Below are 230686 nucleotides of genomic sequence, written 5' to 3' on the forward strand. Positions count from 1 at the left end.
CTTCTTTTTAAATTCAGCGCAGATGTATTTGCGCAATTAGGGGATGAACAAAAACGAAATGAAATTTGGAAAGAGCTTTCATCACAATATTTCACCCATGAACAGAAAGAGAAAAGTGTGGAATTTTGCCTAAAACTTGTGGATTATTATAAAGATCATCCTAATGAAACAGAATTATGTAAAATGGCCAATTTCACCGGAAATATCTATTCTGATTTACGAAAATATGAATTAGCAAGTAACTATAAAGAAATTGCTTTGAATTGTTGTAAAAGCTTGGAACTCCCTGATGAAAAACTGGATATTTTAATTGGTTTAGGATTCGTACAAGAACAGCAGGCAAATCTGGATGCTGCTTTACAAGCTTACCAAGAAGGTTTGCATTATGCTATCGATCAACAACATTCTGTATACATTCAAGCTTTCAATATTAATCTTGCAGAAATCAACTATTTTCAAGGAAATTTTCCGAAGGCAGAAGAATTCTCTCAAAAAGCAGTTGAATTATTTGATACCGTACAAATTGGAGATTATCTCGCCGTCGCTCATTCTCGCTTGGGGGATCTCCATTTTGATCAAAATGAGATCGAAAAAGCTCAGGAGTACTATGCCAAAGCGTGTGACTTTCACCAACAACAAGGAAATCAAGTAGATTTCTGGAATACTCAGCTAAAATATGATTTTTGTAAATATAAAATAGATCCTACTGAATTCTCTATTGAAGTATTTGATGAACGAGTAAAGGAGTGTGAACCCTTTGAAAATTCAGATACAAAAATTGAAATTTATATGACCATTGCCAAAATATGTGTTTCTCAGCAAAAATTTGAGAAAGCGCAAACTTTCTTCACTTTGGGATTGAGTTTAAGTGAACTACTTGCAAACGCCCTTTTTACAGCCTTTATTCTATATCTTTGGGGAAAAATGGAGTTTTTAAGTTTAGATAAGCCAGTAGGTATTGAAAAACTGACTCTCGCGAAAGATAAGTTTAAGCGGATAAATAACCCTGAAATCGAACAAGATATTCAAAAATTGCTCGAAAATTAATTTTTATCTTGAACTTTTTCTCCAATTCACTGTAATGCATTATTTTTATTATTTTTTACCTCCAAGTACATAAATCCGGGATATTTTGATTTCGGAAGGATTAGGTTTCCGTGTTTCTGAGAATTCAATGTCAAATCCCCCTTTTTTGAATAACTCGTGGAGTTCTTCTACTTGAAATTGTGAAAAGTAGAGGTGGGTCGGAATCTCAAATACTTCTTCTAAGTATTCTTCTGCTTTCCCTTCTTTTACAACAACCAGCAATTTTCCATTAGGTCTTAAAATTCGGTAAAATTCTTGGAATATGGCTGGAATACTTTTCTTTGGTGTATCAATAATTGAGTAATAAGCAATAATGCCATCAAAAGTCTCATTTTCAAATTTTAAATCTATTAAATTCATACGATAAAAATCTATTGAAGGATATAAATTTTGAGCCATTTGAATACACCGATCAGAAATATCAACACCAACGACCTCTAGGTCCAAATTGACCAAGAAATTTCCAATATGAAATGAAGGACCGCACCCTGCATCTAAAATTTTCGCTTTTTCAGTAAATAAACCTGCAAAATTCGTTAAAATTTGGCGATCATAGGGTTTGTCATCGAGTTCATTTTGAAATAATTCGTGGTATTTCTCAGAAATCAAATTATATGATTTGCGGGTATTCTCATGAACATCGTTTAGATCTATATTCTTCATTGCACATCTCAATTAATCATTATGTCTCCCTTCAAAATAATTATTTTCAACCTTTTTCAAGGTTTTATGAGAATACTGTTTTCAGAAATAATTTACTTGTTTTTAAAAATGGTAAAAATTAATTTCTTGTAGAATGCATTTTTGACTGAATTATTGAAATTTTCTTTATCCTTCCTCATGATATGTTTTATTCCCCTTTATTTTTAAAGGAATTATATTGTGCTATATCACCAATATTATTGGTGGGACAAGATTTTTTTACCCATAAACGATCATCCCCGTATGAATATAAAAACCTTAGAAATGCTCAAACAAGGAAAAGCGGTTTTTTTCATTGGTGCGGGTATTTCTATGATTCCTCCTTCCTGTCTACCAAGTTGGTGGCAAATCAATCATATTATTTTGGATGCTTTGGAAAGTGAAGCCTCCAGTCTTATTCCACAGGAAACAAATATCGTTAAATTGATTAAAAAACGGGAAGAAGATGGGAAACTTCCTCCCGAATATGTTGCAGAAATCATAACAAATCGTATTGGGGATTCATACTTTGAAGTTTTACAGGGGTTAGAAGGAGAATCTCCTAATGAAGCTCATTTGTGGTTAGCAGTTTTGGCAAAAGCAGGATTGTTACCTGCAATTATTACTACCAATTTCGATACTCTAGTTGAGCGAGCCTTTGATGCCGTAGGTGTCCCGCTGGAAGTTATCGTTGATCCTAATGAGTATCTCGATGTTCCTAAACTCCTTGAAAATCATAATCCGAAAACTTCCCCTTGTCTTTTGCTTAAATTGCATGGAACTGCCACACGACCGAAGACATGCATTGATACATTGGCTCAAAGAAAACGTGGATTACATCCAAATATTAATCAAGCTTTAAATTGTCTTGGACAATCCAAATTTTGGATCTTTTTAGGGTATTCAGGTAGTGATTTAGAAGCCGATCCTGGTTATTTGGGCATACGAAAACGTATAAAGGATTCTCCAGGTTTTGCATGGTTACATCTCCCAAATCAAGAGCCATTATCAGTTGTTTCGGATTTAGCAACTGCGTATGGTGAAGATCGAGGTATTATTGATGTAGGAATATTACCACAATGGTTTAATACATGTTCTACACTTCTTCCACCAAGGATCGTTGTACCACAGTTCATTTCATATACAAATGAAGAAATTAAACAAATTAAATCACAAAAATTAAACCGTGTAGTTGAATGTGCACGATCTTGGGCTTCCGATCGAAGTAATTCTACTTGTGCAATCTTGCTTTCTGATATTGGAAATAACGCAGGACTTTACGATATTTCCCACCAATTAATTCAATCTATTTTATCCAATTCAAATATTGTTGATATCGATGGATTCAATTCGGGGATACTTCACTCGCAATTAGGTGAAATTGAGAAATTCCATGGAAATTATGAAATTGCCCTAGAGAATTATCAAAAGGCAGCTGATCATTTTAAGTCTTGTAATCATACCGATGGATATATTACGAGCTTAGGTGAAATTGCTCTCATTCAAGCAAATTTTGGGGAATTTGATAAAGCCATTGCAGTTACCAAAAATAATTTGAAGTACAACCAAGATCTTTCTGATAATGAAGGAATAATTCATGCTTACTTAAATTTGGGAAGTCTTTACCGAGAGAATGATAATTTCGACTTGGCAAAAAATGTCTACTTACAAGCAATTAAATTTGCTGGACTACATGGTTTAGAGGTTTTACGGGCCAATGGATTACTTGGGTTAGGTCAAGTTGAAGATATTCTCTCAGAAGTTGACGCTGCTGAAGAAAAATTTCAAGAAGCTTATAACATATATTCACGATTGGGTGATGATGCTTTTGTTTCTGAATCGTTAAGATCTCTTGCTGGTATTTATTCTCGAAGAGGCGATTTGGTTCGTGCATTAAATTATCTATCCAACGCTTTACAAAAAGCAGATATGACTGGAAATAAATCACGTTATGTTCGGGCGCAAAAGGATATCGCAGATATATTATTACAACAAGGCAAAAATAATGAAGCTCTTACACAACTCAAAAAAGCGAGCCAGACTGCTGAAGAACTCAACAATATTTCCCTTTTAATTACGCTTTGGCAAAGCATCGGTAATATCTATCAAAACCAAGGAGAACTCGATTTAGCTCATGAAATCTTTTCAAAATCATTAGAAAAAGCAAAACGATTTGGATTAAAAGTCAAGATTGCAGGTCTGGAAAACAATCTCGGTATTATATCTGAACAGAAGGGTAATATCGATCACGCTTTGGAATATTATTGTCGAGCCAATGCTGCTTTCCATGAGACACATCAAGTTGAATCTCGAGCGGGAACTTTGGGGAATATTGGTAATATATTTTTGAGAAAGGGTGATTATAACAAAGCATCGGAGAAATATCGTGAATCTCTTCGAATATTTGAACAATTAAATAATGTGGATGGAATAATTCGAACTCAGTACAATCTCGCTAATGCAAAGTATTACACTGGAGAAGTTCAAGCCTCCCAAATTTATTTTGAAAAGGCTATCAAATCTGCTGAAAAATATCAGCAGATTAATCTACGAGATACTTTCCAAATGAACTATGCAAGTGTATTATTTGGCCTTGAGAATTTTGATGATGCGATTAGGATGTATTCTCAAGTGAGTAATTCTTTCTCAGCACGAGAAGATTACTATCAAGCTGGTTTGGCAAGTTATTATTGTGGATTGGCTTTTATCAAAATGCAATCAAGAGATGATGCTATATACTTTCTTGAACTGGCAATCAATTCTTGGAACAAGTTAGATACTATGCCAGAACAGAAATCTGAAATTGAAAATATCCTTCTTTCATTAAATTCTACATAATTCATTTAAGATGTCTTAATCTCTCTTAAATCTCTTTTTTCCCTAGTTTCTCGGCCAATAATCTACTCAAAAGTTGAAAAGATCCAATTATTGTCATTGGAATAATTATTAAAAAGAATCGGTCACAATATCGTTAACTTACCCTTAAGGGTATAACCTTCATTCTTGCAATTGGGATATAGCGAGATAATGAATAATCATCAACACCCTAATACACAAAACGAATTGTCAAAAATGGAAAAAGATCAATCATATGGGATATTTCGCCATATTGATGAGATGAATCTTTTTTTCTCTTTTCCAAAAAACAGTTCTTGGCATCTCCAGCAAATTAAACAATTTTTAACAGAACAAGGCGTATGTTTTGAAAAAGTTCGAGATCGCTATTTCCAAAAACGGGTCTATCGACGTATAAAGTGGTTGGAGAAAAAAGATTGCGAAAAATATTATTCCTTTCTGCGAAAAAGTGAAGAAGAGATAAATTGGTTCAAAGGAACCATTTCTGATCATATTCTTGCCATTTCTGAAGTAAAAAATATACCTAAAGCCTTCCAAAAATCTCTGGAAAATGATAGAAATAACTTTAATCTTCTCCTAGTTTTGTTTAAATCTGCCGGGTTAGATTTAGATAATTATCGTGAACATTATCTCCAACATCGGGTTTTAAATCGAATATCAAAATTGAAGATGTCTAATTTATCTGCCTATATTTCCTATGTTAAAACACATCCTGAAGAAATCCATAATTTCGTGGGTAGTTTAGCCATTAATACAACCAAATTCTTCCGAAATAAGTCTGTCTGGGTGTATCTCGAATCCCAATTATTTCCCTTTTTGAATATCCAATCTCAAAATGAAACAAAGTCGCTGACAAATAAGTCTATCCGAATTCTCTCGGCACCTTGTAGTTCGGGGGAAGAACCCTATTCGATCGCGATGATTCATGAAAAATTATGTAGCAAAGGTATAGTTCATCGTCCCCTCGAAATAGTCGCACTTGATATTGATATTGATGCAATAAACAAAGCTCAGACTGCTTTCTATGGAAGGAGTTCAATAAATCATTTGGATCCATATTATACTTCCCAGTTTTTTCATTTTGAAAGTTTACATCCAAAAACCAAAGAAAAACTCTTTGGTTTGTCTTCTGAGATTACAAGAAAAGTGAAGTTTTTCAATTACAATTTATTTGAATCATTAGAACGTTTTGGGAAATTTGATGTGATTTTTTGCCGTAATTTCTTAATTTATATTTCAAAAGAAAGAGAATTTGATGTTTTGAAACATTTAATTTCGGTATTGAATCCGGGCGGATTTCTAAATATTGGAAAATCTGAAACTATAGATCTGTCCTTGGATTTTGGACTTAAGATCAAAGATATTGCTTCAAATACGTTTCAAACGCTAAAATTATAGAAAAAAGGGTTAAATTTCGTTTTATTTTAGAAATAGAGCATGATTTTTTGAACTTCTTCTTTCAATGCTGTGGTTTTTGCTAAAATCTCTTCTGGATTGGTGGTAGTAACATTATTATATCCAATACTTAAGAAGAATTTTCGCTTGCTATGTGTAAAACGTGAGATTTGGATTGAAGTTGGCCCTGTTTGTAATGAAAAATCCGCCATATTCAATTCCACTTTTTTAGACTCAAAGCTAGAAAATAATTCTGGTGCGACATTCTTCATCATTTCTTGGTCTACACTGGAAGCAAAATAAGACCCAATCTCGACGAAATTTTCAGAATATATTATGATAAAGTCAATATTTTCTTGGAAATTATTTTTTTCCACAAATTCTGAGAATATCACGCCAAAATTATCCATTAAAATCGAATTTCCCATTAATGCTTTCGATAATGCGTGAATGACTGAGATTGGATTGAATATGGAAGTATGGAAAATATCGGCTTCAAGAGGTTTCGCCATCTCAACGAATTTTTGCCCTACTGTTTCAGCAAGCCTCATTGTATCTGCATCAAGTTCCATTCCTGGATCCAGCTTGTTAATCACAATATTGATTTTCGCTTCAGGACTATATTCAAGAATGGCTACTCTCACTGCTTGGAAATAATTAATTGCATCATTAAAAGAACTTTGATCTTGAATATCAATGACATAAAAACATTCATCAATATCAGAAAAATTTATCTCAGCTTTTTTTATGTGCTTCTGGCGAAGTTTAGATTGGCCTCCAAGATCCCAAATGACGATTTCCTTATCAAGAAAGTTGATCTTTGTTCTCTCTATTCCTTTTGTGGGTTTAAGTTTACTTAGGGCTTTAAATTCGCGCTGAAATGTTTTTACAATGCTTGTTTTGCCGGAGTTATCTATTCCTATAATGGGTATTTTGATTGCCATGTTTATCTGCCATTTATATCAAGTAATACTATCTTAAATATTTTTTTTGAATATGAAAAAAAGAGAATCTTATTAGAAATAGTTCATTAACTTCTTAATATCTTCCAAAAGATTAAACGAGTCCATTATTAGAGGTGATGCATCAAGAATTTTGGTAGAATCGTAGCCAAAAGTGAAATAAAATGGTTCTTCTCCTATTTCAAATGCAATCATATATAATGTGATTTCTTTTACTTGAAGTGATATTTGCGACAAATTTAATTGTTTTTCTGTAAAAGTTTTAAATATTTCATGGGAAATATCTCGCATTTGTTGCTGATTAATTGCAGGATTGAAATAGTTTCCAATTTCCATCAGATTTTTTGTAAAAATCATTATAAAATCACAACCATTTCCTTTGTTAATAAATTCCATGAATAATATTTGAAAATTATCATAAAGTGTTGTATTCTGGAAAATTGGCTTGGAAAATGCGCGTATAACATTTATTGGGTTGAAAATTGATGTCTTTGCAATTCTAATATTTAATGGTTGACTGAGTTCCAGAAATTTTTTTTGAAGGGTTTCATACATCTTGATATGATCTTCACTGGCTTCAAAACCTGGATCAAATTTATTTATCAGCAAATTGATGGTAGCATCTGGAGAGTATTCCAAAATTGATTCTTTAATATCCCCAAAAAATGTCATTGATTCCGTCATTGCATCTTGATCTTGAAAATCAATAACAAAGAACAATTCTTCAATGCCGGAAAAATAGGTTTCTGCCTTCTTTTTATAGGATTCGCGATATTTTTCTTGACCACCAAAATCCCAAACGACAATATCTGAATCAAGGAATTTTAGCTTGGAACGTTCAATTCCCTTGGTGGGTTTAATGGCTTTTTCCAAGGTTTTAAATTCTCTTCGCAGAGTAAGGATTAAACTTGTTTTTCCTCCTCCCGCAATTCCTAAAATTGGTAACTTTCGAATAGGCATTATTATAACTTTAATTTTAAACTTTTTAAAGCTTAAAAGTAATCATTTTGTTCAAAAACTACTTTTGAAGAGTTGAGAAATATTCCGAAATTGTGGTATTCCATCTTGATAAAATAGACTCAATTTTGGAAGTAAGTTCTTTTGAACTTAAAGGTGAATATATGTAGAGATAGCCTTTATTTGTTTTTGGTGATATATCTTCTCGATTATTCAAAGTACATCGTTCTTTGAATTCTGTCAAGGTCACCGATTTTCGCTCCACTAATCCCTTTTTCATTAAAACTTTAAGGTTTTTCTGGATTATTGAACGTTCGCTATCCATAACGTCAACTAAGTTTAAGATACAAGTTCCACTATTTTCCATTTCAACGATATTCATGAAACATTCTAATTGCTTCTTGCTTAAATTAAAAACGTGGCGTATGATATTTCCAACAAGAATCGATTTATCTGGTAATATAGAAGAAACTGTCATAAGAACTCAATATATTCATTGGTTGAAAAAATAAAATATTTGATATTATAAAAAAACTATAGGTGAAGAAATTATTTCGTGTTTTTTTTTATTACAGTGTCAATTATGCTCGCAAATTGAGCTTTTGGCGCCATTCCGACTTGTCGATGTACTAATTTCTTATTTTTGATAAATAATGTGGTTGGGATACCAGACACTTGGAACTGCTGTGCAATTTGTCCTAAATCATCAACATTTAATTTTGCGAAGATTACACCTTTCGATTTAAATTCCTTTTGAAGTGCCTCAAAAGCTGGTGCAAATGCTTTACAAGGTCCACACCAAGCTGCCCAAAAATCTACAATTATTATATTATCAATATAATCGTTAACTATTTCATTAAAATGGTCAACTGAACTTATATTGACCACGCTATCAGGGAGTTGTTTTGTTGTCATCATTTCTATCATCTTTTTTCGTCGTATTAATTCTAACTCTTTGTCTTGTGACATTTTTTTCACGTAAGTATTATCGAATGGTTGTGCATTTTTTTTTCCATTCTATATTAGTATAAACGATCCATATATTTAAAGGTTGTGCAAAAAAAAAACCTTACTTTCATATTTATTTCTATTTTGCCTAGAATGGAGATTGTTTACATTGGAATCTTTTGACCCTTTTTTTCCGAATATTTCGAATGGAACAACTTAAATTAGTCAAATATTTAGATCAAATAGATCTATATGGAATTTACCGACACAGGTAATTAACCATGGAAATAACAGAAGAAGCATGTGAATTTGTTTCTGAGCAATCAAGCATAATGCAAGATCCGGTAATAGTCGTGTTTGAACGAACTTATCGAGGTTGATGCGGTGAAACAAAAGTAATTAATGTGGCTCCTGCTGATCGAGAAAAAGTGATAAGCCCAGAAAACTATATTGAGAAGAGTATCCCAGAGTGTAAATTTCCTATATTCTTTGAATCGAATTTGCACCATTTATATGATTCTGCCAAAATTGATGTTGTTGGATGGTCTGCTTTTAGAAGATTGGCATTGACCCAAAATTGAACATCAAATTCTTCAGAATGAAGTGTATCCATAAACTCTTGGGGATACATGGACACCTATTAGCGAATAGGGGAAGAAAATGGATCAATATTTTTTTTCTAGATATCTTACCAATCTTTCTCATTCCACAGCATTTTTTAATAATTGGTGAAATCTATAAGATATGTCTCCCAATTTTAAATTTGTTTTTAAAAATCGACTATTTTAACCCTTTTCGTGCTTTTCTTTGAATTATTTTAATTAATCTTTTTGAGATGGGATCTTTAGCTACAATATCAGCAAAATCTAAGGGATTGAAAAAGATCTTAAGAATTTTCAATTTGTTTTCTTCAAAAATAAGTGTCTCTGCTTGATGGGATCTAATTATCTGGCCATTTTTCAATTTTACTATGGCGTAGAATTCCTCATAGAACACATTACCTTCGGAAATAATTACTACAGGTTCGAAATCAAGTTGTGGTGTCTTTTCAAATAACCATTTGAGCCATTGTTGTGCACCCTCTTTTCCTTTCAATGGAACATTGAGGGTGGTTATTTCACAATTTTCATGGAAAAATTTTAATATACTCGGAATATTGCGTTCAGTTAAAGCTTTATCGAAATTTTCTGCAATTGTTTTGATATCCACATCAATTATTTAACTAAAATAATATTTAAGTCCATATCAAATAATAAAATAAAACTTTTTTTAATCGAAAACTTAACATTTTTTCCTTCCTTTCATTAATCTATCGCTTCAAAATCGGAAGCATAAAGTGATTTCTGGACTGAATTATATGACCCCCTCACCCCAAACAAAGGAAGAATGCCGCAAAATTTTCGAAAAAGGGCTTTCAATTTATAGTAAAAAGGACTATACTTCTGCATTACCTTATTTTAAAAAAATGGACCATCGAGAATTTGAAGTTCTGAAATATTATCATCTCGGGTTAACTTACATTCAATTAGGTCAATTTGAAAATGGTTTAACTCATTATCGAAAAATTCATGAGATTCCTCCTTCTGTTGAAGGAATAGAATACGATAGAATTATGTATAGTTTGTATATCAATATGGGATCAACTCTCCAAGTGCTCGCTCGAAGGAAACAAAAACCAGAATTATTTGAAGAGGCGATTACTTGCTATACTTATGCTTTACAAATCAAAGATTTTGATCCTCGAGTATGGAATAATTTAGGAAACGCGTATCTTGATATGAATAAATTCCAAGATGCCATTAGATGTTTTAATAAAGCGATTAAATTAGATGATGAATTTCCTGAAGCCTACTATTCTCTTTCCTTAGTTTACGAATCCATGAAGATGTATGAGAAAGCTGTGGAAGTATTAAAAAAAGGGTTGCGATGGAAGGCACGAAATAAAACATATTTGAATCGAATCGCGGGCTTAACCTTTGGGTTGGGAAATTTCCAAGAAGCTAAAGAATATGCTAAACGGGCAGTGGATGTAAAACCCGATGATCTTACTGCAAATAAAAATCTCTCATTAATTTTATATAATCTTGGTGAATATGAAGAAGCATTCACATATTATCAGAAATTGTTATTGATTAATCCCGAATTCAAAGAGCCAGAAGTCGAAGGAATTTTTGAGGATCTTAAAAAAAAGATTTCATAAACAGAATAAAATATCAAATGCTAATTTTAGTTTCAAAAAAAACATCTCTTTTTTTTCCAAAATGGACCAATTTCCTCTATTAATCCACTTTTCACATGATCAAAACAAGAACGCAAGATAATCTTTTTAGGTTTGCCATCTAAAATAGACTAAATGGATCGACTTGATATTCGTGATTGTAAAGCTGTGGAAGAAAAGTTAAATTTACATTTTGATTCAAAAATCAACAGCAAAATTCTTTTAAATAAAGGAGAAAATTTTGGATCCATTTCAGATGTTAAAGTTACGGATTATAATGGTGCCAGTGTTGTATATAATTTCGAATTTAATTATATAACAAAAGATTTGGAAGGTGGGTCTCGCCGTTTTATTTTAAATTTATACTTAGCGGATGACGAAGACCAATTATTTTTGCAGGATCAAATGAATGTAGAAGAAATCATCAAACTAGATATCTATGAATTAAAGAAATTTCATTTTGAAAATAATCCTTCGGCTTTGGGTTTCAAATTTATGCTATTAGAATCTATTCCGAATCAAGATCCAATTGCCAATATTCGAAAAAATCTGAATTTGAAAAATCCTCAAGCAGTTAAACAACGAATTGAAAAATATCTATCCAAATGGCGCTATCTCCATAAACGCGGTCAAAAGATGTTAAAACGCAAGGAAAAATATGTTTGTGTCCATGAAGTAAAGGAATTGGCCTTTGGTTTAAACAACATTGTTTATAATCTTACTTTAAAATATACAACTCCTGATGAAAACGAGCATCTAAGAGAATATATCTTGCGTGTTTATCCAAATAATCGAAATCTAATAAAACCGACTAATGAGGCCCAACGATATCATAATCTTAGACGTATTGATATCCCTAAAGCAAATCTCTATATTTTTGAGAAATCTCTTAAGCCTCTCGGACACCGTTTTTTAATTTTAGATAAATTGCAAGGAACTCCTATCTTAGAAACTATTAGATCCTTTAATCAAGATCAATTGGATAGTTTTATGGCAGATTTAGCCATGTATCTTGGAACGTTGCACTCCCATAGATCCAAAAAATATGATTCTTATTATGTTAATGAGTCGATCACCAAAAAATTGCCCTTTGAACGATATATAATGTTGGAAATTAAAAATACTTTGAAAAATTTCCAAAAAATGGGATTAGATAAAGAGTTGGATGTTGATACACTCTATTTTTATAAATGGTTTCGAGGTCATCGACCATTGCTTAGATTGGATGCATTTTCTCTGGTTCATGGCGATATTCGACCAAGCAATATTATTGTACAAGATGACAAAATTTCTGGATTAATAGATTGGGAAATGAGTTGTTATTCAGATCCGGCTCAAGATATTGGGTGGTCATTGTTTTTCTTCAAATTATATGAAAATATGAAAAAACCCCGTGGTTTATTCTTTTCAGAATATTGGAAAGTCTGTGGAGACTACAATGTTGAAGCGCGGGTTCGGTTCTATGAAATCTATGCGGCAGTAAAATTGTATATTTATACACGGCATACAGAAGATAAACAACCAGAAAAATATGCTAAAAATATCGATTTTTTTACACGTGTCAAAAACTTAGTACCCAAGTACATTGACAGCGTGACTCATCGAGATTAGCCTTCTTTTTCAATATACTATTTTCCAAAATGTTTAAACTCATGAAACATTGAATTTTTTTGTGTCGTCAAGTGATCCTCAATTTTCGGATTTTACCTTTACTGAATTACTTAATTTTGTTTCCACCATTAGCCGCACTAAAAAACAATCTTCCCTCGGGGTGTGGAAGGATGGGCATGGTTTAGAATCAATGGACCATTTGGAAGCTAATGTGGATCAAATTCTTGAAGAATTGACAACCCGTGTCAAAAAAGTTTGGTCCTTAGAGCGAATTCAATCTAATTTTGCCAGAGCGGGTTTAAATTTACCCAATGAAATTCTTAACATCTTTAATATAACATCTTCTGAGTTGAATCGATTATTATACAAGTTTCCTCCTGCAATTGGGGCTGAGAACGTCAATGGTGTAGATGAAATCTGGCTGGTTATTAATAACATGAAATATTTGATGAAATCTGATGGTAAAATTTTTGTTTCAGAAATGCCCCGCAAAGAATTTTTTTCATAACTTCAAGTTGCAAAGTTTTTCCCGTTTTTACCACGAATTTCGGTATAAAAACATATAAATGGTCAGAAAATCAGTTATAATTGACAAGAAATGTATTTTGACGATGAGGATAATCCATTCAAGAAATTTCAATTTGAAGAACTTGTAGAAATGGTTCGCACAATTTCGAGAACTAAAACTCAATCTCGCGAAGGAGTGTGGAAAGATGGGCACGGTCTTCAATCCATTGATCATTTAGAAGCTCATGTGGATGATATCCTTGATGAACTCGCCCGAAGAATTCGAGCAAATTTTACCATAGATCGGATCCAACGAAATTTTCGTTATAATAAACTTAATCTACCCACAGAATTTCTAAATCTCTACAATTTAACTGCTGCCCAATTGAATTTCATGATATATAAAGATAAAAATTCTATAGGGGCAATTTTAACAGATGGTAAGGAAGAAATTTTTATTAAACATGGGCCTGTGCGTTATGTCATGAATACTGAAGGAAATATCGCCGTGATAAAAGAAAATTAATTAAAATTAAAGAAAAAAAGAAAAACGGATCTTTTTTATTGATAAAGTTTAGTAGCGGCTTCAATTATTGGTTTGAATTTAGCTGCTGAAAGAGACGCCCCTCCAATTAAGCCTCCATCAATGTCATTAATGGAAAGCAATCCTTCACAATTACTATCTTTCATTGATCCCCCATACTGGATGGGAATCGTATTTCCGATTTCATTGCCAAATGTATCGATCAGCCATTTTCGGATAAATTTATGGATTGAATCTGCTTCGTCGGGGGTTGCAGTTTTGATTTCTGTGTCCGGGTTTAAAAATTTATTATTTATTGCCCAAACTGGCTCATAAGCGATAACAATATTCTTCATTTGTTCTGGGGAAACATCAGCTAACGATTCTTCAAGTTGCTTTTGGTTGACGGCTTCGGTTTGGCCATCTGCTTTTTCCTTAGCTGTTTCTCCAATACATAATACTGGTTTTAATCCTTTTTCTAACGCTTTTTTGACTTTTTGGTTAATATATGCATTATCTTCTCCAAAAATTCTTCTTCGTTCACTATGTCCTAAAAGAACATACTCGCAGCCACAATCCAAAAGAGAGTCTGCCGAAATTTCCCCGGTAAAAGCACCTTGATCCCGAAAATACATGTTTTGACCTGCTAATTTTAACTTGGTTCCTTTAATTGCTTGACCCACAGCAAATAATGCATGATAGGAAGGAGCCACAAAAACATCCACTCCATTCATGTCAATTTCTTCAAGTGCAGTTGCAATTTCTTTTGCTACGGAAACTGCTTCATCCACTTTCACAATCTGCATTTTCCAATTTCCACCGATTACAAATTTTCTCATGAGATAACCCTATTTTTATATTTATTTGAAAGAACTTAAATGAACCTCTGTTTGGGGTGCCTTAAATTTTTCGTCCAAAAACCCGAAAAAAAAGTGGAAACAATATGATAGTTCAATTTGTTTTTATGAACAAGTATTAATGGAATATTCCTAACTCCCTTACTTTAACTCATTTCAGAAAATAGTTTTAGAATTTATTCATCCTTTTCTAAATGTTTACCACCAGAAGATCACTTGAACTCATTGGCAGAGTTGTGTAAAGCTTTTAAATGAGATAATTGGATAGCAAGGTTGATTTTTTAATAATAAAGTAAAAGAAAAAATATAAAAGAATTCAATTGCCTGGAATAAATGGTTCAATGAAAGGTGTGAGTGAAATAGCAATAATCATACCTGCAATAACTTGTAAAAAGTTGAATGGTAATTCAAACAACGCACCTGCTATTCCATATGTGAAATATTGAACTGTAAAATATGTTGCTATCATGACCAATCCCCCTGGAATTATTGCAATTATTTTAGCTCCTATCATTTTATTGAGAAACAAGCTGAGAACTATAATTGTTAAGCCAATCCCTGCACCTATAATGTACCAGAAAGTTGTTGATAATAAATGTGAAAATAAACTGGATCCAATATAACCAATTAGAAGACTTGTTATAATGCTGAAAATTGCAATGATAATTTTTATTAATTTATCAGAAAATTGTTGTTTTTTCAAAAATTGATAAATTAATCCTACTATTAATCCTTCTAATCCTTTAGCAATGAATGTATAAGGTGCATAGTATGCATAATTCAAGAAAACATCTGCCATCGCGGACCCGACTCCTCCAGCGAAACCTCCAATAATTGGTCCAAATAAAATGGCTGAAATAAATACCATCAATTCACCAAAATTGAACATTCCTTCCGTCAAAGGTATTGGAATTGCCAGAATCATTGTAGAAACAGTTGTTAATGCTGTCATAATACTGCACAAGGCAATCTGAAGAGTAAGGGGCATTTTTTTGCCTGTATTTACTGATCGATTTTGCAAAGCATTTGTATGCTCCACATTAGATTGTTGAGAAACTTCCATCGTGAAAACCTACTTATATCAAGTTGAGACTTGAATAGTCATATTATTTAAAGAAATTATACTATAAAAAGATATCAAGTTGTAACTTTAGTAAAAACAGAGATTTAAAAAAAAATAACTATAACGAAATTCCAAAGATCTTTCCACATTTTTTAACGTAATCCATAAATGAATATAATTGTTCAACTCGTTCTTCTGGAGTATAAAAATTATAGGATTCGTCCATGTTCTCCATCTCTAAATCACGCAATCGATGATAAGTATTTCCTGAGGGATCGATTACAAATAAAAATCTTCCATTGCGCATGTCCATGATTTCCACTTCGCTTTTCGAGCTATTTTTTGGATTAAATTTAAGATCCATAAGTAAAATGCGTTTTAGATATTTTCTTTCCAGATCGGTGCATAATTTTGTGAAATAATAAATTCCTACACTATCCTTAGCTTTGAGAAGAGCGTAAAATTGTGTTAAAACATATTTCATACTTTCCATTCTTTCCCGTTTCGCAGCTCGAGATTCCATTTTACTGAGAATCCATGCCAAAATAACACCTTCAAAAATAATTAGCGCCAGATCCCAACCCATTTGATCAATTTCCATATTTTTCACCTGTATAATGAATCATTACACTTATGTAATACTCAGAAATGTTTTTATTTAAACAAATTTTTTTTAAAATGCCTTGATTGATAAGAAAAAGACTTAAATAGAAGAATATCGACAAGTTTTGTGGTATTTTAATCGATAAAAAAATCATGAAAGAGTTTATGTTCTCAATTCAAAAATTTAAATTTGGCCCATTCCATAACACTACAAACTGAATAAGATTGCTTCTACAATTAGAGATGCACAAATCACTCCAATATTCATCCATAACAAGATAAAACCGCATTTTTTTATGTTTTTCATCTTTCTAAGTCTGTTTTTTGGGATATGATCAAGATCCAGAGTGTGAAAACCATAAGGCGCTTGAATACAATCCCATAAGTTGAAAAAACTGCTAATTATAATACAAGAACATATAATAAACCAAGTTATTCTTAAGAAATTGGGTGTATCCATTACAAATGCCACAAATACTAAAAAATAAAGGCTTGCCATATTTAAAATATAAATAAGCCCAAAAACATATCTACAAACAGCAAATATGAACAAATATATTTTGCTTACTGGTTTATAGTAAATTGCTCCAATCCAGCCAATACCCGATATGCAGGTTATAATAGTAATTAGTAGACTGAAATTACTTACAATTGGATTAATTGCGAAATTGCTTATTATCGAAAAGATAAGATTCTGTAAAAAAACAATTACTCTATACCAGTTATGCATTTTTTTCCATTTTTTCAAACTCATGTCTTTTTGGAGAACTTCCATACGAATACAATAGAATGATTCCTTTATAATTCTTTATTCCTTAATATAGAGTAGGTTTCTCATAGAATAGAATTGATTAAAAAGTCATTAGAAAAAATAATTTCAATTCAAAAATTTAATCTATTGAATTTCCTTTCTACCTGGATGAACCATTTCCCACATTGGGAGATTATAGGTTGGAATGGTTATTTTTTTGACAACTTTAAATCCTAATTTTTCATAAAATCGGACGTTACGTTCCGATTCAGTTTCCAAATATAATGGAACTTTAGGGGGGAGATTTTCAATAAATTTTTGCATAAACTTTGATCCAATTCCTTGTCCTTGACGATCTGATGCAATTCCTAAGACATAGAGGTAGTAATAAGGTGCTTCAATATTTTTTCTTCGGTCTTTGGTAATTTGGGAGAATGTTTTACTCATCCGCCCTGCAATTTTTCCACCAAGTTTCATGGCAATTGGAATAGATCCACTTCGCATCATTCGCCATATTTTCATTTCTACTTTGGATGAATCAAGCCACACTGCGATACCTTCAAGTTCGGAAGATGGAGCATAAATCATTCCATATTTTAATGCATACTTTAATGGTACTCCAAACAATACCGAAAACTTCTCGGGAGCATCAAATAATATTTCTTTCCATATAGGATCATCCCGAAAAGCTTCCCCCAAAATTTTACACGCTCGGTCAAAATCTGAAGATTTCACGCGGTAGAATTCCTTAATTTCTGGTAGTTCAATATGAGTGGTCATGATCAGAGATAAGATTTTGTACATTAAAAAGAATTACAAAAAAGAATTAATCGAAGTGTTATTCATCGACTAATCTATATCAAAACATTCGTGTTCGTGACCTTTTTCAACATTCAAGTGAACATGAAGATTGTCTCTACCTAAAATCTTTATATTGTTTAAGTTGTGGCATTCATCATCTAGAATTGGATGTGAATGGATAATCGGCTCTTTTTTTTTTTCTCGTTTGAAGAAGTTTCTCATAATATATTAGGAAAAATTGGACTAAATAAGCATCAGTGATTCATAAAATAAGGTAAAACCTTGATATGGATTATTATAATAAGAGAGTTTGAAAAAAAAATTGTTTTTATGAATTAAGGTGTGTTTCGATTCATAACTCGGGGATAAGCAATTGTATCTCGAATGTGGTCTAAATTGCATACCCAGCGCATCATACGTTCGATTCCCATTCCAAACCCGGAGTGTTGGACACTTCCATATCGTCGGAGATCGAGATACCATTCATAATCGGCAATTTTAGATCCATCTCGTTTTAAATTGTCAATAATCACATTAATATCTTCTTCCCGTTGACTTGATCCAATTAATTCTCCATAACCTTCGGGTGCTAAGAGATCATTCGCTTCTGCATATTTTCCATCTAAAGTTTTCATGTAGAAGGCCTTAATTTTCCGTGGGAAATGGGTGACATGGACAGGTGATTTCAGATCTTCGGTTAATGCCCGTTCATGATGGGTTCCAAAATCTTCTCCCCATGGAATTTCGACTCCTTTCTTGTTTATAATATCAATGGCTTCATCATAATGGATTCGATCAAAAGGGCCTTCAATATTTAACAAATCTTGAGGATCTCTACCGAGAGCTTTCAATGCTTTTGGTTCATCTTGAGCAACTTTATGGATCATTGCACATACTAAACCATCTTCAAATTTTATTATTCCATTTAAATCCAAAAACGCCGCTTCTGCTTCTAAATGCCAATATTCTGCAAGATGTCGGTTTGTTCTTGACTTTTCTGCTCGAAAACTTGGAGTTAAGGAGTAGACATTTTGATGGGCAAAGATTAATGTCTCTAAATATAATTGAGCAGATTGGGATAGAAACGCCTTTTTCCCGAAATAATTCAACTCAAAAAGGGTGCTTCCTCCTTCACATGAACTTCCTGTAATGATAGGGGGGGTCATTTCTACATATCCTTGTTGATCGAAGTATTCTCGAGCACCCTGCAATAATTTTGCTTTTACTCGGAAACTATGAGTTAATTTTTGACTTCGAACCCAAAGATGACGGTAATCTAAAAGAAAGGAATCACTCTGATCTTTTTGAATTGGAAATGTTTCTGCCATCTGAATAATAGTAAAGTTTTCAATTTGCATTTCATAACCATTTGGAGCGCGATTATCCTCTTTAATATTCCCTTCAATAATTACTGAGGATTCATATTTTACCTCACATAACATATTGAATAATTCTTCACTAAGTTGGTCTTTTTTTCCGGTGCATTGCAGTGTCTCAGTACCATCTCGTAGCACAATAAAGGCCATTTTTTTACTGTTACGCTGACGATACACCCATCCACGGATTTTGACTCTTTTTCCCACGAAATCGGGAGAAAGAACCTCTTGAATATAGTGATAATCTTTTTCCATTTTCATCACGCTTAGTCCACATAGTTTAAACTCAAATTTTAATTTAATGATTGCTTTCCTCAAAGCCGAAGTAATAAATTGCCCTAAGATATTTTAAAAGACTGATCAATATGATATTGAACAAAAAGTTGAAAAATTTATAGTTCCCCCTGATTTCGATTTACCTTCTACCCACTGATCTAACCCCTCAAATGGATTGGAAGGGACTTGATTCCTTTAATTTTCATGATGGGAAAAGATGTTCCGTTTAAAATCGATAACACGATTAAATGACCGGAAATATACAAAAATTATTCCAAACATGTCAATAATTGGAAGGATTATCAAAACCGTACTCACGATGAAGAGGATTGTGCCCGGATCACTTACCATCATTAGAATAAATCCTACAAATAAAATGATCGTATTTCCAAATAAACCAATGAATCGCCACTTGTTTTTTGAGGAAAAATTTTGTTCAGCATTCTCAATTTTTGTTTTTTCATCCATGGTTAAAGCTTCATAATCCTTTTTACAGAATCCGTGATAATCGCATGAAGGGCAAAGACTTTTTTCGCAAACAATGCATTTCTCTAAAGGGTTTTCTGTGAAAATCTCTTTTGAGCATACATCGCAAATTTGCTTCACAATAAAATGGGAGTTAATATAGTCCGGATTTCCAAAATAGTCAAGCGCCATACATTCTATTTAGATCAATTCTTCCTAAAAAAGATATTGATGTGAGGAGAGTTCGTTGCATGATTTTTTATTACATAAAAGTCATTTTTTTTACTTTAAATTATAGATACAGTACATGTTCAACAAGAGAAAATTGCCCCTTTTTTGAAGAAAAATTAATGCAAATTGTTTGAAATTGGTCCAATTAATATTATTCTTGATGAAAAGTAAAGTATAGTTACTTTTATTTTAAAAAGAACCTTAATCTTTTTAAATAACAATTCAAAAACAAACAGAAATGAGGTTCTTCCGTTGCATAATTTATATACTCTTAACGTTAAGTCAGATAAAATTCAAAAAGTCCATTATAATGTTGTCTATAAAAAGATCAATATGCTCCATGCCTATTATTCCGATTTGATCCAATCTGTAATGATTTACCAAAATTCTCACAATCAGGTATATATCGAAGCTGAAAATGAAAAAGGGGTCACACAATTGACTGGTAAGATGGTCGCTATTGACAATGAGTCCATTCATAACGAAAACATTGACACAATTATTTCTAAATTTGAAAATTTTTCTATTTATAAGATTTCAACAGGATTTCCTGAAGAAGAAATTAAAATTTATGGCAATACTAATTTAAAAACTGAAATATTACACATTTTTGAATCTGATGCAGATGTGGTGACTATTGGGATGGTAGACCCGTCCAATGAGTGTGATTTTGTGATTATATCCATTTTTTCTACCGATTCTCAAGTTCTATCTATGTTTGATTATAATTTTGAATTTCCAGAATTATTCCAACCCAATAGCAATGTTGATTTAGGTGAAAAAGAACTAAAACCGGATTTACTCGCTCAAAATGATCAGATTATCCGAACCGAATTAAAGAAGGAGAAAAAAGAAGATTCTAACTCGCGAAAAACTAAAAAACCAAAAAAATCTACAAAAACCCTTAAACTCCAATCCAATCAAGTGAAAAGCGAATCAAATTTAGATAAAAAGTCGGAAACTAATATTGTCCAGAAACCTGAGGTAAAATTACTCAATGCTGATACAACACCGCGATCTGTTGTGGAGCAAACAATTCCAATTTCTTCTTCTATGGTAATTTTAAAACAATTTTCTTCAAAAATGCAATCTAAGGCTATTGAAATTGAAACATGGAAAGAAAAAGTTCATCATCAAAAATTGAAAAATGAAAAGTTGATAAAAAACCTTCAATCTGAAAAATTAAATAATAAAAAACTCAAGCGAACCTTAAACGAAAAAGAGAAAGAATTACTAACTGTTTCAGCACAGTTGAAAGAGCTGCAAGATGAAATTCTTCATCTTCATGATCTGATGCAATTGGAATGATCTATTTTTATCACTTTATTTTCTTTTTTTAAACTTAAAAATCACGTATTTATGGGTAATTGACACCCATTTCCTTGCCAATTTTGTGTAAAGATCCCTATTTTTGCTGGAATCCACGCAAAGTTTAAATAAGGGAAAATTAATTTACAAAAAATCCATGTATTTAAAATGGAGAAAATCTTTGGAAGATTACTACTAGAAATAACCTAAAAATCATTAGATTTATATTGGATGTATTGTAAGATGTCAAATTTATTCATTATGGATGTTAAAAGTGATGTTACGAAAGTTTTGAATCATCTAACTTATAACAAATTAAAAATATTAGATCCGTTTTTTACTCAGTCGATTAAAGCTGTTTTTTCAACAGATATTTCTATGAATTCAATTTTAATTGAAACTCAGAAAAAATCGGAAGCATTAAGGATAACTAAAAAAATTGTCTCAATTGATTCCACATCCATCAAGGTTTATGAAAATGAAGGGGGGTTGTCGAACATTGAGAATTATTGTGTATATAATATTTCTACGGGATTTCCGGAAGAAGAGGATTTAAATCTTGTTGGTTCGATTAATCTGAAAAATTTAATCACACATTTATTTTCAATGGGGCAAGAAGTGGTGAGAATTGGCCTTTGGGATTCGGAAAGTGATGAAGAAAATTATGCTTCCTTAGTCATTTTTTCTCCTGAATCAGTTCTTTTAGAAAATTTTGACTACGAATTCGAATTTCAGGATGAAGAAGAACATGAATCTGAAGAAGTCCTGGAAGTGGATGAAGATCTTGATGTGGAGGATGAAATTGAAATGGATGCCGAAATTGAAGCAGATGACGAACCGCTAAAAGATGATAATTCTGTAGATGAAGTCCAATCCTTAATAAAAGATGTCAATATTCGGGAAAAAAAAAAAAATGAGCCCCAGGAAATATCTTCATTAGCGCATGCCCAATCATTACTCGCTTCTTTGGAAAATCGCTATGAAAATTTACAGTTAGATTATGAATCAAACAATCGCGAAAATGCTCGATTAACTCAAAAATGTAAAGATTATGAACAAGAAATAATTAAAATTACTGATGAGTTAAAAATTTCTCAAGATCAATTGCAGAAGTTGCAAAATGCAATAAATACTCTCATAAATCTCTCACAAATTGAAAAATAATTTTAATTATTTACCTAAATCTATCAAATCCCTCATTTTTTCTAACATTTCTTGCCCTTTGTTTGTTAATATATATAATGCTTTTTTTTGGTCTGGAATGGTATCAATAATCAATCCATCCTCAACAAGATTGTTGATATGTTGGTAAATTGACTGTAATGATTTCTTTTTACCCAAAGCTCCCCAAATTGCATAACCATGATTTGCTTTTTTTTCTGCTACTAAATTTAGAATTTCAAATCTTTGGGTTGAGAACTCAGAAATACCCCACACTACCTTTTTTATATCCCTCATTTGTGATGCAAAAACATTTAGAGCATTTAATCCAGAACCGGTTAAAATTGCCACAGAAGTCTTTGGATCAATTTGTTCTTTCTGTATAAGAGATTTTGCTGCCGAAATTACTGATGCGGAAGCTGGTTCAATAAACAATCCTTCATATTTGGCAAGATCTAAGGCATCCTTTGTCATTTCGGAAGCGTCTATTTGTAATTCTTCTCCTTCTGTAAGTTTTAAAATAGAATTGACTTCATTAATCAAGAATGGATTTTCCAATTTAAGCGATTCCGCTAAAAATGCTCCATCGCTTTTTTTGAGAGAGACTGCAAATATTTTTGGAATTTTACTTATCCATTTTGAAGCCAGGGCATCTTGAAATCCTCTGTAAATTGACAATATCAAGGTTCCCGAACCTCGAGGTACAATAATACTCTCGATATTTTTCATTTGGAGAATTAATTCTAAAGCGATTGTCTTTTGTCCCTCGATTGTGAGTAAATTATTATTTGGGGTGGGGAAGTAACTCTTTTTTGATAAAGTTAATTCATTGGCCAAAGAAATGGCTTCATCGAGATTTTTCCCTGCTTGAATCACTTCAGATCCATAAACTTTGATTTGTTCAATTTTGGCTAAATCCATCTGTTTGGGTAAAATGTTAGTGGAAGAAATCTGTCCTTTTGCACTATATGCCGCTAGGCTTATACCAAATGATCCTGTGCTTGCAGAAATGATTTTTGAAAAATTTTTTGATAGAATATCTGAAGTGATTAGGGCACTCGCACGATCACGAAATGAACCCGTTGGATTCCTAAATTCAAGTTTTAGATTTAAGTTTTTTAAATTTTCCATATTCTGAATTGGGATAACTGGAGTATTTCCCTCAAAAAGGGTGATTTGCTGTTCATATTTGGGTAAAAAAGGGATCAAAGACCACATTGATTTTAGTTCAATTTTTTCAATAGGAGGGCCGGTAATCGGATGAATAAAGATCAAATTATTGCAATTCGGACACCAAAGGTATGGCACCTCAAATTCTTGGTTGCATTTATTACAAAAAGGTTTATTCTTCCATTTCATCTTTAATTCCCTTATCTATTTCTATTTTGTTTTAAATCATATTTTACTTTTCCCACTTTTTCATTGTAATTATTATGAAATCAATTAAATTTTATTAAAGCTTAATCCATACCACATATAGAGAGCCTAAGAAGAATGACAGAAAACAAAGAAAATACTCGCTATTCCCTTCTATCTCAGAAAATGGGGTTTAATCAAATGAGAAATTCCCTTTATTGGCTTCAAAGATATATGAAGCGTTTCAATGTTTCTCAAGATGAGTTGGAACGGCGATACTTAGAGATGGGCAAAAATATTGGTGCAAGCTTTATAAAAGAGATTGCTCCGCAATCTAAAGAATTAAAAAATTTATTCCGAGAACTTTACAATTTGACTTTAAGTAGTAAAGTTAAAGTTTTACAAGAAGGAAATGTCTACACTATTCAAGATACTAAATGTGCTTTATGTAAGTATCAATATGATGATATTGATTTAGCAGGATGTACGATAGAGATTGGGATGATTTCTGAAATGTTGGAAAGATTAGGTTATAATGTTATTGATAGTGCTGTCATTGAAAGTAAAACTTATGGGCATAAATCTTGTATCCATCAGTATACTGCCAACAAAGTGGGGTTTTTACATGAGTAGTACTTTTAAGTGGATTGCCATCAAAGCTGGAACATTATTGGGTCGAAATGTACCCTCCTTATTCTATCAGTTAATTTATCGAGAAATCTATCGGGAAATATTCGATTTGACTAAAAATGGGAAACAAACAATTGAGGATTCATATAAATTAGGATACGTATCCGCTCAAGAAAGTGCAGAACGCCAATTGGCCGTTTTCCGTATGTTTCCTTCTGATCCTATCAAAGTTTTGGAATATGTTCCATTAATGTGGCAAATTTATTTTGGTCAGCCTATGGGTGATTATACCACTGAATGGGATCACTCAGATCCAATTCGCCCCATATTAACCTATAAAATAAAAAATGATCCCATGACTTTTGATATGGGAAAAGACCCATTGCGGGATAATCTTCCATGGGATAAATTATGGTATGGAGAAAATGGCTATGGTGCATTAATGTCGGGATTACTTACTCAAGTAAGTAGTTTTGTTTTAAAAGTTAAAGGTAGGGATGAACGGATTACTTTAATTAACAGTAGTAATGCTCTCCATGGTGATACCCATTTTGAATTTCGTTGTCAAGTATTACCAACTGAAGATGAACTCCCTGATTTTACTTTTAACCATATTTCTGCTTCCAACTCACGTTCAAATGCTTCAGATTCTGCAGAAATAAAGAAAAATAATGAAATATGGGCAAAAATTACCGAAAATATTGATCTTGATAAATTGGATAATATGATGGAATCTCCAGAAGGATTGCTCCGTGTTCCGTTATCCAATGCCATAGAAAAAATATCTAAGATGCCTTCGGTAGAATTTTTGGATCATTTCACGAATGATGAAGAAAAAATAATTCAAATACTTGGGTTTATCGGAATTCATTTATCAAATGAATGGGGACAATTACCAGAGACATTCTTTAAAAATAAGAGTTTTGCGAAAGTTTATGCTCATATTTTTCTATTCATGAAAAATAATGCCGAAAAATTTATTCCCGTTAATATTATTGGTGAATTTAAAGGATATTTGAGTGCCGTATTTGAAGGAATGGCACCAGAAACCTTTGTTACTAATTTACAGAATATTCCAGAGAAAAAAGTGCTCGATCTTTTCTTCTTAGGTGTAGAGAAAGCATTGAAGGATTTAGGAATTGATTTTTCAACTTTGAAACCTTCTCTTTATGAAGAGTTCAAGACGCATAATGTAAAAGAATCTGAGAAAAGTGCTTATGACCAGGGACAGCAAGAAAAAAAGGATCTTCTTATAGCTCAATTAGTTGATCAGATGATGATTATTTCTACTGCAATCCTAAGCATTCCTTCACAAATGGCTATGGTGCTTATTTATAAAGTTATTTCAAGTTCTGGTAGTCTTTTCAGTTCTTTATTCAAAACGATCCGAGATAGTGGGCAACAGATAATTGAACTATCGGATAAATTGAAAGAATTCAATTAATTCTTAAACCTAAATTAGAAAAATTTAATTTTTTTCATTTCTTTTTAAAAAACATGTCAGAAGAATTTACTTTTTATGAAGTAGATATCCAAGAAAAGCGTCAATTACCTTATACGATTACTGTAGAAAAGGTTGAAGGGGACATAATTTTTACCCATAACCAATGGGGAAACTCTGTGCGATACCAGAAAGTCGATGATGATTACGAAATTTTGATCGACGAGTAATCGCAAACAATATCTTAATTGTTTTTTTTCTAATCGGTATTTAAATTTTAAAACTTTTCAATCCATGTATAATTGTGGCTTTTTCCGATGAATTTAGCATTGTTTGATTGCGTTCTAATTGTTTTACAATATTTTTATAATAAGTTTTGAATTTTTTAATGATCAACCACTCTATAGTGCCTGCGAGGAATGGAAATAAACCCATCACAATGTAGATAAGGCCTGAAAAATAAACTTGCAATACTTCTGCATCATTATCGATAGGAAAGCTTATATTTACTCTCCATAATCCCCGTAAACCTGCAGTTAAGAATATGAACAGGCTGTCAATCACAGTTATTGCCAATATTATGAACCACCCAATAATTAGAATCATCTCATACCGTTTTCTGTTTTTTGTACTAAAGGTTGCAATAATAATATCCGGGGCTTTCGATTGGGCATGGTCGGAATTATCTAACATTATTTGATGCTGAATTTTAGTGCTAGAACCACTAATTGAAAACCATATTACCCAAAACCATGTCAAGCAATATATTAAAATCACAGGCAAAATGAAAAAATGCGCATAATTATCCATCAATTGGGGGTGAATCTTTGCATCCAATCCTAAAATTAAGAGGATTATTATTTGTGAAAGGGAAGATACCAAGAAAATATACCACAATAACTTTTCAGAACTTAACGGATTGATGGAAACGCAATCAGTTCTTGGTTGAGTTGATACCTTAAAAATCCAAAGTATACAGAAAAAAATGGTGCCAAACCAAGTAATTATTGGAAACAAAAACAATTGGGGAGAAGTCCAACCTTCAATATAGATTAAAACAAGTCCAATTAAATATGGAATTATAGATAAAAGAAATTCCGGTGTATGCCAAAAATTGCTTATTTTGAGTTCTTCATCCCTTAATATTCCATGATCTGGCATCTTTACCTTCTTTGTAGTATCTTTTAATTTTAAAGGTTTGGAAATTACATTTATAAGCATGATTTATTAAGTGGATAAGGGGTACTTCTAAAAAAGATTCAAACTTTTATTAGCTCGCAATAATAAACAGAAATAAAATTTCTAAAACGTGTGAGTTTATGCCCGAAACCGATCCCGACAAAATAGATTCCTTTCTTAAAACTACATCAAAAATCTTAGGTTATCATGATTTTTTTCCCTATGATTCTTATCGTCCAGAACAAGAGCGTGTTATTCAAAATATTTCTGAAGCAATTGCATTGGGAAAAAATGCCATCTTAATCGCATCTAACGGGACTGGGAAAACAATAATGGCTCTTTCTGCTGCTTTACCAATCGCTTTGAATGATAAGAAACGAAAAATTTTATTTTGCTCAAGAACATACACTCAAAATGCCCGAGTTATTCAAGAAACTAAGGAAATAACTCAAAAATTTGCAAAACTGCAAATTCAAGAAACTATTGGGGCTGTAAGTCTGCGGGGTCGAAATGAAATGTGCCCCCATAAAACTCTTCAACGATTACAATTACCTCCTCAAGAATCAATGAGTTTGTGTTCTACTTTACGAAAGAATAAAAAATGTCGTTATTTTAATCAACTATTCAAAAGGAAAAAAACCAAAGGTTTTCAAGATGAAATTGATGCATTGGCAAATATGCCTTTAGATGCTCAAGATTTGATGGATTTTTCTGAGCAAGATGATGTATGTCCTTATTTCCTAAGTAAGATATTATTAGAACATGAGGATATCATTGTGTGTAATTATCAATGGATTTTTGATCCAAATATTCGAGAAAACTTTTTAGAATCGTTGGGTGTGGGATTATCTGATTGTATTATCATTATGGATGAATGTCATAATCTTCCTGAAATGGCCAATGGGATCAATTCTTTCCGCTTAACTCCCTTTGGTTTGCGACAAGCTCTCAAAGATCTTGAAGTTACTCGTGCTAAATTTAAGTTGGTCAACTTTGTTAAAAATTTGCGAAAAATGCTCGAGGTTGTAAAAGATCGTATAACTGATGAGATGGAACTAGATCCCTCTAAATTTATCCAAACAATTTTAAACAAAAACAAATTGGGGTCAGTCCGAGATATTAAAGACATTCTTCTTGATTTGAAAGATTATGGTGACGCTATCGAACAAGAAAAAATTGATCAAGGCCAAGTTCCCCGTAATTTTATTGCTCCAATATGCGAATTTTTTGAAAATTTTCTGGAACGTATTGATGATCCAGCATATTTTGCCTGTATTACTTTAAAAAATACCAGTAAGGGCAAAAGCGTTGCATTAGAATTGAAATGCTTATCTCCACGGTCCATCACAGATGCGATTTTCAAAGAGAGTTTTGCGACTCTATCGCTCTCCGGGACATTACATCCCTTTACCTACACTCATTTATTGGGTTTAAATCATTCTGGGAAAATGCTCAAAATTATTAAAATGAAACCTCCGTTTCCAGAAGAAAATGTAAAGGTTCTTCTCACCGCAGAATTAAATACAAAAGGGGATCAGCGCACAATATCCATGTATCGGGAGATGTTAATTGCTATCAAACCCATATTATTGAATACCCCAAAAAATGTTGGGATATTTTGTGCTTCATATGAAGTAGTCAATGGATTATGGGATAATGGTTTAGAAAGATTAGCTAAAATGTGTAATAAAAAAGCCTTTCGAGAAAAAAATGGGCTAACTGCGAGTGATAATGATATAATCGTGGAACAATTCCGTTCCTATGCAAGTCGCTCTGATTTCAATGGTGCAGTTCTATTAGGGGTAAGTGGGGGACGAAATAGTGAAGGGGAAGATTTTCCAGGAGATCAAATGAATGCTGTGATTATATGTGGGGTTCCCTTTCAACGTCCCACACCTAGTGGAAATGCAAAGATTGCTTATTATGAGAAACTTTTTCCCCGTAAGGGGCGAGTTTTTGGCTATATTGCTCCTGCAATGCAGAGATCTAATCAAGGATGTGGAAGGCCAATCCGTCGAATGACGGATAAAGGGTTGATTGTTTTAATGGATTATCGATTTGGGACTTATTCTCCCTATTTGTCTGATTGGGTCCGTCGTGCCATGGTTAAGGTGCCAAAACACACGGGAATCATTGAACAAGAAGTACAAAAATTTTTTGGCAAATAATTTGTTCTCTAATATTTCATTTTGGACATGTTTTTAAAAATTCACTATCTTGGGACAATTTAGAACTGGTATATTTTTTAAAATTCCTAACATAGTTCTTTTGTGAACAAAAAAAAAATATGGGTTATGGCTTTTGAATATGCCGGGATCGCAAAGTTTGGAGGGTTGGGGGAAGTTTCAGCCAATCAATGCCGTTCTTTAGCCACTGAACCCGAATTAGATTTGGAACTATTCATGCCTTCGCATGGAAAACATCAAAAATTACGAGAAAAATTGCACCTCACACCTCTCAAAGATGAAAAAGGGAATAAATTGATTTTAAAGGGTCGTTTTGATCCTTTATACTTTGGAATTTCAAATAATGATAAAAAATTCACGAAATTATTCCCAGAAATTTTAGAGGACACAGATATTAACCATTTTAAAGCCGAAATTTGGCATGGTGTTCTTGACAATGTTCCTATTAATTTACTCGTTGGCACAAATTCTATTTCATCATACATTTTAAATGATACTGAAATTTATGGCGCTTCGACACTGAATGCGAAGTTAGGCTTGTTTTCTTTAGTAATGCGCGAGTACATGCGTTATACAATTTTCAATCATACAGATTCTATCCCAGATATAATTCATATTCATGATCATCATCCAGTTCCTGCTTTATTATGTTGTAAACAGGAATTGAATTTGGTAGGCAAAGATGTTAGATCAATTATCACCATGCATTTATTAACATGGCCTAGGAGAGATTTAGAATTTTTCTGGAAATGCGGCGTAAATAATGAGTTGATGCTGGTCAAAATTGGAACCCTCCGATTATGGCAAAGAATGAGGGGTATTTTCGCTATTTGTAAAGGAAATGATGATGCCATTCCGACCTTGGAGAAGATTGGATGTGCGATTGCAGATAAGGTAATTGCAGTGAGTGAAAACTTCTTACATTCTGATATTATTCCCAATTGTGGGGGAGATATTATACGTTGGAAATGTGATTTTACATGGAATGGTTGTGATTGGGATTATCAAAAACATCGTTCAATGGTATTTAATCGATTTCAAGAATATTTTGGCTCTAAAACAGAGGAAACAATCAAATCTTGGGATTTGCGTAAAGAATTTCTAACAAAGATATTGGGAAATTTACCTGCGGATGAACCAAGAATTAACAGTTCTGAAGTAAAAGCTGTGATTGCTGAAGAATTTACAGACTTACCATATCATCCTGATGGTTCAGTGGATCCCTTTAAGGAAGATGGGCCTTTAGTGTTAGTTACTGGTCGCGTTTCTCCCCAGAAGGGTATTGAAACAATTTTTTCGGCCATTCCTAAAGTAATTGATGTTATTCCTAATGTTAAATTTCTCTTTTTAATGGTTCCCACTCCTTATTCCATTGATGATCTTCGATCTTATATGGTATTTGCTCGAAAATATCCTAATAATGTTCGCTTCATTTTTGGTATTGCTGGGAGTATTTATTTGTTAGCTCACCTTTCGGCTGATTTATATTGTTGTCCAAGCCGTTGGGAACCATTTGGTATTGTCGCCTTAGAAGCAATGGTTTCTCGCTTACCCATTATTGCTACTTCTGTGGGTGGGTTAAAGGAATCAATCCTACATATCGAAGATCATCCTTCTGATGGAACTGGCATCTTAGTTCCGGTAGAACATAGTGATTATCTCCGATATGGTATTATATCATTATTAAAAACCATGCAAATTGCTGAACAAAAAACAATTACTCCATCTCTTGCTCTTATCGATGTAGCATCACTTATTGAATACATTGTTCACCCAGTTCTCCATTCTCAAGTTAAACAAGATCTTTTATTTGGAGAAAAAATTCGGGATAATGCGTTAAAACGAGTGGAAACCACATTCCGATGGAAGACGGTTTCAATGAAATTAAAGACAGTATATTTAAGTTTGAATTACTAACTGATATTTACTAAAAAATAGATGAACACCATGACACAAAAACTAGAAAAAATTGATCCTACTTGTGTGCCCTTTTTGGAAGGAAAACTTTCACGTATCGTAATTGATGATGCCATTTGTGAAAATTTGAAGTCACAGGAAAAACCTCCTCTGTTTATCATTGGATTTGCTGGAGTTGGCTTAATTGGGACTATTTTGGCCAATGAATTGGTGGAACAATTAAAAATGAAGCAAATAGGCCATGTATTAAGTGAAGATCTGCCTCCAATTACTGTGTTTTATGATGGAGTATTGAAACACCCATTTAGGTTGTATTACCAAGAAAAATTCAATCTTGTTGTATCTTTATGTGAAGTTCCTTTTAATCCAGGGTCATATAGCGACCTTGCTCGCACTTTGATGAATTGGGCTTTGTCACAAGGTATTCAAGATGTTCTATGTGTCCAAGGTATGGCTGATGAATCTATCGCTGTACGTGATACTCCCTCTCCTGTATTTGCTGCTGCTGAAGAAGAAATTTTGGAAAAAATTCTTGCTCATGGAGTTAAACGTCCACCAAAAGGATTGATAATGGGGGCAGAAGCTGCAATTTTAAATGAATGTTTAAATAATCAATTAAATGGAGCTGTTTTTCTTACTCCAGCTAATCCTCATCTTCCTTCTCCAGAAGGTGCTGCATCAATATTAGAAAAAATGTCCGATGTTTATGGCTTTCCAATTAAGTTGGATGGTTTATTGAAGCAGAGTAGCGAAATTAAGCAACGATTACTGGAATTACAAAAGCAAACAAATAATGTTCATTCCCAAAATCTTCCAATAGCTGGTAGAAATATATATAGTTAGTCAAACTAAATGGCAATTTTTTTTTCAAATTTAAGCTTTATCGTTTCCTTTTTTTACCGATTAGCTTTTTTGACTCAAATTCTCGTTTTTATACCTTCGCAATGACAAAATTTAATATAAATGAAGATTTTTCTAACCTAAGGTATTTTAAAATGAGTTCTGAAATTTTATTAGGTCGACAAGGACGTATTGTGAACTATCGCATGTCCAAAAAAATCATTCATCCTCGCTTTTCCATTCTCCAATTCCCTGGAATTGAAACCAGAGAAGATGCAGGTCGGGAATTATTAGGTCACGTAGTTGCTTGGGAAACCCCAACTGGCAAGTCTATCAGAGGAAAGATTACCCGATTACATGGTCGAAACGGTGCAGTTTGTGCCCATTTCAAAGATGGTGGATTACCGGGTCAAGCCTTCGGTACATTTGTTAAAATTATTCGATAATTCTGTCATCTGACACTTTTTTTTCTCCCTCTCTACTTTTATATAGTCATTTGAATCAAGGTGAAATTTAGGTTCATTCGGTTCAAATTAAGTTCTTCCCTTGAAAAAAAAGTTGGAACGAAATAAAAGTCGAGAAGAAGATGAATCATTCCATAAATAGAACGTGATAATATCACCATCCGATGTTTATCTTAGGTGGATCTTTATTATTCATTGGAAATTGGATATCTATGTTAAAATGTCAAAGATGTGGAATAAAAATTTCTTTTGAGCAAGAAGAGAGATTTCAAAGGTTATGTCCAGAGTGTTACAATCAAATTTTCACTCCAGGCAAGTAGGAATCTATTATTATTCAGAAAAAAAACTGAATGTAATATCTCCATATTACTTCTATATTAAACCCCTTTAGATTTTTAGGTAACTAATTCTCTATCTAGACTCTCAAAAACTAGAAAATAGGTTTCATGTTATGCCAATGTATCCCCATGAAGTTTGCCCTCAATGCGGTGAAAATCCAAATATCACTTTCATCTGTGAAGATTGTCACGAAATCTTTTGTGAAGATTGCGTGGTGATAAAAACAGAAGAATTACTTGTGTGCATGCAATGCAATAGTAAAAACGTGAGCGAGGATAAACATGGACATCATTTTTGTCGTGATTGTGGATCCCGGGATATGCGTAATCTGAAAAATTTAATTCCTACTTGTCGAAATTGTGATAGTGGCAATGTAATTCGAATCGAAGACAAACAAGAACAACTCCTTGATGATTATAAATCGATTATTTCCAATACTCGCAGTTTTGTGAATCCTTTTGAAAAAATGGTAGAGCGATTAAATCACTTTAAGTCAAATTTGTTTCAACTCCGCCAAGATTTTCCTCAGTGTCATCATTATCCTAATCTTGAAGCGGATTCGCAACTCCTCTTCAAAATGTTTGAAGCTGCTAAAACTAATCTATATGATCATGTCAATCGATTTTTCCAAGATATTCAGCGAAATATTCATTATATTAATGAAATTCGGGTCACTCATCCGAGTAATTTCACATTTATCATGGAAATTTTGCGTCAGTTCGAAAGAGAGAGAATGAAAGTTGTTGATTTAGCGAATAGTGGGCTTCATCCCTTAGAATCACGTTTAGAACCGATTGAAGAAAAAATCGAATTTATGCAAACTATTCAAGCTCAATTTAATCCTTTTCTTGGGAAATTAAAATTGGAACCTGCAGAAAAAATTGTATTTGGAATAAAATGCAAGCTTTCAACAGGTGTTACTGAGGATAAAGATTTCAATAACAAAAATGGAACCATTCTTATAACTAGCAAGCGTCTCTATTTCTTCCATGAACAAGGGGTCTTTAAAAAGCGAAATGTTTTGCTAATTTCAGTGCAAATCACAGATCTCCAATATGCTGGTGTTAAAGGGAAAATTAACAAGAAAGTATCTTTGGAATTCTTGAATTCAATGTATAAATTTACACTTTCAAAAGAAAATCGGGACGAATTAGTAGAATGGATTAGTAAAGCTCAAGATTTTGAAAGTCAACTCACTCAAGGAGATAATAATTTAAAGATCTTCTCCAAACATAAGATCCACATAAAGGTTTTTCGTGAAGAGTTAGAAAATGCCATATATGAATTGATTGGATTTCACGGGTCACGAAATCATAACTCCGCTGTTTCAACGAGCCATGCTGTGAATGCAAAGATGTATCGCACTACGAATCTTCCCGGACCAACAAAAATGACTCCTCCACAAATTCCTCATCAATATCCTTCTGGAACTTCTTCTTCCTCATTTCAAAATCCTTACTTACCAAATATTCCAGATCTTAAAAAGAAATCGTATGTGAATAATAATTTTGATTCATTCGCTACTCCTGCAGGTCATTTTGGTTACCCTCATGATCGGGGTTCATTAAATGAATATTTTGCAGAACCGGGTGTAATTTCTCCTCAGAGATCAATAGTGCAACCTGTACCGAGATATGGGGGTTATAACAATCCTTCAACAAACCCTCCATTTCACCCTCGAAATTCTTCAAGAAATTCTTATCCTACTCCCCCAACTCCTCGTTTTGGGTCTAATCTAAATAGTCAAACCTCCCTTAATCAATGGTCCGCCCGTGGTTCGGAAGAACTAGAAATTAAGAACGAAATTAACCAGTTGCGCCAAGAAGAGTTTGCTCTCAATCAGACCTTAAAAATGCTTGAACAACGCTATGATGGGGGTTATATTCAAAATGTGGAATTTGTGAAGTCCTATAAAGAATTACAGCGTAAATATTACATGATTTCGAACCGAATTACTCAGTTGCAGCAATATTTACAAGAAAATTTTAGCATGAATCAAAATTGAAGTTTCAATTATGATCATTTTAAATGGAATTGAATCCATCTTTCTTATTTTTAATGAACTTTACTTTCTTTTCATCAATGGTTTGATTTTTAATAGTGGTGAAGTTTTTCCGTTTGGTAAAAATCGATCATATAAAAAATGTTGTCTCCTTTAACTTTATATAAATGAAAATACTTATTACTGGTGCCAATGGGTATGCTGCGAGCAATATAATAACAACGTTAAAGGAAAAGCATACTTTAATTTTAACTTCAAGATCCATTAAACCGAATGATCATGGATTACCAGTTTTTCAATTAAATTTGACCAATAAATTTGCTGTGGATAAGTTTTTAAATCAAATATCTCCTGATATTATCATCCACACTGCCGCAATAACCTCCATAGATTACGCAGAAATTCATCAACAAGAAGCTTATGCTTTGAATGTGGAAGCAGTTGAAGAATTATGCAATTATTGTTCCACCACTACTACATGGTTTATTCATTTCAGTACAGATGCTATTTTTTCCGGAAATAATGCACCTTATTCAGAAAATAGCATTCCTTACCCAATTAATTATTATGGACTGACTAAATTGAATGCTGAGCAAGTTATTCAAAAGAATTCTCACCTTCTTTATACTATTTGTCGTCCATCAGTCATATATGGGTGGAAGATGCCCTATCATCGCGGAAATCTGTTTTACGATTTCTTTACTCATTTGAAGGCAGGTGAAACTATTTATGGCTCTCAAACTCATTACGGAAATCCAACGTATATTGAGGATATTGGGAAATGCGTTGATCAAATTATTGAAAGGAAAGTGCATGGAATTATCCATTCTGTGGGACCTGTCACTTTAAATAAATTTGAGTTCGCTCAATTGATTGCTTTCGTTTTCAAACTTGATCCAACTTTAATTAAACCTCTTTTTAATCATCCCGGGAAGGCACCTCGGTCAAAAAATCTTGTTTTGAATTATAAAAGGTCAATATTGAAGCTTGGAATGACGTTTTCTTCTCCTAAACAAGCATTTGAAGACCTCAAGAATTTTTTAAATGGTTGATCAACTGAACTTATGTAAGATTTTTAAGATCGAACTGGGCTTTCATCAGAAGGTGATACGAAGAGATTGGGGTAAAAATATTACCATTATTGCAAGAAAATCTGAAACTGATCTAATATAGTAAAAAATTTCATATTTTGAATTGAAATTTCGTTTATTAAATTAATAATAGAGTGATTCATCACTTTTCCGTTCTTTTTTTTTTTTTTTTTCTTTCCTTTATAATTGCAATTTATTCAGAATTTCTGATTTGTTTTTATTCTGGATAGTTATGGGGGATGATCGTGTGGTAGTGATCATCCAAAGCATTACGCCAAGTAAATAGGCCCATTCTGAAATTGGCATTAATTTCCCTTGATTAATGAATTGAATAAGAAATATTATTAAAGCAATGTCTAAGAATAAATGAACTAGGCCTGCGAATATCATTTCTAACTTATAATTTTGTGAAAAATTGATATTCAAAATCGAACCTCCGTTGATATCTCGTAGTTTTTTAAGATTCAAGAAGAAATAAATATTTGCCACTAGACAAATTCCCACAAAAGTGATACCGGCAAAAATGCAATGAGGAATTTTAAATTCTGCTGGAAATATTCCAACAAAACTAAAGGTTATGGATGAAATTGATCCTGTAATTAATAGAATTTGAGAAGCAATTGGTGTTCCTACGCACATGATTTGGGATAAATATAATACATGTGGCAGAAAAAGGATACCTGCGCAAATAATGCCTAAATTCCACACTTTTTGACCTCTGGGATTTAATAAAAGTGATCCTTGATCGCTAATTGTATTTTTAAAAATGGAGTAAGGTCTTGAAAAATTGATTTGCGCGTATGTGCAAACAGTAATAATTAAAATTATTATACTAAATACAAAAGCACTATGAATTGTAGGGTTAGTTTTGACTTTTTTAATTACATTTTTGCAATTCAGAAATACCACTGTTTTATTAATTGTTAGACTTTCCATAATTATAATTCTCACAGACTAATTGTCTTATATTATTGAATAGAAAAACTATTCATTTAAACATTATAGTAATTTTCTCCGCAATTTATTCAAGAATAACGAAATATGCAGGTATTATAGTAATTTTCTCCGCAAATTATGATATGAAAAATTAAAAATCATATTCCCTTTTTTTTATTGTATTTTTTTATTTTAAAATTGTGAGTGGATGTTGATCAAATAATGAAAATTGAATTTCGAGAAGCCAAATCAATCATAACCAAGAGTAATATACCTTCAATCGACTACGTCATTAACCCGTACACTGGCTGTCAACATGGTTGCATTTATTGCTATGCTGAATTCATGAAACGGTTTACTAATCACAAAGGGGACACCTGGGGGGAGTTTTTGGATGTCAAAATCTATCCTTGGGAAAAAATCAAACCGAATAAATATGATGGGAAAGAATTGCTTTTGAGTTCTGTGACAGATCCTTATCTCCCCTTGGAAAAACAACATGAAAATACGCGTAAAATATTGACTCATTTAAAGGATACTAATGGGAAAATCTCGATATTAACAAAATCCCAATTGGTTTTACGCGATTTAGATCTATTTAAAAAATTTAAGAATATCGAGGTGGGAGTTTCTTTGAATACTTTAGATAGTAAGTTCGCACGCAAAATTGAACCTTTTGCGTCTCGCCCGATTGATAGATTAAAAGCTTTGGAACAAATTCATCAAGCTGGAATAAAAACCTATGTATTTATATCTCCAATCTTTCCTAAGATCACTAATTTTCAAGAAATTATGGAATATTCGGCAAATTATGCAGATTCTTTCATGTTTGAAAATTTAAATTATCGACCGCATAATGTTGGAAGAATTTATGATATAATTCAAGAGACTCGTCCCGAGCTTCTTGATTTTTATAAGACCCTTCGAAAAGATCAATCCTATTGGGAATTATTAAAAACAGAAATTGAAGTTTATTGTAAACGCCATCAAATTCAAAGCAAAATCGAGTTTCATCATGGTGGATTCACTAAGGATAAGAAAAAGATGAAAATTCCTTCAAAATAATGCTTTATGGCCAATACTATTTTTTGATCAGAGTTGGTTCAACGAAGCATAAAACACCCCTTTTTTCTTAATTTTCTAAATTTGGCCACAATTCAATCGTGTTATCACAGAAAGTAAATACATTTGAAATGATAAACAAATTCATGAAGTGATTACTCCATATCGATAATCTCATGATCTTTTTCAAGTTTATTTGAGAATAAATTTTGCAAAACCAATGTACTAATTGCACGATAATAATATGAAAAATGTATTTATCATTCCATCATTTTATATATTTATCGTCCCTAAGTATCATATTGAGAGTCATTTTCAAAAATAACTGAATGAAAAACCAATGGGACAATTTTTTTTTTTTACTTCGTTTTCATAAGAAATTATTCCAACAAAATCATTATGGTTTTAATTTCGAGAATAGAGTCCAAAATATGCTCCTATTGAACTAATCTCATAAGAAAAAAATCTCTCAAAAAACCAAACGGTAAAGAAGAAAGAATTAAAAAAATGTATTGTTACCAGGAAATTACATATCTAACTCTTTTTTGAGTTTTTCAATTTCATCCTTGAGTTGATCCTTGGATCGTAAATTACTGTCAGGTTCTTCATCATCGTATAACGACATACTTTCTATTCGAGGTTCTGGAGTATCTGGCAATTGACCAGCATCTTCTAGCATGAGTTCAGTTTCCAATTGGGAAAGTTCATCATCAATATCTACACCCATATCCATTTCTGGATCCCCTGCAAATAGTTCACCTGCTTCATTAATTTGGTCGATGCTATCTTCTGCTTCTTCGGTTATTTCTAAAGCTCGCTCAGCATTAACTGTCACTGCAACATCTTTTAATTCAGTTGCGGAAGCTTCCATTGTTCCTGCAACATCTTTTATCACGCCTGCTTGTTCTAAAGCATCAAGATGCCGTTCGCTACGCATGATCATTGCATTATATTGCAATACTTTTTGCTGATATTGCTTGTAACGAATGAGCATTGTCTTTGAGGCTTGCTTATTTCCTGCTTTGAGAAATTTTTTTGCTTTGACTTTGCATAATTGAGCTTTATTCTCATAATCCTTGATTTTGAGGTCTAATTTATGAGTTAACGTCTTAAGACGGGCTTCAGTGGTAAGCTTGTCCTTCTTTTTATCCTTTGGGAAGAGTTTCTTAAATACCATAATTGGTTTCAACTATATTATATTATAATAAAAAGGTAGCAATTGGAACTTTAATAGTTTTAGGAGGCCAAAAATTTTCCGTGGATTAGCCCTAATTCAAGGCTTTGTCGCGACAATAATCTTTGATCGCTTCTATTCCCTCTTCAAGAATATCAATTTCTTTAGTGGGTAAATTGCAATTATCCATCCTGATTTGAACAAGAGATTCATAGCGATGAAGATTTTCTAATTCAAAAATGGGATTATTTGATAAATTTAAAGATTTTAAATGAGAAAACGCACAATCTGGTATTTTTGTGATATTGTTATATGATAAGTCCAAAAATTCCAAATTTTTTAATAATCCAAGTTCATAATATGATTCTAATTGGTTTTCAGATAAATTTAAAGAGATTAATTTAGTCAAAGAAATCATTTGTTCTAAAGCAGACGATTTGAGCTGGTTTCCACTGAGATTTATAATTGTTGCATTTTGGCATCCATCAATATTGCGGAGTTTTTTTATCCGGTTAGAAGGAACTTGAATTTTATTAAGGTGGGGAAAATTCCCAAACTGTCTGGGAATTAAGGCCAATCCAACAGAAATTAATTGTATTTCAATCACATGTCCATTTGAAACGCTATAATTGAATCCGAAAGAATTATCTAATATATTCATTATGCTTTGAATACTGCGCCTTTCGTTGACGTCTTTGATTAACTTCAATTTTAATTTGGGATTGAAAAACATCTCGCTCAATTTGATTTTATGTTTATTACTTTTATAATTTGCTTATCACTTTTCATCAAGAGATTCAGACAGAACATAATACTAAGGACTGCAGATCCAAACCAAAATTTTCATTAATGAATTCTACAATTAATGGTTTAGGTGTCCTAAATAAAAAGGTCAACTTTATATGTTGCTTCTTTTTCGAAATAGAGCACCCCATGGTATCCTCACTCACTGACAAGAATATGGACTATCTTGGAAAATCCGTTTTATCCTAATTTTGAAAAAAAATGAGATAAAATTTTTAACCAGATTTAGTTTCAAAGAGACATGAAAACACGTATAATTAATCTCGCGGGATTTTCATTGATTGTGCTTTTATTGTCTAACACTCTAACTTCTGTCGATGCTGTCACAAATTTTCCAACTTGGGTGCCACAAAATACTGATATCGAAGATTTTACCTTACTATGGAATGAAACCACTTATTCTGAAAATTTTATTTGTAGTGAAGCTGAAAATCTATCGGTTTATAGCCAAGTGTGGTATAGAAACAATTCACAAGACGAGACGGTAAGTTTTATTGCATCGGCTATCACTGATTTAGATTTAGATATTCTAAATGAAAAGTTAAGCTGGCAGATGAATCTACTTGTTGCAATTGGTTTTCCTGAATTTACAGGTAAGACATCTTGGGATTTGTTTATTTTTATACTTAACCAAACTTATGGGGAAATGGGAGAAGTTACCAGTGAGCTTGCTAACTGGGAAGCTGCTTATGAGTGCAATACTACCGGGTCTATTTTCAACTATTTCATCATCGGTATGGTTGATGAGTCCAAAATGGCTCTTAGTTTTGCCCTTGAATTAAATTCGAACTATTGGTGGACACTTTTGGATGATCAAATGGGACAAATAATAGGTGGGATTGTGTCGACATTATTGAAACTTGCGGCTTTTATTTCCACATTGGGAATTGAATGTCCCGAATCCAGCGGGGATCCTGCTGTTCCAGTTTCTCAAATTTCAAAAGGGGTGATTGAAGAATCGCAATACACCAGTCGGGAAGATATGGTCGATTTCAATTCAAAAATGGGCACTTTTATAAACCCAAAAGCCGCAATTCCAGGGTATTCTATTGGGATCATGGTTGGGACATTCCTTTTAATCTGTCCGATTTTGTTCGTTATTGAATTTAAGAAGAAACACTAATAGATACAAATTTAAAGATTGGTTCTATTAAAAAAAATCGTGGCATCTTTCTTTTTTTTTTTTCTCTACATTTGCCATAAAAATTCGTTTTTTTCCGCTTTTGCCACAAATTTTACCCGAATTATATCTAATATGTAATAATTGGTGGTGTAGACACATATATTATCACGAAAGAAGGCAATTTAGTGTATTAATATAATAACTTGAACATCTTTTCAAATAATTCAAGGAGTAGAAAGTTAAACACTTAAGTCCCCAAAAGTAAGGTATATCTATGGAAAATTTCACAATGGTGGAGAAGTTGGTTGAATCGAAGATCGTGAGTACCATCGGTCCAGCCACGTCATCTGAAGAGATGCTCTTGAAATTGCGTAATAAGGGTGTTGATGTCTTTCGAATGAATTTCTCACATGCTTCACAAGATTATGCCAACGAAACGGGTCTTTTTCAACGAATTCGAACTGTTGCACCCGATCTTGCGATTTTATGTGATATTCAAGGTCCAAAAATTCGAATTGGCCAAATTGAAGGGACGGTTTTATTATCGCATGGAGATGATTTCTACTTATACGAAGAATCAATTATAGGTGATAATACAAAAGCTTCAATTTCATATAAAGGATTTTATCATGATGTTGAAATCGGTGGAAAGATTTTCATAAATGACGGGTTAGTCTGTTTAGAAATACTTGAAAAAGATGATAAAACACGATGTGTTAAGACCAAAGTTATTGCTGGTGGGCCCATTTCTTCAAGAAAAGGGGTCAATATTCCTTCCGGGCATCTAAGTACCGAAAATCCTACAGAAAAAGATCGTCGTGATCTTAAATTTATTGCAGCATTGCAACCGGAATATGTGGCAGCCTCCTTCATTGCTAATGCTGAAGAAGTTCGGACTATTCGCAAAATTCTGCAAAATGGAGGTGCATCAAGAACTAAAATCATTTCTAAAATCGAAAGACCTATTGCTCTAACGAATTTTGATGAAATTTTAGATGCTTCTGATGGAATTATGGTTGCTCGAGGAGATCTTGGCGTGGAAATTCCCGCGGAAGATGTACCTATGAGACAAAAAGAAATGATCTTGAAATGTAATCGTGCGGGAAAGCCGGTTATAGTTGCAACACAAATGTTGGAATCCATGACAACTAATCCTGTCCCAACACGGGCTGAAGTTAATGATGTTTTTAATGCCGTTTATGATCGAAGTGATGCCGTCATGTTATCTGGTGAAACGTCTGTTGGAAAATTTCCCCTCGAAGCGGTCGCATACATGGATAAAATTATTAATAAAGCAGAAAAGTTCATACCTCCCCTTGCCCCGGAGAAGATTGATTCTGAAGAACCTAAGATGTACGAAGCCATTGGGCATGCTGTCTACGAATTAGCTAATGTATTCCAGAAAGTAAATTTTCGTGGAAAAATTGTTATGTTTACTAAGGGTGGAAAATCTGCTCGAAAAGCTGCTAAATATAGGCCTGAATTTTCAATACTTGCTATTACTCATGATAAGGTGACTTCTCGGCAGCTTCGGCTTGTTTGGGGTGTACAACCTTTCTATATTCCTTCCTTAAATATGGAAGATTGGCAATCCGAAGAAATTATGCAACATGGAATTCAAAAATTGGTTGAATATGGGATGCTTGAAATGAAAGAGCATGTGATTTGTACTGTCCCTTCACGGATAACTCCGGGTCGTTCATCTATTATTGGACTCTACTATGTAGAAGATATTCTAAAAGGGTGTAATATATGTCCTCAAGAATATAAACCAATTTGGAGATAGTATAAATTCCAAATTTGGACCTTTAGGTGTTTTTTTTAAAGATTATCTGCTCCATCATTTCTTTTTTTTCCATTTCAATAGAACAATCTTCTAAAATCTATTTTTTATTCTTACTCAATTTGATTTCGTAGATCTAATATTAATATAACCAAGAAGTTGACTTAAAAATAAAAGAATTTTTTAGTGCAAATTCCAAAAATATACGATGATTTGCTGTAGTAAATGTATTAATTCAATTTTGTTTACTTTTTTTTTATTTAAGTTTAACGATCTCTTTTTTCTTTTTTTTCAACAGAAAATAATGAATTTTGAATAGCTTTTTTTAATTACCAAAAGGAAATATTATTTGTAAAAAAATTAAAAAAGGGATATCTTTGTGGAAAGAAGTTGAAAAATTCGAAAAAAGTGGAGACACTGACAAACTTATTAAGGTGTCTGTATCAGATCTAATAGAAATTCGCGAGAACTTAATTGATTTCGAATGGAAAGCTATTAAGTATGAAAAGAAAATATCAGAACTTTCTAAGAACCAAACTTCTGAAATGAAAATTAGGTCAGAAAAACAAGATGAAGCTTTAAATCTAGTGAAACAGAAAGAAATTGATGAACTTAAAAGAATGATTGAGGATAAAACTCAACTTATTGATACTCTAAATCAAAAAATATATTTTTTAAGCACAGTTGTAGAGATTGATCAAATAGGTGTATCTGATCAAGGTGCCCACATTGCTATAGATACGGAAATTCGAGAGCGGGATGCTGAAATAATAAAATTGCAGAATATTATTTCGGATTTGGAACTTAATAATCGTTCAAAAGATCTCAGTTCCCTTGAAATTCAATTAGAAAAATTAAAGAAAGATGCTCAGACTCAAATTGAAATTTTAGAATTGAAAAATCAAGAATTATTTAATGCTAAATCTTTGGTGGAATCTCAGCTTGAGAAGATAAAAAAAGATATTCAAGTTCAAGCAGAAATCCTAGAATTCAAAAATCAAGAATTAGTTGATGCTGAAACAAAAATTAAATCTCAAAAAGCAGAGTTTAATCAAGCATTGATTGAATTTGATGAAGAAAGAAAGAGAATGGTTCATGATCTTGCTTTGCAGAAAGAATCTTCAAGTACTGAGCAGAATATGCAAAAATCCGCAATGAAAAAGATTGAAACAGAAAATAATTTGTTACAAGACAAAATTATTCAAAAAGATTTGAAAATTGAGGAGCTAAATCGTGTTGTTACTAAGTTCAAATTTCAGACTCATTCTGTAGATCTTACTGAAATGGCCAAAAAAGATGAAATGATTGCTCAGCTGAAAATTAGTTTGAAAAAGGCAGAATATAAATATAACGAAAGTCGAAGAAAAATTGAAAAGTCTCAAATTCAGCAATCCCATGTATCTAAATTAAGACAAAATGCAGTATGTCCTGCAAAACGTAATCAGATCATTTCTAAATCGAAAGAAAATGATCCATCGATAGCCTTGTTTCAACAAGAATACACAAGTATGGTTCGGAAAACTAAGCAGATGAAAGGAATATTTCAGCAAGATGGTCAATCCAATAACTCCGCTTTTAAATAGGGGTCAAAGATCTTTACTTACATTCATCTTTCTTTTTTTTATTAATATTTTTTGAAGTGGGATCAAATTGATTCTATGCAAGTAATTCCATTCTTTTATTTGATGTTTTAGGGAAAGATAAGTTTTCATAAATCAATTTTTTTCAAAAACTCTATAGGTGTGCCATCTGCATCCTATTTTTCTTGATTGTGATTAACAAAATTTAAAACTAACAAAAAGCAACTGTTAAATATTAATATTATTCTGGGCAAAGAAAATGGCAGATAAAGTATGTACTGAATGTGGCGGGAAAAGCTTCCGAATTGTGTCTGATGAATGGATGAAACGAACTTTCCGATTTGTTGAGAAGGGTCAACTTAATATGTGCGATGGATGTGGTGCAAAATTCCTTGTGTGCCCTAAATGTGGTGATTTATTAACGCGTGTGCACCCTGCTTTAGAGAAATGGGAAGTTGATGATACTTGCAAATCCTGTGGCTATGTTGATAAAGATATAAAAGCCTGGGATGGTGTAAGTGCTCGATAATTAATGAAAAATTACATTCAATCTTTTTTATCTATTTGTATGCATTATTTGGGACTCTGAATTAAAATGGAAGATCAGTGTTGTGAAGTGTGTTGTGGAACTGGATTTGCAAAAGTACAAGATTCTATACTACTCTCCCACTACTCGTTTATAACCAAAGAAAATTTGTATTCTTGCAAGAAATGCGGAGCAAAATATACAAGTTGTAAAAAATGCGGGTATATTTTAAATCGAGTTCATATTTCTTTGGATATTTTTGATTTAAAAGTGATATGTCCTTCATGTGAGACCAAAGATAATGAACTCATCCTTTGGATTCAGAAAAATTCAGAAAAAAAACCTTGAGACCGATATAATCGATATATGATCTCAAGACAGAATTTGATGATCACCTAAAATACATTTGCTATTTTCAATTTGATCATCTGTTCCGCAGAAAGATCTGTAAATCCTTTTGATTCCATCATTTCGATAAAAGATATTGATACATCATGAATCAGCATCTCCTGTATTTGCTGTAAGGTAATAGAGGTAAATTTATTTTTCATTTTTCTTACAAATGATGGTGTAGCATTGTGAATACAAAGTTTTTTTGCTTCAATTAGTTGGAAAGTAAATTCTAATTCTTTCAATTGTTTCAGGAAGTCAATACTCACATTATGAATTGCACATCTTTGAATTTCTTCTAATGTAGAACTGGGGAAACCTAATTCTCTAATGTTTCTGATATAATCCAGAGAAACATCATGAATACGGAGATTTATTAAATCTTCAGTTGATATATTCGTGTATCCCATATCAAAAATACCTTGAATAAAATCTACTGAAACTCCATGAATGCACATTTTTACAAATGAATTAGCACTAATATCTGAAAAACCGAATTTGTACATTTTTTTGACCAGTTCTGGGGTGCATCCATGTATTGAAAAGTCGATATATCGATTTATTGTGAGATCTTTAAATCCAACTTCATGAAATTTGGCGATATATTCTGGAGTTACATTGTGGATTGCCATTTTTTTCAAATTTGATAATGAAATATCAGTAAACCCTAAATCCTTCAATTTGAAAAATGTTTCCATCTTTACATTATGAATTCTTAATTTCTTAATCTCAGAAAATTCAATATTTTCAAATCCTGCTTCTTTCAGTTGTCCAATGAAGGTAGGTTCAATTGAAAAGTTTTCTGCATCAATTAGATCTGTGATGCTTAGTTCTCCAACTCCTGATGCTTTCAGTGCCCTAACTTTTTCTGGGTTAACATTATGTATACGCATTTTAACAATTTGATTCGGAGTTGGCTGATACCCAAGATCATTCAATTCATGAATATACTGTGGGGTCACATCATGAATCTGGAACTTCACTATTTGGGATGTAGTTAAATCAAATCCCAATTCAATCCATTTTTGAATAATTGCACTTTTAACCCCATGGATAGAGAATTTAACAAGTTCATCAAGTGAGATTGTTTTATATCCGAGATTATGGATTTCTTGTATGTATTCTAAACGAACTTGATGAATTATTGATTTCACCATTAAATCATCTGAAATATTAGTGTATCCAAAACTATTCAAACCTTCTTTATATTCTGGTTTGACATGTTTAAGGATTAATTCCTTAATTATAGATAACGTTAATTCCGTTCGTTCTAAATTTTTTATCTCAACATAAAACTCTGCAGTTACAAAATCACTTACATTGTTGATCAAATTTTCAAATGATTCTCCTTGAAAATTTCGGCTTTGAAGGTATTCACGATCCAGCACACGTAGTGCTTTCTCTGCATCTTCTGGTGAAATTTCTCCTGAAGCGACCTTTCCTAAAATATCTAATCTATTTTGTTCCATTTTTTACTCACATACCTTCAATCATTGTGGGGTTAGATGACACTGCCATCTATATTTGTTAGAAGCCTTGATGTCGGAGTAAAATTTATCCACCAATTCCTCGAACCAATGATCGATTAAGAGAGTATCATCATTTTGAATATAAAAATGTTTAGCATTTCTATCAGAAATTAGTTCTATTTGATAGTAGGAATCATGGTAAGCATGTAATTTATTTACTCAAATTTGGGTAAATTACCTTCATTTAGTTCTTAAAATTGAGTAATCTTTTTATATATTGTGAGTATTGATATTCTTATGAGTAATTTATCTCTAGAATCTAATGAATCTCTGGCGCCATTACGCTCTTCAGAAACAAGTAAGAAAAGCAGAATAACATTAGACATCGCAGGTGCTGCAATTTTTAGTGCACTTTCAGTTGTATTATCATTGTTAACTACCGAAATGTTACCACGCATGGCATGGGGAATTGCATATTTTGATCCTGTTTCAATTATTTGGTTAACAGCATTCCTTGTTTTCGGATTTCGATGTGGTATCTTTACTGCAATTATTGGCTCTATTGGATTAATGTTTTTTGATCCAACACCATTTGTTGGTCCTGTTATGAAATTTGTTGCTACAATTTGGTTAATGATAGTTCCTTATTTCATCATTCAACTTTCAAAAAGGCGAACTTTAACGGGTCAAGATATGAAAAAAAAGAAGTTTTATATTCAAAGCGCTTTGATTGCCTGGGGAATTCGATCCGTTGTAATGATTGCTTTGAATTATTTATACATTGCTTTCGTTTTTGGTGGGGTTGAGACTATTCCATTCTATGATATGTCTTGGATTGGATTAGGGATGATAACATCAAATATTGCCATTATTATATCTGTATTTTTGTTAAATACCATTCAAACCATTGCAGATGTATTCCTTCCCTATTGGTTAATCTTTTCAACCAAAATTTATGATCATTTTCAAATTTATTAATATTTTTTTCAATTCATTTTTAGACTCGTAAAACTCTATATTTACTCTACCCTAAATTATATGATAGTAATGGGTCAAGAAAAGTTTGATGATATTGGGATTCCTTTATTTTATGTAGAACGAAGATATCCTACTTCACGGGCCATTGAATTACATCCTGATTTAATTCCATTTTTAAAAACACGTGATCCTCCAAGAATAAATAAGGAAAGTCGGGAAGCTTTACTTCTTTACAACTATTACGTAGCACAAGATTTATTTAATTTAACCATAGAATTTGAGAGAGATGTTGCCATTGTTCCTACACCGGTTATGCGTTATGCTTTCTTACAACATTTAATCCATCCTAATTGTTCTATCATCGAGATTGGGACTGGTGCAAGTGCAATTATTGCCCTAATTGCAGCAAAATGTTTCAATGCTCAAGTATATGCAACAGAGATGGATCCTACCTACATTGAGTATGCAAAAAGAAATGTGAATGCAAATAAACTTGAAAATAAAATTCATGTGATCAATTCTCATGGAAAATTTCTTGATGGTGTTATTCCAGAAAATCTTAAAGTTGATTTTATTTTATCCAATCCTCCTTATTATGATAAAATATTATCCCCAAAAGTTCTTTGGGGTGGGAAAAAGCATGAATTAGTAGGAGAAGGTAGTCAAGGGGAAAATTTCATTATTTCAATGATTGAAGAAGGATGGAAATATCTAAAAACTCCTGGTTGTATCGCATTCATTATTCCAAAGACAAGAGTTGCTACTATGAATGTAATTGAAGAATTCCTTAATGAACAAGATATGGAATACGATATTATTGGAATTCTTGCAGGTAATCGGACAAGATACGTATTTAGGATCTATAAGAAATATTTTGACAGCTATTTTTCTGAATTTGATTCTAATAAAATAAGTTGATCATTTTCATCATATTATCAAGAAATAATTTTTCTATTCATTTTTTTTTGAAGTTTTAATTGATATTTTCAAAAAAAGAGTCAAATCTTCAAATAATAATGTGGGAATAGAAATATTTCCTAAAGCTTTATAATTTTTTGAGAAAATTTCTATCCTATCAATATGTTTTGATCAAAATTTTGGAAAATACTATGTACTTTTTTGCTAATGTTCCAAATTCATATTAAATTAATTCAAATCGAAACAAATTATTCTTAATTTTCACGGGAAATCTAATAAAATACATTTAAATTATTCAATCGCCTTTTTTGAGTATGGGAATTTTTAGTTTACTTAGAAGAAAAACTAAACAAAAATCCGTATTTTTAGGATTGGATAATTCGGGAAAATCCACAATCATATCCTTTTTGAAAGAAGGTAAATTTGTCGAACATACTCCAACAATGGGAAAAGATTTGCAGAAATTGGAAATCGATGGGACCCGGTTTTTGTTGTTCGATATGGGAGGGCAATCACATTTTAGAAAAATGTGGACTGGTGAAATGAAAGATTCAAAATGTGTAGTTTTCGTAATTGATGCTGCTGATCCTGATCGTTTTAATGAATCTAAATCCGAATTACAAAAAGTTTTACCTTTAATTGCTGGAAAAGATATGAAATTACTAATTCTTGCTAATAAGTCTGATAAACGTAATGCAATACCTTTAGATCAACTCATTGATATTTTCGAACTTAGTAATCTTCCAAATTTTGAAATAATGTCCATTTCTGCCAAAACTGGACTAAATATGGCTGATGCTTTTGTGAAATTCTATTCGTTATTAACAGGAAAAATGTTAAAAAAAAATACAGTGACTCAAGCAATCTCTATTTTTGATCCAAGCGGTCTTCCCATAATTACTCGATCCAAATCAGATCATGATGATAGAGATATATTGGAAGGTGGTTTTATAACTGCAATTACTCATTTTGGTAAAATGAAAAATAATGCAAATTGTATCAAATTCGAAAGTGAAAATGATGGTGTTTATGTCATAAAAAGAACAGAGAATTATATTGGGGCTTTATTATGGGATGAAAATTTGGACATTCCAATTGATGATACTGAAAGTGCCTTGGATGATCTTTTAAATCATTTAGAATCTTCTCTCAAGTTTAAAGATCACGAAGAAGTTGCATATTATGTAAGTCAGTATTGCACAAACATGATATAATGTAAATAAGGCTAAAATTTCATCTTTTTTTTATAAATGATCAATATCAATAAGGTAAAACATTATGGCAATGCTAATTTCAAAATCGATAATTACAAGTTTAGGTGGATATAGTGGTTCTAATCCAAAAATTCTTAAAGTTTTCCCCAGTTCTCCAGATTTACTCAATGAAGATGTTTTAGAAATATGTTTACCCACAGGAGCTGTGCCAAATGAATTCTTTTTAAAGGAATATCAAAAAACTAAAATTTTGATTTATACCTTTGAAATCGAAAAGGAAGAAGAACGTAATGATTTAGGATCCATTAGTTTTGGAATTGGATCAGAAGTTGAAGTAAATAATCTGAAATCTATGATTTTATTAATTTTTAATTTTCTCAGAAGAAATAATATTCTTTCATTTCTAATTTTAGAAAATGCTATGCCTGAAATGATAGATGCTTTAAATAACGAGGGTAAAATTCAATTTACTGATTCATATTGTATGGATATCAAGCGAGAACTTAAAGCAAATAACATTAAGTTAGAGAAAGTAAGTAGGAAACGTAGAGGTGGAATGATTTAGTGGCTACTTTTGAAATTGTCGTCAGGAACATATCTTCTATTTTAGGTTTACTTATATTACTCTTGCTACTAGTATTCCTTTATTTTAGGAATTTTAAGGATTTTAAAGAGTATGGTGAATGGAATTGGACACGGGTAGTTCTTTCTTTAGGAATTTTCATTAATTTCCTTGATCGACTTTTGTTTGTGATATTTTACATCTTTGATTGGAAATTTACCACAGATAGCATGATGGCGGATTCAATTTATGCCGAACCGTATTTATCTTATCTTGGTATTTTGAAAGGATATCTTGTTGTATTTGGGGCATTTTATGTGTTATATTTAAATCAGAAGGATGAAATGTTAATTGCTCCAGTATTGCTTTATTCAGGTGCTCTAGTGCTATATTATACTGCCCAAGTCATCTTATATCATTATATCTTTATTTTTTGTGCAGGTGTAATCACTTTATTCCTTTTAAATGAGGCTGGATGGAGTATGAAAGATAATAATGCAATGGGCCTAGGTCTAATGTACGTTTTCATTTTTATTGGAGGAGTTATACCAAATGCGGTTGTTTCAAATATAATTCGTTTAGTCGCTTATCTTATTGGATTCACAATCATAACTGGAATATTCAAGATATTTAAAAACAAAGAGGAAGAAGAATAATGGTTTCAGAACAGATTTTAATGTTTGTAGAAATAGGAAATTCGCTATTTGGTTTTATTGGGATCTACTTAGCAATTAAACAGTGGAAAAAGTATAAAAATCCTGCTGATATATTCGTAGTATTAATAAACCTTCTTGCAGTTGGAGCTGTATTATTTTCAGCGTTCACATTCTTACTTATTGGGTATTTTCCAGAAATCAATCTTGCTTTCAAGATAGGTAATCTTCCTATTGAGTGGATCTTTAAGATCGGGATAAGTATGATGTATATGATATTCATGGTATATCTGTTAGAATGGAAATTTCTTTATACTGTGCCCTTCATTGTTGGGTTATACTTTTTCTTATATGGATTTCATACTGGAAATGAAAATATCCTCAATATTTATCTTGGGACAATAATTTTTTCGGCTATATGGTTGATTTATAATGCAATCAAGAATAGGAGTGGATTATCTTTAGGGCTTTTTATTGTAGCTGTTTTTTATGCTATTAGTACCCTTATTAGTGATTTTCTATTTTTATACTATTTATTCCGATATTTAATGTCTATTTCACTGATTCTTGGAATTAATGGATGGTTTGAAGAAAAAATACTATATAACCGAAAAGAAGAAAAGAAAATCCAAAATACATGGATTGCTCGAGCCACCAGATCTTAATTTGCACATTTTTTCTTTATTTTAAAAAAAGTAATATCAATATATGGGAAAAGTGTTTTTCTTTATGTAGTCCTTCAAAATCAGGTTTTCAGTAATTTTATTACCATTACTTTGTATAGTATTGAAAATGAAAATCTTGAAATAAGAAAAATGAATATCTAAAAAGACCGCAAAAAAGATTAATTTGGACTAATTTTATCCAAATCTGACAAATCCAATCCTGCACCAATATCTTCAGGCATTTCTGATAAGAATTCGTCTAAAATATTACGTAATTCATCTCCAGATCGTTTTAATACAAGGCGAATTAACCCCAAGTTGACATCAACATCAGAGATTAAACATAGTACCCCTTTCCCACAAGAAGCAGCAAAAATCTTCCCTCCTTCAAATTCAGAAGTGACGATCTGTAATGCTCCTAATTCTAAATTTCTTCCTTGTTCTTCTGATGCGCAGAAAACTGCACTTGCGATGGCTCCAATGCCATCAACATCCATTGGAATATATGAGAACTTGGAAACATGAGCAATTGTTAAACCGGTTCGATCAACCAAAATGACCTTTTTGATACCGGATTCGGATTTAATAATTTTACTGAGGATTACATTAAATGATTTAGTTGAAAGTGCCATAATTTTCATCCTATTTTGATTATGAAGAATCGGAAAGTTTTAGAGACTCTGCTTCCAGAAATCTTCTTCCTAATTATTAAAATCAATATATAACCTTATAAAATTTTGCAGATAATTTGGGTGTGAAATATTGGAATAAAAAAGAAATTGATTATTCTAAGAATTGAATAACCAAGGATATCCATTATATAAAATCAATTTCCTTTTCCAAAAAAAAAAAAGAATTCTTTTTGAGTAATAATTGATTAAATTGAAATCATTTGAATGGTATCTTGTTCTATTGAATGCTTACATCTTATTCACGTTAGTCCTATGAATTATTGGACAATTTGGATTCCTTCATGTTCCATTTTATCTAAAGAAATTTGAATATTATTTTCTGGTTGATCAATTCCTTTTGTTAAATTTTGCAAGAAAAAGACTTCAAAACCTTCCTTTTTTGCATCAATGGCTGTATAGAAGCAACAATAGTCCAAAGCAAGTCCACAAACAAATATTTTTCTTACATTTAAATCGTTAAGCAACCCCGTCAATCCAGTTTTAGTTAGTTTATCATTTTCTAAGAAAGCAGAATAGCTGTCAATTTCTTTTCGATATCCTTTTCTTAAAATTGCTGTAGCATAAACAATTTGCAATTTTTCATTGATTTCTGCTCCCTTTGTTCCTTGTATGCAGTGATCTGGCCAAAGAATTGGTCCTAATCCTGCTGTTTCGATAACATCCCCTGGTTTTTTACTATCATATACACTAGCGAAGGAATGGTGGCCGATTGGATGCCAATCTTGAGTAAAAATAATTTTTCCTTGATTCTCATGAAATTTTTGAATTAAATCATTTATTTGTGGAATTATACGATCTCCTTCAGACACCGCTAAAGATCCTCCGGGCAAGAAATCATTTTGCATATCAACTACAAGTAATGCTGAATTAGCACTAATTTGAATATCGTCAATTTTCATCTTTAATCACTCTTCTTCATTTTTTCTGAAAAAACTTTTTTAAGATATTTTAAGTATTCCTCATCGTTACACATGCCTTTTTCAGGACTATCTGAGATTTTAGCTACAGGTTGTCCATTACATCTAACCATCTTGATGACAATTTGTAATGGATTTTGATTTGGGATATCATTAGTTAAATTTGTTCCGATCCCAAAGGAGACTTGAATTCGTGATTGAAAATGTTCCAAAATCTTCCTGGCGATATTAAAATCTAAACCATCACTAAATACAATAGATTTCGTCCAGGGGTTGATCTTCATCGCTTCATAATGCTGAATTATTTTTTCACCAACTATGAAAGGATCTCCTGAATCATGTCTTACTCCATCATATAACTTGCTGAAATATTTATCAAAATCAAATAAAAATGCGTCAATTCCCACTATGTCTGATAATGCTATACCTAAATCTCCTCGATATTCGTCCACCCATTTCTGAAGCATAAATTTTTGACTATCTATCAATCTGACGCCCACAGCTTGTCCTGCTTGTAACCATTCATGAGCCATAGTTCCGATTGGTTTGATATTGAACTGTTTTGCTAGTGAAATGTTGCTCGTTCCAACAAAATTGACTAAATTGAGTGGGGAATTCACCAATTCATTAATAATTTGTTTCTGCCAAGAATAAGAGAATCTTCTACGTGTTCCAAAGTCTGCAAATTTAAATTTATTACCCAATTTTTGAACAAAATGCATTTTTTGTTCTAATAATTTCATTGCACCATTGAAATCAGGATTTTGTACATTATTTGAAAAATAAATTTGGTTTACAATAGCTAAAATTGGAACTTCAAATAAAATTGTTAATAACCAGCTACCTTCAATTTTAATATCTAATTCTTTGTTTTCAACGGTTAGTTTAACGTGATCCGGATTTAACCTAAAAAATTTGAGAAAATCAATGAAATCCTTCTTCAAGAAGGATAATGATTTCAAATAGTCCAACTCATCTTTTTTGAATGAAAGAGAGCAGAGATGGTTGATCTCCCTTTTAATTTCGTCACTAAATGGGCTTAAATCAATGTTTTCTGTACGACACTTAAATTCGTATAAAACTTCAATATCTGGGAAGAAATGGAGGACACCTTGCATCATAGTAAATTTGTAGAGATCATTGTCCAGTAAGCTATTTATTATAGGCATATACCATCCTTACCTAAGAAATAGCTCTTTGCATTAAAAATTGTTTAGGTTTAAAAAAAACTCGCAGAAATGAATTTGGTTTTTTACTATAACATTGCTTCTTCATCAATCTCAGCGATTTTATAATAAATTTGTTTCAACGTGTCCTTTGCTTCAGTCCACAAAGTAGCATCTCCGCTGGTTAAATCATCTAGATATTTCTCAAGCATTTTAATAGCGGCTTCTCGTTCACGTTTAATCCGATTTTTTAGACAAAATTCAAATTCTACATTATCATGAATTCCTAAATCCATCATTACTTTTTCAATAAGATCATCGTCAGGCCAATCCAAAGATCGATATTTTTGGATATTTTGTTTAATAAGAAGTTTATCTGGAGTTGGAATCATTAAAATTCTCTCTTTCTGGGATATTAAAAAAAAAAATTATGGATCTAATCTATCAGGAGTGCGTGGATAGAAAACGCATTCTTTAATTTGGTCCACACCTGTGATTATTTGCAACCATCGTGCAATACCGAAGCCCATACCTGCATGGGGTGGCATACCATAATCAAAAGCTTGGAGATGACTTTTAAAAGCATCCGGATTCAATCCTTGTTTTTCAAGATTTTTAATTAATAATTCTTTTTCATGAACACGTGTTCCTCCTGAAGATAATTCTAGCCACCCTTTTTGTAAATCAAATCCGTCACTCAATTCTGGATTCTCTGGGTCGAAATGAATGTAAAATGGTTTAACACTCATTGGCCATTTTGTAATGAAGTAATATCCAGGTAAAATTTCATCTAGTTTTCGATAAGCTTCGGTTGAAATATCTTCTCCGAATTCAATTTTAATACCGCATTTTTCATCAATTATCTTTAAAACTTCTGAATAGGTATATCTTGGGAAAGGAATTTGGGGGACTTCAAAATTTTCCCATTGATCGAGGATTTTAAGGTCTTCTTCACATTGGACTTTAATTGCTTGTAGAACACTTTGGACTAATCCTTCCATGGCCACTAAAACATCTTTATAATCTGCAAAGGCCAATTCCATATCTAATTGGTATATTTCACAGAGGTGTCGGTTTGTGAAGGATTTTTCCGCCCGATAACAAGGGGCTATTTCAAAAACATTTTCATAAACACTACATAGTCGTTCCTTATATAGTTGAGCACTTTGAGATAAATAAGCATCTTTATCAAAATATTTGATTGGGAATAGTTCTGTTCCGCCTTCCGTTGCACTTCCAATTATTTTTGGTGTCATTATTTCTGTGTAATTATTTTTAACCAAATATTTACGGATTTCATTTAACATAACAGATTGGATTCGGAAAATCGCTTGATTTCGCGGATGGCGTAAATCCAATGAACGGTTATTCAAACGTGTATCTAAATCGGACATGGCTTTTCCTGTCATATCCAATGGGAGTTGTTCTATTGCCTGATTAAGGATGCAAATCTCTAGTGGGACAAGCTCTACTCCATGAGGACCATTTTTAAATGCTTTTACTTCCCCTTTTATTAGTAAACACCATTGATTCCCAACAGATTTTGCCTTCTCAAAAATTTCATCGGAAACAACTCCTTTTTTAGCTGTAACTTGTACAGTGCTAAATTTATCTTGCAAAACAATAAATACTAATCCGCCTAATTTTCTGGTACGAGTAACCCATCCTCCAATAATTACTTCTTGTCCTACCAAATCGGGGGATAAATCTTTGGAAAAATGTGTTTTTCTCATTTCTCCTAAGGCTTCTAGTGAATTTTCACTCATAAGTTAATAAAAAAGGGGTAAATATTCAAGTTTTCGAAAAAAAATGTGGTTTCATTAAAAATTTATTTTTTATATTTTCTTAGTTCCCGGAGCAAAACCGTGGCATATGTACCCTTTGGTAATGAAAATTCCAGTTTAATTCCATGAGGATCCAATTCTGGATATTTATTTGTGATGTATGCTTGACTAATCTTTAGGCTTGAAGGTTTGTTAAAAATGGGCCTAAAAGTTCCATCGAAGCTAAAAATTCTTGAATATTGATGATTAAACTGATTCATTTCAAAATTTTCTTCTTCCAATATATTTTTGTATATCGGTTCAAAAGCAGGATAGTCTGTTAATTTCGTTTTATGTCCCAATATAGGAGCTATAATTGTTGCTCTTTCATGTTTAAATGCTTTTAAAATGGTTGCATCATTCCATCCTTTTCCTCCTTCATATTTATATGTAATAAGAGATGGATGTCCTTTAGGCTCCATTAGAATTGAGACAAGATCTCCTGAAATCGGTTGTGATAACGGATGTCCCTGAGAAATTCTTTTGGAAATGGCTTGATTAAATATATATGATTGGAAAGAAGACATGACCAGATTTACTAGAGGTGTTGGTAAAGCAAAAAATGCAGATTGGAAATCCTCTTGATTTTGGACGAGCTTATTTACGATTAATTTCTCATAATGAAATCCTCTTGGCCAATTTTTGAGAACTTCGCTTAGATTTGAAGTCTCCCGTAATTTTTCTCGAAATTGTTTATTTTCTTCATATTCTTTAGGATAAATTTGATATAAAAATTCTTCACACGCTTCTTTAAACTGTCCTAAAAAGGCATATCTGCCAACTTTATGTGAATTGGGACGATGTTGGCCGAATCTTTGCATTCCAAAATAATTTGGAAATCCATATGTATTAATTTGTTCCGTCCATTCTGCTAAAGTTCCTTCAATTTCTTGGTATTCTTCATGAATATTACGGAGGTTTATTGTAAAATTGTTTCCCCAAAGTTTTCCAAGTTCAATCTCTTCCTTAGCGGGTCTGATATTGGTAATTGTTATATTATTATGTTTAAAATTCTTCAAATCATTCATTCGGTTGCCTCTTACTGTAAATCTTTGGGCAGTTATTGCTGTATGATCTTTGATTCCAGCCCATTTAATATGATTTGGAGGGACGTGTAAATATTCTGCGAGTGTTTTAGAAGCTAGAATCGTATCCATTTTTTTTTTTATTACAGTAAAAATGGTGGCTTTATCTCGACGAGGATTAAAATGGGTATTTGCCATTTCCTTTTCATGAGTTGAAAGAATTTCTCCAGAAAGGGTTATTTCCCGAACAATGAAATCAGATATTTCACTTTTTAATATTCCATTAATTGGTGTTGTCGAAGTTGTGTATCCGCTAATTCCACACCGTTTTCGTTGTTTTTCATTAATATCTTGATGACTTGTTTCCATTTTTTCACAATCCAATTTATTCTGTACGATGTAACAAAGCGTAAATTCTATTTTGAATTTTCTTAATTGAGTCACTATGAAAGATTCTCAAAATCCCTTGATCGATCAATTTTACATGGTAATTACTAAATATTGTAATCGAAAATCCCCCTTAAGTATGATTGATATAATGCTCTACTTACAACAATTATTTACTGCGGAGGAGATTAATGGAGAAAGTGTTTTTGGCGATGGGGCCCAAAATAAAATATACTGGAGTGGAATTTCCTCAGAGTTATCCCAAGGTTTAGTTCGCATTTGGACAGAAAAAAAAATGTGTTTCTATGAATGTAATCCAAGTTTTTACATATCTCATCCTGAAATACTGGAACAATTTTTATCCAATAAGCAAAACTGGATTCCTGTGCTTTTAGAACCTTATAAAGAAGAAAAATCTGTTCAATACTTGAATCAAAAACTGAACTAAAACTCCAAACTAAATTAGAAATTTTTTTTAGAAAAATTTTCTTGACCTACATTAGTTTAGGTAACAAGTTGCAAAGCCTCGTTTAAAACTAGAAAAAGGTATCAGTTCGACAAATATTTTTAGAATAAATAAAAAAAGTAATCGAATTTATCGATATTTTAAACACGTCGGCCTCGTCGACCACCTTTACGACGAGTTCCATCATGTGATATTGGTGTAACTTCTTCAATTCTTCCGATTCGTAATCCCGATCTGGATAATCCTCGGATAGCAGATTGTGCACCTGGGCCAGGGGTTTTTGCACCGCGACCGCCGGGAGCTCGCACTTTGATGTGGATTCCTCGAATGCCTTTATCTTTTAATTGAAGGGATGCTCGCATTGCACATTGCATTGCTGCATAGGGTTTAGCTTCGTCTCGATCACTTTTTACTACCATTCCCCCGCTGATTCGAGCTAAGGTTTCAGCACCAGAAAGATCAGTAATTGTTAGGATCGTATCGTTATAAGAAGCAAACAAATGGGCGATTCCCCATTTCATACTTTTTTTATCAACGCTGTATTTGGACATTTATTATTCCTCCACTACTTCTTCTTTTGGAGCGGATTTTCCTAAACCCCAGATTTTAGATTGGTCTTCATGGAAAGGAGAATTAATACTGTATGTAACTTTATCTTCTTTTTTAACTAAATAAGAAGGTGAATCGATTACATTATTATTAACTGCTATATGTCCATGAGTTGTTAACTGTCGAGCTTGAGTTATTGTTTTTGCTAATCCATTTTTAAAAACTATTGTTTGAAGCCGTCTTTCTAAGATGTTTTCAACCGATAAGGATAAAATATCATCAGAATGCGCATCAGGATTTACCAACCCAATTTTAACCAAACTATCTCGCAATTCAGCAAATCGATCTTCACGAATTTCTTGAGGTAAGGTTTTGTTGGATCGTGCTAATTGTCGCATTTTTGAAAGTTGATATTTATGTCGTCGAAATTCCTTTTTATTTCTCAAACCGTATTTTCCTAAATAACTGAATTCTTCAACAATTCGTTCTTTTTCGAAAGGATTGTTAGGGGTAGCATATTTTTTACGTAGTCGTCTTGGATCTCCCATTTTCATTCACCTTTTTATTTCTTCATATCCTTTCGGTAATAACCAACAACTAATCCTCTTCGACCAGTTGTTCGAGTTCGTTGACCTCGGACTTTTAATCCATACATATGTCGGATTCCTTTCCAACTTCGGGTTCGTTTCATTCGATCAATATCCATTTTATGAACTAATTCAAGATCAGTTCCTGAAATGTGTCGAAATTCTCCAGTACGTAAATCTTTTTGGCGATTGACCATCCAGAGTGGAACTCCATACTTTACAGGATTTTTAATCATTTCAACGAGTTTCTCTTGTTGTTCTTCGGTTAGTAAACCAATTCGCATGTTAACGTCAAAGTTAGGATCTTTCTGAGCATAAATTCGACAAATTGCTTGTGCGAGTCGCATGCCAACCCCGCGAATTTGAGATAAGCCAAAAGGCACGCTACGGTGTCCTTCGACGGATGTCCCAATAATTCGGAGGAGATTACGAAATTCTGGTTTTTTTTGATAAAATTCTTTATCATGGTAGGTTTTTTGTGGCAATATAGTGCACTCCATTTTTGCGATTAGATCGCAAGAAAAAGAATACATCATTTGATTAAAATTTTTTTATAAAAGATATGATTAAATAGGGGAAAAATGTAGAATTCTATCTTTTCCTAAAAATGGATTATTTTTTTATTAATCTGCCAGCAAGTTCTAATTTATATCGAAAAGAGTGTAATTTTTGGATTAGAAAGAAAAAAAATAAATTTTGATTTATTGCATAGAAATAGAATATTTTGGATTGAAATAGATGATCAATTCCTTATGTTTAAAGACGGGCAATATTTTATCCTTAGCATATTCCAAGTATACTTTGATTTCAAGAGTATCATCAATTAGTTTCTCTTCAAATTTAATCAAAATTTCCCCAAATCCATACATGTTCCCAATCATATTCGAAAAATTCCAATAAGCTTCTCCCAAATTTGATGACGATGAATTCAAATATGCAATTTTAATGTTGAAAAAGGAAGTTTGGTTGATCAATTTGATCTTTGATGGGTTACTCGCAATATTTTCAATTGTAAAGTTTCCAGATGTCCATCTTTCTCTCGGAATACTATCCCAATATGACATCGTTCCGCATATTCGAATTGGTTTGAAACATGGTACAACCTTGATGTAACACTTTGAATCAAGTGAATTCAAAGAAAAATAGATGTTATCGGCATTTGGGGATGTAGATTTTTTGGTGGTATAATAATTGCTTCCATTTTTATTGAGGAAACCTGTAGGTGTGACTAATTTAAAATGTTCTTCTGTGATTTGAGAGGAAATAATAAAATTTGTTGATTGATTAGGTGCCCAATATCTGGCTTCTATAATTCCACCATTTTCCAATAATACTTCCACATTATTTTTCTTTTCAAAGTGAGAAGCCCATCGAAAATCTAAAAGTTTTTCAGATTTAGTTTTAACTTCAAAAATTGCTGGGTTTTTAAAAAGAATATTCCATGAATCACTTGATATTGCTCCTGTCGATGACTCGCAAAAAATGTTTTGAGAAAAGTTAATAAAATCCATAAAAAGGTTGATATTTCCTTGTTTTGAAGAACATATTAAATCAGAATGGATTGAACATTGTTCAAGGTTAAGATTAATATCACCTGAAGAAGATTGTATGTCAAAAATCGCGAATGATGCGTTTTTTGCTTGAATTTTGAAATTTCCTGCTTTTGAATTACTTCCAATGGAGTAGTTTTCATAACAAGGATCAATATAAACCGTGAAATCACAAAAAATTAGTTCTTGAATCGGAGAAATCAACTTGTTTTTGCGAGAGATACTAATTATTAAAGTATCCTTATCAATTTTTTCAGAAAAAATTAGTTCTAAGGGATATCTCGTTGATTTTTGACTATATGTTATATTCCAGTTTGCTTCATAGATATTTTTGGTTGCATTTGGTATGATTTTAATGTTAACATCTATATCTGATGCGAGGTAATTTAATTCTACATTTTTGAATTTTCCAATATCTGATGTTTCTAATTTATATGTTCCAAAATAATCTTGCTTAGTCAAAAATTCTGATGTAATCACAACAAAACTTGTTGTAGAAATGAGGAATGAACTAATCAGAATCAAAACTTTCATATTTTTTTTCATTTTCATTTTTCTCAATAAATTTATATAGTGAACTTTCATTTTTATATTTTCACACAATTTGGGATTTGATGTAATTAGAAAAAATGATTTTTTAAATATATTCTACTAGTGCATTATATGATTAAATTGAACAAAAATGAAAATTAGGCCAAAAGGATTAAAAAAATTATCAAGTTGCTAGAAAAAGTGTAAGAATTGCTGAATTTAAAAAAAACCTAATTGGGAATCATTACTTTTAATTTTATATCTTCAAAGGTTTCTTCACATACCATTTTTTGTAATTCATTTCTATCATTTCCGACTTTTTCAAGTAACTCTTTGAATTCTCTTTTTCTACGATTTAAATCGTTTTCAAAATGTTCAAAATCTATTGTCAATGTAGCTATTTTATCTTTTAATTCGTTTCGTTTCTGTTCCAAACCTTTCTTTTCAAGAATCTTCTTGCATTCCGCTTTTTCATCTCGTATTTGGATTATTTCTTTGATATTTTCTTCCAAAGAATTTTCACTTACAATCTGATTAATATTCTCAATTATTCGTTCACGTAAATCTGATTTTAATTTAAGTGGATCATGTTCATCTTCTAACATTAATCTTGTTTTAATTAAAATTTGTCTTAATTGGGGGATTTTTGGGCCATCATTAATTATATTTGTTACTGGTGATTTAATATATGCTTTAATTTGATCTGGTCGCATTTCTCGTGCTCTGATGCTTCCTTTTTCTAATCCTTTGAGTAATTTTTTAAATGCTTTCTTGAATTTTAAAGAATCAGAAAGTTGTGTTGATTTTGATTGTTCTAAAGTCTCAATCCTTTCAAGATTTTGTAAATCTGGATCTTTACTTAAATTAAATAAACTTTCTTCCATCTCTTTAAGTTTATCACTCATTTGTATTTTTTCTTGATCTAAGGCTTCAATTTTGGATTTTGTGGTTCCTAACCTTTCAATATTATTATTTAGTAATGGAATTTTTTTCAATAGTCCTTCAGCATTTTTTCCATCTTGATAATTTTTTAGCATGTATTTGTTAACTTTTGCACTGATGTTCCCCATTTTTCGAAGGTGCATATCAATTTCTTTAATTTCAATCTTGTATGCTTTTCCAAATCGAGGGATACTCTTTTTGCCTTGATTATTATATATTCCATAGACTTTTTTTATGCCATCGATGAAATTCATTGAGTTTTCGTAGGTTATATCAACATGGACGGTCGGAATTTTAACTGATTCCAGTGTTTCGACAACATTATCAATAAAACGTTCCATAATTGATTGATTTTTTGGATCAAGTGGTTCTTCTTCATTTGCTAACGTTCTTTGGGTCCATGTGCGCAAAGATGTTCTTGCTTCTGCCATTTCACGTTCTGCGTTACTGAATAACTTAGTAAGGAGTTTATGTTGTTTTTTAAACCGCGTTTGCAGCGATTTTAGATACCATTCTTCAAGCTCATCAAGTGGGATTTCGGTGGACATTTTCAATTACTAGTAAAGAAAGGTCGGATCTTTAAAAATTTTTAAGCACAATTAGTACAAGACAATGAAGGTAGTGAGTGAAAAAAGATTGTGAAAAATATGTTCTAAGTGGTTAACTTGATTTTTGGCTATTTTTTAACATCAAATTTCTTAGTGCTTCCATGTCTATTCCCAAATATCCTTCTTTGGAATAAAGGGGTGATCTTATTGACTCCATTGCTTTCTCTTCATCAGAAATAAAGAAAATTCCTTTTTTCAAAAAATCATCAAAATAGGTTGCAAATTTCATCCGATCTACTGTTAAATTTTCTGCAGTTGGTTCATCATATAATTTAATTAATGGCATTTCCTTTGTATCTGCTTTCATCCCTTTCATCCCTGCAAATAATCCTCCTAGTGTGGCGATAAATGGGAGTTGATGTGCAATGTGATTCATAGATAGTAATGCTTGAATATTTTTAGCGGAAAGAGAATCCGTTAATAAATCAATATTGAATCCAAAGCAAGCTTTAAAATGAGTTTTTACCTTTTTCTCAACTTCTTTAGTGAATTTTCTGAATGTTTCGGGACTTTCTTCAACATTTTTTTTAAGAAGTTTATCAAACCCTTTAGATTCTATAATTTTTAAAAATGCTTTTCCATCTTTAATTCCCATTTGGACAAGTGTCGCCCAAATTTTATTTTTCTCTTCATTTTTTTGATAAGTTAAAAGGAGAACATTTTCAAAATATTCGATAACAGTGCGAAATGCTTGATTGAAGTTCCCTATTCCTGGTCCTAATTGTAGTCCAAATAATTTTAAAAATGAGTTCAGAAGAGAATCCGGATACCAAGTTGTACTATATGCCAACTCAAAGCAAAATGTAAAAATATCAAATAAGTCATTACTTGGATCATTGCATTTTTCAAGAAATTCAAAAATTTCACTTTCATCTATAACCTGAGTTCTTAAACCTGTTTTGTTATGTATTTTTTCTGCTATTTGGATTAATGGCAATTCTATATTGTAAAATTCTTTAAACAATATATTTGGAAGTGGATTTACGCTTAATCGATGATTACTAATTATGAATTTTAATCCAATGAGTGGTTTTTTTCTCTTTTTTGAATAAATGATCAAATTTTCGATTGAATCATCATACAATGTTGTTAAAATTCTTGCCCATTGTTCAAAATCAACATTTTTCATTCTTTTTACGCTTTTTTCCACATTTTTAAACGAAAGATTGTATGAAAATTGAGAAAGAACATAATTCATTTTTGATTTTTTCTTTTTTCCTAAATATTGAAAAACGTTCTTTAGATCCACTAGTTCTTTAATTGTACTCAAAGCATCATGATTGAAGTCCGGAATAATTTTGGATATAATCCTTTTATAATTTATAGGAAGTATTATACTTCGAGATGTCGCTATACTATAATTTTTCTCAAGAAAATCCTTAATAAGTTCTTGGATTGGTTCATAATTATCTAAATGGGATTGTAAATTTGTAAAAAAATCTTGAAAATTATCAGATTTATCTATAAACTTAATTGATAATTGAAGAAATGATTGTAATTTTCCTAAATTGTCTAATTCCTCAATAAATTCTGTTGTAATTTCACAAAAATCCAAAATTTGTAAATTATCATCCACTATTACAAATGATATTGACGAAAAAGGGTGATGTGAGTAATAGTTTTCAATTAGAAAATAAATTTGATGGAGATCCCATCTTAATGGCAATCCTGCCATTATTTCAGGAGGAATTGAAATTTTCTCAATAGGGTTTATAGCTATTTTGTTAATATAATTAATCAATTCTTCAAAACTTTCCCGAAACAGTGAGACGGAATTTTTCTCGGAGTTCTGTGAAACTTCATTCATTAGTAAACCTCTTTTTGAGAAACATTAAAAAGATTTTTTCACAAATTCACCAAAAATTGAAAAAAGTAACAAATTTTGAATGGAAATGGATAAATTTTGATAAAAAGTTAGAAAATAACATTTAGAATAGACAAAATCTAATTCTATTTTCTTAATTTAAACAGAAATTTTTTTATCAATTGTTTGTTATAGGTTAAATTGAGTATGGAAAGAGCAAAAATATTTGATAATCTACCTAACTTGGAAACTGTTTTGGAACTTTATATAAATTTGTGTGGTAAACCGGAACCGGAGGAAGAAGAAGAAGCACAAAAGAATTTGGTCCCTATTTTTAATCAATGGCTTGAAAATATTAAGGAAAATGATGGGTATTATTCTGATATTCAAGAAATTTATAATATGATTAGCAATTGGGATACTTTGGAAAGTTGGTTCTTTGAAATTCCTTTCTTGAAACAGAAATTGGGGGAATTTTTATTGATTTTTTATCCAAAAAATGAACAATTAAATCAAATTTTTGCGCCAGTTGATAAAAAACCAAATGAAAATAATATTGTTCATACCGAAGAATCATTTCAAAAAAGTGATTTGAAGGCACCTATTGTTGATCTTGACAGTAACTCCGTACAAGATGTAAAAAAAAATACATTAGAGCTGAATTTTCAAAAGCAAATTCTTACTAATTCGATCGATGTTGAAAAACAAACAAAAATTGAAAAAAGACTACAAGAAATGGAGAAAAGGATGGCCGATTTAATGGAAAAAGAAGGAAGGGTCAAAGTCGAAGACCAAATTAAACCTTCTCCTCCTCTAAATGAAATGCCCCAAATTCAACAATATGATAGCGATACAAAATTACATCCACCGAAATTCAATATTCCAAATGTTCCGAAGCCTAAGAAAAAAGTTACTCCAAATAACAATAACATCATCCCAGACATTACAGAAATTTCAAAAGAACAAAAAAAACTCCCTATTCCAATTAAAATAACTCCTCAAGTTCCATTTACACCTGAAGAAGAGAATATAATTGATATTAATGATAATGAAGGAGATTCAAAATATAAAATACAGAATATCGAAACAAATATCTCTATTCAAAATTCTCCTGAAATTGTACCCCTACAATACGTTCCTTCATCAAAAAATAATATATCTTCTAATGCAATTCGAATCACTAATATCGATGTTTCATCTCATATCATCCGTCCTGAGCAAGATCTGAATCAAAATATCTCCCCTAAAATCGAACAGATAAAGTATTTAGATAACAAATTAGAAAACGAAAATCTAATTGAATCTTCAATTGATGTTTTCAAAGAAATTATTTCCTTAGAGTCAAAAAAATATTACCTTGAACAACAGATGAAAGAACTGGAAAAAAACGTTTCTGGGGGTTTAATGTCTGCTGAAAATTATCAACTTCAAATTTCGAAATATAATTCTGAATTATTTAATTTTTCAACTCACATTGAAAAATTACGTTCAAAGATTCTTGATTAAAAAATTACATAAATAAATTTAAGTCAAAAAAAACAAATATTAATCACTTATTGAAGGTAAAAAAAATGACTAAAGAAAAATATATTGAACTTTTAAATCACGCTTTTGATGAAGGCACCCCTTTTATTAATGTAACCGAATTCTATTCCTTTGCCCTAATTCCTAAGGGTGACAAATGGTTGGAAGCAGCTTACGATTTTGAAGAAAAAAATCTAGATGATACAACTGAATTAGATTCGGAAAATGCGTATTATCACTTTTGTGAAGAAATTGAAAAAGCTATGTCCGATGAAGTGGAAGATTTCATGTTAATTACTTGGAAAGAGTTTAAAAAGGGATTTGGGGATGATTTTTCAGCAAATTTAAAGGCTGGGATCGTTGAATTGACCTCAAATCCAACTAAATATTCCAAAAATCTTCCTATCGTGTTAAATAAAGATGATTTGGATAAAGTGATTTCAAAGTTATAGTCTCATTTTTTTATTGGAATTTTAAAATTGCTTCTAATCCGGCATTGTGATCTGCTGGACAGCCAGGTATAAATAATACGTTATTGAGAATATCAGGCACATTTTCTTTCATTAATCTATTCTTATACTCCCCATAATTTTTTTTAGTGCATTGTCCAAAAAAGATTTTTGGGATTGAATCGATTTCAATTTCATTTATATCTCTTTTTCCAATATAGAAGTAAATTTTCGGGTATTTTTGTTGTAATTTAACCCATTTTTCCATAAGTGCAGAATTAAATGAAAATTTCCGGAAAATCCGAGAATATGCCATCTGACATCCCGTACACCCCCAAGATGAGCATTTTGAATAAATATTTCCATATTTTATAAAATCTGCAGGTTTTTGAAACGGGGGACTTGCAGGAATAAGGGGGAGACTTCTTTCTGATATTTTTACTTGCATCGGTGGAATATGGGGGGCTTCTTCATGGGAAATTCCCATAATTGTTAAACAAGCGTTATCAACTTCGACCATATTTTCCCCTCCGATGCATAAATTTAGTGTTCTCGTTTTTGTTTGTCCTTCAGGATGCATTGACGGCCCCGTACCTTCTAAAGCAGTAGTAGCGTCAACTAAGTTGAAATCTGGTTTGATGATTGCACCTAGCTCTGTAATACAATCGTGAAGATTTGTTTTTCCCCCATATCCTAAATGGAATTGCTTTTTATCCCTTAGTAGAAGCAGTCCTTTTTGATTTTTTAAACTAAGGGTTGCTCCAGTCATTAAATGGGACTTCATTTTTGGAACATTAATATATGTGTGTGTTTTAACATATTTTGGGATGGATAATGTTCCATATTTCCATTGAATATCCATAAAATCTGTGAACTCCAAGTTTTCAGAGATCACATCAATTCCATATTTTTTTTGAAGTCGTTTAATCATGCGTTCGTATTTTGTTTCTTCCAACAATCTTTGAAAATGTTCTTGTTTGAATGAGAAATACCCTGAATTTTCTCCAATTATGAATTTTTTTCCTCCTAATTTTGATAAAGCGAGAATCAATCCTTCAACTAGCTTCGGATGAGTAATGGTGGGATTTCGAGGATCTGTCGCATCCACAATGTTTGGTTTGATGAAAATTTGGGTTTTTTTTGGTTTAAAATGTAAATCTTGTAGTAGTTTTGAAATCGATTGTTCCGTTTCTTCAATTGGTTTTTGTTTTGTTTCAACAATTGATATCATAGAAAATGGAAATTTGCAGTGAAATTTAAACATTTATTTGAAAAAATTTTTGAGTTTTTTATGCTTTTAATGATTAGGAACTATTGGTGAATATAATTAATGAGTAATCCTGAAGACATCTCTGTAATAATGAAAAAGATAAAAAAAAAATGGGATACTGATCCTGAAAATTGGTCTGTGCTGGGGAATGTGGATAAAGATGGAAATCGGGAGATGTTAATATCTCAGCAGCCTAATAGTTATTGGCTAAAAATGCGAACTCTCACTTCACAAAGTAATATGGCATATGGAAAAGAGCTCACAAAGATAGATGATGAAATTAATTTTAAACTTAATGAAGGTAAAAAGGCCAAAAGTATTTCTTCGAAAGAAGAACTTCTTCAATTATTTGGAATGATGGTGCCAGATAATCGAAAAAAGGATTTGATTTATATGTCTGGTGTAGAAAAGTATTCTCCTGAACAAATGGCACATCAGAAAGAGAAAATCGAGGAAAAAAATCCCGAAGCTGATAAATTATATCGCCTGTATCTTCAAAAAAAATGGGAACGAGAACAAGCACTCCGCGAAGGAATGTATATGTAATCCATTATATTCTTCCATTCGTTAGAAATTCTTTTGTTCGATCAGATTTAAACCAATATTTTCCATTGTAGCACGCTAAACATAGATCTTTCTTTTGTAATTCAACAGCATCTATCAATCCTTCAATGCTTAGGTATTTTACACTATCTGCTCCAATCTCATTTGCAATTTGAATGCAAGCTTCTTCATGATTCTTCGCTGTAAGTTCCTTACGACAATAAATTAATTCTTCTCGAGAAGGGAAATCTACTCCATAGAAACATGGACTTCTAACTGGAGGACATGAAGATCGCACATGAATTTTAAGTGCTCCCGCTTGTCTTAGTAATTTAACAATTCGTCCCATTGTGGTTCCACGCACAATACTATCATCTATTAGTACAATTTCTTTACCTTTTACAATGGATTCTACTGGATTTAATTTCATTCTTACCAAATTCATACGTTCTGCTTGACTTGGTGCAATAAAACTACGGAAAACATATCGATTTTTCATTAATCCTTCTTCATAACGAATTCCACTCTCAGCGGCATATCCAAGTGCAGAAGATCTACCGGAATCTGGGACGGGTACGACAATTATATCTTCTCTAGAATTCAGAAATTCTTCATCTGCTTTTGCAAGATTTCTTCCCAATCTTTCTCGAGTTTTATGGACACTTTTTCCATCAATAATGCTATCTCCACGAGAAAAATACACGTATTCAAATACACAATGATTTTTTTCTGCAGGAAGCAATTTTTCTCTGTGGAAAAAATGATCTTGATGAACATGAAGGATTTCACCTGCTTGAATATCTCCAATTAGCTTCCCTCCAAGGGAAATTATTGCACATGATTCTGATGCAATAATATAACATTCGGTGTTAAGAATATTAGCAGTGCCATAACATAGAGGTTTATTTCCGCTTCGATATGCGTAGACATCTCCTTCGTTTGTAAGTAAGACTAGTGAAAATGCCCCATCAAGCAATTTTGATGTGAATTCTAGGTTTTCAACCCAATCTTTTGTTACTAATGTATTAGCGGCTATCAGATTTGCTATAACCTCTGTATCTCCATTAGTTAGAAAAATAATCCCCTTCGATTTTAGTTGTTCCTTTAAAAGATGATAATTTGTAATGTTTCCATTAAATGCTATTGCAAAGGGAGGTGTTTGGGGGGTTTCAAATGGAAAGGGTTGAGCATTGTTTATATCTTTTCCTCCAGCTGTTCCGTATCGAACATGTCCAATTCCCACATTGCCCCATAATTTTGATAATTTTTCCAATGGAAGAGCCTCAAACAAGAGTCCGTGTTCGCGTATTGTATTTATACTTTTGTTTGCATCAAAAACACTTATTCCTGCTGCTTCTTGTCCTCGATGTTGGACTGCCATTAATCCTTGGAAAATAGCTTGAGCTACATGAGTTGAAGGATTTTTTGATATTATCGCAACTATTCCACATTCTTCACGAGGTTTTCCATTAGATTTTTTCTGAATTGATTCCATTTTAGAATCTCCGTATATATTGATCGTTGTTTTGAAAAAAAAAGTTAAAGATGGTTTTGTGCAAAATTTACTGCATTTTTGAATATTTTTAAACCATTTTCTTTGGGTATATAACCTCGTGTCCATTGTGGGTGTGTATATTTAGAAAGATGGCACTCTGGATGAGGCATCATTCCAAAAATATGTCCTGATTCATTACAAATTGCAGCTATTCCATCCATTGCTCCGTTTGGATTATTTGGGTATTCATTTGGATCATAGGTGAATGGAATTAATTGTTCTTCCCATAAACGATCGAGAATTTTTTGATCTTTAATAACAAATTTACCTTCCCCATGTCTAACAGGAATTTCCACAAAAGAACTATAATTTTGTGTCCAAATGCATTTAGTTTTATGAGATTTCATCCGAACCCAGCGATCTTCATAGTGTCCTGAATCATTACCTATTAATGATACTGTTTGTTCATAATTTTTTCCATCAAAGGCTGGAAGAACTCCCATTTTGACCAAAATTTGAAATCCATTACAAACTCCGAAAATGAGTTTATCGTCGTTTATAAATTTAGTTAAATCTTTCCGTAAATTAAATCGAAATTTATTGGCTACAACTCTCCCAGATCCCAAATCGTCTCCAAAAGAAAATCCTCCAGGCATCATTAAGATTTGATAATTTTCTAAACTATCTTTTCTGTTGATTAAATCATTAATATGGACTCTTTTTACGTTTTCGGCTCCTGCCACTTCAAATGCGTATTTTGATTCATAATCTGAATTGATTCCAAACCCTGTTACTATACAAACATCTACCATGCTTAACCGCCCTCCACTAAAGGTAACAACGTGGCTTTCCACGCCTCTTTTAGATTTTCTATCGGTGTATCAATTATATCTTCTTCAGTATTATCTTTAATCTTCAGATTTTGTCCTATTACTTTTCCAATACATCCATAAATTGTATTTTTAAATAGTTCCTCAAATTTTGCTTGGTTCTCTGGTTTTATAGTAACCAATATTCTACTTGCCGATTCTGAGAAAAGAATGTAGTCGTTTCGCATTCGTTCATGGTTATTTTCTTGAATTGGAACTTTTGTTAAATCAATTTCCATCCCAAAACCTCCCGCAAATGCAGATTCTGCGAGTGCAACACCTAAACCGCCATCAGAACAATCATGTGCTGATTGAATCATTTCTTCTTGAATTGCTTTATAAACTAATCGATATCTTTCGATTGCTGATTTTGTATGAACTTCCGGAACGCTAAATCCATTCACTTTCATTTCATCAAAGTATTCGGTCGCTCCTAATTCCTTTTTGGTTTGACCGAGAATATAAACTAAATCATTTTCTTGCTTGACATCCATTGTGACCGCTTTGCGAACATCGGGTAATTTTCCAATAACTGTGTATAATAAAGTTGGGGGAACACTCACTTTAGTATCTCCAATTCGATAGTCATTTCTCATCGAATCCTTTCCAGAAACGCATGGCAAATTATATGCCGTCGTAACATCAAACAGTGCTTTGTTTGCTCTTACTAAATCTCCGGTATACTTTATTTCATCGTTTTCATCATATCCCATCGCCCAACAAAAATTATCCAATCCAGCTAAATAATCTGGGTTTGTCCCAACACAAACTAAATTACGAACTCCCTCATCAATTGCATTAGCTGCCATGGCATATGTGTCAATATCAGAATAGCGGGGGCATAATCCGTGGGAAACTCCAATCCCTTCCCATGAATCAAATAAAGGTTTTTGGACTGCCGCATCGCTTGGACCATCGTTAAATAATCCTGTGAAGGGCTTTACAATACTTGTTCCCTGTACTTCATGATCATATTTTCGCAAAATTGAGTCTTCTTTAGAGCAAATATTTAGTCTGCCAAGCATCTTCTTTAAGATCACATTATAATCAGATGGTTCCCTGAATTCTGGATCTGTTCCTGTTGGTTTATTCCAAATACCTTTCATTTTTTTTTGAGGTACTCCATCATGTAAAAAGGACATTGGAAGATTTCCAACTAATTTATTATTGTAATACAGTTGAAAATGTTTAGATTCATTAAAAGATCCAACGATTGTAGATTCAACGCTAAAACTCTCCGAAAGTTCCATAAAAGCATCAATTTTATCTTTTGGAACTGCTATAGACATTCTTTCTTGAGCTTCACTTACTAATATTTCCCAAGGCATCAATCCGGGATATTTTAAAGGTGCTTTATCTAGATCAAGTCTAACACCAATTTCTTCGCCCATCTCTCCAATACTCGAAGAAAGACCTCCTGCACCATTGTCAGTTATAGCGTTGAAAAGTTCTTGATTTCGAGCTTCTAATAAAAAGTCTAACATTTTCTTTTGGACAATCGGGGCTCCAATTTGTACTGCAGTTGCTGGTGAATGCTCATTAATTTCTAAAGATGAAAATGTGGCTCCATGAATTCCATCTGCACCTATCTTTCCCCCAACCATAACAACATAATCTCCTGGAAGTGCTTCTTTCTCATGAGTTGGTTTGTTATTAATTGATGCAGGTGCGATTCCTCCTGTGCCTACAAAAACTAATGGTTTTCCTAAGTAGCGATCTTCAAAATACAAACTTCCATTTACTGTTGGAATACCAGATTCATTTCCGCCATCAATGACTCCCTTATGCACTCCTTTCAAAACCCGCTTTGGGTGGAATAATCTTGGTGGAATTTCTCCTTTGAAGAATGGACTTGCAAAACAAAACACATCGGTATTGAACGTTAATTTAAATCCTTTCCCTGTGCCTGCAGGATCTCGATTGCACCCAACTATTCCAGTAATTGCTCCTCCGTAGGGGTCCAATGCTGTTGGTGAATTATGGGTTTCAACCTTCATTGCAAAAGTATAGTTTTCATTAAACTTGATTACTCCTGCATTATCTTTAAATACTGAAACTAAATAATCTGAATTAATAATATCCGTGGATTTTTTAATATATGTTTTAAATAACGAATCAATTGTTTCTTGTTTATCTCCTTCATGATAATCAATTTTAGCATTAAAAATTTTATGACAACAATGTTCAGACCATGTTTGGGCGAGACATTCTAATTCTACATCGGTTGGGTTTATAGGCATGCCATGCTTAAGTCGTTCATCTTTGACTGATATAAAATATTGTTGTATAGCCTTCATCTCTTCTAAATTAAGTGCTAAAACCATTTCTTTGCTAATTTGTTCCAATTCAGCATCTGAAACATTTAGATTTATTTCATTTACAACAGGTTCTGCATCCAAAATTACCTTGGGAAGTTCAATTTCAAATCCCGAAAATGAGTTCCCATCTGCAATGTACCATCGTTCTATTAATTGATTTGCGATTAAATCTTTTGCTACGATTTCTGCTGTTTTTGGATCCACTCCATGAAGCAAATATTGTTTTGATGAATAAACTGCTTTAACATCTTTACCAATTGCATCTTTTATGGCTTCTACTGCCGTCATTCCAACATTATCAGTAACCCCTGGTTTAAACCCTACTTCTAGTATTGATCCTGGAAAAACTGTTGCAAGCTGTTGGTCAATTTCAAAATTTTCAACAATTGGATCAGAAAACACTTCTTTTCCGAGAAAATTTAGTTCTTCATGTGTCAAATTTCCTCCTTCAATAGTGTAAACATTGATCACTTCAACTTTAGATACATCAGAAATGTTTAAATCATGAATAATATCATTTCTCACGTTTCTACTTGTGGATATACCCACTTCTATACGGTGCACGTTTTTTACGTCGCCCATTATGGAATTTCACCAATTTAGTGCAGTTAAGCACTATTTTCTATCATAATTATGTAATAAAAGAAAATATTGTTGATAATTAATTCAATTATAACCTCAAATTTAATATTTTCATGGAAAAACTCAAATTAAATTAAATATTCAATCACAGAGGGAGCAAAAATTGGTATTTTTTCTTCATTCTTTGTAATATTTAAAAATGTCTGTTAAATCTTCTTTTCAATGCAAAATTTTTTAAAAATTAGTAAAGATATCTTGAATTTTTTATATTAGCCCAATCTCAATTGCTGTTTTAAATCATTATATTTTTTAAGGATTAAAGGTTGCTCATTCAAATACTGATCAATATAATATTGATACATTTTCGTATTTTCGTTAAATTTATTAAAGGTTAGATTGTATTTCGCTTCTAATTCTGGCTCATATTGTATAAGTAAATCGTTAAATGTTTTTTGAAAACTTAATGCCTTTTCTAAATCATCTGTCATTTCTAATATCTTTGTTTTTTTAGGTTGGAGGTCATTAGCAATTTTTGCCATAATATCAAAGAAAATGTTTAAAAATTGTCTAACATCAAATTTTTCCATGATAAAATATAATTTTCGCCATAATTAAATATTAGTTCTCTCAAATTCAAGAAAGAAATTAATTTGATCTAAAATTCTACAAAAGTAATGGTGCAAAACGAATTAAAATCAGAGATTGAAGTCTTGTGGGATAATGATCATAATTGTGCCCAATCTACCGCTAAAGGTATTCTCAATTATTATAAATTTGAAAAAGAAGGTCAAATTCTTTCCAATTCCTTTCTTCCTTATGGAGGTGGATTCAAAGAAGGTTCTATTTGTGGAGCTATTTCCGGAACTCTGGCTGCTATGAGTTTCATTCTTTCGAATTCAAATGTTGAAAATGATAAAATTGTAGAATTAACAAATCAGATGAAATCTGAATTTTTAGAAGAGTTTCCTTCAGTTAATTGTCATACAATATTAGATCCATTTCGGAAACCTGATGGTGAAATTGATAAGGATAATGCGGAACGAAGAAATCTTTGTACGAAAGCAGTTACCAATGCCGCGAATCTTGCTCATCAAATTATATCTAATTATCTAAATACGTAAAACATCTTATTGTGTAAAAAAGAAGAAAAAATTATATTTTTAAATTTTTTTTTATCCGATCCATTATATTTCCTTCTATTACTGGCTCGAATTTCTGTCCTGTAATCATTTCATATGATTTGACATATGTATTTACAAATTTTACTTTAATTTCATCTGGAATTTCAGGGATTGGACCTTCTCCCATATAATTCTTTTCAGTTATCAACCACTGTCGGAAGAATTCTTTATCGAGTATTTCCGGTTTTTCACCTTTTGCAAATCGATCCTCATACGTGTCCTTAATCCAAAATCGGGAAGCATCCGGAGTGAAAATTTCATCAATCACAACCAATTTTCCTTCCGGAGTAATTCCATACTCGAATTTGCAATCTACTAATATTAAATTATTCTCTGCACAGTGCTTTGTTGCGAAGTCAAAGATTTTCTTTGTTTTTTCTTCAACATCCTTATAAATATCTTCAGATACCAATCCTTGGGCAATAATTTCTTCCCGTGAAATAGGTAGATCATGTTCTCCCACTGCAGCTTTAGTTGATGGTGTAAGAACTGGTTCTGGTAATTTTTGATAATTTTTCAAACCTTCTGGAAAAGTTATTCCTGAGACTGATTCTCCTTTTTGATATGCTCTCCAAGCACTTCCTGTAATATAGGCTCTAACGATCATTTCAATTGGAAGTGATTTACATTCATGTACTCTAACCACATTTGGATCGGGGACATCGATAATATGATTTGGGATGATATTCTTTGTTTTTTCAAACCAAAAAGTTGAGAGTTGATTCAATAATTGACCTTTGAATGGGATCGTTGTAATTACTCTGTCAAATGCACTGAGACGATCTGTAGCGACAATTGTTCGTATTCCTTCTTCTTCATTAACAAAGTTTTCTCTCACTTTTCCCTTATATCTTTTCCCAAGACCAGAGAGATCAACATCTTCAACTGTATTATGTAGTTGTTCTCGAATAATATTCTCTTCTATCATAAAACATTCACATGGAAGCTATTTCTTAATGATTTAAAAAATAAATTATTGGAACATATTAATCGCCTAGTATTTCAAAAAAGCTTATTGTTTTGAATAATTATTTCCAGAAAATTTTTCGATTGGGTATTTTTGGCGATTTTTAATCATCTTACGGTACACTTCCTCAGAAAAACTCTTTAATTGCAGAGTATTAGCTAAACTCATTAAATACACAAAAATATCTGCCATCTCATCAGTTACCTTCTCAATATCTGCTGGGAGGTGTGAATCTGGTTGAAAAAGGAAATTTTCTAACAATTCGGCTGATTCAATTGAGATTGCTTCAGATAGAGATTTTGGGGTATGATATTGTTCCCAGTTTCTTTCGTGGACAAACTCTGAAACTAATTCCCTTAATTCTGCGATAGTCGTTTCGTCTGTCCTTTTTAAACTGTCTTCTTCTGCCATTTATATCATCCTGTAGAAATGAAATTATTATTTTGCAAAAAAGTATATATTATTTTATTATATTCTTCATGTCTTTGAGATATTCCTAAATGTCCTGTCATACTCACCATATGGTATTCAGAGTCTCTGATATTCTTTCTAAGTTGTTTTGAAAAATATATTGGTGCTTCTTCGTCTAATTCTGCACACATTATTAGAGTTGGACAAGAAATTTCTGATGAATCTATTTGGAATTCATTGAGATCCCAAATTTCATCTTTAATTCTGTTTTTTATCAAATCTCTATCTCGTTTGGATAAAATTACTTCATCTGGTTGTATGATTTTCTCAATAAGTGGGGATGTTTGGTCAACTATTTCGTCAAAGGATTGATTTATAATTTCATTGAAATTCACCCGAGAATATTTAGGTAATAAATTCCAGAAAATATTTTTAATTGTGCTATCGATAAACAAATTGCCTCCATTTAATAAAATTAAAAATCTAACACGATTTCTATTGATTATGGTAAATTGCTGGGCAGTTGCAGTTCCAAACAGACCATAACCTAATATGGAAATTGATCCCTCAATAGATAAATATGTTAATAAATTGCTAAGATCGTTTAAGGTTGAGTTAATCATATTTTCTTGGAGTTCATATGGATTTTTATCGCTATTTCCATGTCCTATAACATCAAATAAAATCAATTTGAAATACTGTGCAAGAAACCTTTTTTGCTTTGAAAAAATAGTCTGAGAAGAGCCATATTCATGAATTAAGATTAAAACGGGGAGATTTGAATCTTTATTGAATATCTCAAAATATATTTCATAATCATTTTGATTCCGAAAGTATGGCATTAAGCCTATACAATTATTGAAAATTAATAAATAAAGTCTATTAATGACTTTTTTTTAATAAAGAACGCTCTTAGTGAAGAAAAATCTTTATCAATTAGCTTTTTTTTGCATAAAGTTATCTAAAGGATTTAAATTCAAGCGTTTCTTTAATAATTGATTTTTCATTGCTCTTTTTGCACCTTTTGTTAGAGGTTTCATATTTTTTTTTGCTGGTTTTGGAACTTTTGCTTTTTTAATCTCAAATTCTTTTGGAATTGGGAAAAAAAACTCATCATCTGAATCATTTAACGAATCATTAACCAAATTTTCAGGTAATTTCCATTTTTTAACTCCTTTTCCACTTGCAATTCTTAATAATATTTGCGCTTCATCCATATTAATTCCTGCACAATATCTGTTTGCAATGGTTAATTCAAATGCTAAAAAAGGTCCCCAGACTGTAGAATAGTTTATCCAGTCTATTAAAGCGCGGGTACTAGGAGATTTTGATATTGTTTTATCAACAATATTTGCTTTACGGCACTCTGCTATAACTTCACAATATTTTATTGCCCATTCTTCATTAATACTTGTCAATCTTTGAATCAACCATGTTTCCTTTTCAATTGTAGGGTAATTCATACTTAAAATTGCTGAAGCTCGATCTCGAACTGAATCTTGCAAATCATTAATACCTAATACATCGGGATTCATGCTGGCAATAATTAAAAGGTGTGCATGATTCTCCATTTTTACAAACTCATTATTGTTTTGGGTGAGCACTACTCCTTCTTGTCTGTCTAATAAGGGGTTGAGTGCCATTTGTGCATTTACTGTTAATGCATTCAACTCATTAATTATTAAGATCCCCATGGAATATTGGTTGGTTGCCCGAATAATAGATGTAATTGGACCGTCTTGCCAGACAGTATTTTCTCCAACTAAGATTTGACTTCCTAAAAGATCAAGATCTATCATTGAGCTTACACAGTTCACTATCTGATAAGGACATTTATAACATTTGGCCAAAAATCCTCCCATTACAGTTTTACCTAAACCAGGTGGACTAAAGAAATAAAAAGTAGTTACATGTTTTGTTCCAGAGTTACGATCACGTTCAATTGCTCTCCGAATTAGTTCCAATTCATTAATCTTCTCCCTTGAAGAACTTTCAAATTCCATTATTGGAAAATAAATTGGATCATTCTCTGACGGAAGTATTACTGTAAAATTAAGCGTGGATTGCTGAATTTTTTTTAATGGGATGTCTAACTCTTCAGAATTCTCCATTTCTTGGTTTGAATGTTCTTCATTCTCCTTTTCCATCTGTTTTGATAATTCAACAACCCTTTGATCTTCTTCAATATTTGATTTGTTTGCTTTTAAGGAGATTTGTTTCACCTTGAAATGATATTAGTTCTAATATTTCTCGAATTATTTAAACTCCCTTGAAAAATCTTACCATGGAAATAAAAACTTCAAAAAATCGTTCATTTCATCGCACCCTATCATTAAAGGAACGAACTTTAATAGAAAATGTCGCCCGAAGGGTTTCTGATCTTTCTAAGTGCAATATTTGTTTAGGGGCGCCATGTACGGATGGAAAAAATATTTTTTTGCCATTCAATGATTCTTCTTTATCCTATTATGATTTAGAAGCTCTTGCCGCTCATGAAGGAGGGCACATTCGATTCAAGAGCTTAATTGATCCAAAAATATCTGCTGGTATATCTCCCAAAATGCCCGAATTAGGCCAAATTGTGCTCAATATTTGTGAAGATGCTCGAATTGAATATTTATTAAAACTCACCTTTCCGGGTTTTTGGGAAGAATTGAATGAGTTAAATGCTCGATTTTGCATGGAAAATCTTGTTCAGGCAAAAGAATTGGACGTGAAAAATTCGAGATCTGAAAAAATGCTTAATTTTTTATTGCATATAACCAGTCTGATAGGTTGTGAAAATGAAGATTATATATATTCACATTTCTTAAGAGAAGATGGGTTCTTTAAATTTGGTTCTCAGAGTATGAAATCTTTCTGGATCGATGTTAAAAAAGCAATTTATTTTGTACGAAAAGAACAGTCGTTCTTGTCTTCCATAATAGCGTCTAAAAAGATAATATTGGCAATTGAAAACTATTTCAAAAAAAGTATCTTGGAGCATTCTAAATCAAGTGATAATCGATCAAACAATTCGGGGTCAGTTAATGATGGAGATTCATTGAAAATCACAAAAAGAAGTGTATCTGGTTTGACAGAAAAAAAATCAAATAAAAAACAAACATCTACAAGTAAACAAGAAAATATTGAATCTGATCCCCTGAGTTTTGATAAATTGAATGAAATTCTTAAAAAAAAGAAGAAAATTTTGTCTTCTTCTAAGCTTAACGGCTCAAAATCTAGTGGAATTCCAATAACAAAATTGAATTCAAAAGAAAGAAATATGATTGAAACGTTAATTAAAGAACTTACTGAAAAAGAGTGTTTAGAAAGTCCTATTATAGATGAAATCACCCATAAATTCAAAACTGAACTTAAGCACTCTCATGAAGAGATTGAATCCATTTTACAAGAAATGAAATCCTTTAAGAAATCCCCCGCGACATCGATTTTCGAAGAAAAGAAGCGAATACTAGTTGAGGGAAATATAAAAATTCACGTTGTCTCCAACAAAGATGAACTGAAAAAACTAAATGGTATTCATTCTCCTGAAAAATCTTATCAAAACATACGTTCTACTTATTTTCCTATTATTTACAAACTTCGATCAAAACTTGCTCCAATAAAACAATCTCAATCCTTAATTAGAGGTCAACGAAGAGGTTATATTTCAGGTCGCGATCTCTCTCAAGTTAAAGCAAGTAGAGGAAATTTTAATCGCCCTTTTAAAAGAAAACAATTATCTCGGGGTGCCCAACTTATTTTACTAATCGATGAATCTGGCTCTATGCGAGGTTCGAGAATAAAAATGGCCAAAAGTGCTGCAATCATTATTGCCGAAGCCTTAAAAAATACTAAAATTGATTTTTCAATAATCGGATTTGGTGCCAAATCGAGTCAAATGATAATTTGTGAAAAAATATACAAAGATTTCAGAGAATCCCCAAATTCTGAAAAGATTGGTTCTATTGGAATTTCAAATCAATTCATCCAAAATCGTGATGGTACTTCCTTCCGAATGGCGGTAGAACGTCGGATTTTAAAGTTTGGGCCACAAATTCCAATACTTATTATACTTTCAGATGGAGAGCCTTGTCATGGGGGTACCTCATATTGTGGACAACACGCTATAATTGAAACAAAAAAATCTGTAGAAGACATTTTGCGGATGAAGATCAAAGTTTTTGCGCTTAGTATTGATTCTCATGGTGGTTCATACCTTGAAGCAATCTATGGGAAGGATAGATTTCAGATTGTTGAAAATTTAGCGGAACTACCTAATAAATTAATCAAATTAGTTTCCAATATTGCAAAAGCATTGATCTAAAGAATAAATGTTATCCAATTTGAGAAAAAAATTTCTAATTGATAAATTTCTATTAATTAATTGTGCAAAAGGATGAAATTTGAAATATGTTTGGCTACTTTCTCTGGAATTTCATAATTAATCCCATGACTCATTTTTGGAATCTTTATAAATAGAGAATTTGGAAGCGTATCATGTAACTTGATTCCAAAAATATGATGAAGGGTCTGATCTCTTCCTCCATGTAAAATTAGTGTGGGGACATTAATGTTTTTTAATTCTTGATATAGATCATAGTGATACGCCATATTTTCCAATAAAACTGTCAAAATTAGGGGGTTCATGCTTAATTTTCGTTCAATTTCCTCTTTTATAATTGATGGATTTTCTTTGGCAAATTTCCGTGTATATCCTTTTTTTGTACTGCCTTTGAAATATTCCTCATCTAAGATTATATTACCTGCTTTTATTCCTTCTACTTGCTCTATAATTGAACCTGAATCATCTCCTGCGGTGCTTGATCCTATTATTACAGCAGTACAAATATTTGGAAAGTAGGTCATAAATTGGAGCAAAACCATGCCACCCATTGAATGACCATAGTAGTAAATATTACTTCTAGTGATTAAGCTCAATCCAACTAGTATTTCGTGCAGATCGAGAGCCAATTGTGAAATTGTGTATAAAGGTAATGTTTCTTCATATTTAATTCCGGTAGGTGCATCCGACTGTCCATGTCCCCGGTGATCCCATCTTAAAATATAGTAACGGTCAATTAATAAGGGGAATATCTTATCAAATGTTGAGCAATTACTTCCATATCCATGTGCTAAGACTAATAATGGATTTTCTGGATTTCCTTCTAATTTATAGAAGATTCGAGTTGTTGACGCAAGTGTGTAAGTTGGCATTTCTCTTAATTTTATTAATGTGAAAAAATAAATAATATTTGTGTGAAAATTTAATGAATAAAAGTACAAATTTAGAACTAATTGAATTGAAGGGTCCTTCTTTCCTACAAAAATTCTTCGAAAAAATATCTCTTCGATCCCTATGGATTATCTCTGGTTTTGGATTTCTTTCAACCATAATTATTTATCTAATTATGGCTCCTATTGAGTTGGAATTGAAAGAAATATCACCATTTGGTGTTATGGAACTTGAATTTATGTGGACTCGTTCGCAAGCTCAGGTTATTATTGATGCTTGGGGATTGGAATACATTCAAAAGGAACTTTTTGTCACTTATCTTGATTTTGTTTTTATGCCTGCCTATGCAATTTTATTTAGCAGTTTTTCTCTTGCCATTTCCAAAAAAATAGTCCATAATAAAACTAACTTGAAAAAATCTCCAATTGTGAAATTTTTCTCCAGGAACGGTTTAGTTATTGGATTATTTCCTTGGATCGCTGTAATATTTGATATCATTGAAAATCTAAATATTATTTATATTTTAACAAATCCTGAAATGTTTAGAAATTTTGCTCCTTTTCTAACATCTGTTTGTGCATCCATCAAGTTTTCGTTTTTACTATTGTCTATTCTATTTTCTTTGGTTGAAATTCTGGTATTTTTATTTATGAAAAATAAAAGGATGAAAGAAATTTAGAGGATTTGATATTCCTAAACATGGTTGATTTTCGACCATAGACTACAAAAATTTAATCTTATTGACTTATTTAAGGAAATGTCTTCAATTTTTTCGATTGGACTTAATATTTATCATATTTTTAGTAAAATGCGTTTTCAATAATATAGCGGTTATATTTTTAAATTCTGCGACACTATCTTAATGTAATATATATGTGCTCTCCAAAGGATGAAATCCATTTTGATTATGCTCAAATTTTAGAAGAAGCTTATATGCATTATTCAAAAGACTTAATTACACAGGATCAGCTTGCTCGTATTGAGAAAAAGTGTGAAGATATTATACAAAAGAGCAATTCGTCTTTAGAGTGTTAAGATACAATAAAATACTAAAAAAATTTCCTGATATTATCTATTATTTGAAAGATTTCCGGATTTCTGATTGAATACATATTTTTTTTTCCTTCTTGGCGATATTGCAAAATTTTTCCATCTACTAAACTTTTCAAATGTTTTGAAATCGCAGCTTGAGTATAAGAAAAATGGGGTAATAAGTCACAGACACATAATTCTCCCTCGTGGAGGAGTAGAATCAATTCTATTCGAATAGGGGAAGATAGTGTTTTGCAAAATTCCGCTAATACCTTGATTTGTGGTCGAGGTAAAATATTCATCTCTAATTTGTGAGGATTTTTACATGCTGTCATTGTTTATCATCTATTTTATAAACTTAAGGGATTTAACTCTTTTCCAGCACATTCTGCAATATGAAGTGCCAATTTTTCACTTAGGGAATGATTTTTCCATTTTAAATCATGTAATGGCCCATTTTTTACTTGCTGCCATTCTGTCTCAGTGTAAAATTCTGATAATTCAATTTCCTTAATTGGTTCCCGTCCTAAATTATTAACTGATCGGGCAGCGCATTTTTTCTGACAACCGTCAACAGTAATGCATGGGAATTTTTTCACAAAATTTTGTTCCTTCTCATCCCCAGCTAAAAATAAAGGAACACAGATTGTCGTTGTACTCCCCGGAATATACTCTGAAAGTACCTTTATTGTGGCAATACGCGAAACTGTGCCGCCTGGACATTCTTCTCCACTACAAGATAGAATTCCAATATATTTTGGTTGAATAATCATCGTGATTCCTCCATAAAATTGTCTATATCTGTACCGATATCCCTAGCTGTCCGTTTTGCTAATTCTAAAGCTTGCTCTCCAGGATCTAATATGCTTTTTCCTAGTTTAAGATCCCTATTTTTTACCAGAAATTTTGGCATCAAATACTTTTTTGCTACCAATCCTCCATTCTTTTCAACATTCAAGGTGGCACATTTTTTTGGACATCCATCAATCGTAAAAATAGGATGTTCTTGGATTGTGATTTTAGATTCATCATCAGCAACAACTAGTCGTGCTAAACATAACAATCGAGTATCATGTGGCTTTAAGTTTTGAGTTACTTCATAAGCAGTCCAGCGAGTAACGGTTCCCAATGCCTTTCCAATTCCGCTGCAAGGCAAAATTAAGACTTTTTTATCCTTTGATTCTTCTAATTTTTCATTATTTAATTTCATCTTCAATTTTCTCCTTCATGTGTGCAAAATAGTCAAGGGGGGTCATTAAATCTTCTAATTCTGTATCGAATGTGGATGGTTCTATCACACAAATCCATCCATTAGTATATGGTTCTCTATTAATTATATCTGGTTCTTCAATCAAAGCCTTATTTACTTGAACCACATTTCCAGTAAAAGGAGAGAGTAGATCAATTACTGTTTTTGTTGATTCGATTGAAGCTAAAGATTCCAATTGCTCCGCTTTTGAGCCGATTTCAGGTAAATCAATTATCACAATATCACTCATATTTTGTTGTAAATAATCCGAGATTCCAACTACTGCCTTTCCATCTTGCATATAGACCCAAGCATCATTCCAAGTGAAATATAGCCCTGATTTATTATTGGGGACTTTGAACTCAAATTTTGCTTGAAGATATTTTTGCCATTGCTCGTAATTGGGTAAGAATTGGAATTTCTCATCAAAAATATCTTTTTTTGGTGATACTTGCGGATACAATTTCAAATAAATTTCTTTTGCGGTTTCAGTGGCAATATTTAGTTCATCACCTGTTAAACTTGTTTTACCTTTTGGGGAGAATCCTTTTCCCTTTATTGATTGAGGTATATTGAAAACAAAATCTGGTCTCAATTCTTTAGTTTCACATAATTTTGAAACACATTTTTTTCCGCATCCATTTAGAACACATATCGATTTGTTTTTTAAAAGATCTTGGACATTTTCTTCTTCTACAGAGATTTGAGCAAATGATGGTTCAATTACTATATTTTTTGAATGTTCTCTACCCATTTGCACTAATTCCAGTGCAATTGATGTGCTTAATTGACCTGTTAATCTCTCTATTCCGCTACATGGTATGATTAGTATGTTTTCTTGATTATGGGTTATATTTAATTCGTTTTGCATATATATTCACCAAATTATTTCGAGAGTGTTTTTTTTTTAATTTCTGCTTTAATGGATTTAATTTGTTTCAAAACTTCCTTTTTCGGTTGAAAAATCATAGCTCCTTCGATAGGACACATTTTTAAGCATGCCTGGCAGAAAACCACACAATTTTTTGGTTTAACTACCACAATCTTTCCATCCTTTTTCTCATATACTCCATGAGCGCAAAAAGTTACACAATCTCCGCAATTATTGCATTTTTCATAATCAATTATGGGAAACCAATCTATTTGACCTCTTGGTACTCCCATGAACTTGTGAGGGTTTTTCATATTACGACTTGCTTCACTCATCAATTATACCCCATTCTTCCAATTGTTTTTCTATTTCATCGAAAGCTTCATCAGTAGTCATGTTACGAACATCTAGAGGTTTGGCCATTTTGCTAAAATCAAGATTATGTTTTTTAAAAGCAGGTGACATCAGTTTCATCTGCATATTTGGTGAACAACCTGCTATAAAATAGTGCATATCTGGATCTATTGAATTAGTTTTCAATAAATCATCCAAAAAGCGATCTCCATCAATTTCACATAGTTGTGGATGTACTATTGCCCATTCTACAGGAAGGGCTAATCGAACTTGATTTATTAAATCCCATACGTTCATGGTTGCGAACCCCGGACAATCGCCGGTACAAACGCAGAGAATGAATCCTACTCGTGGTTTTGCCATTGTTTTCACTTCTACTTAGTAAAAAAATTGGAAATAATATAACCAAAATGTTATCATAACCATTTGGTTATCATTACTTTTTAGTTATGTATTCTTCCTTAAAAACATTTTTATCATCATAACCTAATTTCAAATTTCTCTTCTTATTCGGTATAAAACAAATATATTTAGGATTTTAGTTCTATTGGTCATTATGGGTAATATTTCCTATGAAAGTACGATCATTTGTCCCCAATGTGGAAATTCTGAAACCCATATTCTAACTGAAAACGCATGAAATTTGGCGATCTCCTGTGACAATTGTAAAACAATCATCCGTGGAAAACCAAATAAACATGGGTGAACTTGAGTTTTTTGTAGTTATGGTAGTTCTCCATGAGTAGGGATTCAGAAACAAACAAATAAGTAATGCATCGCAAAAAATGCAATGAAAACTACTGGTAAACCTTTGGCAGTAGTTGGAGCATAAAGAAGTGAAAAAAATGTGAATTTTGGATTTTCTATTCAAAATTTATAAATACGTGCAAATAAATCATCTTCACGTGGAAAAAGCATGGCATCTTTTGCTATTTCTTCATTCGTAAAGTCAACTGGGGCGTTTTCTATCATCACAAAGGGTGTTTGTTCATCACATTCTCCCATTACAAGGTGGGCGGCATCGGTAAGTTGATCTGCTAAAGCACGTTGTGTCCATTCCATTTCATGGCCGTATAAATCACATTTACCAATACAATCCATAACTGGATTGAAACCATCAACTCCGATAGCAACTCCCACGATCCCCTTTCTAAGTGGCTGTACTCGAGAATCGGATATAATAGTGCCAAAATTTGTGAGATGATATATTTCTTTAATTTTCTGAGAGATTTGTCTTGCTGTTTCAAAAGGTTCTGTTGGCCAAGGTGAATAATGGTCGCCCGGTCCAGAGTTTGACTTGTCAATTCCTCCATTGGCAATTAAAACTCCATTCTTTTCGGTAAATAGCATCTTTGGGATTCCTCCAATGATTTGGTCCGATTCATCCAAGATAATTTGAACAAAACGTGGATCCATAGTATATTCCTTAGCTAGATTTTTTGCCTTCTCACTTATCTCAGTTATCTGATTAAGATCTATTATTTTTCCTTGAGATGTGGCTACAAGTGTCTCAGCAATGACTAAAACCGAATTCTCTTGAGGAAATAAATTATTCGATTTGAATGTTTCTTGAAGAACCTTGATTAAATCTTCATTCTTTTGAATAATATGGGTTGTTTTTAATGCTGTTATTTTCATTAGTTTCTTTCTCCAATTTTTTTTCATTTGATTAAAAGATAATTAGTGCTGTAAATTTCCTTAATTTGCTCTTCTTTGTGCAAAGAGGCTTCTATCATTTTTCCCAACTTATCTAATTCTAAATCTTGCCCTCGCAATTTCTTAACCAGTTGTTCCATTTGAAGCAAAGTTCCAATTAAAACGGCAGTAAATTTTTCATCGTATTTTTTATTTTCCGTAGTGACCACTTCGCGATGTAATGCAACGTCTCCTCCCCGAGCGAGTAATTCTTGCTTCAGAATTAATCCTTGGGGTGCTGTGATATTTTTCAAGATAATATTTTTCGAGATCATTTTTCCTGACATTATTTTAGCCCCAGGTAGGGAAACTCCTAGTTCGGATAAATGAATTTCTGTGGCATATTTATCCCGAATTAGTTCTTCTATCTCACAAATTTGGTTATTATTTTGAATTTGAATTGGTTTTCGTCTAATTGCGGAAGCCACTTTAATCGTGTGTTGCATTTTTTCATCTACATCATGGGTTCGAATGATATGTGCTCCATTATAGATTGCAATGGATGTGGCTGCCAAACTTCCTATATCTCGCTTGGATGCATCCTTTTCCTCCAATATTGATCCAATGAATGATTTTCTTGATAATCCGACAAGAATGGGGACTTGAAATGCTCTAAAGTCATGTAAATGATCTAACATCGCCAGATCATATTCATAGGTTTTTTCTGCGACCCATTTTCCAATTCCTGGATCAACCATGACCTTTTGAGTATCATAATTCCGCTTCTTCAATTCCAAAATACTCTGATGTAAAGCTTTAAGAATCTCTTGAGGGGTTTTTGCATCTCCCGGTTTTTTAAAAGTCGCCATCAAACAAACTGGGCAGTTGTATGATACCACTAAATCCAGCATCTTTGGATCCGTTTGGAAGGAAGAAATATCATTTAAAATCACTCGATATCCATGCTTTTTTCCAAACTCTAAACTCCACCGAGCAACTTTTGAATATTGTGTGTCAATGGAAAGAATTATGTCCTTTGGAACCAGTTCTGGGATCATTGTTAAAGTTTTTTGCATTCGGTCCAATTCTTCATCCAAAGAAATGGGATCAGACCATGGAGCTGTTGAACGTGCTCCAAAATCGAGAATGGTTGCTCCATATTTGATAAATTTTTCAATTGTAATCTGTAAACTTTCATTGGGAATGAAAGAACCTTGATAGAAGCTTTCGGGACTCAAATTGACAATTCCCATAATTCGAACGGGGGAAAAATCACCAATTGAATACCCTTCAAATAATTCTTGATGGATAGAACCCATAATTCTAAATATACCACTCTTCGATTAAAATTTTTCATTGTGCGAGTTTTTTCTTCTAACCACCATTTGAACGTATCTAATTAAAAAATTCCAGGGATGACGCGATATTTCGTTTTTTTCATATATTCTTCATATCCTTCCAATTCTTCAATTAACATTTTTTCTTCATCGAGTATCCTCAAGATCAGAAGTGGAATGAACAATATAATTCCGAGCAATCCCCACCAAGATCCTAAGGCAAGAGGTGTAATTCCATACATAATTGCTACTGCAAAATACATTGGGTGCCGAACGATGGCGTAGGGACCTGTAGTAATGAGTTTTTGTGTTCCTTTCTCAACCTCAACTGTGTGACTAGCATATCTATTTGTGTGCAAAATCCAAATAAATAGACCGTAACTTCCAATGAGTATGAAATCCGCTACAAAAATTGTCCAAGTTGGCACTTTCGACCAATTAAACCTATTGTCAATACTGGGGAATAAATACATTAGTAGAAGAATCACATTAGCAACAGTTATTATCCATTTTTGAGGTTCTCTTTTCTCTTTCCGTTTGAGTCTTCGTTTTAATAGATCCGGATCCTTATTTACGAGGTAGATCAGAAATATGTTCATCATGATCATGAAAGTTCCAATATACAGCCATGCTTCCCAATAACGAAGGCTCCAAGAAGGTAAAAAAAACATTATCCCGAGTAGAATAAATACAAAAAGACTCTTTTTTAACGCTTCAATATAAAGATTTTTTTTCTCTGCTTTTTCACTCGGTTGGAAAATCCGATTTTCGTTTGAATCACTCATCAAATAATCACAATATAGGTACAATTCTATTCAGATATAAAACGATAGGAAAAACTAACTTAATTTGGGATAAAAAATGCGAAATTGTGTTCACAAAACAAATAAATCAGTAAAATGTAAGATTTAGAAGGTTTAATTATGATTTTTCACTATGAAATACAGAAGAATCATCGTGATATGAGTAATTTAAATTATTTAATCTACGTATAATGTTGCATCCATGACATGAAATGATCAGAATGAATGTTTGAATACAGAAATATTTAGATAGAGTCCGCAATTATAGATCTTGTTTTAAGAATCATAGATTAATTCATGGCTCTTAAATCTGAATTATTTTTGTCGAACAGAGGGACCAATTATGAATCCAACGAACAATGAACCAAGTGATAGTAATATTTTGGAAAATGAAACTGATAAAAATACTCTTTCAGATGAATATGATGCTAATAATATTGTTGTTTTAGAAGGTCTTGATGGAGTTCGAAAACGTCCCGCTATGTATATTGGTTCTACTGGTAAAAGAGGCTTTCATCATCTAGCTTTTGAAGTCATTGATAATTCAATTGATGAAGTTATCGGGGGATTTTGTACAAAAATCACCGTAATTCTCGAAAAAGATAACAGTTGTCGAATTATAGATAATGGACGGGGAATTCCCGTTGATATTCATCCGACAAAGAAAGTTTCAACACTTGAAGTTGTATTTTCATCCTTACATTCTGGGGGGAAGTTTGATAAAAAATCCTATGCTGTATCAGGCGGTTTGCATGGGGTCGGTTTGGCTGTTGTAAATGCTTGTTCAGAATGGGCTGTTGTTCGAGTGTGTCGAGATGGACAAATCCACACTGTGAAAATGGGGAAGGGTCATATCCATGGGCATGTCACTATTTCTGAAGGAAATTGTTATGAAGATGACTCTTGGACTGAAGTTACATTTTATCCTGATAAGGAGATTTTTACTAGCATTCCAGACGAAGAATACCATTTTGATTATGTTTATTTAGCCAATCGATTACGCGATCTTTCCTATCTTAATACCATTGAAATTGAAATCATTGATAAACGTGGCGAAGAAGAAAAACGAGAAACATTTTACCATGAAAATGGAACATCCGATTTTGTCCGCTATCTCAACGCTGCTAAAAAACCCATCAACTCCGAACCTATCAGACTTATCAAAGAAAAGGATGGGGTGGTCATGGAACTTGCTTTCCAATATAATGAGACCTACAATGAGTTAATTCAGTGTTATGTTAATAATATTAATACTGTTGAAGGGGGCACTCATTTAGTCGGTTTTAAATCTGCGTTAACTCGAATTTTTAATAATTACATTAAGGCTCATCCAAGGGATTATAAAAATGAAAAGGCATTAAAGGGTACCGATGTACGTGAAGGTTTGGTTGCTGTTTTAGCTGTTCGCGTGCCTGAACCTCAATTTGAGGGCCAAACTAAAACTAAATTGGGTAATCCCGAAGTGAAAACCATCGTTTCTGAAATTGTCTATGATGAAATATCTCATTATTTCGATTCTCATCCATCTCAAGCGAAAAGTATTGTTCAGAAATCCATTCTTGCGCAGCGAGCTCGTGTGGCCAGTCAAAAGGCTCGAGAATTAACTCGCCGCAAATCTGCTTTGGATGGCCTTCGTCTCCCGGGCAAACTTGCTGATTGTTCTTCCAAAAAACCCGAAGATTGTGAAATTTTTATTGTCGAAGGTGATTCTGCTGGTGGGTCTGCCAAGCAAGGACGCGATCGTGCCACACAAGCAATTTTACCTCTCCGGGGAAAAATTCTCAATGTGGAAAAAGCTCGCCTGGCGAAAATTTTAAGTAACAAAGAAATTGCGGCCATGATAAAAGCAATTGGCGTCGGAATTCAAGAAAGTCAAGAAATTGATGATGAAGATGATGATGGTGGTATCACATTTGACATTTCACACTTGCGCTACCATAAAATTATCATTATGTGTGATGCAGATGTGGACGGACATCATATCGAAACGCTGCTCTTGACGTTTTTCTTTCGGTTTATGCGTCCTCTTGTTGATGCGGGTCATATTTATCTAGCCGTACCTCCAATTTATAAGATTGTCCATAATAAAAAATTTAAATATCTTTATATTGCGGATGAAGCCAAATTACTTGCGGATGAATTGCATAAATTCCAAGTAGAACATAATATCTCTGATATCAGTAAAATTAAAGTTCAAAGATTCAAAGGGCTTGGGGAAATGAATCCCGAAGAATTATGGGATACCACGATGGAGCCTTCAAGTCGTCGCCTTCATAGGGCGAGCTACGAGGATTTTGCATCTACTGATAATATGTTTTCGGTGTTAATGGGAAGTGAAGTGGAACCCCGGCGCAAATATATTATGGACAATTATGATAAAGTTCAAGCACTCGATATTTAATTTTTTTCAAATGAATAAAATTTCATAAATTAATTTCAATATATTTTAAAGGTAAATATTTATGTCCCAATCACCAGATCCAGATAAAAATAATCCCGAAATTCCTGAAGATGACGATATAACAGATGCATCATTTATTATCGATAAAGAAATCAAAGATGAATTGAGTAAATCCTATATTGATTATGCTATGTCCGTGATTGTAGGAAGAGCGATTCCAGATGTTCGCGATGGAATGAAACCGGTTCAGCGTCGTATTTTATATACGTGCGAACAAAATAATTTTCTCTATAATCGACCAACTCGCAAGTGTGCTCGTATTGTTGGAGATTGCATGGGTAAATATCATCCCCATGGTGATCAATCTGTATATGCTGCATTAGTTCGATTGGCACAGCCGTTTTCTGTCCGATATATGTTAGTGGATGGACAAGGGAACTTTGGTTCTGTTGATGGGGATTCTGCTGCAGCAATGCGTTATACGGAAGCACGGTTAGCAAAGATTAGCAATGATATGTTAGCTGATATTGATAAAAACACAGTTGATTTTGTCGATAACTTTGATGGTTCTTTGAAAGAACCGGCTTATTTACCCGCAAAATTGCCAATGATTTTACTCAATGGTGCTTCTGGTATTGCGGTCGGAATGGCTACGAACATTGCACCTCATAATTTGAGGGAAGTTTCAGATGCGATTGTTGCCTCTATAGAAATGGGACCATCAAATTTCACACCTACTGATGCGGCTAAATACATTCGAGGGCCGGATTTTCCAACTGGTGGTATCATGATGGGTCAACAAGGTGCTTTTGATGCTATTACAACTGGAAGGGGGGCTATTGTTGTTCGAGGTAAAGCTGAAATCGAAATCAATGGAGCAGGAAAAAATAAGGATGCTATTATTATAACCGAAATTCCTTATATGGTCAATAAAGCAAGGTTGATTGAAAATATCGCTGATCATGTTAATAAAAATGTTATTCCTGAAATTTCTGACATAAGAGATGAATCTGATCGAAACGGAATGCGTATTGTTATTGAACTTAAAAAAAATAGCGACGCAAATGCATGTTTGAATCGGTTGTATTTAAAAACTCAACTTCAAAATTCATTCAATATTATCAATTTAATGCTTGTAAATAATGGATTGCAACCACAAGTTCTCAATTATGCCGAAATAATTAAGGAATTCATTGATCATCGTGAAAAGGTTATTCAACGACGAACTGAATTTGAATTAGCCAAAGCGAAAAATCGACTGCATATTATTGAAGGTTTACTAATTGCTATAAATAATATTGATGAAATTGTACAATTAATTAAAAAAAGTGCAAATCCTGCTGAAGCAGCAGAACAAATGATGGAAAAATTTGGTTTAACCGAAATTCAAGCAGCAGAAATTTTGAAAATGCCCTTAAGTCGGTTAACAAATCTTCAAACTCAGAAACTTGTGGATGAGGAAACTGACCTGAAAGTGAAAATTGCTGAGTTTGAAACCATTCTTGGAGATTATAATGTTCGTTTGCAGATTGTAAAAGATGAAACCATTGAAATGGCCGCAATGTATGGAGATGAACGACGGACAGAAATTCAAGAAACTTTTGAAGCGTTAAAAATTAATTACAAGGAAACCGTACCTGAAGAAGATTGTGTCATCATGATTACTCGCAATCAAACTATCAAGCGGATGACCTTGGAAAATTATCAAGCTCAAGGGCGTGGTGGTAAAGGTAAACGAGGAATGAATATGCGGGAAGAAGATATTGTTCAAGAAATGTTCATTGCTTCCAGTCATGATACCATTTTACTCTTTACACAGCAAGGTCGAGTTTATTCTATTCCTGCATTTACAATACCTTTAGCTTCCCGTAATGCACAGGGAAAAGCTTTAGTTAATTATGTTAATTTAAAATCCGCCGAAAAAATCATTGATATTACTAATGTAAGTGATTTTGAAGGTAATCGAAGTCTTGTGTTTGTTTCCTCAAAAGGAATGATTAAAAAAGTGAAGCTCAGTGCTTTTGCAAAAATCCGAAAAACTGGGATTCATTGTATGAACGTTAAAGATAATGATCAATTAGTTAAGGTCAAACTCTGTGAGCCGGGCAAAGAAGTATTTGTTGCTACAAAAACAGGGCATGCAATTCATTTTAAGGAAGATGAATTACGCTTAATTGGACGTACTGCTATGGGTGTTAAAGGGGTGACTCTTCGGTCCGAAGTAGATGAAGTTGTGGATTTGGTTGTTGCAGATCCAACCACCAATATTGTAACTCTGAGTAAATTGGGTTATGGCAAAAATAGTGAATTGAGCCTTTATCGATTGACCCATCGGGGTGGGAAAGGTGTAATTAATATCAAACTTCGTGAAGGAGATGAAGTAATTGCCAGTAAATCAGTCCCCGAAGAGAAAAATTTACTATTAGTCAGTGTGAAAGGTATTATTATACGGGTTCGTACTGAAGATATTCGAGAGACGGGACGCGCTGCAAAAGGTGTTATTGTAATGCGATTGGGTGAAGACGATGCGGTTAGTTCTGTCGCATTATGTGATGCAATGGATGAATCTATTCCCGATGAATCAGCAATTGAACCTGATGATCCTGAAATAGTTCCTGATGATCCTAATAATAATCTTAAAGATTAATTTTGCTTCTTTAATGAACCTATCCCTTTAACTGTTTGGGGGGTATTTTTCACCCCTTTTTTGCTGATCTTTGACTAACTGAAAGTTATTAATGTTGATTATCCTATCAGACTATTAGGTCTCACAGTCTTGACTATCCCGAGTCATGTTTTTCCCATGGAAAAACACTATAAGTCAGAACTCAAAAAAAAGTGCATCTTTCTTGTCCCATTATTCCTCGACATCTATCTGTTAGAAACCATAAAGTTAGACTACCAATGCATACCACGCGATGTCAATTACTTTTTCTATTAAGGATGCTGTTATAAGCTGAATCTTTGCCACGTGAAGTTTTACAAGAGTGATTAGGGGGATAAAAGCAAAACTGATCAATATTGTGAGAGGTAAGGGTTTGAAAATTCCTCGTTCTTTCCCTTTTTGTATAAATTCCGTAATATATTCCCGTACTTGGAATTCTTTGGGATCTATTAGCTTCATCATTCCGGTTTGTTCAAATTGCTCCCTGTAATTAATGAATTCTGGATTATCAAGATAAAAGTTAATAGAGGATTTCCATAAGCAGCGAAATTGTTCTTCAAGGGATAAATTCATGGTGATTTTTCGGAGAATTTGGACCCCCATTTTTTTTTGAATATCACAATAGATCTTCACCAATAGGTCTTCTTTATTCTCAAAATAAATGTAAATGGTAGCGGGGGAGACATCCGCTCTTTTGGCTATTTTTGAGATAGAAATACCGGAAAAACCATATTCGTGGGTAAGCCTAAGGGATTCCTTCACGATGGCATTATATTTATTTTCATCTCGAGTTCGCATTAAAATTCTATATAATGAATAAGCGCTCATTTATTTAAATTTTTCTAAGTAAATTTTCCGTATTTAGGATGTCTTATGACGATAAAAATCTTGGTTCATTGAATTTAATTGATTCATGATGGATAATTATAGAAAGTGAGTTGAAGATGCATGAAAGAATGAATTGGAAAGGAAAAACTTGAGTAAGTTACTTTTATAAATGAATGTTCATTTATTTATATTATGAGTGACGCTATCCAAGTGGAGAAATTATCCATAATCGAAATACCTTTTAAGGCTGTCAACTGTTATCTTCTTCGCTCTCCCCTCGGGTTTATCTTGATCGATACGGGGACGACTAAAAATCGTCACGAATTAGAAACTCAGTTAAACCGCCATGGAATTACCCCTCAAAACAAAACTCTTCTTTTAATCATTTTAACCCATGGAGATTTTGATCATTCCGGAAATGCAGCGTATCTTAAAACACGATATAATGTTCCCGTGGCACTTCATTATGCTGACTTTGGAATGGTAGAGAAAGGGGATATCACATGGAATCGAAACATGAATCCGTTCCTGAAGGTGATCGCGAAAGGGCTGACGATGGTGTTAGGATTACGATTGAAAAAACAAGATCGTTTTACTCCCGAAATTACGCTCTTAGAAGGTCAACAACTGACAGAATATGGAGTGGAGGGAGAAATCATAGAACTTCCAGGCCATTCCAAAGGTTCCATTGGAATTCTGTTGAAAAATCAGTCTTTAATCTGTGGAGATGTATTTCAAAATCGCAGCACACCTGAACTCGCAGATATGGTGGCCGATAAAACTGCAATAGAAGAAAGTGTGGCAAAAATACAGAAAAGAAATCCCAAAGTGGTATTTCCAGGTCACGGAAGTCGGTTCAATTGGGAAAATTTCAAGGGATAAATGAGTATGCTCCTACAATTTTCATTTTTTTTTTATTAAAGTTCTTCTCCGAAACGAGAACAATAATTTCTCTCCCATGTTTCAGTGCTTAAAAAATAGATTTATAACGTTCGACACAATTAAGACCATTCTCAAAAAACAATTGATTTATTTTACAAGTCAATTCTTCAAATGCGTCTAAGTTACCGTCCCAATCTTCAATGAAATTTGGGGGGTATAAATTTTTAAATATTTGAACTATTTCGTGCATAGATTCTTTCATTGCTTTATTATTTTCTACTTTGATACCTTTACCTATGATTAAGAGGTTATATGCTTGTACATGCTTTAATAATATAATTTCATCCCCAAATTCGATGCAATTCAATTCCTTTTTAGATAAATTTTTCCCAAATTGATTAAGTGCACTAAAAAAACCTGCAAATAAATTTGGATCGCTATTTTGTTCTAGAGAGTAATTATAAATACATTTTCCCGAAGCATCAACTATCCATATTTCTGAAATGTCCACCATTCTACATCAATGTTGCTCTTATATGAAATTCATTATCAAAATTAATGGATCTCTGAATAAATATTGTTCACTTGTACCTTAAAATATTTCATGTTATTCCCGTGAATTTTACGAAATTAGGAATAATGTCTTAATCAGCAAAATTTACTAATTAGATTCTTAAAATTTAATTAGGATTCATGCAAACTAATATTCATGCCCTTTACACCTTTTCATTTTGGAATCGCCCTTCCATGTATCTTTTGGGATTGGAAAAAGAAACGGGTCGATGCAATTTCAGCATTAATAGGTACGGTTATTATTGATATTAGGGCAACGTATCTATTTCTTTTTGTTCCTTCAAACCGCCATTATCATGGCATTCTTCATAATTTTTTGGTAGCCTTGATTCTTGGGATTTTGGTTGGGCTTTTTGTTCACGCAACCCGTAAATTTTGGAATAAAATTCTCAAATTAGGGAAATGGGAACAAACCACCTCTTTATTTTCTAAAATCCTTGTAGCCTGTATTTTTACTACAAGCCATATTCTTTTGGATTCTGCGATCTATTACTATGATCCAAATTGGGAATACTCAATGGAACCTTTATTACCTTTTGCTTCTGGTAATCCTCTCTATGGGTGGTTGGGATCAGTACAACCGACAAATCTCTGTATTTATGGATTTTTAATTGGTATTGGTATGTATATCGGGTATTTATTTTGGTTTAATGGCTCACAAAAGATGATATCAAAGGATGTTGATGAAATTTTGGATTCTTTTGAAGATGAAGCAAATTGAATCTTCAAGATCAACTTTTTTATCTTTATATTATACTTCAACTAATTCTGAAGGCTTAGTTTAAAGCGATGACAAGTCCCGAATCGAAAGGTATAATAAAGGACTTCACTATGAATTAACTATGTTTCATAATCCCGATATTCACAATACGGAAGCGCCAAAAAAAGAAGAGGTAAATAAAGTTTTGGGGGATAATGGCGACAGAATCCGGTTATCCAGTCCAATTGGTCAAGAATTGTTTACATGTCTATTTTGCACATTTCTTATGGGGATTATTTTCAATATTTTGCGATATTTTCTTCTAGGGCTTATCAGTCTTATGGTCATTTATCAACTCCTTTCAAAAACACGAATCGACGGCCAAAAGGTGCTGCTATATATGATCCAACATTCGCTATTTTCGCCGTTCCATAAGTATATTTTGAGTAAGCATTATTTCATTATTTCAAATGGTGTGGTAGTCCAAAAATCACTTTCCCAGTACCAAAAAGAAAACCAACCATTTTTGGTGGCCTTCATAAAATATCTGGCGAATCATCCGAAATATTTGGACCAGTTTGGGAATACTGCGCAAAAGCTCATAGTAGCGGCCAAAAACGAGAATTATACTATTACAAGAATAAATGCACTAATGGACTATTATAGTCTGACCACCGAAGAATTGATTGATCAATATATTACCACTAAGCAAATCCTTGATCATCTCCAGCAGCGAATATTTATAGAAGCTGATGTAACTGATCGAGAAAAGTTGTACCGAGAATTAAATGCATCAGATCCACTATTATTAGCCTTTGAAAAATATCATAATATTGAGCTTAAAAGTGGGCTTGATATTATGAAATAAATGTGTTTCATTTGTAAAGAGGAATTATGGAGAAAAACGATCAAAAATATGGGATTAATGATCGAAATCAGAAACTTTAAATAATATTCATTGCTTTCCGAATACATATTCACATAAAAACAGGTGATACTAACTATGACTTGGATGATAGATGAAGGATGTTATGGATGCGGACGCTGTACTTTTTGTAATGGAATAGAGATGGTAGGTAGCGTTGCTCAAATTGTTGATCAATCTGCGAATTGCATTGATAACGTGGCACAAATGTGCCCTGCTGGTATAATACACCAAATTTAATTTGAGAGATACATAAAAATGGACTCTAATTTTGGAAACATTAAATTTGCTGTTGGAACTGATGATAAACTAACTTATTCTGCCGATCATTTCGGTTCGGCGCAATTTTTTTTGATTTACACGCTAAATCTCCAAACTAAGGAGATAAAATTGCAAAAAACGATTGTGAATAAAACACCAGAGGAACATCGCCATGGTGATCCCCAAAAAGCCCTAAGTATATCTACACTCCTGCAAGGTATTCCAGTTTTGATCGGAAGATACATGGGGAAAAATATCACTCGGATTCGGAAGAAATTTATTCCGATTATTGCATCGTTTGATTTAATTGACAAGTCCTTGGTAATTTTGCCCGATATAATTCCTGAAATTAGATCTGAATTGGAAAAACCTGGTGGGATACCAAAAAAAATCATCCATTTACGCTCTTAGATCGGAAGATATGTGCTAAAATTAATCAGATGGGATGGGCATTGTCAATTTCTTTTTTTAAATATTTGATATTCTTTGTAAAAGAAGATTAAAGTCTTGATTGTGATTATCACAATAACATTAAATCCCAAAAGGCTGATTGAAAAGCGTTTCTTAGATGTAGGAATTTCTTGATGTCATGCGAAATCCAAAGAACAAACTAAATTGAAGACGCTAAGATCTATTTTTTTTTTATATCCACTCATTTTCATTTCCTCATTGAATAAAACTTTTGTTTTTTGACCAATTAAAGAGTCACACTCTGAAAAATGATGGACCTTTGAGATCCTTCTTAACTAACAAATTTCATATTTCCCAGAAGATAATAAAAGAATATGGACAGTATTAGGGAGATAATTATAGATTTAGCTTTAAGGAATCACATTTCTTTGAGTGAAGAAGCAATCATAGCTATAGAAAACATCCCAGAATTGAAATTTAAAGAAAAAAACTGGTTTGATATTTTAGAAGCTATCATAATAGAAATGAAATATCATTTGGCGATTGTAGAACGAAACATTGCTCAAGCGGTAGATATAAAAAATGTTTGTGAGTCAATCGGAGTTGGATTTTCAAAAGAATAAAGAAATGAAAAAATAGCTTAAATCTCGCCTTTCGGACCTGTGGTCTGTCCGCCCGATTGTAAGCGCATATAATGCCGTAGAACGGCTTCTCGTGCTGCAAACACAAACGCTCGCTTCACATTCACACCCGTAATGGCGATTGTCTCATAGATCAAAACATTGCTCAATTTGGCTGCATTTAACACTTCACGAATCTTGTCGATCGGTGTCGGGTTGGGCACATCTCGTTTGTTTGCCATGAGTACTAATGGGACTTCAGCATTACCATCCGCTCCCGCCATCACCTTTGGGCCATAAAACTTTAGCAGTTCTTTAAGTGAATACAAGTTTTCTTCCCATTGATCCGCAGAAGAGTCCCAAGTAAAAATGACCGCATCAGAGCCTTTCAAGACTGTTTTACGTTGATATTTGTGGCGTCGTTGACCGGCGACGGTGTAACATTGGAAGACAACATTCGAAACCCGTGCCACAACACGATCAAAGAATAAGGTTCTTCCTGTAGGATCGGTGATTGATTGTAATTTGCCGCTAGCTAGCCCTTCCTTCTCGTAAATCCATCCTAAAGCGCATGTCTTCCCTCCCATCGAGGGCCCCCAGAACACGATCTTAAAGACTAAAGTATTATCCGCTCTTCTACTTGGACACATGGTTTTTTCTTCCTAGATAAATTGTTAAACTTTGTATAATAACAAAGTAGGTTTATAGTAATTATTAGTCTTTTGTTGCTTAAATGTTTTAATTTCGGATCAAGCGAAGTGGTCTGAAAAGGGCGAGGGGGAACGACAAAAATGCAAAAAAACAAGAATAAAGCAGAAAGAAAAAATGGTAAATGTGAAGATCTATGGTGGTAAGCGTTAGAATGGGGTATGATAAGGACATATTGGAGAATCAGAGATTCGAATATGTTGAATAAATATTTAATTTGAATGGGATCTTTTCTATGGGAAAATAAAGGGTGGAAATGAATTCCAATAGGATTACTACTTATTAGGCTCGGAAGAAAATAGGGCTTAGATTAATCCTTTTTTTTGGGAAAAAACGATGAAATTATAATACGAGGTGTTAAATTGGCGTCTTTTCATTAGTAAGAGAGAAATTGGTTGTTTGGGTAAAAAAAATGGAACATATGGCAAAATGTGATTGCGGGTCGGAATTAATTGCCGATTCATTTTCCCAGCTAAAGAAAGCAGTGAATGAGCACGAGCGGAATTTTCATTGAATCAAACCAACAAACTATCTTTTTGAGATACATTTTTTCTCTTATTTATAATAGAAACTTTTTGATGAAATAGACTATTGGACCTTGATGACTTCCTTGTTGTCATTTACTTTATACAGTCCTTTCTGGGAATCCAAAACAACATATTGATGGTGCCAAGGATCTTGAAGAACGGCACATTTTCCAATATCAATATCAAAGGGGCCTGAGAGAATTGTTCCTCCAATGGTCGCGAAGTATTCGACAAATTTTTCAACATCATCGACTTTAAAATCGAGTTCAATTCCAGCTAAATCCGTATCCTCAGTGTATAGCACAATTTCAGACACATCTTTTTGCAATTTCAAGGCAACTGCAGTATTTGTTTTCCATAGGATGTCAAGTCCCAGTTTATGATGGTAGAAATCTAAACCATCTTGTAAATTGGGAACTTTTAGCCTAATACAATCTACTTTAGTAAACATAGTTATTTGAAGGTAAAATTGGATATTTGTATTTTTCGATAATTTACAATCCCATGGAAGAAAACTTTTGCGTCAGGACCAACACCAGATCCTCCCTCATATAATCTCTTACAAAATTCATTTGATATTAGTCAAAAAGTAAAGCAAATCAATCAAACGAAATTCACGACGGTAGAGTGGGATTTTGAAGTTAAAAATATAATTTTTCGGTAATTTCCTTGAAATAGTTAAAGATCGTCTGATCTCCAGCCCAACAATTAAGAATTTCTGCAAACTCCATAATGAATGCGTCTCGAATTTTGAATAAAATCTTTCGCACATTGAGATCTTTTTCTTTAATTTTTACTCTTCCCACGACAAAAAATTTGACTGGATCTTTAACTGGGACGATGATGATCTTAGAATCTTTCATTTTAATGGCATCAATGGCTTCTGCAGCCAAAGTTTCTACGGCAGTTAGAATTCCTGAAAAAAGAACGGGACTTACTTGTTGTCGGGAACTTATTTTGTCACTTTTTACGTGGACCAGAGCAAGTCCTGCTCGATCAATGATCCATAATTCCCATAATTTCGTTGCCATTTGCCTACCCCTTGGTTCTATTGTGTTCTACTTAATTACTTGTTAGATAAGAAGAAAAATTAAAGATTTTTGGAGTTCTTTTAATCTCCTTAGTAATATTTGGATTTTGAATAATTTCTGGTTACTCTTCTGGTTCTATATTAATAATGCTCACTTCTTCGACGCGAGGGACTTTTAAAAACTCTTCTTTGATCCGGTCAATGGTAACTTTTCGAGTTTTAATGAGAGTACTATCCAAATATGTTTCATAAAAACAATTGATTGATTCAAAACAGAGCCCTGTGGTGTGAATAGTTCCATCACCCAAATTAAAATTCTTCAATACATCCGAGATTCCTTTTACTAAATCTGGAGAAAATTCTTTTAATCGGATGAGAATCTTTTGAATTGATGAATTTTCACAAGGGAACACTGAAATTTTAATTATATCATCCGCTGGGATATAAATCATCAAATAATATGGCGTAGACTTAATATGTGATTGAACTTTGCTGGGGATAAAGCCTGATGACTCAAACTTCGCCTTCGTAATTAATTTACCAAATGAGATTTGTTTTTTTTCTGATACACCCATACGCGTATTCTCCTCGAGGAACCTAATTACTAATTGGGTAAAAGGCTATAAAAAATTTCGTAAATAGAGTTCAAATTATTCGGTGTATTTGGATAGGTTTTTTTTTATCCAATTGGAAAAAGAATTTCATCATTCAGTTCTGGCAAAGAATTGAAAAAATTTATCAGAAAAAAGTTAAAGTAAACTAAAATGTTCATGAAATCAAAAAAAATCACTTGATGAAAGGTAATCATTGTTAATTCCATATATTATCGTGATATTCTCGCCATGATAAGATACTTAAAATCAACAAGAAAAAGGAAATAAGGTAAGGAAGAAAACATATGAGGTCCACAAAAACAATTCCTTTCCATGCAATTTTTCTTATTGATAGCCGGAGTGGTTGTGATCTAATTAGTCAGAATTATTCTCAAAATATTTTTGATGTAGATATCATCTCTGGCATGTTAAAAGCGCTTGAAATGTTTGTAAGTCATTTGGCGTATTCTCAAAATTATGAACAATTGCAAGAAATTAATTTTCAAGGACTGCGAATTGTATATGAACGCTTAGGTCCTGTTTCTAGCTCGGTTCTTTGTGTAGGTATTTCCAAGAAAGAAGAAAACTTAGAATTGGAACACTTAATATTGAAAAATATTTTGGTTGAATTTTATTCGGCTTATCATCCCTTCTTAACCGAATTTCATGGCGATGTTGTACCCTTTAGATCATTTAAAAAGCGTTTATTGCAATATCGGTTTGAATGGAATAATCTTTTAACTCATTCTTCTCCGTCTATTGAAAATATGATTGAACAAATGTCTATGGAAATGTATAGAACCCCTCAAGTTGTTCGGTCTCCATCTTTTCCCAAATTCCATGGATTTCAGAAAATAGTTGATTAAATTCACCTTTGCGGTATTGGTCATTATTTGAAGGGAATTCAATTCTTCAATCTTTTTATATCTTCTCTCTAATATTTATTCATGCTTATAATTTGTCCCATTGCTGGAGTTGGATCTTTTTTACAGCCCTTTACAGTATCAAAACCAAAAGCAATGATAAAAATTGCCGGTAAACGCATAATTGATCATACTCTCCAATTACTGAAGGACAATTTTCCTCCAGAAACTAAAATATGTTTCATTGTGGGTTATAAAAAACGAATTATAATTGAATACATTTCTGAACATTACGGGGAATATTTTAATCTTATATTTGAAGAGCAAAATCCAATAGCATATGATGGTGATATTCCACTATTTGCGGGGATCGGGGATGCCATTCGCTTAGCTGGGAAATATGGTAGAGGGGATGATTGTTTTATTTTTTTTAGCGATCATTTTCCAACTGAAGATTTCCTTCCTATGATTAAGATGCTTGAAAACACCAAGTTTGATGGAGTTGTAAATGTTCGGGAAGTAGAAAATCCTCAACAATATGGAGTGTGTGAAGTTGATTCAAATAATACAATTACTCGAGTTGTTGAAAAACCGACAAACCCGAAGTCTAATCTCGCAATCACTTGGGGGTATGTATTTAGCAAGCGAATAACGCATCAGATATTCGATAATCTTGATAAATTGGTCCATGATAACTTTAATCTTCAAAAAAATATTGATTTTACGGGAACTATACAATGTCTTATCAATTCAGGGGCAAAAATAGGTGTGAATGTGATGAAATCACCCATTCTCGATTTTGGACAGATAGATGATTTCCTCCGCGGAAATAATTTTCTCTTGAACCAACAATTGAAAACAAGGACTGATAAGGGTGAAAATATATATGAAACTATGCTTCGGTCCAACGAACTTCAAAACACCTCCATTATACCTCCAGTTTTCCTTGGAAAAAATTGCAACCTCACAAATTCGGTCATTGGACCGAATGTTTCTATTGGGGATAACACGGTGATAACAAAGTGTATTATTTCGAATTCTGTTATTGGGGACTGCACATCTATGGAAAATATCATCACTGAATCTTCGGTTATTGGAGATTTTGTGAGCATGGAAGATTTAATTAAGAATTCTATCTCCATTGGTGATTCTTCCAGCATTATGAAAACTTTAGATTAATCCATATTTTTTTACTCCTTCCTTCATTAGCTAAAGCATAATGGTAGGTTTTGATCAATTTTCAGGTGCCAAGAAATACATTGTAAGTCCTGAATTGAAAAGTATTGTGAATGTTGCGATTGCGTTAGAGCGTCCTTTGCTTGTCAAAGGGGAACCTGGTACTGGAAAAACATTGCTTGCACATGCGATTGCAGAATCTTTAGAAAAGAAATTATATATCTGGAATGTGAAGAGTTCTACGAAAGCCATCGATGGGTGTTACATTTATGATACAGTACAACGTCTTAATGATTCTCGCTTTGGTTCAAATTCGCGTAATGTGGACAGTGTGGAAGATTATATTGTGATGGGAAAATTAGGGCAATCTTTTGAATCTGATGAGCAAGTTGTTTTGCTTATTGATGAGATTGATAAGGCCGATCCAGAATTTACCAACGATTTATTGCAAGAATTGGATATAATGGAGTTCTATATTCAAGAACTTCAAAAAACAATCAAAGCAAAACATCGTCCTATCGTAATTATTACTTCGAATAATGAAAAAGAACTTCCTGATGCATTTTTAAGAAGATGTGTGTTTCATTATATTACTTTTCCTACTCCAGATCTTATGCGTTCCATAGTACAAGTTCATTATCCTCGAATAAAAGAAATCTTATTGGAAAATTGTCTTTCTCGCTTTTATCTTCTCCGTGAATTGAATCAATTACGGAAAAAACCAAGTACATCTGAATTGATTGATTGGATTGGGGTGTTAATGAAAGCGGGGCTTACTGAAGATGATGTTCGAGATAAAATTCCCTTCCTTGGCACATTGATTAAAAAAGAAATTGATTTAAATTATTTACAGAAATACAAACAAGAATTAATCGGATTGGTTAAGGATAATTGAAGATATAGAATTTCATATCGCTGGGAGAGACTATTAATGTTTGTTGAATTCTATTATGTGTTAAGGAATACTAAAATACCTGTGTCCATTACAGAGTTTTTATCCCTGATGGATGCTATTTCTAAAAACTTGATCCTTAATAGTACTCAATTTTATTATATCGCACGTAGTTTATTAGTAAAAGATGAAAAATATTATGATCTATTTGATGAAACATTCATGTATTATTTCCGAGGAGCAGACATCCCCTTAGCAATTAAAGATGACATATTTAAATGGTTAGAAAAACCAAAATCTTCTTTTTTTGATAATCTACAACTTACTCCAGAAGAACGTGAGTTACTTGAAAAATATGACTGGGAAGAATTGAAGAAACAATTTGAAGCCAGGATTCAAGAGCAATTAGAAGAACATAATGGAGGCAATTATTGGATTGGCACTCGCGGAAAATCTCCATTTGGGTGGGGTGGGCAACATCCTGCTGGAATACGTGTAGGGGGTTGGGGTGGGATGAAATCTGCAATAAAAATAGCTCAGAAGCGGCAATTTAGGGATTATCGATCAGATCGCATTTTAGATACTCGCCAAATTCAGGTGGCTTTGAGAAAATTACGTAGATTAAGTAAAATTGGGGCTCCCGATGAATTAAATCTTGATAAAACTATTGATGAAACATGTCGTCAAGGGGGAGAAATTGAATTTATTTGGGAGAAACGCAAGAAAAACAATTTGAAATTACTATTACTAATGGATGTGGGGGGGAGTATGGACCCATTCACTTATATGGTGGAACAATTGTTTTCGGCTGCGAATAAATCAAACCATTTTAAGAAATTCAAACATTTTTATTTTCATAATTGTATCTATAATAATCTCTATGAGAGTGCGGAATTATGGCATGATAAAAAGATTCCTCTTCCTGAAATTTTTCAAAAATTTGATAAAGATTATAGAGTTGTATTGGTGGGGGATGCTGCAATGGCCCCATATGAATTAATGATGAAATACGGAGCGATAGATTATTATCAACAGAACGAAACAGCGGGAATCGAGTGGCTACACCGATTTAAAAAACATTTTTCTCATTCTGTATGGTTAAATCCCGAAGTGCCGGGTCCATGGATCTCTGAATCCCGTAAAATTATTTCCAAAATTTTTCCTATGTATCAATTAAGTCTTGATGGCTTGGAAGAAGCCATCTCTAAATTAATTCGTTAAAACATCTTCAAAAATCGAGAGTTTATTCTGTTTCTTTTTTTTCCCATGCAATTAAAGCGGCCCCGAGAGCGCCCGTTAGTTGTGGTTGCGAAGGAATTTTGATTTTCATGTTTAATTTTTCTTCAAGAGCTTTCTTAACTGCTGAATTGTGGGCAACTCCCCCACAAAAGATTAATGGGGTCTGACAATCGAGTCTTAAAGCCATATTTCCTACACGTTTTGCAATTGATTGGTGTAACCCTGCTGCAATATCCTCTTTTTTTGCCCCTCTTGCAAATAGACCAATTATTTCAGATTCCGCGAAAACGGTGCACATTGATGAAATATTTTCGGGATTCTCACTTTTTAATGACAATTCTCCAAATTGTTCTATTGGAACTTGTAAAGCTTTCGCCATCACTTCCAAAAATCGTCCTGTACCTGCAGCACATTTATCATTCATCTGAAAATCTAAAACATTCTTCGATTTCTTAGATATGATAATAACTTTTGAATCTTGCCCTCCAATATCGATAATTGTTTTGGCTTTAGGAAAATAATATTGGACTCCTCTCGCATGGGCCGATATTTCAGTGATTTTCTCTTCATTTAACTTGAGATTTGAATGGCGTCCATATCCTGTAAGCATAATTTTTTGAATTTGATCTTTTTGTAGATTGTTTTTTTGGATAATTTTGTAAAAAATTTTTTTCCCACTGTCTTGAAAATTATAAGTTGACCTCTCAATCAAAAAATCAACAATCTTACCATTTTTTAGTAAAACAACCTTTGTTGTTAATGAGCCTATATCAATTCCAATAAAAAACATATCAATAACAGTTGTTTTTTAGAAAAAAAAAGGATTTTCTTTCTTTAATTTATCTGTAGAATTCTTTTACAAATTCTTCAACTTCTTTGCGACTTTTTTTAAAAGGACCCGGTGTTTCCATTTTCAGAGAAGTCAGAGCAGCCGCGAATTTAGCGGATTCTATTATTGATTTTGACCGTCTTTCTAAAATATATGATGTGGTACAAGTGTCTCCTCGTCCTGTTCTTCCTTCTAAACTTCGATTTTTAAAAGCAACAGAATGAATTATATCATTAGTAACTATTAATAATTCTTGGTTATGTGAAACTATACACTCAGCAACCCCCCATTTAATTAATAATTTTGCTGCATTTATTCGCCCTTCTCGTGTGGAAGTGGAGATTCCTGTAATAAATTCGGCTTCTGCAGCGTCTACCTTGAAATAGTATATCTTGGGTAGAGCTTCACGTAAATCTCCCCATATTTGAAATTGCATTTCTCCTGTTGGCATTACTTTTCGGATTAATCCTTGGGCATCAACGGCCACTTTTCCAATCGATGCTAGTTTTTGGATAAAAGTTAAATTTATCTCACCGGCGATTAATCCGTTATAAATTATCAAATTGGTTTTGATTTCAGGAATCTCATGAATGGAAAACGAATCTGCTCTCCCTAAGTTGGTACATTTGCGCTTTTCTTTATCAATGGTGGAATATTCATTCAGAATAGATGTTGTTTTTTGTGATTCAATCCAATTAATCTTAATATTTTTATCTGGAAATTCAGAGAGTCTCCATTTTTCTTTTTGGGATGTTTTGGTTAAAATACAAGATTTTGCACCTAATTTATGAGCAGTCCAAGCTGCATGAAGTATTGCTCCCCCAGTTTCAGTTCTTTCAGAATCTGGAGTTCGAATTATGTCGATTGACATATGACCGATGCAGAGAATATCGTATGTGATCATTGATTTGCAAAATCTAACAAATTAAATAAATTGTCACCCAGTGTCTTTTTATATTTTGAAAAATCTATTATCTCTTTAACACACACACTTTTTTAAAAACACACACACACACACTTTTTTTTCTCTTTATTATTCCACTCCAAACCAAGCAGTGAATTTTTGGGTCCATGCCTTCCAGGATGTTAAAAAGGTTTGAAAATTATGTTCCATGAGGGAGTAATAAGTTATTTTTCCATTTTTTTTTCCCTTAATGAGACCTTTCTGTTCCAATCGGCGGATATGATGATATAATGTGGGTTGGGCTTTTTGCAAAATTATTTCAAGTTCTAAGATGGAATGTGCTTTCAAGCGAAGACAATCTAAAATCAAAAATCTATCAGTATTACTAAATTCTTCAAGCATTTCCATTAAAAAATTCTCATTTTCTTGAATATCTGGTGTAGTAGTTAAACTTGAAATAACATTCTCTTCTGAATTTTCTTGATTTTGTGTTTTTGAATTTGAATTTAAATGAGCTTTTTCTAATTCTTTTTTCACACTGTTAATTTCCTGCAAGAATAATTTTTCTTTTTCTTGTTCCATTTGTCTTTTATTAAAAACAATATCAATGGTGGTTAAAATTTCATTTTCTTCATATGGTTTAATAATATAACCATAGGGATTAGCCTTTTTTGCTTCTTTTAGCGTGGTTTTATCGGCATATGCTGTCAAAAAAATAATAGGTATTTTGAAATAAGATTGAATTACAACTGCTGCCTCTGTTCCGGTCATATTTCCTTGCAAATTAATGTCCATCAAGACCATATCTGGTTTTTGTTTAGATGCGACATCAATTGCATCTAAGCCATTATTAACAATTCCAATTATGGTATATCCTTCAGCTTCTAATATTTCTTTGACATCTTCTGCTGGAATTGGTTCATCTTCAACAATTAATATTTTTTGATTCAATCTATTCTTTCCTCCATTAGATTTCATTTACCTTAAATAAAATTTGTACTTTTGTTCCTTTTTCATTTAAAATGTTATAGGTTCCATTTAATTGGGCTGATAACATCGAAACTAATCTCAAACCCAAAGTTTTGGATGAAGTTAGATCCAAATCTTTCGGAACTCCTATTCCATTATCCATAACAGTAAGAACTACTTGGTTATTGTGTTTTTTTAATGAAATTTTCAATGTTTTTTTACCAATTCCTTTTGGAAATGCATATTTTAAAGCATTTGAAACTAATTCGTTAAGAATGAGTGCTAATGGAATCGCATCATTGATATCAATAGAAATTTCATCAATATCAAATATCGTGTGGATTTCAGAAACATTTTTTCGATAAGATCGAATCAAATTACCGACTAAAGATCGAATATATCGATTATAATTTATTTTCGCATAATTTTCAGTTTGATACAAGATTTCATGGATTAGTGACATTGATTTAATTCGATTTTTACTATCTTCAAAAAATTCTTTGATTTTTGAGTCTTTTATATTTCGTGTTTGAAGATTAAATAAACTAATAATAATTTGGAGATTGTTCTTGACTCTATGATGTATTTCTTTCAATAGAATATCCTTCTCAGAAAGTGATTCTTTAAGTTCTAAGTCTGCCTTGACAGACTTGATTATCATTCCTAATTCTTCTCCAAGGGAAAGAAGGAACTCCATTTCTGGATTAGAAAATTCAATGGAGCTCTCTTTAATTAATATTAAAATTCCAATCTCTTTATTCATGGATAAAATGGGTACAAATGCTATTGCTCCTATTGTTGAATCCAGTTTTAATTGTGGAATGTAAAATTGAATATCATTAATGAAAGTTGGGCAAATATCAACAATTTCGAATTGATTTTTGCATATTTCTTCTATCAATGTTTTTGACATGTTGGATTGGGCAACTAGTAATCCATCTTTTAAGGCTTCTTCAAAAACAATGATGCCCCCTGCGTTATAATCCCCTATTAGAAAACTTGACTGCAGTAAGTGCATGAAATAGTCTTCAAGAGTGTTTCCTTCAAATTTCTTTTTATATATTTCATTTAAAAATTCTAGACGTTTAGAACGAGTTGTTAATACATCTTTTGCTTCCTTTATTTCCGTAATATCTATCATTACTACGGTTTTAGAACGTTTTCCCAATAGACTAAAATTGGGAGTTATAATAACATGATACCAACGATTATTCCGAGGGTTAAATTTTTCTCCTTCCATTTCCATCTTTTCTTGAAACAATTTTTCGTTTTGACACCAAGGGCAGCGCTGATCTAAACCATAAATAGCAGTAAAACATTTTGTACCGATAGGATTTGTGTTATGTTTCCGAATTGCTTCAGCGTTAGCGTACTCCACAATATGATCTTCAGAACAAGTATATATTTCCCCTCCAAAAGTCTCAATTATACGTTTATATTTATGTTCTGTTTGATCCAATACATTTTGTAGAGATTTTTTCTTAGTTTCATCTGATATAACAAAAACCACATTTTCATAATTGAACATCTTCTTTTCTGAGATCATCCAATTAATTATGAAATAATTGATTTTTTTTTCTTTATCCTTAAAAATTAATTTAAATTCTCCCTTCTTGTGATTTTGGATTATATCAAATAGGAAAGGGTATAACTGGACTTGAATCTCATTGATTAAACTTTCACTAAATCGCGGGATTAATTGTTTTGGGTGTGTTATATGAAATTTTTGGGCCAATTTTTGGTTAAATTGTAAAATTTTAACCTTCATTAAAGCCCTTTTGAGTTTTTCAGGTTGGAATGTGAAGAATTTGATAAATTCTGCTTTTGATATCAAGTTAAACTTGGAGAGATATTGATAAGTTTTCTGAAAATCCGCAGAAAGAATTTTCATTGGAATATCATCAATATTAATCTGAATTTTTGGGGCATTTTCATTTGATGAAACAACATTAGATGAGTCTTCAATCAATTTATTCTCTATCAGATGAAAAATTCTGGCTTTTTCTTTAAATTCAGAAACAATTCTAAAATTAAAATGGATATATTTGTGCTCTTCCTTCCTTTGTAACCGACATTTGATAAAATCAAGTGGAAAATTGTTTTTCACTTTTTCTAAATTCTTTTTAAAATTCGCTAGATCATTAATATGAATAAAATCAAAGAGTTTTTGCCCTATAAGATCTTTTTTAGTATATCCTATTTTGCGAAGCAACGCTTTATTGCAGAATTTAATTCTCTTATTGGCATCAATGCTTATGGATGCTTCGATCAAATTTTCAAAAATTACTTGGTTCATGCAGACAATTCACCAAACCAATTTGATGCCTCATCAATCCATTTTGTTAGTATATTTGCCATATCTTCAAATTTTAGTCGATTTAATGAATAATAAGTATATTTTCCTTTTTTTTCTCCTTGTATTATTCCATCTTGTACCAACATTTTTAATTGATGACTGACTGCAGGTTGTTTCTTATTCAATTTATCTTGCAAATCACTATTTGATTGTTTTTTTTGCCCCAATAATTCAACCATTTTAAACCTATCAACTTTATTTCCAATACTATTCAAAAAAGAAACCATGAATTGCTTTTCTTCATTGTGATCAAAATCAGACCTAATTTTTATTAGTTGTTCATAAGCAATTTCCGGATTAGGGTGATTTTCTTGTCTCAAATCTTTTAATATCTCTTCTTTTGTCCGTAAATTTTTTTTATTTTTAATAGATTTGATATCCATTTTTATGATTCCTAAAAATTCGGATTTTTGATATATTCAAAATCTCTACTAATTTTTTTGTTATTCATACTTTAAAACTTAATTCATTTTAAATGGTTTTGATATATTTGAAAAAATTTGATTTTAAAGCAATGAATTTTATCTAATTGGTAAAATCTGATAATTGAAGTGACTCGCTAGGATAGGGTTGAAAGGTTACGAATAGAATTTAATGGAATCGAACATTATTTATTTTCTAATAGCATGAAAAAATTCAGTTAAAGAAGATGAAGAGCAAAAAATATATTCTGTTAATTTTACTTAGTACTTGTTTGATTTCCACATTAAATTCATCGAACGCTCTTCTTTTTGGAATAAATGAAGGGGATGTGCTCATTTATGAAATTAGAGAAGATAAACAGATGAGTTATTGTCGGTATCAAATATTATCTATTGATTCCACAAATATTTCTGTAGAAATGAGCATATATGAGTTTAAAACACAAAAATTCATCAATTCTACTAAAGTTATCCAAAATTTAATCTATGACCAAGCATATCTTGCCACTCTGGATGAAGAAAATATCATTTCAAAAAATTATGGGGGAAAAACCGTAAATTGTGTTGAAATCCAACCGTTAAATGCCTCATATGTCCAATTTGTTGATGTATTGACTGGTGTTGTTTGCGAAGAGAAATATAGCGATTTAATTTCACCTGATTTTAAAAAATTAATCAGCTGGGATGATTTGAACTTAATATCACTTCATGAGTCTTATAAAACCCACTTTTTTTGGGGATATTTCGTTTCTATTGTTGGATTTATTTCACTAATTGGCGTGTTAATAACGGTATTTTTAATGCGAAAAATGAATGGAAAATTCAATCATGATTGAGATCACAATTATTAGGCATGGGGAAACAACTTGGAATGTTGAAGGAAAAGTTCAAGGTCAAGCGGATCCACCTTTAACCCAAAATGGTATTAAACAAGCTTTTCAATTAGCTGAAAAATTCCGCGATTCTTTGAAGGAATATTCTATTATATATTCATCTGAACGACAAAGAGCGTTAAAAGTTGCCGAAATATTAAAGAATGGCTCTTCTCTCTCTATTAAGATTGATTCTCGATTAAGTTCGCGAAGTTTAGGGAAATTCTCTGGAATGACATTGGATGAAGTGGAACGTGATTTTCCGATTTTATATAAAAAATGGAGATCAGGTGATGCAACATTTATTCCTCCTAATGGGGATTCCACAGCAGATTTAATTAGAAATACACAAAAATTTTTAGCTTCCATAAAAGCTCTCCATAATGATGGAGAGAAAATTATAGTAATTACACATCGTGAGAATTTAGGCATTTTGCACTACTTAATCACTGGAAAAAAAATGGATGATCCGCTTCGAAATATTAAAAATTGCACGCCTTATGTTTATCAATATTAACTTAAATCAAAAAACAGTAAGGCTTTTTTTAGGTTAGCGCAGACTATAAATAATTAAGAAATTATTGAAGTAAGATATAAAGCGAGTTGAAACAAATGAACCAAGGAAAATCATTCTATATGATGTTTGATGTTGTTGAAGGAGGCATAGTTGAAGCGATAGAGTTCAGTAAAGAGAGTTTAACGCCCGATCGAAGCATTATCATCATGGACGAAGAAAATCAAACTGTATGGTTATGGCATGGCAAAAGGAGAGCTTTAGTTCCACGAAGGATGGCTTTACGTCAGGCACAATCAATCAAAGGTCACGGTTATCAAGCCGGAAATGCAATAGTTGGAAGAGATTTATCCAAAATAATTGAAATTGATGATCGAAAAGTTGGACGCGAACCAGCAACAACTGAAGATAATGATAAACTTATGGCGTTGTTAAATTGTCAATTTACTTCTATTGGAAACAGTGTTTTTACTAAATTGGGTGAAGGAGAAGTTGCCGCTCCAAGTAAAGAAGTGTCTCCAAAAACAGATGCACCTCCAGAATTAAAAAAAGTGTCTGCACCTGCTCCTACGGCTGTAAAACCCGTTGATACGAAATCAGATGATCAGAAAAAAGGTGCCATTATTATGGCTGTGCTAAGTGAGTTTAAGGATTTATGGATTTCCCGTAAAGATGATGGAATTTTGTCTCTTGAACAAATGGATGGGAAAATCTGTTCCTTCAAAGTTGAAAATGGAGAAATTAGTTTTCAAACAGGATCTTTCTTTGAGATTCCCAAAGAAAAGAAAGATGCAATTTTAAAAATCGTTGATTCTCTTTAATCAATTTATCCTTTTTTTTAACTAATTTCTTGATTATTTTTAGCACCTAGTTAATATGAGTGTTTTTTAAACTTAAAATCTATTAAACTTTGAAGATGGATTTTAATACCGTAGTCCAGTATTATGAACGGATTGGAGCCACCAAAAAGCGGTTGGAAATTATTGATATCCTTGCTCAGTTATTTCAAGAATGCCGAACTACTGATGATGGGGAGGATTTTCCAAAGATAATTTATTTAACCCAAGGGCGATTAGTGTCAGAGATTACCGAATGGCCAAAATTTGGAGTGGCAGAGAAGATGATTATTCAAGCCATGGTCAAACTAACCAGTTCCGAGTCTTCCCAAATCAAAAAAGCAATTAATAAAACGGGTGATGTTGGTGAAGTTGTTCAAAACATCTTGAAAAAGGAAAGGAGTAAAAGGGTTAAATATTCTCTAGATTCTGCTTTTAAAACCGGAGAAACTAAAAAAAAGAAAACATTTCAAATTGAAGCTTTGTACAAAGATCTTGAAAAACTCTCATTATTGAAAGGGGATGGGAGTCAAGAAAATAAAATAGATCTTATTAATGGCATATTACGAAGATGCACTCCTCAAAGTGCGAAGTATGTTGTAAATATAATTCTTTCCAATCTTCGAATTGGACTTGCAGATATGACGATCATGGATTCCCTTGCAATTGTGTTTTTAGGTGATAAAAGTAAACGGCATCTAATTGAAAAAGTATACAATATATTTCCAGACTTAGGATTTATTGTTAAGAAATTATTGGATAAAGGAGAAAAAGGGTTGCAAGAAATTGGAATTCAAGTTGGTGTTCCAATTAGAATGATGTTGGCTTCACGAATTCAATATCCACAAATTCAAGCCAAACTTGGTGGTGGTGATTTCATTGCTGAATATAAGTACGATGGGGAACGAGTTCAAGTGCATAAGCATGGCAATGAAGTGAAGTTATTTTCCCGGCACCTTAAAGATATCTCTCTCCAATACCCTGATGTTATTCGAGCTGTTAGGGATGAAATTAAAGCCTACGAGGTCATTTTTGAAGGTGAAATTGTGGCTATGGATCCATTTTTTGAAAAAATGCTACCATTTCAGGTTGTTAGTACACGTAGAAGAAAGTACGATATTGAGAAAATGATAAAAGAAGTTCCCGTTTCTCTTTTTTGCTTTGATATACTCTATTTTCGCCCTGATGAAACTCATTCAATTGAAAAATCCACTACTATGTTCCTTCCGTTAATGGAACGGAGAAAAATGCTTGAATCCCTATTTACTCCCTCTGATCATCTTCAGTTATCCCAAATGAAAATGATTCATTCGTCCGAAATGATGGTGGACTATTTCAATGAAGCTCGTGCAAAAGGAGCTGAAGGTATTATGAATAAAAAAATAGGAGAAGATGCAATTTATAAAGCAGGGAATCGTGGTTTCTTATGGATCAAGTTGAAGGGATTAGAAGGTGCAAAAATGGTGGATACTATTGATGTTGTAATTATTGGAGGTTCATGGGGAAAAGGAAGGCGGAAAGGTATTTTAAGTCCTTTATTTGGGGCAGTATATAATTCCGATTCTAATAAATTTGAATTCCTAACACGTATTGGGTCTGGGTTTACAGATGACGATTTGATCCAATTTACGGAACAGTTGCGGGAATTTGAAGTTCCGAAATGTCCAAAAAATGTGATATGTTCTGATGTTCCAGACATGTGGGTAGATCCAAAATTGATAATTGAAGTTATGGGTGATGAGCTCACAATTAGTAACAAGGCGGATGCTGGGGCGACTCCAACCAATTCTAGTGGGTATGGGCTTCGATTTCCCGTTTATCAACGCACTCGTAATGATAAAGATATTTATCAGATAACTACCACAGCAGAAATTATATCCTTTTATGAAATGCAAAATGGATGATTTGAATCAATTCAAATTCTTGTAATTTGATTTTTTAATCATGGAAATGAAGAAAAAAAGATTTATAGATATTTTTTAAACCAATTTACGATCTGCGGATGCAAGATTAATTTATTCTTCAATTTTGTTATTCCATGTCCCTCATCTTCAAAACGAATTAATTTTGAAGGCACCTTTGTCTTAATTGCTTCATACATTTGTATTGTTTCTGAGATTGGGACACGTTCATCAGTATCTCCACCTTCCAATAATAAAGGACATTGAATTTTGTCTATCTTATGGATGGGACTGATTTGGTTTAGAATTTCAAGATCTCGATCTAAATAACCATATTCCACTTCCCGCAATTTTCTCCTCCATGGGGCAGTATTTTCTAAGAATGTTACAAAATTTGAAATTCCAAATAATTCGACCGCTGCTTTCCACAATTCAGGATATTCAGTGATTGCTGAAAGCACTGCAAATCCTCCATAACTTCCTCCAAAAATACCCAATCTGTTTCCATCAATTTCATTGTCATTAATTGAAAGATGATTTGCGAGTTCTGCAATATCTCGTGTGGAATCTAATCTTTTTTCAATATTATCCAAATTTACATACTTCGTCCCATATCCCGAACTCCCTCGAATATTGGGAATGATCAAGGCAAAATGGGCTGCCAAGAAATATTGGTGCAAACCCGAAAAATTTGGTTTAGATTGGCCTTCTGGACCTCCATGAATTATGAATATGGTTGGATATCCCTTTTCAGGCCGTTTTCCTGAAGGAAGATATCTGAAGTATGGGATTGATATATTATCTGAACTCTCAAAATGAAAAAGTGAAGCCTTCCTGAACTCCTTTTGGTTCAAACCTTGGAGATTCATATCTGTTGCACACCACCAGTTCAATTTAGTTGTGTTTAAAATCCACAAATTTGTTGGAAAATCACTTGATGAAATTACTGCACTTAAATATTTTCCATTATGACTTAATTCTAAATTTTTTGTGGAAGTTCGTTGATCTCCCCCGATAATAACTCCTTCTACTGGGAGTAAGATGCTTTCGATTGAACTAGTGCCAGATGAAGAAAATTTTCCCCTATACAATTTAGAATAGCCCTCTTCATTAACCACAAAATAAGTATAGGGCGATGAAGAATTCCAAGTCCAATCATGAATTTCATAGGGAGGCAATTTATTGATATCTTTTATTTCAAATAGTTCACCTGTAATCGATAGAATCATTAATTGAGAATAATCCGCTTTATAGTCTGTCAAAATTAATAAATGATGATCGTCAATAAAACGAATCGGCTTCCATACTGCAATTTGATTTGGAGCTGCGAGTTCAGACAAATTTACTTGGGAATGATCTTCAAGATTTAACCAAATTAGATTATGGTGGACAATACTAATATTATTGGTGATAATTACCGATTTTTTGTTAGGGGATTCTAATCTGGTACTGTAAAAACCTGAATTCCCCGGTGGGGTAAAAATTTTTTCCATAGGATTTTTCAATATAGGTAGTTTTTGACGATACAAACTAAAGCATTTTTTATTCTCAATATTTGCTGAGAAATAGAGATATTCCTTAGAAATATATGTGAAAAAGTGTTTTGCTTTCTCATCCGAACTTATCCAATGAATTTGTTTTGTATTGTCAATCAAACCTATTTGGAAATTTTCATCTCCTTTAAAATCTCGAAGAAAAACAATCGTTCCATCCTTAAGATAATGTGGATCAGTACATCGATCATCTTCAAAAGTGCGTTGTTTGGGCCAGTTTTGGGCATTTTCGTGGATTTTTAAATCAAATACTTGGAATTGCCCCGGTTGGTTATATATCATGCTAACGAAATCATCCTTAGGGCTCCAAGATGCTCCTGCACATGATTCAATTGATAGATAGTCTTTTATTTTTTCTTTATTTGTTTTATAATTCATAATTGCAATTTTTCCCCCATTTTAATCCCTAGAGTAAAAATTTCTTCTTGTTTTTCAGGAAGTTCCTCGATGGGAATATCTCTTTGTGTTTTTGGGTCGTAAGTTTGGCATGGATAGCTTTGATAATCTAATTTAAAGAAAGGGGTAATTTGTTTGAAGAATTGATCGGCTAATTCATAATGATTCCGATATGTGAAAATTGCAAACACTTTTTTTCCACTAAATCCATCCCATGCTAATGGTTCCATACGATCAATAGCCAATTTCATTTGTGCAGTTATATAATCCCAATACATTGGAGTAGTGTATATAATCAAATCGGCTGCCCGATAAGAACGATAGATTTGTTGCATATCATCGTTGATTATACATAAGTGTGGTTCGACCTTGGTGCATTCAAAACAACCTCGACAAGGGGCAATATTCATTCTATCTAAAATGCAATGTTCAATCTTCACTCCAACCTTTGATTTAATGCCATCCAAGAATTTTTCCGTTAATGTATCAGAATTTCGACCTCGACGCGGTGATCCATGAAGGACTAGAATATTACACATCTCATTTTATATTGTTGGCTTTCCAAAATAATAAGATTTGGTATTCAATGGATTCAAGAATAAAATCATAAATGAAAGTATGGATTAATCATTTCTTTTTTGGTAATGCACGTTTATTTGTTTTTTCATGGAAATATTGAACATAATTGGATCCCATAACTAAGGTCAATTGGGGATGATATTCTGGATTTCGAGCTTGAATCCACCTAAGTGCATGTTTTAGAGTCCAAATTAAATTGAAATTATCTTTTCCCAATTCTTTTTTTGTTTTTGATGCCAAATCATCTGAAATTAGTATATTTGCTTCTTTTATCCATTCGTTCGCTAATTCAAGAATCTTTTCTGGGATATATTTACTTAAATCTTTCAAATTATTGCCAGTTGCTTTTCTTACATAAATATTTTCATCATGATTTAGATTTTTGAGTATTGTTATCATATCTTGATTTTCTGAAGGATCTCTTAACCATTTAAGGTCTGCCGAAGCTCGTAAGCTTTCTACAGCTAAACGACGCAGATTGTGCTCAGAAGAATGGGTTAACTCCAATAATGTACGTAATGTATCATTCTTTCGATATTTTAATCCTATTCTTATTGGATAACAACTAACTTCGCGTATTTCCCATGTTGAGTGGTTTGCCCATTTTTTCACAATATTATAAACCCTTTTCATGGAAGTGGTTTCAAACTTGATCAATTGTCCAAGAAAACAAAGGCCTAAAAATATAACAAAAGTATTCTGTTTTTCTTCAGCGATTTTCAATAATTGCTGAATAAAGTTCAAAATTTTGGGTATGTTTTTCTCAATATTTGGAAAGAAAGTCCCGAGATTTTTTTGCGTAATTAACCCCTCTGCCATGGAAACGGTGATATAATATTTTCCTTTTCCTACACGCTCTTTTTCAGGAATTATTGAATATTCATCTTGTAAAAACTGATTAATTAATTCATACTTGTGAGTGTTTATCTCCATATTATTCCAGATCGTGAATTTTCTCCAGAATACGAGAGTACGTTCTTTGATCTTAGATTTTGAGCTAATAGAAACCATGAGACTGACCTAAAAAATATTTAAAAAATTATTAAAAGATTAGATTTTTTCAAGAGTCATTCCTCCCAAAATCTGGGGTAAATGCGCATTATAATATTCAACGGCCTTTTTTAGACGGTGTTCACTATCGGAATAAATTTTAAAGATAACTTCTCCTTTTTCCGTATTTTGACCGATTTTTCGGAGTATTTCGATTCCTGCCTTTTTGGCTGCTGGACATCCTGCAATCTTTGCAATGCGATTAATATGCTCATTTTCTACTGAAGTAATAAATCCATCAAAAGACGCTTTCATTTCTGCCACAAATGGTCCCACTTCAATATTTTTAGGCAAAATGTCTGGGTTTCCTCCTTGAGCTTTTATCATTCGTTTCATAGCTGTATAAGCTTGTCCAGAATTAAGGATCTCTAAGGCGAGATCTTTTCCTTGACCTTCTTGTGCTTTTCCTGCCATTTCTAAAAGAATTCCTGCAAGTTCACACGATTTATTTCGAAGACTAGATGGTCCTTCTAATGGATTAATAAGAAGGTTCATCGCTTCTCGAGCTTCCAAAGCAGGTCCTACAGCATGACCAATCGGTTGAGATGCATTTGTTAAGAGACAAACGGTTTGAATTCCAACCTTTTGGGCAATATCTTTAAATCTGATAGCGTATTTCTTACCATCTTCTAAGGTGGGAAACTTGGTTCCTTTTCCACAAGGAATGTCAAGTACTAATTTTTTTACACCCATTGACATCTTTTTACAAATAATTGATGCTATCATTAGCGGAAACGGATCCATGGTCAGTGGTTTTTCTATTCGTATTAATGCATTATCAGCAGGCGCTGAATCCAGAGCACCTCCCCACAAAATACCACATTTTTCCGTTTTTAAAATTTCCAATACTTTTTCTTTGGAAAATGCAACAGGTGCTAGTACTTCAAATGAATCTGCTGTGCCAGAAGGTGATGTAATTGCACGGGTTGATGTTTTTGGAATAAATAATCCCGCAGCTGCAATTATTGGGACAATAATTAATGTAACTTTATTTCCTGGAACTCCACCTGTTGAATGTTTATCATAAACCTCTGATCCAAAATCTAAAACTTCTCCTGAGTGGGCCATGGCATTAGTAAGATCTACAACTTCCCGATCAGTAGCCCCTCGGACTTCCAAACCAATAATGAATGATGCTTTTTCAATGTCGAGTAATCGCTCATGAGTACAATCATTGATGATATCTTGAATTTCTTGAGTGCTTAGTTCTTTTCCTTTTACTTTTGCCTTAATAGCCAAGAAAGAATTAGGTTTTGAAGAGAGTTGAACATCTATTCCCTTATAATCATTAGAGAGCTTCAATTTCTCATAAACTTCGTCATATAAACCCATTGTCCCACGCGATAACATTTTTTCTCCTGTTGCAATATCAACAACTGCAATGATACCTGGTTCTAATTTAGTTCCATCGGTTTTATATGGGATTAATCTGACACGATCTCCTGGTTTTGCTCCCAATTCAAATGCATCTTCATCGTCTAAGACTATTATCTTTACTGCTCCACTGGATATGCCTAGTTTTCTAAACTTGAATTTCATGGTTAATCAACAAAGATAAATTGCATTTCCACCCTTTATTTGTTTGGGTAAAGCGTGTGTTATCATAAATAATAAAAAGAATTGGCAAATCCCGAAAAAAAATCACTTTATAGAAAAAAGGAGTATTAGATTTTCTCGATGGTCATGCTTGCAAAATTGAAAACTGGATGGGAATTATAATATTCCACTGCTTTTTTCAGCTGAGAATCTGTTGGGGCATAAATCTTCAAGATAGTATCTCCAAGTTGAACTTTATGTCCAATTTTGTGTTCAATTTCTATGCCTGCTGATTTTGAAGCAGGGCATCCTGCAATTTTAGCAATGCTGTTAATGTGTCTATTATTAACTTCTGATATTATTCCTTGTATATCTGCTTTCATTTCTGCAATATAAGGCCCTACGGTTATATCCTCTGGAAGAATATCGGGAAAACCTCCTTGAGTACGAATAAGTTGTTTCATTTCATCATATGCTTTTCCCGATTTAAGAATATCCGTTGCATATTCTTTACCCTTGCCTTCTGGAGCTTTTCCTGCCATTTCTAGAAGTGCTCCTGCTAAATCTGTTGATTTGTTTAAAAGGCTTGACGGTCCTACAGATGGATCAATAAGTAAGCGCAAAGCTTCTCTTGCTTCTAATGCTGGTCCTACAGCATGACCAATGGGTTGTGATGCAGAAGTTAGCAAACATGTGCACTCAATTCCAACACGGGCTGCAATTTCTTTAAATTGTCGAGCAAATTTCCGACCAATTTCTACCGTCGGAAATTTAGTTCCTGGTCCTACAGGAATATCCATCGTCAAAATTTTTACGCCCATACTTAATTTTTTGGCCAAAATAGATGCAATCATTATCGGTAATGGGTCGATATTAAGTGATTTCTCAATCTTTATAAAAATATCCGCAGCAGGGGCTGATTTCATGGCTCCAGCCCAAAATATTCCCGCTTTTTTAGATTCCAAAATATTTAAGATTTCTTCTTTGGTGAATGAAACGGATGCAAGTACTTCCATGCTATCGGCTGTTCCAGATGGGGAAGTTATTGCCCTTGTTGATGTTTTTGGGATCAGTAAGCCTGCAGATGCTATTATGGGGACTATAATTAATGTGATTTTATTTCCAGGAACTCCTCCCGTACTGTGTTTATCATAAACATTTGGTCCTAAATCAAGAATATCTCCAGAATGGGTAAAAGCATAGGTAAAATCTACAATTTCGTTTTCAGTTAATCCATGAATTTCAACGCCAGTTATAAAAGAAGCTAACTCTATTCCCAACAACCTTTCATCCACACAATCATTGACAATTCCCAATATCTCTTGAGTCGAAAGTTCTTTTCCTTTGATTTTTTTTCGAATTGCGGCATATGATTTGGGTTTTGAGGATAAAAAGATTTCAATATTCTTATCATCTTCCCCTAAAGCTAATTTATCTTTTACTTCGTCATATACACCTACTTCTCCCGGTTCCACAATTCCAGAACCAGTCGCTAGATCTACAATCGCAATTATTCCTGGTTCTATCAATGTCCCATCTAAATTCTTTTTAAAAATTCTTACTCGACTTCCCGGTTTAGCATTAATTTTGAAAGCATCTTCATCATCTAAAATGATTATGTTAATTCCACCAGATGCTAACCCTAGTTTTTTTTTCCTTAATTGCAAATTTCGTTCATCTCGATTATCTGAGTCATTCTTTTTTTTAGTTATCTTTAGGTTAAAAACATATATATCTTTCTATAAGGGTGCAAAACAATACTTGCGATAAAAAGAAGAAAAAAAGAGTCTTTTTCAATCTACAAATTGATATTTAATGGTAAATCTGCTGTAAATGGTCCTTTGGCATTTCCATCTCCATCTTTGAAGGAAACTGTCGCTTTGATCGGAATCTCACCCCCATCAAAAGCTTTCACAATGATTTGCCATTTCATATCTTCATTTGGATCCAAAGAATAAATATTCTTTTGTAAAGTTCCCCGCATCAATCGCAAATCTTCGGGAAATTCAAATTCTACATTTATTTCCATAGCGGGTCCCTCGCTATTGTTGGAAACATTCACTTGAAGAGGAAATGATTGATTAATAACTGGTGTTTTCAAAGGCAATAAATCTATACCTAACACGGCATTAGGGGAAGTTATTAACAATTCTTGCTTTTCTGATTGTAATTTGAAACGATATTTTCCATCAATTACCAAAGTTAGTGTGATTGGACCGATGAAACCTTCTCCAGGAAAATTAGTTCGAAATTTAAACGGTAAAACCTTTTTCCCGAAGTCCTTAACTTGTATTTTTTCTGGAAGGGCAATTTTCTCTTTCGTGGATATGTTGTCTCCAATTTCAATTTCCATCTTTTCAATAACGAGTGATTTAAACACACGCGGTAATATGCTATAATTTTTGAATTCTCCTAAGCGGGTACAATCTAAGATTGATTTTACCTCAATCGAATCATCGCGTTCATATTCCGTTTTATCCATCCCTAACTCAAATTTTACCATTAAGGACGCTAGTCCAACAATTAGAGCTTCTTTTATAAGTAAAGTTTCCGCTGCACCATATTTATGGATCCCAAAGTTATCAACGATTGAATCAATATACTTTTCTCTTTCGTTGATAATTGCTTTTGTGAGATCTCGCACTAAAACCATTAAAGAATGAGATGAATACATGTCTGGATCAATCTGATCTTTGAAACGCTTTATATAAACGATACCTTCTTCATATTTTCCTTGAACAAAATAACATAGAAAAGCAAAACAAATATCTGTTGTGGCCATTTCGTCCGGATTCTTTGCATCCGATTTCAAGATGGATTTTGAAGCTATATCAAAATAATCCCGTGCTTTTTCAAAATCATTCGTGAATATACAACATTTTCCCGCTTCATATTCCAATAATGATGCTCGATGGAAATCTCGGGCTCCTCCTAAGGTGTGATAATTTTTCGCAGAATAGAAGAAACATTTTTCAGCAATTTTCCATTCCTTTAATTCTAAGAATAATTCGGCCGCTTTTTTAAAGTGTTCTGCAGATTTTTTGTGGTTATCGTTATCCATTAATATTTCTGCTTTTTCTAAAGCTACTTCCGCTTTTTTCCGGAGTTTTTCTTCGTTAGCCATCTTTGGAAGAAATATAATGAAGGAAAAAAAAAAAGAGTTTGGTTCATTTGATCTTGTTACAATGTAATAAATTTGGTTTGTGGTGGTACTAAAAAGCGACAGCCATCCTTTGTAATTACAACATCTTCTTCTAAGGATACTGTGCCATAATTCTTCGTCACGACTTCGAGTTCTAATGTGAAAATATTGTTCTCTTCCACCAATCCTTTTGGAATATCTCCATACTTCTCCCAAAGAGGTCCTAAAAGAACTCCCCCATCGTGCCCTTCGGTTCCTACTTGATGTCCTAAAGCATGACCATATTCGGGATATCCTTGAGATATTACATGATTACGTGCGATAGTATCCACTGAATGCCCAGTAACGCCTGGTTTGATGTAATCTGCGGCTTTTTGAATGGCATCACGAACGGTGTTAAATGCATGAATTAACTCATCTGGAATTTCATCTTCTGTTCCGAAGAACCACATTCTTTGAATATCTGAGCAATATCCATTCAATCGCACTCCAAAATCGTTATGTAATGTGTGTCCCTTTTGAGTAAATAGATCTTCCCGAGGACCATCATGCCCAATTTCTTTATCTGGTCCAGCATCAATTGCCGGGCAACAATTTCTCTGCCATGCCTCTTCAACTCCAAGATTTTCCATTTCTTTAAAGAACATTTCTTGGATCTGAGTTTCACTTACACCGATTTTAAATTGTTTGGCCATTTTTTTATTAATTTCTTCAGTGAGTTCACAGGCTTTTTGTACCAATTCGATTTCAGTTTTTGTTTTACGCCCTCTCACTGCATGCACTAATGGTTTGGAACTAATAAATTTCTTTTTATGCTCGCCCAAAATTCGTTCAATGTTTAAATACATGCCATGTGACAGCCCATCCGAAACTACATCATCAAGTGAGTAGTTTAATGCAATTTTTGTCGGATTTAATTTATCAATAAACGTTTTTAAGGTCTCAGAAATTCCTTTGACATATCCAATTACTTCATCCCAAATTCCTTTTCTTTTTTCCGCGCTTGAATCGCCCTCCCCCAAAATAACCGTTTTCTTGAATTTTCCATCTGAAATCGAAAAAATGAATGCTGCTTTCCAGACGACATCTCCACCCACTAAAAGATTCATGATAGGATCAGGATTAGAAGGTGTTTCTCTAACAAATATTATCCAACAGTCCATATCATTTTCTTTCATGATATCTGGTAAAAGAAGGTGTTTTTCTTTAATGATTTGAAAAAGCAAAGTATTTGAAATTTTTGACTTGTTCATGGGAAGAACAAAAGCACCTAATAAAAAAACATTTACTATTTGATCTAAGACAATGGAAAGAGGGACAACCAGAATCGCCAATTTTCTAAAAATTTCAAGATTTCGGTTTTTGCAAGAGAATAATAGGTAAAACGCCCTTTCTTCCACCCTTTGATTAATCCTAAATGTTCTAAGATCTGAAGATTGTGGGATGTGGCTGATCGAGATTTTTCAATCAGATTTTGGATCTCAGTTAATTTTAAAGGACGATCTTTCAGAACTGTCATAATTAGAAATCGATCTGCATTGGCTAAAGCACTTAAACAACCAATCATAAAGTCTTTAAAATGTTGGTCTTCACTCAAAGGTTGCTTTTCTTCACCGCCTTGATTCTGAATTTCATTATTGTTGGTTGGTTGGGAAAAATTAATCAATTCCGTTTGTGTAATGTCATGAATTTGCATTAATTTCTTTCGAATTTCTTCTTTAATTTTGGAATTATATAATAATGTTTCGATATTCGGTCTTAAATCATTAATTCCTTTGACTGGTTTAATAATATAGCCAAACGGCTCCCCAAGTTTAGCGGATTCAAGAGTTTTCATATCTTCTAAAGCTGTAACAAATACTATGGGTGTATGATATTTTGTAGAAATTTCTTTAGCAGCATCGATTCCATTAATACTACCATCAAGTATAATATCCATTAAAATTAAATCCACTTCATTAACATTTTCGCGCATAAAGCTTAGGGCTTCTTCTCCAGATGAAACAGTAGCGACAGGATTGTACTTAGCTTTTTTCAGTAAAGATTCCAAAGCTAATGATGTAAGGCCTTCATCTTCCACAATTAAGATATTTTCATTAACCATTATGTGAAGATAGGAGATTTTTCCTTTTAATTGTTTAGAAGGAATAAAAAAGAAAATTATTGATAAATTATTTTGGTTCAATTGCATATATGGGATACATCCTCGCAGGATTCATCCACCTTGCACTTGGTTTATAGCAAGGGTTCATCTGGGCCATATATGTCGAAGGTTTTTGTTGTATTTTCCTTAGACTGTTTTTTTTTTGGCTTTCTTGGCAGCAGCTTTTGCGGCAGCATCAATTTGATGCATTCTTAGTTTAGAAGGCCCTAACCGTCTGACTGTATTATCCATTTCAACTGCAAGTTGTCGGAAGCGTTCTCCTTCAGCCGCACTGATAAAGATCATTTTCAAACGATCAGGTTCTAATCCTATAGTATGCATGATAGTTTTGAGATATTGGACTAATTTTTGGGCATATTCATTGCCATTCACAAAATCACATTCTCCAATATGTCATCCACCTATGATGACTCCATCGGCTCCTTTATTAAAGGCTCGCATGACCATATCTGCTGATACTCTTGCCGTGCACATTACTCGAACTGGTCGAATACTTGCAGGATATTGGGCTCGAATGGTTCCGGCCATATCGCAGGCGCCGTAACCTCATTTCCAACATAAGAAAGCTATAATCCGTGGTTCAAAATTTTCCATTTTCATTTATCCCCCTAATTATGCCTTAGATTTCTCCATAAGGGCATCTTCCAATATTGCGTCAATTAAATCGCCGTATTGTTCATCACGATAGTATCGAATTGATATTGCCGAACTTGGGCACACTGATGCACAAAGACCGCATCCTCGGCAGAGGATTTCATCGACAAGCGCTCCATCTTCTTGAGTTATTCGAATTGCATTATAAGGACAAGCTTCCGCACACATTCCACATCGTGAGCATTTGGCTTCATCTGGTACGGCCCGAATAAGTTTAATTCGATATTCTCCATTGGATAATAACTTACCAATAGAAGAGGCTGCACCCTTTGCTTGCATAATGGATTCTGAAATGGCTTTAGGGCCATGACATGCACCTGATAATGCAATTCCGGGAACATCGGTGTCGACAGTGTTCAATCGCTGGTGGAATTCTTTTAAGAATCCGCTCGGATGTTTTGACAGATTTAGGGCTTTATTCAATTTTCCAAAGGTATCCGAAGGCATCATCGCTGCAGATAACACAATTAAATCAAATTCATATTCTTTAATCGTTTTATCTGGGCTTAAGGTGTCCTCAAGCACCACTATGAGATTTTGGGTCTTTGGATCTTCGCGAACACGAGCTACCTTTGAGCGTATATATTTTACTCCGTCGCGTCTGGATTGGGTATAATATTCTTCATATCCCTTTCCTGCTGCGCGAATGTCAATATAAGATACAACTACTTCAAGATCTGGATCATGTGTTTTTACAAGCTTAGCATTTTTAATGCTAACCATACAACATACTCCACTTGAGCAGTATACATTTCTATTGACATCCCGTGAGCCAACGCATTGGACAAATAAGACGCTTTCTGGTGGTTTTCCATCCGATGGTCTATGTAAATGGCCGACTACTGGTCCATTGGGGGCGAGCATTCGTTCAAATTCGAGTTGTGTTACTACGTTCTCGTATTTGCCATAACCTAAATATCCATCAATTGGTTTGTATTCATCCCAACCTGTTGCTACAATTATTCCTCCTACTTTCACAGAGAAGAGTGTATCTTCTTGATCAAATTTAACGGCTGTAAGTTCACAAACGTTGGCACAATTGCCACATTTGATACATGCATCCATATCAATTTGAGCTCTCATTGGGACTGCTTGCGAGAATGCAACATATATTGCTTTTCGTTGTCCTAAGCCTTGATCGAATTCACTACGTGAAACAGCGGGGCACACATCAAAACATGCGCCACACCCATTGCAATCGGTATTTGTATATCGTGCCTTTTGCAAGATCTCAACTTCAAAGTTTCCTACATAGCCTTCTACTTTGGTAACTTCAGACAACGTTAAAAGTTCAATATTTTCATTTCTTTGCACTTCTAACATGACAGGCCCCAAGATTCAGATACTACAATCATCGGTTGGGAATGTGCGGTCAAGCATACTCATTTTTCCACCAATTGTTGGATTTTGTTCAACTAAATACACTTTATGACCTTGGTTCGCAAGATCTAAAGCGGATTGTAGTCCAGCAACTCCTCCTCCAATGACTAAAACTGCATCCGATACAGGTACTACTCTTTCGGGTACTACTTCCAATCGGGCCGCTCGTGCAACTCCTGCTCGAACTTGTTCCTTAGCCATTTCCAAAGCTTTCGCTTTATCTTTTTGGTGGACAAAACTTGTGTGCTCTCGAATATTGACGAACTCCAAATATGAAGGGTCTAACCCGCAATCATTTAAAACTGCTTGGAAAACCGGTTCATGTGTTTTTGGGGTTCAAGCCGCAATTACCACTCGATTAACATTGTATTCATCAATATATTTCTTAATGAAATCTGCTCCTGAGGTGGTTCAGAGAGATAAATTTTTATCCGCAATAACAACATTTGGCAAAGTTTTTGCATATTCTGCTAATGCTGCTATGTCTATTACACCAGCGATATTTACACCACAGTCACATGGGAAAACAGCAATTCGTATTTCATCTGGATTAGTACTCATTGTCGTATTCTCATTTTGTGTAGAATTTTGCATTTCAAATGAAAAGATATCTGAATGCAGAATTCTGTGTTATATATATCGTTATGTTACTTATCCTTCCATGGATTTACTCTCATTTAACGAACATTGATAATAAGAGGATTCACTCCATATCATCGGATAATACTGTGTGTATGAAATTTCCATTTCTATAAGAAATTTTTGCATTGACTCATAAGGAAAAAACTTAAATGAAATTTGGTTCCCAAATGAAATCAAAGAAGAATATTTTTTTCGGATTTTTCCCATGGAGTCTGCATCAACCAAGTGGTCAAAAGGGAAGGAAAAAATCGGAGGAAGGGAAGTAAGCAAAGATTTTGTGTCTACAAAAAGAAGGAAATCTATTGTTTCCTTTTCATATCCTGCATATACCCCAAACCTTGAATTTCGAGAAGATTATTCGCAGAATGAGAATAGTTGGATCTTTCGTTATCAGTCTTTTAGTTATAGATTTGGATTTTAATTCTAAGTTTTTGATTTCTATTGTGCCCTTGCTAAACCATTCTTTGTTTGACTAAAACAATTTTGAATAAAACTATCTTATGAAATGGTACGAACTATTAGAAATTGTATGGATAATTAGATATAAAGGATTGATTAATCAAAATGATATAGGAAGAATAAAAAATGGAGGAACCAATTTTTGAGTTATGAAGAAATGCCAGCAGGAACCGTTCCTGTTTTTTTTGTCTTGGTTTTCTCCACCTTTTCTTGTTTTCTGTTAACAATTATTCTGGCAATGAAATGGAAAGAAAGAAGACGTAGAAGTGTTTACTCATTGAGAAATTTGTTCTTTTCCTTATTCCTTGCATGTATTTTCTTAATTTCTGCTATGATTCAAGGATATATCACCGGATATAAACTGATTTTTTATCGAATTGCTTATACCTTATTCATCGGTTTTTTGGCATGTTCTCTTTTCTTCTTAATTCAATTTGGTCAGGAGATATTCAATGTATTTAAGAAGTCGTATAACTACCATTTCATTTTTATTGCCATTTTAGTTATATTGCTTATACTTCCCAACAATTATTATGGTTTTCCTTCTGATGGAAAAACAGACTTTGGCCCATCAATCCGGATTTTTTCTTCTACATTATTCGTTGTGTATCAAACCTATCTCTATGCTTTATTGGCCATTAAATCATTTTCTGCCTATCTTCAAGTGTCAGATAGCTATGCAAAAATCGGTTTTATGTTTATCGGAATTTCGCAAGTTTCAATGTTAGCCAATCAATTTTTTCTTGTATTGGATGTGATAGCTTTTACATTTTGGGGAAATAAAGGTGGTTACTCTATTTTTACCACTATTGGGTGGATATTTGTAGGCTTGTTTACCTTTTCGAGTTATATGGGGCTTTTACTTCCTGGATTCTTGCACAGAAGAGAATTACCAAACACCTCATTAGAAAAAGTTAAATCTCAATTGATCGAAGAAGATCCTATCCAAGTCAAGATCGCTGAGATTCATGATAGATCCTTACTCGTAAGATGTCCAACTTGCAAGTTAACCAAAGAAATTGTGTTAAAAAGTGAATTAGTATATTCGATCAAAATTCAAGAAAAAGATATTATGTCCATTACTATTGAAGAAAATATCATATGTCCTCATAGATTTCAAATATACTTGGACAAAAATCTTCAAATACGAGGGTTTACACCAATTGATTATTTTAAAGGTTAAATTACATTTTTATGTCACTATTCTACCGATTTTAAACTTTTTGACCAAGATTTTTGGATATTTTCTCCGTTCTGAATCATGATGAAAATGAATGTTTGTTTTTTTTATTTCCCTATTTAAGTTGTAGTATAGATTTCCTGCTTGTATTTAGAAAAAAATTTTTCTGAATTTGACATAATTAAAAAATCTCAATATTAAGTGAACAAAGTATGAAAATCTTTAAAAAATTGAATTTTCGATTGAAGATATGCATCTTTGTCAATGGGAAAGGGGTGGGTATTTATGAAACATTTATGATTTTTATTAATATTGAAGGGGAAATGTTATAAGTAAGATTTAAGTTAATGATTTTAAGGGAAGTTTTTCCAAGAGATCCATTTCTACCCATAGCGGTTGGTGAAATCAAAAATGAAGGAAATTATCTTTGAAATAATTGAAAATTTACTCGATCTATCTGCTTTTGAATTGGAATATCGTCATCGAGCCAAATCAAATCCCTTCAGCGAGAAATGGATCAACTGTACTCGTTCAAGAGCCAGAATTAAGAAAGTAAAAAATTATTTATACTCTCAAATTAAAATTGTGTTAGATAGTGATAAAAGTCAAGAATTTTATGAAATTGCTTTGCGTCCTTTTATTCGTCAAACTTTAGAAGAAATACAGAAGTCTATTGTTGAATTTGGGGAATCTAAAGAAAATATTCTATACCAGGCAGTATTTTTTAAATTATCTTTAGATGATTTATTTATTTTATTTACGAATTTAATTGCTTGGGAACATCAAATCTATCCGGCATTATTAGAGCATGCCATTTTTGAATCATCGCATATTCGCGAGGAAATCGTTCCTACTGACGATTATTTGAGATATTATGTGCGATTTTTGGATGTGTTATCTTCCAGTGAAATAATCTCTCTCTTTGATTTAGATGCTCTAAAGAACACCATTCTATCTGATCAAGATCAAATTGATAAAAAACCATTAAGTTCTTTGCATTTGTTTGAAGATTGGCCAATGCTTAACTTGGAATCGTTTTCCCACCGTTTTCCGCATTTTAAAGAAAATTTAGCCCAAAAAATGGCCGACTCAAAATCCTAAAAAACTATTCTCTCGATACCTTTATAAAGGGAATTTATCTAAATTCTAGTAGGAAAATGATTGCAGAGGTACATCCTTTCAAAACAGTTTTTGATGAAGAGTGGGATTATGAGTGGGCGGCAGATTGGAACAAAGTTTCAGCGATATTTACGACCATTGATGATTTGGAACGTCAGTTTGGAGCACTAGATGTGTCCGTTCTAAGGGAATTAACTCAACGGAAATTGATTTTAGATTTACAGAAATATGCTTATAGTCTTAGTAAAGTCATTGTTGATAAATATCAAGATTAATTATTTGGGTGAAATCGCTTTGACTGCCCTTTTTTTTTGCTGTCCCCTTCGTTCTATTTCATTTTGATGACTTCATCTAATACTGGTCAAAGATTTTAGAAAAAAGTAAAAAAATAAAGAAACTCCTTAGTTTTTAATAAAATTGATGCGGATCAACCCCAATTTGTCTTTGGAAATGGATTGTGCACAATATCCGCATTTTCCTTCAGATCCACTTTTAATTGCATTAACCATTTTCTCTCGAATTACGGCGTAGCATGTACCATTTAAACAAACATTGAAATCTTGTGATATTCCTTCATTAATCGGTTCAGATACTTCTTTGGTTAAATTTAGGGGTTCAGCTGTCACTTTAGTAGTGATATTTTCCTTTAATTCATTCAAAGTTTCGTAAAGGAAGGGGTGTTCAGTAGACAAAGTTAGAGTTATTGATTCTCCAGTCTGCAATTTATGTTGCTTTCGTAAGAATTGGATCGTACGCAATAAATCTCGCAATATTCGTTCCTGTTGCAATTCTTTAGAGTCTTGTAAATCCAAATATACTATGTATTCTCCTACGTCTTTGAATTTAAAGGTGTCATCAACTTTTTCATCTTTAACGATCGTCAATTCCTTCACATTACTCATTTCTTTGATCAAATCTTGGAATGGAATTTCTTCCTTTTGATCTTTGGCTTTTATCAATAATCCTTTGGTAGGCCATCGCAATTTTATCTTATTTTCGGCTTTCAATGAACGTACTTCATCAATGATGTGGCGAGTTGTTTGCATTTTGCGTTCAGCATTTTCATCGATTAAATCATCATCAATTTGGGGCCATTTGTCCAAATGAATTGATTCTCGGGTTTGTGTGGGAAGCATTGGGCGAAACATCTTTTGATATATTTCCTCAGTCAACATTGGATTTACAGGGGCCATAATCAAGCATAATCGGTGTAAAACATACCAAAGCACTGCTAATGTATTATATTTGTTTGGATTTTCATTATTTACATCGATATCGTCCCGAATTAGGGAGATGTACCATCGAGACAGATCATTTACAATGAACTCTTGGAGACGTGCAGGAATTGAGGGTAACTCGTAATTGTCAAATAGATCTGTCACTTCTTTAATTGTACTGTTCACTTTGGAAACTATCCATCTATCTGGCGCGGATAATTTATTAATATCCATGGAATGCTTTTTTGGATCAAAGTTATTTAGCATCATTTTTTCTTGGGCAAATAAATAGGTATTCCAAAAGGTGTTAAGTACTTTGAAGGTGTCGGTATATTCCTTGTAGTCAAAGTTCATATCTTTTCCTGGAGGGGTAGCCATGACACTGTAGAATCGGAAGTTTTCTATTCCTTTGATATTAGACCAGCGTTTATCGTCTTTAATATATTTCTTTTGACGTTCTTTTCGATTCTTCTTTGGAGTTTTACTTTCCTTAGTCTTATCAAATTTGGATGTGGTCAGAAGGGCTGCTTGTTTCCGTAAATGTTCCTTTTGAGATTCAGTCAAAATTTCCACTTCACCGCGAATAACATCAATTGGTTGGACTGCATTTCCTAAGGATTTGGACATTTTAACTCCATGTGAATTTACCCATCCATGCATATAACATGCTTTATAATTTTTCCGTTTAGATGAAAGCATTGCTGCGCAAATCAATGAGTTGAACCATCCACGGATTTGATCTTTTCCTTCCAAGATGAAATCGGCTGGTTCCCAAGTGTCATAATGTTCATGACCGTCAACAAATTGTTGGGATGCCCACATCACTGATCCTGAATCTAACCAAACATCTGCTAAATCCGGGACCCGCTTCATGGTTCCTTTAGAACATTTTGGGCATTTCCAAGTGACTTTGTCTATGATGGGAACGTGGAGATCTTCTGGACATTCACCCGCTTTTTCTTCCAATTCCTTCATCGATCCGATTACATCCATGTTATCACAGGCTTCATCATCACATTGCCAAATGGATAATGGGATACCCCAGATTCTTTGGCGTGATATACACCAATCCCGTAATCCCATCAACCATGATTTAAAATTGGTATCACCAGCATATTTTGGGATCCAAAAGATATCTTCATTTTCCTTTAACAATTCGTCACGTAATTTTGATGTTGCGAAGAACCATTGGTCGGTTGCTCGGTATACCAATTTGGTTTTGCATCTCCAACAGTGAGCGTACTCGTGTGCTATGGGTTCTTCGTGTACTAAAGTTTTTTTTTCTTTCAACATATCGATAATTTCTCGATTAACTTCATGTACATACTTTCCTTTAAATAAATCTCCTGCTTCACTCGTGTATTCTCCATTCATATCTACTGGTGAGAAAATTGGTATTCCATATTCCATTCCGACTTCAAAATCTTCTGGTCCATGACCTGGAGCTGAATGAACCAATCCTGATCCTCCTGTTTCTTGGACGTATTCTCGAGAAAGGACTATTGTATGTACTAATGGTTGTTCTTTTTCTAATTCTGCATGGATGGGGACTTCTTTAGCGAATGGATGAATATATTGTTTACCTTCTAAGTCATAACCGGTGTAACGCTCTCCATATTCAAACCCATCTTCTGTTTTTAAGGCCAAATTTAATTTGTTTTGTAATAAATCTGAAGTGGCGGCAATTCCCATGATCCAATATTCATCCTTTACCCGCATTTTCACATACTCACTATCTGGATTTGCCATGATGTTTGTATTTGAGATTAGAGTCCAAGGTGTGGTTGTCCATATAACATAAAATGTCTTTGGATCTTCAACCGATTGAAATTTGACAAAGATGGCGGTATCGGTGATATCATGATATTCATATTCATGTTTTGCCAAAGCAGTTCCGCATCGAGGGCAACAATTTTGGGGGCGATATCCTTTATACAAATAATCATTTTCCCATGCCTTCTTCAATGTCCACCAAATTCCTTGAATATAGGTATTTCTCAGTGTGATATAGGGATTATCCCAGTTCCAGAAATTGCATCCCAATCTTGAAAATTGCTTATTCATAGTATCAATTTGGCTAACTGCATAATTTCTACATTCGGAGACAAATTTATCCAATCCATATTCTAAGATCTCTTGTTTATTCTTTATACCTAATTTCTTTTCGATCATTACTTCTATAGGTAGTCCGTGTGTATCATAACCAGGCGTATCAGTAACACGATATCCTTGCATACGCTTATATTTTATGACATAATCTTTTAAGATTTTATTCCAAGCAGTACCCAGATGAACATCACCTGTGGTATAGGGGGGACCATCTAAGAAGAAGAATTTCTTTTCTTTGGGTTCATTTTGTTTAATAAGATCATATATCTTCTCATCTTCCCACCATTGTTGGATTCGTTCTTCAATTTCTAACGAGTTAAGTTTACCTAAGGATTCCATTTAGTTTTCCTCTGTGTTTATATTTTTTATTAACGAAAAAAGGATTGCATGTCAAAAAAGTTTGATTTTTCTGAAAATTTCTATAAGGATGTTATTATAACCTAAAGAACAAAGTTATACCGAAAATGTGCATGGAAATGCTGCAATACCAGTTTGAATTTGCGTCTGTTATCAACTGATATTGAAGTTAAGCCAATGCTTAACTAACGAATAATAATAATAGCGTCGATGGGGATTTTAATGCACCCTTGATGGATATGAGAAGATAAAACTTTAACAGACGCTTGCATAACAAATAGAAGAAGGAGTACATTCATAAAAATTTGATTAAAAAGATTGTAAAATTGAAAAAAAAAGATATTATTTATAGTGCATAAGTGCTTCCATTTGTTGTGTTTTAAAGGCTTGAAATCTTTCAGGTGTTAAATCTTGGTTTAAATCTTGTTCGTTGGTTAAAAATTGCTTTAATGCTTGTCGAACTGCTTCAGAACGACTTGGAAAGTATCCCATGTTGACCATTGTTTCTAAACAATCTAAATATTGATCTGGAATGTTGATAGTAACGATTTTCATTGTCATGTGAACCTCTCGAGGTTGAGTTGGTAGTCGATAAATATATAAATTTTACCATCTAAAATCCAAATTTTGAATATCTGGGTTTTGTCGGTAAAATTCTTCGATATTCTTTTTTTGTCGGCAACCCTATTAAAACATTTTTACACTTGTAGAACCTTTTCCCATTAACATTTAATGTCTCGCTACTATTAGGATGTTAAAGAAAAAACATCGAGTTTAAATAGAAGACCAAATACATTTAAAATTTCTTGTTAGCTCTACAACATCTTCAAAGAAAGACAATTTCTTTGAATTATAATACACCATGATAGAGATCTTTATTAAAAAGGAGAGTCATTTTTATATGATTATCGATTTTCGATTTTTCAGCAGAGATAGTTATTGATGATGTCATCAGAATCCGATTCAGTGAACATTTGTATAAAATGTAAGGGGGCACGGTTATTGTGCGGAAAATCACAATGTCCTATCTTGATGAAAAATTCTATTTTAAAGAGTACTTTGACAATTGATCCAAAAGAAATTAAATCCAATCAGAATATTTTTGGCGCTTCTCCTCCCGCTGTCTTTGTTGGACATGTGGGATATCCTAGGGTGAATATTGGTCCTTTACTTCCTATTGGGGAATATGCAGTGGAAAAAAATACGGGATTTTTAGATTCACCGGAATCTTGGTTTGGGAAACCCCTTGAGGAAATCGTAAAGTATCGATCAGGGATGGTTCGTTCAAATTTCTCCATTGGAGTACGTTATCAAGATAATATTGATAAAATTCTTGGTGATTTAAACCGAACCAATCGTAAAATGCTAGAATCAACCCAGGAATTAACCATGGCTTCAAATTCTGTTGATACTGAAGCAAAATTGTCACATATTCGTGTTTCTATGCGATATGATAGCAGCAGTGCGCCCAACGGCCCATCGGGCAGAGCAGAAAAAATTGATGTAATTGATAATGTTAAGGTTTTAAAACCGGTGGATAAGGTCATCTCCGATAAAGATTTGAAATCATCAGAAGCTATCTATGGCTATCTCTATAAATCGGATGATATATCGACAACTTCTATGCAACGTTTATTATCTGCTGGATTATTAGGAGTGAAAAAAAATCGTCGATTAGTCCCAACTCGTTGGGCGATCACTGCTGTTGACACAATTATCAGTAAGAGTGTTGCGAAATCAATAAAGCATTATCCCAGTATAGATAAGTATTACACATTCACCAATGATTATCTTGATAACCATTTTATAATATTATTTATGCCCGGTCCATGGGCTTTCGAAATGAACGAACATTGGCATTCTGAGTCCATTTGGAATCAAGATATTTTTGGCTTATATCCTACTAATATTGCTGAACCGGTAATCGTTAATGATTACGAGCTCGAAAATGGAAGGAAAAAGTATGCGGATAATATTACAGGGGCTTATTATGCTGCACGTAAAGAAATTGTGGAATTCTTATCGAAATCTCGCCGCCAATCGCGAGCCATTGTATTTCGTGAAATCCGTGGAGGATATATACTTCCTTTAGGTGTGTGGGTAATTCGAGAAACGGTGAGACAAGCCTTGCAAAACGGATGGAAAGGATCCAATGTGATCCAACATGAATCTCTAAAGGATGCTTTACAAGTAATAAATAATCGTTTTAAAGTACCCTTAAAACACTGGTTAAAAGCAAGTAAATTAGTTCCCTATTCAAAAACTCAAAAACGCTTAGATTTTTGGATAAAAAATTAAAAATGCGTTTTGACATATTTGGTATTTTACTCCAAACCTTAAGCTTTAAAGGAGTAGATTTCCCAATTTAATTAGAAATATATCGAATGACTTATTAAAAAAATAAAAACTCCTTGACCCAACCATGAGTGCTGCTTCCCTTACTAATCCCGTTGAAATTTTGAAGTTACTTAATTCTAAATTGGAGGAAGATAAATCTCTTGGATATGAAGCTTTTCTTAGGCGTACTCATTGGTTTTCTGGTACAACGGCGAATGATCTGAAACGTTTTGCATGCAATCAATTGAATGTCAAACCTCGGGATGTTCTTGCATCTATTAAAAATATTGAACCTGCATTTCTCTGGGCAAGTCAAGATGGTCTTGAAACAGCAAAACTTAAAATGGTTGAAGCCGCCCATGCCTATTCAAAAATAATTGAAGCAAGCCTCCCTCCGGTAATAGTGTGGAATTTTTTTGATTCTCAAGCCATTCGCCTAATTGTTCATGATGGTCATCATCGAACTTACTATGCTCATAGGAATGGGATTCGGATTCCAGCAGTGATCTTAGAACCTTTAGGCAATTATTCCAAGATGGAAGATAAGTTTCGCTATGCCTTCCAGATTAGAACCCGGGTAATCGATTTACCTGTATCTAGAACAAAACATTTTGATATTGTCACAAGATAATAATCCATGAAAAATGATGAGAGATGTTAATGAAATCCTACGAAATTGACTGGCAACATATTGAAGTGGAACAATTCTCCCGGGAGCATTTAAAACATTTCACTACTGTTGATATAAAGAAGATGTTTCTAAGGGAGAAGGTTCCTATGGTTCCTGAATTAGCATATCTTTCATTTCTCATGCATAGTGCTTGGGGTGTTAACTTTGATATCCAGCGAGGTGTTGATCGAACCCTTTTGCAATTGAGATTGCCTTTATTTGAAGGTAAAGGTTTAAGTTGGAAAGAAAGACGGTTAAATCCTGAAAAAATTTGGGCTTCAGAAGATTCCTTAGATTTTGATAAAGTTGAAATGGTTACCGCTGCGATTAAATACATGCTTAAAACTAACAAACCCATACCTCCGGTAGTTGTTTGGCTCATTAAAACTGAATCAAAGTATAATTTAGTACAACACGATGGGCATCATAGAACTTATGTTTGTAATAAATTGGGAATTCGTGTTCCTGCAGTAGTTTTAGAATATTGGATAGATAATCGAGAAAATCCCCTCTTGCATAAAAGGTTGCATTACCGAGAAATCGATACATACGTAACTGAAATGCCCATAGTTAAACGACAATTTTCTGAAGCACGAAAATAAAATAATTTAGGAAAAACATTAAATCTATTATCTCAGAATTTTTAATTTGTGAAGTATTACAGTTGTATTGATCAGTATGGATTATTCTGAAAAATATACTTATGCAGTGGAAATGCTTTCGTCTTTCAAAAATTACTTAGAAGTCAAAGATTTCCGCAAATTCTTGCTTCTTATCTTAAATTTAGAATCTATGGGTCCAGAAGCTATGTTAAAACAGCTTGGAATGGGTTCCAAAGGGAAAACAATTTTACCATACAACCCCGAAAAGAAAATGTACTTTACTAAAGTGATGTCTGGCTTTTCGTTAAATCATCAACTCACTATTTATTCACCGATTGAAAGGATCAATACCAAATTTGTGAATAAATCCAATTCAGAGTTATTTACAAAATACTTGACAGAATTTGAACGGAAGAAGTTATTACCTGGAAAATTTATGTTAATTAATCCAGAGGTAATTGATCAATCACACAAAGCGCTCTCTGAAAAAAATTCTCCTAAAATCTCTACTCCAGGAATAGAATCCTTATATTTAAATTTACGGGAGTTAATTGCCACACAAAACATAAAGTTTATTTTCTTGCTTGAAGCCGATAAGGCAGATATAGCATTCATCATGAATATGAATGTTGAACCAAGTCATGATTCTGAAAATTCTATCCAATATTTCGATGTTTACGTTGATGAAAAGAAAGAAATGCGGGATCACACTTTTATTCGAATGAAAAATGGAGATTCGGATTCTGATGAAATAACTATGGAATTTTTGGATGAAATCAAGGATATGTCCCATTCTGATTTATTTGACTCGCATTTTACCATCATTGTTCCTATTTCTTCCATGGACATGCCTTAAATCTCATTTTTTTTCATATTTTCAATAATCTAATTTTATTCGTCAAGTGAACGTACCACATTTATTAGCTTGTGTTTCCTTTAATTAATTGATCATTTTTCTAAAACTGGAAAATTAGAATAAAATATGATAAAAAAGCAGCTTTTTCGGATTTACACCGAACATGACTACACCCGAATTAACGATACTAAATTATGTCTGGAGTTATTAGAAGAAATTGCAAAGGACAATGGTACCGATATTTCCCATATCTATTCCGTTAAAATATATCCTATCGGCTTGTCTGCACTCATTTTACATGGACCTTCAAACCCACTCACAACTGTTGAACATATTTTGATTAAAAAGGATTATTCACAACCAGCTGGTTTGAGAAATTATGAGTGTATTGGGAAATTGTATAAAAAAGTCTGGTTGAGTCCTGATAAGACAACAGTTTTTGCAATTTATCGAATTGAATCCAGTCAACCTTTAATCTATATTTGATACTTTCAAATCTTTTTTATTTGGCCTCCCCAAATTAATTCTATGGGAAAAAAAATTATAGTTATTATGGGTAGTCCCCGAAAAAATGGTTTAACGGCCTCCCTTACGTCTCATTTTGCAACAAAAATTGATAATTTAAATTCTCTTGAAACCCTTACGGAGGATCATAAAATTGAAGTTGAAATTTTAAATTTGGTTGACTTTACGGTTGGCCACTGTATAGCGTGTGATTCTTGTTTGCGAAAGCCAAATGTGTGTCCCCTTTCTGAAAAAGATGATATGGGTGTTCTGGATAAAAAAATGCAAGAAGCGGATGCAATCTTGGTGGGATCTCCTTCTTATTTCTTTAATGTTCCTGGAATTCTTAAAGATTTAATTGATCGCTCTCGTCCTTTAAAAATGGGGAAATATAAACTAAAGGATAAACTTTTCTCAGTGGTATCTGCTTCCGGATTACAAAATGGAGGGCATAATGCTGTTTTGGATGTCCTAACTCATTGGGCATTGATTCAAGGGATGATCGTTATCAGTGCTTTAGGGCATCCTGTGATTGTATCTAATTTTCCTTCCGAATCTGGGCAAATGTTAGGTATTAAAGAATTTCGCAAACCATCAGACTTAGGTGAACCTTCACAATATGCTGTGGAGGCCCTCGCAACTCGATTTCATGATCTTCTTAATAAATAGAGAAAAAATGTTTAGAGTGTTTCAATGAACCCTTTTTTTGTAAATCCTTCAAGTATTTCTGGTAATTTATGGAGCTCAAATGTTAAAAGGCGATCACGGGCAATATTTTGTAATTCACTGATTATTTTATCAATGGACATGTTCCCATTTTTTCGAAGCAATCTTAAGGTGTGCTTTTCAGTAACATCTGGAAGATTTTCTGCTTGTCTAATGTGAGTTTTTTCATTATACAAAAATAATTTTCCTTCCAGTTTTTTATGGATCATTTTCATAATATCCTCTTCGGAAGAATCCTCCACGGATAAATGCGTTATTTTAAATTCATTTCTTCTCCGCATAACTCCAATCATCGCAGAAGTGAACATATCTTGATGTTGTTCATCACTCTTTTTCAAAAATTTAATTACTTTATCAATTTTCTCGTTTTCCATGTCTTTAATATCATCAGAAAATTTGCGAAGATAATCTATATAGTTTTTTGTATAGATGGCTTGAAGTTTAATCGATCCCTTCATCAACAATTTCATAATTGTCTCCAAGGGTTCGGCATCACTGTCTCCAAAAGGTTTGTAGACGCTAAGATTATAAATTACATTAAACACAGTGTGATTTTGTAACCGTTCTTTTTGATTTTCACTAAATTCTAAATATCGCTCAGGGGTAAAAATGTTTGTGGTTTCTATTATATCGGGAAACAATTTTGCCAGCAGATTGAAGATGACCACAAATCGTTCCTGTGAAGGATCATTTTCAATCAATACCAAATGACTCTCAATATAACAAGCATAAATTAAGGACCGTAAATCTTTTTCTGAAATAAATTTTAAAACATTTTTCATATCTAAATTAACAGAATCAGCTTTCGTTAGTGCATCATTCTTAATTTTATTGGCCTTCTTTGCCTCATCTTGTAAACTAAATTCGAGTACGAGGTAATCCCGAACGGCAAAGTTTTTATCGATGTAAGCATAAAATTCATGCTCACAGACCATTCCCGAAGGAATATAAACAGATGTTGCACCGGTTTCTTTTTTTTTTATAATATCAACTGGAGCGGCAATTTTTTTACTTTTTGAACATGTTGGACATATAATATTGACTTTCTTGATGTTAGTTGACATATTTACTTCTAACCCTTATTTTGTTTCCTAACCTTTATAGGTTTTTTTTTTACAGTATTGAATTTAACAATTCAGTAGGACGTTCATTTTTTTTGAAGAAAGCTTTTGATTGAAGGGATTTTCTCTTGAAATTCGGATAATACCCCAATGAAAGGTTTTTCAGTTAAATTCTCCAAAATTCTCTTTATACCGTACAATTTGGTTTCTTTTAGCTCTAAATTCCCTTCTGCTAAAAATGAAATGTAGTAACCTTTGACCTCAGAAAATAGTATAAATCTATATCTCTGAAATCCTAATTTAACTGAAATCCAGTGAGGCATAAGTGTTGTATTGGCTATTGTATTCGCCGCAATTGCTTCGATTTTAGCGGTGATAAGCGCTTCTTTTAACTCTATTAAATTTTCCTCCGCATCAGGATCATCAAGATCAATGGGTGGCAACCCAGTGATTTCTAGATGACTGGAGATCAAACTTGAAATGACTCCGATTGATTGATAACTTAGCCCAAAATAATCTATTCGCAAGAAATCATCAACCGATTGGAGAGTATTTGGTGAAAAGATATCATCGAACTTCACATATTCTTCCAACATATACAATACTCGCTTTTCAAAATTCTGAGTTAACTTGTACAATTCAATTTTTGATAGTATTGATGGGTCTCTTGATTGCAAAAGTTCATGAAATGCCACTTTCATCTGATTTAGCAACCAAGCCGCTTTTTTATCTTGAAAATTACCAAATATCATGAATAGTAGTTGGGGGCTTCCCAAATAGTAACAAATTTCTTCAGCTCCACCTTTTGGAGGTGCTAATAACATGCGATCCAACTCCCCACTTAAAATAGATGTTGCAATATAATCTAAATTGGACCCCAATTCCAAAAAATATTCATATTTTGAATTTGATGAAAAGAGATTTTGGCGTTCTTTGGTTATTATCCCCATAAATTTCATGAATTCCCCATGATTTCCCAAAAAAATTTTGTCTTGGCTGAGATCAGCTTTAAACTTTGTTTTTGCCTTGACCCGCACCCGGTGATCAGAATCTGAGATTTTTGATTTGGAAATAGCAATATTACCTACATTTTCATTAGGTTGGTACGCTTGATTTGAAAAGATAACTCCTTTTTTTGTGTTTATCTTGAGATTTCTAGTCAAATCATCAGCTTTCTTCATCTCAGATGCTGTTGGAGGAAGAAGTGTATTAAATACTGGTTTTTTTGTCGAGATCTTGTTTTTCCGGTTCGAACAATCACTCTGGTGAATGGAAATGTTGAATAATGACGCACTATTTTCTGTTGAAGTTGTGAAATTCCCTTCTTTTTTTTCATTTTCCTCTACTAAAACACTTGAATCGAATGCGCATTTGCAATTTGGACAATAAATTGGATAAGGAGAATATGCGATATAATTGCACTCTGGACACTTTTTTTTTTTAGTTTTATCCGAAAATAACATCTATTAGTTCTTATGTGGGTATTGACCAATAAAAAAGTTCCTTCAAAATTCAGAAAAATGAACAAAATTGGTCAGACTTTTCAATACAGGATTACGTTTTTTGATGGTAGAATTCTTATCATACGATAACCTAAATTTCCCAAAAGTAATGGAAAAAAAGGGAAATAGGTGGAGAGACTCTTAATTCGCATTTTTTGAATGGATATGACATATTTCTTGATCTTTTATTCTTTATGTTTATTCTTTCAAGACATTTTCCATATGTTGAATTCTTTTATCCAAAACTTCTTGAGTCCCGATATCAGTTCGATGAAACAACGCGCCTGAGACAAACTTAGTTCCTTCCTCAGCAATTTTTTCAGCTTCACTTAAAGTATTGGCAATTCCTATTATTCCTATAGCCCTTGATGTGGATGAATAAACTTTTCCATTTTCTTCACTCACAGAAGCATAATATAATTTTGCCCCTATTTTTTCTAATGCCTCCTTATCAACAATAATTTCGGAGTGGGAAACTGGGTTAACTGGATATCCTTCAGGTACCAAGTATTTGCAAACCGTGGCTTTTTGTTCAAATTCTAAAGGTTTCAGAAGTGTGCCTGCCAAAATATCCTGACAAACGGTGACAAAATTTGATTTCATAATCGTTAGAATGTTCATTGCTTCTGGATCACCGAATCGGATGTTAAATTCAACAATTTTTAGCCCTTTTTGAGTTTTCATGAATTGACCGTAAAGAATACCTTTATATTCCTGTTTAGTTTCTTCAGCAATGGCTGCAACTACTTTATGCATTTGATCATTTGCATAGGATACATCCTCTTTGCTCACGAATGGAAGTAAATTGTCACCCATGGAATAGGATCCCATTCCTCCCGTATTTGGGCCTTCATCTCCGTTGTAGGCTCGTTTATTATCTTGGACTAGGGGAGTTCCCACTACATTTTTCCCATCTACGAAACAGATGTAAGTAAATTCTTCCCCATCAAGTTTTTCTTCGATGATAACTCTTCCATTTTCATCAAATATTTCATTACAATATGTGTAAATATCTTCTTCAGAATGTAAGTGATCTCCCCATACCTTAACACCTTTTCCGCCAGTCAAGCCATCCGGTTTTACAACAACATTTTCTTTTCCAATTTTATGGACAAAGTCTTTAATTTCGTCCATATCTTTGAATTGTTTAAACATGATGTTAGATTCGATTTTGTATTTTTCCAAAAGGGAACGCATGAAAATTTTGGATCCTTCCAATTGAGCACATTCGATAGTTGGACCAACCGTTGGGATATCTTGAGCTTGTAGAGCATTGGCAACGCCAATAACTAGTGGGGCTTCGGGACCAACAATTGCAAAATCGACTTTATTTAACTTGGCATAGTCTATCATTGCTGAAAAATTACTAAGATTGTCGATGATTATCTCATCATTGCATAGTCGTGCGATAGCAGGATTTTTTTTGCTCATAAATGCACAAATTGTGGCGCCTCCTTTTATCAAGGCTTCTGCCATAACATGTTCACGTGCTCCATTTCCTATTAAAAGTACTTTTACCATTATTTTTTCACTGATGCTTCTAATGTTTGAGAATAAAAAAAAACAAATATTGATCCTTTAACAATTTGCTTTATTCGAAACAATTTTTAATTTCCACTCATAAAGTTTGTACTTATAGGCTTTGGTCACAATTAGGGGATCTGATTCACTTATCTTCCTTGCTTCATTTAAATTTGCAGTTTGGAATAGAATCATACCTCCAGGTACATTTTGAAATCCTCCTCCTATTAATTTTATTTCAGATGTAATTTGAGTGAGATATTGCAAGTGATTTTTATATATTTCTTCAGTCAGATGTATATTGTCATTTTTTTCATCTATTCGTACGAACCAAATCTCTTCTTCTTTCATTTTAAATTAAACCTTCAATTTTCTTCATGATTGGTAAAAGGTTATATATTATTTGGATTTTAATGTAAAATAACTATGAAAATTATTTCTTGGAACGTAAACGGTATAAACTCATCTATCAAAAAAGGGTTTTTTAAATTCATTGAATCCGAAAAAGCTGAGATTTATTGCTTACAGGAAATCAAAGTTTCAGAAAAAACCATCGATAAATCCTTTCAAGCACCTGAAGGATATCAGATGTACTGGAATCAAGCAGAACGGAAAGGATATAGTGGAACTATGGTTTTAACTAATGTAGAACCTTTAACGGTTCAATTTGGGATGGGGATCGATGAATTTGATACTGAAGGTCGTTTATTAACTTTAGAATTTGACAATTTCTATCTAATCAATGCTTATATTCCTAACGCCGGTAGGGGACTGCCCCGTCTTGATTTTAAACTCGATTATAATCAAAAATTATATGCTTTTATGGAAAACCTCCAAAAAGAAAAAAATGTTATTCTTTGTGGTGATTTAAATGTTGCCCACAAGGAAATCGATCTAACTAATCCCAAATCAAATAAGAAAAACGCTGGTTTTACTATTGAAGAACGCAATTCTTTTACAGAATTGTTGGATCTTGGATATATTGATAGTTTTCGAGAGTTTGAATCTGAAGGAGGACATTATACTTGGTGGTCTTATCGAAATGATGCTCGGGCAAGAAATATCGGCTGGCGTCTTGATTATTTTGTAGTAAATGCCGAATTTATGCCAAAAATTAGTCAGAGCTCTATTTTATCTGATGTAATTGGGTCCGATCACTGTCCAATAAAGTTGGAATTGAAATAAGCACTTTTTTTTAATTTATTGCAGTTCGAACTCATTGTAGGTTGAGAAATTGAAGAAAATTTACTGCATCGGATCTATAAATCAAGATAATTATCAAATCGATTCTGAAAATCACATCTTTTTAGGAGGTAGTGCATGTAATACTGCTTTTTTTTTAAATACCTTGATGGAAAAGGATAAATTCTCCGTTTTTTTAGTTGGGATAGTTGGAACGGATTCAGAAGGAGATTTTATTAATTCTCAGCTTGAGAAAAAGGGTTTTAACCTAAAATATATTGAAAAAATTGTTGGGAGATCTGGTTCAAATCAAATTTATGTTGATATAAATGGTGAACGAAGAATAGCTCGGTTGAAGTCAAATTCAGCAGCATTAAAAAAATATCTACAATCCTTGGATTTTCAAGAAATGGGGGAAAATCCACTAGTTCATTACAAAGGAGACCTTCAAAATCTTTCAATTATTTTAAAAAAGTTGAATGAAATTCTTTCTTGTGATATTTCAGGTTTAATTCACAATTTTGATGAAACAAGCTCTCATGATATTGCCGAATTTAAAAAAATAATGATAAATGTTCTGCAAAGAAAGAAAATACATATTTTATTTGGAAATCATGAAGAATTCAATAAGCTATCTACACTGCTAGGCGAAAATCCAATTTCATTCGAAAAATGGCAGAAAAATATCACTTTATTGCAAAATAATATGTGCATTCTTCGTTCTTACTTCAATGCAGATGTTATCGCGCTTAAACAAGGTCGAATTGGTGCAAAAGTGTTTGATTCTAATATTGCGTATGTTAGTGCTGCATTAAGCGTCGATGTTAAAGATTCTACTGGTGCTGGTGATGCTTTTAATGCGGGATTTCTCTTTGGATATCTCAGTGATTTTTCTTTAAAAAAATGCTTGGAATATGCCACAGTTTTGGGGTCTTTAAATTGTACCCAATTTGGAGGACAATCGCTAAAAATTTCAGTCAAAGAGTTAAATAATTTTGTGAAAAATCTTTAATACCATAAAAGAGAATAGTCAATAGAGAAGAAATGATCTCGGATATCAGAACCCAATTTCAAAGTTTCACACTATTCACATATATTTATTTCAGCTTAGCAATAATATTCCTATTGGTTGCCTATTTTTCAATTCCAAAAATGAACAGATCCCTTGCTGGAAAAGTAATCTCTTTAATTCTGGTGATCTGGGCTTTTACTCTAATTAATTTTCCATTTTTGTGGATTCTGATAGCATTATCTGTTGGACTACTTTATTCTATTTTTAATGATTCTCGATTGCAACAATTATTCATTATAGATGAAGATATTTTATTTGTGGATAAAAAACCGCAAGTTTGGGAGAAATTTGAAGTGCCTCCAGAACTGAGAGTAAATAATCCGGAGGGCCTTGAATCATGAATTCATATCTTTTATTAAATTCACCCTTAATTATTCTCTGTATTGGGCTTATATTGGCAATTCCAGATCGTAAAAAATTACAGAAGGGGTATCTTTCAACACTTATTTCTCTTATTCTGGCATTTTGTGCCAATACATTAAATCTTGTCTTCATTTTAACTGATAATTCTCTGATATTGAATGAGAACAATTTATCCGTTTCCAGTTCTCCTCTCACTTATTGGATTGCCGAAATGTTCTTGTTTGTAGAAATTTTATTCTATATAACTGGAAAAAACCCGATGCAAGTTTTTCATTCTCAATCACAATTTAATTTTATATTCTTAATGTTTGCAATTGGAATCCTTGGGATGATTTCTACTTTGAATCTTGCAATATTGGGTATGTTCTTACTTTGGACTCAAGTCTGTATCTATTATTTATTCTTTTTTGGGACTTACAAAAAAAACTTGAACACTATTCGTATGTATAAGCAAATTATGATTATATCAACCATTATTTTGTTCAGTACTTTGGGTTTTCTTTATTTTATTGCGGGGACACTCAATATCTTGAGTTTAATCGTTTTATATACTACTTTCTCCCAAACCTCCCAAATAATAATTTTCCTTGGAATAATTCTGGGCGTAGGATTAAATTGTGGATTTTTCCCTATTTTGAATGGTCATCTCAAACAATACTACCTCGAATCGAATTTTATGAATCTATGGCTATATTCAACAATATTTGTTCCTGCATTAGCCTTTATTAGTTTGCGATTGTTCTCAATTTTTTCTTTTTCCCAATCAAACCTGTATATCATCGGCGTTTTGTTGGCCGCGGTTTCTGGAGTATATTTTCTTCTTAATATTATTTATCAAGTATTCAAAAAAAATGTCCATGAAAAACGATGGATTTATCTGTTATTTGGAAATTTTTCCAGTTTAGAATATTTTGTTTACCTTTTAATTGGTCTCCATTTAATTCCCATTAATTTGGATATAATAATGCTAAAAAATACCCTTATTTTTAATCTATTTTTGATTAGTATTATTGGAAAAGCTTTAATTTACGAAACATTAACTCCAATCTTCCCACTTTTTGACAATTTCTATCTCAAAAATGTATCCCGTTTATTCAAAACCAATACATTTCATGCAATATTCTTGTGTATCCTTCCCCTTTTCTTCTTTTCTCCATATTTATCTGGTTATCAGTTAATCCAAGAATTATTGATTCTGTTTTTAGAAGATTTTCCTCAGATTTCTGTATTTTCTTGGCTTTCATTTGGGATAATTGGTGGATTCTTTATAGCACTTCTATTAATAATCGGGAAAATTATTACAGAGTGCTTAATTGGGACTAGTAAAAATGATGAAAAAATTAAAGTCGAAATGCACTCATCAATGACTTATTTAACGCCAATTATATTACTCGGGTCCTTCATTATTTTATTCATTTTTGTACCATAAGATATTGCTTCCAAAGTTTTTTCTTATATTCTTCATTTATTACAACATTCAAAGTAAATTTATTTAGAAATCTATAAGTGAAAACTATGTTTGGAACATGTGGAATAAGGAAAATTTATTCAAGTTATGATAAATCTGAAAAAACTTTTACTCCATCAATGGCAGTTAGACTTGGGCTTGCGTTAGGTACTTTCTTAGATATGCAAGGTAAGCGTGAAGTCATTATTGGCCGAGATGTGCGAACTACATCCAAAGCGATTGAATATGCTTTAGTGAGTGGATTAATGAGTTCGGGGTGTAAAGTTTTCACAATTGGAATGGTAACTACTCCAACATTATGTATGTCCATTGACTTCTTACGGGCTGATCTTGGTGTTATGATCACAGCATCCCATAATCCTCCTCAATATATTGGTGTAAAATTATTCGGCCCGGGGGGGTTAGGTTTATCTCCTGAGGAAGAGCAATCCATTGAAAAAATTTATCAAGATCGCAGCTTTATGTCAAAGGCTTGGTATGAACAAGGGTCCGTCTCTGAGGTTCAGCGGATCAATGAAACTCATGTTAAAAAAATTCTCAAAAAGACTAAGTTCAAAGCAACTCGTAATATAAAAGTTCTTGTAGATCCAGGTAATGGTTCTGGATCGCATATTGGGCCCATGTTACTTAACCGGATGGGTTTGAAATACATTACGTTGAATTCTCAGCCTGATGGGACCTTTCCTGGACGATATTCAGAACCGAGCGAGAAAAACTTAAAATACTTAAGACATTTTGTAGCAACGTCTCACGAAATTGATTTAGGCATTGCTTTCGATGGTGATGCGGATCGTGTTGTATTCGTTGATGAAACTGGGCTAATAATTGAACCCATTCGTGTACTTACCTTTTTAGCTCGTGAATATGTGAAAGATAAATATCCTGATCCCACAAAACGTATCAATTTATCTGTTGCGACTCCTGTAAACTCTTCAGGTGTAATAGAGCATGTATTGGAACCTTTAGGTGTTAAAGTATACAGAACTAAAGTGGGTGATATCAACGTATCCTTAACGATGAATGAGCATCATGGGTTTATGGGAGGCGAAAATTGTGGAGTGTATATCCAGCCTGAATTTTCGGGACATAACGGCCCCGATACGTTAATGGCAATTGTGCTTTTATTGAAATATTTAGGAAAATATGATGTGAAAATTAGCGAATTATTAGAAGAAATTCCCGAATTTTCATATAGCAAAGGAGAATTGCATTTAAAACACGATCAAATCTTTTCTTTGGAGAATTATAAAAATATCAGGGATGAATTGATCCCCCTGTTAGAAAATTCGGGTTTTTCATCTTTTCAAGAAACTTATGTTGATGGATTACACATTCGGTTCAATAGTGGATGGATTTTAATTCGAAAATCTGGAACAACTCCTATTATGCGCCTTACAGTAGAAGGTCATAATGATGCAGTTGCTTCAAAAATTCAAGAGATTGGGGAAAAAGTAATCAAAAAATTGATCGATATTGTCGATTCTGATTAAAATATAGTTTTATTTTTTTTTCTCTGATATATGCTGTTGAAGCTTTTTTTTCAATCGTGATTGATAGGATTTTTTTGCAGTTTCTGATACGGGCTTTTTTGAGGGCTCTTTTTGCTTATCGGTCATATTTAGGATGATTCTGAGATAATTTTCTGCAGAAGCTGTTATTTTTCCTTCTTTAACCGCGGTGTTCCACTTCTTTATGAGAACATGTTCCGAAAGAATTTCCTTCACTGCTTGTTGTCCATCCTTTAACCAAGGTTCAGCAATAATTTCCGGAGAATTATCACTTATACCAGGGCAATATTCTAAAGATTTTTCTGTATATCGCATGTGAATATCAATTTTCTTTTTGCCACTTTTATCCGCTATAGAATGAAAATTAAATGGAAAAGTTCGACAAATTGAGGGTCGGGCTTTATAGATTTTACATTTATTATGCTTATTTAGAAAAATACATCTTCCATCTTCTTGTTTTCGTAATCCCAAAAAAGCGCCCCCATTTTCTGTTTGAATTGGTGGGACAACCATTTGCTTTAATTGTTGCTCAGTGGGATCTTCTTCAAACATATAAAATCCAACAAAGTTGAGAAAATCTGAAAGAGTGTATTTTTTCTCATATTCCATCCGTAAAATGTCGGTATAGGTAAGATTTACTATTGTATTTTTGTCCGAACAACATTTTCCGCACTTTATACATTCAAAATGGTAAGTTTTATCATTCTTCATAAATATACTTATACTAACCTATCCCAAAATTTGAGTTTTTGGAATTTACTGTGGATGAAAATGTTTGATAAAATAGCATCGGATTGGGCACGAAAACGTCAAAAGCCTTGGAAACCCCTTGTAATACTTCTAGATAAATGTGTGCCTATTTGGCATCAAAATTTTTATCATTCGATAGCCAGAAATCATTGTCTTTTTATTGATCTTGGCGCTGGATCAGGAAGGCATTCCAATTATTTCCTTCAGTTTTGTTCTCGGCTTATTGATTTAGATCAATCAAGAGAAATGCTTCAAAAAAATTCCACAAATTCATTGAAAATTCAAGCCCATATGGACAATTTACCCTTCCGTGAGCAGAAATTTGATGGTATTTGTTCAATTGCAGCTCTTCATCATGTCAAGGGAATATCAAATCGAAAGAAAGTAATCGATGAAATTAATCGAATAGGTTTACCCAATTCTCTTGTTTGTATAACCGTTTGGCGTTTTTATCAGAAAAGATTTCTTGACGCTTTCATTTCTCAGCTTAAAATGGCCATGAATGGAGATTTAGATCATGAAATCGGGGATATAATGATTCCTTGGACTATTTCACAGAAAGGCCAAAATTTGACCATTAAAAGATTTTATCACCTTTATAGATCTACTGAATTTAGTCAATTAGTCCGAAAATTTTACCGTCTTCAAAAAGGGGTCATGGGAAATAATAATCAAAAAACAAACTTCTACTTCATTGGGATTATTCCTCAATAATTCATTTTTCTATTTTGAGAACATATTTACGATCGCATCATTGATCACTTATTATGTCTAAATGTACAAACTGTGGAGCTGAGCTTAGAAGTACTGAAGGGTTTTGTCAAGAATGTGGAACGACTATTAAAGCGGGAAAAACACGTTCTAAAAGAAATTCGGGAACAAAACTCACTTTCGGTTTTTGGTTAAATTTGATAATTGCAGCTGGAATTGCCGCCGGATTTTTTTATTTAATTTGGCGTTTCCGTTAAAAATGGACAAAAATTTTGAAAAAATTATTCATGGGGGTTTTTAGGAACCATGGCATTGAAGGGAGTCCATTATATCTAGTATTGTTTTTTCATAAGTAGGAAAGACATTACCCAAACAAATAGCATGAATTTCAAAAAGACGATGGGTTAATTCGCAGAAAATGATCCCGTGCATTATTTTTGATCCATAAAATCTTCGATGCATTACTTGCTGTCGATTTCCCCACCAAATTGTCATTTCATGGCTCAAATGCCATTTATTTTCTTTTTTCGTGGCGATTACTTCAATTTCTCCAAACATTCTGATTGTTTCTTTAACTTTTAACCCTTGATGGTATTGGGCTGGTTCAACTTCTTCCCAAGAAATTTGCACTTTCGCTTCAGGTCCCCAAACCTCATCCGCACTTTTGATAGAAGAAAAATTTATGAGTCCCTTTGTTTTATCTCCTTCTTCGAGAACATTTGCTGTTGAAAATAAATTTGATATTCGATTTATTTGAATACGTGTATTTTCATTAAGATATTTCCAAGTTTCTTTAGCCATTTTTATTAGTCAACATATTTATTTTTATCTACTGTCCTAAAAATGCTTGGCTTTAGAATTATTATTAAAAAAATAGCAAAATTTGAAAAAAAAAATTGATCTGAAATGGAAAGCCTTGGGAATCAAAGGAATTAAAAACTTTATTTTAACATTGCCAAAAGATCTGCTTTCTTCAGCTTGGTAAGAGATGCTTCAGTTTCTTGGGAAATCTTTTGGGATAAAATGTAGTCAATAATTTCAGCCTTTTTGTTTTTCATTGTAGGAACTTCTACAGAAGGGGTAGCAACTTCGATCTTTTTTGGTGTATCTTGCACTTTTTTTATCGGCTCTTCTTTTTTGATAACTTTCTTCTTAGGTTGCTCAATCTTCTTGTTTGCTGGTGATTTTGTTTCTTTCTTCGATACCATTATGCCTTTAAAACCTTTAGGCATTTTTATTTCTAAAGATTTCAAAATTGTAACATTTTCTTCAAAACAGCTTTTTCGTCGTTTATCTATGCACAAGTCATTCTTCTGAGCGACTGTCATATTTAATCCTGCGGATTGTAATTCCTTTCGAGAAAAGGAAGGTAATTCTGTGGTCATATGTTATGAAAGAGATCATTACACTAAAATTTTATCATATAATAAATGAAACGTACTAATTTTCTACATAATCTTCCGTTTGAAAGCAAAATCACCCCAAAGATTAATTTAGTAATATTTTTATTGAAATATTGTGCAGAAAAAAAAAATTCATGCTCTTACTTCTATTTTATTATTCATTTTGCCCCTATTTCTTACTACTAATAATTTAGATGTCGGGAATGCATTATTTCAAAGAGATGATGTGCCCAATGATTCCTTAAATTTAAAAATGAATTACTCAATTGATTATTCCACAACTAATCCTTCCATTTTTAAACTTTGGAATGTAGTTATCAATTCTTGGACTTCAAATGATTCTGAAGATTCTATTAGTTTTCAAGAAAACGTTATTTTCAATAATCGAAGTTCTGCAGAATATTCTGTTCATAGTTTTGATGCTTTTGATATTTATAATAATTCTTATGACTATTATGAACAAGAAATGGAAAATCAAGAGTTTTTAAATTCATTTCATCTTGAATATCTTTCAAATATGACACTTCAATCTTATTCATGGAATATTCCAGAATCTATAAAGTTAAATGACTATAACACATCTTCTTCATTATATCAATTTTATACATCTTCTCAACCTTATTGTGAAGCAAACGATACATCTATTATCTCAAAAGCAGAAGAATTGAAAGGTAGCGAAACCTCTTTGGTTTCTATTGCTCAAAAAATATTTCTCTATTTGTGTTCGGAAATGACCTATGTTCTTTTAGATGATCCCATCGGAGCAAAAAACGCCTTAAAATCGATGAAAGGGGATTGTTCTGAATTTTCTTCTTTAATGGTTGCATTATTACGTGCTTCTGGTATTCCTGCTCGAAAAGTCTTAGGTTTTGCTCTGATTGATGGAGATATTAACAATGCTCAACCAAAAAATGATATAAAAGTGGGGGATACATGGTCTTATTCTTATTCAGATCAAAATATTCCAGGTCATGCTTGGGTTCAATATTATGTCCCGGGGTATGGTTGGATTTCTGCAGATCCTACGTGGGGGCACAGTAATTATGAAAATGGGGCAGAAAATGCATTATTATATTTTAATTCAATTGATTGTGTTCATATTATAACAACAATCGGAGATTTCTACGGTGAAGGAATTGATCCGGAACTTCTTATATTTGACCGCGATCAATCTGGTATTCCAGAATTTCCTTTTGTTTATCCCATTGGTAACGCAAGTGCGTTCAATTTTGATTTGAGTATTTCCTTTTATGCTTATAATTTTTCAAAACCCATAGTAAATGATTTTTCTGGGTTGGGAAATCTCCTTTATCTTGTTTCGTCTTCCTCGCTAATTCTCGTAATCATTCTCATTGTTTATAATAAGCGTAAGAAGAAAAAAAATTATGCCACCTATTATAAAAATATTTAAAGAAGAAGAGGTAACATAGAATTATTCAACAATCTAACTGTGAGGTAAAATCTTGGTCCGCATAAATATGTCTGGTGAGTTATTTTGGAAGATAGTTTTTTATGGAAGTGCAGGAACAGGAAAAACTACCATTATTGATACTTTACATAGAAAGACACTCGAAAATCCGGATTATAATCTCGAACCCACCGGTCAAGTCACAAAAATTGCGAAAGCTAGTGGGGCCACGTTGTATTTTGATAGAGGCATTTTTCAATCCAGAATTCAAACAAATATTTTTTATCACATTTTCACAGTAGCTGGACAGGAAAATTTAGCTCCTTTACGAAAGAAAATTCTCGATGGTGTTGATGCCATCGCTTTTGTTTTTGACGGGCAAAGATCAATGTTAGACCGTAATCTAAAATCTCTTGATGAATTGAAAGAAACTTTGGGTCCCGCACTTATCCATGATATCCCAGTACTTATTTTAATCAATAAACAAGATCTTCCCGATTCATTGAAACAAGAAGATGTATTTGAGATATTTTCTCGTCCAAATTTTCCTATATCTCAAAAAGAACTAGAACATCAAAATTTTGTAGGGTTCTTTGAAACTTGCGCACTTTATTCAAAGGAAATGAATATTTGTTCGAGTTTTATTGAATTAATTGAACAATTGTCTACGGACCCAAAATTGATCCCTAAACATCTAATCCAAAAAATTTAATCTTCCCAGTGTTATTAACACTATAGATTATAAATAGGTTTCAATCAATGAATTGATTCGATTTTTGAATTCTGGCATCAATTGATTTATATTGTTAATTTCAGTATCTTGATTTCTTAATAAACACAAAAGATAGACATCAATGTTATTCAAAGGTAGCTTGTAGAAAGTAATGATATCATTGTCCATCTGCCACGTGGCTGTATTATGTTTAAGTAATCGGAACTCAGAAAATGTTTTAAACAAATTTTGAAAATGAGGTGCGGACATTTCTGAAACTTGACTGGAAACTTTATTTGTCGAGAAATCAGAAAGAATTACACTATTCTCATTGATTAATAAGAGTGCTTGAGCATTAATTTCCTGTGCAAACCATTTCAATTGTTCGCGCAAAATCTCCCTATTTGGGGACATGAGCGAAATCCCTTCTGAAAAAGACTTATTGAGACTATAAGCGTTAAAGATTGATGTGTTAAAAAATTTGACTCGAAAATCCTTGGAATTTTCAAGTATTCGATTTTTAAGCAATTCAATTTTTTTTGTTAACTCATGATCTTCTTTGATATCAGGATCAGCTTTGTGAAAATTAACAACAATTGGTGGGTGTTGTTTAAAGGATCGAAATATATTTAAAATTTGAAAGAGAAATTCTAAGGCTTCCACATAACGCGTTTCATCTCTGATATCAATTAAAAAATTTAATAAATTGGTATCGAAGAGATAAAGATCGGCTTGTTTCAGAAAATTCTGCCGGTATTTTAGCTGTCCGCCCACATCCCATTCGAGTAAACTTTGCCCCAACATTTGATCTTGGGAACGTTCGATTCCTTTAGTGGGCTTTATTCCTGTTAGTTCACTATATCGTTGCTTAATAGCTCTTAGATAACTTGTCTTTCCGCTCGCATCCAAACCAGTAAATAATAATTTCAATTTTCGTGCATTGCTTATCGGTGAATTTACGTTTGAAACAAATTTATCCACTTTTTCTAAAAGTTCCACCATAAATTCTTTTGAATCTTTTAGATAATTATCATGAGTTATTTTATCTGCTGTTTCTGAGAAATATATTGATAAATCCTTCATATTCTCATATAAGAACGCTGCATGATTTTCATCAACAAGAATTGAAATTGTGGAGGCTTTTGCTTGGCCGCGAGCTTCCTTATCGTGGATAAGGAAGAAATATGTTAATCCGGTGAGACATAAATCTGGAAATGGTAAGATACCGAAATATTTGATGGAATCAAAAACTTGCCCTTCTTGGTAGATTTGTTCTCCCATGAGAAGTGAAATAGTTTTCATTGAAATGTTGATCTTATGGATTTCTGACATGTCTTCTGGAAAAGTTACCACGGGGGTGGGACCTTCATACTCAAAGACGGCAAAAATCAAACCCTTTATTATATTCGTTAACGATATTGCAGTTCCCAATATTACCCCTCAACATTTCAATCTAGAAAATGATCTATGTATCACATTATATTTCCTTCTATTTTATTTTATTTGTATCAATATGTCAGATGTTGATCGATTATTGAAGGATTTAATTAAGAATCTATACCTTTTATACGAGTTTGAGAAACCTTCCAATTATCCTATAAATTTTGATTCGGGTTTATCACTCTTAGACACACCTACGAAAGAAAAAAAGAATGAAATATCGAAAAAAAACTCTCGTAACTTTCAATTGAAGAAACAAACTTCCTCACAAAGCCAAATAAAATTTCAAAAAAGTATGATTCAAAAATTGATGGATAATACTTATAGATTTGTCCCTGAAAATCGCATCTTTAAGAATTATTTTCACTGTTTTCAATATGTTTCCACGAAGTACTCTATGGAGTCAATCATTGATTCATTTTCTTGGCAAGAATTTGAAAAATTCATTGTGACTGCTTTAAATCATTATGGTTTTCATGCTTTTCGGACATTTCGGTATACTATCAATGAAAAACGCCACGAAGTGGATATTATCGCACGTGAAAACCGCAAAATTCTATTTATTGATGCAAAACATTGGAGTTCCCGTACTGTGAATATGGGTGCTTTGAAAAAAGCAGCAGTAGATCAAAAATTGCGTGCTTTAAATCTAATCACTGATAGGGTTTTATGCGGGAAATTACTTGAAAACTTGCAATATTTACCTCAATCTAAATTTAGATCCTTCCAAATTTTTCCCATTATTCTCGTTTCCAATAAAATTCAACATTTTCACATAGAAGATGGAGTTCCCATTTTATCAATATCACATTTTAATCATTTTTTAAACAATTTTTCCAAAATTGAATTTGATCTATCACCAATTGATATGAAAACTATCAATTTTCAAAAGAAACTGAAATTTTAATCAATATTTTGAGGGTGCAAAATAAAATTGGTGTGTTCCTTAAGTTCCTCTGGAATTGATGCGATTCTATTTCCATTCAAAGTGAATCTTTTTAAATCGTAAAGCAATTCCAAATTGGGTGGGACATATTCTATGAGATTGTGTGACAAATTTAATTCTTCAATATTGGGTAATTCGCAGATATGCTTTGGTAGACTTAAGAGTTTATTATTTTCCATAGATAATATTTTGAGATTCTTAAGATTTTGAATAAATTTTGGGAGGTAGGTAATTTCATTATTGCTCCCATAGATCTTTTCAAGTTTTTTTAATTCGATAATGGATTTTGGTAGGTGAGTTATTTGATTCTCTTCAAAATCCAACTCTTTTAGGTGTCTAAGGTCTTGAAAATTCGTTGGTAATGTTGTTAGTTGATTTTGACTGATTTTCAGAATGATTAAGTTAGAAAGATTTGAAAAATTATCGGGTAATGATTTAAACTGGTTGCGTTTTAAATCGAGATATTTTAAACTGGCTAACTTTGAAAATGATGTGGGTAAAATTTGCATCACATTGTTGTAAGCCTTAAAGGTTTCTAATTTTCGCAAGTTTCCTATGCTTTGGGGTAAATATTCTAATTCATTGGAGGAAACATCTAAATAAACGAGTTGCTGACAGTTTTCAATGGATGGAGGTATTTCTTTAATTTTGTTTGATTCAATAACTAACGCTTTCAAGTGAGCCAAATTTCCAATATTCTCTGGAAGATTTTTAAGTCCTTTTGAATAAAGTCCTAAGCCGGTGACGTGGATTCCTTCTTGAAAATATCCAAAGGTGGAGTATTTAAATTTTGAAACAAGGGGTATTTTTTCGCCAAGCAATGTTTCTAATTCCATTAATACCTCATATTCTTCCTTAAGAAGTGAATTTTCATGGTATTTTTTCATGGTTTCCGAAGTAGTCATCAATAGAAATTGTGCTTTTATTTTTTTTAAACCTTCCATTATTCGAAGTATTTTGAAAGATTGATTGTTTCATGATATAAAATTTTCATATCCCAAATATTGTGAAAATTTAAAGGCCTAACATTAATTATTATATATAAGAAACATGTGAATCATTATTATTAATACCAACAATAGTGGCCATGAGAAAGTGATTGGAGTGATATTATGTTAACTTTTAATACTCTATTTAGAGCCAAAGATCGAATTTATTTACCATCATTGGTAGGTATCGTGATTACTATTTCTTTATTTACGGGAATGAACTTCTTTTTTGAAGCCAGTCAAAAGGCAAATTTTTCTGAGACATTTAAGATGTGTAATGACATAGAGATTTACCAAGATCATCCCATATTTTATTTGGATGGGACTCGATGTTGTTATCCTAATACGAAATTCTGCGAAATTTTTCGGGAGAATGATGTCATAGCCAATGAACTTGTTGAAAATTCTTTATTAAAAATTAAAGGTATGTATCGAATGGGGGCAATAATGTTTGATAGAGGCTATTTCGTTCTAAATGATTACAAACAAAGAATCCATCCAAATTTAACAAAAACAATTGATTATTTCTTATCTATGAACGCAACGAGAGTACAATTTGAATTTTTTGAAACAGAATTCTATCATTCTGAGACTTTTCACGATTATTTTAAAATTCTTAATGGGAGATTTCCTCGCAATAATTCAGAATTTTTAATTGATTATACTACTGCTTTAAAATATGGGGTCAAAGTAGGTGAAAATCGAAACTTTACTTTCCGAACTGGAAATATTTGGCAAGCTGAACAAGATTTAGTTGTTCCAAATTTAATAGATTACTCTCTTCAAAATGCATCAATATGTGGGATTTATTTACCTCGGTATTATGAAACCAAATTTAATGATGAAACATTTTACTACTCATATACATTTGAAGATTTTCAGAATGGTTGTATATACAAACAAAAGATGGTAGAAAACCCTATTATTTTTTGTTGGTCCAATTTTTCTTTACCCAATTGGAATCATCAAGTAGCAAGTTTAATCCAATCAATGGAGGATGATCCTGCTTACACCTTGCGTTATTGGAATGGAGAGTTTTTTATTAATGGGGCTACAGGTTCTTCGTATGTAATTTTTTATCAGCGAGAAACTATTGATTACAAAAAACTAAATCAAGAATCAGCCCAAATAGTTCAGCAAATTCGATACATTGGCAAATATTTACCTTTTCATTCAAGCATAAGAAGTTATGTTGAATACACAATGGGAAAATATTTGACTGATATCCAAAATTTTCGCACAAATCTTTTTTTAATGAGTATTCCGATGATCTTAGGTTCCATTTTAATAGGTTCAAGCTTTCAAAAATCTTTAGAAAACAAGCGATTAAGGGAAGTCTTTCTATTAAGATGCAAAGGGGTTGATCTAAAACATATTAATAGACAATTATTGATGGAAATTATTTCTTTAATTGCAATATCATGGATTTTTGGTGTTTTACTTGGAAATCTCACTTTCTATTTATTTTATGCCATTATGGGTGATTTGTTTTTAGATCCGACTTTCAATGGCATTATATATCCCAATATCTCAGCAAATCCTTTAATTCTATCCGCGGTAATATGTTGCCTTGAAACTATAGTGATTTATTATCCTTTACGCAAAAAAATTAAAAAACAACACTTTAATGAGCTAAATCATTCCCTAAATTCTCCATTTGCAAATTCAGACGGTTTCGAGGTTCTTTATGATAAAATCCAAAAAACAAGTAGAAGTAAGTGCTTCATAAAACAACTATTTTATATGAAGAGAAAAAAATCTCAAAATATTTCTGAAAACTTGCGTAGAGCGGATTCTGAAGATGTTATATATGATTATGGGCCTGATCATGATTCTAAAATTGATCTTTTTAAGATCAAATCGATTTTTGTCAAGCGATTGATAACTTTGGCACTTGTATTCATCCCATTGTTTTTCATATCAATCACAATATATAGCTATTTTTTTCCAATCCCTGATAATTTAAAACAGTCTGCAACATTTTTTAAACAAAATCCATTCATGCTTGAAATTATTTTGATGAGTTCTATGGTATTGATGACCGTAAGTTTTTCAAGATTCATATTTCAAGACAGTCCATCTCTTTTTATTCGAGTCGTTAAGTGGATTTCGCATATTTTTGTAAAGGATTATGACACTCTTATCTCTATGGAAATAATTGGCAAAAAGAAATGGCTCAATAATTTAATTCTATATTCCAGTTTTATTAGCCTATTAGTATTCACAAACTTTATGTTTCAGAATAATGTTATGCTCTTCAATACATTCGAGTATTATGCTAATCAAAAGTTTGAATTTGTCTATGAATTGTTGCCCAATGATAAAGACGCATTGAAATTCTATAATTTTTTCTTCAAATTTTTAATTGTATCAAGTTTTTTTATCTTAATTGAATCTGCAATTTTGCAAATCCTCCTCTTTAAAGAAAATCATATCATAAACCAGAGTCTAATGACTCGAGGGTTGACAACTTCAAAGTTATATAGAATTCTCCTTTTTGAATCCATTATCATTTTTCTTTTAGGTTCTTTAATAGGCATAATTATTGGGGTTTTCTATGGGTTATTGACTTCCTATAATAGTTTTTTAAGATGGAATATTGTATATCTGCAAGATTTGGATCTCATTATTGATTTTGTGTCTCTAATTTCTCTGGAAATTGGGAAAATCTTGGTCATTATTTTAGGTGTTTTTGTTTTAAGTACTTCCCTCTTCTTTATTTATGCAATTAATCGAAAAAAACTCACATCTCATCCAAATGCATTGTGAGTTAATTTTTTCCTTTTTTTTCCGGACTTCCCCTATTTCGTTTAAATCAATTTCTTTCATGTGGAGAATGGATACTTTTATAAAAATCACAAAACATGAAAATTGAAAATACAACAGATTAGTACCTATATATAAACCGAGCTAATGTTTTTTGTGAAAGTTCATTTTTTTCTCCATCAATAAGTCAGAACTCAAGCAAATCTTTTTTTAATTAAACACCCAAAATAAAATAATCTTTCAAAAATGTGAACATCATGTCAAATTTTTCTTCCCTAGCTTCAATTAAAGATAAAATTTCCATCCCCACTTTAGTAGGAGTTGTGATTTCCATCTCAATGTTTGCGGGGTTAAATTTTTTTTTTGAAGCAAGCCAAAAGGCAAATTTTAATGAGGCTTTTACGAATTGTAATGATATCGAAATCTATCATGAGCATGAAATTTGGTATGATGGAGGAGGGGGACGTCATTGTTTTCCAAACCTTCAATTTACTGAGACATTCAAGGCAACTGATTCAAAAGTTAATTCTTTAATAAAAAATTCGTCCTTAAAAATTTCAAATGTGAGTAAATCTGCTTCAATTGTGTTTGACAAGGGTTATCTTGTGATAGACCAATATAATCTCACGGGATGTGAAAATGCTATGAGTAAGGAGGAATATTTGTTGCTAATGAATTCTACTATTACAGGATTTGAATTTTTTGAGTCCAATTTTTATCAAACAGATACTTTTCATGATTGTTTTAAGGTTATTGAAGGAGAAACACCAAAAAATTATTCACAATGTTTGATTGACTATACAACAGCTCTAAAATTAGGTTTAAAGGTGGGCGAATGTCATAATATTATAATGCGGGAGGGAAGCATTTGGAAAAATCCTTTACTTAATTTTCCCGTAAATACTATGATGCGAGATTATCTTATTGAAAATATGACCATTTGTGGAATTTATCTCCCCAAATCCTATAAAACTCAATTTAACGAAGAGTTCTATAAATTTTCATACAATTATGAGGATTATCAAAGTGGAAAAAATTATTCTCAAACATTTATTGAAAATCCCGTGATTTTCTGTTGGTCTAACTTCTCGATGCAGGGACAAAATTCTCCTGCTCACTTTTTAATTGAATCCATGATGAAGGATCCCGAAAATTTTCAATGGAGAACTGGGCGATTTTTTATTAATGGGGCTACAGGAACGGCATATACTTATTTGTATGAACGCGGAACTCTTGACTATCAAAATATAAATCAGGATTCAAAACAAATTTATATGCAAATCTATAACATTTCAAACCATCTTCCCTTCTATACTGGAATCCGAAGTTATGTGGAGTTTACAATGCGACAATTTTTGACAGATATGCAAGATTTTCGCACCAAACTGTTCTATATGAGTCTTCCAATGATGATTTCTACTATTCTTATTGGTTCCAGCTTTCAGAAATCCATTGAAAAAAAGCGTCTTAATGAACTTTTTTTATTACGTTGTAAAGGAATGAGCAAAAAAAATATTAGATCCGTAATTGCTACAGAAGGTTTGATATTTATTCTAATTTCCTGGGTATTAGGAATAATATTCGGATGTGTGTTTTTCTATCTTTATTATTTTTTTATGGGAGATCTCTTTCTTACCAATAATTATGGAAATTTTATGGTTCCATCAATATCTTCTACTCCTCTGATCATTTCAGGGATAATTTGTAGCCTTGAAGTTGCCCTTATTTATTTTCCACTTTGGAAAAAAATTAAAAATCAACACTTCAATGAATTAAATCTAGCCCTTAATTCTCCCTTTGCAGATTCAGAAGAACATTTTGATGAAGTTCAGCATAAAATTGATGTAAGCTTAAGGAAAAATCGCACAAATAAAAAAATTTTCACTTCTAAATCCAAAAAAAACTCTTTTCAGAATGATTTAAATCATCATCCAAAAAATGATTCAACATCCAATCAAACCCCTAAAGACCTTGGTTTAGAAAATGAGATGGGATTTCAACTTCCTAGAATAAAACCCATTTTGTATAAATCCATTAAATTTTTAGCCATTGTATTTCTCCCGCTAATTTTTTGTCTTTTAACTGTACTGAGTTATTTTATTCCCATGCCGGATCAATTTTCAACTTTTTCTCATTATTTTAAATCCAACTCTTTCATTCTTGAATTAATAATGATGAGCTCTTTAGTATTAATCACTGTCAATTTTTCTCGAATAATATTTCAAGAAAATCCCTCTATTTTTATTAGAATTGTACGCCGCATTTCTCATTTGTTTGTGAAAGATTATGACAATCTCATCTCGTTAGAATTAGTCGGTAAACGAAAATGGGTGAATTATTTAATTTTGGTCTCGAGTTTTACAGGTCTCGTGGTTTTGACAGATTTCATGATGCAAAATAATTTGAAAATTCTCACGATTCTAGAGAATTTTCTAAATCTGACATACAATGTTGGACTGGATGCACTCCCAGGGGATAACATTTTTGATTCTTTCAATTTTTATCAGCTGTTCTTTAGATTTTTAGTCGTTTCCAGTTTTTTCATAATCATTGAATCAGCATTGTTGCAAATATTGCTCTACAAAGAAAATCACATTTTAAACCAAAGCCTTAGTATACGGGGACTTACCAATTCTACGCTATATAAAATATTATTCTTTGAATCGGTTATTGTTTTTATTTTTGGAATAGTAATCGGATATATCATAGGAATTGGATTTGGTCTACTTCTATCCTTTATCAATTTCTTGAAATGGCAACTCGAATATTTCCAGCATCTTGAAATGACAGTAAGTTTTGAATCTTGTATTGGGTTAGAAAATGGGAATATTTTGTTACTCCTTCTTAGTATTTTCATATTGAGCATTTCTCTTTTCTTTATTTATGTAATTAATCGAAGGAAGCTAACTCCACGGCCAAACGAATTGTAGAATTTTTTTTTTGTGATATTTCAATTTTCATTATTGTAATAATTTTAAAATTGAGACTGAATTGATAAGTTCATGAATATCAAGACTAAATAATGGACGGAGAAAGATATTTTTTTTAATAATTATCGCAAATTATATGTATCAGAATATCGTGGTTCACAATGGTCAAATTTAGCGGAATCTTTAAGTTAAAAAGCAAAATCTATCTCCCAACCTTAATTGGGATTGTCCTCTCAGTTTCAATGTTTGCAGGATTAAACTTCTTTTTTGAAGCAAGTCAAAAAGCCAATTTTGATGAAGCTTTTTCCAACATATCCGATATTGAAGTATATCATAGCCATGAAATATGGTATGATGGAGGTAGGCATTGTTATCCGAACACGAAATTCAGTGAATTATTTACAGAAAATGATCAAAAAATTCAGTCACTAATGGAAAATTCAACTTTGAAGATTAAAGAATTTTCAAGATCGAGTTCTGTCATTTTTGACAGAGGATATTTAGTCTTAGATGAATATCAGCTTTATGGATGTCAAAATGCTACCGATGTTCTGGATTATTTTTTTTTGATGAACTCTACACTGTTAGGTGTTGAATCCTTTGAATCAAGTTTTTATCAATCGGAGTATTTTTCGACTTATTTCAAGCTGATTGAGGGACATGTTCCTGAAAATTCATCCGAATATTTAATTGATTATATTACAGCTCTGAAATATGGTCTAACCGTTGGAGATATGAAAAATTTTACAATAAGAGAAGGAAATGTTTGGCGTAATCCTGATCCTACTATAAGAGTTGCTCCTCGGATGCTTGATTATTCCTTTGAAAATTTGTCTATATGCGGAATTTATTTGCCGAAGTATTACAAAGCCAAATTTAATCAAGAATTTTTTTCTTTCTCATATAATTTTGAAGATTACCAAAATGGAAAAAAATATACTCAAGAATTTGTTGAAAAGCCCATTTTTTTTTGTTGGTCAAATTTTTCGAATCCTACTTGGGATAATCCAGTGAATTCTTTAATTCAAGCAATGAAAAATAATTCTGCAAATCGTAATTGGAAAAATGGTCGTTTTTATTTAAATGGGGCAACAGGATCTGCCTATATATATCTGTATGAACGTGATACTCTTAAATACAGGAATATTAATACTGATTCAAAACAAATTTATGTGCAGATGCGAAATATCTCGAGTAATTTACCTATTCGTGTGGAAATCCGCAGTTACGTTGAATTTACAATGAGACAATTTTTATCCGAAATACAAGATTTTCGCACTAAACTATTTTTCATGAGTATTCCAATGATATTTTGCGCGATTCTAGTGGGATCGAGTTTACAAAAATCGCTTGAAAAAAAACGACTTAATGAAATTTTCTTACTCAGATGTAAGGGTATGAGTATTAGAAGTATAAATCTTCATATTTTTAAGGAAATATCTATTGTGATAATTTTTTCTTGGATTTTAAGTATTCTATGTGGTGTTTTGACATTTTATTTATATTACTTATTCATGGGGAATATTTTTATCAAATCAACCTTTGAAGGTTTCTTAGTGCCTTACATTTCAGTAAATCCTTTAATCATCTCGTTAATCATATGTACCTTTGAAGTATTAATTATTTATTTACCGTTGCGCAAAAAAATCAAGAATCAACATTTCAATGATCTGAATCAATCTTTAAATTCACCCTTCGCTGATTCTGAAGAATTTTTTGACAATGTACAACAAACCATTCAAGTAAGTATAAATAGAAGGAATCGTCTGAAGCAATTTTTTGTAAAAAGAGCACGAATAAAGAAGAAAATTAATTCCATGACTGGAGAAAATTCAACTAATTCCCAAAATTGGAAAGACGTTGACCTTTATTATGATCCTGAAGAATATCACTTCCGATTCAAATCATTTCTTTTTAAGACAGTCTTAATCTTTGTTATTGCGATCTTCCCATTGTTTTTAATAAGTGTAACAATTCTCAGCTATTCTATGACGTTACCAGATAATTATAGCGGATATATTACGTTTTGTAAGAAAAACCCATTTTTACTTGAAATTCTTTTGATGTGCTCGATGGTGTTAAATACGGTGGGGTTATCTCGAATTTTATTCCAAGATAATCCATCCTTATTTACACGATCTGTAAAATATTTCTCACATTTCATTGTAAAAGATTTTGACACGCTAATTTCAATGGAATTGATTGGCAAAAAAAAATGGTTAAATATTTTAATATTATTTTCAAGTTTTATTGGGCTCCTAGTTTTTACGAATTTCATTTATCAAAGTAATATTATTTACTCAACTCTTATGCAAAATAATGGTAGGGTTCATTATTTTGTTGATTTAGAAGCGAATCAAAGTGTAGTGTTAACTTCTCTTGAATTTTATAACTTCTTCTTTAAGTTTTTAATTTCTTCAAGCCTCTTCATTTTAGTAGAGTCTGCGATTTTACAAATGCTTCTGTTCAAGGAAAATCATATTTTAAATCAAAGCTTGATGATGCGAGGTTTAACCACTTCAATTTTGTACAAAATCTTGTTTTTTGAATCTGCCATAATTTTCCTGTTTGGAACCATTATAGGGATTATAATTGGAATTGGTTTTGGGCTACTTGTATCTTTCAATAATTTCCTCAAATGGCAATGGGAATATTTCCAATATATGGATCATTCAATCGGATTTGGATCCATTATCCATCTTGAGGTAGGAAAAGTATTGTTAATTATTTTAACATTATTTTTCCTTAGTGTTTCACTCTTTTTTATCTATGTCATTAACCGGAAAAAGCTTACACCTCGTCCAAATGAGTTATAAACATTTTTCCCCATTTTTTCATTTCAATATCTAACCATATCAATGCTAAGGAGCAAAAAAATACCTAAATTTTAATTTCAAAAAGAGTTTTTCTTTTAATCATGTGAAATTTTTTAAATTCTCTCTCCTTCAGACCCACCGACTTCAATCTTGACTTTAGAATTCTAACTTGGTTAACAATTTGGATATCAGTATTGAGTCTTGGTAAAATGCTGGGTCAGAATTACTTATCATTATCAAGGATTTGATAAATGAAAATAAAAGGATTTAAAAAAAAAAACTCTGAATTACAAAATGCTTTTCAAAATTTTAATAAATGAAATAACTTCTTCTCGTTTAAAGGATCCAGTTCCTTTCTGCTTCATAAGCAAGATATAAAGAGGGTCTTGGGTTTTTTCAATATTAAATTGATCGATATAAAATTCATTATCACCCCGTTCCACTATCATTTCAGTTACACCTTCATCTTGCTTTTCCAAAGTATCACTTAGGGTTAAGAAATATGGCGTACTGTTTGCAAGAATTTGTTTTGAGGTATTGTCTGCAAAATGTTGTCCAATAACCAATGAATTGGAATCCAATACTATTGATGCATTAGAATTGATCTTACCTGAAAATTCTTTAATCGTTTTATCTAAAAGTTCGGATTGGGGGTAAAGTTGGAGCAATATTTCACTAAAGACACTGATAATCGACCATAGATCAAAGATCGTTGTTTCTGTAAAGGAAACATTAAATTCTTCATTAACAATTTTTCTAACGTTCTCTTTAATCTCAGAAATAAATCCCTTTAAGTGAACACCTTTTTCCTTGACATAATCTGGATCATTTTTATGGAAAAGGATGTAAATGAAAGGTTCAATATTCAAGGTTTTAAATTGTTTTATTACATCAGCAAAATATGACAAAGATTCAGCAATACGTGGTTTATCTTGAACATCTATCATATAGATACACACCGAAGTATTATCGAAGTACTTAGTTGGTTCTTTCAAATACGCTATACGATATCTCTCCTGCCCCCCAAGATCCCATTCCGATATTTGTTTTCCTAAGTAATTGAAGATCGCTCGTTGGGCTTGTCGAGTTGGCTTTAGCATGGCAATTTGAGAAATCTCTCTCTGAAGTAGTTTGATTATTGTCGTTTTTCCTGAATTATCCAACCCTGTGAAAAGAATCTTTTCTTGTACTTGGCGAATCTCTGATTGTTTTTGCTTCTCTTTCAGTGTTTCTCCTAAATCTTGAGCAAACTGTGCGTCTTCTTTATTATTTTTCATTTAATTTTACACCGATAAACTATTTTCTATTTTGAAGTATAGTTGATTTTTAGGAAATTTATTTCTATTGATTTTGATCATTTTTTTTAACAAATTTTCTAAGATGTGAGAAATAAATGAGTAGAAATCAAATTAGAAGTTAATAAATACTCAACATAACTTTGAGTTAAAATCATTGTATAAATCACATTAGGAGAATTTAATATTTTACAACCAAATTTGAAGTTAATTTTAATGGGAAATCCATCTTCAGGTAAAAGTTCAATACTATATCGATTGTTTTCAAGAGAATTTCAATTGGCGTACATGCCTACAATCGGAATGGATTATTATGAAAAATTTTTCTCAAAATATAATATTCTTGCTAATTGTCTCGATTTTGGAGGGATTGATGTGATTGATGTCATAAATTCTCCATTTTTTAAGGAAGTTGATGTTGTGTTATTTGTTTGCGATATATTTGATAACTACAATCAAAAAAGTTTTTTGAAATTATCTCATTCAATAAAAAATCAGAATTCTCAAAAGGTGCACTTTATTATTGTTCGGAATAAATGCGATTTAAATCCTATAACAAATGGAGAATCTCAAAAAATCGACCGATTTTGTGGAGTTAATGAATTTAAATATATTCACTTATCAGCTAAAACTATGCAAAATTTTGATCTTCTAAAGAAAGCATTATTTTCATCTTTTTCAGACCAAAAAGAACAAATTTCTTGTCTAAATTGTTCTACGATTTCAGATTACAATTAATCGGAGATTATTTTGCTTTCCATGCACCGATATCATAAAGAGCTTTTACTATATCTGCTTCATGAAGAGCATCATCATACGCGCGGTGTTCTTCCATATAGTCCTTTTTATTTGGAAAGAAATACTCCCAAGCTTCTTGTACGCTAGGCCATTTATATTCATCATAAAATCCCGGAATTTTTAGCACCGGAGTGGCTTTAATCATGGGACAATCTAACTCTTTGTGTATTTTTATCCCTCTAGTTTGTAAAAAACCAAAATCAAACTGTTTATTATAAGCTGTGACTGGAAATTTTAAAAGAATTTTTTGAATTTTTGGTTTGACGCATTCCCATGTTGGACCATTTCTAACATCTTCTATTGTTAAAGAAGAATTCTGAAATACCCAAGCATTTTCTAATAATTTATCTTCATGCAGAAAGTCAAAATTCACTTCCCTGCATGTGGAATCGAATAGTTTTGATTTAAAATGTGACTTTAAATCGAGCAAACAAATTCCAATTTCTACAATTGTTCCTGTTTTTGGTGTTCTTCCTGTAGTTTCTATATCTAGTACGGCTATTTTCAATCTAAATCACTCTCATTAATTCAATTAGCTGTTCGACGGCCTTCTTCGGGGTTTTTGCTCCTTGAATTATTTCCTTTCTGCTTTCATCAATCCTTGTACCTGCCAATTTTTGAGACCAACCACCCGAAGTTGATAATGAAACAATTGGTTTTTTTAATCGCCAAGCAAAAGCAATTTCGCTTAGGGTTCCAGCTCCTCCGGATAAAGTTATTATTCCATCTGCGCTAGAAACCAATATAAAATTTCTTGCTTCTCCAATTCCACTTGGTATGATCAAATCTACATATTTATTTGCCTGAGATTTTTCATAGCCTGGCAAAATTCCAATTGTAAACCCTTTTTGAGATTTTACTCCTTTACAAACAGCCTCCATAGTTCCTCCCAAGCCTCCACATATGAGAATGTATTGTTTTTTTGCGATTTCTTGACCTAATTGTTCTGCTAGGTGATAATTCTCTTCAGAAATATTCGATGCTCCACAAACTGCAATTACTCCATTATAGGATTGAAAAGATGGGATATTGATCATACTTTTTTTTCTCGATTCTATATGTAATATATTTAAATGATTTTAAAAAATTCATCTAAAATATTTCTAAAATAATTTTAAATATACGACTATTTCAATCGAATTGAATTAGTTCTTTTGATATATTAAATTTATAAGGAAATTATCCATATATCTTGAGTTTAAAATGGTTTAATTTTCATTAATAAAATTCATTGTGGTAATATTAGCTGATTAAAATGGCGAAAAAGAAATCCAGTAAAAAGAAAGCGTCTTCATCTTCGAAGAAATCGACCGTCAAAAAGAAACCTGTTCCAAAAGCAAAAAAAACTTCCAAATCTAAAGCTGAACTAGAAGCAAAGAAGAAAGCTGAACTTGAAGCGAAGAAGAAAGCTGAACTTGAAGCGAAGAAGAAAGCTGAACTTGAAGCAAAGAAGAAAGCTGAACTTGAAGCGAAGAAGAAAGCTGAACTTGAAGCGAAGAAGAAAGCTGAACTTGAAGCGAAGAAGAAAGCTGAACTTGAAGCAAAGAAGAAAGCTGAACTTGAAGCAAAGAAGAAAGCTGAACTTGAAGCAAAGAAGAAAGCTGAACTTGAAGCGAAGAAGAAAGCTGAACTTGAAGCAAAGAAGAAAGCTGAACTTGAAGCAAAGAAGAAAGCTGAACTTGAAGCAAAGAAGAAAGCTGAACTTGAAGCGAAGAAGAAAGCTGAACTTGAAGCAAAGAAGAAAGCTGAACTTGAAGCGAAGAAGAAAGCTGAACTTGAAGCAAAGAAGAAAGCTGAACTTGAAGCGAAGGAGAAAGCTGAACTTGAAGCGAAGGAGAAAGCTGAACTTGAAGCGAAGGAGAAAGCTGAACTTGAAGCGAAGGAGAAAGCTGAACTTGAAGCTGTCGCTTCAAAACAAGATAAAGAGAATAAAGGTGTTGATAAAATGGGTCAATATAAAGAAAAAGAAGAAAAACAAGAATATACTACTAATGTTATTGTGAATTCTGAGGATTTGACTACAGAATTCTTAACTGATTGGAGATGGCATGTTACCATACCTTTCCATGAAATTAACGAAGAAGTTGCCTTATTAGAAACTAAAGGTGATAGATTAAGCGAATATATTATTCAAAGTCTTAAAATGCACGCTTTCAGTGGTTATAATAAAATTGGATATTTCCCTGAAGATACTCATGCTATATTGTGGAATGAAAAAGAAAATCTTTTCTCTTTAATTCTAACAAAGGATTATGAAATTATAGACAAAAATTATGACATAAATAAATGCCACATCTTTATGGATGAAGAAAACATGAATGAATTTATCAAATCTCAAAAGACAAAGAAGAAAATTGTCCATAAAAGTGAACGTACATTAGGATTACGAGAAAAAGAAGCCTATGATCTAGCAGATTATATAAAAACACTACCGAATATCATATATGGTCGTAATGATCTGGATTTAACCGAAGATGAGCGTTTTGCAATTAAAATCTTGATAACAAAATTGCGTCCAAAGATACTAGGGTTGTATCATTTAATTGATTAATTTTTTTTAAAAACTAAATTTGATGATAATCATGAAAAATGTACCCATATCCGATGAATTATTCAATAGAGTTATGAAATATCAAGAAGATAAAAGCCTTGAAGCCTTTGAACCCGTCGCAAAACGAATGATGGGGATCTATGATCTTTCTCCGACTCAAGAAAAGAAAATAATGTTGATTGGGGAAGCAGGTGTTGGAAAATCGACTATCCGACAAACCTTTTTCAACTATGACGATCCAAAAAAAATGCTTGAAAATTCTCTAGAGCCAACCCGTGGAGTTGAAAATTTCAACTATATTATTTCTGACATTAATCTCCTTGTGTTGGATACTGCGGGTCAAGAAATAGAAGAATTACTTGAAAAAGATCCTGAAATGCATTTTAGCGACGTTGATGCTGTAATATATGTCGTAGATGCTTCCAAATATCAACAAGAGAATATGAAAATCTATGATTTACTCTATAGAATTAACAAAACTGCGAAATTTTATTCTCCTGAAGTGAAAATTTCGCTATACTTACATAAAATCGATTTGATCAAAGAAGATGCTGTAAAAACCTTTAAATTCCGTGCGAATTCTCGTCATAAAGGATATGAGTTAACAGAAAAAATTGAAATTCCCATGTTTTTTACTAGCATTGAAAAGGAGTTTATTAAGCAATTAGAACTCGCATTCTTAAATCTTTTTTATTTATAAATTCCATTTAATGGTAGATATTAAATCAATTTTTTTTTTTTTTGCTCGTCTTGTAGATATATTGAATTTCCTTCAATTATCTCTCCGATTTCATAGAAAATCATTTTAGATTTTTCAATTTCAGCTTGACAATGAGACTTTGTTAAATTACTACCAGTGATTATAAATCCAGAAGTTAGAAAGAGAAAAAGAAATTCTAAAAGTGTATAAGGCATACGATTTGAATGATATTGTTGGTTAATTTTTTCAATATCTAAAATTGCACCTTTCTTATTATACTCTAACAATTGAAGCAAAGTCCCCAGAATTCCCCCATTAGATATATCTTTACATGTTGTAATGAGTTTCCGGGCTATGCAATTGCGAATAAAATCTCTTTTTCCATAAAATTCTTCTGTTTCTTTCATTGTAATCGTGTCCCAATAATACTTATTGGCTGCTGCGGGTTTTCCATCTATATCCCATACGATTGCAATAAAATTTCCAATTTGCGCATTTTTAGCGGATAAAAAATGAGAAATTTTTGCAGTACCGATTATAGTAGTTGTTAAATGAGTATTTTCTGAATCTGTAGTAGTATGGCCTCGAATTAAAGGGATGTGAAATTTGTTCGTTGCTTTAAGCATGCCTTTAAATATTTGCTCACCTAATTTTGGATCAGCATATTCTACTGTGCTAGTGCATGCAATTGGAATTCCACCTGCAGCCATAATATCGTCAATTCCAACATATATTGAGGAAAAGCCAGCGCCATAAGGGGATTTTATTACAAATTGAGGTAAAAGAGCATCTGTTGAAATTAGAATTAAATCTTCAGATTCAGGTGTTAAGCGAATTGCTGCAGAATCTTCTCCAATGCTCGCATAAATTTGTTCTGATTTATATCCTTGTTCTCGAATCTGGTTTAAAATAGGTTTGAGTTTTTCTTTTTCTTGAATATTTCGCGAATTTTTAAACCTTTCAATAATGTCATCAAGCATTTATAATCAAATGTAAGTTATATATCAAAATTAATTAAAATTGAGAATTTCTCAGAAAAGAAACAAAGGATTTTTAGATTTGAAAATCCAATATTTTCCTAATGATTAATAAAAATGAGAGTGAAAAAGTATCTTCCTATCCCTTTAATGATTTGCTTGTGAAAGGATGTGTATTCTCAATCTATTCTGATATGGGTCCTGAAGCAATTTTGTGTTATCCATTACCAAAAGATACATCTTTTTCCTTACTTGATCTTTCCTCTCATATATCATCTTTTTCTCAACGTAATTACATGCAAGTTGCTGTAAAAAGCATTTCATTGTTATTGACGGATTATTCTTTCGAAGATAAATCAAATAACTATCTTGAAAATATTCATATTTTTGGAGTTTTACCCTATCCAGATATGAAATGTGTCGGTTTGACCTATTTTTGTTATTATTTTTCTTCTAAATCTGATCAATATATACCTGCTACCATTACATTATTTGTACATGAAGATCATAGAAATTTTATTTATGATGCTTTTGATAGATTGAAGCAAGATATACAAAATTTTACTTCATCTCTTATTAAGGTGTGTCAAGATCACCATATTTCGTCAGAATTGGGGGCTCAAGATTTTTGGGTGGAAAATTTACCTCGATTCATTAATTTCTTTCAAAAAATTGAAAAAATCCAATCAAAACCCATTTCGCCTATTACCCAAAAACGGCGGATCAAAATATTATTTACAGGATTAGAAAATACGGGGAAAACAAGTTTCCTTTTAACAATAAAACGAGAATTCAGTGCATTGCCCAGTTTACTCCCCACCACTGAACCAACAAAGGATAGTCTTGATTTTTTGGGAACAACGATTATGAAATGGGATATCCCAGGTCAGAAAGTATTACGGGATGCTATTCTTAAGAATGCTGAACGCTATCTCTATGATTCAGATGTTATCTATTACTTTATTGATATTCAAGATCCACAAATTGCTGATTCTAAGATATTTTTAAGTCAGATTGTTTCTAGTTTAAGTCTATCAGGAATAAAAGTTCCAATTATCTTCATCTTAACAAAATGTGATGAAGATATTATTCATTCCAGTAAAATAGCAAACCAGATCCAACACGTAAAAACAATTTTTTCTAATATAGTCAAGGATGTTCCTCATAAATATTTTGAAACCTCTATTTTTTCTGATTATAGTATTTTAAATGCTTTTAGCTATGGAATTCGTCAATTATCTCCAAATAAAGAAATGTTAGAGCATCTCATGTGGGAATTTATTGGTAGATTGGGTATGATAACTGGTCTCCTATTAAACGAGAACGGAATTGTAATTGCTTCTGCCGATATCTCAGATGGGGATACGACAAACAAATTTCCCCATAGTCGAATCTTTGAAATTGCTGCACCTCAGTTTACCACAATCGCTCGCCAGTTTACCCAATATAATCCTCACAAGAGAAATGATCTTATTAAATATCAATTTTCAAATGATGATATTGTGCTTCTAAAGAAATTTAAAATACTCGATTTTATGTTTTTCTCCTTATTTTACACAAAGAAACTTGAGTCCGTGGATCAGCTTGAGCAGAATTTTCCTGTTTTTATAGAAAAGATAAAAAATTTAATAGAAATGTATATTTCTTAATCGATTTCTTTCAATCAATTTTCTCGGTTACATTCTCGTTTTCTTCTTCAGATACAATTAGATTATCGTCGGATTTTGTAATAACATTCTTAACTTCATTTTGAGGTCCACTGATGAGAAATTTTATTTCCTCTCCAATCCACATCAAACTTATAATAAATTCAGGTACGAACTTATGAACAATTAAAACGCATGCAACAGCAATAAAAGAACTTGCACTTGAAATAGGATAGTGTAAATCATCCCAGTTTGAACCATTATATAAGGACAGCTGAATCACCATTCGAAGGATATTAACGATATAGAATACAAGGGTAGTCCAAAATATTGCGAGTAGTTTTCTTCTCCAGATATTATCTTTATTGTTAAAGACTTCCTTAATCCTAGCAAGAATTTTTCTGATAGGTGATGTTTCTGCTGGTAATTTGGTGGTAGAATTGTCCGATGTATTGTGAGGTATTACCAAAATTACTCCAACAAAGATTGCTATTGCTTGAATTCCGGTACACAATGTCTCCATATTAATCGGACCATATCTGGAACCACTTTCAGATACTATTTGATAAACCCATGGATTTAAGGGTCGTGATTCATAAAAAATTAATTCATTTGCATTTCCTGTTATTAAATTGATTATCGGTAAGGTGATTTTTGCCGAGATTCCATGTAACCATACCCAATCATGCGAAAAATATATGCCCAATGCAATTACTGGTGCTCCAATAATAAGTATTAGAATTTTGATCCAATCAAACTCATATATTTTTCCATCATAATCTATTTTTCCCATTAGTAACTGTAAAAAAATATTGTTTTATTAAAATTGTGATTATACTCCTTTGTTTCTATGGACTAAGATCATTTTAATTTCTGCATAATTAATTTTCCAATGAAGAATTTTTTAAGAGATTTAGTACACATGTTATATATAGAATTTGTAAAAAATACAAAGTTTTTATGAAAAAGAAAGCAATATAAAAATATTCAATTCTGGATGTTCTAAAATTTACATCCTCACTTAGGAAGATATCACAGTGCCTGAAACAATTAATGTTGAAAATAAACGCCATTCTGCTACATACAGTATTCAAAATATTGTTGTTTCAGTGGAATTAAATCGTGATATTAATCTTAAAAGTATTTGCGAAGCATATAAAGATGCAGAAGAAAATTTAAACAAGTTTCCGGGAATTTGCCTGCGCTTGAAAAAGCCAAAATGTGCAATCTTGTTGTTTTCCAACGGTAAAATGGTAATTACTGGATTAAAATTATCAAAAGATGCTCCGGTTGTAATAAATCGGGTTATTGATCGATTAAACGCGATTGGTATTGAAATAGTTGATGATCCAGAGTGGCGCCTTGTTAATTTAGTTTTAAGTTTAAATTTTCGGCAATCAATTCCTTTAGATGAAGCTGCATTACTTTTATCTCATAGTATTTATGAACCCGAAGTCTTTCCTGGTTTAATTTTCCGAATTCAAGAACCTAAAGCAGTTTTTCTCATTTTTAGTTCTGGAAAGGTTGTTTTAACAGGTTTGAAAGCCGAAAGCCAAATTTTACCTGCAATTAAACTCTTGGGCAAAACATTAAAAGAAAATGGTTTGCTCAACTAACTTGAGTGCAAAATCTCAAAAACCCTAAAATTTTAATTTTCTTCAGTTTTCAAGTTCATATACAAAAATTATTCACATAGTGAAATTTTATGGATGCAAATAAGCCAGCTGTTTATATTCGGGGGATTTATTCTACTGCCCTAACAAAAATATTCATTGACGCGGGATATCCAATCATTTTCGCATCAAAAGAAATTCGAAAACGCTTTAATCTCCCATTTAGGCCCAAAAAAGGATATTCAAAAGATATAACTATTAGAGATCGGCTTGATAAACAAGGAGTATCAATCATGTTTAAAAAGCACGTATGGGAAAAACTTGAAGCTGAAGAATTCAAAGATTTTCCATTGTGGCAAACCAATAATGCTAATTTAATAGTATATAAAGCACGTTTTCACAAAAATGCTATTTATCGCGGGTTGATTGTTAAATCTAATCGCAATTTTAATTATTCTTATGTTCGTCTTGCCCCAGAATCAATAAATAAAAATGGAGAGCTGGATTCAGATGATTTTAAAACAACAGTTGCTAGATATGCTCGTTACATCCCTGATTCAAAGGAAGGTATTTTTCAAATCACGCATGAAGATAGCGGTGAAAATTATGCTTCACTTGGGTCATTTTATACGATTCCAGGAGATTTGATCGTAATCGTACCCTACAATAATAAAGTTATTATCAGCAAAGAAATTACGTATGGGAAGCAAAAAAAACGTTTATTTGATCTTGGTAAAGAAATTCAACAAACTAAAAAATATGGATTCATATTTCGAACTGCTGCGGAATTAGCAACTAATGACGAAATACTCGAAGAGGTAGATCGCTTAGAAAAAGATCTAATTCAAACACAAACTGATATTACACAATTCCCAGATCGGATTGGAGAAATTTATTCTAACTATCGTTCAATTAATGTTATATTTCCAGCTCAAATGAAAAATGAGTTGGATAATATTCGAAGAACAATCTTACCTACTCTTGAGTCTCACCATATTATTAAATCGTTGCCAGTGTGGAAAAAAACTGCAAGTGAGCCGAAAAAAGATGATAATAAATTCCAAGACCGAAGAAAATATGATAAAAAGCAATCATTTCGTGAAGAAGATGAAGGACAATCTTTGAATTTTGGAAAACTCGTAGATTTTACCGAAAATTTGTTGAAAGGCGTAGACTCATCCCAACATGACACAATACATCAAAATTTCTTGCATGAATATTACAAAGAAATATTAAAAACCCGGAAATCCTTCTCTGTTTCTCATCAAAAATTAAGTGGAAAAACAATCCATCTATCTTCTGGATATATTAAAGCAGTAGAGCTTGAATCTAATCTGCAAAATAAAGTTGTTTTAAAACGAAGAATGCGTGAAGGTGGATTGTATGATGGGCTAAACACGCCCATTGAATATGGGGATTATGCTATTGGTGAATATACTCAAGGAAGTTGGTACTATGTGAGTTCCTATTATTCAGCCAACAATGAACTCAAGGGAAGATATTACAATGTCAATACTCCGATCGAAATTACCGAAGCTGGGATTCATTACATCGATTTAGAGGTGGATGTGGTGGAAAACATGGTTGGAGAAAGAAAAATTATTGATAAAGACATTTTAGATCATGCTTTGGACATGGGCTTCATTTCTGAGGAAATGTATGCTAAAGCGATAACTCTCGCCGAAAATATTGTAGAAGGACGGGTTGTTTAATCGTTTACACGTATATACCCATTTTTTGCCCTTTTTATCAATTTTTGAAAGGCGGTATTTTTTTTAGTAATCTTTCTTTATTGTAATTGATATGGGAAAAGTACTTGCTTTCACATTTTTACAGATTGAGCGCCAAAAACGCAATATGGTTAAAGATTACTTGATTAACTTACCCGAAGTTAAGGCCTATTATCGTTTGACGGGAGCCTACAATGGATTAGTCGAAATTGAAACTAATGATACTGAAGAGATGTACGCTCTCTATTCTGAACATATTGACAATTTGGATGGTATATTGGAAACCCAAACACAAGTTGTAATTAAGAAATTTTCCGTTCGATAATGATCTTGGAGATTTTTTGATGATTTCAACAATTTTAATTTTGGTACTTGTAAATGTTCTCGTTGGATTAGGTCCTTTATTCATCAAGTTCTTGCCTTCATTGAGCCCATTTTCAATTACTTTTGTAAGATTTTTTATTTCTGCTCTGTTAGAGCTAGTTATTATAATTGTTCTTTATATCCGTCTGTATTTTCAATTTAAAAATAAGGATTGTGTTTTAGATTTTCGGACGATTGTAAAACAGTCCTTGAAAAACTATTATGGAGGGAAAAATTCTCAATTTCTAAAAGGAAGATCACAATTATTATATCTGGCCTGGGTAGGCTTTTTACAAGTTGGGATTGTCGTTCCCTTTTATTATTTAAGCTTTGAATATATGGGTGTGGTACTAAGTACAATCACTTCTTGCTCAATACCAATCATTGTAATTGCTTTTATTAATTGGGCACAAAAACATGAGGAAATGGGGGCTTTTAAACTGATTTACTTATTTCTTCTAGTTGCGGGGGTCATTACTATTGCTTTTAGTAGAACTGGTAATGAAAATCAAAAACTAAGCTTTATCGGTGTTTTTGTTCTTATTCTCAGCACAATCGCTTACATCAGTTATTTAGTTTCTGTCGGCCGGGATTCTCAGTTAAGGGTAAAATTATTTGACCATTTTCGAGTCAGTGGGTTTCCCAATTCGAAAAAAATCATCCAAACAGTCAATTTGTTACGTTCATTTCTTAAATTATTTGGAATGCATTTCTTTGGAACTCTTTGTCTTTTGATTTTATCCGTGATCCTAAGTTTTATTGCTCCAAATGGTGAAATTGGATTAAAGTGTCATCAATTTTTATACATTGACATAAAATCCTTTGGATCTCTTCTTCTTAATCCCTTTGTTCTTTCTATAGCATTAATTTGCACTTTACTCCCCTTCTTCTTACAATTATTTGCTTCCATGAAATGGCCTCGCTTTACTCTAAGTTTTGAATCTTGGAACAGTATTTTAATTGTAATTCAACCTTTAATGGGATTGTATATTGGTTTAATTATATGGGGTGAACCTATTCAGAGCGATTATGTTATTTTCACAACAATTTTCCTTGTGATTTCAATTCTAATTCGTTATCTCCATGAAAATTCTAATTTTATGCTTGTTCTCTTTACTGTAAGGGTAATAAATGTGAATGCGAAGAAATTGATCACATTCCTTCATTCAATTAAAGAAATTGATGAGATCAATTATTCTTTAGGGAGATATGGTTTGTTAATTCACGCAAGTGTTCGCTCTCTCCCACGATTGTTTATTATTAAAAAAAGCCTTTTAGAATTTCCTGGAGTACTTGAAGTAAATTATTACCCTGAAGTGGCGATAAAAACCGATTCTACATGACGGAGTAATTAATTTTAATTCAAACCTTTTTTAATAATCTATTAAATGCCAAGAGTGCTCATTTTTTAATTAATTAAAAAATAACCCTTCATAAATTATGTCTGTAACTGATAAGTTCATTTCTCTTCCGAATAAATCTCCAAAGTGTACTTTTTCCTTAGAAAATTTTCCTGGAATTGGAAAAAAAATTCGGGAAAAACTGTTAAATTACTATTCTAATGAGAATGATGCGTTAAAAGCTATTCAAGTTGGTGCTGTTGGATGTGTTCCTGGAATTTCATTTAAACAAGCATTGAAATTTGCTCAAACCTATTTCGAATTAACTGAAGAGGTTTCATTGATAGACGTTCTAGTTACTCCAGATATTACCGAAATTTATGACAATGTTATTGGGCATATTGAAAAATATGCCAGAACTAACTACTCTAAACTAAAATTACGCTTATATTTTCCCTTACCTTCACATAAAATTCAATTGATCAAAGAAAGACAACAATATTTTTATAAATCGATTCAATTTGTCCAAAAACACAGTCAAAATTTAAAAGAGCGAGGGTTTTCTAAATTGCTTTCTGCTTTGGATAATTTAAAACAAGGTGAGGATTTTCCGAAAATCCGTTCACGCATTATAATTACTGATTCTCAAAAAGTTGAAAATTTTCTAGTTGAAGAAGATATTATTTCTTCAATTGTGTTTGAAAAAATTAATTTCAGCAAGATAACTGATAATTTGAAGTTTTTCCAAAATTACAGCCGAAATTTTGATGTGGTAATTTATTGTGGGGATCATTCAGAAAAAATCCCTGCTTTTTCTAATTTAATAACCATTCCATCAAAAAATATGTCTATTGAGACACTTGTTCCCGAAAAAATAATTCGTGTTTTTGGATTTAATAAAAATATTATCCAGTCTATGATTAGGATCGTTGTCAATTTAAAAAATCTTAAAGAAGAAAAATTAATTAATCATTTTTTATCTCACTTCGATATAAAAAAAATAAGAACCCTGAAAGAAAATACATCCATCTTGGATGAAAAAGGCGAAATTCTCTCGAAGATAGATTCTACTCTAGATGAATTCCGTGCGATTGCCGATGAATTTTCTTCTTTGGTTGGTGAAACAGAATCTTGGATCAATGACCAAATTCAAAGTGAAATAGGTCAACGTTCAATTCAAATTCAAGGTAAGCAAATTTTAGATTTGATCCGGACTGATTTATCCATTGAACAAGTTCGCAATTATATACCAGCTGAAGTCGATGAATTAATCGAAGAAACCATTCATAAAGGACTTGAAACACTCTGTAAACAGTTACATTTAGGAAAACAAGATCAGGATTTAACATTGAATTTAATTCCCGAAATCATTGAATTTCCCATACAGCTTAACACTCAAGAATGCGATGTGTTAGAAAAGAAAATATCAGCTCGTTTAAATACACATAAATACTCTGTAATGGTGAAAATTGCAAGTCAATTGAGTGAAACTTATGAATATCTCCTACAACTTCATCAAATTTTGCTTGAATTCGACTTTTTTTATACTATCGGGACCTTTGCTCATCAATTTGGATTATCAATCCCTCAAATTCTAGAAAAACAATATGGTTTTTTTGGGACCAATTTGACCAATTTAGAGTTAAAATCTGAAAAGATTTCTAACCAAGATTCAAAAAAGAATGATCCCGAACCAATTCCAATTACTTATCAACTAGGATCTTGTACAGATTCTAAAATTCCTGAAATTACGCCTGCGACCCTCTGTCTATTGACGGGGAGCAATTCAGGTGGAAAAACAATGTGCATAAATACTTGTTCACAAGCAATTATATTAGCTCAAATGGGATTTCCATCTTTGGGAGATCTAAAATTTCATCCTTTTGATGAATTATATTATTACAAAAAATCAAGTGGTCAACTATCTGCTGGGGCTTTTGAGACTACGCTTTTGCAATTTGTTCAATTAGCTCAATCCCCGAAATTGAAGATTGTTTTTGCCGATGAATTAGAATCTATAACTGAACCAAATGCAGCATCAAAAGTTCTTTCTGGAATCTTCTCTTTATTGCTACAAAATCCCAATAATTTTGGTATTTTTGTCACTCATTTAGCTGAGTTGCTTCAAACGAATTTCACAGCAAAACAAAAGAATTCTATCCGTATTGATGGAATTGAAGCCACAGGATTGGATAAAAATCTCCATTTAATCGTTGATCGAAATCCAAGATTCAACTATGTTGCCAAATCAACACCAGAATTAATCCTAACTCGATTGGCAAAATCTGGTTCCAAAGAACAACAATTATTCTTTTCAACTATTCTTAAATTATTCAATCATTGAGAATAAGATTTTTTTTTTTGTTTTGTGAATTTTACATTCACATTTTTATTCTTTTAAGATATAAGATGTTATATAGGATTGAAGGTAAATTTTAATGACAAACAGCCCTAGTCTGACTGAAATCGAACCAAATATGGTTAAAAAAATATTTCAATGTCCTATTTGCAAAAGAACCCATCAAATCTATTTTCCTCCAGAATTTGCAAAAAATCGGTCAAAATACCCTTTTACCTACATTTTCATTCATTCTTTTCAAAATGCAGATTCGATTGAGGATAAAGACAAAGATGTATTAACCACTCTTTACATCGATGCTCATCTCAATATTCGTGGAGTGGAGGCAATTATTGCAGAAGATGATACTAATATTCTTTCAAAAGAAGTCTCAAAAGCAATGGTTAGCAAATTGACCAAAGTAATAATGGAGATGCAAATTGAGCATGATCAACTCGCAGAGAAGTATGCAGTATTGAGAGATAAATATAATGAACTTGTAAAAAAGAATTAAATAAAAAAAGAAGGAAACGTTGTTTATGCAACTATTACCTTTTCAATTTGTTCTAATGCCCAATCCAATTCTTCTTTGGTGATAACCAAAGGTGGAGCAAATCGAATGGTTGTAATATGGGTATCTTTTGCCAAAATGCCGTTCTCTTTGAATTGTTCAACAAATTGTCGAGCATTTCCTTCAAATTCCATAGCAATCAACAATCCTTTGCCGCGTACTTCTTTAACGGGGATTTTGGTGTTTTTAGTTGCAATCTTACGTAGACCTGCTTGGAAATATTCTCCCAATTCTGCAGCTCGATCAGCTAGTTTTTCATCTACTAAAACGTCTAAAGATTTTGAGGCAATTACACTGGCTAATGAATTTCCACCAAAAGTGGAACCATGGGTTCCTGGTTTAATTACATCTGGACCAACAACATCTTTATTGGTAACAATACCAGATACGGGGTAAATTCCTCCTCCAAGTGCTTTTCCTAATAAAAGCATATCTGGTTTTACATTTTCATGATCTACTGCAAACCATTTTCCAGTACGACATAAACCAGATTGAATTTCATCAGCGATCATTAATACATTGTATTTAGTACAAATCTCTCTAACTTTTGTGTAAAATCCTTTTACTGGTACTTTTACTCCAGCTTCTCCTTGGATTGGTTCAAATAGAAATGCTGCGACATTTTCTGGACCTAATTTTAGTATATGGTCTTCCAATTCTTGAGCATCACCATAGGGAATGATGTCAAATCCTGGTGTAAATGGACCGAAGTTACCATAATAGTTTCCACATTGTGTGTCTGTGCTAAATCCGACAATAGTTATTGTTCTACCATGGAAATTGCCATCGCATACAATTATTTTTGCTTGATCTTTAGGAATTCCTTTTTTAATATATCCCCATGCACGGGCCACTTTTAATCCAGTTTCAACTGCTTCAGCACCTGTGTTCATTGGTAAAGCCATGATACCCGAATTTTTTGGATCATTGATGTGAGGTCCAACTATTCCACATAATTTCTTTAGGTAAGGTCCCATCTGATCATTACAAAATGCTCGAGAAGTAACTGCAACCTTTTTTAATTGTTCCTCGGCAGCTTTAACAATTTCAGGATGACAATGTCCCATATTCTGGCTAGAGTAAGCAGAAAGACAGTCTAAATATTTTCGGCCTTCTGGATCCCATACCCAGCAACCTTCGGCTTTAGAAATAACCACTTCTAAGGGGTGATAGTTGTGAGCCCCATATTCATGGTCCATATCGATATAATCTTGTGATGATGGCATAATTTTCACGTTTGTTTTTTTTTAAAAAATTAGAGATGGAAATGCGTTCCTGCGGTTCCAGCAAGTGCTTCCGTTATGTTGTCGACAGATGTAATTATTGCTTGTTCCCCACCTGCTTCAATGAAGTTGATACATGCTTGAATTTTTGGTCCCATGCTACCTGCTGGGAATTGGCCTTCTTCTAAATATTTCTTTGCATCAGCAATAGTGAGTTCATCGAGGCGACTTTCGTTTGGTTTCCCAAAATTTAAGGCAACTTTTTCTTCATCCGTAGCAATCATCATGATATCTGCATGGATTTGTTCCCCAAGTTTAGCAGTTGCAAGATCTTTATCAATCACAGCTTCCACACCCTTCAATTTCATATTCTTCTTAAAAACTGGGATCCCTCCTCCACCACATGCAATAATTATGAAGTTATCTTGCATTAATCGTTTGATTTCGCGATATTGATATATTTTATATGGTTTTGGTGAAGGTACAACTCTTCGCCAGCCTTTCGCGGTTTTTACAAATCCTGGTTTAGGATCTGGATATGCAGGACCAACCGGTTTTGTCGGGTTTTGGAAGGCTGGATCATCTTCTTTTACTCTTGTATATGTTAGAATTGTTAAAAAGAGCTTTTCATCGGCCATACTTAACCGCATTAGCTCCTCATCTAGTGTTCGTTCTATCATATATCCAATTTGACCTTGAGTTTGAGCTCCAATAACTGATAAGGGCATTTTTGGAACTTCATCACAAGCTTCTTGTTGTAATAAAAGATTTCCCGATTGAGGACCATTTCCATGGGTGATTACGAGATGGTAATCTTTTGATAATTCTGCCATCTGAGCAACAGGTTTGCGAATGTTACTGAATTGCTCTTCTGCAGTTCCTTTCTGACCTTTTTGAATTAAGGCATTTCCACCAAGAGCAATTATGAGCTTTTTCATGTGATATTCACCGGATTTTTATAGAAAAAAAATTAATCCATAATTCCTAACAAGAAAAGCATAATTGCTTTTTGAGCATGTAATCGGTTTTCAGCTTGATCGAATACAATTGATTGCGGACCATCAATAACTTCGGCAGTTTCTTCATAGCCTCGTTTTGCAGGTAGACAATTCATAAAAATGGCATCCGATTTTGCCGCTGCCATAACTTCTGCATTCACTTGGTAAGGCATGAAAGTTTTTACACGTTCTTCTTCTTCATCTTTAGGAATTCCATAACTCATCCAAGAATCTGCATATAAAATATCTGAATTTTTAGCAGCTTCCAAAGCATTATGTACAACTCGAATTTTAGCTCCAGTTTTTTTTGCAATTTCCTCACATTCATCAATAACTTCTTGTTCTGGGGCATATTTTGGATCATCTGGGCAAGCTACATCTAAATCCATTCCAAACATTGCACACATTCGCATCAAATCATAAGTGACGTTGTTATAGCAATCTCCATAGAAAGACATTTTCAAATTATCAAATTTGCCTTTCTTTTCTTTAATGGTTTGAAAATCGCACATGATTTGGCATGGATGAGCAAAATCGTCCAACATATTTATTACTGGTACGTCCGAATTTGCTGCAATATCTTGAATGTCTTTTCGTTTGAATACTCGAGCAGAAATCATATCAACATATCGAGAAGCACATTTTGTGGTATCTTGAATTGTTTCTTTAATTCCTAAGGGAGAGTCTTTAATAGAATAGAAAATTGCGTGTCCTCCCAATTGGGTCATTCCTGTTTCAAAAGAAACACGGGTACGGAGGGAAGGTTTTGCAAAAATCATTAAAAGTGTCTTGTTTTTCAACTTTGTAGTGTATTTTTCATTCCATAAATCCGCTTTCATTTTAATTGCATAATCAATGATAGCTTCACACTCTTCGCGGGTGAAATCGGAAACTTTAGTTAAATGTCGTAGTGTCATTTTATTATTACTCCTTCTAAAAGATATTTTGGTAATACAAAAAAAAATGGAAATTAATCCATATAATTTATTCGTTGTTGGATGTCAGTTTAATTTTTTGGAAATTTTACAATGAATTCTTCAAGCATACTTTCAATAGAAGGTGTTCCTAAAGATTTGATATCATAATCAACGCGAACAATTGGTTTATTGCATTTGATTAATTTTCCTAAATCTATTGGGCTTCCATCAATTACAACATCAGCAGGGACTGCATTAATTGTTTCTTCCATATCCTTGATTTGTTCATCATTGTATCCCATAGCTGGAACAATATCATCTAATTGTGGGAATTCTTTGAAGACTTTCTTCATTCCACCAACTAAATATGGTTTTGGATCAACTACTTTTCCGTTGTGTTCTCTGGCAGCAATCATACCTGCACCATAAGCCATGTTTCCATGAGTTAAGGTTGGACCATCTTCAACAACTAAAACATTTTTACCATCAATCATGCCTTCTTTTCCTGCTTCAACAGTAACGAGTGAATTTGTTCTTAAAACTGCGGCCTTTGGATTCAATATCTTCATATTTTCTTCAACAATTTTAACATCTTCAGGTTTAGCAGAATTCAATTTGTTTAATACAAAAGCATGGCACATTCGGGCATTTACCTCACCAGGATGGAATTGAACTTCGTGGCCTGGTCGGAGAGGATCTACCACAGTGAACATTAAATCTGGAACGTAGAATGAAATTTCATTATTTCCACCGTCAAACACAATAATGTCTGCTTCCTTTTCGGCTTCATCTAAGATCTTTTGATAGTCAACACCAGAATAAATGACCAAACCTTGTTCAATATATGGTTCGTATTCTTCACGTTCTTCAATGGTGCATTTATATTTGTCTAAATCTGAATATTCTGCAAATCGCATGCAAGTTTGTTCGATTAAATCGCCATATGGCATTGGTTCTCGAACAGCTACCACTTTATATCCTTTTTCTTGTAAGAAGCGATATACTGCACGTGAGACTTGGGATTTTCCACAGCCTGTTCGAACTGCTGTAATTGCAACAACTGGTTTGTTTGATTTAATTTGAGTATATTTTGGGGAAATAATTCGATAATTTGCTCCATAGGATAAGGCTCGTGACCCTTTGTGCATAACTTCTGCATGTGGAACGTCCGAATAGGCAAAAACTACTTCATCAATGCCATTATCTTTAATGAATGCTTCCATTCGTGGTTCAATAATCATAGGAATGCCATTTGGATAGAGTTTACCTGCTAATTCAGCAGGATATTTACGATCTTGTTCTTCCAAAGTTCCAACGTTTTGTTCACCAGCAATGGTAAAAGCGCAAACTTCGTATTCTTCATTATCTCGGAATACTGTATTGAAGCAATGGAAATCAAAACCTAATGCTCCAATTATAACAACTTTTTTTTTGTTAGCCATTTTTATCGACTCTTATTTGTATGTTGAATGATATGGATGAAAAATGACTCTCATGGCATCACCAATAACCGGACTGCCCATCAGAGGAAATCTATGATCTTTCATGAAAAACCTTCAACAATTTTCAACGAAACTGCGATTTTAAGAATTTTCAAAATGGAAGATCACACTTCTAAAATATTCAACTTCATGACTTTTCATATTCCCAGCTATTTAAAATTTCGGATGTTTTTTCTCCGAAAACTCTAAAATCTCCTATAATTATGTTGGAGGGATCAGTTTATTCTATAATTCTACATTCAAATCCGACATGCAATAGCAAGCGGGGATAAAGGTTCGTGCAATTATAGGAAATCATTTCTTCTTCTTTTTTCCTATAAATCTGTATTGGTGGTTAAAATTTAAATAATCACCCACATTTGCTGAATTGTTCTCAATTTAATCAACATTATGAATGTTGAATACAAAAGAAGGAACTTTTTTTTGTTGATCAAATTCCTATGAAAAATTTAAAATGTCCTTCACCCCTAAAAAATAAATATTAGATTGGACAATGTTACTCAAACAACAAAACAATTATGAGGCTAGCAGAAATGTTAAAAAGAGTAGGAACAATTTTCATAGTGTTTACTAGTATATTTTTGGGGGCTTTACCAATTATTCAAGGTCAAGGGCCGTCATATAATATTAGTAGTATACCATTTGTCGCTGCTGAAAGTCAAAATGAAGATGTCTATGTTGACATTAATCCAGAAGGGGATATTTTTACTCATTTTTATTTTCAAAATTCTGAATTATTACCAAATATTGAGGGTGTATCTGATTATCTCTCTTCCTATATCCCTCAAATGAATTCAATTGCTTGGATCGACTGGAATATTCAATACAATAGTTCAGAAGAAGAAGAAAATTCTTGGATTCAATTCTATTTCTTCACCACCGATTCCAATCTCGCCCAAGAATACGCTCAATGGTTCATGGATATTATAATGACTTTTGAGGTAGATGATTATAGTTATAGTAATTCTTGGGGATGGAATCATTGGGATGGGTATACTGAACAAGAACGATATGTTACAGGGGTCCAATATAATGCTCATATTGATTGGGATGGATTGAAAGATTCAGTTGAATCCAAAATAGATCGAACTAATGGAGGAATATCCGCTCAAGTTGACTTATCCGAAATTGATCTTGTCATGATGAATTGGGATTTTGGTGGAGAGTCTATTTCTCAACGTTTGGGTGTTCGATGGCATGAGGAGGTGGAACATTTAAATGGGGCTCATCAATTCTCATTAGATTCATTGTTGCATGTTTCTTCACTCGAAAAGCAAAATGGGATAGATGCCAACACTCACGTTAGTTTTAGTCTTCCTAATATATCAAATTTATGGTCGAATCCATCAGAAAATATTGATTTTTATTCTTATGTGGGTGAGGATTGGAAATCTGAGTGGGATCGTAATGATTGGGCTGGTTTGAATTTCAATCTCGACAATTCACGCCCATCTATGGATGATTTCATAGTTGGTTTTGATTATGATTTCACACCTTGGGATATTGTACCTCAAGAAAGTGCTTGGATTGATGTAAATGAATATGGTTATATGAAGAAAAATATGGAAATTCGCGATATTAATACGACTTTACATGAGTATTGGCCTCAATCAGTATTAGTGGATCCTCATTTTAACAACCTTCATGTCTCTTATTACCCAAAAGCAGAAAATTGGGATAACCCGCATTTCACGATTCGAGTAAATTATGATTTAAATCTTCTTGAAGATGCGATTCCTTTATCAAATTATTTTGAAGATCAGGGCTATTTTGATGACAATATCAATGATTGGATTAACTGGACAACCCACGAAACAGAGAATTTAGATCTTTTTAATTGGATTAAATCAAATCTTGGATGGGAAAATGTGTCAAATTTTAATGAGATGAAAGAGTGGGGATGGTCTTGGTGGCATCATGATTGGGATAGAAATTTAGCCATTCCTATGAGAAGTTATGAACTCAAATTTAATCATACCTATGATCAGAATACTTGGGATGCATTATGGATAAACAGCGATATCTATCAAAAAAGTGGAATGATGCAAAAGTCTTCTCTTATTGATGCCTCCTCAATACAGGAAAATGCTCGCTTCCACACTGAAAAAGGCGGGTATCAGTCTTCTGATTTATATATTGAATGGAACCCCTTACATCCCGATATTCTTAATCCTCAAAAAGCCTTTACGGATACCGTAAGTGACTCGCATAATTTTGATTTTGCTAATCTTTTTGGATGGACCGATATTACTCCTAGTGCTGGATTTTATCAAACTCATTTATCAATTAGTTTTCCTGCGAATTCACCCGAGGATCGAATTTATCTCACTTCACCAGGGGAAAATGGAGGTTATGGATTTCATACTTGGGATGGCAATGGACAGGGATGGTATGATTACTGGCGCCAAGATGTAGGGATGAATATGTATTGTGAAGCTCCATGGTATGGAAGTGACAGTTATCCGATATATTTTGATTCCTTTGAGGGAAATTTTAATTATCGATTTCACGAAGATACTGACGATATAATTCCGCCACGGATCGATGATATTGGATATTATGATGGCACGTATAGATGGTGGGATACAAGTTCAACCCATGCGAATTCTACACGATTAATTGTTTCTGCAATGGATGCCGACGATAACCATTATGGTCAATGGTGGAGTTATTATGCCTACAATACCACTAATCATGAGTGGTACCCTCGCTTTAGTAATTCATATGTTGATTCTGTAAATTTATCATTTGAATATCAAGATTTTAAAGATATGGGGATTGATGAATCTGATTTTCCATGGGGTCCATATTCTATGGAGAACCTAACACTTTCGGGTACATGGTCATATAACTTGGATACTAATGCTGAAAATCTTCCCGATGGAAACTATATTGTGCATGTGACTGCTCTGGACTCAGTGGGAAATACTGGTTATAGAGTTTGGGATGATTTTGACAATGATGGAGTTGAAGATTATTTTCAAATTGATAATTATAATGATTCTCTTTTCACCATTGTCCCAGAATTAACATTTAATACTTCGATGCCTGAAAATAATTCAAAAATTGAAGGAATTATTCCAATTGGAATAAATGTGACTGATGACATCGGGATCTTTGCAGTTACTGTTCAAATTGGACAAAACCAAAATGAAGGTTATGGTTACATTTTAGAAGAATCGAGCACACCTGATATTTATAATTTCGATTGGGATTCAACTATCAATAATTTCCAAGAGAATGAAGCATATTGGATAACTGTATGTGCGTGGGATATGGAGGGTCATAAGAGCTATCTTTATTATAATTTATCTGTCGATAATCAAAAAGCAGGCGATCCTCCGACCATAGAGTTAATTTCACCTCTTATTGTCGGTGGAGATGTTCCTGTTCTTGAGGATGTTGTATTATTTGAAGCCAATATCACCGATGATAATTTTCCTCCCCTTGCAGTGAAATTCCAAATAGATGATAGAACATCATTTGATATGATTTTTAATGAAACGTCGGGTTTCTATTATTATGAATATGATGTATCTACACTGTTTAACGGAACACACACATTGACAATTACAGTTACTGACAACGATGATCCTCGAGAGGGAACTGGGCAACATATTCGTTCCGAAACCTTTGAATTCTTTGCAAACACAACAATTTCTGAATTTGAAAAAACAAATCCTCCTATATGGCGCAACGCTTTACCGGGCAATTTTACTTCAGCAGAAGATATAATATCTGATTCTTTTGAAATAAAAATTGATGTATTTGATGATCAAGGAATTGAAGCAGTAAATCTGAAAGTTTATCAAATTTTGGGCTACAATCTCTCAGCTATCCCCGATTCTTACTCAAATGTCGATTTAACCAACATCCAAATCATTAAAGATGTTAATATTCCAGAAACGGAAGAGAATAACGGATGGCATACTTATACATATCAAGCCCAACATCGTGCTGGGACAAGTTCCTTTTTCTTTACTGTGGATGATGGTCTTATTCTGGTTGAACTTGAAATTGGGGATACCGGACCCATACAAAATAAAGTGAAGGTCTATATGATCTTGTTTATTAATATTTCATCGAATGCAGATTTTAATAATAATCCTTTTGGGGAAATACCTGGATTCAGTATGGAATTTTTAATGATTGCCTTGAGTCTTACAGTGATAGCATTAGCAAAGAAAACTCGAAGACATGCATAATTCCATTCCTTTTTTTTTTAAAATGTGTTTTAAAATCATGACATTTTTTTTATATTCCATCAAAGACGCAAAGAAAGTAATAAATTTGGGAGTATTTTCAATTGGTTAATTATGTAACCTTTATTTTTCCCATTTTTAATAACTTTTTTTATCTGTTCTCGTTTTATATGTATAGGGATCATACCAACACCTGAAGCTCCTTCTACATCATGTTCAATTGAATCTCCTACATATACGACTTCTTCGGATCTTAATCCTGTTTCGTCTAAGGCGCGGATAAACATCTTCGGATTTGGTTTGCTGACCCCTTCTTCCCCAGAAATGATGATACATCTAAAATATTGATCTAAATTATATCTCTGAATGATTGAATAAATGAAAGGAGGGTGATCAAAATCAGTAATCAATGCAAGCATATAGTGTGAATTCAGTTCTTCTAATACTTCAATGGCCTCAGGATCTAAAGGATGATGTTTTGCCCAAGCATTTATGGATATAGTTGCTAAATCATGTAATTCTTCCATTTTTAAGGTTACTCCCATTAAATGGCAGAATTGCTGAAGTTTATATTCAAATAGGGTTTATTCAGGCGCTATCGTTTTTGGTTGTTCAATGTTGAAGTAATTCTGTACCCCTTCATCAAAAAACTCACGAGAAATCGACATACCATGCTTACATAGGAATTGATAAATTTGCTCTTCATGATCCTTTGTGGCTTGCGAAAGATCACCATATTTTAGCAAAGTGCCATTTAGATCAAAAAATACTCCTTTCAATTCAGTGTTCATTTTGCTAACCAATTATCTTGTTTTGATCTTCTAATAAAAACTTCATATAGTAGTTTGCTGTTTGGGTGTTGATAAAAAAAATCAGAAAAAAAGCAAGAAAAAAACTCGAAATTGGTGAAATTAATTCAATTTCGCCCCACATGAATGACAAAAGAATTTATCTCCCTTCAAAGGAACATTACAAACGGGACAATTATTGTGTGTTTTTAGGGAGGGTTTGCCAATGATTCGAGGTCCATTTGCATTGATGTCTAAGGTGAAATCCCAATGATATCCATAGGCTACTAAAGCACTCAAGAATTCCGGTGGTAAAGTCATGTTGCCTGATTTTGATACAATCACGGAACGACTTTCTTTCAAATCATAGATATCGCTTCCTGCATTATGTTGACCAATAATCATTCCATCACTTAATTCAACACTCCTATCAGCAAAAGATGCAACATGTTGGCTATGAGTGACAATCAAGAAGGCTATATTTAATTCTTTATGCAGATCCCTGAAAAGTTGCATAACTTGTTCTGTATTTTTTGCATCTAGGTTACCTGTTGGTTCATCGGCCAAGATTAATGCGGGGTTATTTGAAATTGCGCGTGCGATTGCTACTCTTTGCAATTCCCCTCCACTTAATCGCTGGGGAAGATCATGCATTCGGGACTCCATTCCTAACTTTTTTAAGAGTTCTTTGGCTCGTTTTCTTGCTTCACTTATTCCAACGCCAGAATATCTTAGAGTCCTAACCACATTATTATAGGCTGATAATTCTGGAATTAAATTTCCTTCTTGAAAAATGAACCCAATGGTTGATCTTCGAATGGGTACCAAAGCTTCTTCAGTCATTTGGGAAATATCTCTTCCAAAGTACCGAATTTCTCCAGCACTTGGCTTTTGCAATCCTCCCAAAGTTCTCAAGAGGGTTGATTTGCCAGCACCAGAAGTTCCTACAATGGCAACAAATTCCCCTTTTTTCATATCTAAATTTAAACCTTTCAAAGCTACAACATTATTTGCTCCTTCCAATCCTTTATAGATGGAATAAAGCCCATCTGCATCCAATAATAATTCATTCGTTTCCGTTGCCATTTAGACCACCTTTGTTGCTAAACTTAAATCTTGATTTGCTGCGGATTTGACCGAAAGCATCGTTGCAAGTAACATTCCTATAAAAGTGACTGCACTGATGAGCAATAATTCTAATCCTGGAACGATCACAGTTCTTCCTACTACAACAGATCCTCCAGTAAACAAATTCATAATAATACTAATAAACTCAAAAACTCCATTGAAAAGATAACTGACCCCTATTCCAATAAAAATTCCCCACACTGATGCTGTTAACATCATTAAAGCATTTTCTCCAAGGGCCATTTTATAAATATGGCGTTTTTTGGCTCCAATCGATCTTAAAATTGCAAACTCGTGCTTTCGTCTCTCCATTAAAATTGCAGAAAAAGAAAATGCACTAACTAGAGCTGCAATTAAACTGATTATGAAATTCAACGACAATAAACCTGTTATTCCATATCCTTGTTTAGTTGTATTAATATCTCCCAATTCGTCTTGAAAAGATCTATGAGTTTTTATCCCAGTAGTGTTTGTATCAAGTTCCAATTGAATTTCACTAATTTTTTCTTGGGATATTGATGCCCCATCGGTTGTTCGGACAAGATATCTTGTCCCATTTAGATTACTATTTGCAAAATAATCAGAAGACTGATTTAAGCTCTGAGCTAAAACTTGAAGGAATAATTCTTTCGAAATAAATGTTGTTCCTGAAATTCCTCCTGGTAGCTCGTTTACTATCCCCAGGATGGTAATGTCAGTCACTGTTATTTCAGAAGAATCAATTCCTGGAAATGAAATATCTATGCTATCTCCTACTTGTACATCGAGTTCAAATAAAACATCAGGATAAACAAAAATTCCTTTGGGATTATCTTTTAATGCTTGTAAAGCTTTCTTTGGTGTGAATTTGTTGAAAGTATCTTTTTGCCATAAAGCAATCGGATTACCATTTTCTATATTCTCCAATTCTTTTAGATTATCTATTGCTGAGATTGCAAATTCGGAGCTATATGTTTGGACTGAAGTTTGGCTTATCGCGATGGAATCGTCGAAACCTGAAATATTTTGAATAGTTTCATAATAATCACCTGCACTTTCAAAATTAACTTGCCAATCTGCTCCAATTTCCCATTCTATTTTTCTTTGTGCCAAAGTCTCATCTGTATTTCCTTGTATCGTCGCTAAGGATGCAATCGATAAAGTCATAATTATGATAACTGCTAATCGTTCAATATCGCCACGACGTTTTAATCCAGATTTAATTACATTTTTTACATCCTTAAACATAGGAAGTCGCAAAAATACACCTTCTAATTTAAGCGGTAACCATTTAACGATACGGGATCCTACAGAACTACCTCCAATCCAGAAGAGAAAAGGGGTGGTAATATAGATCAAAATATTGATTCCGATGGGGATTTGGACTTGAAGATTAAGTAGATCAATTGCTACTAAAACAAGTCCAGATAAACTGATAATAAAGAAAACAATATCCAATTTATGGCGCTTGAAGAATTTTTGTTTTTTGATCTCCCGGCGGGATACTCCTTCGGTTACTTCTTGATTGATGAAGCGTTTTCCTTTTTTGAAAGTCACTATGATCAGAATTAAGCTAACAAGACAAAAAGGTAAGAAAAATGCCGTAGAATCGAACCTGAGGTAGTCAAAGAAGTTACTATTTGCGGATAATTGTATTTGCATAAATCCGGCGATGGAGCTTATTATCCACGCTGAGATAATGCCTAAAATATATCCTAATACCGATCCCACTAATAAAGTTAGGAATATTTCATTTTTTAATTCTGAAAAGATCTGCTTCCCACTGGCCCCTTGTACCTTCTTTATTGCAATTAGCCTCCTTCTTTCTTCTAAAGACATTTCTAGACCAAAATTTAAAAGATAAAGAGATAGTAGTATTACGGGAATTGCTAATACTATATAGAGTATTGTGATGAGTACACTAATCACTTGGAAGAACATGATTGTACCTCCAATCAAATTATTTCCATAAGTGTCAAATCCTTCAATATCTCGTGAAATTTGGTTAATAAACAAATTGAGTTCTTTATTGAAGGTTGCTGGATCACCAACTGAAAATTTAGTCACATCGATTTTAACCATAACATGAAGACTGCCTTCTTCTATGAGAATTTGGTTAATATCTGTCATATTTGATTCCGTTAATAGATCGAGGGATAAATATATATTGTTTCCATCAATGGGATTTCCAAAACCTATAAGATCGTCGGGAAATGAGGGTTTGTAAGATCCTACAATAGTCAAATTGGCTAAAGTCCCTACTTCATTATATGACTCTTCTGCTTCTTCATCCCAAACCCACTCAGAAAAGTTTAAAGTATGGAGTTTGTCTCCAATTTTCAAACTGAATTCATTTAATAAACCTTCGGAGACAATAACAGATTGACCTGACAAATTTGCATTTCCTTTGAAATCCATTGACAATAAGGTTTCACCAATCGATTCGGTGAAGTAATCCTCATCTACAAAATATGTTCTGAAACCACCATAAAGAAATTCACTCGAGTTCTTAGGATCTATTGAAAATACATCTGCTGAACTTCGTCCAATGATTGTGGCATCAAGTGTCCTGTCATCGTTTTCTATTGCAGCTGAAAGTGTCGCTAAATTTTCATATGATGAATTTGAACCTTGAATACTGAAATCTACCTCATAGGGATAATTTTTGACCATGCTTTCATAATTATTCTGCTTCAATTCAGCATTATAGAGAATAATTCCCGACAATAGAGTCATTGATAGCACAATTCCAGAAAGCATTGCTAAAGATCGGCGTTTATTTCGGAATATAGCGAAAAACGTGTTGGGAATTGTTTCTAAGGGAATTCGTTTGTGAAATTCTATTTTTTTATCATTATTTTTCATGAGATTATCACCTAAAGAGCTGTTATTTCCTCCAATTCTTTTTCTACTACTCCGTCACGCAAGATAAAGACTTGATCTGAGGCGTGGGCTAGACTAACATCATGGGTTACCATTAAAATCGCTTTTCCCATTTTTGCGAGATCTTTAAAAAGTTCAATGATTTCTAAACCTGTTTGAGTATCCAAATTACCGGTAGGTTCATCGGCAAATAAAATGAAGGGGTCGTTTGCTAAAGCACGAGCTATTGCAACGCGTTGTTGTTGTCCTCCTGAAAGACCGTCGGGAAAATGATCCGCACGATCTTCCAATCCTACAATTCTTAGTAATTCTTTTGCCCGGTTTTCTGCCTCTTCTTCATATACTCCTGCTAAATTGAGGGGGATAATAACGTTTTCCAGCGCGGTTAGATTGTCAATTAATCCGAATGACTGAAAAATCCATCCGATGTGTTTCGATCTCATTTCGGTGAGTGAATCATCATCTAAATCATTCAGTATTGTATCCTTAATAGATACGCTTCCCGTTGTACTTTTAAGTAATCCTCCAACAATGTTGAGTAAAGTTGATTTTCCACTCCCAGATGGTCCCATCAGTGCAAAAAAATCACCGAGTCTCATCTGAAAATTAATTCCCTTCAAAACGTAGACTTCATTTCGTTTTCCTTGATTGAAGATTTTCTCGACATTTTGAACGATTAAAATATTATCGGCGGGTGTTGCTGTATTTTCCATGCTACACCGACCTGTTATTCCCATTTTTTATGTGATACATTTCCGTTTAGAACTCCAAAGTTCAAATTAAATTTTTTTGGCATTTTTCATAACTTGAAAAATATAACTATAATAAATCGAGGTTATTAAAAAGTATTTTCACCAAGTGAAAATATTTGCAAATTATGAATATATTTTTAAATAACGAAATAATTAAAACAAGTACACCCAAATTTAAATAGTTTAATATTTTTTAGAAAGCTAGTGGTGAGCCCGTGGACGCAAACATTGAACAAAACTCAGATAAAATATCTTCAAAAGAAATCCTTTCATTATCCTTTGAACTATTACGAGATTATTTTAAACCCTTAACTGGCACCTTTATGATTGCATTTTTAGCATCAATCATAGTTTGGATATTATCTTTCCTTTTATCTGGTAGTTTGGGCATTTTACTCTATTCCGATTCCTTTTATTCTTTCAATTATCTTTTAAGTGGTTTGATCACATTTGCATCTATCCTGCCGGGGTTTTTTGTGCTGTTTTCTTTTATTGGGAGTGGGTTTGGAATGACTTCTGAAATATTAACTGGAGGAGATTATTTTGTAGAACTCAAATCTTCTTTTTCCTACTTTAAAAAGCATTGGTCAGGATATTCTGGATTTGCAATGATCTTTATCTTAATTTCGATTTTGATTTCGTTAATCATACCGGATTCATGGTATTTTTCTGGTAGAATTGTTCATGCCGTGTTAGCTTTTGTAATTACTTCGATTGCAGAACTTCTTACTATTTCAATTCTGGGCTTTGCTCCTGTCGCTCTTTCTCAAGATAATTCTTTTATCAAATCAATTTCTATTTCACTAAAGATATTTAGGAAGTATGGATGGAGCATTATCAAAGCTGTGGCTTTATTAATACTTCCGATTGAAATCTTCAGCTTTCTTTATGGGGATGTTGTTGTTTTATTCCTTCAGCCAAACATCTGGGCAGAAATTTATTTCTTTTCTTGGTTTGTATTGCTCCTTGGGTTATTTTTTATCTACCTTCCATTGCTGATAATACATTTAACGATTCTATACCAACGATTTATGAAACCAGTTAAAGAGATGGAAAATACTCTCGGAAATACTAAAAAATAATAAATGTGATTTAAAAATGGCGGCTTTTGAACCCGAATTACAAAAAGAATTCACCGAACCGGATGTTGTTACTTGTTTATTTCATGATAAGCGGCAGCAGATTTTATCGGTTTTAATCAGTGAAGAAATGACTGTGTATGATTTGAAAACAGCATTGAAAATGAATCCGGGAGTTGTTAAACGTCATATAGATTTGTTACTTGATCGCGGGTTAATTAAACAAACACGTACGGATCAAAATAAAATGGGTATGACACTAAAATATTATCGGGCTGTGGCAATCAAATATATTGTTCATTTAGAGTGGAAAACTCCATAGGTGTTCTATTTTTTTTCTGTTCCCTTTAACATGCCATCTAAATTTTTCAAGTTGTTTATTTAACATTTGCTCCCTTAGGTTTTTTATCAAATACTATCGTGTAAACCTTTTTGAAGTTGGACTTTCTTAAATGTAATTGGGGTGGGTAACATGACTAAAACCGTTTTCAAAATGAAACCAAAACAAAGAAAAAAGGAAGGACTACAGAGATTAAGTGGAAAATTAGCTGAAAAACTAGGTGCAGATGCACACATTCTTCAAAATCTCAGTAATACTGCTTTGAAGAATTTTGAAAAAAAAACTCATGTGCGAGTTATGAATCTCTTCTTAACAGAACCACATCAAGTTTCGTGTGTCATACCTCTCATGATGAATTTTTTTGAAACTGAGTTTGAGCAGATTTTTTCAACTAAAGGAGATTTAGATCAAGCCTTGATTATCACCAAAAATGGTTTGGAAGAAATGTATGGAATTATTTGAAAATCTCGAAGGAATTTCTTGCTTCAATTTTTCTTTTTTTTTCAGTTTCTCGCATTTTTAACTAGATCATGCTATAGAATGATCAACATTTTTTTTTCTACACCTTTCTTATTTCTCTTCATTTCGATCTTTATCTTGGGATCTTAGGTCCCAAGTAATAACGTACGGAAAGAAAAGCGTTAATTTAATACTGATCGCAATCTCTAAAATTGATTGTTCCTTATTCTTATTTGAGCATTATGCCTGAAAACCTCTCGTTTTATCCCCGCAAATTGAAAAGTTACCATTACGATTTCATTCGTCTCACCAATGAAAAATCTGGCAGTGATTTAATTGAAGTTATTAGGGATATTATTAAGGATATTAAAACCCGTGGATATGACCAAGCGGGTTGTTTTAAAGAATACATTAAAACGCTCGAAGGTTTGATTCATGAAATTGAAAGTAAGAGGAAAGGAAAAAACCGAGAGTATGATCCCTTTGCTATCAAAAGATCAGGGGATGCTCGCATCGCATTGTTTGGAATGACAAATGTGGGGAAAAGCACATTAATGAATGCCATTACAAATTCAAAATCTAAAACAGGGAATTTTTCCACAACCACTATATCTGCCTTGGGGGGAACGTGTATTTATGAAGGAGTTCAGATTCAGTTAGTAGATTTACCTGGATTTGTATACGATAGGGATGATTGGAGGCTCAATAAACAAATCATTCGGGTTTCAAGGACTTCCGATGCAATATTGATGGTAATCGAGTTATCTTCCGAAGTGAAGGCGCAATATGATTTTCTCGTGGAACAATTACAGAAAGCCGAAATCATCATGGATGGTGAACCCGTTGTTCCTATTAAGATTATTGCTACGAAAGGGGATTTAGCATACTCCAAAGATTATTATGAACTCTTGAAATCCTTTAGTGCATATGATATTCTCCCAATCACCATTAAAAATGAAAAATCACTGGAAGACTTGAAAAAGGATTTATATGACCTCATGGAAATCATGAGAATTTATACAAAACGGCATCACCACAAACCCGATTTAGACAGTCCGATGGTGTTCCAGAAAGGTGCAACTGTCGGGAAAGTTGCCCGAAAAATTCATAAAGACTTCTTCAACAATTTTGATTATGCCATAGTTTGGGGAAAATCTGTCGAATTCGATAACCAACGAGTGGGTATTGAACATGAACTTATGGAAGGTGATATTGTCGAAGTTTTCTTAAAATCAGAAAAATAACGTTGACTTGTACTTATATAGGCTAAACTTAACATTGAATTCTTATTAATCTAACTAAAATAGAAAAAAAGTAATTTATAGTGATTCTACATCCTTTTTGGAATTTCTACAGTGGGTGATGTGTGTGTTTTTGCTTTCTTATTCATTTTTATTAACACAAGTGCTGCAATGGTTCCAATTATGGCATTGACAATCATAAAACCAAAGACTAATCGATATCCTAAGAGACCCGGATAGTTATCAACAAGAGCTCCGACAGTGGAATATCCATAAATTTCTGGAAAATAGCAAAGGAACGATAATAGTCCTGCTGCAGTTCCCGATAATTTTTTGGAAATGTTAAATTCATCAATAAGGGCGAACACGGAAGAATAAGCGCAGTAATAAATGAGCCCCGCAACTAGTATATTAATTAAGAAAATCACTAAGTACGCTGGATCACCTGGAATAAGTAAATAAATTCCACACGTGAGAATTAAACCTATTAATCCAAATAATGCATATTTGGTTTTTGACGAAAATTTATCTGAGAAGAATGTTGCCACTAAGCCTCCTAATAGAAATAAAATGGATATGCTAAATGTTCCAACTAACGCTGCATTAGTTTCTGACAGTTCCATGATTTCCGTTAGGAACGGTACCATCATTCCCGATCCAATTCCTATAGAATATAAACAAAGAACCATAATACCAGCGATCCACATACGAGGCATCTTTAATATTTTCTTCATATCTGCAATAGTAAATTTATTTTCTTCTAAGATTTTTTCATCTTCCGCTGACTCAAAAGTAGATTTTGATCCAATTTCAATCAAATTTTCATCTTTTAGAACGAACCAGCAGATTACGCCGAAGATAATATTTACGCTGGAATAAAAAATAATGGTTGCTTGAAGTCCGACAACTCCTTCCCCGAAACCACTGAAAATGGGAATGGAAATAAAACCAAGTATTGTTGCTCCTAATGCTTTACCTACCTGCCACAGACCAAATAATTTTCCTTGTTCACCACTCGGTCCAAGTGCATGAACAATTTTAATCACTGCTGACCAAAATGTAAAGACCGTCGTGACTGCCCATAATGCGTGAAGAGCCATGATCATGGCAAATGATGGGAATGTTGCATAGTAAAAACCGGTTATTCCTGTGATAATTAGCGAAAAAGTAATCAATTTTCGTGCAGAAAACTTATCTGCGGCCCATCCGCTAGGTAAATATAAAATCATATTTATCAGCCCATAGATCCCCATGAGCAAACCTAATTGTGCATTCGTTGTTCCTGTGGCATCAATTAGTGCGTCATAATATTGTTGCCGTATGTATGGTAATAAGTAAATGGATTTTGCAACAAATCCCAGCAAAAAAAGTACAAGGTACTTTTTAATAATTTCATTTTTCATTTTTTCTCCCCTTGAAAGGTTTTTATTAATATATTTACTGCAATTTACGAATTAACTATAAATTTTGCCATGAGTACTAAATTCAATACGAGTCACGGTATGTATGACAGATTGAATTTATCTTATTTAAGTCAATTTAAATGATTTTCCGTGGAAAATTTTTCAAACTCCTTTATTATCCTCCGGTAAATAGCGGTAAAAATAAAAGAACATTTCCTAAATCCTAAGAGAAAAAAAAGAAATATTTTGAAGTGATTTTTGGTATTCAATATGTGGTATTGATGGATATGCAATATTTTCATTCAAATACTATCAATTTTTATCTTGCTTTTTGGATCTACATCTTTGCTTTTATCATTTTGAATTTTCTGCACCAGACCTACAATTGCTGAGGTCCATAATACTCCAGAAAGTAATACTCCCGACCATATCGGTTGATTAAAAAAAATTATCAAAATTATACCACTAAATCCTAGAAGGAAAACCAAAATAATCCCAGGTGTGGATTTTGGTGTATTGAGTCTTGCCATAGGGAATATGTTTTTTTAGTAATATTTAAACTTCTAGGTGTCCAGCATATTGAGAAAATACTCATTAGTAACTCTTCCATATTGGAAAGGATATTATTAAGCCAAAAAAATTATAGATCTTAGCCAATTTCTGATTGAAATACGAGAAAGAAAAAATAGAAGGCGCGATTTTTAGCTTGGAGATAATATTCAATCAATAATATTCAGAGAAGCGACCATGGAATCAAGATTCCAGGATGCAATTCCGGAAATCCGCAGAAGAGCTAATAAAGAAAGATTATCTTCAAAATATTTTCCTGATCCCCCAATATTACCTTGATTGGCCATTATTGTGTCCCATCCGTTAGTAAGTTGAATTTCATTTCCAAAGTAGATATGGGTGGTCAATGCCATAACAAGATGTGAAAAATCATCCCAATTTTCCTCAAGTGGGGGTATTCCGGTTTCGATATCATAAAAACCTTTTAGGTTGCTTTGGTTTTCGAACCAAGAATGGTAGTCTCGAATATAGCGATCCACTTCAGAACCATTTACTTTTGATGAAAAATCCATATCTAAGATATTCCCGATTCTCCAAGGACATCGAACTGCATTTTGAGCTAAATCCCCATCATGGTTCCATTCTTCCCCTCCTTCCAGGAAATATCCTACTGATTCATAGGCTTTATACAATCCTTCACCATTAAAAGCTGGACCATTAGGTGCAGGAATAATAGATGTTCCATTATTCAAATGGTCTATCCACCCAAAATCAGGGACCATTGCGGAATGTATACCTGATGAACGTACATCTTCCAAATTGGAAATGGAATCTTGAAAGAGTTTTAGATACAATGATGCTTCATCAATAAATTCCAGCTTCAATAATATTTTGTGGAAAAACAATAAACGATCTAATCCATAATCTGAAAATCGGGTACTATATTTCAAATGACTGTTACTTAATAACTGGGATTTAATCCAGTCCCCAATTGTCAATACATATCGTCTATTTGGGGCATCGTGAATAATATTACGTGGTAATCCACGTATCAATAAATTCATCGCTGCATCAAAATATCTCGTTGTATTATCCTTTTGCTCCCAATTGAGATGGGCAAGCAACAAAGCATAACAGATATCAAGGTCTCCATCTGTGGCACTTCCTTGAATTGATACTTTCCCATATTGCGCGGGTGTAGGTACTAGCCATGCCATTAGCCCACTATTTGCAGGACTATTCTCGGATTTACATGCAAGGTATGTTTTAAATAATCCATCAAAATATTGGCGAGCAGAAATGTTGTTTACTATAGTTCCCGCCATGTAAACTGAAATTAACATTCCATAGGAAATTCCTTCGGAAGTAGAACAGTAATTATCTGGATCCAAATCCCCCGGAAAAATACTTCCTGTTTGATCAACATAATAGGCTCCCTCCATCCCTGAAATGGACCACGGTTTAAAATAAGCATTTACGTAATTTGTGTACCAAGATTGAAGATCTGAAACTCTCTTGTTTAAGGAATAGGGATAATGGGATATTCCTCTTTTCTCCCCAGTCATAGTCCAATTTTGTAGTGATTCATGATTTGAAAATGTGATAAATGCATCTGTGCTCAGAGACGAAGGAAGATCATCTTTTTCATTTGTCATATAAATATACACCGGGATTACTGTGCCAATAATAAGTAATGAGATGATAAATGCTCTAATTTTCCCTTTTTTTTTTAAAGTCATATTCCCATCTCTCTGATTTCAAATGACTCATTGTTAAAAAAATTTCAGTGAATTCTAATTTCAACATAAATTGTGATGAATTCTAATAATTTCATTCAAAATGATTAATCGATACAATAAATGGGAAGTTTCATTCAAGAAAAAATGATTCGTGTATAGTAAAATAGAAAAAAGTCAAATAATTGTCGATTTGATAAATCGCTAAGCACTAAAGTTTTCGGGATCATCGATTTCCATGAGTGGTGAATACAGTTTGCCTCGTTGATAATGGAGAACGATATTTCGTATATCATCCTTTTCTTGTGAGGCATTCTCAATTCCTTGGATACAAAGCAAATTACCCAATTTAGACACGTTTTCAAATCCTTTTGTGCCTATTTTCACTTGTCCAAAGTTTGCTACCCGTCCTACAGCCATCTGAAATATGGATATTTCACTTATTTTACCCATAATTGCATCCCGCTGGCGGATTGTGATAAATTTTTTAAACATAATTATTCTCCGGTCGGTTACATAGTAATCAAAGCCCTTTGAATGATATTTACTCACAACATACATGATGATAATCAAAGTTCCTATTAAAATCCCTACTGCTAAGAGAAGATTATCTACTGAGACCAAACCAAGTAATTCTGGGACAGCTTGAAAAATATATAGTCCCCCTGCCGCCAGTGGAACTAACATCTTGAAAAAGGAACTCGCCCGCTTCATTTTATAGGACTTATAAACTACTTCATCTGGATATAATTGAAGTTCTTGGGGATGTTGAATTGTTGTTCTTTCCAGCTCTGGGATATACAATTTCGGTATTTCCATTTCTGGATTTGCATAAAAGTCCATGATTCTTTTTATGAGTTTTTTCACCCGAAAAGGTTGGTGGATATTTAAAAATCCTCGCATTTGAATAACATTTTTGATATTTCCACCTTGAACGCCTCCCATCATTCCCTCATTGGAGCCTGTGATTATAAATAAATTTCCGATGTCAAACCATCTTCCAACAAATCCTTTTCGAAGAATAATATCAACAATATTGGTATAATCCACAGATCTCGCCCAACGTTGAAGAAAAGTATACCCGACAACAATACGCTTATTAGTAATTAAATATCTAAACGATGTGGCACCAATTACTTTAAAGATTATCATCACTATCGCTACTACCCCAAATAAAATAATTGATATAATTGCTACCAACCCATCGAAAACGGATAAAGCAAATGGAATTCCTATTGAAATTGCTGCAATAATGATGAAGGGTAAAGACACTTGAAAAATAGAATACTTAATATTTTGATAGCTTAAATATAATAGTTGTTCACCAGGTTCAAATCGAAATTCCGATTTGAAGGCATTATTATTAAAGAATCGCTCTTCAGCCTTTGGATTCCGTAAATCCATAAATTCTTGACCTAACGATGAGAAAAATTGCTCTTCTGTCTGCTCCATATAACATTCTCTCTCCAAATCTCTTATTCTTTAATATTTTCTTGATGATCTGGATCTTTTAAATTTTCTACTGTATTTTTGGCCCTTCGGTCATAGTATTTCTGGCGCATTTGATCTTGGTTTATACGAATTTGATCTAAAACTATATTTCTCACTTTAAAGACATCCATAATTCCTTCGATGGAAAACATTCCAAACTTGGTTGCCCCCATTTCTACTCCCGCTGTTACAGGTAATAATACGCCAAAATTAAAGATACGCCCCCAGAGCGACTGACGTAACACTAGATCAGTGATTCGTTTATATTCGATTTCCCTAAATAAGATGCCCAAAAACTTTCTTTGCATTATTATGCGTTTATTGGTGATGACATACATGTGCCCTTGCACAAACCATTTACCCACTAACATTGAAATCAGAAATATCCCTAACCATACATAGAAAAATATTAGGACAATAGTACCCATTACGCTCTTTATTGTGGGGAATGTCAACCCTAAAACTATTTGGATAACCAAAATAATGATCCATAAAATGCTATTATGTGCGATTTTTGGAATAAAATAGGAGTGGTTAGTTCTTTGAATTGTCTTAAAAACTTGTTCATCTTCTTCTAAATCAACGATATGATTTATTTCTGTTAAAATGGGATCCGCTTCTTCTGTCATTTTAATATTTCACTCAAAAGTTTCTCGTAATCACTAAATAGGATATCTCGCAGGAATATATGAGTGTTTCGCTAATTCATATAAGATGAGAAAAAAAGAGTTCCTTTTGATGAACTGAAAATCTTGGAAAAGGAATCAAATAATTTCGATGTTTTCTACCAAATACCCATCATTGAAGATGATTTTTAGCATTTTTCAAAATTGATCTACTTGAATTTCAATGAATTATCCTTTTATCATCCACCAGATGTGCATAATCCAATGTCTATTTGATGGAAATCAAAGCAATAAGTGAAGTAAGGAGCAAAGCTTTATAAATTGTGGGAGTTTGGTCTATTTATCAATAAGAGAAAATGAAAACCATGAAATTTTTGTTTCCTTTCTACGTGCGCTTATCACTTCAATGGATAAAAAAATCTTATCTTATTATTATTTCTGTAAGTGTGACGCTGTCCATGATTTTAGCAACAAATCTCGTCATTGAAAGCGGTATTTCTGAAGATTTTACGGCTCATATGGAAAATTCATCTGAGTTCATTATAGGGTCCCCTGAATCTACTACTATTATTCCCGAAAATATCGCTGCTGAACTTCAAGATTATGAAAATCGGGTTTTGTCAATTTCGCAAACTTCGGAAAAGAATTCAAAATTATTTAGTGACATTGATTCTTATAAATTTTTTATGATTCATGCAGGTTGGGGTAGTTTTGGTTTACGGGAAAACTATCCGATTTCAAAAGGGAGTTTTGACTTTGGAAGTTTGACATCAAGAATTAATTTTTTTGTCTATCCCGAAAATTATTATCGGACGGAGAGATTTGCCAAAAATTTCATATTAATGGAAGGCTCTTATCCCAAAACAGAAACTGAAGTATTAGTCCCTTATACCTATAATTTGCTGTGGAATTATCAAATTGGTGATGACTTTGATATGACTTATTTTGTTGGGGATTCATCTGTTACGGAATTTCGTCTTCAAGAAAATGGTTCTATTCAAATTGCATTTCCCAATCCAGATATCATTCAAAGAATTCATCTAAATTCCGTTAAAATTGTTGGATTTTATGTTTTTTCTTCCAGATTGATAGATATCCTTGGGGAGACCTATCAAATGGATTTAACCTATGAAAAAATTATGGGAGATGATTTAGGATCAAATAATTATGATGATACACCTCTCTTTTTCTATTCTAATTTTTCCCAATCAAGCATTGCGAACCATCCTGCTTACCATTTCTACGATACCATTTTCCAAAATAATTCTCTTTTTAATGCAGTTATGCATCAAACTTACAATATATTGGGTGATAGCAATATTTTTCATTCTGGAATTACATTAGCACGAAGTTTGGATGAGATAAATTATAATGATATCACTTCGTATGAAAATCAATTAAATCAAATTCATCAAGTCTTGCAAACGAGCTTCAAAACAGAAACTTATTTGAGAACTTATAGATATTCAATTAATAACCTTCGTTCTTATGTAGCCACTATGCGATTATATTCTTTTGCTATTAATCTCCCATTAATGATTTTTACTATCTTTATTGCTTTTTCCAGTATGCAAAATTGGAAGAAGTCACGCTTGGATAGTTTTTTACAATTGTCTATTAAAGGAATGACTAAAAAGCAAATTAGATCTCAAATGATTCTAGAAATCATTTCAATGAGTGTGATCTGTGTACTGATCAGCATTTTATTGAGTTTTATTCTATTTTTCCCTATAAGATCTACACTAATATCGTTGTTTTTTCCAACTTTATCTGTAAATCAAATTCAGATCACCATAAGTCCTTTTTGGAGTGCTTTTACCTTCTTATTTGCGTTTATTACTATTAGCATATCCTATAAGCATCTTTTTAAAACACTTAAAAAAACCGAAATACAAGATATTTATGAAAATCAAAATCAAGAATATCTTCTGGGAATTTATAATGAGAATACTACTTATGCTGAGAAAAAACCAAAAAAAAATTCAAAAAAACATAAAGAGAGTCAATATGAAGATAGTGTTGAAGAAACAGAGAAATCAAATCGAAAAATCTCCTACTTTCTCTTTCCCTTTATACTTGTTCCTTTATTTGTTTACGGTTTAGCCTTGTATTCTGCCAATCATGATCTTTCGAACGATTTATCTAATTTTGTCAATGATATTTTCCGTAGCGCTGGAGTGACAATGGTTTTTGCATTGATTTTACCTATTCTGATTGTGCTTTTTGGGATCTATCGGTTTTTGATTGTCGAATCACCTCGAAGATATGCTAAATTATGTTGCTTTCTATCTAAACCCTTAAATCGGGAGTTGAATTATTTGATGGGCTTGGAAATGATACGGAGGAAGGAATTTCGGTATATTATTATTATGCTGGTGGTTTTTCTTTCATCAACTTTCATTTTAAATCCATATTCTACTTCAAGTGCAAGTTATCCCAAAGTGATTGCTAATAGTTTGATTGGCGCCGATATCACTATCGAAATTCAATTTGATGAGACCAATTTGGGGAGTCAAATCAGTCATACTGCTTTTGATTCTCAAATCCAAAATATTTTCGATGAAGAGAATATTTCATTAGAACAACCTCTTTCAGTAGTTACTCAAAGAGCTGAAATTTATGCAAAATCAGGAAGCGAAACATTGGTACAAAGAAGGATTCACTATTTTAACTTCTCACAATTTCTCAAATTTAATTCCCATCAGAATAATCACTTTCCAAGCACAGTTTTGGATCAATCAATTGAAGATGTTGTTGAATACAATAAAGATCCTAATAGTTCGGATGTCGGGATTGTTTGTGGAAGCGCTTATGACTTCTATAAGGATCTGGAAGATTTTCCTCCCTTCGTTGTAAATATGACCTATTTCAATTCAAATTTAATGAAAATCGAATCGATCGAGTTAGAGTGTAAATTATTAGCACGAACGGATTCATTTTCACCTGTTAGTAATTACGAATCAGGGTATGATTATGGATGGGATCTATTTATTGACATTACTCACGTTTTACCATTTAATTGCACCCTTTTAGCCCAAGAATATGTTTTTTTGGGAAATAAAATGGATAAAAGCGACGATTCCATTTTAAACAATGATAAATTAACTGAATTCCTTGAAACGGAAACGAAGCAGTATGATATTAATGAAGTGGATTATCAATATATGCAATACAGCACCTCTTTTGCTCTATTTAAAACAAAATTAGGATATTCTCTTTATTCGTTATTATTACTCGCATTTAGTTTAACTATCAGTCAGGGTATAATGTTTATACATAGCACACGTAACAATTTTGTGTTTTATGGGCATTTACTAACTCGAGGGGTAAGTAGAAAACAAGTATACTTATTTGGTTTAGGACAATTACTCCTTATGTTCTTTTTGGCAACGATAATTACTCTTATTACTACTACTCTTCCAATAATACTTGCTTTAAAGGTGTTACCCGGGCAGATCGTAGCACAAGATACCTATAGATATGAATGGGCAATTGGAAAATATCCTGTTTTGCTCAACTGGCCCTTATTAGGGATCAATGTTTTCATTATTTTCTTAGGAACCATAATTCTTTATTCAGTTTTTATCAAATCCCATAAAACAGAATCCTTTTTTGAACATACAAAACAACAAAACTAACATGAATTCTAAAAAAAATCAAAATAAAAAATGATGACAATCATGGAAGATACAGCAATAAATAGTCTAGAAAATACCCCAAAATCACCCATTGCCCAACTGGACGAGGTCTACAAGATATTCAAGAGTGGATCAAATGAAATAATGGCTTTAAAAAACATTAACTTGAAAATTTATCCCGGAGAACTGATAGTTATTATGGGCCCGAGTGGATCTGGAAAAACAACCCTCTTACATGTCTTGGCTGGAATAACTCGCCCATCATCTGGCACAATCATAGTAAATGATTTGGAAGTCCATCGATTAAAAGATCAAGGTATACAAGATCTCCTACAAAATCATATCGGAATTATTTTCCAATTCTTCAACCTAATTCCTACTCTTTCTGCAGCAGGAAATGTTGAAATGCCAATGATTGTTTCTAAAGTGAATAAAAAAACGCGGAAAGAGAGGGTCAATTTACTATTAGATGAAGTTGAAATGCTTGATCGTGCCAACCATCGTCCTTATGCCCTTTCAGGTGGGGAAAAGCAAAGAATTGCCATTGCTCAGGCCTTTGCTAATGATCCTGAATTAATTTTAGCCGATGAACCAACAGGTAATGTAGATTCGATTTCAGCCGAAAAAATAATGAGTTATTTTAAGAAAGTATTGATCGATAATCCTGAAAAATCAATGGTAATTGTAACTCATGATAGTGCTTTCCGCAAAATTGCAGATCGAACAATGATCTTGAAGGATGGCGAGATTGTAAAGGAATATGGGCGTTTAGATCAAAAGCCCCTTCAAGATAATTTTGAAGGGGAAAATGAAACAACTATTGCTTCCATTACTAAAAAACAAGAAGAAGCTAATTTAATAATAAATGGAGCGAAAAATTATCCTTTATTTAAAGATATTAAGGATTGTCCCCTCTGTCATTCGAAAAATATCTTAAAAAATTATGATAAGGACGGAGGTGCTATGTATTATCAAAATCAGCAAATTGTAAGTCGAATTTCGATAGCTTGTCGTGAGTGTAACGAAATATCCTATCAATTTGGAGGGATTTTTGATCTTAAACGGGATCTCCATGACCCAAATAAATAGAAATCATTTTTTAGGAATGAAGTAAAAAAAAAATCTGATCACTATGTCAATCAAGTTTAAATACACTTTATCTCAAGCGCTTCAAGCCATTCGACGTTCTCCTCTACTTATTATTGGTTTAGCTTCAATATTGGCAATGATAAGTGTTATGAATATTTATGTATACAATGCAAGAAATTACCAAATTGAAAATTTTGAATCTAGCTATTTTGAAATAGGAATTTACAACTCTACTGAGGATGCCTCCCATATTGCTTTCAATCATGATATTTTTGGAAGTAATTTTATTCAAATCGATCAACAGATTAAATCTAGTTTTTCGATTGAATCCAGCAATCCGCTTTATTATTTAACCAATGATAATTTACAATTAGCCATCAACAAAAGCGGAAATTTAGACAGATCGGATGATTTAGCATTAATGTTCTCAGATATCAATTTTTATAATTCAGATCATTTTGATCGATATTTTGAACTTTATGATGGAAGAAGACCGCAAAATACATCAGAATATATTATTGACATTGTTTCAGCCGTAAAACTTGGGTTTCATGAAAGTACGGAAGATTACTTGCCATTTGCTTTTCTAGATAAACAAAATGCTTCGATAATTGTAGATACATTGAATATAAATCAAACCAATGGAAAAATTGTTGGTATTTTTATACCTAAACAAACCTTGGTAAAATTTTTTGACTACTCCCCTGCAAAGTTGACATATTCTCAAGATTATAGTTCTGTTGACTCATTTCAACATGCTACTCTCCAAGAATGGAAAAATGCCATCATTATGGGTCTGATCGATTTTGATTTCAATTATAACAATCCAGTAATAACCCAACTTAATTCATCATATAACAATTTACCTATTAATTCTACGCAATCTTGGGTGTGTGTGAGTGCAATGGGCTACCATTATGACCGGAGTACAATCAATATTAATAGCATTTCCCGAGAAGAAAAAGTTTTTCATGATAAATGGTTTCAATTGTATAATTTGTTTGAACATGATACAAAAATCTTTACGACAAGTATGTATGAGCTATTTTATGATTCATTAGAAAATGCACGCAATTTATATGTTTATCAGATAATGAATATTCCGTTGTTGATTTGTGCGGTGCTAATAGGGCAGATCCTAGTTAAGGCTTCCTTTTCCTCCCGCTTAATTTCTTACAACCATGCTTTAATAAAAGGATATCCCCGAAAAATGATCAATAATCAATTAATCTGGGAAATCATCTGTATGGGTACAATTGTCGGGATTTTAAGTGTTGTATTTAGCTGGATAATTTACAGACCGGTTCAAAATACTTTGAATCCACTCATCGGATCAAGTACATTTACAAGTTTTGGAAATGATACTGGATATTATGAAAATGTTCGTTTATTCGCCCCAGAAGCATATTTGAAGTTTTCTTTAACTGTTGGTTTGGTTCTTGGAATCATAGCTATAGGAATTCTACTCTGCGCGGTGATTTATGCAAAACTAATTTATCATTTCAATCAAATGAAACGGTATGAAATCGCTGATTCCTTGGAACAATTTGAATTGAATTCTCTATTAAGTGAAAACTTGTTAATTTCTCAAAACAAAAAAAAGAAGAAGAAGCAAAACAAGGCTGAGAAAAAACTCCAAGAAAAGTCTAACGATTCCCCGAAAATTGAAGAAAATAAATATAAATCTGTTGATTATGAATATTCTAAAGGAATCAAAAAATTTGGATTAGTTGTATTTTTAATTGGTTGGGTTCCAATATTATTAATTCTTTTTATTCAGCTGGGATATTATTCTGAAATTGATCGGATTGCATATGCGGCTCAAAAAATGAATGAATATAATAAGTATTTTGTATTTCCCGCTTTTTTCAGTCCATTTGTTATAATTTATGGCATAGTTCGATGGCTTTTATTTGAAAAACCTCTCTTTTATGCGAATATTTGTGAAAAATTCACCGGGTTGTTCCTAGGTGAAAAAGGGGTGCTAAATGCACTTGAAACACTGCGATTTAAAAATCTTAAAAAAATATCTCTAATTTTAGCTGTGATTTCTGGATCTTTTATATTTTGTAATTTAGCATTGAATTCTTCAATGATCTCAAAACCCACACTACAAAATGTCATAATTGGAGGGGATTTTAATATTCAAGCTACTAACACCCGGAACTATATGGAAGAAGGAAATCAAACAATCCTTTTTGATGATTTGATCACCATTGAAAAAATAATTTCGAATCAATCCTATTATTCTGATGATTACATGGATGTGGCTACCAATTCTCTGATATCTTTAAGTGATATTAGCTCCGCTAATTATGGATTTGATACTATTGTTTTGACTAATTTTTCCAAGTATTGTCATGTCGCTCAATCTCGGCAAGTTCAGTCAATTATTCCAAATTTATATTCCAAATTACAGAAAACTCTTCTGTATAATGATCAAAATTCGGAATACATTGGAGTATTAGTTACTGATAGATTTTTAAATTATTATCAATATGAAGTTGGTGCTATTTTCACAATAAACCCAGAGTTGTTTCCATTTAGCGAAAATTTTGCTTCGCAAGAATTGATCTCGCTAAAAATTATTGATTCCATAGAAACTATCCCTGGTCTATTAAGGGGTTATTCTTATGATTATCAAATTTTGGCTGATTTTTCCAATTTTGTGTCCATTGGGGAAGAATTAACTTACGATTCATTGAATTTTATTGGAACCCTAAATTCTACGAATACGGATAGTTATAGGGAAATCATATTCCAAGATGTTTGTCCCATGGAAGAAGTTGCATTCCGCTATTCTGATCCTCTTTATTTAAATGTTGCTACTGAAGTTGATGATGGAACTACACGTATCTTTTCTCCTAAAGGTGATACAAAAGAAATATATCTTCTCTATATCGAATCGGCAATATTACTTATTTTTCTAGTAATTAGTATTGTAATTTTGATACTGCAATATCGTAAAGAAAATCGAGGTTATCATGGTTTATTGCTGGTTCAAGGATTCGGAAAAAAGAACCTATCAATGCTTGTTATTGCACAGCTGATATTTGTTATTTTTTCCACGCTCTTTATAGGTTTACTTGTCGGTTTTTCTGCAGGTGGAATGTGGACTGTAAGTTACTTAAGGTTAGAGTCATTTAATGGTGTTTCCAATCTCAATTTACCAATAGTTTTCAATTTAAAAGAATTTTTGTTTGTAATTGGGGTTCTTTTAAGCGGTACTTTCCTTTTTATGGGTGTTTTACTTTTTACAGATCGGAAGAAGGAATATGCACAATATTTATCTCATGAAGAATAGTTAACATTTCATGAAATTTTTTCATTTTATCTCTAATTTTTCTTTGAACTCGATGGATGTCCATTCAAATAAGATGAGAAAAAAAGAGTTCCTTTTGAAAAACTGAAAATCTATAATGAGGATTTAGATGATCTCGATGTTTTCTTCTGAATAACCGATATTAAGAAGGAATTTTAGCAATTTTTGCCGATGGTCACCTTGGACTTCAATGGTGTGCCCTTTTACGGTTCCACCCGATGCACAATAACCTTTGGCTTTTTTAGCTATTTTTTTGAGATTCGCACCACCGAAATTAGCGAAGTTAATAACGCTCATGGCCTTACCCCATTTTCTTTTATCCACATAGATTGTGATTTTCTGCTCTTCTTGCGCAAGCGATTCGCATACGCACAGTTCTGTTGGTAAACTGCATTTTGGACAAATTCCAATTAACGATTTTGGCATTATAAAATATTAGGTTTTTATCCCTTTTATAGTATCGTGCAATATTTGATGCTTATATGTAAAGAAATACATTGGGATGAAAAAAACGCATTTACTTAACAAGAAAATTTTAAAACTTAACTTTAAAAATCTTATTCAATTATTTCCATACTTCAGCAATTTTAGTTAGAATTCCCAATTCTTTAGGATTGATAATATGTGGATCAATAATTATCATGAGAATTCCATTATTTATTGTGGCTTGGTCACTTAGCGATTCCAAGAGTTTGCATACCATGGAAAACGGATGGTAGTTCATCAAGTACTCAAGACCTTCAAATAGGACGAGATTGATCTTATCATTCGGGTGAACGGACAATTGTTGATCTTTGAATGTGGTAGCTCTTATCTGAAGGACTTTTTTAGTCATGTAAAAAATAAGCTCTGGTTTGGGAGGAAGGAATAGTTGAGTTTCATCTATAATACTTGTATTCATCCATAAAATTCGCCCACAAGATATTCCAAATTTCGATTTGAGATGATTGGGGGCTTTTCGACTAATGATTACTTTATTGAAGAATTCATTAGAAATTTGGGAGAAAATGTGCATAGGTTTTGAAATATCATTTTTTAAGAAAAGATATGTCTTTCCAGAATCCAGTTTTTTGTTAATATCAGCGGATTGGTGTTTTCTCACCTGAGAAAGAATTTTCTTACGTTGAATTAAAACAGTCGAACCTACAATTCCTATAAGGGATCCCCATAAATAATTGAATTGCGATCGATTTTCAATTAATGCTCCTGAATCGGGAGAATTATCTGATATTGTTGTGTTTAATTGAGTTTCTGTTGAGGTTGTCATAGTCGAGTGAGAATCTGTAATTGATGAAACGAAGCCATCTTCAATTACGAAACTTCCCATTGTTGGAGGACTCATATTTCCTCCTTCATCAACTTGATATAACCAGAAGTAAAATTGCCCTTCAATTAGACCAGTAATGGAATAATGACTATTGTTTCCATCCAGATTGAGGATGGTAATATTGAATAATAGGCTCTCTGTATTTGCCAAATTTCTATCTGTGGAGATAATTAGAAGGTAATGATGTATTCCTCCAAGATCATAACCATCTTCCCAGTCGAATTCAATGATATTACCTGGTTGGCCTACAATGTTCATTGATAATTCTGGTGAAGGTGGGGGAGTAGAATCAACTAGTTTCAGTTGGTTATTATAACTTCTCCATGAAAAATCGATATATTGGACAAAAATAGTAAAATCTGAAGTGCCTATTTTAATTGGGATAACATCAAACCATTGCCATAACCATTCTTGTTCCGTAGATTCAAGGGAATAGTTTTGGTTTTCAAATTGAATCTTCAATTGGAGGACTGTTGATAGTTCCGCTGGAATAATGGTAATATTTTGCAGATTTTCAATCTCCTGGTCTAAATTAGAGATTTGGATTCCATAATTTATGGGTGGATGTGTTTCCTCATCACCAAATTCATATGATAATATATAGGAATTGTTACTTGGAATGGCGAAATTGTCAAAAACGGATTCAGATTCACCGTTACAAAATATTCCAATGATTCCGGATTCTAAAATGTATGTATTGGTGATATTGAGTTGAAGAATTGAATCGAGAAATATTTCTATACGTTCTTCTTGGTACTTGATTGCGAGATTATACCAGACATTTGATAATAATTCCGATTCCGGTTTTCCATTTGATGAAACAAATTCAATTCCACTGGAAGTTCCTTTACCTATGGCAGTGTGAAAATTCCACAAACCTAAGCCTGCTATCAAAAATTTATTTTTATTTATTCCTCGAAAAATGATTCCAACCTCAAAATCATCCCCCCTACTAAGAATATCCAACTGAATTTGTCCATTTTGCGAAGAATAATCTTGATAATAGGATATTCGTTCATTTTGATATGTGTCTAAGTTTGCGGGATTTTCATGATATTGTTGTTCTAGCACATACCAGTTTTCTTCTATGCCGGTCCAGTCCTCAACCACTCCATCTGGTTGACTAAAATCATCATAAACCTCTGAATCCATCTCCAATAATTGGGGAAATGTCATAGCATGTGGATTTCCATAATAAAGATAATGATTTTGAACGGGATTTTCTTCTTCAATTGTGGTTTCAATTTGAAAAGCAATAACAGTCTTCGTTGTATTAAATGCTGTCTGATTTTTATACTCCAAATTATGGTAATATGAATTCTCGGCATCAAACCAAATGATACGTAGATCTAATCCCTTGAAATTCATTTTTCTATCTGCAATTAATTGTTTAGTATTCAACTCGATTTGAATCAATGATTTGTTTGGAATTTGAAAGGAATTGGGATTATCTAAATTTAGTGCTTGTCGATAATTGAATGAGTAATTCCACCATGCTGTAGGTATATTTGATGCTATTGGAGAAGATGGTTGTGGTATATAAGAAGAAGTATTTATCGATTCCGCTGAATTATTTTGGATAAATGGAGAAACCATACTTAGAAGCACACATGGTGCTAAAAGTAAATACACTAGTTTGAATCGCTGAAAATCCATATCGACATTCTCCAATGAAATTAATAATCCGATAGTGGGCAGCTTAGGGAGATTTTCTCTCTTTATAGGACATATCAATATGGTTGATCGCTATCAAGATTTAGGTCACTTACCGAGATAAAGAATAAATAGGTTGACTCTTGGAATAAATGCTATTTTTTTTTGGAATAACTTTCAATTAAAAGGATGACTGATTTGTAGGTTTTCTTAAGAAAAAAGACGAATATTTCTGTAGATTTTGTTTAAATCCTACGTTAAAATGTACGTTAATATCTCATAAAAGGATTGCAACAGAAGAAAAAAAATAGTCATTATCAATATTATTTTATAAAAATAAATCCGTATTGCACTGATCTCAATGCGACCTAAAATCATATATTGTATCCTAAAGCCAAAACTGAGTGTTATAATACTTTTTTTATTAACTATTAATTTGATTTCAGTCTCCTTTGATTATTCAAACAATTCTCTCGGGGAAGAATTTCAAGATGAATTTTTAGATAATAATGAGAAATTGAGTGAATCTATGTTATATTCAAGCAATTCGTTTCATGATCCCATTTTTATAAATGGGAGTGACTGGAAATCATGGTGTGATGCTGTGACTGGAAATGGGACTGTTGAAAATCCATATATAATCGCAAATCTTTCCATTGTAGCGAGTGAGTCCGATGGGATATCCATTCATAATTCAAACGCAAATGGGAAAATATATAATTGCACAATTATGACTGCAAAAATGGGTGTTGTTATTAATAATACTTCAAATTGCTATATTTCTCAGAATAATATATCAAATTGTATGGAAGATGGAATTTTTTGTTATAATTCTTCATTTAATTGCTTTATTGAAAATAATGTTGTTCAGAATTGTGGTTTTGGTGGCATAACAATTGTTCTTGCTTCTTGTGTAAGTTTGGAGGGTAACAAAATTCAAAATAATCCTTCTCATGGAATTAGTCTAACTTATGTATCAAACAGTATTGTTAGAAATAATAACATTTCTCGTATTTCAGGTTTTGGTTTCATTTTTTCCAATCTAAGTAATTGCTCAATTGAAAATAATGGAGTTGTTGAAAATAATGGGGATGGTTTGTTAATATTTGATTCAATATATGTTAATATTTTTCAGAATATTGTTTCAAATAACATCGGGGAAGGGATTGGTGTTTATACATCTGAATTTTGCGTTTTATCAAACAACACCGCCAAGTATAATTATTTTTCTGGAATCAAACTTGGTTTTTTTGTAAATCACAGTCAAATCTATAATAATACACTTCATAAAAATCGAATTGAGGGAATTCCAGTTCGAGGGTTTAATAATACTTTATTTAGCAACCTATTTATTTCCTTCATCATCCCTTCCTTTGTGATGTCAAAAACTATTGTGGTTATTAATGAAAAAGTAAGTTTTATCGATACATCTCGTTTTGGCTATCTACCTTTTCAATATTTGTGGGATTTTGGAGATAACTTTTTTTCTTCAGAACAACATCCATATCATACCTATACAAAAATTGGGGATTACAATGTTTCTTTAACAGTGGTTGATAGTGATGGGGATGAAGCATCTTTTCAGATGGAGATCCTAGTGATTAATGATGATATTTCTTCAAATTCTGATCCGATATCTAGCCCATTAGGTAGTACAATGGTAGGCTACATCGTTGGAGTGTCGCTTTTAGTACTTTCATTTATATTAGTAATGTTGTGGAGAAGAAAAATGTAAGTTCAAAAGGATTAAAAATAATAAAACTACTTTATTTTTTCGTGCAAAGGTACAAAAAAATAAATGATTTTTAGCTCAGTTTTTTTCTATCTTATAGTGAATTGTCATTAGTTTTTTTATTCGAGTAATTGGTAAAAGATGATTGATATACTCTCAGAAATATGTGAATTTAAAGATCACTGTTATTTAACTACTTCTTCTGAAATTTTGCAATAAAAAACCTGCAGTGTTGTAGATGTGTGGCTGGAGTTGGCTCATTTTTATTGATGAGCGGTTCATTTTTTTATAAGTTGGAGAAAACCAAGAAGGTAATTTCAAAAAGTTAATTTTTTCTTGGATTTTTTCCATTTGCAGTTCTCTCTCTTCTGGATATAAGCTGCATGTGGAGTAGACAACGATACCATTTGGTTTGTAAATCAAAAGAAAGAAAAAGAAAAAAAACTAGATCATTTTTATTTTTCGATAAATGATTATGGATTCAATTCCCACAATTCCAATAGCAGAAAGTGCCACAATCATCCAAATGATTGCGGGAGTATTTCTTTCAGATATATTTTCAGCATCCATTTGATTTTGATTCATTGTAGTAAAGGAATACCATGCTCCATATGAAGGATCACGCTCATGAACTGTGTACATAACAAAGGGATTTAATGAAAAATTTCCTATATCCACTCTTTTCATCAATATAAATCGAGCATTGAAATGAACCGATTCTCCTGGTTGAAGAATCCCTAAATTCAGGTCTGGATAAACATCAATTCCACTTAATTGTTTGACAAAGAAAAGTTCATCTCCATCTCGGTAGCTTGTTAAAAATTCAACATTATATGCTGGACTGGTTCCATTATTTTCGATAATGCAATCCAACGTGATAATTGTTCCAGTGTGGTTTGTTTTCATATCAATGTTGTAATTCATATTGATCCTTGGTCCGAAGAAGGGAACTTTTTTTGGAAAAACAGTATATTGTGCAGATCCTGCATCATTAGCATAAAAATTATCCGAATCCATAACTATGTTTTGTGTTCCACCGATTTCATCATATTGCATATCCAAAGAAAATTCACAAATTCCTCCAAAATAGCGATTGTATGCATCAACGGTATAATTCACTTCAATTTCTGCAGTATTTCCTGCATTTAATTGAGTTATTTTTCCTGAATCACTTGTTAGATTTATTCCTAGATCACAAGAATATCCATAATCTGGAAAAGCATTTAGTTGCCAATCCAAATTTTCAACATTTGAAACTCCTTTATTGGTAATTCGCGCTGAAATTGTGATGTTATCTCCTACTTCAGGCGATAAATCTGAAATGGTATAGTCAACATTCATCCAAGGGTAGTTTTCTACATTATTTTGAAAAATTAGGAGTTCATTTGATGATTTTTGATATCTTCCTCCTCCAAATTGTGGTTCTGACCAATGATCTGCTAAACTTGGGTTTGCAATCGCGTCATATTCTACGTAATATTGATATTCTTCAATTTGGTTTTCATTATGATTGCAGCGTATTATCATAGTTTGAGTATCCACTTGTCCTGAATCTAGTTGTGTAATGGTTTGATTAATATTTCCGCTTATTAGATCGAAATTATCCACGTCAATGAGATATGGATCAAAATCCATGTATTCTAAATTATAGGCTGAAGCATAACCGACATTTTGAATTATCCGGGTTATCACAAGATCTTCTCCTTGATTGATAACACTAGCATTTGAAAGTAATTGGCAAGAAATAATTGGTTGAGTTATATTTGAATCGGTGAAATTAAAGAAAGCTGCATCTGATAAAGTTCCAAACATATTTCCTTCACGGTCCATTTGTCGTTCTATATGTCCCATTTCTTGTCCATCACCTGTGGGGGATGGATAAACGTTTGTAATTGCGGCTCCCTTATATAAGAAAATGTCTAAATTAGCATCATCCACCCACTCTGGCATCAAGAAAACTTTTGAGAAATTTAATAGCGTATTGAAGAATACTTGGTTATTAGCATTATCTCTTAGAGAAAAAACTTGTGGACGAAATAATTCCAAATTAATATCGTATTCCCATCTTAATTCACTTTCTCCTTCTCCTGGCGTTGGATCAAATTCATCCCAACGTGCATGGATTCGTGTTGCCTTGTTAGATGAACTATTCAGTACTTTTTTATCCAAAAGCATAGTTTCTCCGCATGGAATTTCATCTAAAATGTTTTCCCATTGGGAAGCTTGATCTACAGGAAATGCGCGATACTCGGAAGCCCACCATCTATCCCCGGCTCCATAAGTATAATTATTATACTGAAGAAAATCTAAATGGAATGTATTTTCTATCTCATGAACAATATTAGTTACCCATGAATTTCCTAAAGATATATTTTGGTTATCATCAAACTGAATATTAAATTCCAATTTGATATGTGAGTATCCATATTCCCATTGGTCTCCTGAGAGATCTTCATACATGTAACCACCATATTGGTTCGCAAAAATCCCCATTTCAGCTTCTTTTGATGTGACCTCAAATAAACTAAAATACAAATCCGCATCTAATATCGCTTCGGTTGTTGAATTGGGTGCAGGTAAATTTATTGGAAAAGCGAATTTAACACCTTCATCTGTAATATCCCAGTGATATACTGCATCTCCTGAATTTAAAATATAAATTGTCAAGTTTTCATAATAATTTTCTGTCAAAACTGTCTCATCTTGAGCTTTACTAAATGATAATTCAGAAAGAAATACTGTTGAGATAATGCAGATTAATAAGCAAATCGTTTTTTTTTTCATAATTTCCACTTATGTGATAATTTTGTTAGTAAAGAACTTCTCCTATACGTTAATAAGTCTATTCTTAGTGATGCAGAGAAATAATCAATTATATATCACATTTATGAGGTAAACGTATATTTAGCCAAGTGATTTTCATATATATCTTATTGAAGAAACTTAATACAAAAAACTTCAATCAATCCGTTAATTGTAATCGACCATAACTCCTTTTATGGGAGTACTATTTTTTTTTTTTACTTCTTTTGCATTTTAGCAATAAAAAATCCTGCTGTATTGTGTACATGAGGCTGAAGTCGGCCAATAAAAATCGAATCAATATCTATTATGGTATAACCTGGAGAAAACCATGATGGTAATTTCAAGAAATTCACTTTGTCTTGAATTTTTGATATTTGTGCTTCTCCTTCTTCTGGATATACGCTACACGTGGAATAAACTAGTATACCCTTTGGTTTCAAACATTCTAAGGCATCTGATAAGATTTTTTGTTGTAAATTGGTAACTTGTTCAAGAAAGGTTGAATTCTGTCTCCATTTAAGTGCTGGATTTGATGTGAAAGTTCCACTACCTGTACAAGGGGCATCCAAGAGAATTTTGTCAAATTTTAGTTTTCCTTGAACCTTACGAAAAGGTGTCTGCGTGGAATCCGCATGGATAGTATGGGTATTTTTTATATTTAGTTTATTTGAAAGATAATTTAATGAATTCAATCTCGTTGCGTGAAAATCGGTGGCCACTATTTGGGCTTGATTTCTTGTAAATTGTGCAATTAAACTGGTTTTCATACCTGGAGCTGCACAAAAATCTCCAATTAAGTCATTAGATTGGGGATCCAGGCATTTAATGGTTGCAATCGAAGCTTTATCCTGGATTATAATTTGGCCTGCTTTATAAAGCGCTCCTTGAAGTATTCGCGATTTGAATTCAATTGGGATGTGATACAAAATTGGATAATGAATATCTTGAGAAAAACGGATCTTATTTTGGTGCAGAAATCGTTCTAGTTTTGGAATAAATTCATTTACATCATTAGAAACCAATTGTAAAGCATTTATACGAATTGTGAAAGTACAATTTCGAGCCATCTCATCCATCTTATGAAATAATGTTTGTATTTCCGATTGTGGCAGTACTGGTAATAATCGATCAATACAAAACGATGGGATTGCATATTTCAATGATATTTTTTCCTTTTCATTTTTGGATTGCAACGCAATTTTCCAATTGAAAGATTCAATTCTTTGAATAAAATGGTGTAGGAATCTCTTAGGTAGGGTAATTTTAGATATTTGATATTCCTGTGTCGCTTTGGATAAAGAAATCCGTTCAAAATGAATTCGATAGGCCAAATAAAATAATAATCCATTATGTTCCAAAGTTGTAGGGTTGAAACGGGGAGATATTGAACGCAGCACTTTTTGAATGAGATAATTGATTTTATTCCAATTTCTAATTATTTCCAAGCGATAATGTTCTGATTGGGCTCCTTTTTCCCATTTTTTAAAGAACTGATTTTGATCCTGCCCAAGGTGCTTGGATCGAAGTTGGGAAACTTCCATTCCAATAATATTAATGGTATTCTTTAATGAATTAGATAATTGCTTGCTATTCATGGATAACAACCCTATAAATTATCCATTTTTTGTTCGGGGGCATTTCGGAGCATCTTTGTCCTTTTTATTAATATTTGATTCTTATTCTTTATTTCTGAAGGTAGATCTTTGGTTAATTTGATCCACCATATCACGGGAGGTATATAAAATACTAAAGAGATTATCAAAAGAACTTTACCTTTCACAAGATGGAAGAGAAAATTAAAAAGTGTAAATTGAAAAGCCAAAAACATCGAAGTAAAACCTCTTCCAAGTTGATTTGCACAATTAAGTAACCCTTGAGAACTTCCCATATGTTCTGGGAGATTAATCTCTAATAAAGCGGGGGTTCGATTGATGGAGACTGGAGCGGCAAAAATCCCACCGAAGAGTAAAAGTATAAAATAGAAAATATAACTTGGATAAAACTCCAAAATTGCAGTGACTATAACGACATATTTTAGTAAATCGAGAGAAGTATCATTTGGATCAACTATCCCGGCTAAATTGAGTGACTCATAGTTTACTGGAGTAATTGATAAAAATCCAAAAAATAAGAAAGGTATTGCAAGAATTAAAGCAATCGATGTGTATTTTGAACGTAAATGGGGTGATTTTTTATGTAGTAGATCAAAAATTGGGCCTAAAATAAATGTTCCCAAAATATATCCTGTTCCTGCACCCGCCGCAAATATTTCTGCAACTTGAGTTCGTAAGGCTGCGGGGAAAGTAGCAAAAGGTCCATCTGTAAAATAGAAGATAAGAAAAGATCCCATGGTGGCACCGGGAATAACATAAAAGAATGCCATATATAGCATCCACCGGTTGGATCGAATTTGCCATAAAGGTTTAAGATCTTCTGTTTTTATTGTATAATTATATGCAATTAAACCTTCACGAACCTCTTCACCCAATTCTTCATCAATTTCTTCAATAGAGCTGGCTCCTCGATTCGGGAGATGCCATCCAATGATGAATTTCGCAAGAATGGATATGATTATTGCTAAAATTGCCATCATTGCTAATAAAAGAAATGAAATGTGCCATCCTAAACCCCAGATATTCATGGGGGAAAGGAATCCGGCCATAAAATTCCCTATCGTATTACAAAAGGCCAATAAAAGTGCTAATCCTGCATATAAAGTGGACCAATATTTTGTAGGGAAAATATCTGCTAAAACCGAATAGGATGCGGGAATCTGAGCTCCGAATCCAATGGCTGTGATAAGTCGGCCTAATATGAAAATGAAGAAATTTTGAGCAAAAGCAGTGATGGTTAGACCAATAGATAGGGTTAAAAGTGCCATAATCAATACTGTTTTACGACTTATTTTATCAATCCAATATCCCCAAAATAAAGCAACTGCCGCTGAAATGATAATGAAGATTGCCTCTTCAACCATAATTGGAGCCACTGTGGCTAATCCATAACTAAGCTGAATTCGATCGTAAATGGAAGGAACAAGGTTTGTCGAAATTGCCCCTATCAAAATAAAAAGATCTAAAATTAGTACCGTAAAAATTTTCTGGGCTAAAATTCTCCGATTATGTTTGGCTTCCATTAGTTTTCATCCAAAGTGTGATAAAAAAAAACTATTAGTTGTTATTTTACGTAGATTAATTTAAAAAGTTGTCCACATTTGGAGCATTTTTTACTGGAAATAGGATTTTTATTCCCACATTTTCCACAATAATAATGATTTTGGCCTACCTTCACGGCAATTTTCTTCACTTTTACTTTTTTAGTATTATGGGGAACAGGTTGACTAACATCTACTTTAGTGGATTTTTGAGAATTCTGAAAGGTTTTAACTTTAATTTCTTGAAATTGTGAAAATGCAACAGATATTACAATGGGAAACCAGAATAGTACTATGTTTTGAAAGAATTGAAAACTGAAATTGTAAAGAAGTAAATTGAAGCCATTCTTAAGAGGGTTTTGAATCCAATTTTCATAATTTCCCAATGAAAGATTGATTAAATTCATCAAAGGATTTGTGTAAAGACTACTTAAGATCATTGGGATAAACAAACTAAGTGTAAATAATATGATCATAAAAGCAACATTATTTCTTGCGTAAAACCGACCTCCTTTCAAAGCTTCTGTTCCGTATTTCTCATCTATCAACATGGAATGAATGGAAAAGATAAAAAGGATCATTAAAATCACTCCGGGTATTATTAACAAGGTCAATCCTGCTGTGATTAAAATAGATCCGCATAGGAGGAAGAATAATGAAGTAAAAACCCGTTTTCTATTATTGAATGGTTCTATAAATGATTGATTCCATGAGATAGTATGATTTTTAAACTTGTTTTCTTCAAGATCCACAATCTTTCGGGCCGTAACTAGCACTACAAATATTAGCATGAACATTTGAGATGAAAACTTGATTGTACTAGAAAGAAAAAAAAGAATTGGATATGTTCTTTGAATTTGCAAATCTTCATCAGTTACCAAGAAATCTTGAATTTCTTCAACATTTATAATTATCTGATTGTATTTTGCTTCTAAATCCAATAACATTTCATTAAATCCAGTTAAATCAAATAATAGATATTGAATTAATCCAGACAAGATGGATAGTACGAAAATGTACAAAATTATTGGAAGAATTGCTTTTTTAATTAAAATTAATGAAGATTTAACAATTTTTGAAAGAGAAGGTGCGTCATTTGATTCCAAAGGTGCTCACGTAATTTAATAGATATTATTTATTTTCTAATAAGGAAGAAAATTTTTTCAAATTATTCATTTTTGATACAAAAAAACAACAAAAAATGAAAATTGATCAAGAAATTTGATTAAATGGTTTCTAAGAAGATACGCATTTTTTCAATGGCTTCATCAATAATTTCTAATGATGTAGAATAAGAAAATCTTAGAAATCCTTCTCCACATTCTCCAAATGCTGGTCCAGGTAAACATGCAACACCTGTTTCTTGCAAAATGCGATCTGCCAAATCAATGCTGGACATTCCTGTTTTGGTAATATTTGGAAATGCATAAAAAGCACCTTGAGGAGTAACGCAACTCACATTTGGGAGGCTGTTCAACCCTTTAACTATCGCATCTCTACGTTTTCGGAAAACCGTCATATTTTTTTGTATAAATGTCTGGTCTCCTTTCAATGCTGCGATTCCTGCTTTTTGAATAAAGGGTGGAACACAACTATAACTGGTCACAACAAATTGGCACATTTTGTTGATAATTTCTTTTGGAGCAACCAAATATCCTAACCGCCATCCTGTCATGGCATAGGCTTTTGCCATCCCATCTAACAAGATCGTACGCTCTTTCGCCGAATCCTGAACAGAGCAAGAATAATGCTTTTCGTCATACAACATTTTTGAATAAATCTCATCAGAAAAAATGAAAATGTCTTTTTCTTCTGCGATTGCTGCGATTTCTTCTAATTCCGCTTTTTTGGTTACTGCACCTGTTGGATTTTGGGGTGAGTTTATCACAATTAACTTTGTTTTATCTGTAATGCGTTCTATAATATCGGCAGGGCTCAGTCGAAAATCATTTTTTTCTTTTGCAGGGACAAATGCATGTTTTGCATCTAAATAATGAGCCGCTAAGGCATATGTTGGGAAGCTAGGATTCGGATAAATAACCTCATCCCCCGGATTCAGAACAGATGCCATAGCTAAAAATATTCCCGTGTTTCCTCCCGGAACTACAAGAATTTGATCAAGATTTGGGCGATATCCACGAGTGGTCTCGATTTCATCTTGTATTGCTTCTTTGAAATCGTATATCCCACTTGTTCCAACATATCCTGTATATCCATCTTTTATTGCATCAATCGCAGCTTTTGATATGTGTTCGGGAGATTTATAATCTGGTTGTCCTATTTCAAAGTGTAGAATTTTTTTACCTTGTCTTTCCAACTCTGTTGCTTTTCCCAATACAGCAAAAGGACCACATTCGTCTGGAGGAATGCGAGACATTGCATTTGCTAACGATTTCATTTCTTTCTCTTTTCTCCTATTTGTAAAAAAAAAAAGTAATCTATTTATGTAAATTCCTGGCTGCGATAACAGGAATTCCATTTTTAATAAGTTCTTGGGCTGTATGATTTACTGAATCGTGTTTATCTAAGTAATTGAGCTTCACAGCATCCCACATCCCTTGATCAATAATATCTTTTTTATCTATGAAATAGTCAAGAATATCTGATGGATGATCTCGTGTAGTATCAAGTTCGGGAAGCGCCCCTTCATGTTTAGCACTAATATTTTTGACTTTAGAAGATATTTCAACCAATTCTTTGGTACGATCATAAGGTTGGCGAACGATGCTTTTATAAGTCTCGGTAATATGGTGTTCAAATCGAACCACATCCTCTAAACCAAAATCTTTACGAGGTATTGCACTTAATTCAATTGTTTCGTTATTTACTGAATTTGAAAAATTAAATCCTATCAATGAGGTGGTTCCATCGGGACGTGAAAACAATTTAGCTGTCATCAAAGTCCATAAGACACTATAAGGGTTATCATTACCCATAAAAACTGAGATTTTAAACTCAATATCAACACCAATTTTATACAAGAAATATGCAAGTATGACTGTTCCAGGATTCACATTCAAAACTTGCCGAACTCCATAGGTTGTATAATAATAGAGAAATTCATCTATCCATTTTAAAGCGTAATCATTAGGTTGACCAACTCCTCCGAAATATCCTGTGATAGTTTCTGGACCTCCTAAATGTACGTTAGATCCATCTGTTCCTTTAGTATCTAGGGTTTCAACATAGGATGCTCCAATTATGTTCATTGCTGCAGCTACCGCTAAAATATCATGGTCTTCTTCTTGCTCCTTCATTTTTCGTACTCGAATTATTCGTCCAGGCATTAATTCTCCATGCTTGATTGCTTTTTTTGCTTGTTCAATAAGAAATGGGAAATATTGTAGAGCACTTAATTCAAGCGTGACGGCAAAATCATCCGCAAATTTGGTTGATTCATATTTATCACCCAATACTTTCTTATAATAATCTTGAATTTTTATGAAAGCTCCAGAATCTCTTTGCTCAATCAGCCATTCTAAGTCTTTAATATAAGGCGAATTAAATTCCTTCAATTTTCCCATAAGATTCTCGATTTTCCGGGCTTCGGAGGCTTTTGCATTAATTTCCTCTGGTGTTCCATACTTTTTAACAACATCTAAGAATTTCTTAATTAGCGGGTTATTTCCATCAAGTAAAAATTTATTTACTTGATCGTAAGATTCACTTGATATTTTCAATTTTTCTTGCAAATTTGTCATTTTATCACCAATATTAATTTATTCTCAAAAAATGTCCCAAATCCATCATAATTTCCATGGATCATTTTAGAATCAGGAACTTTTTCGGAAAAAATGTATTCATTTTAATAAATGTAATTAGGTGTTAATCTTTCTGTCTAAAAAAGATGGTGATTATTTACAAGATTTTGTCTATTGTTGTATAAAATGTTGGATCGATATATGAATCAGATTTAAGAATATCTCTATTTTCTTAAAAAATGGAAAATTTTATGAAGATGAGAGTAATTTGGCTACCTTTATTGATGGGGGGTGGATTGTGGGAATAATTTCTTGCATAACTAACGTTGTGTATGTCTTATCTATATGGTAGATTTGATATAATGAGAATATAAATTCTTTAAGTTGATACAACCCTTTTACCCGGAATGTCGCAAAAATACACGATTCTGCGTCAATTCGAAATAAATCAACTACATGTGGGTTATGACATAAAGATTTTGCAATTTCGCTAAGATCACGGTATTTTTTTGGTTTTAATCGAAGAAAATATTTATAAGCAAAATCAGGGGAGGGTTTTGCTAAAGTTATCGAAAATGCACGGATTATCCCTTTATTAAAGAAGGATTCACGATTTTTTTTCATACGGCTGGACTCGATTTTTTCTTTTTCTTCTTTTGTGAATACAGGGTTGTCATCCTTTCGGTCTACCCAATGTCGTAGGCTACAATTTTTTCTAAGTAATTGTAAATCATTCCATTGATTATGGTCAATTGGGAATATATCTGTGGAGCGGTTTAAGATAAATCCTCCTAGCTTATAAAATTCTAAAGGTCGAAATATCCGGTACGCTGTAAAAATCCGTTTGGTAACAGCATGATCAATTAAAGCTAATATATCTCTGAATCTTTTTTCCGAATAAACCCTTACTTGAATTAGCAACGAATAATCTCCTAAGATCAAATCCAAAGATATTATTTCAGGTATTGGTAGAAATAATTTTAGAATTTCTGAATTCGTCGGATTTCCTGTTAGTTCAATAAAATAATGACATAGTTCTACTTTATTGGGGTTAAGAATATAAGTTGCAGAATGAATTATACGCTTGTTCCACAAATCTTGCTTTAGTTTTGTGATTGTCTGCCTTGCCATAGGGAGAATTTTAGCAAGATGATTCACACTCAGTAATGAATTCTTAAATAATTCTTCAACTAATAATAATTGATTCAAATTATTTTCCATCTATATCACGGGGTAATAAACAATTTCATTTTTTAAAAAAACTTAAACGTTTTGAAATTTCTAAAGTGGGGGGAGTTATTGAGCGAATTAATTCTTCAACAATTAAATCTATCGT

The 230686-nt window shown here is 32.8% G+C and carries 207 protein-coding genes and 2 pseudogenes (2 of these 209 running past the window's edge); 97 read left to right on the plus strand and 112 right to left on the minus strand.

What is annotated here, in order from left to right; genetic code table 11:
• A protein-coding gene (locus NEF87_RS22550) for a tetratricopeptide repeat protein (protein ID WP_457917606.1) crosses the window boundary here: on the plus strand, positions 1–1047 show its 3' end. 4236 nt of this gene lie to the left of the window's left edge; the window shows 1047 of its 5283 coding nt (coding positions 4237–5283); its start codon lies off the left edge, out of view; the stop codon is at positions 1045–1047.
• 48 nt (positions 1048–1095) lie between these two features.
• Here the strand turns inward: NEF87_RS22550 and NEF87_RS22555 are convergent, their stop codons facing one another.
• Positions 1096–1749, minus strand: coding sequence for a class I SAM-dependent methyltransferase (locus NEF87_RS22555; RefSeq protein ID WP_457917607.1), 654 nt, complete (start codon positions 1747–1749; stop codon positions 1096–1098).
• Between the two features lie 282 nt (positions 1750–2031).
• Between NEF87_RS22555 and NEF87_RS22560 the strand changes: the two genes are divergently transcribed.
• The gene (locus NEF87_RS22560) at positions 2032–4605 is read left to right on the plus strand and encodes a tetratricopeptide repeat protein (RefSeq protein WP_457917608.1); all 2574 of its coding nucleotides are present in this window, start codon (positions 2032–2034) and stop codon (positions 4603–4605) included.
• A 189-nt stretch (positions 4606–4794) separates the two neighbouring features.
• Positions 4795–6021 (plus strand): CheR family methyltransferase, encoded by a 1227-nt coding sequence (locus tag NEF87_RS22565; RefSeq protein WP_457917609.1) that lies wholly within the window; start codon positions 4795–4797, stop codon positions 6019–6021.
• Between the two features lie 26 nt (positions 6022–6047).
• On the opposite strand, the gene NEF87_RS22570 is transcribed toward NEF87_RS22565, so the two are convergent.
• The 4 genes from NEF87_RS22570 to trxA form a co-directional block, all read right to left on the minus strand.
• Positions 6048–6962, minus strand: coding sequence for an ADP-ribosylation factor-like protein (locus tag NEF87_RS22570; protein WP_457917610.1), 915 nt, complete (start codon positions 6960–6962; stop codon positions 6048–6050).
• A gap of 72 nt (positions 6963–7034) precedes the next feature.
• The gene (locus NEF87_RS22575; RefSeq protein ID WP_457917611.1) at positions 7035–7940 is read right to left on the minus strand and encodes an ADP-ribosylation factor-like protein; all 906 of its coding nucleotides are present in this window, start codon (positions 7938–7940) and stop codon (positions 7035–7037) included.
• A gap of 58 nt (positions 7941–7998) precedes the next feature.
• Positions 7999–8415 carry a hypothetical protein gene (locus NEF87_RS22580; RefSeq protein ID WP_371803776.1) on the minus strand — a complete coding sequence of 139 codons (417 nt, stop codon included), beginning with the start codon at positions 8413–8415 and terminating at the stop codon, positions 7999–8001.
• 71 nt (positions 8416–8486) lie between these two features.
• A complete protein-coding gene (trxA, locus tag NEF87_RS22585) occupies positions 8487–8906 on the minus strand; it encodes a thioredoxin (RefSeq protein WP_371803777.1) in 420 nt (139 codons plus the stop codon).
• Positions 8907–9289: 383 nt separating this feature from the next.
• Here trxA and NEF87_RS22590 point away from each other — a divergent pair, with 383 nt between their 5' ends.
• Positions 9290–9466: a hypothetical protein gene (locus NEF87_RS22590; protein WP_371803778.1), complete on the plus strand. Its 177-nt coding sequence runs from the start codon at positions 9290–9292 to the stop codon at positions 9464–9466.
• A 199-nt stretch (positions 9467–9665) separates the two neighbouring features.
• On the opposite strand, the gene NEF87_RS22595 is transcribed toward NEF87_RS22590, so the two are convergent.
• Positions 9666–10094: a nuclear transport factor 2 family protein gene (locus NEF87_RS22595; RefSeq protein WP_457917612.1), complete on the minus strand. Its 429-nt coding sequence runs from the start codon at positions 10092–10094 to the stop codon at positions 9666–9668.
• A gap of 148 nt (positions 10095–10242) precedes the next feature.
• Between NEF87_RS22595 and NEF87_RS22600 the strand changes: the two genes are divergently transcribed.
• From NEF87_RS22600 to NEF87_RS22615, 4 genes are all read left to right on the plus strand, one after another.
• Positions 10243–11085: a tetratricopeptide repeat protein gene (locus tag NEF87_RS22600; RefSeq protein ID WP_371803780.1), complete on the plus strand. Its 843-nt coding sequence runs from the start codon at positions 10243–10245 to the stop codon at positions 11083–11085.
• A gap of 153 nt (positions 11086–11238) precedes the next feature.
• On the plus strand, positions 11239–12714 hold the full coding sequence (locus NEF87_RS22605) for a phosphotransferase family protein (protein ID WP_457917613.1): 1476 nt from the start codon (positions 11239–11241) through the stop codon (positions 12712–12714).
• 61 nt (positions 12715–12775) lie between these two features.
• Positions 12776–13222, plus strand: a complete 447-nt coding sequence (locus NEF87_RS22610; RefSeq protein ID WP_457917614.1) for a hypothetical protein — start codon at positions 12776–12778, stop codon at positions 13220–13222.
• 90 nt (positions 13223–13312) lie between these two features.
• Positions 13313–13747 carry a hypothetical protein gene (locus NEF87_RS22615; RefSeq protein ID WP_371803783.1) on the plus strand — a complete coding sequence of 145 codons (435 nt, stop codon included), beginning with the start codon at positions 13313–13315 and terminating at the stop codon, positions 13745–13747.
• 35 nt (positions 13748–13782) lie between these two features.
• On the opposite strand, the gene tpiA is transcribed toward NEF87_RS22615, so the two are convergent.
• The 7 genes from tpiA to NEF87_RS22650 form a co-directional block, all read right to left on the minus strand.
• A complete protein-coding gene (tpiA, locus tag NEF87_RS22620; protein ID WP_457917615.1) occupies positions 13783–14583 on the minus strand; it encodes a triose-phosphate isomerase in 801 nt (266 codons plus the stop codon).
• A 334-nt stretch (positions 14584–14917) separates the two neighbouring features.
• On the minus strand, positions 14918–15664 hold the full coding sequence (locus tag NEF87_RS22625) for an ECF transporter S component (protein WP_457917616.1): 747 nt from the start codon (positions 15662–15664) through the stop codon (positions 14918–14920).
• Between the two features lie 118 nt (positions 15665–15782).
• On the minus strand, positions 15783–16265 hold the full coding sequence (locus NEF87_RS22630) for a hypothetical protein (RefSeq protein ID WP_457917617.1): 483 nt from the start codon (positions 16263–16265) through the stop codon (positions 15783–15785).
• A 210-nt stretch (positions 16266–16475) separates the two neighbouring features.
• Positions 16476–17042, minus strand: coding sequence for a hypothetical protein (locus tag NEF87_RS22635; protein ID WP_457917618.1), 567 nt, complete (start codon positions 17040–17042; stop codon positions 16476–16478).
• Between the two features lie 120 nt (positions 17043–17162).
• Positions 17163–17798, minus strand: a complete 636-nt coding sequence (locus NEF87_RS22640; protein WP_457917619.1) for a GNAT family N-acetyltransferase — start codon at positions 17796–17798, stop codon at positions 17163–17165.
• Positions 17799–18154: 356 nt separating this feature from the next.
• On the minus strand, positions 18155–19450 hold the full coding sequence (asnS, locus tag NEF87_RS22645; RefSeq protein WP_457917620.1) for an asparagine--tRNA ligase: 1296 nt from the start codon (positions 19448–19450) through the stop codon (positions 18155–18157).
• 216 nt (positions 19451–19666) lie between these two features.
• Positions 19667–20128, minus strand: a complete 462-nt coding sequence (locus NEF87_RS22650) for a hypothetical protein (protein WP_371803790.1) — start codon at positions 20126–20128, stop codon at positions 19667–19669.
• 291 nt (positions 20129–20419) lie between these two features.
• Between NEF87_RS22650 and NEF87_RS22655 the strand changes: the two genes are divergently transcribed.
• Both NEF87_RS22655 and NEF87_RS22660 read left to right on the plus strand, forming a co-directional pair.
• A complete protein-coding gene (locus tag NEF87_RS22655; protein WP_457917621.1) occupies positions 20420–21475 on the plus strand; it encodes a hypothetical protein in 1056 nt (351 codons plus the stop codon).
• 243 nt (positions 21476–21718) lie between these two features.
• The gene (locus tag NEF87_RS22660; RefSeq protein WP_457917622.1) at positions 21719–22639 is read left to right on the plus strand and encodes a hypothetical protein; all 921 of its coding nucleotides are present in this window, start codon (positions 21719–21721) and stop codon (positions 22637–22639) included.
• Positions 22640–22645: 6 nt separating this feature from the next.
• On the opposite strand, the gene NEF87_RS22665 is transcribed toward NEF87_RS22660, so the two are convergent.
• Positions 22646–23995 (minus strand): pyridoxal-phosphate dependent enzyme, encoded by a 1350-nt coding sequence (locus NEF87_RS22665; protein ID WP_457917623.1) that lies wholly within the window; start codon positions 23993–23995, stop codon positions 22646–22648.
• Positions 23996–24130: 135 nt separating this feature from the next.
• On the opposite strand from NEF87_RS22665, the gene NEF87_RS22670 reads away from it, so the two are divergent.
• From NEF87_RS22670 to NEF87_RS22680, 3 genes are read left to right on the plus strand one after another with little or no spacing between them, the layout of a single operon-like run.
• Positions 24131–24625, plus strand: a complete 495-nt coding sequence (locus tag NEF87_RS22670) for a hypothetical protein (RefSeq protein ID WP_371803794.1) — start codon at positions 24131–24133, stop codon at positions 24623–24625.
• On the plus strand, positions 24618–26066 hold the full coding sequence (locus NEF87_RS22675; protein ID WP_457917624.1) for a hypothetical protein: 1449 nt from the start codon (positions 24618–24620) through the stop codon (positions 26064–26066). Before NEF87_RS22670 ends, NEF87_RS22675 begins: the two co-directional genes overlap by 8 nt.
• A gap of 53 nt (positions 26067–26119) precedes the next feature.
• The gene (locus NEF87_RS22680; RefSeq protein ID WP_371803796.1) at positions 26120–26293 is read left to right on the plus strand and encodes a hypothetical protein; all 174 of its coding nucleotides are present in this window, start codon (positions 26120–26122) and stop codon (positions 26291–26293) included.
• A gap of 40 nt (positions 26294–26333) precedes the next feature.
• Here the strand turns inward: NEF87_RS22680 and NEF87_RS22685 are convergent, their stop codons facing one another.
• Positions 26334–27284 (minus strand): hypothetical protein, encoded by a 951-nt coding sequence (locus NEF87_RS22685; protein ID WP_457917625.1) that lies wholly within the window; start codon positions 27282–27284, stop codon positions 26334–26336.
• Between the two features lie 98 nt (positions 27285–27382).
• Between NEF87_RS22685 and NEF87_RS22690 the strand changes: the two genes are divergently transcribed.
• The 6 genes from NEF87_RS22690 (at position 27383) to NEF87_RS22715 (ending at position 36042) form a co-directional block, all read left to right on the plus strand.
• A complete protein-coding gene (locus tag NEF87_RS22690; RefSeq protein WP_371803798.1) occupies positions 27383–29410 on the plus strand; it encodes a helicase C-terminal domain-containing protein in 2028 nt (675 codons plus the stop codon).
• Positions 29411–29512: 102 nt separating this feature from the next.
• Entirely contained in the window at positions 29513–31345 is a 1833-nt protein-coding gene (locus NEF87_RS22695; RefSeq protein WP_457917626.1) for a glycosyltransferase, read from the plus strand.
• A gap of 30 nt (positions 31346–31375) precedes the next feature.
• Positions 31376–32188, plus strand: a complete 813-nt coding sequence (locus NEF87_RS22700) for a proteasome assembly chaperone family protein (RefSeq protein ID WP_371803800.1) — start codon at positions 31376–31378, stop codon at positions 32186–32188.
• Between the two features lie 152 nt (positions 32189–32340).
• Positions 32341–32631: a 50S ribosomal protein L35ae gene (locus NEF87_RS22705; protein WP_371803801.1), complete on the plus strand. Its 291-nt coding sequence runs from the start codon at positions 32341–32343 to the stop codon at positions 32629–32631.
• A gap of 469 nt (positions 32632–33100) precedes the next feature.
• Entirely contained in the window at positions 33101–34993 is a 1893-nt protein-coding gene (locus tag NEF87_RS22710) for a hypothetical protein (RefSeq protein WP_371803802.1), read from the plus strand.
• Between the two features lie 164 nt (positions 34994–35157).
• Positions 35158–36042, plus strand: coding sequence for an SDR family oxidoreductase (locus NEF87_RS22715; RefSeq protein ID WP_457917627.1), 885 nt, complete (start codon positions 35158–35160; stop codon positions 36040–36042).
• Between the two features lie 219 nt (positions 36043–36261).
• Here NEF87_RS22715 and NEF87_RS22720 read toward each other — a convergent pair whose 3' ends face one another.
• Positions 36262–37017 (minus strand): hypothetical protein, encoded by a 756-nt coding sequence (locus NEF87_RS22720; RefSeq protein ID WP_457917628.1) that lies wholly within the window; start codon positions 37015–37017, stop codon positions 36262–36264.
• Between the two features lie 222 nt (positions 37018–37239).
• Between NEF87_RS22720 and NEF87_RS22725 the strand changes: the two genes are divergently transcribed.
• Positions 37240–38082, plus strand: coding sequence for a radical SAM protein (locus tag NEF87_RS22725; RefSeq protein WP_457917629.1), 843 nt, complete (start codon positions 37240–37242; stop codon positions 38080–38082).
• 523 nt (positions 38083–38605) lie between these two features.
• Here NEF87_RS22725 and NEF87_RS22730 read toward each other — a convergent pair.
• Both NEF87_RS22730 and NEF87_RS22735 read right to left on the minus strand, forming a co-directional pair.
• Positions 38606–39256, minus strand: coding sequence for a Snf7 family protein (locus NEF87_RS22730; protein WP_371803814.1), 651 nt, complete (start codon positions 39254–39256; stop codon positions 38606–38608).
• A gap of 91 nt (positions 39257–39347) precedes the next feature.
• A complete protein-coding gene (locus NEF87_RS22735) occupies positions 39348–39986 on the minus strand; it encodes a leucine-rich repeat domain-containing protein (RefSeq protein WP_457917630.1) in 639 nt (212 codons plus the stop codon).
• Between the two features lie 312 nt (positions 39987–40298).
• Between NEF87_RS22735 and NEF87_RS22740 the strand changes: the two genes are divergently transcribed.
• The 5 genes from NEF87_RS22740 (at position 40299) to NEF87_RS22760 (ending at position 45417) form a co-directional block, all read left to right on the plus strand.
• Positions 40299–41180: a hypothetical protein gene (locus NEF87_RS22740; protein WP_457917631.1), complete on the plus strand. Its 882-nt coding sequence runs from the start codon at positions 40299–40301 to the stop codon at positions 41178–41180.
• 301 nt (positions 41181–41481) lie between these two features.
• Entirely contained in the window at positions 41482–42966 is a 1485-nt protein-coding gene (gene pyk, locus NEF87_RS22745) for a pyruvate kinase (protein WP_457917632.1), read from the plus strand.
• Positions 42967–43340: 374 nt separating this feature from the next.
• Entirely contained in the window at positions 43341–44546 is a 1206-nt protein-coding gene (locus NEF87_RS22750; protein ID WP_371803818.1) for a coiled-coil domain-containing protein, read from the plus strand.
• 256 nt (positions 44547–44802) lie between these two features.
• Entirely contained in the window at positions 44803–45072 is a 270-nt protein-coding gene (locus NEF87_RS22755) for a hypothetical protein (protein WP_371803819.1), read from the plus strand.
• A gap of 66 nt (positions 45073–45138) precedes the next feature.
• A complete protein-coding gene (locus tag NEF87_RS22760; protein WP_371803820.1) occupies positions 45139–45417 on the plus strand; it encodes a hypothetical protein in 279 nt (92 codons plus the stop codon).
• 47 nt (positions 45418–45464) lie between these two features.
• On the opposite strand, the gene NEF87_RS22765 is transcribed toward NEF87_RS22760, so the two are convergent.
• Positions 45465–46928 (minus strand): hypothetical protein, encoded by a 1464-nt coding sequence (locus NEF87_RS22765; protein ID WP_457917633.1) that lies wholly within the window; start codon positions 46926–46928, stop codon positions 45465–45467.
• 297 nt (positions 46929–47225) lie between these two features.
• On the opposite strand from NEF87_RS22765, the gene NEF87_RS22770 reads away from it, so the two are divergent.
• The 6 genes from NEF87_RS22770 (at position 47226) to NEF87_RS22795 (ending at position 51918) form a co-directional block, all read left to right on the plus strand.
• The gene (locus NEF87_RS22770) at positions 47226–47906 is read left to right on the plus strand and encodes a hypothetical protein (protein WP_457917634.1); all 681 of its coding nucleotides are present in this window, start codon (positions 47226–47228) and stop codon (positions 47904–47906) included.
• 69 nt (positions 47907–47975) lie between these two features.
• Complete coding sequence (locus tag NEF87_RS22775; RefSeq protein WP_457917635.1) at positions 47976–48824, plus strand: RlmF-related methyltransferase; 849 nt, start codon at positions 47976–47978, stop codon at positions 48822–48824.
• A 314-nt stretch (positions 48825–49138) separates the two neighbouring features.
• Positions 49139–50038: an ADP-ribosylation factor-like protein gene (locus NEF87_RS22780; RefSeq protein WP_457917636.1), complete on the plus strand. Its 900-nt coding sequence runs from the start codon at positions 49139–49141 to the stop codon at positions 50036–50038.
• A 64-nt stretch (positions 50039–50102) separates the two neighbouring features.
• On the plus strand, positions 50103–50603 hold the full coding sequence (locus NEF87_RS22785) for a hypothetical protein (RefSeq protein ID WP_457917637.1): 501 nt from the start codon (positions 50103–50105) through the stop codon (positions 50601–50603).
• Entirely contained in the window at positions 50603–51256 is a 654-nt protein-coding gene (locus NEF87_RS22790) for a hypothetical protein (protein ID WP_457917638.1), read from the plus strand. Before NEF87_RS22785 ends, NEF87_RS22790 begins: the two co-directional genes overlap by 1 nt.
• Positions 51256–51918, plus strand: a complete 663-nt coding sequence (locus NEF87_RS22795) for a hypothetical protein (protein WP_457917639.1) — start codon at positions 51256–51258, stop codon at positions 51916–51918. Before NEF87_RS22790 ends, NEF87_RS22795 begins: the two co-directional genes overlap by 1 nt.
• A gap of 179 nt (positions 51919–52097) precedes the next feature.
• On the opposite strand, the gene NEF87_RS22800 is transcribed toward NEF87_RS22795, so the two are convergent.
• From NEF87_RS22800 to truD, 6 genes are all read right to left on the minus strand, one after another.
• Positions 52098–52550, minus strand: coding sequence for a roadblock/LC7 domain-containing protein (locus NEF87_RS22800; RefSeq protein WP_371803824.1), 453 nt, complete (start codon positions 52548–52550; stop codon positions 52098–52100).
• A 317-nt stretch (positions 52551–52867) separates the two neighbouring features.
• Positions 52868–53509, minus strand: a complete 642-nt coding sequence (gene pncA / locus NEF87_RS22805; RefSeq protein ID WP_457917640.1) for a bifunctional nicotinamidase/pyrazinamidase — start codon at positions 53507–53509, stop codon at positions 52868–52870.
• 2 nt (positions 53510–53511) lie between these two features.
• Positions 53512–54696, minus strand: coding sequence for a nicotinate phosphoribosyltransferase (gene pncB / locus NEF87_RS22810; RefSeq protein ID WP_457917641.1), 1185 nt, complete (start codon positions 54694–54696; stop codon positions 53512–53514).
• An 86-nt stretch (positions 54697–54782) separates the two neighbouring features.
• On the minus strand, positions 54783–55085 hold the full coding sequence (locus NEF87_RS22815) for a hypothetical protein (RefSeq protein WP_457917642.1): 303 nt from the start codon (positions 55083–55085) through the stop codon (positions 54783–54785).
• A gap of 36 nt (positions 55086–55121) precedes the next feature.
• A complete protein-coding gene (aspS, locus tag NEF87_RS22820; RefSeq protein WP_457917643.1) occupies positions 55122–56459 on the minus strand; it encodes an aspartate--tRNA(Asn) ligase in 1338 nt (445 codons plus the stop codon).
• A 62-nt stretch (positions 56460–56521) separates the two neighbouring features.
• Positions 56522–57910: a tRNA pseudouridine(13) synthase TruD gene (gene truD, locus NEF87_RS22825; RefSeq protein ID WP_457917644.1), complete on the minus strand. Its 1389-nt coding sequence runs from the start codon at positions 57908–57910 to the stop codon at positions 56522–56524.
• Between the two features lie 76 nt (positions 57911–57986).
• On the opposite strand from truD, the gene NEF87_RS22830 reads away from it, so the two are divergent.
• Positions 57987–58376 carry a hypothetical protein gene (locus NEF87_RS22830; protein ID WP_457917645.1) on the plus strand — a complete coding sequence of 130 codons (390 nt, stop codon included), beginning with the start codon at positions 57987–57989 and terminating at the stop codon, positions 58374–58376.
• 158 nt (positions 58377–58534) lie between these two features.
• Here the strand turns inward: NEF87_RS22830 and NEF87_RS22835 are convergent, their stop codons facing one another.
• The 6 genes from NEF87_RS22835 to NEF87_RS22860 all read right to left on the minus strand — a co-directional run bounded on the left by NEF87_RS22835 (position 58535) and on the right by NEF87_RS22860 (position 64968).
• Positions 58535–58945: a 30S ribosomal protein S11 gene (locus NEF87_RS22835; RefSeq protein ID WP_371803831.1), complete on the minus strand. Its 411-nt coding sequence runs from the start codon at positions 58943–58945 to the stop codon at positions 58535–58537.
• A 3-nt stretch (positions 58946–58948) separates the two neighbouring features.
• Positions 58949–59491 (minus strand): 30S ribosomal protein S4, encoded by a 543-nt coding sequence (locus tag NEF87_RS22840; protein ID WP_457917646.1) that lies wholly within the window; start codon positions 59489–59491, stop codon positions 58949–58951.
• A 14-nt stretch (positions 59492–59505) separates the two neighbouring features.
• Positions 59506–60015 (minus strand): 30S ribosomal protein S13, encoded by a 510-nt coding sequence (locus NEF87_RS22845; protein ID WP_457917647.1) that lies wholly within the window; start codon positions 60013–60015, stop codon positions 59506–59508.
• A 216-nt stretch (positions 60016–60231) separates the two neighbouring features.
• Positions 60232–61626, minus strand: a complete 1395-nt coding sequence (locus NEF87_RS22850; protein ID WP_457917648.1) for a hypothetical protein — start codon at positions 61624–61626, stop codon at positions 60232–60234.
• A gap of 215 nt (positions 61627–61841) precedes the next feature.
• On the minus strand, positions 61842–63101 hold the full coding sequence (locus NEF87_RS22855; protein ID WP_457917649.1) for a hypothetical protein: 1260 nt from the start codon (positions 63099–63101) through the stop codon (positions 61842–61844).
• 112 nt (positions 63102–63213) lie between these two features.
• Positions 63214–64968, minus strand: a complete 1755-nt coding sequence (locus tag NEF87_RS22860; RefSeq protein ID WP_457917650.1) for a hypothetical protein — start codon at positions 64966–64968, stop codon at positions 63214–63216.
• 204 nt (positions 64969–65172) lie between these two features.
• On the opposite strand from NEF87_RS22860, the gene NEF87_RS22865 reads away from it, so the two are divergent.
• Together NEF87_RS22865 and NEF87_RS22870 are read left to right on the plus strand one after the other, a co-directional pair.
• Positions 65173–66471: a hypothetical protein gene (locus NEF87_RS22865; protein ID WP_457917651.1), complete on the plus strand. Its 1299-nt coding sequence runs from the start codon at positions 65173–65175 to the stop codon at positions 66469–66471.
• A gap of 65 nt (positions 66472–66536) precedes the next feature.
• Positions 66537–66941, plus strand: a complete 405-nt coding sequence (locus NEF87_RS22870) for a hypothetical protein (RefSeq protein WP_371803838.1) — start codon at positions 66537–66539, stop codon at positions 66939–66941.
• A 10-nt stretch (positions 66942–66951) separates the two neighbouring features.
• Here NEF87_RS22870 and NEF87_RS22875 read toward each other — a convergent pair whose 3' ends face one another.
• The gene (locus NEF87_RS22875) at positions 66952–68169 is read right to left on the minus strand and encodes a DUF362 domain-containing protein (RefSeq protein WP_457917652.1); all 1218 of its coding nucleotides are present in this window, start codon (positions 68167–68169) and stop codon (positions 66952–66954) included.
• Positions 68170–68268: 99 nt separating this feature from the next.
• Here NEF87_RS22875 and NEF87_RS22880 point away from each other — a divergent pair, with 99 nt between their 5' ends.
• A complete protein-coding gene (locus tag NEF87_RS22880; RefSeq protein WP_371803840.1) occupies positions 68269–68754 on the plus strand; it encodes a hypothetical protein in 486 nt (161 codons plus the stop codon).
• A 4-nt stretch (positions 68755–68758) separates the two neighbouring features.
• Here NEF87_RS22880 and purF read toward each other — a convergent pair whose 3' ends face one another.
• From purF to NEF87_RS22900, 4 genes are all read right to left on the minus strand, one after another.
• Positions 68759–70246: an amidophosphoribosyltransferase gene (gene purF / locus NEF87_RS22885; protein ID WP_457917653.1), complete on the minus strand. Its 1488-nt coding sequence runs from the start codon at positions 70244–70246 to the stop codon at positions 68759–68761.
• A gap of 44 nt (positions 70247–70290) precedes the next feature.
• On the minus strand, positions 70291–71058 hold the full coding sequence (locus NEF87_RS22890; protein WP_457917654.1) for a phosphoribosylformylglycinamidine synthase subunit PurQ: 768 nt from the start codon (positions 71056–71058) through the stop codon (positions 70291–70293).
• A 2-nt stretch (positions 71059–71060) separates the two neighbouring features.
• The gene (locus NEF87_RS22895) at positions 71061–74015 is read right to left on the minus strand and encodes an AIR synthase-related protein (protein WP_457917655.1); all 2955 of its coding nucleotides are present in this window, start codon (positions 74013–74015) and stop codon (positions 71061–71063) included.
• Positions 74016–74284: 269 nt separating this feature from the next.
• Positions 74285–74602 carry a hypothetical protein gene (locus NEF87_RS22900; protein WP_457917656.1) on the minus strand — a complete coding sequence of 106 codons (318 nt, stop codon included), beginning with the start codon at positions 74600–74602 and terminating at the stop codon, positions 74285–74287.
• 87 nt (positions 74603–74689) lie between these two features.
• On the opposite strand from NEF87_RS22900, the gene NEF87_RS22905 reads away from it, so the two are divergent.
• On the plus strand, positions 74690–75136 hold the full coding sequence (locus NEF87_RS22905) for a C-GCAxxG-C-C family protein (protein WP_457917657.1): 447 nt from the start codon (positions 74690–74692) through the stop codon (positions 75134–75136).
• A 31-nt stretch (positions 75137–75167) separates the two neighbouring features.
• On the opposite strand, the gene NEF87_RS22910 is transcribed toward NEF87_RS22905, so the two are convergent.
• The 4 genes from NEF87_RS22910 to NEF87_RS22925 all read right to left on the minus strand — a co-directional run bounded on the left by NEF87_RS22910 (position 75168) and on the right by NEF87_RS22925 (position 78796).
• Positions 75168–76124 (minus strand): phosphoribosylaminoimidazolesuccinocarboxamide synthase, encoded by a 957-nt coding sequence (locus tag NEF87_RS22910; RefSeq protein WP_457917658.1) that lies wholly within the window; start codon positions 76122–76124, stop codon positions 75168–75170.
• 84 nt (positions 76125–76208) lie between these two features.
• On the minus strand, positions 76209–76574 hold the full coding sequence (locus NEF87_RS22915) for a nucleotide pyrophosphohydrolase (RefSeq protein WP_457917659.1): 366 nt from the start codon (positions 76572–76574) through the stop codon (positions 76209–76211).
• A 5-nt stretch (positions 76575–76579) separates the two neighbouring features.
• On the minus strand, positions 76580–77416 hold the full coding sequence (locus NEF87_RS22920; protein WP_457917660.1) for an alpha/beta fold hydrolase: 837 nt from the start codon (positions 77414–77416) through the stop codon (positions 76580–76582).
• A 90-nt stretch (positions 77417–77506) separates the two neighbouring features.
• Positions 77507–78796, minus strand: a complete 1290-nt coding sequence (locus tag NEF87_RS22925) for an AAA family ATPase (RefSeq protein ID WP_457917661.1) — start codon at positions 78794–78796, stop codon at positions 77507–77509.
• 62 nt (positions 78797–78858) lie between these two features.
• Here NEF87_RS22925 and NEF87_RS22930 point away from each other — a divergent pair, with 62 nt between their 5' ends.
• Positions 78859–80883, plus strand: coding sequence for a cobaltochelatase CobT-related protein (locus NEF87_RS22930; RefSeq protein ID WP_457917662.1), 2025 nt, complete (start codon positions 78859–78861; stop codon positions 80881–80883).
• Positions 80884–80939: 56 nt separating this feature from the next.
• Here the strand turns inward: NEF87_RS22930 and NEF87_RS22935 are convergent, their stop codons facing one another.
• A complete protein-coding gene (locus NEF87_RS22935; protein ID WP_457917663.1) occupies positions 80940–81773 on the minus strand; it encodes an alpha/beta fold hydrolase in 834 nt (277 codons plus the stop codon).
• A gap of 53 nt (positions 81774–81826) precedes the next feature.
• On the opposite strand from NEF87_RS22935, the gene NEF87_RS22940 reads away from it, so the two are divergent.
• Both NEF87_RS22940 and NEF87_RS22945 read left to right on the plus strand, forming a co-directional pair.
• Complete coding sequence (locus NEF87_RS22940; RefSeq protein ID WP_457917664.1) at positions 81827–82471, plus strand: hypothetical protein; 645 nt, start codon at positions 81827–81829, stop codon at positions 82469–82471.
• Between the two features lie 194 nt (positions 82472–82665).
• A complete protein-coding gene (locus tag NEF87_RS22945; protein ID WP_457917665.1) occupies positions 82666–82827 on the plus strand; it encodes a hypothetical protein in 162 nt (53 codons plus the stop codon).
• Positions 82828–82841: 14 nt separating this feature from the next.
• On the opposite strand, the gene NEF87_RS22950 is transcribed toward NEF87_RS22945, so the two are convergent.
• The 9 genes from NEF87_RS22950 to NEF87_RS22990 form a co-directional block, all read right to left on the minus strand.
• Positions 82842–83159: an ArsR/SmtB family transcription factor gene (locus NEF87_RS22950; RefSeq protein WP_457917666.1), complete on the minus strand. Its 318-nt coding sequence runs from the start codon at positions 83157–83159 to the stop codon at positions 82842–82844.
• 15 nt (positions 83160–83174) lie between these two features.
• Entirely contained in the window at positions 83175–83597 is a 423-nt protein-coding gene (locus NEF87_RS22955; protein ID WP_457917667.1) for a putative zinc-binding protein, read from the minus strand.
• Positions 83594–84034, minus strand: a complete 441-nt coding sequence (locus tag NEF87_RS22960; protein WP_457917668.1) for a putative zinc-binding protein — start codon at positions 84032–84034, stop codon at positions 83594–83596. The genes NEF87_RS22955 and NEF87_RS22960 overlap by 4 nt, the downstream gene beginning before the upstream one ends.
• Positions 84021–84944 carry a putative zinc-binding protein gene (locus NEF87_RS22965; protein ID WP_457917669.1) on the minus strand — a complete coding sequence of 308 codons (924 nt, stop codon included), beginning with the start codon at positions 84942–84944 and terminating at the stop codon, positions 84021–84023. The genes NEF87_RS22960 and NEF87_RS22965 overlap by 14 nt, the downstream gene beginning before the upstream one ends.
• Before the next feature lie 14 nt (positions 84945–84958).
• Positions 84959–85279: an ATP-binding protein gene (locus NEF87_RS22970; RefSeq protein ID WP_371803858.1), complete on the minus strand. Its 321-nt coding sequence runs from the start codon at positions 85277–85279 to the stop codon at positions 84959–84961.
• Entirely contained in the window at positions 85272–85661 is a 390-nt protein-coding gene (locus tag NEF87_RS22975) for a hypothetical protein (protein WP_457917670.1), read from the minus strand. The genes NEF87_RS22970 and NEF87_RS22975 overlap by 8 nt, the downstream gene beginning before the upstream one ends.
• A 504-nt stretch (positions 85662–86165) precedes the next feature.
• On the minus strand, positions 86166–86936 hold the full coding sequence (locus NEF87_RS22980; RefSeq protein WP_457917671.1) for a coenzyme F420-0:L-glutamate ligase: 771 nt from the start codon (positions 86934–86936) through the stop codon (positions 86166–86168).
• Positions 86937–86959: 23 nt separating this feature from the next.
• Entirely contained in the window at positions 86960–88252 is a 1293-nt protein-coding gene (folP, locus tag NEF87_RS22985; RefSeq protein WP_457917672.1) for a dihydropteroate synthase, read from the minus strand.
• 80 nt (positions 88253–88332) lie between these two features.
• Positions 88333–89055 carry a methyltransferase family protein gene (locus NEF87_RS22990; protein WP_457917673.1) on the minus strand — a complete coding sequence of 241 codons (723 nt, stop codon included), beginning with the start codon at positions 89053–89055 and terminating at the stop codon, positions 88333–88335.
• 361 nt (positions 89056–89416) lie between these two features.
• On the opposite strand from NEF87_RS22990, the gene NEF87_RS22995 reads away from it, so the two are divergent.
• The gene (locus NEF87_RS22995; RefSeq protein ID WP_371803863.1) at positions 89417–91474 is read left to right on the plus strand and encodes a DNA gyrase/topoisomerase IV subunit B; all 2058 of its coding nucleotides are present in this window, start codon (positions 89417–89419) and stop codon (positions 91472–91474) included.
• A gap of 61 nt (positions 91475–91535) precedes the next feature.
• Positions 91536–94121 carry a DNA gyrase subunit A gene (gene gyrA, locus NEF87_RS23000; protein WP_457917674.1) on the plus strand — a complete coding sequence of 862 codons (2586 nt, stop codon included), beginning with the start codon at positions 91536–91538 and terminating at the stop codon, positions 94119–94121.
• Positions 94122–94367: 246 nt separating this feature from the next.
• On the opposite strand, the gene NEF87_RS23005 is transcribed toward gyrA, so the two are convergent.
• Positions 94368–94967, minus strand: a complete 600-nt coding sequence (locus NEF87_RS23005) for a TetR/AcrR family transcriptional regulator (protein ID WP_457917675.1) — start codon at positions 94965–94967, stop codon at positions 94368–94370.
• Between the two features lie 192 nt (positions 94968–95159).
• On the opposite strand from NEF87_RS23005, the gene NEF87_RS23010 reads away from it, so the two are divergent.
• Entirely contained in the window at positions 95160–95849 is a 690-nt protein-coding gene (locus tag NEF87_RS23010) for an MBL fold metallo-hydrolase (protein ID WP_457917676.1), read from the plus strand.
• A gap of 88 nt (positions 95850–95937) precedes the next feature.
• Here NEF87_RS23010 and NEF87_RS23015 read toward each other — a convergent pair whose 3' ends face one another.
• Positions 95938–96363, minus strand: coding sequence for a hypothetical protein (locus NEF87_RS23015; protein WP_457917677.1), 426 nt, complete (start codon positions 96361–96363; stop codon positions 95938–95940).
• Positions 96364–96558: 195 nt separating this feature from the next.
• On the opposite strand from NEF87_RS23015, the gene NEF87_RS23020 reads away from it, so the two are divergent.
• The 5 genes from NEF87_RS23020 to NEF87_RS23040 all read left to right on the plus strand — a co-directional run bounded on the left by NEF87_RS23020 (position 96559) and on the right by NEF87_RS23040 (position 99342).
• Positions 96559–97143: a DUF4184 family protein gene (locus tag NEF87_RS23020; protein WP_457917678.1), complete on the plus strand. Its 585-nt coding sequence runs from the start codon at positions 96559–96561 to the stop codon at positions 97141–97143.
• A gap of 121 nt (positions 97144–97264) precedes the next feature.
• On the plus strand, positions 97265–97990 hold the full coding sequence (locus NEF87_RS23025) for a hypothetical protein (protein WP_457917679.1): 726 nt from the start codon (positions 97265–97267) through the stop codon (positions 97988–97990).
• Positions 97991–98125: 135 nt separating this feature from the next.
• Positions 98126–98287 carry a hypothetical protein gene (locus tag NEF87_RS23030; RefSeq protein WP_457917680.1) on the plus strand — a complete coding sequence of 54 codons (162 nt, stop codon included), beginning with the start codon at positions 98126–98128 and terminating at the stop codon, positions 98285–98287.
• 18 nt (positions 98288–98305) lie between these two features.
• On the plus strand, positions 98306–98719 hold the full coding sequence (locus NEF87_RS23035) for a NifB/NifX family molybdenum-iron cluster-binding protein (RefSeq protein ID WP_457917681.1): 414 nt from the start codon (positions 98306–98308) through the stop codon (positions 98717–98719).
• Positions 98720–99093: 374 nt separating this feature from the next.
• On the plus strand, positions 99094–99342 hold the full coding sequence (locus tag NEF87_RS23040; RefSeq protein ID WP_457917682.1) for a hypothetical protein: 249 nt from the start codon (positions 99094–99096) through the stop codon (positions 99340–99342).
• Between the two features lie 17 nt (positions 99343–99359).
• Here NEF87_RS23040 and NEF87_RS23045 read toward each other — a convergent pair whose 3' ends face one another.
• From NEF87_RS23045 to NEF87_RS23060, 4 genes are all read right to left on the minus strand, one after another.
• Positions 99360–99989, minus strand: coding sequence for an ADP-ribosylation factor-like protein (locus NEF87_RS23045; RefSeq protein WP_371803875.1), 630 nt, complete (start codon positions 99987–99989; stop codon positions 99360–99362).
• A gap of 646 nt (positions 99990–100635) precedes the next feature.
• Positions 100636–101025: a VOC family protein gene (locus NEF87_RS23050; protein ID WP_457917683.1), complete on the minus strand. Its 390-nt coding sequence runs from the start codon at positions 101023–101025 to the stop codon at positions 100636–100638.
• A 190-nt stretch (positions 101026–101215) separates the two neighbouring features.
• A complete protein-coding gene (locus NEF87_RS23055) occupies positions 101216–101605 on the minus strand; it encodes a hypothetical protein (RefSeq protein WP_371803879.1) in 390 nt (129 codons plus the stop codon).
• 121 nt (positions 101606–101726) lie between these two features.
• Positions 101727–102179, minus strand: a complete 453-nt coding sequence (locus NEF87_RS23060) for a hypothetical protein (RefSeq protein WP_371803880.1) — start codon at positions 102177–102179, stop codon at positions 101727–101729.
• Between the two features lie 323 nt (positions 102180–102502).
• Between NEF87_RS23060 and NEF87_RS23065 the strand changes: the two genes are divergently transcribed.
• The 4 genes from NEF87_RS23065 (at position 102503) to NEF87_RS23080 (ending at position 106349) form a co-directional block, all read left to right on the plus strand.
• The gene (locus NEF87_RS23065; protein ID WP_371803881.1) at positions 102503–103063 is read left to right on the plus strand and encodes a hypothetical protein; all 561 of its coding nucleotides are present in this window, start codon (positions 102503–102505) and stop codon (positions 103061–103063) included.
• An 81-nt stretch (positions 103064–103144) separates the two neighbouring features.
• The gene (locus NEF87_RS23070; protein ID WP_457917684.1) at positions 103145–104239 is read left to right on the plus strand and encodes a sugar phosphate nucleotidyltransferase; all 1095 of its coding nucleotides are present in this window, start codon (positions 103145–103147) and stop codon (positions 104237–104239) included.
• A 40-nt stretch (positions 104240–104279) separates the two neighbouring features.
• Complete coding sequence (locus tag NEF87_RS23075) at positions 104280–105131, plus strand: AAA family ATPase (protein ID WP_457917685.1); 852 nt, start codon at positions 104280–104282, stop codon at positions 105129–105131.
• A gap of 36 nt (positions 105132–105167) precedes the next feature.
• Entirely contained in the window at positions 105168–106349 is a 1182-nt protein-coding gene (locus tag NEF87_RS23080) for a vWA domain-containing protein (protein ID WP_457917686.1), read from the plus strand.
• A gap of 22 nt (positions 106350–106371) precedes the next feature.
• On the opposite strand, the gene NEF87_RS23085 is transcribed toward NEF87_RS23080, so the two are convergent.
• The 5 genes from NEF87_RS23085 to NEF87_RS23105 all read right to left on the minus strand — a co-directional run bounded on the left by NEF87_RS23085 (position 106372) and on the right by NEF87_RS23105 (position 111808).
• Complete coding sequence (locus NEF87_RS23085) at positions 106372–107157, minus strand: acyl-CoA dehydratase activase (protein ID WP_457917687.1); 786 nt, start codon at positions 107155–107157, stop codon at positions 106372–106374.
• 49 nt (positions 107158–107206) lie between these two features.
• Positions 107207–108100 (minus strand): PfkB family carbohydrate kinase, encoded by an 894-nt coding sequence (locus tag NEF87_RS23090; protein ID WP_457917688.1) that lies wholly within the window; start codon positions 108098–108100, stop codon positions 107207–107209.
• A 129-nt stretch (positions 108101–108229) separates the two neighbouring features.
• Positions 108230–109078: a response regulator gene (locus tag NEF87_RS23095; protein WP_457917689.1), complete on the minus strand. Its 849-nt coding sequence runs from the start codon at positions 109076–109078 to the stop codon at positions 108230–108232.
• Positions 109068–111365, minus strand: a complete 2298-nt coding sequence (locus tag NEF87_RS23100) for a histidine kinase dimerization/phosphoacceptor domain -containing protein (protein ID WP_457917690.1) — start codon at positions 111363–111365, stop codon at positions 109068–109070. Before NEF87_RS23100 ends, NEF87_RS23095 begins: the two co-directional genes overlap by 11 nt.
• Positions 111362–111808, minus strand: coding sequence for an ArsR/SmtB family transcription factor (locus NEF87_RS23105; protein ID WP_371803889.1), 447 nt, complete (start codon positions 111806–111808; stop codon positions 111362–111364). The genes NEF87_RS23100 and NEF87_RS23105 overlap by 4 nt, the downstream gene beginning before the upstream one ends.
• 266 nt (positions 111809–112074) lie before the next feature.
• Here NEF87_RS23105 and NEF87_RS23110 point away from each other — a divergent pair, with 266 nt between their 5' ends.
• From NEF87_RS23110 to NEF87_RS23125, 4 genes are all read left to right on the plus strand, one after another.
• On the plus strand, positions 112075–112683 hold the full coding sequence (locus NEF87_RS23110; RefSeq protein WP_457917691.1) for a hypothetical protein: 609 nt from the start codon (positions 112075–112077) through the stop codon (positions 112681–112683).
• Entirely contained in the window at positions 112676–113236 is a 561-nt protein-coding gene (locus tag NEF87_RS23115; protein ID WP_457917692.1) for a histidine phosphatase family protein, read from the plus strand. Before NEF87_RS23110 ends, NEF87_RS23115 begins: the two co-directional genes overlap by 8 nt.
• 95 nt (positions 113237–113331) lie before the next feature.
• The gene (locus NEF87_RS23120) at positions 113332–114054 is read left to right on the plus strand and encodes a hypothetical protein (protein ID WP_371803892.1); all 723 of its coding nucleotides are present in this window, start codon (positions 113332–113334) and stop codon (positions 114052–114054) included.
• Between the two features lie 95 nt (positions 114055–114149).
• Positions 114150–115973: an ATP-dependent DNA ligase gene (locus tag NEF87_RS23125; RefSeq protein ID WP_457917693.1), complete on the plus strand. Its 1824-nt coding sequence runs from the start codon at positions 114150–114152 to the stop codon at positions 115971–115973.
• Positions 115974–116035: 62 nt separating this feature from the next.
• Here NEF87_RS23125 and NEF87_RS23130 read toward each other — a convergent pair whose 3' ends face one another.
• From NEF87_RS23130 to NEF87_RS23175, 10 genes and pseudogenes are all read right to left on the minus strand, one after another.
• Positions 116036–117901 carry an alpha/beta hydrolase family protein gene (locus NEF87_RS23130; protein WP_457917694.1) on the minus strand — a complete coding sequence of 622 codons (1866 nt, stop codon included), beginning with the start codon at positions 117899–117901 and terminating at the stop codon, positions 116036–116038.
• On the minus strand, positions 117898–118458 hold the full coding sequence (locus NEF87_RS23135; RefSeq protein ID WP_457917695.1) for a flavodoxin family protein: 561 nt from the start codon (positions 118456–118458) through the stop codon (positions 117898–117900). The genes NEF87_RS23130 and NEF87_RS23135 overlap by 4 nt, the downstream gene beginning before the upstream one ends.
• A gap of 88 nt (positions 118459–118546) precedes the next feature.
• Positions 118547–119509: a DNA alkylation repair protein gene (locus NEF87_RS23140; RefSeq protein ID WP_457917696.1), complete on the minus strand. Its 963-nt coding sequence runs from the start codon at positions 119507–119509 to the stop codon at positions 118547–118549.
• Positions 119510–119548: 39 nt separating this feature from the next.
• On the minus strand, positions 119549–121087 hold the full coding sequence (locus NEF87_RS23145; protein WP_457917697.1) for an AMP phosphorylase: 1539 nt from the start codon (positions 121085–121087) through the stop codon (positions 119549–119551).
• 125 nt (positions 121088–121212) lie between these two features.
• Complete coding sequence (locus NEF87_RS23150; RefSeq protein ID WP_457917698.1) at positions 121213–122751, minus strand: thymidine phosphorylase; 1539 nt, start codon at positions 122749–122751, stop codon at positions 121213–121215.
• 131 nt (positions 122752–122882) lie between these two features.
• Positions 122883–124208: a hypothetical protein gene (locus NEF87_RS23155; protein WP_457917699.1), complete on the minus strand. Its 1326-nt coding sequence runs from the start codon at positions 124206–124208 to the stop codon at positions 122883–122885.
• Between the two features lie 56 nt (positions 124209–124264).
• Positions 124265–125479, minus strand: coding sequence for a M24 family metallopeptidase (locus NEF87_RS23160; protein WP_457917700.1), 1215 nt, complete (start codon positions 125477–125479; stop codon positions 124265–124267).
• A gap of 44 nt (positions 125480–125523) precedes the next feature.
• Positions 125524–126330, minus strand: coding sequence for a response regulator (locus NEF87_RS23165; protein WP_457917701.1), 807 nt, complete (start codon positions 126328–126330; stop codon positions 125524–125526).
• Between the two features lie 186 nt (positions 126331–126516).
• Positions 126517–126921 (minus strand): annotated as a pseudogene (locus NEF87_RS23170) (hydrogenase iron-sulfur subunit); the annotation flags it as partial.
• Positions 126922–127002: 81 nt separating this feature from the next.
• Positions 127003–128985, minus strand: a pseudogene (locus NEF87_RS23175) (FAD-dependent oxidoreductase).
• Positions 128986–129271: 286 nt separating this feature from the next.
• Here NEF87_RS23175 and NEF87_RS23180 point away from each other — a divergent pair.
• From NEF87_RS23180 to NEF87_RS23195, 4 genes are all read left to right on the plus strand, one after another.
• The gene (locus NEF87_RS23180) at positions 129272–129487 is read left to right on the plus strand and encodes a hypothetical protein (RefSeq protein WP_457917702.1); all 216 of its coding nucleotides are present in this window, start codon (positions 129272–129274) and stop codon (positions 129485–129487) included.
• 180 nt (positions 129488–129667) lie between these two features.
• A complete protein-coding gene (locus NEF87_RS23185) occupies positions 129668–130708 on the plus strand; it encodes a hypothetical protein (protein ID WP_457917703.1) in 1041 nt (346 codons plus the stop codon).
• 408 nt (positions 130709–131116) lie between these two features.
• The gene (locus NEF87_RS23190) at positions 131117–131806 is read left to right on the plus strand and encodes a hypothetical protein (RefSeq protein WP_371803903.1); all 690 of its coding nucleotides are present in this window, start codon (positions 131117–131119) and stop codon (positions 131804–131806) included.
• A gap of 56 nt (positions 131807–131862) precedes the next feature.
• Complete coding sequence (locus NEF87_RS23195) at positions 131863–132099, plus strand: hypothetical protein (RefSeq protein ID WP_371803904.1); 237 nt, start codon at positions 131863–131865, stop codon at positions 132097–132099.
• A gap of 126 nt (positions 132100–132225) precedes the next feature.
• On the opposite strand, the gene ileS is transcribed toward NEF87_RS23195, so the two are convergent.
• The gene (gene ileS, locus NEF87_RS23200; protein ID WP_457917704.1) at positions 132226–135489 is read right to left on the minus strand and encodes an isoleucine--tRNA ligase; all 3264 of its coding nucleotides are present in this window, start codon (positions 135487–135489) and stop codon (positions 132226–132228) included.
• A gap of 360 nt (positions 135490–135849) precedes the next feature.
• Positions 135850–136068: a ribbon-helix-helix domain-containing protein gene (locus NEF87_RS23205; RefSeq protein ID WP_371803906.1), complete on the minus strand. Its 219-nt coding sequence runs from the start codon at positions 136066–136068 to the stop codon at positions 135850–135852.
• 381 nt (positions 136069–136449) lie between these two features.
• On the opposite strand from NEF87_RS23205, the gene NEF87_RS23210 reads away from it, so the two are divergent.
• The 6 genes from NEF87_RS23210 to NEF87_RS23235 all read left to right on the plus strand — a co-directional run bounded on the left by NEF87_RS23210 (position 136450) and on the right by NEF87_RS23235 (position 141145).
• Complete coding sequence (locus NEF87_RS23210) at positions 136450–137805, plus strand: Nre family DNA repair protein (protein WP_457917705.1); 1356 nt, start codon at positions 136450–136452, stop codon at positions 137803–137805.
• Between the two features lie 124 nt (positions 137806–137929).
• Positions 137930–138475, plus strand: a complete 546-nt coding sequence (locus NEF87_RS23215) for a hypothetical protein (RefSeq protein ID WP_457917706.1) — start codon at positions 137930–137932, stop codon at positions 138473–138475.
• Positions 138476–138504: 29 nt separating this feature from the next.
• A complete protein-coding gene (locus NEF87_RS23220; protein ID WP_371803909.1) occupies positions 138505–139116 on the plus strand; it encodes a hypothetical protein in 612 nt (203 codons plus the stop codon).
• Between the two features lie 76 nt (positions 139117–139192).
• Positions 139193–139972 carry a hypothetical protein gene (locus NEF87_RS23225; protein WP_457917707.1) on the plus strand — a complete coding sequence of 260 codons (780 nt, stop codon included), beginning with the start codon at positions 139193–139195 and terminating at the stop codon, positions 139970–139972.
• 126 nt (positions 139973–140098) lie between these two features.
• Positions 140099–140458 carry a hypothetical protein gene (locus tag NEF87_RS23230; protein WP_371803911.1) on the plus strand — a complete coding sequence of 120 codons (360 nt, stop codon included), beginning with the start codon at positions 140099–140101 and terminating at the stop codon, positions 140456–140458.
• Positions 140459–140500: 42 nt separating this feature from the next.
• Positions 140501–141145: a flavodoxin family protein gene (locus NEF87_RS23235; RefSeq protein ID WP_457917708.1), complete on the plus strand. Its 645-nt coding sequence runs from the start codon at positions 140501–140503 to the stop codon at positions 141143–141145.
• Between the two features lie 11 nt (positions 141146–141156).
• On the opposite strand, the gene NEF87_RS23240 is transcribed toward NEF87_RS23235, so the two are convergent.
• From NEF87_RS23240 to NEF87_RS23255, 4 genes are all read right to left on the minus strand, one after another.
• Positions 141157–142266 carry a hypothetical protein gene (locus tag NEF87_RS23240; protein WP_457917709.1) on the minus strand — a complete coding sequence of 370 codons (1110 nt, stop codon included), beginning with the start codon at positions 142264–142266 and terminating at the stop codon, positions 141157–141159.
• Positions 142267–142349: 83 nt separating this feature from the next.
• Positions 142350–143726: a hypothetical protein gene (locus tag NEF87_RS23245; RefSeq protein ID WP_457917710.1), complete on the minus strand. Its 1377-nt coding sequence runs from the start codon at positions 143724–143726 to the stop codon at positions 142350–142352.
• A 237-nt stretch (positions 143727–143963) separates the two neighbouring features.
• On the minus strand, positions 143964–145286 hold the full coding sequence (gene purD, locus NEF87_RS23250) for a phosphoribosylamine--glycine ligase (protein ID WP_457917711.1): 1323 nt from the start codon (positions 145284–145286) through the stop codon (positions 143964–143966).
• 57 nt (positions 145287–145343) lie between these two features.
• Positions 145344–145637 carry a YciI family protein gene (locus NEF87_RS23255; protein WP_371803916.1) on the minus strand — a complete coding sequence of 98 codons (294 nt, stop codon included), beginning with the start codon at positions 145635–145637 and terminating at the stop codon, positions 145344–145346.
• 75 nt (positions 145638–145712) lie between these two features.
• Between NEF87_RS23255 and NEF87_RS23260 the strand changes: the two genes are divergently transcribed.
• From NEF87_RS23260 to NEF87_RS23280, 5 genes are all read left to right on the plus strand, one after another.
• Entirely contained in the window at positions 145713–146471 is a 759-nt protein-coding gene (locus NEF87_RS23260) for an exodeoxyribonuclease III (protein WP_371803917.1), read from the plus strand.
• A 49-nt stretch (positions 146472–146520) separates the two neighbouring features.
• Positions 146521–147480, plus strand: coding sequence for a carbohydrate kinase family protein (locus NEF87_RS23265; protein WP_457917712.1), 960 nt, complete (start codon positions 146521–146523; stop codon positions 147478–147480).
• 32 nt (positions 147481–147512) lie between these two features.
• Entirely contained in the window at positions 147513–147881 is a 369-nt protein-coding gene (locus NEF87_RS23270) for a hypothetical protein (protein ID WP_371803919.1), read from the plus strand.
• Complete coding sequence (locus NEF87_RS23275; RefSeq protein WP_457917713.1) at positions 147878–149332, plus strand: hypothetical protein; 1455 nt, start codon at positions 147878–147880, stop codon at positions 149330–149332. The genes NEF87_RS23270 and NEF87_RS23275 overlap by 4 nt, the downstream gene beginning before the upstream one ends.
• 86 nt (positions 149333–149418) lie before the next feature.
• Entirely contained in the window at positions 149419–150861 is a 1443-nt protein-coding gene (locus tag NEF87_RS23280; RefSeq protein ID WP_371803921.1) for a phosphoglucosamine mutase, read from the plus strand.
• Positions 150862–150870: 9 nt separating this feature from the next.
• Here NEF87_RS23280 and NEF87_RS23285 read toward each other — a convergent pair whose 3' ends face one another.
• Positions 150871–151590, minus strand: a complete 720-nt coding sequence (locus NEF87_RS23285) for a YkgJ family cysteine cluster protein (RefSeq protein WP_457917714.1) — start codon at positions 151588–151590, stop codon at positions 150871–150873.
• 60 nt (positions 151591–151650) lie between these two features.
• On the opposite strand from NEF87_RS23285, the gene NEF87_RS23290 reads away from it, so the two are divergent.
• Positions 151651–152343 carry a class I SAM-dependent methyltransferase gene (locus NEF87_RS23290; protein ID WP_457917715.1) on the plus strand — a complete coding sequence of 231 codons (693 nt, stop codon included), beginning with the start codon at positions 151651–151653 and terminating at the stop codon, positions 152341–152343.
• A gap of 53 nt (positions 152344–152396) precedes the next feature.
• Complete coding sequence (locus NEF87_RS23295) at positions 152397–152597, plus strand: zinc-ribbon domain-containing protein (protein WP_457917716.1); 201 nt, start codon at positions 152397–152399, stop codon at positions 152595–152597.
• Between the two features lie 40 nt (positions 152598–152637).
• Here the strand turns inward: NEF87_RS23295 and NEF87_RS23300 are convergent, their stop codons facing one another.
• Together NEF87_RS23300 and NEF87_RS23305 are read right to left on the minus strand one after the other, a co-directional pair.
• Complete coding sequence (locus NEF87_RS23300) at positions 152638–153141, minus strand: hypothetical protein (RefSeq protein ID WP_457917717.1); 504 nt, start codon at positions 153139–153141, stop codon at positions 152638–152640.
• A 140-nt stretch (positions 153142–153281) separates the two neighbouring features.
• The gene (locus tag NEF87_RS23305) at positions 153282–153725 is read right to left on the minus strand and encodes a hypothetical protein (RefSeq protein WP_457917718.1); all 444 of its coding nucleotides are present in this window, start codon (positions 153723–153725) and stop codon (positions 153282–153284) included.
• 133 nt (positions 153726–153858) lie between these two features.
• On the opposite strand from NEF87_RS23305, the gene NEF87_RS23310 reads away from it, so the two are divergent.
• Together NEF87_RS23310 and NEF87_RS23315 are read left to right on the plus strand one after the other, a co-directional pair.
• Entirely contained in the window at positions 153859–155154 is a 1296-nt protein-coding gene (locus NEF87_RS23310) for a transglutaminase-like domain-containing protein (RefSeq protein ID WP_371803927.1), read from the plus strand.
• A 52-nt stretch (positions 155155–155206) separates the two neighbouring features.
• Positions 155207–155863, plus strand: coding sequence for an ADP-ribosylation factor-like protein (locus tag NEF87_RS23315; RefSeq protein ID WP_371803928.1), 657 nt, complete (start codon positions 155207–155209; stop codon positions 155861–155863).
• Positions 155864–155890: 27 nt separating this feature from the next.
• On the opposite strand, the gene NEF87_RS23320 is transcribed toward NEF87_RS23315, so the two are convergent.
• Positions 155891–157216, minus strand: a complete 1326-nt coding sequence (locus NEF87_RS23320) for an ADP-ribosylation factor-like protein (RefSeq protein WP_457917719.1) — start codon at positions 157214–157216, stop codon at positions 155891–155893.
• Here NEF87_RS23320 and NEF87_RS23325 point away from each other — a divergent pair.
• Positions 157194–158210 (plus strand): restriction endonuclease, encoded by a 1017-nt coding sequence (locus tag NEF87_RS23325; protein WP_457917720.1) that lies wholly within the window; start codon positions 157194–157196, stop codon positions 158208–158210. The genes NEF87_RS23320 and NEF87_RS23325 overlap by 23 nt on opposite strands.
• On the opposite strand, the gene NEF87_RS23330 is transcribed toward NEF87_RS23325, so the two are convergent.
• Positions 158207–159154, minus strand: a complete 948-nt coding sequence (locus tag NEF87_RS23330) for a leucine-rich repeat domain-containing protein (protein ID WP_457917721.1) — start codon at positions 159152–159154, stop codon at positions 158207–158209. The two genes, NEF87_RS23325 and NEF87_RS23330, sit on opposite strands and share 4 nt — an antisense overlap.
• 207 nt (positions 159155–159361) lie before the next feature.
• Between NEF87_RS23330 and NEF87_RS23335 the strand changes: the two genes are divergently transcribed.
• From NEF87_RS23335 to NEF87_RS23345, 3 genes are all read left to right on the plus strand, one after another.
• Positions 159362–162007: an FtsX-like permease family protein gene (locus NEF87_RS23335; RefSeq protein ID WP_457917722.1), complete on the plus strand. Its 2646-nt coding sequence runs from the start codon at positions 159362–159364 to the stop codon at positions 162005–162007.
• Positions 162008–162261: 254 nt separating this feature from the next.
• A complete protein-coding gene (locus NEF87_RS23340) occupies positions 162262–164934 on the plus strand; it encodes an FtsX-like permease family protein (protein ID WP_457917723.1) in 2673 nt (890 codons plus the stop codon).
• Between the two features lie 161 nt (positions 164935–165095).
• Positions 165096–167750, plus strand: a complete 2655-nt coding sequence (locus NEF87_RS23345) for a hypothetical protein (protein ID WP_457917724.1) — start codon at positions 165096–165098, stop codon at positions 167748–167750.
• Positions 167751–168037: 287 nt separating this feature from the next.
• On the opposite strand, the gene NEF87_RS23350 is transcribed toward NEF87_RS23345, so the two are convergent.
• Positions 168038–169027, minus strand: a complete 990-nt coding sequence (locus NEF87_RS23350; RefSeq protein ID WP_371803935.1) for an ADP-ribosylation factor-like protein — start codon at positions 169025–169027, stop codon at positions 168038–168040.
• Between the two features lie 219 nt (positions 169028–169246).
• On the opposite strand from NEF87_RS23350, the gene NEF87_RS23355 reads away from it, so the two are divergent.
• Positions 169247–169783, plus strand: coding sequence for a GTP-binding protein (locus NEF87_RS23355; RefSeq protein WP_457917725.1), 537 nt, complete (start codon positions 169247–169249; stop codon positions 169781–169783).
• 7 nt (positions 169784–169790) lie between these two features.
• Here the strand turns inward: NEF87_RS23355 and NEF87_RS23360 are convergent, their stop codons facing one another.
• A complete protein-coding gene (locus tag NEF87_RS23360) occupies positions 169791–170351 on the minus strand; it encodes a 3'-5' exonuclease (protein WP_457917726.1) in 561 nt (186 codons plus the stop codon).
• Position 170352: 1 nt separating this feature from the next.
• On the minus strand, positions 170353–170880 hold the full coding sequence (locus tag NEF87_RS23365; RefSeq protein ID WP_457917727.1) for a TIGR00725 family protein: 528 nt from the start codon (positions 170878–170880) through the stop codon (positions 170353–170355).
• A 218-nt stretch (positions 170881–171098) separates the two neighbouring features.
• On the opposite strand from NEF87_RS23365, the gene NEF87_RS23370 reads away from it, so the two are divergent.
• Complete coding sequence (locus tag NEF87_RS23370; protein WP_457917728.1) at positions 171099–172394, plus strand: hypothetical protein; 1296 nt, start codon at positions 171099–171101, stop codon at positions 172392–172394.
• A 31-nt stretch (positions 172395–172425) separates the two neighbouring features.
• Positions 172426–173094, plus strand: coding sequence for a GTPase (locus NEF87_RS23375; protein ID WP_457917729.1), 669 nt, complete (start codon positions 172426–172428; stop codon positions 173092–173094).
• A 20-nt stretch (positions 173095–173114) separates the two neighbouring features.
• Here the strand turns inward: NEF87_RS23375 and NEF87_RS23380 are convergent, their stop codons facing one another.
• A complete protein-coding gene (locus tag NEF87_RS23380; RefSeq protein WP_457917730.1) occupies positions 173115–174074 on the minus strand; it encodes an AIR synthase related protein in 960 nt (319 codons plus the stop codon).
• A 101-nt stretch (positions 174075–174175) separates the two neighbouring features.
• On the opposite strand from NEF87_RS23380, the gene NEF87_RS23385 reads away from it, so the two are divergent.
• A complete protein-coding gene (locus tag NEF87_RS23385; protein ID WP_457917731.1) occupies positions 174176–175720 on the plus strand; it encodes an ADP-ribosylation factor-like protein in 1545 nt (514 codons plus the stop codon).
• A 10-nt stretch (positions 175721–175730) separates the two neighbouring features.
• Here the strand turns inward: NEF87_RS23385 and NEF87_RS23390 are convergent, their stop codons facing one another.
• Entirely contained in the window at positions 175731–176510 is a 780-nt protein-coding gene (locus NEF87_RS23390; protein WP_457917732.1) for a hypothetical protein, read from the minus strand.
• Positions 176511–176754: 244 nt separating this feature from the next.
• On the opposite strand from NEF87_RS23390, the gene NEF87_RS23395 reads away from it, so the two are divergent.
• The 6 genes from NEF87_RS23395 to NEF87_RS23420 all read left to right on the plus strand — a co-directional run bounded on the left by NEF87_RS23395 (position 176755) and on the right by NEF87_RS23420 (position 183615).
• Entirely contained in the window at positions 176755–177333 is a 579-nt protein-coding gene (locus NEF87_RS23395) for a TATA-box-binding protein (RefSeq protein WP_371803944.1), read from the plus strand.
• Between the two features lie 89 nt (positions 177334–177422).
• Positions 177423–179042, plus strand: coding sequence for a DUF402 domain-containing protein (locus NEF87_RS23400; protein WP_371803945.1), 1620 nt, complete (start codon positions 177423–177425; stop codon positions 179040–179042).
• A 91-nt stretch (positions 179043–179133) separates the two neighbouring features.
• Positions 179134–179385: an Lrp/AsnC family transcriptional regulator gene (locus NEF87_RS23405; RefSeq protein ID WP_371803946.1), complete on the plus strand. Its 252-nt coding sequence runs from the start codon at positions 179134–179136 to the stop codon at positions 179383–179385.
• A 19-nt stretch (positions 179386–179404) separates the two neighbouring features.
• On the plus strand, positions 179405–180766 hold the full coding sequence (locus NEF87_RS23410; RefSeq protein ID WP_457917733.1) for a hypothetical protein: 1362 nt from the start codon (positions 179405–179407) through the stop codon (positions 180764–180766).
• A 97-nt stretch (positions 180767–180863) separates the two neighbouring features.
• Positions 180864–183107, plus strand: coding sequence for a hypothetical protein (locus NEF87_RS23415; protein WP_457917734.1), 2244 nt, complete (start codon positions 180864–180866; stop codon positions 183105–183107).
• A 94-nt stretch (positions 183108–183201) separates the two neighbouring features.
• Positions 183202–183615 carry a hypothetical protein gene (locus tag NEF87_RS23420; RefSeq protein WP_371803949.1) on the plus strand — a complete coding sequence of 138 codons (414 nt, stop codon included), beginning with the start codon at positions 183202–183204 and terminating at the stop codon, positions 183613–183615.
• A 23-nt stretch (positions 183616–183638) separates the two neighbouring features.
• Here NEF87_RS23420 and rocD read toward each other — a convergent pair whose 3' ends face one another.
• From rocD to NEF87_RS23440, 4 genes are all read right to left on the minus strand, one after another.
• Entirely contained in the window at positions 183639–184898 is a 1260-nt protein-coding gene (rocD, locus tag NEF87_RS23425; RefSeq protein ID WP_457917735.1) for an ornithine--oxo-acid transaminase, read from the minus strand.
• Between the two features lie 29 nt (positions 184899–184927).
• On the minus strand, positions 184928–185833 hold the full coding sequence (gene arcC / locus NEF87_RS23430; protein ID WP_371803951.1) for a carbamate kinase: 906 nt from the start codon (positions 185831–185833) through the stop codon (positions 184928–184930).
• 32 nt (positions 185834–185865) lie between these two features.
• Positions 185866–186810, minus strand: coding sequence for an ornithine carbamoyltransferase (gene argF, locus NEF87_RS23435; protein ID WP_371803952.1), 945 nt, complete (start codon positions 186808–186810; stop codon positions 185866–185868).
• 89 nt (positions 186811–186899) lie between these two features.
• Positions 186900–188252 (minus strand): cyclic 2,3-diphosphoglycerate synthase, encoded by a 1353-nt coding sequence (locus NEF87_RS23440; RefSeq protein ID WP_371803953.1) that lies wholly within the window; start codon positions 188250–188252, stop codon positions 186900–186902.
• Between the two features lie 593 nt (positions 188253–188845).
• Between NEF87_RS23440 and NEF87_RS23445 the strand changes: the two genes are divergently transcribed.
• The gene (locus NEF87_RS23445; protein ID WP_457917736.1) at positions 188846–192517 is read left to right on the plus strand and encodes a Loki-CTERM sorting domain-containing protein; all 3672 of its coding nucleotides are present in this window, start codon (positions 188846–188848) and stop codon (positions 192515–192517) included.
• A gap of 59 nt (positions 192518–192576) precedes the next feature.
• Here the strand turns inward: NEF87_RS23445 and NEF87_RS23450 are convergent, their stop codons facing one another.
• The 5 genes from NEF87_RS23450 to NEF87_RS23470 all read right to left on the minus strand — a co-directional run bounded on the left by NEF87_RS23450 (position 192577) and on the right by NEF87_RS23470 (position 198005).
• Positions 192577–193059 carry an HAD family hydrolase gene (locus tag NEF87_RS23450; RefSeq protein WP_457917737.1) on the minus strand — a complete coding sequence of 161 codons (483 nt, stop codon included), beginning with the start codon at positions 193057–193059 and terminating at the stop codon, positions 192577–192579.
• Positions 193060–193098: 39 nt separating this feature from the next.
• On the minus strand, positions 193099–193305 hold the full coding sequence (locus NEF87_RS23455) for a hypothetical protein (RefSeq protein ID WP_457917738.1): 207 nt from the start codon (positions 193303–193305) through the stop codon (positions 193099–193101).
• Between the two features lie 120 nt (positions 193306–193425).
• Entirely contained in the window at positions 193426–194388 is a 963-nt protein-coding gene (locus tag NEF87_RS23460; RefSeq protein ID WP_457917739.1) for an ATP-binding cassette domain-containing protein, read from the minus strand.
• Entirely contained in the window at positions 194389–197274 is a 2886-nt protein-coding gene (locus NEF87_RS23465) for an FtsX-like permease family protein (protein ID WP_457917740.1), read from the minus strand.
• A gap of 11 nt (positions 197275–197285) precedes the next feature.
• A complete protein-coding gene (locus tag NEF87_RS23470; RefSeq protein ID WP_457917741.1) occupies positions 197286–198005 on the minus strand; it encodes an ABC transporter ATP-binding protein in 720 nt (239 codons plus the stop codon).
• Between the two features lie 254 nt (positions 198006–198259).
• Between NEF87_RS23470 and NEF87_RS23475 the strand changes: the two genes are divergently transcribed.
• The 4 genes from NEF87_RS23475 (at position 198260) to NEF87_RS23490 (ending at position 201166) form a co-directional block, all read left to right on the plus strand.
• The gene (locus NEF87_RS23475; protein WP_457917742.1) at positions 198260–199126 is read left to right on the plus strand and encodes a hypothetical protein; all 867 of its coding nucleotides are present in this window, start codon (positions 198260–198262) and stop codon (positions 199124–199126) included.
• A gap of 16 nt (positions 199127–199142) precedes the next feature.
• The gene (locus tag NEF87_RS23480; protein WP_457917743.1) at positions 199143–199445 is read left to right on the plus strand and encodes a winged helix-turn-helix domain-containing protein; all 303 of its coding nucleotides are present in this window, start codon (positions 199143–199145) and stop codon (positions 199443–199445) included.
• Positions 199446–199595: 150 nt separating this feature from the next.
• Positions 199596–199925, plus strand: coding sequence for a hypothetical protein (locus NEF87_RS23485; protein ID WP_457917744.1), 330 nt, complete (start codon positions 199596–199598; stop codon positions 199923–199925).
• Positions 199926–200164: 239 nt separating this feature from the next.
• Positions 200165–201166 carry a GTPase gene (locus NEF87_RS23490; RefSeq protein ID WP_371803962.1) on the plus strand — a complete coding sequence of 334 codons (1002 nt, stop codon included), beginning with the start codon at positions 200165–200167 and terminating at the stop codon, positions 201164–201166.
• Positions 201167–201252: 86 nt separating this feature from the next.
• Here NEF87_RS23490 and NEF87_RS23495 read toward each other — a convergent pair whose 3' ends face one another.
• From NEF87_RS23495 to NEF87_RS23515, 5 genes are all read right to left on the minus strand, one after another.
• Positions 201253–202566 (minus strand): MFS transporter, encoded by a 1314-nt coding sequence (locus tag NEF87_RS23495; RefSeq protein WP_457917745.1) that lies wholly within the window; start codon positions 202564–202566, stop codon positions 201253–201255.
• A gap of 302 nt (positions 202567–202868) precedes the next feature.
• Positions 202869–203096 carry a hypothetical protein gene (locus NEF87_RS23500; protein ID WP_371803964.1) on the minus strand — a complete coding sequence of 76 codons (228 nt, stop codon included), beginning with the start codon at positions 203094–203096 and terminating at the stop codon, positions 202869–202871.
• Positions 203097–203285: 189 nt separating this feature from the next.
• Entirely contained in the window at positions 203286–204815 is a 1530-nt protein-coding gene (locus NEF87_RS23505; protein WP_457917746.1) for a glycosyl hydrolase family 8, read from the minus strand.
• 201 nt (positions 204816–205016) lie between these two features.
• Complete coding sequence (locus tag NEF87_RS23510; RefSeq protein ID WP_371803965.1) at positions 205017–206264, minus strand: PH domain-containing protein; 1248 nt, start codon at positions 206262–206264, stop codon at positions 205017–205019.
• Between the two features lie 23 nt (positions 206265–206287).
• The gene (locus NEF87_RS23515; RefSeq protein ID WP_457917747.1) at positions 206288–206932 is read right to left on the minus strand and encodes a PH domain-containing protein; all 645 of its coding nucleotides are present in this window, start codon (positions 206930–206932) and stop codon (positions 206288–206290) included.
• Positions 206933–207294: 362 nt separating this feature from the next.
• Between NEF87_RS23515 and NEF87_RS23520 the strand changes: the two genes are divergently transcribed.
• From NEF87_RS23520 to NEF87_RS23530, 3 genes are read left to right on the plus strand one after another with little or no spacing between them, the layout of a single operon-like run.
• Positions 207295–210567: a hypothetical protein gene (locus NEF87_RS23520; RefSeq protein WP_457917748.1), complete on the plus strand. Its 3273-nt coding sequence runs from the start codon at positions 207295–207297 to the stop codon at positions 210565–210567.
• Between the two features lie 42 nt (positions 210568–210609).
• Positions 210610–211656, plus strand: coding sequence for an ABC transporter ATP-binding protein (locus tag NEF87_RS23525; RefSeq protein ID WP_457917749.1), 1047 nt, complete (start codon positions 210610–210612; stop codon positions 211654–211656).
• Positions 211657–211699: 43 nt separating this feature from the next.
• Positions 211700–214960 carry an ABC transporter permease gene (locus NEF87_RS23530; protein WP_457917750.1) on the plus strand — a complete coding sequence of 1087 codons (3261 nt, stop codon included), beginning with the start codon at positions 211700–211702 and terminating at the stop codon, positions 214958–214960.
• Between the two features lie 123 nt (positions 214961–215083).
• On the opposite strand, the gene yciH is transcribed toward NEF87_RS23530, so the two are convergent.
• Both yciH and NEF87_RS23540 read right to left on the minus strand, forming a co-directional pair.
• Positions 215084–215404 (minus strand): stress response translation initiation inhibitor YciH, encoded by a 321-nt coding sequence (gene yciH / locus NEF87_RS23535; protein WP_371803967.1) that lies wholly within the window; start codon positions 215402–215404, stop codon positions 215084–215086.
• 139 nt (positions 215405–215543) lie between these two features.
• Positions 215544–217961: a DUF835 domain-containing protein gene (locus tag NEF87_RS23540; RefSeq protein ID WP_457917751.1), complete on the minus strand. Its 2418-nt coding sequence runs from the start codon at positions 217959–217961 to the stop codon at positions 215544–215546.
• A 358-nt stretch (positions 217962–218319) separates the two neighbouring features.
• Between NEF87_RS23540 and NEF87_RS23545 the strand changes: the two genes are divergently transcribed.
• The gene (locus tag NEF87_RS23545; RefSeq protein ID WP_457917752.1) at positions 218320–219693 is read left to right on the plus strand and encodes a right-handed parallel beta-helix repeat-containing protein; all 1374 of its coding nucleotides are present in this window, start codon (positions 218320–218322) and stop codon (positions 219691–219693) included.
• Between the two features lie 186 nt (positions 219694–219879).
• Here NEF87_RS23545 and NEF87_RS23550 read toward each other — a convergent pair whose 3' ends face one another.
• From NEF87_RS23550 to NEF87_RS23590, 9 genes are all read right to left on the minus strand, one after another.
• Positions 219880–220113: a hypothetical protein gene (locus NEF87_RS23550; RefSeq protein WP_457917753.1), complete on the minus strand. Its 234-nt coding sequence runs from the start codon at positions 220111–220113 to the stop codon at positions 219880–219882.
• Between the two features lie 21 nt (positions 220114–220134).
• Positions 220135–222474 carry a hypothetical protein gene (locus NEF87_RS23555; protein ID WP_457917754.1) on the minus strand — a complete coding sequence of 780 codons (2340 nt, stop codon included), beginning with the start codon at positions 222472–222474 and terminating at the stop codon, positions 220135–220137.
• Between the two features lie 236 nt (positions 222475–222710).
• Positions 222711–224090, minus strand: coding sequence for an RsmB/NOP family class I SAM-dependent RNA methyltransferase (locus tag NEF87_RS23560; protein ID WP_457917755.1), 1380 nt, complete (start codon positions 224088–224090; stop codon positions 222711–222713).
• An 11-nt stretch (positions 224091–224101) separates the two neighbouring features.
• Positions 224102–225631 carry an MFS transporter gene (locus NEF87_RS23565; RefSeq protein ID WP_457917756.1) on the minus strand — a complete coding sequence of 510 codons (1530 nt, stop codon included), beginning with the start codon at positions 225629–225631 and terminating at the stop codon, positions 224102–224104.
• A gap of 41 nt (positions 225632–225672) precedes the next feature.
• A complete protein-coding gene (locus tag NEF87_RS23570) occupies positions 225673–226755 on the minus strand; it encodes a zinc ribbon domain-containing protein (RefSeq protein WP_457917757.1) in 1083 nt (360 codons plus the stop codon).
• 119 nt (positions 226756–226874) lie between these two features.
• Positions 226875–228047: a pyridoxal phosphate-dependent aminotransferase gene (locus tag NEF87_RS23575; RefSeq protein ID WP_457917758.1), complete on the minus strand. Its 1173-nt coding sequence runs from the start codon at positions 228045–228047 to the stop codon at positions 226875–226877.
• 40 nt (positions 228048–228087) lie between these two features.
• Positions 228088–229350 (minus strand): hypothetical protein, encoded by a 1263-nt coding sequence (locus NEF87_RS23580; RefSeq protein ID WP_457917759.1) that lies wholly within the window; start codon positions 229348–229350, stop codon positions 228088–228090.
• A gap of 249 nt (positions 229351–229599) precedes the next feature.
• On the minus strand, positions 229600–230571 hold the full coding sequence (locus tag NEF87_RS23585; protein WP_457917760.1) for an Lrp/AsnC ligand binding domain-containing protein: 972 nt from the start codon (positions 230569–230571) through the stop codon (positions 229600–229602).
• 25 nt (positions 230572–230596) lie between these two features.
• Positions 230597–230686 carry the end of a hypothetical protein gene (locus NEF87_RS23590; protein ID WP_457917761.1) on the minus strand. The gene runs 891 nt beyond the window's last position, so 90 of the gene's 981 nt are visible here — the last part of the coding sequence; its start codon lies off the right edge, out of view; its stop codon occupies positions 230597–230599.

Origin of the sequence: Candidatus Lokiarchaeum ossiferum, from assembly GCA_025839675.1 — an archaeon.
Lineage (GTDB): Archaea > Asgardarchaeota > Lokiarchaeia > Sigyniarchaeales > Promethearchaeaceae > Lokiarchaeum > Lokiarchaeum ossiferum.

Bases quoted from the DNA above. Each gene is read 5' to 3' on its own strand.
- NEF87_RS22630 (WP_457917617.1), bottom strand. From the start codon at position 16,265: ATGGAAATTGATCAAATGGGTTGGGATCTGGCGCTAATTATTTTTGAA.
- NEF87_RS23055 (WP_371803879.1), bottom strand. From the start codon at position 101,605: ATGGCAACGAAATTATGGGAATTATGGATCATTGATCGAGCAGGACTT.
- NEF87_RS22840 (WP_457917646.1), bottom strand. From the start codon at position 59,491: ATGGGAGATCCAAGACGACTACGTAAAAAATATGCTACCCCTAACAAT.
- NEF87_RS23565 (WP_457917756.1), bottom strand. From the start codon at position 225,631: ATGGAAGCCAAACATAATCGGAGAATTTTAGCCCAGAAAATTTTTACG.
- NEF87_RS22800 (WP_371803824.1), bottom strand. From the start codon at position 52,550: ATGGCACTTTCAACTAAATCATTTAATGTAATCCTCAGTAAAATTATT.
- NEF87_RS23065 (WP_371803881.1), top strand. From the start codon at position 102,503: ATGAGGTCCACAAAAACAATTCCTTTCCATGCAATTTTTCTTATTGAT.
- NEF87_RS22895 (WP_457917655.1), bottom strand. From the start codon at position 74,015: ATGGGCGACGTAAAAAACGTGCACCGTATAGAAGTGGGTATATCCACA.
- NEF87_RS22675 (WP_457917624.1), top strand. From the start codon at position 24,618: ATGAGTAGTACTTTTAAGTGGATTGCCATCAAAGCTGGAACATTATTG.
- NEF87_RS23470 (WP_457917741.1), bottom strand. From the start codon at position 198,005: ATGGAAAATACAGCAACACCCGCCGATAATATTTTAATCGTTCAAAAT.
- NEF87_RS22640 (WP_457917619.1), bottom strand. From the start codon at position 17,798: ATGACCACTCATATTGAACTACCAGAAATTAAGGAATTCTACCGCGTG.
- NEF87_RS22600 (WP_371803780.1), top strand. From the start codon at position 10,243: ATGACCCCCTCACCCCAAACAAAGGAAGAATGCCGCAAAATTTTCGAA.
- NEF87_RS23220 (WP_371803909.1), top strand. From the start codon at position 138,505: ATGAAATCCTACGAAATTGACTGGCAACATATTGAAGTGGAACAATTC.
- arcC (WP_371803951.1), bottom strand. From the start codon at position 185,833: ATGAAAAAGCTCATAATTGCTCTTGGTGGAAATGCCTTAATTCAAAAA.
- NEF87_RS22780 (WP_457917636.1), top strand. From the start codon at position 49,139: ATGGGAATTTTTAGTTTACTTAGAAGAAAAACTAAACAAAAATCCGTA.
- asnS (WP_457917620.1), bottom strand. From the start codon at position 19,450: ATGGAAAAAGATTATCACTATATTCAAGAGGTTCTTTCTCCCGATTTC.
- NEF87_RS23280 (WP_371803921.1), top strand. From the start codon at position 149,419: ATGTTTGGAACATGTGGAATAAGGAAAATTTATTCAAGTTATGATAAA.
- NEF87_RS22960 (WP_457917668.1), bottom strand. From the start codon at position 84,034: ATGAAATTAAATAATGAAAAATTAGAAGAATCAAAGGATAAAAAAGTC.
- NEF87_RS23290 (WP_457917715.1), top strand. From the start codon at position 151,651: ATGTTTGATAAAATAGCATCGGATTGGGCACGAAAACGTCAAAAGCCT.
- NEF87_RS23025 (WP_457917679.1), top strand. From the start codon at position 97,265: ATGTTTCATAATCCCGATATTCACAATACGGAAGCGCCAAAAAAAGAA.
- NEF87_RS22770 (WP_457917634.1), top strand. From the start codon at position 47,226: ATGAGTAATTTATCTCTAGAATCTAATGAATCTCTGGCGCCATTACGC.
- NEF87_RS23440 (WP_371803953.1), bottom strand. From the start codon at position 188,252: ATGGCTAACAAAAAAAAAGTTGTTATAATTGGAGCATTAGGTTTTGAT.
- NEF87_RS23130 (WP_457917694.1), bottom strand. From the start codon at position 117,901: ATGAATTATAAAACAAATAAAGAAAAAATAAAAGACTATCTATCAATT.
- NEF87_RS22880 (WP_371803840.1), top strand. From the start codon at position 68,269: ATGAGTAATCCTGAAGACATCTCTGTAATAATGAAAAAGATAAAAAAA.
- NEF87_RS23080 (WP_457917686.1), top strand. From the start codon at position 105,168: ATGTTTGTTGAATTCTATTATGTGTTAAGGAATACTAAAATACCTGTG.
- NEF87_RS22980 (WP_457917671.1), bottom strand. From the start codon at position 86,936: ATGAAAATAACAGCATTAAAAACAACCCATATTATTCAAAAGAATGAA.
- NEF87_RS23235 (WP_457917708.1), top strand. From the start codon at position 140,501: ATGGGAAAAAAAATTATAGTTATTATGGGTAGTCCCCGAAAAAATGGT.
- NEF87_RS23325 (WP_457917720.1), top strand. From the start codon at position 157,194: ATGTCTTCTGGAAAAGTTACCACGGGGGTGGGACCTTCATACTCAAAG.
- NEF87_RS23480 (WP_457917743.1), top strand. From the start codon at position 199,143: ATGGCGGCTTTTGAACCCGAATTACAAAAAGAATTCACCGAACCGGAT.
- NEF87_RS23525 (WP_457917749.1), top strand. From the start codon at position 210,610: ATGGAAGATACAGCAATAAATAGTCTAGAAAATACCCCAAAATCACCC.
- argF (WP_371803952.1), bottom strand. From the start codon at position 186,810: ATGACACTACGACATTTAACTAAAGTTTCCGATTTCACCCGCGAAGAG.
- NEF87_RS23330 (WP_457917721.1), bottom strand. From the start codon at position 159,154: ATGACTACTTCGGAAACCATGAAAAAATACCATGAAAATTCACTTCTT.
- NEF87_RS23575 (WP_457917758.1), bottom strand. From the start codon at position 228,047: ATGAAATCGTTAGCAAATGCAATGTCTCGCATTCCTCCAGACGAATGT.
- NEF87_RS23160 (WP_457917700.1), bottom strand. From the start codon at position 125,479: ATGAACAAGTCAAAAATTTCAAATACTTTGCTTTTTCAAATCATTAAA.
- ileS (WP_457917704.1), bottom strand. From the start codon at position 135,489: ATGGAATCCTTAGGTAAACTTAACTCGTTAGAAATTGAAGAACGAATC.
- NEF87_RS23580 (WP_457917759.1), bottom strand. From the start codon at position 229,350: ATGACAAATTTGCAAGAAAAATTGAAAATATCAAGTGAATCTTACGAT.
- NEF87_RS22785 (WP_457917637.1), top strand. From the start codon at position 50,103: ATGGCAATGCTAATTTCAAAATCGATAATTACAAGTTTAGGTGGATAT.
- NEF87_RS23115 (WP_457917692.1), top strand. From the start codon at position 112,676: ATGATTGAGATCACAATTATTAGGCATGGGGAAACAACTTGGAATGTT.
- NEF87_RS23125 (WP_457917693.1), top strand. From the start codon at position 114,150: ATGGATTTTAATACCGTAGTCCAGTATTATGAACGGATTGGAGCCACC.
- NEF87_RS23090 (WP_457917688.1), bottom strand. From the start codon at position 108,100: ATGATCACATACGATATTCTCTGCATCGGTCATATGTCAATCGACATA.
- NEF87_RS23420 (WP_371803949.1), top strand. From the start codon at position 183,202: ATGACAAACAGCCCTAGTCTGACTGAAATCGAACCAAATATGGTTAAA.
- NEF87_RS23035 (WP_457917681.1), top strand. From the start codon at position 98,306: ATGGACTCTAATTTTGGAAACATTAAATTTGCTGTTGGAACTGATGAT.
- NEF87_RS23245 (WP_457917710.1), bottom strand. From the start codon at position 143,726: ATGTTATTTTCGGATAAAACTAAAAAAAAAAAGTGTCCAGAGTGCAAT.
- NEF87_RS22625 (WP_457917616.1), bottom strand. From the start codon at position 15,664: ATGGAAGTTTCTCAACAATCTAATGTGGAGCATACAAATGCTTTGCAA.
- NEF87_RS23460 (WP_457917739.1), bottom strand. From the start codon at position 194,388: ATGGCAACGGAAACGAATGAATTATTATTGGATGCAGATGGGCTTTAT.
- NEF87_RS23120 (WP_371803892.1), top strand. From the start codon at position 113,332: ATGAACCAAGGAAAATCATTCTATATGATGTTTGATGTTGTTGAAGGA.
- NEF87_RS22890 (WP_457917654.1), bottom strand. From the start codon at position 71,058: ATGGTAGATGTTTGTATAGTAACAGGGTTTGGAATCAATTCAGATTAT.
- NEF87_RS23455 (WP_457917738.1), bottom strand. From the start codon at position 193,305: ATGAACACTGAATTGAAAGGAGTATTTTTTGATCTAAATGGCACTTTG.
- NEF87_RS23135 (WP_457917695.1), bottom strand. From the start codon at position 118,458: ATGTGTAATATTCTAGTCCTTCATGGATCACCGCGTCGAGGTCGAAAT.
- NEF87_RS23040 (WP_457917682.1), top strand. From the start codon at position 99,094: ATGGACAGTATTAGGGAGATAATTATAGATTTAGCTTTAAGGAATCAC.
- NEF87_RS22920 (WP_457917660.1), bottom strand. From the start codon at position 77,416: ATGCCATACTTTCGGAATCAAAATGATTATGAAATATATTTTGAGATA.
- NEF87_RS22830 (WP_457917645.1), top strand. From the start codon at position 57,987: ATGAAAGATTCTCAAAATCCCTTGATCGATCAATTTTACATGGTAATT.
- NEF87_RS23210 (WP_457917705.1), top strand. From the start codon at position 136,450: ATGATGTCATCAGAATCCGATTCAGTGAACATTTGTATAAAATGTAAG.
- NEF87_RS23110 (WP_457917691.1), top strand. From the start codon at position 112,075: ATGAAGAGCAAAAAATATATTCTGTTAATTTTACTTAGTACTTGTTTG.
- NEF87_RS22910 (WP_457917658.1), bottom strand. From the start codon at position 76,124: ATGATAGAAGAGAATATTATTCGAGAACAACTACATAATACAGTTGAA.
- NEF87_RS23285 (WP_457917714.1), bottom strand. From the start codon at position 151,590: ATGAAGAATGATAAAACTTACCATTTTGAATGTATAAAGTGCGGAAAA.
- NEF87_RS22650 (WP_371803790.1), bottom strand. From the start codon at position 20,128: ATGGCGCTTGACTATTTTGGAAATCCGGACTATATTAACTCCCATTTT.
- NEF87_RS23410 (WP_457917733.1), top strand. From the start codon at position 179,405: ATGATTTCAACAATTTTAATTTTGGTACTTGTAAATGTTCTCGTTGGA.
- NEF87_RS22815 (WP_457917642.1), bottom strand. From the start codon at position 55,085: ATGATTCCAACTCCAGATAAACTTCTTATTAAACAAAATATCCAAAAA.
- NEF87_RS23585 (WP_457917760.1), bottom strand. From the start codon at position 230,571: ATGGAAAATAATTTGAATCAATTATTATTAGTTGAAGAATTATTTAAG.
- NEF87_RS23275 (WP_457917713.1), top strand. From the start codon at position 147,878: ATGAATTCATATCTTTTATTAAATTCACCCTTAATTATTCTCTGTATT.
- trxA (WP_371803777.1), bottom strand. From the start codon at position 8,906: ATGTCACAAGACAAAGAGTTAGAATTAATACGACGAAAAAAGATGATA.
- NEF87_RS22580 (WP_371803776.1), bottom strand. From the start codon at position 8,415: ATGACAGTTTCTTCTATATTACCAGATAAATCGATTCTTGTTGGAAAT.
- NEF87_RS22555 (WP_457917607.1), bottom strand. From the start codon at position 1,749: ATGAAGAATATAGATCTAAACGATGTTCATGAGAATACCCGCAAATCA.
- NEF87_RS23100 (WP_457917690.1), bottom strand. From the start codon at position 111,365: ATGAACCAAGTAATTTTTGAAAATTTGATCGAAGCATCCATAAGCATT.
- NEF87_RS23380 (WP_457917730.1), bottom strand. From the start codon at position 174,074: ATGCTTGATGACATTATTGAAAGGTTTAAAAATTCGCGAAATATTCAA.
- NEF87_RS22725 (WP_457917629.1), top strand. From the start codon at position 37,240: ATGAAAATTGAATTTCGAGAAGCCAAATCAATCATAACCAAGAGTAAT.
- NEF87_RS22855 (WP_457917649.1), bottom strand. From the start codon at position 63,101: ATGTCCACCGAAATCCCACTTGATGAGCTTGAAGAATGGTATCTAAAA.
- NEF87_RS23070 (WP_457917684.1), top strand. From the start codon at position 103,145: ATGCTTATAATTTGTCCCATTGCTGGAGTTGGATCTTTTTTACAGCCC.
- NEF87_RS23145 (WP_457917697.1), bottom strand. From the start codon at position 121,087: ATGAAATTCAAGTTTAGAAAACTAGGCATATCCAGTGGAGCAGTAAAG.
- NEF87_RS22660 (WP_457917622.1), top strand. From the start codon at position 21,719: ATGTCAAATTTATTCATTATGGATGTTAAAAGTGATGTTACGAAAGTT.
- NEF87_RS22735 (WP_457917630.1), bottom strand. From the start codon at position 39,986: ATGTTTTTCAATCCCAAATTAAAATTGAAGTTAATCAAAGACGTCAAC.
- NEF87_RS23400 (WP_371803945.1), top strand. From the start codon at position 177,423: ATGGATGCAAATAAGCCAGCTGTTTATATTCGGGGGATTTATTCTACT.
- NEF87_RS23050 (WP_457917683.1), bottom strand. From the start codon at position 101,025: ATGTTTACTAAAGTAGATTGTATTAGGCTAAAAGTTCCCAATTTACAA.
- NEF87_RS23085 (WP_457917687.1), bottom strand. From the start codon at position 107,157: ATGTTTTTTATTGGAATTGATATAGGCTCATTAACAACAAAGGTTGTT.
- NEF87_RS23445 (WP_457917736.1), top strand. From the start codon at position 188,846: ATGTTAAAAAGAGTAGGAACAATTTTCATAGTGTTTACTAGTATATTT.
- NEF87_RS22775 (WP_457917635.1), top strand. From the start codon at position 47,976: ATGGGTCAAGAAAAGTTTGATGATATTGGGATTCCTTTATTTTATGTA.
- NEF87_RS23295 (WP_457917716.1), top strand. From the start codon at position 152,397: ATGTCTAAATGTACAAACTGTGGAGCTGAGCTTAGAAGTACTGAAGGG.
- NEF87_RS23190 (WP_371803903.1), top strand. From the start codon at position 131,117: ATGAAGGAAATTATCTTTGAAATAATTGAAAATTTACTCGATCTATCT.
- NEF87_RS23105 (WP_371803889.1), bottom strand. From the start codon at position 111,808: ATGGATATCAAATCTATTAAAAATAAAAAAAATTTACGGACAAAAGAA.
- NEF87_RS23500 (WP_371803964.1), bottom strand. From the start codon at position 203,096: ATGGCAAGACTCAATACACCAAAATCCACACCTGGGATTATTTTGGTT.
- NEF87_RS22955 (WP_457917667.1), bottom strand. From the start codon at position 83,597: ATGATTATTCAACCAAAATATATTGGAATTCTATCTTGTAGTGGAGAA.
- NEF87_RS22935 (WP_457917663.1), bottom strand. From the start codon at position 81,773: ATGCCAACTTACACACTTGCGTCAACAACTCGAATCTTCTATAAATTA.
- NEF87_RS23370 (WP_457917728.1), top strand. From the start codon at position 171,099: ATGGCGAAAAAGAAATCCAGTAAAAAGAAAGCGTCTTCATCTTCGAAG.
- tpiA (WP_457917615.1), bottom strand. From the start codon at position 14,583: ATGAGAAAATTTGTAATCGGTGGAAATTGGAAAATGCAGATTGTGAAA.
- NEF87_RS23540 (WP_457917751.1), bottom strand. From the start codon at position 217,961: ATGGATTTTCAGCGATTCAAACTAGTGTATTTACTTTTAGCACCATGT.
- NEF87_RS22575 (WP_457917611.1), bottom strand. From the start codon at position 7,940: ATGCCTATTCGAAAGTTACCAATTTTAGGAATTGCGGGAGGAGGAAAA.
- folP (WP_457917672.1), bottom strand. From the start codon at position 88,252: ATGGGTTCTATCCATCAAGAATTATTTGAAGGGTATTCAATTGGTGAT.
- NEF87_RS22730 (WP_371803814.1), bottom strand. From the start codon at position 39,256: ATGGTATTTAAGAAACTCTTCCCAAAGGATAAAAAGAAGGACAAGCTT.
- pncB (WP_457917641.1), bottom strand. From the start codon at position 54,696: ATGCCTATAATAAATAGCTTACTGGACAATGATCTCTACAAATTTACT.
- NEF87_RS23010 (WP_457917676.1), top strand. From the start codon at position 95,160: ATGAGTGACGCTATCCAAGTGGAGAAATTATCCATAATCGAAATACCT.
- NEF87_RS23555 (WP_457917754.1), bottom strand. From the start codon at position 222,474: ATGAAAAAAAAAACGATTTGCTTATTAATCTGCATTATCTCAACAGTA.
- NEF87_RS23520 (WP_457917748.1), top strand. From the start codon at position 207,295: ATGAAATTTTTGTTTCCTTTCTACGTGCGCTTATCACTTCAATGGATA.
- NEF87_RS23270 (WP_371803919.1), top strand. From the start codon at position 147,513: ATGATCTCGGATATCAGAACCCAATTTCAAAGTTTCACACTATTCACA.
- NEF87_RS22635 (WP_457917618.1), bottom strand. From the start codon at position 17,042: ATGGAAGTTCTCCAAAAAGACATGAGTTTGAAAAAATGGAAAAAAATG.
- NEF87_RS22860 (WP_457917650.1), bottom strand. From the start codon at position 64,968: ATGAATGAAGTTTCACAGAACTCCGAGAAAAATTCCGTCTCACTGTTT.
- NEF87_RS23240 (WP_457917709.1), bottom strand. From the start codon at position 142,266: ATGTCAACTAACATCAAGAAAGTCAATATTATATGTCCAACATGTTCA.
- NEF87_RS23165 (WP_457917701.1), bottom strand. From the start codon at position 126,330: ATGGTTAATGAAAATATCTTAATTGTGGAAGATGAAGGCCTTACATCA.
- NEF87_RS23215 (WP_457917706.1), top strand. From the start codon at position 137,930: ATGAGTGCTGCTTCCCTTACTAATCCCGTTGAAATTTTGAAGTTACTT.
- NEF87_RS22945 (WP_457917665.1), top strand. From the start codon at position 82,666: ATGTGCTCTCCAAAGGATGAAATCCATTTTGATTATGCTCAAATTTTA.
- NEF87_RS22875 (WP_457917652.1), bottom strand. From the start codon at position 68,169: ATGATATCAATTGTTGAAACAAAACAAAAACCAATTGAAGAAACGGAA.
- pncA (WP_457917640.1), bottom strand. From the start codon at position 53,509: ATGAAAATTGACGATATTCAAATTAGTGCTAATTCAGCATTACTTGTA.
- NEF87_RS22680 (WP_371803796.1), top strand. From the start codon at position 26,120: ATGTCAGAAGAATTTACTTTTTATGAAGTAGATATCCAAGAAAAGCGT.
- NEF87_RS22905 (WP_457917657.1), top strand. From the start codon at position 74,690: ATGGTGCAAAACGAATTAAAATCAGAGATTGAAGTCTTGTGGGATAAT.
- NEF87_RS23225 (WP_457917707.1), top strand. From the start codon at position 139,193: ATGGATTATTCTGAAAAATATACTTATGCAGTGGAAATGCTTTCGTCT.
- NEF87_RS23155 (WP_457917699.1), bottom strand. From the start codon at position 124,208: ATGGCTAACGAAGAAAAACTCCGGAAAAAAGCGGAAGTAGCTTTAGAA.
- NEF87_RS22605 (WP_457917613.1), top strand. From the start codon at position 11,239: ATGGATCGACTTGATATTCGTGATTGTAAAGCTGTGGAAGAAAAGTTA.
- NEF87_RS23180 (WP_457917702.1), top strand. From the start codon at position 129,272: ATGGAGTCTGCATCAACCAAGTGGTCAAAAGGGAAGGAAAAAATCGGA.
- NEF87_RS23530 (WP_457917750.1), top strand. From the start codon at position 211,700: ATGTCAATCAAGTTTAAATACACTTTATCTCAAGCGCTTCAAGCCATT.
- NEF87_RS23015 (WP_457917677.1), bottom strand. From the start codon at position 96,363: ATGGTGGACATTTCAGAAATATGGATAGTTGATGCTTCGGGAAAATGT.
- NEF87_RS23545 (WP_457917752.1), top strand. From the start codon at position 218,320: ATGCGACCTAAAATCATATATTGTATCCTAAAGCCAAAACTGAGTGTT.
- NEF87_RS23255 (WP_371803916.1), bottom strand. From the start codon at position 145,637: ATGAAAGAAGAAGAGATTTGGTTCGTACGAATAGATGAAAAAAATGAC.
- NEF87_RS22665 (WP_457917623.1), bottom strand. From the start codon at position 23,995: ATGAAATGGAAGAATAAACCTTTTTGTAATAAATGCAACCAAGAATTT.
- NEF87_RS23095 (WP_457917689.1), bottom strand. From the start codon at position 109,078: ATGAAATCTAATGGAGGAAAGAATAGATTGAATCAAAAAATATTAATT.
- NEF87_RS23195 (WP_371803904.1), top strand. From the start codon at position 131,863: ATGATTGCAGAGGTACATCCTTTCAAAACAGTTTTTGATGAAGAGTGG.
- NEF87_RS23465 (WP_457917740.1), bottom strand. From the start codon at position 197,274: ATGAAAAATAATGATAAAAAAATAGAATTTCACAAACGAATTCCCTTA.
- NEF87_RS23340 (WP_457917723.1), top strand. From the start codon at position 162,262: ATGTCAAATTTTTCTTCCCTAGCTTCAATTAAAGATAAAATTTCCATC.
- NEF87_RS23030 (WP_457917680.1), top strand. From the start codon at position 98,126: ATGACTTGGATGATAGATGAAGGATGTTATGGATGCGGACGCTGTACT.
- NEF87_RS22715 (WP_457917627.1), top strand. From the start codon at position 35,158: ATGAAAATACTTATTACTGGTGCCAATGGGTATGCTGCGAGCAATATA.
- NEF87_RS23300 (WP_457917717.1), bottom strand. From the start codon at position 153,141: ATGGCTAAAGAAACTTGGAAATATCTTAATGAAAATACACGTATTCAA.
- NEF87_RS22915 (WP_457917659.1), bottom strand. From the start codon at position 76,574: ATGGCAGAAGAAGACAGTTTAAAAAGGACAGACGAAACGACTATCGCA.
- NEF87_RS22970 (WP_371803858.1), bottom strand. From the start codon at position 85,279: ATGAGTGAAGCAAGTCGTAATATGAAAAACCCTCACAAGTTCATGGGA.
- NEF87_RS22930 (WP_457917662.1), top strand. From the start codon at position 78,859: ATGGAAATAAAAACTTCAAAAAATCGTTCATTTCATCGCACCCTATCA.
- NEF87_RS23045 (WP_371803875.1), bottom strand. From the start codon at position 99,989: ATGTGTCCAAGTAGAAGAGCGGATAATACTTTAGTCTTTAAGATCGTG.
- NEF87_RS22755 (WP_371803819.1), top strand. From the start codon at position 44,803: ATGGCAGATAAAGTATGTACTGAATGTGGCGGGAAAAGCTTCCGAATT.
- NEF87_RS22615 (WP_371803783.1), top strand. From the start codon at position 13,313: ATGTATTTTGACGATGAGGATAATCCATTCAAGAAATTTCAATTTGAA.
- NEF87_RS23260 (WP_371803917.1), top strand. From the start codon at position 145,713: ATGAAAATTATTTCTTGGAACGTAAACGGTATAAACTCATCTATCAAA.
- rocD (WP_457917735.1), bottom strand. From the start codon at position 184,898: ATGCCATCATCACAAGATTATATCGATATGGACCATGAATATGGGGCT.
- NEF87_RS23005 (WP_457917675.1), bottom strand. From the start codon at position 94,967: ATGAGCGCTTATTCATTATATAGAATTTTAATGCGAACTCGAGATGAA.
- NEF87_RS23485 (WP_457917744.1), top strand. From the start codon at position 199,596: ATGACTAAAACCGTTTTCAAAATGAAACCAAAACAAAGAAAAAAGGAA.
- NEF87_RS23305 (WP_457917718.1), bottom strand. From the start codon at position 153,725: ATGACCACAGAATTACCTTCCTTTTCTCGAAAGGAATTACAATCCGCA.
- NEF87_RS22900 (WP_457917656.1), bottom strand. From the start codon at position 74,602: ATGGAAAAATTTGATGTTAGACAATTTTTAAACATTTTCTTTGATATT.
- purF (WP_457917653.1), bottom strand. From the start codon at position 70,246: ATGGAATCAATTCAGAAAAAATCTAATGGAAAACCTCGTGAAGAATGT.
- NEF87_RS22950 (WP_457917666.1), bottom strand. From the start codon at position 83,159: ATGACAGCATGTAAAAATCCTCACAAATTAGAGATGAATATTTTACCT.
- yciH (WP_371803967.1), bottom strand. From the start codon at position 215,404: ATGCCAAAATCGTTAATTGGAATTTGTCCAAAATGCAGTTTACCAACA.
- NEF87_RS23060 (WP_371803880.1), bottom strand. From the start codon at position 102,179: ATGGGTGTATCAGAAAAAAAACAAATCTCATTTGGTAAATTAATTACG.
- NEF87_RS23515 (WP_457917747.1), bottom strand. From the start codon at position 206,932: ATGACAGAAGAAGCGGATCCCATTTTAACAGAAATAAATCATATCGTT.
- NEF87_RS22850 (WP_457917648.1), bottom strand. From the start codon at position 61,626: ATGAAAAAAAATATGAAAGTTTTGATTCTGATTAGTTCATTCCTCATT.
- truD (WP_457917644.1), bottom strand. From the start codon at position 57,910: ATGGAAACAAGTCATCAAGATATTAATGAAAAACAACGAAAACGGTGT.
- NEF87_RS22700 (WP_371803800.1), top strand. From the start codon at position 31,376: ATGACACAAAAACTAGAAAAAATTGATCCTACTTGTGTGCCCTTTTTG.
- NEF87_RS22940 (WP_457917664.1), top strand. From the start codon at position 81,827: ATGAATAAAAGTACAAATTTAGAACTAATTGAATTGAAGGGTCCTTCT.
- NEF87_RS22765 (WP_457917633.1), bottom strand. From the start codon at position 46,928: ATGGAACAAAATAGATTAGATATTTTAGGAAAGGTCGCTTCAGGAGAA.
- NEF87_RS22560 (WP_457917608.1), top strand. From the start codon at position 2,032: ATGAATATAAAAACCTTAGAAATGCTCAAACAAGGAAAAGCGGTTTTT.
- NEF87_RS23205 (WP_371803906.1), bottom strand. From the start codon at position 136,068: ATGACAATGAAAATCGTTACTATCAACATTCCAGATCAATATTTAGAT.
- NEF87_RS23415 (WP_457917734.1), top strand. From the start codon at position 180,864: ATGTCTGTAACTGATAAGTTCATTTCTCTTCCGAATAAATCTCCAAAG.
- NEF87_RS23405 (WP_371803946.1), top strand. From the start codon at position 179,134: ATGGGAAAAGTACTTGCTTTCACATTTTTACAGATTGAGCGCCAAAAA.
- NEF87_RS23490 (WP_371803962.1), top strand. From the start codon at position 200,165: ATGCCTGAAAACCTCTCGTTTTATCCCCGCAAATTGAAAAGTTACCAT.
- NEF87_RS22975 (WP_457917670.1), bottom strand. From the start codon at position 85,661: ATGGCAAAACCACGAGTAGGATTCATTCTCTGCGTTTGTACCGGCGAT.
- NEF87_RS22670 (WP_371803794.1), top strand. From the start codon at position 24,131: ATGACAGAAAACAAAGAAAATACTCGCTATTCCCTTCTATCTCAGAAA.
- NEF87_RS22865 (WP_457917651.1), top strand. From the start codon at position 65,173: ATGGAAAGAGCAAAAATATTTGATAATCTACCTAACTTGGAAACTGTT.
- NEF87_RS22760 (WP_371803820.1), top strand. From the start codon at position 45,139: ATGGAAGATCAGTGTTGTGAAGTGTGTTGTGGAACTGGATTTGCAAAA.
- NEF87_RS22835 (WP_371803831.1), bottom strand. From the start codon at position 58,945: ATGTCCAAATACAGCGTTGATAAAAAAAGTATGAAATGGGGAATCGCC.
- purD (WP_457917711.1), bottom strand. From the start codon at position 145,286: ATGGTAAAAGTACTTTTAATAGGAAATGGAGCACGTGAACATGTTATG.
- NEF87_RS22870 (WP_371803838.1), top strand. From the start codon at position 66,537: ATGACTAAAGAAAAATATATTGAACTTTTAAATCACGCTTTTGATGAA.
- NEF87_RS23510 (WP_371803965.1), bottom strand. From the start codon at position 206,264: ATGGAGCAGACAGAAGAGCAATTTTTCTCATCGTTAGGTCAAGAATTT.
- NEF87_RS23560 (WP_457917755.1), bottom strand. From the start codon at position 224,090: ATGAATAGCAAGCAATTATCTAATTCATTAAAGAATACCATTAATATT.
- NEF87_RS23450 (WP_457917737.1), bottom strand. From the start codon at position 193,059: ATGGGAGTAACCTTAAAAATGGAAGAATTACATGATTTAGCAACTATA.
- NEF87_RS22720 (WP_457917628.1), bottom strand. From the start codon at position 37,017: ATGGAAAGTCTAACAATTAATAAAACAGTGGTATTTCTGAATTGCAAA.
- NEF87_RS22990 (WP_457917673.1), bottom strand. From the start codon at position 89,055: ATGAGTGATTCAAACGAAAATCGGATTTTCCAACCGAGTGAAAAAGCA.
- NEF87_RS22690 (WP_371803798.1), top strand. From the start codon at position 27,383: ATGCCCGAAACCGATCCCGACAAAATAGATTCCTTTCTTAAAACTACA.
- NEF87_RS23020 (WP_457917678.1), top strand. From the start codon at position 96,559: ATGCCCTTTACACCTTTTCATTTTGGAATCGCCCTTCCATGTATCTTT.
- gyrA (WP_457917674.1), top strand. From the start codon at position 91,536: ATGTCCCAATCACCAGATCCAGATAAAAATAATCCCGAAATTCCTGAA.
- NEF87_RS22705 (WP_371803801.1), top strand. From the start codon at position 32,341: ATGAGTTCTGAAATTTTATTAGGTCGACAAGGACGTATTGTGAACTAT.
- NEF87_RS23140 (WP_457917696.1), bottom strand. From the start codon at position 119,509: ATGGTTTCTATTAGCTCAAAATCTAAGATCAAAGAACGTACTCTCGTA.
- NEF87_RS23075 (WP_457917685.1), top strand. From the start codon at position 104,280: ATGGTAGGTTTTGATCAATTTTCAGGTGCCAAGAAATACATTGTAAGT.
- NEF87_RS23390 (WP_457917732.1), bottom strand. From the start codon at position 176,510: ATGGGAAAAATAGATTATGATGGAAAAATATATGAGTTTGATTGGATC.
- NEF87_RS22740 (WP_457917631.1), top strand. From the start codon at position 40,299: ATGAAAACACGTATAATTAATCTCGCGGGATTTTCATTGATTGTGCTT.
- aspS (WP_457917643.1), bottom strand. From the start codon at position 56,459: ATGAGTGAAAATTCACTAGAAGCCTTAGGAGAAATGAGAAAAACACAT.
- NEF87_RS23350 (WP_371803935.1), bottom strand. From the start codon at position 169,027: ATGAAAAATAATAAAGAAGACGCACAGTTTGCTCAAGATTTAGGAGAA.
- NEF87_RS22795 (WP_457917639.1), top strand. From the start codon at position 51,256: ATGGTTTCAGAACAGATTTTAATGTTTGTAGAAATAGGAAATTCGCTA.
- NEF87_RS23365 (WP_457917727.1), bottom strand. From the start codon at position 170,880: ATGATCAATATCCCATCTTTTCAATCCTATAATGGAGTAATTGCAGTT.
- NEF87_RS23495 (WP_457917745.1), bottom strand. From the start codon at position 202,566: ATGAAAAATGAAATTATTAAAAAGTACCTTGTACTTTTTTTGCTGGGA.
- NEF87_RS23505 (WP_457917746.1), bottom strand. From the start codon at position 204,815: ATGACTTTAAAAAAAAAAGGGAAAATTAGAGCATTTATCATCTCATTA.
- NEF87_RS22995 (WP_371803863.1), top strand. From the start codon at position 89,417: ATGAATCCAACGAACAATGAACCAAGTGATAGTAATATTTTGGAAAAT.
- NEF87_RS22570 (WP_457917610.1), bottom strand. From the start codon at position 6,962: ATGGCAATCAAAATACCCATTATAGGAATAGATAACTCCGGCAAAACA.
- NEF87_RS22565 (WP_457917609.1), top strand. From the start codon at position 4,795: ATGAATAATCATCAACACCCTAATACACAAAACGAATTGTCAAAAATG.
- NEF87_RS23375 (WP_457917729.1), top strand. From the start codon at position 172,426: ATGAAAAATGTACCCATATCCGATGAATTATTCAATAGAGTTATGAAA.
- NEF87_RS23335 (WP_457917722.1), top strand. From the start codon at position 159,362: ATGTTAACTTTTAATACTCTATTTAGAGCCAAAGATCGAATTTATTTA.
- NEF87_RS23385 (WP_457917731.1), top strand. From the start codon at position 174,176: ATGATTAATAAAAATGAGAGTGAAAAAGTATCTTCCTATCCCTTTAAT.
- NEF87_RS22710 (WP_371803802.1), top strand. From the start codon at position 33,101: ATGCCAATGTATCCCCATGAAGTTTGCCCTCAATGCGGTGAAAATCCA.
- NEF87_RS22965 (WP_457917669.1), bottom strand. From the start codon at position 84,944: ATGCAAAACGAATTAAATATAACCCATAATCAAGAAAACATACTAATC.
- NEF87_RS23230 (WP_371803911.1), top strand. From the start codon at position 140,099: ATGATAAAAAAGCAGCTTTTTCGGATTTACACCGAACATGACTACACC.
- NEF87_RS22685 (WP_457917625.1), bottom strand. From the start codon at position 27,284: ATGCTTATAAATGTAATTTCCAAACCTTTAAAATTAAAAGATACTACA.
- NEF87_RS23345 (WP_457917724.1), top strand. From the start codon at position 165,096: ATGGTCAAATTTAGCGGAATCTTTAAGTTAAAAAGCAAAATCTATCTC.